Raw genomic sequence first — 230,686 nt, forward strand, 5'->3', positions numbered from 1 at the left:
AGTTAATCAAAAAAGCCACGGAACAAAAATCAAATTAGATATCGGCTATCTTGATGATAGTAACCTACTTTTGGGCATAGATTATTCCAAACAAAAGGCTTCTATTCATTATATTGGAAGCTATAAAAAGGACAGTAAAGGCCGATATTATGGGGTTCCTCATAATTTCGATTATGATAAAACCACAAAGGCAATTTATGTCCTTAACAGCCTGAAATCAGATCAATTTGTTTTTACTCAAGGGCTAAGACGTGAATTGGCTGAATGGTCATTTGATAAAAGCGGTACGGTAAATGGATCTGGTACTTCAGACCGTTGGAATACCGCTGCAGAACTTTCTCTTGCTTACCTTTATCGCGATACAGGTCGAGTTTATGGGCGATATGAACGAGGCTACACCCTTCCCGATGGCTTGCAAATCAGTGACCAATCGGTCGTTAATGGTGAAAAAATTTACACGCCGACTAAGGCAGAAGATGAGAAATATGACTTATTTGAGGTCGGCTTAAGAGACAAATTAGCGTTTAGTACTGTCAATGTCACGTTCTGGACATCCAATACAAATAATCAGTTAAATCGCATTTATCTCACTAGCGTCAATGATGCGAAGACAATGAATTTGTTAAAAACTCGCCGCTGGGGAGCCGATGTTGACTTCCAGCAAACGCTCGGTGATTTCACCTTCCAAGAATCATATTCATGGCTCAGAGGACGTTCTGATTATAACAACCATGGCCGCCAATTCTTGGAAGAAAACGGCAAAAACACCATTGATTACACGAAAAGTGGTTTAACTAAAGTGCCAGAGCACTCCGTTAAACTAAAAGTAAAATACGACTTTACTGAGGATTTATCAGGAGATATTCAGTACACCTATTATGGTTCGTACAATAACTTCCTTTCTGATGCCAATAAAGAAGAAGATGGCGTTGTTAAATCACGTGAGCTCATTGACCTGAGTGTTCGTTACACACCGATTGAACACATTGAATTATATGGTGGGGTCACTAACTTAATGAATAAAACTTACTACGACTATGTTACTGCAGGCTACGGCTCATTGATTCCTGGAAATGAGCGCTCATTCTTTGCAGGTATCAAAGCCACCTATTGATTTAAACAGGAAATGTTTCAGTGACTATAAACCCGTTTTTTCGTTATAAACTTGCTTTAGCACTGTCACTCGTTATCCATATCATTGCCATTATGTTTATCGCCCTACAAGCAGGTAGGGCGGTACCTATGGTCGAAGGTGAGGAAACGATAACGCTATCTCTAGGGGGACCAATGGGCTCCGCTGGGGGCTCAGGAGAGCAGAGTAGTAAGAGACAAGCGCAATTACAAGAAGTTATATCAGAATCCTCCTCGAAGGCTGAAGCTGCTTCGCAATTGAAGCAGCTTAGCAAGTCTCAACCTAATGAAAGTAAAATACCCTCAAAAACCCAACTTAAAAATTCATTAACTCCTGTTAATGTCCCCGTTGATAATACAATTGAATCACCTTTGCTCACACAGAAAACCAAAGTAAATATAAAACCGGAGATCAGTCAGCCCGTACAAGGAAAAAAACAAGAAAAACAAAGTAAATTACTGAACAATGACACTCGAAATAACACAGAAAATCAGCTTATTGCCAATAAAATAAGCCATGAAACACAGCAAGACTCACTAGAAACAGCTAAAGAAACACCATCCAATTCAGCGGCTAAAAATCATTCTTCCACCACCTCATCAACTTCAGAAAGTAGTCAAGGTGGTAAAGGGAATAATATATTATCGGGTAATAACCAATTCGCTGCTAATGGTGATGGAAGTTATACCGCACTCGGTTCGAGTGGTATTTCCTATACAATTTTACAGGATGCGACCCCTAAGTATCCAAAAGAGGCTCGCTCCTTAGGCTATACAAAAGTGGTTAAAATACAAATTCGGTTATTAGTTGGATTAGATGGCCAAGTTGAATCCGTTGAAATATTAAACAACAAGATCCCTGATTTAGGTTTTAAAGAAGAAGCGGTGAAAGCGATTAAAAAAATGACCTTTAAACCCATTATTTATCAAGGACAAAATATTAAAATGTACTTTAAAAAAACGGTCATATTTCAATACTAGCTTACAGTCAGCCATATTGTTGGACAGAAAAAAGGTACAGCGAACCCTCACTGTACCTTTGCAGTTATTTTACAGCTTGTATTTTGAAAAATTAACGGTATATCGGTAACAAATTAAACTGCGCTAACAATTGGCAAATAATACCAAAGACACCAAAAGCGATTACGGCATAGATTAACCCCTTTCCGCCCCACACTTTAAATTTAGATTCAGGAAAACGCTCTCTTACCTTTAATGCCATAACTGCAGGGCAAATAATCGCCCATATACATGCCGCCATACCTGCATAAGCTATTGCGATCAAAAAACCATTTGGGAATAACATGCAAAGAATAAGAGGAGGCAAGAAACATAATAATGCAGATTTCATTCTACCTGATGGGTTATCTTTAAAATTTAGCGAAGCAAGAATGTAATCAAATAACCCAATTGCGACACCTAAGAATGAACAGAATACAGCACTAATAGAAAACCACAGTAAGAATGTCGCAATATTTTTGCTATTCAGCACTGCATATAATGATTCAATAAATGCGTCTAAATTACCGCCTTTATTAATAATTGTTAAAAACTCTGCCCGTGGTAGATTTCCCATTGTCCCCATGATCCAAAGAAAATAGAGAACCAGTGCTAATACACAACCGATAACACAACTCTTAACAACCTTTCTTTCATTCTCATGATAAAGCTTATATAGACTACAAACATTCCCATGATAACCAAAAGAAGTAATTGCATAGGGGATAATAATAAAGACAAAAGGTAGCAATGCTGTTTGTCCGCCCTCAACCGGTGAAGTTAATAACAAATCTGTTTTTACAATAAAAAATAACCCAGAGAAAGCCAAAATAAATAAAACTATTTTAATAAATAAAAATAATGATGTTAAACGGCTTGCTCCAACACCACTCCACCAAATACTCGCACCTAATATTAATGTAAAGATAATAAATATTAACCTTAAGTTGATGTTGTATCCATAAATGGCGGCGGCTTCTTTAATCACTGAACCTGCGGCTGATATATAGGCATATATTAATATGTAGAGTACAAATATTAATGCCATATTAGCTATATAGCATGCCCATTTTGGTAATAATTCTTTAGATATGAAAAAGTAATTCGTTCCTGATCCATATTTCGATATACATTCTAAAATATAAATCCCTGAATGAAACATAAAAAAGCAAACAACTAACAAGATAACTACAGAGTTAATAAACCAAGCTCCAGCCATAATAGTGGGCAAACTAAACATACCCGCCCCTATCATGGCACCGCCTAGCACAAAACCCCCTACCATTATGGAGGGTTCTTTTTTGGCTGCCGAATTATTCATGGTGTTTACCTTAAGAATAAGGATGAGGTTCCCGCATTGCACGGGAACCATAAGAACGACCTATTATTTAATTGGTTTTAATCTTGCAGTAAAGTGCCTTAATACTGGTGGTTCATATTCGAAATCAAGACCTTTCAGAGTTGCGAATTTATCTTTTAACCCAATGAGAGCATCTGCAATGTAATCCATATGGTCATTGGTATATACGCGTCTCGCAATAGTTAATCGCATAAATTCCATGTCTGCATGTTTTTGTTTGCCCGTTTCAGGATCACGGCCTAATAAGAATGAACCAATTTCAACCGCACGAACACCAGACTCCAAATAAAGTGCGTTTATAACAGCTTGCGCAGGGAATTGGTCACCTGGAATATGTGGAACCAGTTTTTTACAGTCGACGAATACTGCGTGCCCGCCTGTAGGATATTGAATTGAAATACCACCTTCGCGTAAGCGGTCGCCTAAGTATTTAACTTGCCCTATACGATAATGCAGATATTCTTCACCAGCCCCTTCTTCAAGACCCTGTACCATTGCGGCCATATCACGACCCGCTAAGCCACCATAGGTCACGAAACCCTCCATTGGAACACAGCGTTGTCTTGCCAGTGTGAAGATTTTTTCGTCATTTTTAATACAAACCAACCCGCCGATATTTAATAGTGGGTCTTTTTTCGCTGACATCGTTAATGCATCAGCATACTTGTACATATCAAGAATAATTTCTTTAATTGTCGAATTTTTATATTTAGGATCACGCTCTTTAATAAAATACGCATTTTCACAAAAACGAGCCGAGTCCATGACAACAAAGATATTATGTTGTTTAGCAATCTCATAAACTTCTTTCAAATTCGCCATTGATACTGGCTGACCGCCCGCACTATTACAAGTTACAGTAGATACAATTGCAACAACGTTTTCTGCACCATGCTCAGCAATATTATCTTTTAATTTTTGGATATCAAAATTGCCTTTCCAATCATCATAAGTATCCGAGTCATAGGCTTTTTCGGTAACAATATTAATTGCCTTACAACCGTTTAATTCAACGTGTGCTGCTGTTGTATCAAAGTGGAAATTAGAAATAAATACCGGTTTTTTAGCACCGCCTTGTTCCTGTTTTACTTTCAATAAAACAGGGAATAACATATTTTCAGCACCGCGACCTTGGTGAGCAGGAATGACATAATCATAGTCAAACATCTCTTTCACTTTATCTTTTAAATCATAATAGTTACGAGATCCTGCGTACGCTTCATCACCAGTAATCATTGCTGCCCACTGGTGGTCACTCATCGCATTAGTACCTGAGTCAGTTAATAAATCAATATAAACCGCACTGCTTGGTAGTAAAAATGGGTTATATCCTGCTTCTTTTAACGCCGCTTCGCGTTCTTCTCTTGATGGAATACGGATATTTTCTACCATTTTAATACGGAATGGTTCTACGATTCTTTTAGCCATGATAATACCTTTAATTTTTCATTAAATAATAGAGATTTAACCCATAGTGAAATAAGTTAAAAAAACTTTAAGAAAGGAAAATAGAAAGGTTATTTATTTGGGAAAAAGAAGGCTAAAGAGATATCAATATTGAACCATTTCTTCATATAGAAGAAATACCTTGAAATAAGAGATTCGTTTAACAAGAACATACTATGACTCCTATCAACGAGGAATTAGTACAACCGACAACTATTATATATATAACAGTTGTATTACTAAAGTAATCGCTATTGTCATAATATTGTACCTCTATCACATTATTAGTAAGAGAGGCTGGAACAACTTGACTCAAGTCACAGTCTTAATTTATTTATTAAATAAGAGTTTAATTTTATTAAGTTTAGTTTAACTACATTAGTAAAAAATACATATACTTAATATAACAACATAATTAAATACATTAATTTAACTTAAATAAAAGATAACTTAAATAAAATGGGTAAAATAGTTTTATCCTATTTTACCCATTATTCAAATAATTAATAATTACTGAGCATCTTTACCGTATTTAGGTGATCTAGGCCCATATAAGATACCATTAGGCTTACCAGCAGATAATAACCTAACACTTGTTATACCTGCAATTGCATAGCTTTTATCTGTCATTGTATCTACGATTTGGTTAACAACAGCAGACACTAACGCCCCAATAATACCATTTGACGAGGAATTATTTTCAGCACTCGATGCAGTTGCGGAGCCACTCCATAGTAACGCCCCTGTTCTAGCATCAACCAATTTTGCATCCGCTGTAACGCGAGTATCACTGGAAATAACCTGATAACTTGTTCCGTATTCAGTGATATTCAAATAAAGTACCGCATCATTACCAAAAATTTCACGTAATTTTGCTGGAGGAACAGCCTGAATATCACCCGCATTTGTCATCCCGTTTTGCTTAAAAGTTTCCTCAACAACAGCAACAGGGAACACATAATAACCCGCCTCAGCTAAAGGAAAGGTCGCTTGTGATAATAAACCATGACTTGCCTGTATCTCTGGTGAACTATTTTGTGGTAATAGCACCAGAATACTTTTTGGTTTACTTTGATTAAATGCCGTGTAATCAACTTTAGTTGGCTGAGCACATCCCGTTAATAACCATGTCATCACCAATCCGCAGACTATAAGTAAATGTTTCATTTTACTTTTCCTTTATTTTTCATGAGAAAATCCATGTAAGCCGCAGATTCTGGATACAATGCTTTTTCTGCAGTGAATTCTTGCATTGCAAGATCAACCGCTCCGGTTGTTGAATACAATAACCCTAAATGTGCATGTAACCCTGGCGGAGTTGCCAAACCTTTTGCTTTGCTCATTTCCAAATTCTTTTTCAAAGCTTGAATTTGTTCTTGGGGGCTAGTTTCTGTTTGTTGATAATATTGGTAAACCGTTGTTTGATAACCATCCCAGTTATATAATGGTTTTGGTTCATTGGCACAGCCATTTAATAAAATCGCACCGGCCATAACAGCCAATAATTTAATTTTCATCGTATTTCCTTATTTAGCTGGCTACCATGCACCGCTTTCAATACCCGAAACTAAGTTATTTACAGCTTCCCTAATGGCTAAATCTAATACTTTTCCATTCAATGTTGAGTCATAACTAGCGGTACCACCAAAACCAATCACTTCCCTATTTGATAATTCATATTCACCAGCACCTTGTGAAGAAAATACCACTTCAGATGTTTGAACATTAACAACGTTTAAATTGACTTTGGCATATGCTACTTGTGATTTACCACGACCTAAAATACCGAATAACTGGCGATCCCCAACTTCTTTTCGCCCAAATTCAGTAACATCACCAGTAATCACATAAGTTGCACCTTTTAACTGTTGAGACTGACCATTAATGCCAGCTTCTTCTTTAAGCTCTTGCATATTTGCACGGTCTAATACATTAAAACGACCTGTTTGCTGTAAATGTGTCATCAAAATGGTTTTAGATTGATTACCTAAACGATCTACACCATCAGAGAAAATACCATTCATATAACTAGAACGATTATCGAATTTCCCTATTGATATTGGGCTTTTTGGACCTGAATATTGAGTATTATATGTCGCAACTTTTTCTACAGCTAAAGAGCGAGAAGATTCTTTAGCGCAACCACTTAATAATGCACTTGCAATAAAAATAGATGCAATACTGATTTTGGATATATTCATTTAGCTATCTCAATTAAAATAAAATTAGAATTAGAATTAGAATTAATTTTTGCACTGTTATTTTGCATTAAATGAAGAATAGGATCTAGTCAATACTACCTATTTTTTACCTTATGTTTAGCTTAATTTTCAATTACGATAATATTCATAAAGTCACTAAGGTTTACTAAAATAAAATCAACCGTTTGATTAAACATGGATAAATTTAAAAAAATAATTTAATTAGTAATCTTTAGTGATGATATCGAATATCACCCTCTATAGATAATAATATATATTATTATCTATATTTCTTTTATTTTATTTGTTTTTTTCTGATTAAAGGTAATATTTCCATATAATTAATTAGAATTGATTAATTTTTATCTATTTTTCAATCTACCATTGAAAGGCCCTCTTACTCATCTTAACTCGAAAATTTTTACCGCAAGCTATCCCCATCTCCGCATTAAATCAACCTTTTAAGTAACCAATATAAAAAAGGATAGAGTTTCCCCTATCCTTCTTGAATGAGAACACGCTAAATCACAATCGCATATCAATGCAAAGATTGATAAGTAATAGGCGTTCCCTTAGCCAGGTTACTTTCATTAGAATAACTACTTTCTATTTCAATCAAGGATTGGTCCGTCATATTATATATTTTGTTATACAAAGGATATTCAGGGCGATAACGGATCTCTTTCGTTGCAATATCCATCATTAAGTATTGTTGTGAACCTCTAACTGAATTCGAAACAATTACCCCCTGATTACCAACTTTTAAGCTGTTCAAATGGTTATAACCGCTTTCTGCAATAACGTCAAAATCACCATTAGTCTGGAATTGCATCAAAGAAAATAAACGGCGTGAAGGCTCCTGAGCAACCACAAAAATATCGCCATGACGATTTTGTGCTGATTCATTAATTCTGACAGGTAGCCATTTACTACTAATAACCTGTTTAGTGGGGATATCCATAATAACTTCTAGCGATCCCATTTGATTACCATAGCTGTACCACATTACGATTTTATCTCGATAAGTCGCGTAGGAGAAATTTGAATTACCCGCAATTTCCTCAGGGAATAATGATTTAGCTAAATCACGAACATTCATAAAATGTTCCCATGTCATTCCTTTATCTGTGCTAATAAAGATATTTTCATTATCCGCAACCACATAAAAAGGAGAACCTTTAGATTGATAAATTTTACCCATAATTAATGTCGAAAATAGAGTACTGGGCTTATCTCCCCAAGGAATTAATTCACTTACCGAAAAGTTGGTTAAATTAATAGTACGGTAGCCATCCCTTAGCATGATTAAGCACTCATTTCTTTCACAAACAGCATTATAGAAGCTTTGGTCACCATACGTAATAAAATGGACACCTTGATTATCTGCAAACAATATCTGGTAATCATATTCACTCAACGTTTCATAAGGACTATAAGAATAATAATAGCTAGAACGGCTGCTTTTTTGAGCTATTATTAGCATCCCCTTTTCAGATGGAAATGTCGTTGCGAAATCATAGCTACCTATTGCTACACTATTTTCATTATGGTTTTGCCATTGCCAATCTTCCGTGCCACCACGAATAAAAATAAAAAGAGTTAACAATAAACTGAATGAGAAAATAAACATTAAAATAAGGAATCGTTTACTGAGAAATGGGTTCATGAACGCACCTCCGTCACATAATCTGTTTTACCGTGCTGCCGACGAAGTTGTTTTAAAAAATATTGAGATTGATAATAGGCATTACCGCGTTTTGACACTTTAAAATAAATCGCCACACATAAAGCAATAAGGAAGCTTATTCCGAGTAAAATAGTTCCTGAGAAACTGATAAACATGACACCAGTATCAATAATATTCATCCAGTCCCAATAATCCCAATAGCCGCCTTTTTCAAAGGTTTCACTAATAGATGCCCAACCAGCAACTAGAATGAAAAGCGCTAGAATACAAAAAATAAAACCCCATAAACCAATATAGAACCCTCTTTCTTGTGGAGCACCTTTACCAATCAGACTATATGCTAGTCCGTCTTGATGATTGAGAATGCCAAAAACCACTTGTTCCTTTGAATTTTCCTGAATGTTTTTATGTAAAACCTCAAGTTCATCCCCCTGCGCAATAAATAGTTTATGATTATTAAAAAGAGGCTCATTTGCTGAGACTAAAACTCCCATGTGTTTTTTATTAATCTGTAAATTAACTTTATTGAGTGTTTGGAGAGTATCTCCTGCAGCGATCGTAAGGTTGTAATTTGCAGTGATATTTACCTTGCCTTTTGTAACTGATAGTGATGTTTTATCAACATTAATTTCAGCGGCTTTATGTAACTTTACAGGCTTAGATTTAGGATTTTTGATACCGTCGATTTCAATATATGAAGTTTCTTCAAACAGTTTATATTTCCCAGCAATAAGTGAATCTAGCGCTTTCAAAATTAACTTTCGTTTTGGACTTAAAATATGCTTTGTTTGTGCGAGTGCTAAGCCAAAAAGAACGATCCCAGAGAAAGCAGCACAACCCAAAATGGCCACTAATATGATCATCAAGAAACTGTCGTCTGCCTCAGTAAAACAGTAATACACCGCAGGTATCAGGGCCATTAAGGCTAACGAAATTAAGTATTGTTTTCCTAATGAACGATTGAAGCTAACGGTTCTATCAGGTTCAAGCCGGCCATGCTCTGCATGGTAAACCCATTCAACCCAATAGCTTCCATCATTCATCTCTTCTGCACAAATAACCAAAGAGTCACCTTGCTGTATGCGCTCTAAAAAAATTTGGCTATTTGAAAAATCATCCTGATTAAAGAAAAATACTTTTTCAGAGGCAATCAATCTTACCATCCCCATTGGACTGACATTTTGATAATCACATTGAGTAAGACTGACATGGAAATATTGAACTCGCATGAGTAAATGCCTATTTCGCTAAGTAAATTTAACATTATGATAATAAATAAAGGTATATAGCCCTAGTAAAACTTACCTTATAATAAAATAATTCAGACAATGACGAGCACCCTAAACTGTTATTTAACTCAGGTTAATCATTAGAAATAGGTGTCTCCTACTAGCAAAGCCGGCAATTACTGATAAACTTGCATTCAATACAAAGTTTGTGAGTGAAATGTGGCAATAAAGCAATTTTACCACTCCTTCCTTTAACAATAATTTTGAATAATAGCGATGACATCACAACCTGCATATAAGCAAATTCAGTCTTACATTTTACGCAGTATTGATTTAGGTATTTTTAAGCCTGAAACTCAAATACCGACAGAATTAGAGCTATGCGCTCAATTTAATGTAAGCCGTATGACGGTGAATAAAGCCATTTCAGAGTTAAGCCAAAAAGGGATCCTAAATCGTATTGCAGGGAAAGGCACATTTGTTGCCACCCAAAAACATGAGCTTCCGGTTACAAAAGCATTTGATATTTTTGATGAGATCTCAACGAGCGGTAACAAATATAGCGGTCACCAATTACAACTTAAAACTATTTCCGCATCAGCAGAAATCGCGCTACAGCTCGGAATTAGCGAAGGAAGTGATGTGGGCTACTGTAAAGTTCTTCATTTTGAAAACGATATTCCTTTAATGTTAGAAGAACGTTATGTTAACCACGCCATTGTGCCTGACTTTGTGAAGCAAAAATATGGCGATACAGAAACACCTAGCGGTTATTTGCAACGCCATTTTCCTGTCAGTGAAATGGAACATACCATTGAAGCCGCATTAGCCACAAAGTCCATCGCTCAATCATTATCAATTAAAGAAAGCTCACCTTGCTTACAACTTAGTCGACGCACTTGGACGGGTAGTACCCTAATTAGCTATGTTAAAATGATCACCGCTGGTTCGCGCTACAAATTAAAATTACATTCGCGAATTGAGAATTAATGCAGAAATAAAAAAATGGGGCAAAATTGCCCCAAAGCGACTGATAAAACAAAAAATATCAAGCACATCTACATCACAATAAATTCGTTTTACATTCCTTGATAAATAGGCCCTTCCCCTCCTTGGGGAGCAGTCCAGGTGATATTTTGTAACGGATCTTTTATGTCACAAGCCTTACAATGCAGGCAGTTCTGTGCATTAATTTGCAGTTTTTCTTCACTTTTATCCCCTATAATTTCATAGACTCCAGCGGGGCAATAACGCGTCTCAGGTGCGGCATATTTCATTAAATTAATTTGGATAGGGACATTAGTATCAGCCAGTTTTAAATGACAGGGTTGTTCCTCTTCATGGTTGGTATTCGATAAAAACACGGAAGAAGGCTTATCAAAAATTAATTTACCATCGGGTTTTGGGTAGTTTATCGGTGTAAAACCTTTCGCTTCTTTTATTCCTTCGTGGTCCGATTGTTTTAATTTCAACGTCCACGGGCTACGCCCTTTTAATAACAGTTGTTCTGCACCAAATAGCATTGAACCAACTACTAACCCTTTTTTCATATAAGGCTTAAAATTCCGTGTTTGGTAAAGCTCTTGATATAACCAGCTCTCTTCAAATAGTTGGCGGAACTGCTTTTTAAACTGTAAATAATCAACCATTCCATTCTGGGTAGCACTAAAGCACGCTTCTGCCGCTAGTGCGCCACTTTTAACGGCACAATGGGTGCCTTTAATACGAGCCGCATTTAAAAAACCAGCATCATCGCCAATTAGCACCCCACCAGGAAAGCTTAATTCAGGTAACGCGGCTAATCCCCCCGCCACCATCGTTCTAGCACCATAACTGATCCGTTCTCCACCCGATAAAAAATCACTAAAAGCAGGATGAGTTTTTAAGCGTTGAAACTCATCAAATGGCGATAAATAAGGGTTTTCATAATTTAGCCCGACGACCAAACCCACTGCGACTAAGTTATCTCCATAGTGATAAGCAAAACCACCGCCATAGGTGTGGTTATCTAGTGGCCAACCAACAGAATGGACAACTAACCCTGCTTGGTGTTGCTCTTTTGGAATTTGCCAGATTTCCTTAATTCCCAAACCATAGGTTTGTTTGCCACTCTCTGCGGCTAAATTAAAATGGTTGATTAATTGTTTACCGAGTTGACCTCGGCACCCTTCCGCAAAAAAGGTCATTTTCGCAAGTAAATTCATACCCGGTTGATACATCGCCGTTGGGTTACCTGATTTATCAAGCCCCATATCTCCGGTGGTGATGCCAATTACTTGGTTTGTCTCATCAAATAGCACTTCAGTTGCAGCAAAACCAGCAAAAACATCAACCCCTAATCTTTCAGCTTCAACAGCAAGAGCCGCACTTACCTGCCCTAAGCTGCCAATGAAATTACCATCATTTTTCAAACAGTTTGGTAATAAAGATAGGGGTAAATGACTTGCTTTTTTTTCTTTCAACCATAAAAAACGGTCATGGTTTACAGGTGTTAAGGGGCCTGAAACTTTTTGCTGCCAGCCTGGCAGCAATTCATCGAGAGCCCGTGGATCAATCACTGCACCAGATAAAACATGAGCACCTATCTGTGCGCCTTTATCAATTAAACAAACCGAGATATCTGTTCCTTTCTCTGCGGCTAGCTGTTTTAATCGTATTGCTGCAGATAACCCTGCGGGTCCACCACCGACAATCAGGACATCGAACTCCATCGATTCCCGCTCGGGAGCCTCGTTTATCTTATCAATCTTGTCGATAGCCATTCGTCCACCTCTTACGCTAATGCTTTGTCAAATTCCGGTAAGATCTCAAACAGATCGCCAACAATGCCGTAATCCGCAACTTGGAAAATCGGCGCCTCAGGATCACTATTAATCGCAACGATTACTTTACTTTCTTTCATGCCTGCAACATGCTGAATAGCACCCGAAATTCCTACTGCAATATATAATTCTGGCGCGACAATTTTTCCTGTTTGTCCGACTTGATAGTCATTCGGAACAAAACCTGCATCGACCGCAGCACGTGAGGCACCAACCGCAGCGCCCAATTTGTCAGCTATTGTTTCCAATAGTGCAAAATTTTCACCAGAGCTCAAACCTCTCCCTCCTGAAATAACCACTTTTGCAGAGCTCAATTCCGCACGACTAACTTGGGTTAGAGATTGGCTTTTTAACTGACTGCGCAAGGGAATATCGGCAAGGGAAATGGTTTCAATTTCAGCATTATTTTGTGTTTCATATCCCCCTGAAAATGCCGAACTACGCACCGTAATCACGACTTGTTGGCCATTATTTTGTACTGTTGCTAACGCATTTCCTGCATAAATAGGTCTAATGAAGGTTTGAGAATCAATAACTTGAGTAATGTCTGAAATTTGTGCTACCCCTAACGTTGCAGCAACCCGTGGGGCTATATTTTTCCCAAATGTCGTCGCAGGAAACAGTAAATGGGTATATTCCTTTGCAATATTAACCACGGCGTGAGCCATCGGTTCTGCGAGTTGGTTTTTCAAGTTATCTGATTGTATTTCTAGAACTTTACTCACACCTTGTATACTCGCAGCTAGCTGAGCGACCAATTCCGTCTCATCTCCTGCAATTAATAAGTGCAAATGATCACCCGCGGTAAGAAGCTGTTTTGCAGCGTTAATACTATGATAAGTAGAATTTTTTATTGTTTGATTATCATGCTCGACAACCACTAATACAGATATTTGGCTCATGGATATTTTCCTCGATTAAATCACTTCTTTCGCTTGCAATGCACTGACTAGCTCTGTCGCACTGCCTAACAATGTACATTGCCCTGCCCGTTTTTTAGGCTCTGAGACACTAAGCGTTTTAATTTGCCCTAATAGAGCAAAATTCATATCAGCAATATCGATAATATCTAACGTTTTTTTCTTAGCTTTCATGATATTAGGCAAAGTTGCATAACGAGGTTCATTGAGCCTTAAGTCCGTTGTGATAACCGCGGGTAATGGCATCTCTAACGTTTCTAACCCGCCATCAATTTCCCTTGTAACCTGCAGTAGTTGGCCCTCAAGCTTAATTTGTGAGGCAAATGTCGCCTGCGGATAATCCAATAATGCGCTAAGCATTTGGCCTATTTGATTACAATCATCATCAATAGCTTGTTTGCCTAATAAAATAAGATCCGGCTGTTCCTTTTCCACGATTCGTTGAAGTAAGCGCGCAATATCCAGTGGTTCTAAAATTAATTCTCCAGGCCTCTGGACTAAAATGCCACGGTCAGCCCCAATCGCCATCGCACTGCGTAATGTTTCTTGATAGCCAATATCACCAACGGAAACAGCAATAACTTCTGTCGCTTTTCCCGCCTCTTTTAAACGTACAGCCTCTTCGACAGCGATTTCATCGAAGGGGTTGATGGCCATTTTGACATTCGCCAATTCAACGCCTGAGCCATCGGCTTTTACTCTTATTTTGACGTTATGGTCTATTACTCGCTTCACTGCGACTAAAATTTTCATAGCAACTCCTATCCCAATTCTTCAACGATTATTGGGTATGATGATGTTCTAAAATCGTTTTTTAGGTTGAGAGAAACCGTAACAGTGATATTCACACTGCTACTGGCTATCTCAATTTTTACTATTTTTAATGCTAGTTTTTGATGAAATGGTTATTTACTTGTGGGTAATATCAATCGGTCTGCCACTGACATAGGCCATTTTTTAATCGCAACATAGTAAATAACACTGGTTGCCACCAAGCCCACAATCCATGAGATATCAACACCACCGAGTTTTTCGACTAAAGGCCCGGTATAAAACCCTGTTGAAATAAAGGGTAACTGTATTAACACACCCGCAATGTAAGTAAATATCCCAACTTTATTCCAACGCCCATAGCGGCCATTTGGGTTTGCAAGTTCAGGGACGTCGTAGCGGCCTTTAGTGACCCAATAGTAGTCAACCAAGTTGATTGCGCTCCAAGGGGTAAAGAATGCAAGCAAAAACAATAAGAAAGCAGAAAAGAGTTTTAAAAATGAATGCTGGCCCGCTAGTCCAAGTAAGGTTGAGAAACTGACCATTAAAATAATAAAGAACAACCTTTGCCCACGAGAAATTTGGCTTTTCCCACGGAAGCCACACCAAATTGCCGCCATAGACATAAAACTGCCATAAGCATTCAGTGCAGTTATCGTCACTTTTCCGTAGAAAATACTGATATATAACAGAGCCGCTATCAAACCAGTACTACCTAAGCCCACAATATACGAGACTTCGTTACCCGCAAACTTATTGCCGGCAAGCGCTGCGGCAAAAACCCCTAAAATCATTGATGCTTGCGTACCAATGACTGTACCTGAACCTACGGCCAAAAAGGCTTTGATTGTCGGAGTTTTAGTCGGTAAATAACGTGAATAGTCCGCAACATAAGGCCCAAATGCAATTTGCCAAGAAGCAGACAATGACATCGCTAATAAAAAGTTAGTCCAGCTAAAATGACGGTTTTCCAGTAAAACCGAAACATCATTCATATAAAATAGACGGAAAAATAGATAGAAGAACGTAATTATGCCGATAACACTCGCTACTTTCCCTAAAATATGGATGATGCGATAACCACAAATTGTGATGCCGATAATCACCACACCAAAAATAATAATTCCAACCCAATCCGTCACATGTAATAACTGACCGACCGCTTGCCCTGCCAGCACGGTACCACTGGCAGAAAACCCGACATACATCATGCAAACTAATAAAATAGGGATGACCGCACCGTATACGCCAAACTGTACACGACTCGAAATCATTTGTGGTAACCCCAATTTTGGCCCTTGCACCGCATGCAAGGCCATCACGGCACCACCTAACAGTTGGCCAATAAATAAGCCAATTAATGACCAGAATACATCCCCACCCAGTACGACTGCCAAGGCTCCGGTTACAATTGCAGTTATTTGTAAATTAGAGCCAAACCAAAGTGTGAATTGGCTTGATAAAGTGCCGTGGCGCTCGGACTCTGGAATGTAATCGATGGAACGCGCTTCGATTAAAGGTACATTCTCCTGCCGGTTTTTTTGCCCTGTAGCGATGTCGTTTGAAACTGTCATGGTAACTCCTCTTTAAGCAAGGCTGGCTTAAAGAATGAACCAATTAATCGTAATGGAACCGCAATAACTACAGTTGTAAGGTACAGTTATTAAGCATTACGCTGGGTGATGTTTTATCTGTTATTCACCCTAAATAACTAATTGAAATACATTCTTAAACCTGATTGTTGTTGTGTTTTTAATTCCATGATCCTGTTGTCAGGTAGTGCTTCCTATGGTGCTCCATAAACCAGTAAACGCCTGTCCCGCTTACTCGGCTCAATACTTAAAATAACTTAGTGGGCATCTAAAACGGCACGTGAAATAATAATTTTTTGTATTTCTGATGTGCCCTCAAAAATCCGTAAAATCCGTGCATCACGCACATAACGTTCAAGGGGAAGGTCACGAATATAGCCGTAGCCGCCATGAAGCTGTAATGCTGCATCCGTAACAAAACCCGCGCACTCAGCGGCAAACAATTTCGCCGTCGCAGATTGCAAACTAAAACGCTCCCCTGAATCACGCAATTCTGCAGCTTGCCAAGTCAACATGCGAGCAGCCTCCAATTGCGTGTGCATATCCGCAATACGCCATTGAGTTCCTTGGTATGCGGCTAAGGGCTTTTTACCAATTTGGCGTTCTTTTACCCAACCTAAAGCACTTTCCATCGCAGCCCGAGCTATACCGAGTGACGTTGCGGCCACTTCAACACGCCCTTTATCTAAAACTTCCATCGCGGTATGGAACCCTTTATTTTCCTCTCCCAATAATGCCGATTCCGGTAGCCAACAATTCAGCGCTAATTCATAAATCGTGCTACCCCGTAATCCCATGGTTTTTTCAGGTTGAGAAAATGCCACGCCTTCCGTGCCTTTAGGGATCATAAATGCGCTGATCCCGCGGGCTCCCGCTTCTACATCCGTTTTCGCATACAACACGATAAAGTCAGCCTCTTTGGCGTTAGTAATATAGTGTTTATTACCCCGAATACGCCAGCCACTATTTTCACGAGTTGCCACGGTTCGCATATCTGCAGGATTAGAACCTGCAGCCGGCTCAGTTAAGCCAAATGCACCTAATAATTCCCCTGCAGCGGCTTTTGGTAACCAATAATTTTTTTGCTCTTCAGTACCACCAATTAAAATCGAATCTGTCGCCAAAAAATGTGCCGTTAGAGCCGATGAAGTCGAAGCACAAGCGGCAGCAACAGCTTCGACTACCTGACTCATCGCCACACTGCCAATACCAAAACCGCCATACTGCTCAGGTAAATTAATTCCCCAGCAGCCCATTTCCCCCAACGCTTGTAAACTTTCCGCACAAAAGGTTTCTGTCTCATCGTATCTTTGTGCATTCGGCTGTAAAATGTCATGACAAACTTTTTCTATCGCATTCACAACCGCTTGTTCTGTTTCATTAATATCAAAACTCATTGCATCGTCTCCGCATTTTTAATGGTTGTTCTCGCTGGCTTATACACTAAGTTTGCCTCACCTAATTTTGGTGCACGGCGGGTTGAATGAGGTTTATTTCCATTGAAAAAAACCGGTTGAGAAACCAAAGGCGTTCCCCCATCATTCAGGTGCGTCAGAACTTGCCTCACTTGGGCATGCTCACTTTGTGTTGCTTGGTGTAAATTATGAATTGGTGAAGCAGGAACGCCCGCGTTTAATAAAATGTCACATACCTCTTCAACGGTTTTTTGGCGTGTCCAACTTTCAATCTCTTTTCTAAGTTCAGCTTGGTGCTGTGTTCGACTCGGGTCATTAAGGTAGCGTGAGTCATGGCATAACTCTGGTTTTTCCATGCATTCGCAAAAGCGTTGGAATAGCTTTTCACTCGCAATCGCGATAACCACTAAGCCATCTTTTGCCTGATAAGTATCGAATGGCGTAGATACTGGATGGCGGTTACCCACTAGGCTCGGAGCCTTATCATGAGCAAATAGGTTTGAAAGCCCAGTTAACTGCATGCTCAGTAAGACATCCACCATCGCTACATCAATATACTGTGCCGCTTCGTCATGACGCTCTCTCGCAAATAACGCACTACTTATCGCCCATGAGGCAAACATCCCTGCACACACATCGCCAATTGACTCACCACTGCGTGTAGGCCCTGTTTCTGGGAAACCAGTGACACTCATTAGGCCTGACATCGCTTGTGCCACGATGTCATAAGCGGGATAACTGGCGAGTGGGCTGTTTTGCCCAAATCCAGAGATACTGGCGTAGATTAATTTAGGGTTGTGCTGCTTTAGGCTCTCAAAATCGATACCGAGTCGTTGAGTCACACCAGGACGAAAGTTTTCAACCACCACATCACTTTCTTTGACTAGCTGGAATAAAATCGCTCGGTCTTCATCCGCTTTAAGATCCAATTCAATACTGCGTTTACCTCGGTTAATTAAACCGTAATAAACACTTTCCCCATCAATGAATGGCCCTAAATGGCGGCTGTCATCACCGTGGTTAGGCACTTCAATTTTGATCACTTCAGCACCAAGATCGGCCATCATACCTGTGCAATAAGGGCCAGCTAACACTCGGCTTAAATCGATCACTTTGATCCCCGCCAGTGGCCCTTGTCTTTTCTGAGTCAACGCAGCATTCATACTGAATTCCTTTTATTCCAGAAAGATGCCAGCTCAACTTCAGCTGGCAAAGGACATTACTTCACCATCGGCAAGTTCAAGCCTTGCTCTTTCGCACAGTTAATGGCGATGTCATAACCTGCATCTGCATGACGCATTACGCCCGTTGCAGGGTCATTATGTAAAACACGAGCTAAACGCCTATCAGCGGCGTCCGTTCCATCACACACAATGACGACGCCTGAATGTTGTGAGAAACCCATACCAACACCACCACCGTGATGTAAACTGACCCATGTTGCTCCACCTGCGGTATTTAATAGTGCGTTCAATAAAGGCCAGTCTGATACCGCATCAGAGCCATCTTTCATAGATTCCGTTTCACGGTGAGGGCTAGCCACAGAGCCTGAATCTAAGTGATCACGGCCGATCACGATTGGGCCCTTTAACTCACCACTTTTCACCATTTCGTTGAAAGCACGGCCTAATCTTTCTCTGTCTTTTAAACCAACCCAACAAATACGTGCAGGAAGCCCTTGGAATGCGATACGCTCACGTGCCATATCGAGCCAATTATGTAAGTGCTTGTCATCTGGTAATAATTCTTTTACTTTTTGGTCTGTTTTATAGATATCTTCTGGGTCACCTGACAACGCAACCCAACGGAATGGGCCAATACCTTCACAAAACAGAGGGCGAATATAAGCAGGAACAAAGCCTGGAAAATCAAAGGCATTACTAATGCCTTCATCTTTTGCCATTTGGCGAATATTATTGCCGTAGTCAAAAGCCGCTGAGCCACGCTTTTGCATCGTTAACATCGCATCCACTTGGACTGCCATGCTTTTTTTCGCTGCTTTGGTCACTTCAGCAGGTGCGGTTTGTTGTTTTTCACGCCATTGGTCGAGTGTCCAACCCTGTGGTAAGTAGCCGTGTACAGGGTCATGGGCGCTAGTTTGGTCAGTGACGGAATCAGGAGTGATATTGCGTTTCACCAATTCACTGTAAACATCAGCCGCATTACCTAATAGCCCAACAGAAACTGGCTGGCCATTTGCTTTGGCTTCCTCGATATATTGCAGTGCTTCATCTAATGTCGTCGCTTTTTTGTCCACATAACGAGTTCTTAAACGAAAATCGATACGGCTTTCATCACATTCCACCGCTATCATGCTAAAGCCCGCCATGGTTGCTGCTAATGGCTGTGCTCCGCCCATTCCACCTAAACCGCCCGTTAAGATCCAACGCCCTGCTGCGTTACCATTAAAGTGTTGTTTGGCCAGTGAAACGAACGTTTCATAGGTGCCTTGGACGATCCCTTGAGAACCAATGTAGATCCAAGAACCAGCCGTCATTTGGCCATACATCATTAGGCCTTTACGATCTAACTCATTAAAGTGATCCCAATTCGCCCAGTGAGGAACAATATTTGAGTTTGCGATCAATACGCGGGGCGCATCTGGATGGGTAGGGAACACTCCGACGGGTTTACCTGACTGCACGAGTAATGTTTGGTCATCTTCCAGTGTGGTCAGCACATCTAAAATTTTGTCATAGCATTCCCAATCACGTGCCGCTCGACCGATACCGCCATAGACCACTAAGCTTTGAGGGTGCTCAGCAACATCAGGGTCTAAATTATTTTGGATCATGCGATATACCGCTTCTGTCAGCCAGCTCTTACAGGTTTTCTCACTGCCACGTGGTGCGCGGATCACTCGAGTTGAGTCAGTACGATTTAACATGGTTGTATCCCCTATCATCCATTTTTAATTAACTTTAAATTAACAATTTTATTTATAATAATCTGCGAGATACCCAGTTAGTGACGATGCACCTGTGTTTTAAAATTAATTATTTGATTAAAAATCAATAGATTAATTTAATATCAACTTACTCGAGACTATCTATTCATTGAGGGTATTTATCTATGGCTCAAATATATATACATTTACGTCACAAAGTATATACATTTAAATTTGAAATTTTGTAGGAAGTGTGAAGGTTGGAACACAAGAGAAGTTATACAACAACAAGTAGCTGTATGTTTCTAGAGAAAAAGTTGTATATACATTTGTTTTTATGCATAGAAACAAGTAAATAGCGAAATTGCGAGTCACTTCACAGAACGTTGCAACTATGTATAGCAAGAAAACCCATGCGTACCGCTCAAAATGGTGTACACCAGAAACAATAACGGGTTACCTGCATCAACAGATAACCCGAGCAATCAGAAAAAGTGAATGATGATTTAATTTTCTAAATCATTCGCGTTGTGGCTAGGCGGCAAAATGAGGATAGCTTGGGGAGCATACATAAGTATGTGACCCAAGTAGCCGAGTGAAGCCAACAACGCCACAGCGTGAAGGATGACGAAAATTAGGAGCATACATTAAGTATGTGACCCAAACAGCCGAGTGAAGCCAACAACGCCACAGCGTGAAGGATGACGAAAATTAGGAGCATACATTAAGTATGTGACCCAAACAGCCGAGTGAAGCCAACAACGCCACAGCGTGAAGGATGACGAAAATTAGGAGCATACATTAAGTATGTGACCCAAACAGCCGAATGAAGCCAACAACGCCACAGCGTGAAGGATGACTAAAATTTTAGCCGCCTAGATAGGCGCTTCGTACTGCCTCATTCGCTAGCAACGCTTTGCCACTATCTTCCAACACAATATGCCCATTTTCCAACACATAACCACGGTCTGCGAGTTTCAACGCTTGGTTGGCGTTTTGTTCGACAAGGAAAATTGTCATTCCTTCTTCGCGTAGCTGCTGAATCGTATCAAAAATTTGCATAATGATAATGGGAGCAAGGCCTAAGGATGGCTCATCAAGTAAGAGTAACTCTGGCTGGCTCATTAAAGCACGGCCTATCGCTAGCATTTGTTGCTCACCGCCAGACATCGTTCCTGAACGCTGGCTTCGACGCTCATACAACCTTGGAAATAGCTTATAAACTCGCTCAATACGTTCTTGGTACTGTTGGCGATCGGCAAAAAAGCCCCCCATTGCGAGGTTTTCTTCCACTGTCATACGAGAAAATACACGTCGCCCTTCAGGTACTAATGCAATATCTTCACGCATAATTTTCGAGGTGGGCAATTGGGTGATATCCACACCTCGGTAGATGACCTGGCCTTCCGATGCACGTGGATCGCCACAAAGCGTACTGAGCAAGGTGGTTTTCCCTGCACCATTTGCTCCAATTAAGGTCACAATTTCACCTTTTTGGATATTCAAACTAATTTCATGTAGTGCTTGAATTTTTCCATAATGGGTAGAAACTTTTTTAAACTCTAGCATCAGTAAGCTTCCCCCAAATAGGCTTTTATCACATCAGGATGTTGACGGATCTCACTCGGTGTCCCATTCGCTAATGGCGTTCCTTGATTCACGACATAAATGCGATCTGAAATTCCCATGACTAATTTCATATCATGTTCAATTAAGAGAATTGAAACATTATGATGAGCTCGTAACTCAGCAATCAAGTCATCCAAGTCATTGGTTTCTTTAGGGTTAAGACCTGCTGCTGGTTCATCTAACATTAATATTTCAGGGCGAGTGACCATACAGCGAGCAATTTCTAACCGACGCTGCTGCCCATAGGCTAAATTACCCGCTTGTCGATTGGCAAAGGGGAGTAAATCAACACGCTCAAGCCATTTTACCGCATTATCAAGCGCTTCAGCCTCTGCCCGACGAAACGCAGGGGTTTTCAATAGCCCAGAAAAAATACCACTTTTTAAATGTTGATGTTGCGCCACAAGTAAATTTTCAATCACCGTCATTTCTTTAAATAACCGCACATGCTGAAATGTTCGGATGACGCCAAGGCGAGCAATAGACTGCCCTGTCAGCCCTTCAAGGTGTTTTTCACGATATAAAATCGTGCCGCTGGTCGGCTTATAAAACCCCGTTAAACAGTTAAAAATGGTGGTTTTACCCGCCCCATTCGGGCCAATCAGTGAAACTATTTCCCCTTGATTAATGGTTAACTCAACATTGTTGACGGCAAGTAACCCACCAAAACGCATTGTTAAGCCATTAACTTGTAGCAAAGGCGTTGTTATATGGCTCATACGCCCTCCCCTTCAGGGACTTTTTTCACCTGCATTTGACGACGTTTCATCGGTAATAGGCCTTGTGGTCGCCAGATCATCATCAGCACCATCAATGCCCCTAATAACAGCATGCTGTATTGGTTAAGGTCACGCATCATTTCCCGTGATACGACTAAGATAATTGCGGCTAAAATCACGGAAGTTTGTGAGCCCATTCCCCCTAAAACGACGATGGCTAACACAAATGCCGACTCCACAAAGGTAAAAGATTCTGGGCTGATAAAGCCTTGTCGTGCGGCAAATAACGTCCCTGCAAATCCCGCAAAGGCCGCACTAATAGTAAATGCGGTTAATTTTATTCGAGTTGGGCTTAGCCCTAATGAGCGACAGGCAATTTCATCTTCGCGTAATGCTTCCCATGCACGACCTAATGGCATACGCAGTAAGCGATTGATAACAAATAAAGTTAAGACTACTAATAACAAGGCGACAAAATACAGGAAAATAATACGGTCACCAGGGCTGTAATCTAAGCCAAAAAAGTTATGGAAGGTATCCCAGCCATCTTTAGCGGTACGGCTAAATTCCAAACCAAAGAAAGTCGGTTTCGGTAATTGACTGATCCCATTTGGCCCGCCAGTGATTTCGGTATTATTCAGTAATAAAATACGAACAATTTCCCCAAAGCCGAGCGTCACTATTGCAAGATAGTCCCCCCGCAACCTTAGAACAGGGAATCCCAATAAAAAACCGGCTAACGCAGCGGTTAACCCTGCAATCGGTAAACTTTCCCAGAAACCAAAACCATAGTAATGATTTAATAAACCAAAAGTATAAGCACCAATGGCATAAAAGCCGGCATACCCAAGAACCAGTAACCCAGATAACCCAACAACCACATTTAACCCTAAGCCTAACATCACATAAATTAATGTCAGGGTGGCAATATCCACGCTTCCGCGAGAAACAATAAACGGCCAAATAATTGCGGCAATAATAATTACAGCTGCAAGAATCTTTTGCTTGGCTGTCGAACCATCAAAATCAGGGATCGCCCACGCCTTTTTAGGAACTCCTTGCCATACTTTATTTAATGTCGGACGAACCAACTGGTAAACAAAGATGACAATAATACCCGCAATGATCCAGTTCCAACGTACAGAATCCCCAACCGTAACAACCAGTTTTGTGCCATCAAGAGCGAGCTGCAACCCCATCATGAACAGAGCCAATACGAAAAAAGTCACTGAAGCCACAATGGCATTAATCCAATTTTCTTTTCTCATACTTTTTCGACCTCCGGGCGTCCCAGAATGCCGGTTGGCATGATTAACAACACACCAATCAATAAACCAAATGACACAACATCTTTATATTCTGTACTTAAATATGCAGAGGTCATCGCTTCTGCAACACCTAAGATTAAACCACCTAACATGGCGCCGGGAATACTTCCAATTCCCCCTAATACCGCCGCAGTAAATGCTTTCATTCCTGCCATAAAACCAATATAGGGGTTAATCACACCATAAAATTGCCCCAATAGCACACCCGCTACAGCCGCCATTGCGGCACCAATAACGAAAGTTAATGAAATGACGCGATCGGTATTAATGCCTAATAAACTGGCCATTTTAAGATCTTCTGCACAAGCTCGGCAGGCTCTTCCCATTTTTGAATAGCGAATAAATAGCGTCAAAGCTAACATCGCAAGCACGGTAACCACCCAGATGGTCAATTGCATCTTAGTCACCGTGGCTTCAAAACCATCGCTTTCACCGAGAACCCATTGCCCTGTAATCAAACTGGGTAGGGCTAAATCACGCGAACCTTGTGACAAACTGACATAGTTTTGCAGGAAAATAGACATTCCGATCGCAGAGATCAATGCAATCAATCGCTTAGAATGACGGACCGGCCGATAAGCAACCCGTTCAATACTCCAACCATAGGCACTAGAGACCACAATTGCCGCAATGAAGGCCGCAGCAACAAGGAGCCAACCGATATCAATCCCAAGCATCATTAAGCCTGCGATCACAATAAAAGAGACATAGCTACCAATCATGTACACTTCGCCGTGGGCGAAGTTAATCATCCCAATGATGCCATACACCATCGTATAGCCGATAGCTATCAGTGCATAAGTGCTACCGAGGGTTAAACCATTCAGAAGTTGCTGAATAAAATACAGAATTTGATCTGACATAAGACTATCCTTTCGAACTACTTGTCCTCTATAGAGAACAGAAGCCGGAAGCAAGTGACTTACTTCCGGTTCTTATTCACTATGCTGGAACACTGCTGAGTACTATTTTACAGAGGTGGAAGTCCCATCTTTGTGCCACTCAAATACACCAAACTCAAACCCTTTCAGGTCACCGTTTGGCTGCCAGCTTAATGTTCCCATGACAGTTTCGACCGGATTTGCTTTCAGGTCTTTCACTAAATCTTCAGGCTCAATACTGCCAGTACGCTCCATTGCCGTCGTTAAACCTTGGATAGCAGCATAAGTTGTCCAAACAAATGGCCCTGTTGGGTCTTCTTTCTTCGCTTTGATGGCATCAACAATTGGTTGGTTAGTCGCAACTTGGTCGTAACGTTTTGGTAAAGTTACCAACATGCCCTCAGAGGCATCACCTGCAATATTTGATAATGAAGAGTTACCGACGCCTTCAGGCCCCATAAAGCGAATATTCAAGCCAGCTTGCTTCGCTTGGCGTAAAATTTGCCCCATCTCTGGGTAATATCCCCCAAAGTAAACAAAATCAACATTCTCTTTCTTCAATTTTGCCACTAAAGCGGAAAAGTCTTTGTCACCCGCCGTTACCCCTTCAAACATCACTTCTTTAACGCCAGCTTTATTGAGGCTTTCACGTACAGAACGGGCTAAACCTTCCCCATATTGTTGTTTGTCATGCACAACAGCAATACGAGTTGGTTTGATATCTTCCATAATAAACTTAGCTGCAGTGGGTCCTTGGTCCGAATCCAAACCGGTTGTACGCAGAACCATTTGATAACCACGTGTGGTTAAATCCGCATTAGTTGCAGCTGGGGTGATCATAATGACACCTTCATCCTCATAAATATCGGATGCCGGCTGTGTTGAAGAGGAACATAAATGCCCAATAACATGGCGGATACCATCGTTAATCACTTTATTTGCCACCGCAACCGCTTGTTTCGGGTCACAGGCATCGTCATATTCTACTGCCACTAATGTGTTTCCATTAATGCCACCTTTAGCATTAATATCTGCGATCGCTTGGCGTGCCCCTGTAAATTCCATATCACCATATTGAGCTACAGGCCCTGACATCGCGCCAACAACCGCTATTTTAATTTCCTTTGCCCATCCTGCTGAACTGAATGCCATCGCAATACAGCCCGCTAATAATGCTTTATTCATATTCTTCATTTTATCGTCCCCGTCTTCGTGGTTCTGAGTGTTTGTGTTTGATTTGTAGTAGATTATTATAGTTGACAGGTACAATGCCTGAGATTTCAAAATACAGCGAATAAGGCTATATATTTCATAACATTAAACAAGATAATTATGCTAAATAGCAAATGTATATGGCAGGTTTTTACATTAGAAGCAGAATAAAAAACTGATGTGTTAAAGTAGGTTTTTTGTAAATACTAGTGTTATATTCGGGTTAAATTTAAATTAATCCGAGTGAAATTCGGAAAATTCAGTATCACCAAATTTTTCTCTCTAAAATCAAAAAATCGGTTGTAGATCACTCTGGCAGGATGAGTGACTGCAACTCTTACAGGGAAACAAACAAAATATCATGAGACTTACTATTATCCCGCTGGTCAATCCTACTGAGCAACAATATCTGGACTTACATAAAATCTGGCCTGACCAGAGTCCTTTTGAACTAGCCAAAATGTGCAAAGCAGGTGACCTATTCTATGCCGCCCGTTTTAATGAACGCCTTCTTGGAGCTGCAAAAATTACGGTGGATCATAACACTGCCACTTTGCAGGATTTTTGCGTACGAGAGGTCACTCGCCGACGCGGTGTTGGCTCATATTTATTAGAAGAAATTTGCCAAGCTATTCCTGACATTACACTATGGAAATTTGATATTAGCGGGGTAGCCCTACAAGAAAAAGAAGCGGTGCGGCTATTCTTGGCTGCTAATGGCTTCAATACCACCGCACAACCTGATATATGGGGAAAAACAGCATGAAGTTAAATAAAATTCATCATGTTGCTATTATTGCATCCAATTTTGAGGTCAGTAAGGATTTTTATTGCCGTATTTTGGGGTTAAATCTACTTGAAGAACATTTCCGCCCAGAAAATAATTCATGGAAAGCGGATTTAGCCTTTGGTGAACATTACCAAATTGAATTATTCAGTTTTGTTAATCCGCCCGCAAGGTTGAGTTATCCTGAAGCCACGGGGCTGCGCCATTTAGCCTTCAGTGTTGATGATTTAGATAAATGGGTAGCTTATTTAACTGAGCAAGGTGTGGCTTGTGAGGCCATACGCATCGACCCCTATACCCAAAAGCGTTTTACATTTTTCACAGATCCCGATGGCTTACCGCTAGAGTTATACGGTGATTAATTGAACAATAAAAATGTAAAAGTAGAAATGATTATCTGCATTTATCCACCTCTTAACGGGTAATAAATGCAGATAATTTTAGTGAACAACGAATTGGCCAGTCATAAATTACATTTCGCTATCTTCGTCTTCTTCCATCGCCAAACGTAACTTCTTCATTGCGTTCTTTTCAAGCTGACGAACACGCTCTGCAGAAACACCGTATTTATCAGCGAGTTCTTGCAACGTCGTTTTGTTGTCATCGTCTAACCAACGAGCTCGGATGATATCCTGACTGCGCTCGTCCAAAGAATCCAACGCATCTGCTAAGCGGTCAGTTGCATGGCTTTCCCAGTTATCATCTTCAATTGAACCGGCAAAGTCTGATGCTTTGTCTTGTAAGTATAAGACTGGGGCTACAGGGCCACCAAAATCACTGCTGTCATCGTCATCTGACATATCAAATGCCATGTCTTGTGCAGCCATACGTGATTCCATTTCACGCACATCTTTAGTACTTACCCCTAACTCTTGGGCAACCATATCAACTTCGTCCTGGTTAAACCAACCAAGACGCTTTTTATTCTTTCTTAAGTTAAAAAATAGCTTACGTTGCGATTTTGTTGTCGCGACTTTGACAATACGCCAGTTACGTAAAACATATTCATGAATTTCAGCTTTGATCCAGTGAACCGCAAAGGAAACAAGACGAACGCCAACCTCAGGATTGAAACGACGCACCGCTTTCATCAGGCCGATATTACCTTCCTGAATTAAGTCAGCTTGTGGTAAACCATACCCTGCATAACTACGAGCAACATGAATAACAAAGCGCAAGTGCGATAAGATCAGTTGCTTTGCAGCATCCAGATCACCATGGTAATGCAGCCGTTCAGCAAGTTCCTTTTCTTCCTCAGCGGTGAGCATCGGGTAAGCATTAGCAGCCCGAACATAGGCTTCAATACTTCCTTGTGGAACAAGAGCTAATGATTGCATGTCTTTGGTCATTCAGATCCTCAATAAAATAATAGGAAACAGATTAGTTTGTATTGATAACCGCATTGGTTAGCCATGAGGTAAACATTTTTAGTCTACCAGTTTAACCGCGTTAAATAAATTATATACAAAATTTGTTAACAGTAGGTCAATGTAGGACAAAACAATTCAGACTAAGTTCATTTTTAACGAAAATTTGCAATAGAATCAAAGAGTCATGATATAATCAAATCATGACTCTTGAATAAAAATGATGAAAAAACAACATATTACTCAGGTGTAAAGTGTCGTAAATGTTGAAGTGTTGCCAACCATGCCGCTATCCAACCAACCATAGCGGATAACAGTAGAATCAATAAAGACTCTTCCCATAACAATCCTTCAATCTGAAATTGCGTACCAAATACACTGGCTACTTTTGCCACACCGTCCGCTAACTGCCAAACAAGTAGAAAGGTCATAATTAGGGAAATAATGGCACCTAATGCACCCAATACAAGGCCACCATTTAAAAATGGCCTCATGATAAACCCATCAGTAGCACCAATTAACTTCATCACATTAATCGTATCGCGGCGAGCAAAAATATTGAGCCGTACGCTATTACCTATCACAAGGAATAGTGACACAATCATTAAAACCCCAATGACAGAAGCGACTTTCCCAACCAAACCCGTTAGTGCAGCTAACCGCGCAAACCAGCTATCATCCATGCGAACTTCTTCAATGCCATCGACTTGGCTGACTCTATCACGCAGTGTTGTTAATACATTAGAACCTTCAAAATCAATTTTAGGCGTAATTATTGCGACTGCAGGCAGTGGGTTTTCCTCTAGCATATCGAGTGCAGTACTAAAACCGGACCAACTGCGAAACTCACTCATGGCTTGGTCACGTGAAAGGTAATTCACATGGTCAACCCCATCAAGAGCCTGCAGTTGTGTTACTACATTTTGCCCACCTTGTTCATCAAGAGATTTATCAAGATAAACAGTGAGTTGTGGTGTTGGATACCATTGCTCCGCGGCTTGCGAAACGTTTTTCCACACAATATAACAAAGGCTCGGTAATGTGAGTGAAATCGCAATAACCATGATAGTCAAAAAGGTGGCCAAAGGCTGTCTTAGCATGTCAGCGAGCGCATTCAACCACGAGTAACGCCACTGCTCTTTCCAACCGCCTTTTAATGCTTTACTTTTCGATTGCTTGGCTCGTTCCGGCTTGCTTTTACGGACATTCTTAGCCATGTTGACCTCCAAGCATACGACCTTCACTCAATGTAAGAACACGGCAGTTACGACGCTCAATCAATGCAATATCATGGGTCGCCATTAAAACGGTCACCCCTACACGATTGAATTCTTCGAATAAACGCATGATTCCTTCAGACAATTCACCATCAAGGTTACCTGTTGGTTCATCCGCTAATAACATCGTTGGCTTATTCACCACCGCTCGGGCAATACCGACACGTTGTTGCTCCCCACCAGATAACTGAATTGGGAAGTTTTTCGCTTTGTCCAATAACCCAACTTTATCCAATGCAGCGGAAACTCGCCGACGAATATCCTCGGTACTAGCACCAGAAATGATTAGCGGCATTGAGACATTGTCATATACCGTTCGATCAAATAACAGGTGGTGATCTTGAAAAATCATCCCGATCTGCCGGCGCAGAAACGGGATCTCTCGATTTTTCAAGCGGCTGATATCATGACCATTGAATAAAATATGACCCGCACTTGGGCGTTCAATTCCACAAATCAGTTTAAGTAATGTACTTTTACCTGCGCCTGAGTGGCCTGTTAGAAATGCCATTTCTCCAGGTTGAAGATGAAAATCAACCCCTTGGAGTGCTTGGCGGCCACCGCGATAAGCTTTACTAACGTGTTCAAAGCGAATCATCGAAAATTATTCCTCTCGGGCAAATAGAGCCTCGATAAAGTCATCTGCTTTAAATGGACGTAAATCTTCAATACCCTCACCAATACCAATATAACGAATTGGAATACCAAATTGGTCGGCAATAGAGAAAATTACGCCACCTTTTGCTGTGCCATCGAGCTTAGTCAATGTTATACCTGTTAAACCGACCGCATCATCAAAAAGTTTTGCCTGACTTACCGCATTTTGTCCAGTACTTGCATCTAGCGTTAACATAATTTCATGGGGAGCATTTTCATCGAGTTTTTTCATCACCCGGACAATTTTTTTCAACTCTTCCATCAAGTGCGATTTATTTTGTAAGCGCCCAGCGGTATCTGCAATTAAAACATCAACCCCTTTCGCCTGCGCTGATTGAATCGCATCAAAAATAACCGATGCAGGATCTGCGCCAGTATGTTGAGCGACCACAGGGATCTTATTGCGCTCTCCCCATACTTGAAGTTGCTCAACGGCTGCTGCACGGAAAGTATCCCCCGCGGCTAACATGACGCTTTTCCCTTCCGACTGATATTGACGTGCTAATTTACCAATTGTTGTCGTTTTCCCGACCCCGTTAACACCAACCATAAGAATAACATAGGGTTTTTTGTCTTCAATCACGAGTGGTTTATCCACTTTCGCTAAAATATCAGACATTTCCTCACGCAATTTGCCATATAACACTTCTGCATCCTTGAGCTCTTTACGGCTCGCATGTGCCGTTAAGTTATCAATGATTTTGCGAGTGGTATCAACCCCGACATCAGCAATCAATAGCTGCTCTTCAAGCTCTTCAAATAAGTCATCATCAATTTTTTTACCTGAAAACAGCCCAAAAAAACCTGAACCTAAATTCTGGCGAGTTTTTAATAACCCTTTCTTTAGCCTAGCAAAGAAACCTTCTTTTTTAGGTTTTTCTTGCTCTGTTGGTAAATTATTTTTTTCTTCTTCTAAACGTAAGCGCTCAGCTTCAGCTTCTTCCTCTGCAATTCTCGCATCTTCGGCGGCTTGTTCTTCCGCTAAGCGGGCTGCTTCGGCTGCTTGGCGTTCGCGTTCAGCTTGTTCTTCCGCTAAACGGGCTGCTTCTGCTGCTTGGCGTTCGGCTTGCTCTTCCGCTAAACGCGCCGCTTCTGCTGCTTGGCGTTCGCGTTCGGCTTGTTCTTCCGCTAAACGCGCCGCTTCTGCTGCTTGGCGTTCGCGTTCGGCTTGTTCTTCCGCTAAACGCGCCGCTTCTGCTGCTTGGCGTTCGCGTTCGGCTTGTTCTTCCGCTAAACGCGCCGCTTCTGCTGCTTGGCGTTCGCGTTCGGCTTGTTCTTCCGCTAAACGTGCCGCTTCTGCTGCTTGGCGTTCGCGTTCGGCTTGTTCTTCCGCTAAACGCGCCGCTTCTGCTGTTTGACGTTCGCGTTCGGCTTGTTCTTCGGCAGCTTGAATTGCAGCTAACTCTGCTTGGCGACGCTGCTCTTCCGCTTCCTCTGCCGCTTGAATCGCAGTTAACTCAACTTGACGCTGACGTGCCATTTCTTCTTCAGCAAGACGCATTGCTTCCGCTTCTTGGCGTTCACGCTCGGCTTTTTCTTCCGCCAGTTTTTTCTCTTCGGCTTCTTGGCGTGCTTGTTCCGCTTGCTCTTCGGCAGCTTGAAGCTCTGCTAGTTTAGCTTCCCGCTCACGTTCTGCTTGCTCGGTTGCCGCATCAATCGCAGCTTGTTGTGCTTCATACTGACGCTGAGCTTCATCTTCTGCCGCTTTAATAGCAGCTTGCTCAGCTTGATGTTGACGTTCCGCTTCGGCTGTTGCGGCATCAACCGCAGCTTCATGGGTTGATTGGTTTTCGACGTCATTAACCACATCATTTTGTTGAGTTTGTTGTTGCTCTTGTTGCTGGGTTTCTTCTTCATTTTTACGCCCAAACCCCAACCATGAAAAAAAACCTTTTTTCTTGTCTTTAGCCATTTGCCACTACACTCCTCGCGGTAAAAATATGGCACTCGATAATCAAATCGCAATAAAATTATATGCAGTCTACCATTTCATCGCTCAGCAACACATATCTGAAAGAAAAATCCTGCCAATTTAATCTGAATTTTCGTGTTAAAACTGTGAAAATGAAGCACTATAATTGAAATACGGCCAATCAGAGATAACAACACTGCAACTTATCGCCTGACAGGTATACAATAGTAACAATCAAATTTAAGTACATAAACCCGTTAAGCAGCAATAAACATTATGGCAAAAAAACCACAATCCCCCTCTTTAGGGCAAATTCGTATTATCGGTGGAAAATGGCGCGGAAGAAAGCTGCCAGTTCGTGATAGTGAGGGCTTACGCCCAACTACAGACAGAATTAAAGAAACGTTATTTAACTGGTTGATGCCAATCATTCGAGATGCGCGTTGCTTAGATTGCTTCGCAGGCAGTGGCTCACTGGGCTTTGAAGCACTTTCTCGTTTTGCAGAAACAGTCACCTTTATTGAGCTCGATAAACACAACGCCCAATTATTGACTGAAAATAAAACTCGCTTACAAGCTGATAACGCAACCGTAGTGAATCACAACAGCCTAAATTTTTTAAGCCAAGCAGGTACACCTTTTGATGTCGTTTTCATTGACCCACCATTTCGCAAAGGACTGCTCAATGAAACCATTCAATTGTTAGAAAAAAATCAATGGTTAGCTGAAGAAAGCTGGATATACGTTGAGTCAGAAGCGGAGTCACCACTTACTGACATTCCAGCTAACTGGCAACTTCATCGCGAAAAAATAGCTGGGCAAGTCGCATATCGCCTTTTTATTCGAACTTCACTTTAGGGACAAAAACATGTTTATCAATATTGGACGCCTGCTCATGATTTGCGTTTGGGGTTTTATGGTCTTTAACCTCGTCCATCCATTCCCTAAGCCATTGAAATATTTCATGGATATTGCAATGGTGTTCATGGTATTTATGCATGCACTGCAAACTATTTTCCTAAAAGCAACGCTTCCTAAAGGGGAAAAAATCTCTGGTTTAGTTCAACTACGCATTTTCTTTTTTGGCGTATTCGAAATGTTAGCCATGCAGAAAAAAACCAAAGCCGCTTTAGAAGAAGCAAAGAAAAGGCAATCAGACCAGTAAAAACTTTATGATGCAGGCTCGAAACGAATAAACCGAGTTCCTTGCATCGTGAGTTTTCCTTCACTGCCTAACGCTACGCTTTGGTATTGTTCTTCTGTCACAATCGTTTTGATAATTTCGCCGCTTGAGCGCGTTTTGAAATAAATTTCATAGCGGAAGGTTTCAGGGGAAACAACATCTCGTTCACGAGAACGCATATTAGGATAAGGGTAATCCTTTTTGTTATCCACCTTGACCAAATAGCTCACCAGCAAAGAGTTATCATTAATTTCATTTTGCTTGCGTTGGTCAAAAAAACGCTTAGTAGCAAGAACCGCAATAACCGCTAAAACAATGATCAATAGTATGGGCTTGTTCATAATGTATGCTTTTCACTTAAAAAATCCGTCATGATAGTTTATCTTATTTAACTAAACAGGACACGTTTCTAAGTTGCCAGACCACTGCCGTGTCATTCATTGAACATATAAGGATGTGTATATGATTAGTTGGCCATTCCTCGCAGTACTCTTTTCTGGTTGGTTATATGTCGATGCCGCCTACCGAGGACCTGGGTGGCAACGTTGGTTATTTCGCCCGATCACACTGCTGCTTTTATTACTTTGGGGGTGGAGTTCCGATGATCTTAACCTGCAAAACTACCTCATTCTTGCTGGATTGCTAGTTTCTCTTGTTGCAGATCTTTCTCGTATGCTTTCAAGTGAGCACTTACTAGCTTCTGTCGCATTGATGTTCTTAAGTTATTTGATTTACACCATCAGCTTTGGAATGCAGCTAAATTTCGGGCTCTATCTACCTTGGCTAGCCGCCCCTCTGATTGTCGCTGCCATTACTTTAGTGTTTATTTGGGGCAAACTTGAAAATCTTCAAGCCATTGTTTTTGCATCACTAATAATGTGTATGATTATGGCATGGGTTGCTGGTGACCAATATTTTGGTCTCGGCCGTGAATATAATTTTTCAATCATGGTTGGTGCATCTCTGCTATTTCTTTCTAACTGTGTTTGGCTAATTGCTCGATTCCGTCTTCCATTTAAAGCTTCAAAAGCTGTTGTTGCAGCGCTCTATTTCCTTGGGCAGTTCTTTATTGTGCGGGCAATTTACTTGTAATTACTACCCGCAAAGACTAAGCCAATTGACTAAAAGTGCTATTTGAGAATTTTATCAATTGGCTCCCCCTTTTTGGTTTGACTCTGGAGTAGACTCCAGAGTGTAGACTTATCAACAATGAATGATAAAACGAATCATTGTTTGATAAGGGGGCGCTTATGCACTCACACTCTCATAAAGAAAATCATGTACATAGCAGTTCTTGTTGCTCTAGTAACAGTACTTGCTCATCTGCTATCGCTGAAAATGACAAAAAAGTGAGTAACGACTCACATACTTCCGAGCACAGTGCAGTGAAGAAAAACCCTGATGACGATGAAGAAGCTCATCATCATATCGGGGACCATTCTGCACATGAGCATGCAGTAAATGACAATCATCACAAGGGACATAACCACCAGCATGGTAATAGCTGTGGTTTAACTCCGGATGTCGCGAATGAAGTTGAGCCTACCCAAGCGGCTAGCCAGCGCTTTAGCTGGATAATCCGTGGTATGGATTGCCCAAGTTGCGCAAATAAAATTGAAACTGCAGTTAAGCAAATCAGTGAAGTAAAACAAGCCAAAGTATTATTTGCCACAGAAAAACTTGTGGTTGATGCCAACACAGATATTAGTGTGGCAGTTCGCTCTACCGTTGAAACTGCGGGTTATGAATTACTTGAAGTCGGTAGCAATAGTGCGGCAGCAGCTCCACCAAGCTTAATTAGTGAAGCTAAGCCCGTCATTATTTTAGCGATTTTAATGGCTATTAGTTGGGGGATTGAATTTATCAATCCACAGTTGGGTAATATTGCCTTCATTTTAACCACCCTGTTTGGGTTATACCCAATTGCCCGTAAATCATTACGCTTAATGCGAACGGGTTCACCTTTTGCCATCGAAACATTGATGACGGTTGCCGCAATAGGCGCAATCTTTATTCAAGCAACAGAAGAAGCCGCAATGGTTATCTTACTGTTTATGTTAGGCGAAATGTTGGAATCTTATTCTGCCGGAAGGGCCAGACGAGGTGTTAGCGCCTTAATGGCACTGGTTCCAGAAGATGCCGTTTTAATCAAAAATGGGCAAAAAACAACTATTCCTGTTGCGCAGTTACGTCCCGGGGACATTATCGAAATCGCACCAGGTGGGCGTTTACCTACCGATGCCGTGTTAGTATCTGGTTTTGCCAGCTTTGATGAAAGTGCGTTAACGGGTGAATCTGTACCTGTCGAACGTAATGTTGGAGATAAAGTGGCTGCAGGTTGCTTATCTGTTGATAGAGCCGTTCAAATGCAGGTGGTATCAGAGCAGGGTCAAAATGCGATTGACCGCATTTTACAGCTGATTGAAGAAGCAGAAGAACGTCGCGCACCAATAGAACGTTTTATTGATCGCTTTAGCCGTGTATACACACCAATCATCATGCTGATTTCCGCATTAGTGATTGTTATTCCACCTATTTTCTTCAGCGCACCATGGGAAACATGGATTTATCGCGGGTTAACACTGTTATTGATTGGTTGCCCTTGTGCATTAGTGATTTCAACCCCTGCAGCAATTACCTCCGCATTAGCAACTGCTACACGGCGCGGTGCTTTAATTAAAGGGGGAGCCGCATTGGAGCAACTGGGAACTATCACGACCATTGCTTTAGACAAAACGGGCACACTGACAGAAGGTAAACCCCATGTCACTAACTTAGTCCCTGTTGAAGGCTTGTCAGAAAGTGAATTAGTACAAATCACCGCATCTGTTGAAGTTGGCTCTCACCACCCACTTGCTAAAGCAGTAGTTAATAAAGCGGAAGAACTTTCTTTGACTGTCACTGAAGCGCAAGAGCGTAAGGCACTGGCAGGAAAAGGAATTGAAGGATACCTTAATAACAAACATATCCTTGTTAGCGCACCAAGCCGCCTTGATACGCCATTAAACAGTGAGTGGCAAAGTAAAGTAGAAACCTTAGAAGCAGAAGGGAAAACCGTTGTTGTCACACTCGAAAATAACCGCATGATTGGTTTAACCGCACTGCAAGATACATTGCGCAAAGATGCTGCGGATACGATGAGCATGCTAAAAGCGCTCAACGTGAATGCCGTGATGCTGACAGGTGATAACCCTCGAGCAGCAAGTGCTATTGCAGGCCAATTAGGCATGGAATACCGCGCAGGGTTATTACCGGAAGATAAAGTCACTGCGGTTATGGAGCTTAACCGAAACCACAGCACGATGATGGTCGGTGATGGCATTAATGATGCTCCAGCAATGAAAGCGTCTAGTATCGGTGTTGCCATGGGCAGTGGTACGGATGTGGCATTAGAGACTGCCGATGCCGCGTTAACTCATAACCGTTTAACTGGGCTCGCAGAGATTATTGCGCTATCTCGCGCAACACGAAAAATCATTCGTGAAAATATTGCGATTGCCTTAGGGTTAAAAGCCGTATTCCTCGTCACCAGTTTGTTGGGAATTACCGGGCTTTGGGTCGCCGTTCTTGCTGACTCCGGTGCAACAGCACTCGTAACAGCAAACGCAGTGCGCCTATTACGCGTTAAATTACCTCAAGTGAAAAAGTAATTTATATCAACTGATTTAAACGCCACAATAAGTGGCGTTTTTTCTTTTACAACCTTTCCAATAAATACTGTTATTACAATACGTTAAATACAATTTTAACTTAAGAATTAGGACTAACTTTTTCTCCATCAACCCCAGATTCCGCTAAAATGCATTTTGAAAATCACTCTTTTGGCAAGGTATTAGCGGGTATTGGGTATGGTAAAAAATCACAGTTCAACGCCACATGACGCTGCATTTAAAGGGTTTATGTCTAAACTTGATAATGCACGTGACTTTTTTGATATTCACTTACCCAGCCATATTAAGCAATTATGTGATTTCAAAACATTAGCGATAACAAATTCTTCTTTCATTGATAACCAGCTACGAACTCGTCTTTCGGATATGCTCTACACTGTCGAGACACAGCAAGGTGAAGGCTATATTTATATGTTAGTTGAACACCAATCAACACCCGATAAGCTAATGGGTTGGCGGATGATGCATTATTCGTTCCTTGCCATGAATCAACATTTACAACAAGGCCATCATGATTTGCCCCTGGTTGTGCCAGTTTTATTTTATCATGGAAAGGTAACGCCTTATCCATATGCTAAGCCGTGGACACACTGTTTTCCGTGGCCAGAAATTGCATCAAACTTATATAGTCAACCATTTCCGCTCGTCGATATTACTGTCATTGATGATAATGAACTCGTAAACCATCGCAAAGTTGCGGTTATGGAACTCGCGATGAAGCATAGGGACTTAAGAGATAACATAGAAAAAGTCACGCAGTTGCTAGCTGAAGCGATGAATCAAAATTATCATCATAGCGATGACATCATCACTATTTTCAATTACTTATTTATTACTATGGATTCACCTCACTTTGAAATAGTGGTTAACCAACTTATTGATCAAATTGAAAATAACCAAGAGGCGATTATGAACATTGCGCAACGATTAAAAAATCAAGGAATACAAGAAGGCATAGATATTGGTGTAAATAGAGGCATAGATATTGGAGCAAACAAAAAACAACATGAAGTTGCTCTGAAAGGTTCACAACTCGGTACAAGTATTGAGCTTATCTGTCAGCTCACTGGGTTAACTCATCAGGAAGTATTAAATCTACAATAATCCCCCTGCCTTTTGGCAGGGATTGATACAATGCAATTAGCTAATGGCGGTTAACTCGATTTTTTACGTAACAAATAACGATACGGAGCATTCTCAGCCTCTACCGCTAATAAATCATGCTCCATAAAGCGGCAGAAACCTGGGATATCGCGTGTGGTTGCTGGGTCATCAGCAATAATTAACAACGTTTCCCCATCAGCCATATTACGAACTGTTTTGCGCACTAACATCACAGGCTCTGGGCATCGTAACCCTAGTGTATCAAGGGTTTTCGTTGGATTAGCAAATAAATCAGACATTAAAAAACACTTCTAAAAGGAATCAATAGACTGATTATATAATAAAACGCTCATTGATAAATGAACAGTTTTGCTTTTGTTGCGCAACGAGCGTATGATGCGCTGTTCCCAAATGTTGGGATGTATTTCATGGGTTCCCTCACCCCATTGTGACTAAAAAGGTACAATATGTTTAATTTTACTGCGCAGCAAAAAGCCACTGCGTTAATTTGGCTTTCGTTATTTCATATTTTAATCATTACCTCTAGTAACTACCTCGTGCAGTTGCCAATTAATATTTTTGGCTTCCATACCACTTGGGGTGCTTTTACTTTTCCATTTATTTTCCTTGCTACTGACTTAACCGTACGTATCTATGGTGCACCGCTGGCTCGCCGAATTATAACTGCGGTCATGTTGCCTGCATTACTGATTTCCTACGTTATTTCAGCGTTGTTTTTCCAAGGTGAATGGCAAGGTTTTACCGCTTTATCTGAGTTCAACCTATTCGTTGCTCGTATCGCCGCGGCAAGCTTTATGGCTTACGTACTTGGGCAAATATTAGATGTCAGCGTATTCAATAAGTTGCGCCAAAATGCACGTTGGTATGTGGCACCTGCCTGCGCTATGTTCTTTGGTAACTTAATTGATACTATCGCATTCTTCTTTATTGCATTTTTCCGCAGTAGCGACCCCTTTATGGCCGCAAACTGGGTCGAAATCGCGTTAGTTGACTATGTTTTCAAGTTACTTATTTGCATGCTATTTTTCTTACCTGCTTATGGTGTGCTTTTGAATTTTATCTTGAAATATTTCTTTGCAAACTCAGATAAAAAACAGTTAGTCAATCAGCACTAAACAAAAAAGGAGATAGCTAAATGCTATCTCCAAATAAGTTTAACTGAGCTAAAACAAAGAATAACAACCCTACAATTCAATTAATTACATGCTATAACGCTCTTGCTAGGAGTGAAATCGGGTGCTCACACTTCTTACTTGTCGACATCTCAATTTGCCACTTACAGGTTTCACAGTCAGTAATCACCATATCAGCGCCACTTTCTTCGATTTGGCGGAATAATCCTGCGCCAATCCCTTGAGAAACTTCATAGTTTTCTTTTTTGAAACCATATGTTCCAGCAATACCACAACATTGTGAATCCAGCACAATCAGCTCAACACCTGGTACACGTTTAATTAACTCTAACGTGTAGGAAGTCCAACCCATTTTTTCCATGTGGCATGGTGTGTGATAGGCCACTTTTAACGGTGTGTGTTTGAGCTTCAATTCACGCCCTTCTTCAAGTAGGCGATAGATATAACGTGTTGCCAGCTCAATGTTGTCACGCATCGCTGAAGTGTCGACGTCTAAAACATGGGTATATTCATCACGGATAGTAAAGGTACAGGTTGATGATGTCGCCACCACAGGTACATGTTTCTCAAGAATCGTTTCTTGTAATGATTCAAGATTAACATTCGCTTGGCGTTTCGCTTGTTTCATGAACCCATTGGCAATTAACGCAACACCGCAACATTTTTCGCGTTTAAGTAATTGAACGCCAATATTCATCCCATTGAAGACTTTGATCAGGTCTTTCCCAAGTTGAGGATGGTTATAGTTCACATAGCAACCATGGAAGAATGCAACTTGTTCTTCATATTTGGCTTGTTCAGCAGCTTGTTTTGCATACCAACGACGGAAAGTCCCAAACGAATATTTAGGTAATTCACGGCGATGGTCGATTTTCAATGCTTTATCAAGAATTTGACGAACCGGTTTTAACCCTGTAATGGTATTCACCACGGGTGCAAATGGTGTCGATAACGAGCCCATTAAATCCGTGTGGCTTAATATTGCATCACGAATTTTAGGTTTTTGCTGGCTATAAGTATTACGTGCGCGTGCGATAATATCACCGATTTTTACATCAGATGGGCAAGCCACTTCACAACGCTTACAGTTAGTACAATATTTAAGTGCCTCGTCATATAACATTGGGTCTTTTAAACGTAAACGCTCACCGTCAGGCCCCGCTTGTTTAGGACCAGGGTACAGAGGGTTAACCTTTGCAACAGGGCAATAAGTGGTACACACAGTGCATTTAATACAGCTTTCAAAGCTTGCATCTTGAATACTCATTGCGCCACCTCCACCTGCATCGCTTTATTTTTACTCATTTCATTGATTATTTGATTCGCTACATATAATGCGCTAATCATTGATACGCCCGCACCACAACCTTGAGTAAGAGGATCAAAACCGCCTAATACGGCACCTGCTACATAAAGATTAGAAATGGCTTTTCCCTCTTTTTGTGCGCGTAGTTTTTCATCGGTTTTCACGCCAAAAGCCATATAAGGCTGGGAAGCGAAAAACTCTTTATTGGTCCATTTTGCACGTTCTGAAATTTCACACAGATCCAATTGCATCAAAGGCTCATAGACACGGTCAAATTCGGCTACCAATCCATTATTGAAAAAACTCCCTGTCGCTAGAACGAAATGCTTAGCTTTTAAAGAGATATCACCATGATTGCGAGTTTGTACCGAATCAATTACCCCATCGATACAATTCACTGAAGTGACTTTATCACCAGGCATCACAATACCGCCTTGGCGACGAAATTGACGCAATAGCAACTCATGTAAACGAATACCTAATAATGATGGCGGTAAAGTCGGCAGTAAGAATAAGGGTTTACCTAACCGTTTTTGTAACTCAATTAATGGCTCATCACTATCAAGTCCTACACAAGCAGGCATGAATATGGTGTCGGCATCAGCCACTAACGGGAGAATTTCTTCAACCATTTGCGCCATATTCTCCGGCCTATCCAACCAACGAGCGACATTAATTGCCCTAAATTCACTCGGATTTTCTCTCAAACGGTCAAGTAAAGGTAAATGAACATAATGAGAACTGGCTTCTATCCCATCACGCTGTAGTTCATCCGCCACCATTTGTGGTTGGAAATCTAAAAACCCTTCGATACCAACAACTGCAATTTTCCCCATTGCCATTTTTTGGTGTAAACCCACCGTTGGGACAGACTCAGGGCTAAGCCACGTCATGCGTTTATGGCCTAAAGGTGTAATGCGATAATGATTTTCTTTACTGCTGCCTTTTAAACGAACGCCACTTTGTTGTAATAAGGATTGAGCCAGATTCGCCAATTCGCTAACCTGATCCTGACCAATAATACTATAAGGGTGAGTCGGAGCCTGCGCTTGTAAAGCATTTAACATTTCTAATGGCTTTTCAACAACTTGCCCATCCGGTAAGTGTGTAAGTAAATCTAATGAACCTGAAGAAAAATGCAGCGCATTTTGCCCAGCGCTAACAATTGCACAAGACAGGCCTGATTGTATTAAACGAATACCACAAAGTAACCCGGCTAGGCCGCCGCCCATTACCACAGCATCATATTTCATTATCAGCCTCCTTCTGTGCACCCTTACCTAGTGTCGCTTCGTTCATGCCACATAATCCATGATATACCCAACTGGTAAATTCACTTTCACGCAGTGCATCCCCCCAAGCAATTGGACGTACACCTTTCCATCGCTCATTCAGGAAGTGGCCCAGTTGTTGCTCTGTTTCATGAGGTGTTGTGACATTAAAACGATTGAGTAAGCCTGCAGCCCGGCAAGCACATAATTCACCTTGGCAAGTTCCCATCCCCACTCGGGTACGACGCCTTAAATCAAGCAAGTTATTGACCGTCAATGAATTAACAGCATAACGTACTTCACCAGCAGTAATGGCTTCACACTCACAAACTAAACTTTTATCGAGCCTATCCGTACTGAGAATGGCAGAAGCTCTATCGCCATGACGGTAAACCGCTGAGCCACGAATAGGAGCAGGAATAGAAACAACGTTACGTAAGGCTTCTTCTGCGCTGTGCTGCGAGCCCGGTAACGGCGCTTCTGCGGTTGTACATTTGGCGCTATGACCCAGTTTTTCGCAAACTTTATCTGTAGCCCATTCCGCCATCAGGCGATAAGTCATCAACTTGCCACCCGTAATGGTGATGAAACCTTCTAAGCCATCACGTTTAGCGTGGTCTAACAACACAATACCACGGCTCACATTACGCCCTGATGGGTCATCATCACTGGCAACTAATGGTCGAACGCCTGCATACGCACGTAAAATGCGCGTTGTCGCAAGTGCAGGAGACAGCATTGAACCTTCGCGAATAAGAATATCCACCTCTTCAGGGGTGACATACATATTATCAATTTGATCATATTCAATATGAGTCGATGTGGTGCCAATCAGGGAAATCGTATCGCCGGGAACCAAAATATCGGCATCTGCAGGTTTACGGCAGCGGTTTATCACCATGTTATTCAAGCGGTGGCCTAAAATTAATAATGCCCCTTTTGCAGGGAACATTTTAATTTTTAATTCGCCATACTCTGCGATTTTTTGTCCCCAAATCCCGCCTGCATTAACGACAATTTCTGCATAAATATCATACTGTTTTTTGGCATGGTGATCATAAACCGTCACGCCACGTACAGTATCACCATCACGAATCAAACCAATGACTTCGTGATAAGTTAACACTTTCGCGCCATGCTCTCTGGCATCTAACATATTTGCTGCAGTCAAACGAAATGGGTCAACCGTGCCATCAGGAACACGAACCGCACCGATTAGATGTGGGTTAACGGAAGGTTCAAGACGAATCGCCTCTTTAGGGTCAATCGCCTTCGCATCAATGCCTGCAGTTTGGCAAGCCGTAATGAATTGTTGCTGATACTCTAAGCTGTCTTCAGGGAGGGTAATAAACAAACCATCTGTTCGCTCAATACAGTGATGCGCGATACGCTTTAAAATCTTGTTCTCTTCTATACATTCTCTGGCAGACTCACCATCAGTGACTGCATAGCGCGCGCCACTATGAAGTAATCCATGGTTACGCCCGGTCGCACCAGTCGCAATATCATGCCTTTCGAGTAAAACGGTTCTTAGACCTCGGCGAGCGCAGTCACGAGCGACCCCTGCACCTGTTGCGCCACCACCAATAATGATGACATCCGTTTCAGTCACAGATGAGCCATTCATGTCGCATTCCTCACATTAATAAACGTTTCTATAATAGATAAGTATAGGTTCTATTTTTATAATCTATTATTAAATATAGTCCAGAAACGCGATCAATGTTTGATAAGGAACAAAAACGAAAGCAATAGATCCATTTTCAGTGTTTTAAAGAGCAAAATCGTGATGAAAATCACAAAATAATTAACATTTCTAGTTCCATTCCATTCACAAATGTCATTTACTATGCAACCTCATAAACAAAATCAATAATTGTGCGTTGGATTACAGATAAATTGTTTTTTAACGACTACAATTTAGAGCAATTAAGAAAATAAAGACTCTTAAATTACTCGATTATTTTCGTTTTTGTTACTTCACCAATAATAAACACTCAATATTTCTCTGAAGTAGAGAATGGAAGTGTAAATAAAAATTAGCATGCCATCGGAGGCGTATATGTTAAGCATTTTTAAACCAGCACCTCATATACAGAGGCTGCCAGCTGATAAGGTAGATCCTGTCTATCGTAAGCTTCGCTAGCAGATCTTCATGGGTATTTTCTTTGGTTACGCAGCGTATTATCTAGTCCGAAAGAACTTTGCGTTAGCGATGCCATATCTTGTTGAACAAGGTTTCTCTAAAGGTGACCTTGGTTTTGCATTATCAGGGATCTCAATTGCTTACGGATTTTCTAAATTTATTATGGGGTCGTTTTCCGACCGTGCAAACCCGCGTTATTTCTTACCAGCAGGTTTGATTCTCGCCTCCGCGGTGATGTTAGTCATGGGCTTCGTGCCATGGGCAACATCGAGCATCATGGTAATGTTCGTATTACTGTTCCTTTGTGGTTGGTTCCAAGGTATGGGTTGGCCTCCTTGTGGACGTACCATGGTTCACTGGTGGTCACAAAAAGAACGTGGCGGTATCGTTTCGGTTTGGAACTGTGCGCACAACGTCGGTGGTGGTATCCCTCCATTACTGTTCATGTTAGGTATGGCATGGTTTAACGACTGGAAAGCTGCGCTGTATATGCCTGCATTGGCTGCTATCCTTGTTGCAATCATTGCATTTGCGTTAATGCGCGACACCCCGCAGTCTTGTGGTCTTCCTCCAATTGAAGAGTACAAAAACGACTATCCAACTGACTATAAAGCATCAGATGAGCAAGAGTTAACTGCAAAAGAAATCTTCATGAAGTATGTTTTCCCAAACAAACTGTTATGGATGATTGCGATTGCTAACGTGTTCGTTTACTTACTGCGTTATGGTGTTTTGGACTGGTCTCCAACTTACCTGCGTGAAGTTAAACACTTCGCAATGGACAAATCTTCATGGGCTTACTTCTTATATGAATACGCAGGTATCCCAGGTACGTTACTGTGTGGTTGGATGTCGGATAAAGTCTTCCGTGGTAACCGTGGAGCCACTGGTGTGTTCTTCATGGTTCTGGTAACCATTGCAACTATCGTGTTCTGGATGAACCCAGCTGGTAACCCAAATGTTGATATGGCATGTATGTTGATCATCGGTTTCCTAATCTATGGTCCTGTTATGTTGATTGGTTTGCACGCCCTTGAACTTGCACCGAAAAAAGCAGCAGGTACAGCCGCAGGATTCACAGGCTTGTTCGGCTACCTCGGTGGTTCTGTAGCAGCAAGTGCTATCGTTGGTTATACCGTAGACTACTTCGGTTGGGACGGTGGCTTCGCAGTCATGATCGGTGGTTCAGCACTGGCCGTTGTTCTACTGTTTATCGTGATGTTGAGCGAAAGCAAACATAAACGTGAATTAGCAAACTCACAATAAACATTCATCAAATGTTCATTGTTAATCGCTAGACTCGTGGGCTATATCAAAAAATGATGTAGCCCATTTTTTTACCCAAATAAAGTGCCAAGGAGATATAATCATGAGCTTTCCATTAAAAACATTGGTGGCTAGTATGGTTTTAGTGATGTCAGTGTCTGCTGTAGCTCAAGCTTCAAGTAAAGTTGTCATTGCACATCGTGGTGCAAGTGGTTACTTACCGGAACATACCCTACCTGCAAAAGCAATGGCTTACGCACAAGGTGCTGATTTTCTTGAGCAAGATTTAGTTATGACGAAAGATAACGAGCTCGTGGTCTTACATGACCATTATCTCGATCGCGTGACAGATGTTGCTGAACGTTTCCCTGATCGCGCCCGTAAAGATGGCCGTTACTATGCGATTGACTTTACCCTTGATGAAATCAAATCACTCAATTTTACAGAAGGATTTGATATTGTTGATGGTAAAAAAGTGCAAAGCTATCCGAACCGCTTCCCAATGGGCAAATCAGACTTCCGCGTTCATACCTTCCAAGAAGAGATTGAATTTGTTCAAGGACTAAACAAATCAACGGGTAAAAATATTGGTATCTACCCAGAAATTAAAGCCCCTTGGTTCCACTTACAAGAAGGCAAAGATATCACCAAAAAAACACTCGAAGTCCTTAAAGAGTATGGCTATACCACCAAGGATTCCAACGTTTATCTACAGTCATTTGACCCTAATGACCTAAAACGTATCAAAAATACTTTGATGCCAGAAATGGGGATAGATCTTAAATTAATTCAATTGATTGCTTACACCGATTGGAACGAAACTCAAGAGCAAAAACCTGACGGAACTTGGGTTAATTATAATTATGATTGGATGATGAAACCGGGTGCAATGAAAGAAATTGCAACCTATGCAGATGGCATTGGCCCTGATTATCATATGCTAATTAGTGAAGAATCCACGCCAACTAATATCAAAGTGAATGGCATGGTTAAAGAAGCTCATGATAACAAAATGGCAGTGCATCCGTTCACTATCCGTGTTGATAAGCTGCCAAAATACGCCAAAGATGGGCAACAGCTTTATGACATTATTTATAACCAAGCCGATGTCGATGGCGCCTTCACAGACTTCCCTGACTTAGGGGTTAAGTTCTTAGAACAGCAGAAACAAAAATAGTTTTCTGGGACAAAATAAGAATGCAGCCATTTGGCTGCATTCAGACTGCTGACAAACATATTATGTTTGGCAGCAAGTCTAATCGGTTTTGAAAATAAATTACGCGATAGTGACAGGGAATGCGATCACATCACTAATTTTATCTGCATTTAAAGCAATCATAATCAGCCTATCAACCCCAACAGCGACACCAGAACAATCAGGTAAACCATGCTCTAAAGCCGCGAGCAAGTGCTCATCAATAGGTGCAGTAGGTAGCCCCATTGCCGCTCGCTTACGGTTGTCTTGTTCAAATCGCTGGCGTTGTTCGCTTGCATCAGTGAGTTCATGGAAACCATTTGCTAGTTCCATTCCCTTATAATACACCTCAAAACGCTCAGCAACACGATGATCTTCCGTGCTAATTACGGCAAGAGACGCTTGGGTTGCAGGGAAATGATACACGACTGCAGGCTTTTCTTTACCAATATGAGGCTCAACGCCCATGGTAAATAGCAGTTGAAGTAAGGTATCTTTATCTTCTTCCTGATCCGCGATATTGCTCAAATCTAAACGGGCTGCAACCTCACGTAATTCACTTTTTTCAGCAGATAACGGGTCAATATCCAAATAGCGTAAAAACGCTTGTTGGTATGAAAGTAGCTCTGCACTCTCACATTCTAAAACTTGTTGCAGTAGGTCATCCACTTCATTGATCAAGCGATACATATCAAAATGCGGGCGGTACCACTCTAACATGGTAAATTCAGGGTTATGATGTCGCCCTGCTTCTTCATTTCTAAAGCTACGACCTAACTGATAGATAGGACCACTACCGGCCGCTAATAAACGTTTCATGTGGTATTCAGGGCTGGTCATTAAATATAAATTAATACCTTGCGCTGCACCAGGGCCCACAAAACGCGTTTCAAATGGAACAAGATGAATGTCAGTGACTGTTGCCTGACTCATTGCGGGGGTTTCGACTTCAAGTACACAACGATCAGTAAAAAAACGTCTGATTTCCGCAATTATTTTTGCGCGCTGTAACAGGTTAGCGATGGGGGCGGTTGGCTGCCAATTCGCTATATCACTCATTAAGATGACTCCAAAATAAACTTAGTCGTGCAGTGTACCCACCTCACAGGCAACACACAATGCATTTACACTGATAATGCATATTTATCTGAACGTAAATACTTGCAACTGTCGGCATGATGATGAGTAAGTAGAGATAGCCTGATTATCTCTTGCTTTATACGATTAGGCAAAGCCTTTACTTTTAGCTTTATCCTACAGAGGTGGGAAGAGTAATGAAAGTAGCCAGAAACATGATTAATTCTTATATTATGTGACATATCTGTTACTAAAAAAGCGAAACGATTCGCTTTCTCAATCTATTTTAAAATTTTCTGTTCAAAATTAAATTTATTCTAAATAATAAATAGTGAGACTCCTCGCAAATTAGCATTCAATATGAATTAAACTCTTCAGCTATAATAATAGTATTAATCACTTATTATTGATAAAACCTGAGTAATTCACTTGGTTTTATACACTAAAAGTCTATGTAAATTTAATGATAATCATTTGAAATTCCTTTTTATTCGGTGTTAACAGCCTAGAAAATCCAGTAATGTAAAAACAATTTATAAAAAGAAGATCTATCTCACACTTTATCGCTAAATTTGGCCAAAACACCCCTCTATATCAAATTTATCTTGAGGACTATTCGCTATAATTCACAGCATGATAAGTCATTATTAGCTATTATATTATTTACTATTAAAAAACAGATATTTCGTAGTTTAGCTTTAAGTTGAACTGAAAATGACGTAGCTAATTATCAAAAGTATTTAAAAGAATTTATCAATTTTACACTTGAACAATGGAGAAGCGCAGTGCAAACCTTCAATGCCGATTTAGCGATTATCGGGGCCGGGGGCGCAGGCTTACGTGCAGCAATTGCTGCCGCTGAAGCAAATCCCAATATCAAGATTGCTCTGGTCTCAAAAGTATACCCAATGCGTAGTCACACTGTGGCAGCAGAGGGGGGATCAGCAGCAGTTACTCAGGCTCATGACTCCTATGACTATCATTTTAATGATACTGTAGCTGGTGGGGACTGGCTGTGTGAGCAAGATGTTGTCGACTATTTTGTCGAACACTGCCCAACAGAAATGACCCAACTAGAGCTATGGGGCTGCCCGTGGAGCCGTAAACCAGATGGTTCAGTTAACGTTCGCCGTTTTGGTGGAATGAAAATTGAGCGTACGTGGTTTGCTGCTGATAAAACTGGCTTCCACATGCTCCATACCCTGTTCCAAACTTCATTAAAATATCCACAAATTCAACGTTTTGACGAACATTTTGTTCTCGATATCATTGTTGATGAAGGCCAAGTCCGTGGTCTTGTCGCGTTAAATATGATGGAAGGAACAAAAGTCCAGATCCGTGCTAATGCCATCGTGATGGCAACTGGCGGTGCTGGACGCGTTTATCGCTACAATACCAATGGCGGTATTGTAACCGGTGATGGTATGGGTATCGCATTCCGCCATGGCGTGCCGCTGCGTGATATGGAATTTGTTCAATATCACCCAACTGGGTTACCGGGTTCAGGTATCTTAATGACCGAAGGTTGTCGTGGTGAGGGCGGGATCCTTGTCAATAAAGACGGCTATCGCTACCTGCAAGACTACGGAATGGGGCCTGAAACTCCACTGGGTAAACCTGAAAATAAATATATGGAACTGGGTCCACGTGACAAAGTTTCCCAAGCGTTCTGGCACGAATGGCGTGCAGGCCGTACGATCAGCACTCACCGTGGTGATGTCGTCTATCTGGATCTACGTCACCTTGGCGCAGAAAAACTGCATGAGCGTTTACCATTTATTTGTGAATTGGCGAAAGCCTACGTAGGTGTTGACCCAGTAACAGACCCAATTCCTGTTCGCCCAACCGCTCACTACACCATGGGTGGTATCGAAACGGATCAACGCACAGAAACACGCATCAAAGGCCTATTTGCTGTCGGTGAGTGTTCTTCTGTTGGCTTGCACGGTGCAAACCGTTTAGGTTCTAACTCATTAGCTGAATTAGTTGTATTTGGTCGTCTGGCAGGTGAAGAAGCCGCTCGCCATGCTGCTGAAGCAACACCAGCCAATGCAAATGCTATCGAAGCCCGTACTCGTGATATCGAAGCTGACCTCAGCAAACTCATGAACCAAAAAGGGAAAGAGAGCTGGTCGAAGATCCGCGACGAAATGGGTATTTCAATGGAAGAAGGCTGCGGTATCTACCGTACCCCCGAATTAATGCAAAAAACCGTTGATAAAATTGCTGAGCTGAAAGAACGCTTCAAACACGTCGAAATTACCGACCATAGCAGCGTATTTAATACTGACCTACTGTACACCATTGAATTAGGCTTTGGCCTTGATGTGGCGGAATGTATGGCTCACTCTGCAATCAACCGTAAAGAATCACGTGGTGCACACCAACGTCTCGATGAAGGCTGTACTGAGCGTGATGATGTTAATTTCCTTAAACATACTTTGGCATTCTATAACCCAGAGGGCTCCCCTCGTTTAGAGTACAGTGACGTGAAAATCACGAAATCTCAGCCAGCTAAACGTGTTTACGGTGCCGAAGCTGAAGCTCAAGATAAGGCGAAGAAGGAGCAAGCTAATGGATGATATGAAACACCTAAAAATGGAGATCATGCGTTACAATCCGGAAACGGATAGTGAGCCCCATTTGGTGACGTATGATGTCCCTTACGACGAGCAAACTTCTTTGTTAGATGCGTTAGGCTATATCAAAGATAACCTCGCTCCAGACCTGTCTTACCGTTGGTCTTGTCGTATGGCGATTTGTGGTTCTTGCGGCATGATGGTGGATAAAGTACCTAAACTGGCGTGTAAAACATTCCTGCGTGAATACCCGCAAGGTATGAAAGTTGAGCCATTAGGTAACTTCCCAATCGAGCGCGACCTTGTTGTTGATATGACTCACTTTATTGAGCGTTTAGAAGCGATCAAACCGTATATTATCGGTAATGACCGTAAACCTTCTGAAGGCCCAAATAAGCAAACGCCTGCACAGATGGCCAAATACCATCAATTTTCAGGCTGTATCAACTGTGGTCTGTGCTATGCAGCTTGCCCACAATTTGGACTGAACCCAGAGTTCATCGGCCCAGCCGCGATCACATTGGCAGAGCGCTACAATTTAGATAACCGAGACCATGGTGCGAAAGAACGCATGACCTTATTAAACGGTGACAATGGTGTCTGGAGCTGTACGTTTGTAGGCTACTGTTCTGAAGTCTGTCCTAAGCATGTTGACCCTGCGGGTGCGATCCAACAAGGGAAAGTTGCCAGCGCGCAAGACTTTGTTATCGCCATGCTGAAGCCACGATAAGGAGAATTGAAGTCATGACTACGAAACGTAAACCCTATGTCAGAGAAATGAAGGGTGATTGGTGGCAAAAGCTGGGTTTTTACCGCTTTTACATCATGCGTGAAAGTACCTCCGTCCTTCAGGTCTGGTTCAGTATTTTAGTCCTGTATGGGGTATTTGCGCTGAAAAGCGGTCCAGAATCATGGGCTGGCTTTGTTGGGTTCTTAAGCAACCCAATCATTCTTATCATTAACATTATTACTTTGGCGGCAACATTATTGCACACCACAACGTGGTTCAAACTTGCACCAAAAGCCGTCAGTATTATTGTAAAAGATAAGAAAATGTCTGAGGAGCCTATCGTTAAAGGCTTCTGGGCTCTTACGATTGTTGTTACGGCAGCAATCTTAGCAATCGCATTGTTATTTTAATCTAAGGAGAATCTGATGAATCTAACGCCTAAACGTTCCGATGAGCCGATTTTCTGGGGGTTATTTGGTGCAGGTGGTATGTGGAGTGCTGTAATTGGCCCTGCAATCATCATTCTGTTAGGAATTTTAATTCCTCTCGGTGTGGCACCAGAAATGCTGAGCTATGAGCGCATTATGGCATTTAGCCAAAGCTTTATCGGCCGCGTTTTCTTATTACTGATGATTATTTTGCCAGTTTGGTGTGGTATGCACCGTATCCACCATACGCTGCACGACTTTAAAATCCATGTCCCTGCGACAAAATGGGTTTTCTACGGTGGCTCAGCAATCATTAGTGTAATTGCAATTATTGGTGTATTTACTCTGTAAATAATGCAATCACACATTATTTTAATAAAAGGTATGACAGCACATTGTCATACCTTTTCTTTTTTAGGGCTTAAAGCCTCGAATAAGTGATTCTAAACCAAACAAAAATGCTTCTGTTCCATCATCATTATCCATGATTTGAATAGCTTCTTTTAATAACAATGGCATCGCTCCGTCTTGTTCAACATCTCTCTCACCCATTGCTGCCAAATGTTCTTGCTGCTCAAGTACTGAACCTAATGTAAAGTGCCCCACTGCACTCACTGCGTAAAGGCCACTTTTTAATGAAAAACCGCTATCAATCATAAACTGCAATTGTTTTTCCACCGTGGCGTATTGCTCTGCACTAGGCCGCGTGCCTAAATGTACCTTTGCCCCATCACGGTAACTAAGTAAGGCTCGACGGAAACTTAGTGCATTATGGCGCAAGAACTCCTGCCACGTTTCACCTTCAACAGGTAATGGATGGTCATGATGTCGTTTTAACATTTCAACCGATAATGCATCCAACAATGTGCGCTTGTTCTTTACATGCCAATACAGTGTGGGTTGCTCAACCCCGAGCTTTTGAGCCAATTTTCGCGTTGTCAGTCCTTCCATTCCCACTTCATTCAGCAAATCTAGTGCAGCCGTAATAATGGTTTCTTTATCCAATCTTGCCATCGCTTTCCCCTTAATTTTCTATTGACACTCTATCACTGATAGGGATACATTCCAAATCTATCAATGATAGAGAAATGAATAATGAATAAATTTGCGATCACTGCATTAACGATCACCGCCCTTGATGCTATGGGGATCGGTTTGATCATGCCTGTTTTACCTGCCTTACTCCGCGAGTATGTGACGCTAGAAAACTTGGCAAATCATTACGGTATCTTGCTGGCTTTGTACTCCATCATGCAGGTATTTTTTGCCCCAATACTGGGCAGATGGTCTGATAAATTCGGTCGCAAGCCTATTTTGTTGATCTCCCTTGCAGGAGCCGTACTGGACTACAGTTTATTGGCTTTATCGAGCTCACTTTGGATGCTGTATTTAGGCCGTTTAATTTCAGGGATCACTGGCGCAACAGGCGCCGTAGCGGCTTCTGTTATTGCCGACAACACTGCCCCACAAGAACGCACTAAGTGGTTTGGGCGATTAGGCGCAGCATTTGGCGTGGGGTTAATCGCCGGCCCTGCGATTGGGGGCTTTGCAGGGCAATTTTCCCCACATTTACCTTTTGTTATTGCGGCTATTTTGAATGCGTGCTCTTTTGTCGTGATCTGGCTTATTTTTAAAAATAAAAATGCCATACAGAATGATCAAAATGAAACTGTAGAGCTGTCAGTTCCCTTCATACAGCTGATAAAACCCATTATTTTGCTACTTTTTGTCTTTTTTATGGCACAGTTAATTGGTCAGATCCCTGCAACAACCTGGGTGCTATTTACCGAAAATCGCTTCCAATGGAATAGTGTGCAAGTTGGGTTATCTTTGGCGGGCTTAGGCGTTATGCATGCCCTATTCCAAGCTTTTATTGCTGGAGCCATTGCCAAAAAATTCAATGAAAAGGTAACAATCATTGTCGGCTTTGTCGCAGACGGAAGCGCATTTATTATTTTGTCATTACTCACCGAAGGTTGGATGATTTACCCTACATTAATCTTACTCGCCGGTGGTAGTATTGCATTACCAGCACTACAAGGGTTGATGTCAGCTCACGTCAATCACGCTAATCAAGGTAAATTACAAGGAGTATTAGTGAGTTTAACCAATGCCACAGGGGTAATTGGCCCATTACTATTTAGCGTTATTTTTGGCCAAACATTGCTGATATGGGACGGTTGGGTGTGGATGATTGGGGCTATGCTTTATGCGTTACTTATCGTCATTTATTTACTTTTTTGTGCTAAAAAAGCTTTAGAAACAAAAGAAATAAAACTATCGGCAGGCTAAATGTTAGGGTAACTCATTTAAATGCTATGATGCCTGAATAACCTTTGTTGTGAAAAGAACATTAAGAGAAAAACTCAATGACAACACCACCTAAAAAGCCAAGAACGAAACCTGCGGAAGAAAGGTTAGATGACCTGATGAATGCAGCGGAAAAACTCTTTCTTTCTAAAGGGTTTGTCAATACAACTGTCAGTGAAATTGTCATCGCTGCCGATGTCGCAAAAGGTACTTTTTATCACTACTTCCAATCCAAAAATGACATTATGGAAGCCTTACGCACACGCTACATGGACTGGTATTTAGGCTACATTCAATCTGCTTTAGATTCACAAAAAAGTGCCACTGCCAAGCTGAAATCGTGGTGTGAAAATAGCGTCAAATACTATGTTGAAAAACAAAATATTCACGACATGCTATTTCATGACGAATACCACGGCCGCAGTAATGATCATGAAACCCGTGCAGTTGAACAGATTAAAGCTATTTTAGCTTTTGGTGAGCAAAACAAAGCATGGCCAGAATTGCCACATGAATTGATGGCGACAATGATTTATCACTCCATGCATGCTGCTGTTGATAATTTAGCCAATAGTACTGAGTATGATCAACATACTCTGGGCGAGATCCTATACCAACGTTTCAGCCAACTCATCAAATAACACATTTAATACTGGGTTTTATTTTTCATCCGCAAAATTTTTGTATACCCAATAGGGTGGCAATCTTATTTTCTATTACTATAGCTCTATAATTTATGATGATTTCCCCCCTAACGGGGGGATTAAATCATGGTTAACACTAAGCAGGGTTTGGTTTTGGCAAACAAGCAGATACAAAGTAAAAAAGCCCACAAACCGCAATAAATAGCCCAACATAACCTAGGTTAAAGTGACCTAAATAACTGACAATCAGAGGGGTGATCCCACCGATAGAGGCAGCTGCGCTATTATAACCAACACCTAATATTGTTGCCTGCCCATTAGATTTGCCCATCAGTACCGCTGATAAATTACACAATATCATCGCTGAGTATGCGGACATAACAACTTGAGTAAAAAAGACTAGAAGCAAACTATCTATTTGTAATAAAAAATAAAGTGGCGCTGAAAACAACACCATCCCTTTAACGCCCATATCAAAAACAGATTTAGCCGAACTATACTTGTCTGTTAGCCAACCGCATATCATCATAAAAACTAGCAATAAACCGGATGAAAATATTTCATAATAATTTTTTATCTCATCTATCTTTAATTGTTGAATAATTAGTGAGGTTGACAAACTTTGAGAGTAAAAAGTGACAGTACCTGGAATGGTAAATAAGAACACCCAAAATACATGATACCAACTAAATATCGCTTTTTTATCTAACTCATTTTTATAATTAGGTAATTTAGCTCTAAACCAAAAGCTAATAAAAATATTAACCAAACCAATTAACAATGGAATTCTCCATCCAATTGACTGCATAGTATCTTCAGATAACGTATTCTTTAGTATGAAAACGATAGCTAATGATGCAATGACTCCACACAAAGAACTACCAACAATAATTGACGAAACTCTAGATCGAATATTTCCATCTAAATCCTTAAATAAATATGTAATTAGAGAAGGAAATTCACCTGCGAAGCTAAAAGAAAGAGCCAATTGTAAAATTAATATCACTAATGGCGTATAGTTCCCTAATAATTCAATGGGTAACAGTGCCATCATTAATGTTGCCGTACCGGTTATCAAGCTTGTTAATACTAGGGCTGACTTTTTTCCTACCGTATCAGCATAGCGACCGATAACATATCCGCCTAAAGGGCGGATTAAAAAACGTAATGCAAAGATACCCCATACTATTTCTGTCGCTTGAAAATAACCTAATTTAGTTAATTCAATACTTAAATAAGTAGATATAGCTGCAAAAACTGCAATATCATAGTATTCCAAAGCATTACCAGCAACTGCACCAAATCTAAATTTCCATTTCATTTTTGTCCCTTTTCTATTAATGACTTTCCTTGTAGCAAAATATTCTGGCCTTCAGGGATAACTAGCCAAAGACTCCAAACAAGCAAGGGTAATGCCATTTTCTTTTAATGCCTGAAATAAGCCGCTAGGTGAAGTATAAGAGCAACCTAATTTTTCCTTAATACGTTGAATACGTTTGTTTTCTGTCGCTTCTGAACAACCTTGGATATAACTGATTTCTTTTACACAACAATGTGATAATAACAATCGAATACTAATTATTTCTTTACGAGTAAAACGAATATTACCAAAACGCATATAAGGATGAATATCTAAAGGTTCAAGCTCTTGTTCACTAAGCTTATAAACTCTATTCTGTGGAAACTTAATTTCCTCGCGCAAGGGTAAAATAGCATAATTATCTTTGCCTTTTTTCCATGATTCATACGCAAAATCTATAATCGTTGGCCTACACTTATAAAGTGATATCATATCGTTGAGTGAAATTATCCTCCTAGAATTAATGGAGACAATGTCATACATGTTTCCATACTTCGCACAAAAATCAATTTTCAATTTTCTTTTTTTAGTTTTTGCTAATGTGTTTATAAAGCTTTCTGAGTAATTACTCCAGTATTGAATCCCTGGAGATAACCGTTCACTTAAACGTAAATCTAAATCAGCATTCCAATATATGAGCAGCCATTCGTAATTATTTGACATAATACTCACTTGCTTATTACTAAGATCAACTCTGGTTATGGACAAATCTATATCATTCCAATCAAAATACTTTGAAAAAAGGCTTTTTAAATTAGAACAGGATTTTTCTAATAAATTATTTTCTATATCCATACACTATCCTTAATTTGATTATTTTTTAAATTATTAGATTAAAATTAATACTTTTAAAAAACAGTATACTTATTAGCATCTGGAAGTTAATGAATTAAAGGCTCCACATCCCTACTCTCAATTGGGTTAATAATTCAATACGTTAAAATAGATATTTTAAATTAAGGGTAACTTACCAGAGACTCCAGACAAGCAAGGGTAATGCCATTTTCTTTTAATGCCTGAAATAAACCGCTAGGTGAAGTATAAGAGCAACCTAATTTTTCCTTAATACGTTGAATACGTTTATTTTCAGTCGCTTCCGAACAACCTTGGATATAACTAATTTCCTTTACCCGGCAATGTGATAATAGTAATCGGATAGTCATCATTTCTTTACGGGTAAAACGAATATTACCAAAACGCATGTAGTGGTGAGCATCTAAAATATCTCGGTTATTATCTTCAATTTTTTGAGATAAGCTTATGTCAGCCCTAAGTGGTAAAATAATATTTTCATTATCTTTCCAGGCATGTTGGGAGTAATCAGAAATAACTGCTCTTAATTTATAGAGTTCTAATAATTCATTACTTGTAAATTTTTTCCTTGAATTTATTGAGGTAATTTCATATATACCACCATATTGGGTACAAAAATCCACCTTCATTTCTTTCTTATCTGTTTTAGATAATGTTTTTTGGAATGCGGCAGAGTAATTATTCCAATATTGAATACCGGGGGTTAATCGTTCCTTTACTTTTTTATCTAGGTCATCATCCCAAAACATTAAAACCCACTCATAGTGATTTGAAATAACTTTTACCACGTTATTTGTTACATCCACTCTACTGTAAGTCACATCCATATCATTCCAATCGAAATATTTTAAAAACTTATCACCAAAACCAGAACAAGACAGTTCTAAGTGTTTATTTTCAATATTCATACATCCCCCTTAAATTTAAGCAGTTAATAACCTTTGTTTTTTATTCAATAAAAATGACGCAAATAGCGTTAACGAGCTCAATGAAACAAAAACACCCACCAAGGAAACATCAATGAGGACTAAGTAATTGATAATTAATGGCGTTAACCCACCTATAATCGTCGATGCAAGGTTATACCCCATACTTAACGTCGTAACTTGCCCATTGGCTGGTTTTGCCATCGCATAATTCCAATTGCATAACACCATCGCTGAAATAATAATAATTGACGATTGGGAGATAAGTACTAATGATAAAACCTTAGTAGACATTAGGTAATAAATAGGAATTGATAATATCGCAGCGAGCTTTACCCCTAAGTTAAACACCCGCTCAGAGTAGCTGTATTTATCTGTTAGCCAACCAACTATTGCCATTAAAACCAATAATAACGTTGATGATATCATTGAATATATGCTTTTAAATTCTTCTAGTTCTAGCTCCTTAAGTAAAAACGAAGATGAAAAATTTAAGGTATAAAAAATAACCGAACCAGGAATAACAACCAGTAAGATATTAAATGCCTTAAGCCAATCTATTTTCTGGCGCCCATCATATTCAATGGGTTGGTCTGGTAAGCGATAGCGAAACCAGAAACAGATCAGTATATTACCTAAACCTAATAGCAGTGGTATTCTCCATCCCACTCTTTGCATGGTTTCAGGGGGTAATATATTTTCAAGAATTAACACAATTCCTAACGAGCCAATAACGCCAACAACCGCACTTCCAGTTAACAACGCTGAAACTCGACCTCGTTCTTGGGGTTTAGAATCTTTATATAAATAGGTAGACAGTGATGGGCTTTCACCCGCAAAACTAAAAGATAGCAACATTTGAAGAAATAGGATGGCTAAAGGTGTATATATCCCTAATAATTCAATAGGCAGAAATGCCATACACAATGTGGCACTACCGGTAAGAATGCTGACCAAAATCATTGCCGGTTTTTTACCGACTTTATCCGCATAACGGCCAATTACATACCCCCCTAATGGCCGAATAAGAAAACGTAAAGCAAAAATCCCCCACACCAGCTCCGTTGCTTGCTGATAACCTAGGCGGGTTAATTCTGCACTTAAATATGATGAAATTGCAGCAAAAATTGCAACATCATAAAATTCTAAGGTATGCCCTGCGACAGCACCAAAACGTAATTTCCATTTCATAAAATGATCCCATGTCCCTATAGAAAACCAATAGTTAAATTAATTAATAGGCATTAATTTTTCTAAACTTGTTAATGTAATGCCGTGACCTTCCATTACCGAAAAGCATTCCTTTTGAGAGACCATTTCACAGTTTAATTTTTTCTTGATGTTTTTAACTCTTATATATTCCACCTCTTCCGAACAGCCTTGAATACGGCTAATTTCCTTGATATTTCGGTGGGAAAGCAACAAGCGGATGGTTAATGCTTCTTTGTTTGAAAATGATAACTGACCAAAACGTATAAAATTAGGGGTTTCCTTACTTCTACAAATAATAGGTACAGGTTCATCTAATTCAATTTTTTGGCGTAACGGTAATGCCACCGTTTTATTTTCAGACCATTTTTCATATGCATAATCAGAAACTATTGAACGCCATTGATATAATGAAAGTAAGTACTCATATGAGACTTTATGGTTTCCATTGAGTGAAAATATCTCAAATAAATTATTGTACCTATTACAAATATCAATTTTTTTATTTCCTTTATCGAGTTTGGTTAATATTTTCTGGTATGCATCTGAATAATTACTCCAATATTGTACCCCAGAGAATAACCGTTCTTTTAATGATAAATCCATATCATGATGCCAATAAATTAACTGCCACTCATAATTACTAGATAATGTGTATATCTTTTCCTCATCAACATTAATAATCGTATAATGGATATCAATATCATTCCAATTAAAATAATTGCAAAGATCTAACTTTACTCTAGTGCTTATTTTTTCCATCTTATTGTTTTCTATATCCATAAAAATCACCTTATAGTTATTTAAATAAAAATAAAGATAATAAAAGCGTTTAACCCATATCTTTAGCACATAAAAATAAATATTCAAAGACCGAAATTTAAAGGGATTTAAAATTAAGAATTATTTTTTTATCTTGATATCTAAATTTAGTTCCAGCTAACTTAAATAATTTCAATTATATTTATATATTCACTATTGGAGATCGTATGAAACAAGATTGGCACTCGGCTGATATTATTGCAGCGATAAAGAAAAAAGGTTCTTCTCTTTCACAAATATCACGTTCAGCAGGGTTAAACTCATCAACATTAAATAACGCCTTGTCAAGACGTTGGCCTAAAGGAGAGCGTATTATTGCCGAGTTTTTGGGTGTTGCACCATCTGAAATTTGGCCATCGCGTTATAACGAAAAATAACATAAGAATAGTTTTCTTTATGCCAATAAAATATCAAGAAGATAAAGCGGGTAACTTTCTCTGTCTCCCGCTTATTATTCATTTTTAATTAAATAATAATTAATTTGAAAATTAACTTGATACTTTTAAACCAATTAACCCGGTAATAATCAAAGCAAGGCTTAACAAGCGGAACATATTTGCTGACTCACCAAGGAAAATAATCCCAACAATTGCTGTGCCCACAGCCCCAATCCCCGTCCAAATGGCATAAGCCGTGCCGACCGGTAAATCACGCATGGCGTAGGCTAACAACCCCATACTGGTAATAATAGCGACAATAGTAATAATACTCGGTGTTAAACGGGTAAAACCATGAGTATATTTTAAACCTACAGCCCATACCACTTCGCATAAACCTGCAAAAAAAAGAACGATCCAAGCCATGATTGCTTGCTCCCGTTAATTACTCGGGGTCGTCCCCATATTTAAATGACGTTGATTCAGGCCGTCCTGAATACGTATGATGTATAAATACATTATAAATATTCACAGACCCAGACTCAAGCAACGAAAAATAACAAATAAGCGCAAATCAACCATAAAATTTAACCTTTTTATACCGTTTTTTATTATTAAGCATCATAACCATCGCACTCAAAATTATACACATGTAAAGTAGATGTCTAATCTGGCAAGTTCATCGAGAAAATAGCATGAGTCTCAGAGACATCTTACTCGCCCTTTGTGTAGTCGTAATTTGGGGGGTTAACTTCGTTATCATTAAACTCGGCGTTACCGCACTTCCGCCGTTATTATTAGGCGCATTACGTTTCATGTTTGTAGCCTTTCCTGCTATTTTTATTTTTAAGCGCCCCAAAATTCCGTTCAAATTATTGCTTCTCTATGGGCTCACCATCAGCTTTGGTCAATTTGCCTTCTTATTTTGCGCGATTAGAGTGGGGATGCCAGCGGGGATTACCTCTGTTATCTTGCAATCTCAGGCCTTTTTTACCTTATTGCTCGGCGCAATGATTTTAAAAGAATCATTACAGCCGACTCACTTTCTTGGTATGTTTATCGCAATTGCAGGGCTGACCGTGTTAGCCAATGGCGCCACCGTCGGTGGGCTAGATGATATTCCATTACTCGGGTTAGTATTTACTTTAATTGCTGGTTTATCATGGGCTTGCGGCAACATTACCAATAGAATCATAATGAAACAGGAAGGTGCTGAGAAATGCAGTGCCCTATCATTGGTCAGTTGGAGCGCGCTGATCCCAATCATTCCCTTTTTGATTAGTTCATGGGTTTTAGAAGGTGAAGAAGCCATTGTTGAAGGGCTATCAGGCTTTAATTGGTCAGTCTTTGGTGTCATTATCTATTTAGCTTATTTATCAACATTTGTCGGCTATGGGCTTTGGGGAGTCCTGCTCGGCCGTTATGAAGCTTGGCGTGTTGCTCCTTTTTCATTGTTGGTTCCAGTCTTTGGTTTAAGCAGCAGTGCTTTATTCCTTGGAGAGCATATAAATGGCGTACAAGTTGCTGGCCTCGTTTTGATCATGTTTGGCCTAATTACCACGCTTTTTGGTAAAAAAATAATCCAACAATTAAGACGAGCCTAGTTAACTAATTAATAGTCGGGAGTTTTTTAGCTTCCGATTATTTTCTTTTCTTTAACCATTCTCGTATCAACAAAAACATCGCAACAGACATTATCACTAAAAAACATCAAAAACCCAGATAAAAAACCAACTCATCAAATAATCGCTAGCTCAAAACCAGATAAAATCCAATAAATAATCCTAAATTAGTGATACTGACAACAATTATTAAATTTATCTCAAATTTCAATTAGGTGTCTCGTTTTAGCTACTTTTTCTTTAACTTAACTATGGCTATATCTTCCTCAGTTTCACTTAAATAAATAACAAATATCATTCATTGAACAGATGGGGATGGCTATGGGTAAACAATTTATTTGGATTGTGCTCGCTCTGCTCGGTGCTTTTTCACTTGGCTACATCGCTTTATATCGTGGCGAACAAATCAATGCCTTGTGGATCGTTGTCGCTGCCGTATGTATTTATCTGATTGCATACCGCTATTACGGGCTTTTTATTGCTAAAAAAGTACTCCAAGTCGATGCAACTCGAATGACGCCTGCAATTCGTCATAATGATGGCTTAGATTACGTACCAACAGATAAAAAAGTATTATTTGGTCACCATTTTGCCGCTATCGCAGGCGCCGGCCCACTGGTTGGCCCTGTTCTTGCCGCGCAAATGGGCTATTTACCCGGTATGCTGTGGCTACTCGCTGGGGTTGTGCTAGCTGGTGCCGTACAAGATTTTATGGTGCTGTTTGTCTCAACACGTCGAGATGGCCGCTCACTGGGTGAATTAGTCAAAGAAGAAATGGGCAATACCGCAGGGGTGCTGGCTTTAATCGCTTGTTTTATGATTATGGTAATCATCTTAGCCGTACTTGCCATGATTGTCGTAAAAGCCCTCACTCATAGCCCATGGGGAACTTATACGGTTGCCTTTACTATTCCTTTAGCGATTTTTATGGGTATTTATACCCGTTATATCCGCCCAGGACGCATTGGTGAAGTTTCTATTATTGGGCTAGTTTTTCTTGTATTTGCAATTATCTCAGGGGGTTGGGTTGCTGAAAGCGAAACTTGGGCACCTTACTTTGACTATACAGGTGTTCAACTCACTTGGATGTTAGTCGGTTATGGCTTTGTTGCTGCCGTTTTGCCAGTTTGGCTATTACTCGCTCCCCGCGACTATCTATCAACCTTTTTAAAAATCGGGACTATCATTGGATTGGCAATTGGTATTTTAATTCTCAATCCAAACTTACAGATGCCATCGTTAACGAAATATATTGATGGTACAGGCCCAGTTTGGGCAGGTGATTTGTTTCCATTCTTATTTATTACGATTGCTTGTGGCGCCGTTTCTGGCTTCCATGCACTGATTTCATCAGGCACCACACCAAAAATGTTGGCTAATGAAAACCAAGCTTGCTTTATTGGCTATGGTGGCATGTTAATGGAATCTTTCGTAGCAATTATGGCATTGGTTGCCGCTTGTGTGATTGACCCGGGTGTTTATTTTGCCATGAATAGTCCCATGGCGATGTTAGCTCCCGCAGGTACGCAAGATGTGGTCGCCTCTGCGGCCCAAGTTGTCAGTAGTTGGGGCTTCCAAATCACTCCTGAGCAGCTCAACAGCATTGCGAATGACGTGGGTGAAACCAGTATTATTTCACGGGCAGGCGGTGCGCCAACACTGGCAGTTGGGATGGCGTATATTCTTCACGGTGCGCTTGGCGGCTTGATGAATGTGGCATTCTGGTACCACTTTGCCATATTATTTGAAGCATTATTTATTTTAACCGCGGTGGATGCAGGAACCCGAGCAGCACGTTTTATGCTACAAGATTTACTGGGAGTGGTGTCTCCATCTTTGAAACGTACGGATTCGCTACCCGCCAACTTGATAGCAACTGCACTGTGTGTGCTAGCTTGGGGTTATTTCCTCCACCAAGGCGTTGTCGACCCACTTGGTGGTATTAACACCTTGTGGCCATTGTTTGGTATCGCGAACCAAATGTTAGCAGGTATGGCATTAATGCTGTGTGCTGTGGTACTGTTCAAAATGAAGCGCCAAAGATATGCATGGGTCGCTTTAGTACCAACAGCATGGCTGTTAATCTGCACGATGACTGCAGGCTGGGAAAAAACCTTCAGTGAAGATGCCCGCGTCGGTTTCTTAGCTGTAGCAAATAAATTCCAAGCGATGATTGATAGCGGCAATATTCCTGTTCAATATACAGAGTCTCAATTAACTCAGTTAATTTTCAATAACCGCTTAGATGCAGGGTTAACTATTTTCTTTATGATTGTCGTGGTATTACTGGCTCTATTCTCCATCCGCACCGCGTTGAAGGCATTAAAATCTGACCAACCAACTGCGAATGAAGTACCATATGAACCCATGCCAGCCAACTATGAAGAAATCGTGGCAAATACGCGCCATCATTGATTTTCGCGGAAAAGCTTGTCACTGTTTAGGACATATACTCTTTCTCCAAAATAATTCACGTTGGAGCAAGGCGGCAAAGAAGATAATCCCTAGGAGCATACTCCAGTATGTGACTAGGGTTAGCGAATGAAGCCAACGCAGCAACAGCGTGAAATATGAAGGAGAAACTAGGAGCATACATAACAGTATGTGACTAGGGTTAACAAGTGAAGCCAACACCGCTACAACACAAAATATGACGAGGATTTATGTTTGGAGAACTGGGAAAAGCGGCCCGCTACCTAGGCCAAGCGGCAAAAATGATGGTTGGCGTTCCCGATTACGACAACTATGTCGCTCATATGCAAAGAACACACCCTGACCAAACGCCTATGACCTATGAAGAATTTTTCAAAGAGCGTCAAGACGCACGTTACGGTGGCAAAGGTGGGTTTAAGTGCTGTTAATCACTTAAAATAGACAAAAAAAGCCGTGGTCGAGTACCACGGCTTTTTATTTTTAACGATTCAGTATAGGATCAACCGTTATTTTACGCGTGAAACATACTCACCTGAACGAGTATCAACACGGATAACTTCACCGATCTGAACAAACAGAGGAACCTTAACCACTGCGCCAGTGCTCAGTGTTGCAGGTTTACCACCTGTACCTGCGGTATCCCCTTTCAGGCCTGGGTCAGTATCGGTAATTTCTAACTCAACAAAGTTAGGTGGAGTTACCGCGATAGGACGGCCGTCCCACAGTGTTAAAATACATTCTGCTTGGTCAACTAACCATTTCGCGTTATCGCCAACGGTTTTTTCGTCCGCTGCTAACTGTTCAAAAGTTTCGTTGTTCATGAAATGCCAGAACTCACCGTCGTTGTATAGGTAAGTTAAGTTCATATCCATGACATCTGCACCTTCAACAGAGTCAGTAGACTTAAATGTTTTTTCCAACAGTTTGTTAGAAATCAGTTTACGGATACGCACACGTGCGAATGCTTGACCTTTACCCGGTTTGACGAATTCACTTTCTAAAACGACACAAGGCTCGCCATCTAACATGATTTTAAGACCTGAGCGGAATTCATTGGTACTATAAGTAGCCATGGTGATCCTCTAATTTATAAACTAAAAATGGCATAGCCAAAAAATGGTCGATATTGTAACTCAAAATACCTCATCCAGAGAAGTCTGGATACAACAACTTGCTGAAGCAATCACTAATCCAGATGAATTGCTGCAAATACTTAACCTAGAAAATCATCTTTTATCGAAAGAAGGCAGTGAGGCACGTAAATTATTTCCTTTACGCGTTCCAGTGCCCTTTATTTCCCGCATGAAAAAAGGTGATCCACTAGACCCTCTGCTATTGCAGGTATTAACTGCAAAAGCAGAGTTTGATATACATCCAGGTTTTTCTACTGACCCACTAGAAGAGCAGGATAATGAAATTCCAAGTTTACTGCATAAATACCACAACCGCGCATTACTGCTGGTAAAAGGTGGCTGCGCAGTCAACTGTCGCTACTGTTTTCGCCGGCATTTTCCTTACGAAGACAACAAAGGAAATAAAAATAACTGGTTGATGGCTGTGGATTATATAAAAAACCACACCGAACTCAATGAAATCATCTTCTCAGGTGGTGATCCGTTGATGGCAAAAGACCATGAACTTGATTGGCTCATCAGCCAATTAGAGGCGATTCCTCATATAAAACGCCTTAGAATTCATACTCGTTTGCCTGTGGTGATACCAGAACGCATTACAGATACGCTCTGTAAACGTCTTGCTAGCTCTAGGTTACAGGTCATTATGGTTACACACGTTAATCATGCTAACGAAATTGACGAGCCATTCACCAAGGCAATACAAAAACTAAAACTATCAGGTGTGACATTATTAAACCAAAGCGTATTACTGCGCCAAGTTAATGACAACGTGACGGCTCTGATGAATTTAAGTAATGCCTTATTTGATGCAGGTATTTTACCTTATTACTTACATGTATTAGATAAAGTTCAAGGCGCTGCGCACTTTTTAGTGAGTGATACCGAAGCTAGACAATTGATACAGCAATTACTGAGTAAGGTCTCTGGGTACCTTGTACCTAAGCTCGCTCGGGAAATAGGGGGAGAGCCAAGTAAAACACTGCTTGACCTTAACTTAAGACAGAACTAGAAAGCAAAACGCCCAAACAATTATTTGGGCGCTATGAATTCATTTTAGGGGCACTTATAAACTTGGCCAACCATTTTGCTATCTAATGGAATGAAGCTAGATAACACGGTTTCACTTGGACTTGATGCACCAAAAATCACGTTACCGCCCATCGCCGCTGCTTTATTACGTAAATCATTTGCTGCGCTGCGCATTGAGCTAGATTCATTGTTGACACCACTCAACCAGTTGCTTTGAGTCCCTGCAACCTGACCGAGAAGTTGGCAATCACTTCCAGGTTGATTCTCAACAAAACGAACTTGTGAGCCTGCCGCAGTCAAATTAGTTGTTGTTGAACAACCTGCTAAAAGCAATAATGCAGCAGCACCAAGCAAGACTTTAATTCGCATGTTTTCCCTCATTTTTCATTGTGTTTTTGCAGCTGGTTTGAAAATCTCTTTAGTTCCAATAGCCTACTAATTGAAATATCTAGGAGGTGATTAACATACAGCGTCATAATTGCCGCACATCACCAGCCGAATAGAGTCTACCACAAATTAATCAAGAACCTGCTCTATTCTTTGCTAATTCAAACCACTTACCTTACGTTAAATATAACCTGCGAAGCAACATTGACGCAAAAATAAATCATATAACGCATTAATTGTATCTTGTTTTGATATATTACCTTCATCAATAATTAATGGTTATTTATTAATTAAAAATCAATAAAAAAACCGGCACCGCTAGAAATATAACGATGCCGGTCTTATGGTGGGTAGCCCTAACCTAGTTAGTAACTACTTGAGCTTGATGTCGCCAACTGGCTTACATCATACCGCCCATTCCACCCATGCCGCCCATACCAGCAGCACCTAAGTCAGGTGCATCTGATTTTGGCAGATCAGTGATCATCGCTTCAGTTGTGATCATCAGACCTGCGATAGACGCTGCGAATTGCAGAGCAGAACGCGTTACTTTAGTTGGGTCTAAGATACCCATGTCGATCATATCGCCATAAGTGTCAGTCGCCGCGTTGTAACCTTCGTTACCTTTTGCTGCTTTCACGTTGTTAACAACAACAGAGGCTTCTTCACCTGCGTTAGTAACGATTTGACGCATTGGCGCTTCCATCGCACGCAGAGCAACACGAATACCTACGTTTTGTTCTTCGTTTTCACCAGTCAGTGCTTCCAGTTTCGCTGCAACGCGAACCAGTGCAGTACCACCACCAGCAACAACACCTTCTTCGACAGCGGCACGAGTTGCATGCAGAGCATCGTCAACACGAGCACGTTTTTCTTTCATTTCAACTTCAGTTGCTGCGCCCACTTTAATTACTGCGACACCGCCTGCTAATTTAGCAACGCGCTCTTGCAGTTTTTCACGGTCGTAATCTGAAGAAGATTCTTCGATTTGTTGACGAATTTGAGTAACACGGTTTGCAATCGCAGACTCTTCACCCACACCATCAATGATAGTGGTTGTGTCTTTGTTGATAACGATACGCTTTGCTTGACCTAAATCTTCTAATGTCGCTTTTTCTAACTCCATACCGATCTCTTCAGAGATAACAGTACCATTGGTCAGAATTGCGATATCTTGTAGCATTGCTTTACGACGGTCACCGAAGCCGGGTGCTTTAACCGCTGCAACTTTAACAATACCACGCATGGTGTTAACAACCAGAGTTGCCAGTGCTTCACCTTCAACATCTTCAGCGATGATTAACAGTGGTTTGCTTGCCTTAGCAACGCCTTCTAATACTGGCAGTAATTCACGGATGTTAGAAACTTTTTTGTCAACTAACAGGATGAATGGGTTTTCTAACTCAACAGCACCTGTTTCTGGTTTGTTGATGAAGTAAGGAGACAAGTAACCGCGGTCAAATTGCATACCTTCAACCACATCCAGCTCGTCTTCCAGACCAGTACCTTCTTCAACCGTGATAACGCCTTCTTTACCGACTTTATCCATCGCTTCCGCAATTAATTTACCCACGGTTTCGTCGGAGTTTGCAGAAATCGTACCAACCTGTGCGATTGATTTAGTGTCTGAACAAGGAACAGACAGTGCTTTCAGTTCTTCAACAGCAGCAAGAACTGCTTTGTCGATACCGCGTTTCAGGTCCATTGGGTTCATACCCGCAGCAACCGCTTTTAAGCCTTCAGTAATGATAGCTTGAGCAAGTACAGTTGCCGTTGTGGTACCGTCACCTGCAGCGTCGTTAGCTTTAGAAGCAACTTCTTTCACCATTTGTGCGCCCATGTTTTCGAATTTGTCTTCTAATTCGATTTCACGTGCAACTGAAACACCATCTTTGGTGATAACTGGTGAGCCAAAAGATTTATCTAAAACTACGTTACGGCCTTTAGGACCTAAAGTCACTTTTACTGCGTCTGCCAGAACATTCACACCACGAAGCATTTTCGTACGTGCATCACTACCAAATTTAACGTCTTTAGCTGCCATTATCTCTTTCCTTCAAATTCTTTTCGTTCGTTGAGAAGTTTTAAGTGAAAATTACGCTTCAACAATTGCCAGAATGTCACTTTCGGACATAATCAGGACTTCTTCATTGTCGATTTTTTCAGCTTTCACGCCATAACCATCGTTAAAGATTACGATATCGCCAACTTTCACATCCAGTGCTTTGATTTCACCATTTTCGAGGATGCGGCCGTTGCCAACTGCAAGAACTTCACCACGAGTTGATTTGCTTGCAGCAGTACCCGTCAGAACGATCCCGCCTGCAGATTTTGATTCAACTTCTTTACGTTTAACGATAACACGGTCATGCAATGGACGAATTTTCATTAATAGTTCTCCTATAAATAAAGTCCATACTAGGTAAAAGGACGATACCAGCATGTCTTAAATAAACTAGTACCATGTTTGAGCAGATTGGGGCGAAGAAGAGGGACTTCAAGGGGGGAGATAAAAAATTTTTCATTTTTATCTCCCCATAAATAGGATGGTTTTATGGTTTAGGGCGATCGTCTTTATCTGACGAATCTGTTTTATCTGAATTATCGATTGTAAAAGAAGGATCGTCTTGCTTACGTTGGAATTCCCCCTCAAAAGTATCGCCACGTTGAAAGCCGCCATTTCCCGTTTGGTTAAAACCAGCACCTGGTTGGTAGAAACGAATATGAGGAATTAAGCGCATTACAATAAGCTTTTGAATTGGCGGTAGTAATAACAGTAAACCAATAAAATCCGTAAAGAACCCAGGCACAATCAACAAGAAACCCGCTAAGACCAATGCAACGCTCTTGATCATTTCAGCTGCAGGGCTTTCACCTGATGCTAACTTTTGTTGGATTTGCAGTACATTTTTCATACCTTGATTTTTCACAAGTGACACACCTAAGCAGGATGTCAAAACGACTAAAATTAACGTCATTAAAACACCAACTTCAGATGCAACCCGCACAAAAATGACGGATTCAATGTAAACGAGAATACATATCAGAATGAGTGGTAACCAGCGCACAAGTTCTCCTTTATTTCAATAAGCTATCGATTATTTTACGCCCCTAGGGAAACCTTTGTGAACTGCATCTAAGAGACAACTATCAATATTCGCTTTTTTCTTTAGTATAGCCATAATAATTGGGGCAGATATAACGCTTTTCAACTCACGGATTTTTTTCATTAATGGTACTTATCTGTGATGAATATCACACAACGTGAAATCTGTTGCATAAATCAAACTATATAGTGATCTAGGTTCAAGGCAATAGATGATTAAAAGCATATCATCTACCCATAAATCAGTAGATCATAATGCTGACAACGTAGTAGACGGTGTTAATTGCTTGTAAAGTTTTACTTTGCAATATTAATCACCTGTGAATTTTGTTTTACGAAGTATCGATTTTTAAAGCGCATAAACGGACAGTAACTGTAATCTAATTAAGAAGGTTCTCATGTCAAACAATACTCGTATCGAAGAAGACCTGTTAGGTAAAAAAGAAGTTCCAGCTGATGCCTATTATGGTGTTCATACTCTGCGTGCGATTGAAAACTTTTATATCAGCGACCGCACCATTAACGATGTCCCAGAATTTATTCGCGGCATGGTTATGGTTAAAAAAGCGGCGGCTTTAGCCAACAAAGAACAGCACACTATTCCACGTAATATCGCGGATACCATCATCAAAGCGTGTGACGTTGTTCTAAATGAAGGCAAATGCATGGACCAATTCCCGGTTGACGTATTCCAAGGTGGTGCGGGCACATCACTGAACATGAATACCAACGAGGTTCTAGCAAACATCGGTCTTGAACTGATGGGTCATAAAAAAGGTGAGTATGAATTCTTAAATCCAAATGACCACCTGAACAAAAGTCAATCCACTAACGATGCATACCCTACAGGGTTCCGTATCGCAGTGTATAATTCTATATTGAAGTTAATTGAGTCTGTTGAATACCTGAAAAAAGGCTTTGAAGCTAAAGCTGAAGAATACAAAGACATTCTGAAAATGGGTCGTACCCAGCTGCAGGATGCCGTTCCAATGACTGTCGGCCAAGAATTCCATGCTTTCGCTACTCTCTTAAAAGAAGAAGAGAAAAACTTAAAACGCAGCATTGAATTACTGCTCGAAGTTAACTTGGGCGCAACTGCTATTGGTACAGGCCTGAATACTGCTCCTGGTTACTCAGAACTTGCAGTTAAAAAATTAGCAGAAGTAACTGGTTTACCATGCGTTCCAGCAGAAGACTTAATCGAAGCAACCTCTGACTGTGGTGCTTACATCACTGTTCATGCAGGCTTAAAACGTCTAGCGATGAAACTGTCTAAAATTTGTAACGACTTACGTCTGCTATCTTCAGGTCCTCGTGCTGGCCTTAAAGAAATCAACTTACCTGAGTTACAAGCTGGTTCGTCTATCATGCCAGCAAAAGTTAACCCTGTTATTCCTGAAGTCGTCAACCAAGCATGTTTCAAAGTTATTGGTAATGATATCTGTGTAACGATGGCTGCTGAAGCAGGTCAATTACAATTAAATGTAATGGAACCAGCGATTGGCCAAGCGATGTTCGAGTCTATCTCTCTGATGAGCAACGCATGTCGTAACCTGCAAGAAAAATGCATTAGCGGCATTACTGTGAACAAAGAAATCTGTGAAGCATTTGTATTTAACTCCATCGGTATCGTCACTTATCTGAACCCATTCATTGGTCACCATAATGGTGATATCGTGGGTAAAATCTGTGCTGAAACCGGTAAGAGCGTACGCGAAGTTGTTTTAGAACGCGGTTTACTGACTGAAGCAGAACTGGATGATATTTTCTCTGTTGAGAACTTAAAACACCCAGCTTATAAAGCAAAACGCTTTGATGACTAAAAATTTATGTTTATCATAAATAATACTTAAAAATAAAGGCACGCCTCTCAACAGAAAGCGTGCCTTTTTTGATTAATACACACACAAATAATTAACATAACAGTTTCATAATTTTAATTTTCATTTTGTCGAGGAGTAAACACTATGTTAGCCGTAGAATTTATTATTGTTCTGCTGGCCATCTTTTTGGGGGCCCGTTTAGGTGGGATAGGTATCGGCTTTGCCGGTGGCCTTGGTGTACTGGTACTCGCAGCTATTGGCGTAAAACCAGGAACCATTCCATTTGACGTTATCTCAATTATCATGGCTGTTATTGCCGCTATCTCTGCAATGCAAATTGCTGGAGGTCTGGACTATTTAGTTGCCCAAACCGAAAAATTACTGCGTCGTAATCCTAAGTACATCACCATCCTTGCACCTATTGTTACCTACTTTCTGACACTTTTCGCAGGGACAGGTAATATCTCGTTAGCAACACTGCCTGTTATTGCAGAAGTCGCTAAAGAACAGGGAGTGAAACCTTGTCGTCCATTATCGACTGCGGTCGTTGCAGCACAGATAGGTATTACAGCATCACCAATTTCTGCGGCAGTGGTTTACATGGCATCCGTCATGGAAAACCCAGCAATGGTGGGTGCAGGTAACACAGTCAGCTATATTTCGCTTCTAAGTGTTCTATTACCTGCGACATTCCTTGCTATCATTTTGATGTCATTCATCATCTCTTGGACGTTTAACTCTAAATTATCTGATGACCCTATCTACCAAAAACGTTTAGCTGAAGGTTTAGTTGAACTGCGTGGTAGCCAAGTTAAAGAAATCAAAGCGGGAGCTAAGTCTTCTGTACTGCTGTTCTTGCTTGGGGTTGTTGGCGTTGTCTGCTATGCCATCATTAACAGCCCAAGCTTAGGGATTGTTGAAACACCATTAATGAACACCACAAATGCAATTTTGATTATCATGCTGACTGTGGCGACATTAATCACTATTTTCTGCCGTGTAAATACTGATGCTATCTTGAACTCAAGTACCTTTAAAGCAGGTATGAGCGCATGTATTTGTATTTTAGGTGTGGCTTGGTTAGGTGATACTTTCGTACAGCACAACATTGACTGGATCAAAGAAACTGCGGGGGATTTAATTCATGAACATTCTTGGATGTTAGCAGTTATATTCTTCTTCTGCTCCGCTTTACTATACTCACAAGCCGCAACAGCGAAAGCTCTGATGCCAATGGCATTAGCGCTGAATGTTAGCCCATTAACTGCTATCGCATCATTCTCTGCGGTTTCTGGCCTATTTATTCTGCCTACCTACCCAACACTGGTTGCAGCAGTACAGATGGATGACACAGGGACAACGCGTATTGGCCGATTCGTCTTTAACCACCCATTCTTTATTCCAGGCACTATCGCTGTCGCATTAGCTGTTTCATTCGGCTTCTTATTTGGCGGTATGATCCTATAGTTTATATTAATTAAAATTAATCTTATACAGGCCCGTGCAAATAGCACGGGTTCTTTATACCTACCTATAACATATTATTTTTGTTATCCCATATAAAGTCACGTAGGCAATTATAAAAATACAATAACCATTTAGATAAAAAACTCAAACTATTTTTTAATAATATGCATTTAAATATATTACTTTAGATTATAAACAAATCAAAATAAGAATTTTTCTAATAATATATATTAAGGCTATAAATATAATTGTAACAAATAATGACTACAATTACGCAATAATAAGTTATCTCGTTTTTTTCCTTACAATTACTAGGTGGAATATAAATTCAATAACAAAATAAAAATAAATAAAAATTAGAATAAAGTTCTGATATTTATTCTTGAGCAGGTGGTAATGCTAAGCCATCTTTCTTGACACATGAATTGAAGGCACCAAAGATAGAAATAATCTATCAAAAATTTAAAATCAATCCGCCATAAATATTGGTAATCATTAACTCATCCTTGTTTAATAACACCCGAAAAATCTGATAATGATAATTTAATTACTCGGAGTAATACGAATTAAATATCAAGAACTTTTCAATAGCAAAAATAATTTATTTTAACAAGATTTATATATTTGGAGGAGGTATGCTAAATACTCAACGAAATAAAAACACAAATGTAACCGTTTATATTGGAACCTTTTTAAAGCACCGCAGAAAAGTGGTTGGTTTAACTGGTGCACAATTAGCTTCTCGCCTAAGAATCAGCCAGCAGCAAGTTTCCCGTTATGAAAGAGGTAAAAATGCCATTACTATCCAAGGTCTTTTGGACATTTTACAAGCTCTCGAATTGCGAAAACATGACATCGATGACTTTATGAAAAAAGTCTTTCAGTATTACTATATCGATGCAGCGTTAGAAGCTAAATTGATCAATTAAAGCCCGATATAAACCCATGAAGTTCGTTCCAGGGGGGTTCTTCCCCCTCCTGTGTGCTTAAAACTCCCCACTTTAAAATACCCATTCAATTTCTTATTTGATTTTATTTCACCTCAGAAACGGCGCCTCATGATAGCACTGCAAACCGCTATAATTCACAATTGAACATTGTTATGATGGAGAAAAATCAGACATTATTGTGATGGAGTTAACAATGCCTATCCAACGTGAAATTATTTTAAGTCATGCGTTAAATCAATTGGAAATCCAAGGGTTATCCGCATCTACAGAAAATTTACTCAGCGAAATTGAATCTGATTTCTCTACTATTCGGCAGTTTTGGCCAGACGATGAAGCTCTTGTTTATGATTGCTTGCGCTATCATAGCCAGCAAATTGAAGTATGGCAGCGCCAAACCTTGCTAGATGAATCCCTAAACCCGCAACAAAAATTAATGGCTCGTTACCAACAATTGTCTGAAAAAGTCAGTGAAGGGCGTTTTCCGGGCTGTTTATTCATTTCTGCATGTAATTATTATCCAGATGCAGAACACCCTATCCACCAATTAAGCCGCCTACAAAAAGATAATTCGTTTCATTTCACAAAAAGCCTATTAGATGAGCTAGATATTGAAGACTCGGAATTAGTTGCTAACCAAATGGAATTAGTGCTCGAAGGCTGTTTAAACCGCTTATTAGTACAAAGGGACATTCAAGATGTCGAGATTGCACAACACCTTTCTGAGGATATCCTGACAATCGCACTGTGCCGTAAAAAAGGAGCGTTAAGCTAAAAAACCAATTAACGCATACTAAACACACACCTTTTGTTGAAAAAGAAAACACTCAGTAAAAAAAAGTGTTTTTTTATTAAAAATGCATTGACGCAAACGGCTGAATACGGTTTAATGCGCCCCGTTGCCCGGATAGCTCAGTCGGTAGAGCAGGGGATTGAAAATCCCCGTGTCCTTGGTTCGATTCCGAGTCCGGGCACCACTATTTAAAGAACCCGCCCAAAAGGCGGCTTTTTGCTTTTGTATTTTCAAACACTCATACTTAGCTAACTAGGCTAAAGACACGGAATGGCCTTTACTCTCCTCTAAACACCTATTTCTCTATACTCTCTGTTTGCAAGCTATGAGTAATAAGCCTATAAACAGAATATAGATATAAAAATAACCACAAGCCAAAGTTAATTAACTTAACTTATGCCAAATAATTAGGGAGGAACAGGAAAAAACCAAACGCTAGGGCTTATAACTAGATTATTATTCTCACCCTTTTCTCATTTCATCCATTAAACGGCCATTAATCACTCTTATTACGTGTATTTGCTGGCCTATTGTCTCATTTAGGAACCTAAAAATAAGTTTTTATATTAATAGTTATTCAAATAAACCATTAAAAAACCATAATATCATTTTTTATTCCCATCTATTGAGCTAAAAAAATAATCAAATACAATATTAAACAATAAATAATAATAATTTGTAATGAGAATGTAACCAAGCCTTAATGCAATAAAGTCAACTAAACCTTACCGAGCAATTCACAGCCAATGCTTAACATACTGTTAAATAATAAAAATAGCTCTCAAAAATAAAAAGAAAAAACTATATGTTTAAAATAAGACTCTGCATATGAATCTGAAATAAGTGACTTAATATTATTTTTAATTAAGGAATACCTTATATTCTAAAATTTTTTTTTTGCCATAATTTACTCTTAAAGATAAACATAGTTTTATGAATCAATGATACTAGGGTCAAGTTTCCACATGAAAAAGAAAAAAAATACAACTTATTATATCAGCCAGCTAGTTGGTAAATGCCTACAAGAATACCGACAAGAGTTAGGTGTTAGCTGTGAGAGCATTGCAAAAGAGCTAGGTATTAGCCAACAGCAATTATCCCGTTATGAACGAGGTGAAAATGCATTAACCGTAGATGTATTGTTTAAATTTATTCTTATACTCGGTATTAACTTCCCAGATTTTTACCATAGGCTATTCTATATCGTTAGCCATCATCCTAAACTTTCACACCATATCACTAATTTAAATGGTTTTGGTTGGGAATTAGATGATTTGAAAGACTATTATAATTCAGCAATTGTCTAACCTTTGGCATAAAGAAATATTGTTTAATTTGTTTATTTTATATTATTATGAAAATTATGGAGTTTGCCTATAATCGATGAGAACAGCACTATGCCTACCCCTTCTCCGACTGCATTTTCAAGGATAACTCGCACATCAGGACGCACAAACAGCATACTCACTGTCGCCTTCCCTCTGTTGTTTATCCTAATAGCAACATTATTTTGGAGCGCAGAACGCATTGTCCAACAAGAAACTAAGCGGTTAGAAGTCGATTTTAGGTCACTAATAGGCTATATCAATGAGCAAGAGAAATTTTTAAGATCGTTAAATAAGCAAAACCAAGACCTATCAGAGCTAGTTGAAAGCCGAACTTATGCAATACAAGAGCAATCACTACCAACCAAACTATCATTACACCTACTCGAAGGTAAAGAATCTTTAGTCGCAATGCCATTCACGCTAGCTTGTGATAAAAGTTTAGAATGCACCAAAGTGCCCAGCATATTATTTTCTCTGGGGGCTTATTTAGCTGATTATTATTCCACGTTTTGGGGGGGATCCTATTTCCCAGCAGCCGCTGTATTTTTTGTCAATGAGCACGACCAAATTAGTATTAGTGTGCCTTCTGTTGGCACTGTGTTAGGAAATGAATCGATATCTCCAAATTTATATTATTCCGTTATTGATAACGTCAGGAAAAATTTACCTGCTATCCATGCCCAGTTTTCAGAATCGCAACCAACTGACTTAAAACAAATTATTTGGCTACGCCCAGTGCCTTTTGATAATATTCTCATCGGGATTATTCCAGCCGGTTTTGATGAACATTTATGGCAAAATGCTCATATTTCCCCTAAAAATATTTATGCGGTCAGTATGTTAAGCCAAGCTAGGTTAAGTGTGCTGGAACGAATGTTAAACCCCACACTCACACATCAATTTTGGCTAATTCATACAAAATATGGTCAGTTACTTGGCACAACCCAAGCGCCTGAGGAAGAAGCATTAGAAGGTATTTTTTATACCAAAGATGGCCTAGTTCTTAAGCTTTCATCTAAAACTGACGAATGGACTGGATATTATAGAATTAGTTATGCTGCTTTTTTTGAAGACAACCTGTGGTTTCCTATCAGCTTAGTTATTGCACTTTTCTTTAGTTTATTTTGTGGATGGGGATACCACCGCTGGTACCAGCGAAAAATCTTACAACCTGCAATAGACTCCCAACAAGCCATTTTAGAAAATGAAGCATTCAACCAAGCGCTTATCGCAACAACACCTATCGGCTTATGTGTAATAGATAAAGAAACCCAGCAGTTACGCTTCGCGAATGAGTTAGCTCGTTACTGGCTAAAAATAACCAATACAGCACCCCCCCACGACTCAAATGAATATAATGAATTACTCATCAAGGTTCTTTCTGACACAGAACACGTTAAAACAACTTTAAAATCAGGGGAGCATGTCCTCTATGTTGTGAGTACAGCAACTTATTACCAACAGCGTCCTGTTATTTTATGTGCATTTACTGATATTACCATCCAAGCAGAAACTGAAAAACAACTTGATGATGCTAAGCGGCTTGCAGAAGAAGCCAACCGAGCTAAATCAACATTTTTAGCAACAATGAGCCATGAAATACGAACCCCACTTTATGGCCTAATCGGCACGTTAGAATTACTCGCAAATACTTCTCTTTCATCTCAACAAGCTCATTTTATTGAGAGAATATCAACAACGTCCCAATTACTTATGCAATTAATTGGCGATATTTTAGATATTAGTAAAATAGAAGCTAATCAAATTCAAATCCATAATCAGCCATTTGATTTATTAGAGTTAGTACAACAAACTGTTCAATTATATCAAGGTATTGCTCAGCAAAAAGGGTTACTCCTATTTGCTACTATTGACCCAAGTGTACAAGCAAATAGAATTGGTGACTCTGCTAGACTGCAACAAATCTTAGGTAATTTACTCAGTAATGCAATTAAATTTACCCACAAGGGTACGGTTACTATTGAACTTAAAAGAAGTAATAATAATATATTAATACGTGTCAGTGATACCGGTGTAGGAATTAGCCCTGAACAACAAATAAAATTATTTGAGCCATTTTATCAAGCTCATTCAGAAATTCATGCCTATGGCGGTACTGGCTTAGGCCTATTTATTTGCTCTAAACTTATCAAATTGATGGATGGGCAAATAAGCTTACAAAGTGAAACTGGGGTTGGTAGCTCGTTTCTCGTAACACTACCTTTAGCTCTCGATATACAGCAACCACATTGGCTGCCGCTAAAAAACACCAATATATGGTTACAAACCCCAAACCCATTATTGACTGAAAATATAACGCAATGGCTAAAACGGTGGGGAGCTAATGTTTATTTCACAGAAAATAGCCTCCCCATAGATACCTCATCCGTTATTGCTGTCGGCATATTAATTCCATCGTTTCCTCTGCCGACTCATTGGGATGGACAACAATGGGTAAGCCCTGAGATGAATTTTCGACTATCCGAATTAAATCAGCAGTTATTCTTACTACAAAATAATAAAGAACAGTTACCCCTTATTTGTCCAACATCTCGTATACAAACTCATATGCATAAATATCCGCTTCGCGTTTTAATTGCTGAAGATAACCCCATTAACCAAGTTGTTCTACAAGAGCAGCTTGAATTACTCGGTTGTAAGGTATTTATTGCCAATGATGGTGAAGAAGCATTGGTAATTTGGGATAACGAAATTGTCGATATCATCCTTACAGACGTTAATATGCCTTATCGTAATGGTTATGAGCTTGCACAACAGCTACGCAGTGAAGGCGAAACATGTCCAATTATTGGTGTTACTGCGAATGGATTAAAAGAAGAAGAAGAGCGATGTCTAGAATCTGGAATGGATTCATGGCTTGTAAAACCTATAGAGCTAGAAACCTTAATTCAATTATTCAACCGTTTATTCCCGATTTACTCCTCCTCAACTTTAGAAACGGCAACCCTAAAAATGATTAACCCACTAAATGGAGAGGATAGAGAAAAAATTATTCATCATTTTATTACCGATATTGCTCAATTTTGCCGAGCTGTCGAAGATAATAATACTGATGAAATAAAGCAGTTATCCCACCGTATCCGTGGCGCATTAATTAGTGTTGAACAACGTGAATTAGCTAATGAGCTTCGTGAGTTTGAGGCAACATTAGATTCACAGGCATCAACACACATTGATACTCAGGTTAACCAGAATATTTGCAATCAATTAGCTAATTGGATAAAAAAAATCAGTCAAATAAATGGTGTGTAAGGCAATAACTGATTAACGCTTGATTATTATCAACACCCAATTTACGCATTGCGGCATTTTTCTGTAAGCTGATAGTTTTATCACTGCGGTTTAATTGCTTAGCAATATCAACAATAGGCTTACCTTGAACAAAAAGTCGCAATACCTCAAGTTCACGAGGTGATAATGTCTTTACCCTATCATTTAATGTTATCGCATTACGGCTTTTTAATGTCGTTGTCATATCTGCAACAGGAATACGATATTGGCGGCCTTGCCCCGCTAATGTGATAGCCTTCATCAGGTCGCTTAATGGTGCCTCTTTTGACACCACCGCGCTCACCCCTGAATCATATAACATTTGTATAATCATTGGGTTAGAAACCATCGTTAATACAATCACAGCAATATTTGGGTATTGACGACGTAAAAATTGAATATAATTCTGGCCATCGCTAGATTGGGTATTATTAGGCATCATATAATCAGTTACGATCACATCAACCTCATTTTTTTTCAAAAAAGAAAATAGTTCAGCATCCTGAGTGTAGGCACCTAAAATTTCTAAATTCATTGATTGAGAAAGTGTATCTTTCAAACCTGAAAGCACAATGGGATGATCATCAACTAATACTAATTTGAGTTTTTTCATTTAATAATACTCAGCATCAGAATATGTATATTCAATATAACACCATAGAAAAAATGTCAATTAACACTCTTAATATGAAACAACAACTCGAACTGTTTTAGAAAACGGACCTGAAGCGATGGTGCTACCTGCTATCTTGCTTAATGTCGCAGTAAAAGGGACACTAATCGGTGATTGTGGCATGATTTCGCCAATACTGTAACTTTCATTATAGTTAATATCAGTTGAATTACGGGTTAATAGTGTTTGTAATCCATTACCCATATCGAGATATTTTCCGCCTAGCACCGTATTATTATTTGGTTCAAAACGAACTGATATATTCAGCCCTGTCTCGCAGTCCTGTGGCACTGACATACCTAAATTAAAAGTTCGGCTAACCACATCTCCCGCATTCATTTGTTTAGGTGAAATCGTGTCAAAGTTTACACTCCCCCCATTAGAAGCCGTAATATTCACCGCCGGCGCAGGGCAGAGTAAGGTTAAGTTACCTTTAATTCGCACATAAGTTGGTCCACCTAAATCCTTGCCTAAATAATCCACATGAGTTCCTAATAAAAATAACCCAGTATCAAAAGGTTTAAGAGCATTAGCCCCCTTATAAACATAGAAGTTATACATGAAAGCAATATTACGTGTAATTCCTGTCTCTGGTTGACTCCAATACCCTAAATAAATATTTGGAACAGTTGGATTAGTTATCGTTACTGGATTAGGCGATGAAATTGCATTTTGTTGTGTCACACTGACACCACTATTAATCAACAATGTTTTAATTGCATTCGGCATTGTATTTTTAAAGTAAACAGCATTAGTTGTACTTGATGAACCAGTAAACTCACATCTCATTGATATATATGAGCTCATTGCTGATGTCAATAAGGTACCATTTGGAATTGAAGCACTACTATTTGCAATATCAAAGGTTAATTCTTGTTCTATAGATGTAGCTCCTGAACTCGGCACACAATTATTAACAGCAGCTACTGATTGAAAACTGAGCAAAAATAAAGATAATATAGCGAATGCATTTATTTTTTTCAAAATTAACATAACTTACCTCTTATCCTTTTCATTTGACAAGGAACAAGTTGTATTACATGTATATTTCAATAAGTTTGGTGTCCCATAATCATCAATATAAGTCACAATCATTTTTGGTGATTTCACTTGTTTATCTGATAGTAAATATGTTGCATTGCTATTTGGCTTCACAACAATTTCTTTAAAATCAGGAACTTTAGATTCATTATCATTAACATTAATCACAACAATGTGATAGGGAGTCGGGTTAGTTAATTTTAATGATTTTCCCACTTTCTCCGCTTTCAACTCTTTTTGCCAATCATTATTAGGGTATTTTTTCAATTCACTCGGGCGATAAAATAATTTAAAACGTGATTGAATAACAATTTCAACTGCATTTTCTAGCTTAGTTTTCGGTGGAATACCCAAGACATTAAAATAAAATAATGACTCTTGGTTGTTCGGTATTTTCACATCATTTTTTGATAAACTAATTCTAACCTGCTTCTTTTGATTTGCTTCAACACGTTGTAATAAAGGCAAAGCAATCAGTGGTTCTGAAATTTTTTCGCCATTTTCATTTTCGATCCATGACTGGACTAAATAAGGATCTTTTTTATCAATATTTTCAATCACAACGCTAACACCTTTACTTGCTTCATCATAAATAACGCGAGTACGGTCAACAGAAATTGATGCATGTGTGTATGTGCTAATTAAAATTAAAGCACTCATTATTAATTTAAGTTTTTTCATAATTTTCTATTCTTTATTACAGGTTATATTTTTACTGGTTAAATGACTTTGTTTACCTAGCATAATTCGACATGACTGGTCACCACTCCATTTAACTATTAATTGTTGGTCTGGCTGGAAGCCCGTTAAATAAACTTGCCCTTCCTCTGCAATCATTCCCAATACATTTTTATTATCAGAGCCGTAAACTAAAGCACCAAATGGAGGCGTATTGCCGTCAGGGAATTTAATTGTGACTAACGCTTTTTCACCCACTAATGTATTGAGTTTTGAATAACCAACCGCACCATCAGTTAAATTTGATTCAATCACGCTGTCATCAATGCTGACATTGTCTGGTACATTATTAAGATCCACATACTGGGTCGACCTATAATAGGTTGGAACATTACTAATTGCGGCTAAACCAAACCCATTCGTGACTGATTCATTTTTATTAATTGATACCCCTTTAGCCTTATCTGTATCAATAACCATACGAGCTTGGTTATCATAAACTCGTCGGTGTAAGACTGGGCCTTGACTGGTAATGGTCAAAGAGCCGTCTAGAGAACCACTTAATGTATGGTAGTCTTCGCCATAGGAACCCGTTAGTTGTGCAGTACCATATTGCGTGTCACGATAAACGGATGCATTCATTGTTGCATTTTCAAAAAAGTCTTTACTTGATAAACCTAAACTAACGTTATTATCATTAATTTTAGAATTGTAATTAATATTACTATTATATTTCTTATCAATATCATTATAAGAACTAAAGTATTGAATCCGAGAATTTCTTTCACCACCAAATGGGACGCTTAACGAAAGGTATGCTTGCTTAGAGCGCTTACCTTTTACGTAACTACTTTCACCGACCGATAATGATAAAATCGCATTATTTATAAAACTTGTGTTAATTGTTTTATTAAACGATAAATTAAGAGTATTGTTATTTTTTGATTCTTTCCAATAACTTTCCCGCGAGTAACTTAAACTTATATCAGCCTGTATATCAGGGAGTTGTTGTGTAAAAGAAGTCGTAAATACATTTTTCTGCCGATAATGTGGTGTTAACGGAGTTTCTTTTAAACTAATATAGTCATTCACTGACATAAAGCCTTCGTTAGAAAACTGATACCCTGTTAAATCCAGTCGACTCGAATTTGAAAAACGTTTTGCATAATTAATACGGTAACTTTCACCAGTATGTAAAAAGATATCCTGTAGTTGGTTTCTCGACTGTGTAATATCAAAAGATATTGCACCAAAGCGTTCCATATTTACCCCAACACCCGCATTATAGGCATGGTATTCATCATTAGAGGTTGCGAAAACACCACCAAAAATAGACAAATTGTTGAGGATCCCCCAAGAGGCTTCAGTTGATATAAAATCATCATTAATGTTTTTATATCCCATTGGGTCTAACCGACCTGCATTTAGTTTATATTGCACCATGCCTGGGCGTGTTAAAAATGGAATATTAGTCGAGGAAACTTGGTACTCACGTATAGAGCCGTCTTCCTCTGTAATTTTAACATCAAGAGCCCCCGATAAAGAGGAACTTAAATTATCAATTGAAAAAGGCCCTGGTGCCACTTTCATTTGATTCAAGATACGTCCATTTTGCGAGATAGTAACCGTCGCATTACTTGTCGCGGTTCCTGTGACACTCGGTGCATACCCTCTTAGAGAAGCCGGTAACATGTTCTCATCAGTAAAGACACTAACACCGTTAAAACGTACAGAATCAAATACATTGCTTACTGTATAATATTTACCCGCAAAAAATTTTGCAGATAAGCTAGGTAAATCTGTAAATAAATAAGTTTGTACCCATTTAAAATTATCATTTTTATTATCATTAAAATCTTTTTGGTATTGATAATTACTGCGGACACGCCAACGCCCTACATTCGCACCAACAGAACCGAATGAGCTAAAATTATTAATATCTCGAGTATTCTTATATTTAATATAGTTTTCAACAAGGTTGTAATCCAAGACGAGCGCATTAACCCCAACTTCCCGCTGCATAGGCGGAACCCAATTGTCATCAGAATACTGAAAGTAAGCTTGAGGTATTGAAAGCATTAACTCTTGCTTTTCATCATCGAATCTAGCCTGAATGTTTTGATCCTGTGATGTAAGATCATAACACTGACCATTTCCCCATGTAGGCACTTCTTTAATAAAATCTTCTTTTAACCCAATAACTTCTACTAAGCTTCTAGAAATACAAGGTTGTATCTTTTCATCTTTTTTTAAAAAATTTATTTGATCAAAATAATTAATTCTTCGACCATTTACCGATACATTAGAAAAATAAGAACCTTCACTAATTTTATTTTTCTCAAATGCACTTAGATCTATATTAGTATTACCCAAAATAGATAATGCGTCTTCATTAAATTGAACAGAATCCGCATTAACATAGTAAGTGTAAAACAATAAACTAGATACTAAACTAGTCACTATGTTTTTATTAAAATTGTTCTTTTTCATTAGCCGCAATATTCTATAATGGATTTATTGAATGAACTCATATAACTGAAAATGCTGTGAAGCAATTGCTATACACAGCATAATCAGCAAATATAAGATTTATTGTTTTTTTAATATTTTTATATTAATACTTATTGGTAATCTAAAACGTAAGCGACTGTAGATTTAACAGAACCGGCTGTAGCTGCACCTAATGCCTGCATACGAGCAGATAAATTAATAACATTTGTCCCTGCATTTAAGCTTTGCTCAACAGTATCATTTGTTTTTAAATTTGTTCCACTTGCATTTTGGAATAACACACCAACATTGGTAGCAGTACCAGTATTTGCCCATAAGGTGCCTGCAGCATCCATTTGGCCCGTGAATTTAACTGTTACCTTAGAATAATCAGTACCACTTGCAGTAGGGTCCAAAATACAATCTGTTAATTCTAATGTAAAATCAACATTTGGACCTTGTGAACCAGCTGTTTGTAATGATGCCGCTGGAACAGAACCTAATTGAACTTCTTTATTAACAGAAGAAGGTGCAATAGTACAAGCACCAGTATTCACTGTACCATTAAATTCAATAGTACCACTTCCTACATCCGCAGCGAATGAAGTTGATGCAGCAGTGAATGTTAATGCGATAATTGAAGATGCTAATAGCGTCTTTTTCATTTTAAACCCTTATTTCATGATATTATTAATATATACTAAGGAAATACCTTAGTTGGTACACAGCCATACCAATAGTATTATTGATATAACTAGAATTCAGTTAACTTTATTCATATCATTATTTTAATGACTTGAGATGTCCGATAACATGTGAAGTAATATAACTACTAACATGAACCGTAAATATAAGGAGATCCTTAAAACAAGCACTAACCTTCGTTTTTTTTATTTTTTGAATAAAAACCATGACTCAATAATGAATTATATTCAGAGGTCCAGCTATTTGATTGTTCTATATCTTCAAGGAAATAATGAACACTGACTTTAAGGAAGTCTGCAATCATAACTAATGAATCGATATCTATTCTGTTAATACCTCGTTCATAGCGAGAAAACTGTTGTTGACTAACATTCAAAGCCATTGCCACTTCAGTTCCCGTTAGCCCATACTCCCTTCTAAGCTTCTTTATTCTGCTCCCTACTATTTTGGCAATAGGATATCTAGCTGCCATTTTTATTTCCTTTCTGAAAAATACAAAGTAGATACTGAATAACATAAGAATAACTAACTGCGAGCAATACTAATTAAATAAAATAAAAATAACAAACTCACATACGAGTAATAAATAAAACCAAACATTAATTTTATTTATTAAAATCTCTGATTTTTGACTATTAATATATGATTTACCCTTAATATAAGTAAGGTTTATGAAACATTATCTAGCGAACTCGTCATTTTTCGGGTAAACACCATCACTAAATATAGTTACTTATCTCATATATTTTAAAAATACAGTTTTTTTATCTAAAAAATCTTCAATGTAAAATGTTATTAATTAACCTGACGTTAACATTTTCTTTTTAATGGAATTTTATATCCCCAAGATAGAGTGAAACATACATCTATAAAATAATAAGACTTAAAGCTATAAATGACTAAATTGATTGAAAGCATGAAAACAAAAAAGCCCATCATATTCAATATGATGAGCTTTCATGAAATAAAATGAGGTAACGTTAACGGTATGAAAATAATACATTTACAGTATTACTAAATTGTCCTGATTTAATTGGATCATTACTTTTATTCGATAATTCAGCAGTATATTGGTAGTTTCCAGGTCGTTGCTGAGAAATTTGACCTTTATAGTAATACTGGTCAAAGTTGATTTCCTGTCCTAAATTTTTATCCGTAATTGCAATTTGTAACCCATTGTCAAACATCAAATATTTTTTATTCACAACACCACTGTTACTTTGAAAAGCCACGCTAACTTCAAGTGCCGCTTCACAAGTAGAAATAGGCGTTAACGTGATATTAAAATTCTCTTTAACCGTTTTACCATTATTGAATTGCTCAGTAGTAAGCTCTTTAAAATCAACGACTTTATCGCTCATTGTTACTATCGGAGTGGGACAATAATTAACCAACTTCCCAACTAGACGGATAGTATATAAGTCTCCTATACGTTTCCCTACTCCATCTGTATGATAACCAATAACAAAATTTCCTGTATCAAAAGATTTTAGCTCACCATATCCTCTTTTTAGCGTAAACACATGCCATAACCCAATATTTTGCGTACCTACCCCCCAATAACCTACTTCTAAACGCGGTGTGTTCGGTGCCGTGATCTCAACAACCTTGCTAAGGCTATAAGAATGTTGATAAACCTGAATACCACTAGATAAGAGATATGCCTTAGTCTGGGCTGGCGTTTGGTTATAAAACCAAATCGTTCTATCAGCTACAGACCCCGAAAAATTACATTCCCATGCCATCATCGAGCGTCCACTGCCTAACTCAGTGCCTGTAGGAATAGGACCAGGAGTTGTATTCATATCAATCGATATCAAAGGTAGAGGAAACCAGGCATTCCCGCTGCCAGGTTTACAATTTACCCCCGCATAAGACGACGCTCCTGAGAGTAATAATAAAGACCCTAATATGCCTTTAATCAGTCTTTTCTTGTGATCTTTTTTTGTATGATTAAAGCTTTTCATTTATTTTTTCGCCTGTGGCAATAACTGGCAAGATTGTGATGAATCACATTGGTATTTATTAAATTTTAATCCGCCAAAGTCATCAATATAAGCAACCTCAAAACTGTTTAAAGATGCGTTTTTTAATGTGACAACTGCATCACTGAAAGGCGCAACAACAGTTTCTGGAAATTGGTTATCCTTGCTTCTATCCACATTAATATTCGTAACAATAATATTAAATGGTGTTGGATTAGTTAATTTTAAGCTTCCCCCTTGCTTAGCGACTTTAAGATCCTGTTGAAAATCTTTATCGGCAGATAATGGGTAATTAATTCCTTTTGGGCGATAGAACAGTTTCAACCGTGATTGGATGGTAAACTGCACCACATTCGCTTCTTTGCCTTGTGGTGGGATTCCAAGAACATTGAAATATAATAAACTTTCTCTATCTTGCGGTAAGGTGTTCAGCCCTTCCATATGCGTAATTTTAATTTGTTTTTTCTGTAGCGGCCCTATTTTCTGTAAAAAGGGTAGTGCCACTAAAGAGTTTGTTAATTTATCGCCTTTGGCGGTTTCTATCCATGTCTGCGCTAAAAATGATGATGTTTTATCTTGGTTATCAACAACTACACTCGTACCGCCATCCGCTTGATTCAAAATAATACGAGTCCGGTCAAGCCCTAATACTGCGTGGGCTTGCGTCATTACGCCAGATAATAAAACAACCGAAATTACCTTTTTAAAGAATGTCATTTTTCACCCATTTTTTCGTTATTTTACTGATTGCACATGATGGCATCACTGCTTTTTACCAGAATACTGTCGGCAGAGAAGCTGCATGACTTTCCTTCTCCCCAGTTGATACTTAACTGGTCGCCCATATTTAACCCTGTTAAGTAAACAATACCGGATTCTGCAATGATCCCAGAAACTTTATTATTCGAGGTATTTGTCACCACTGCGCCTAGTGGTGGGTATTGGCCATTCGCCAATTTAATCCGTGAAATTAATGATTTGCCGATGTCAGCATCCATTTTGATATAACCAATAGCGCCATCCGTCAGTGCCGTTTCTAAAACGTTATCTTCAACGTTAACAGTATCCGGCAAGTTGTTAACATCCACTTTATATTCCATATTGTAATAAGTCGGTACATTACTGATGGTCGCTAACCCAAGGTCATTGGTGATGGCATGGCTATTTTCAATGATGACACCTTTCGCTTTAGGGACATCAACCACTAAGCGAGATTGGTCACGATATGTTAATCGATGCGCGGAAATACCATGTTGAGTCGCTGTGATTGAACCACTCACCATAATACTCGCTGAATTCATTGAGTCGGATAATGCCCCACTCATTTGCAACTGCCCTGTATCACCACTGTGTGAAATAAACGCATTCACACTTCCTTGAGATAAACCGTCTTGAGTTGATGCTGTCAGGTTATAGTTTGTATCTTTATTCACATAATTACTGTAGTTGACATTATTAGTATAGCGCTTATCTTGATCACTATAAGAAGCAAAGTAAGAGATTGAGGCATTTTGGCTTTCAGTCTGTAATGGCCGACTTACCGATAAATAAATTTGATTATCTGTTTTATCACGGGAGTTACGCGATTGATTTAAAGATAAAGAAACGCTCCCTCCTTTCATAATTCCTTCATCAAAGAATTTATTTAATCCAATGCTAAAATAGTTATTTTGTTTGCCGTTCCAATAGGTTTTGCGTGATGCTGTAATATTCGCACTCGCATTCATAAAATGTAATTGCTGTGCATATGACAGTGAAAATACATGTTTATCTTTATCCAATTCACCTTGCGAGTTATCACTAAAGTTCTTTTCAACAAAATTAGATAATGAATTAAATGTACGGTCAGCAAAGCGGTAACCAGTTAAAGTTAATTGCCCATCAATACTCGGTAAATTTTTAGCGTAATTAATACGATAGCTCTTTCCTGTTTCTCTTGTACCCACATCGGCATATGATTGAGTTACATCAATAGAAAGAGCACCTAAGAAACCTAAGTTTTGACCAACACCAAGGTTGATTGCTCGATATTGATTGTTTGATGTAGCAACCAAGCCACCAAACACTGAAGTGTTGTTGAGAACCCCGATAGAACTTTCAACTGTTATAAAATTCTTATCGATATTTTCATTATTTTCTAGCGAAAGTTGCCCTAAATTCATGGTATAGCGCACTTGGCCTTTACGGGTCAAAAATGGAATATTCGTGGTAGTGTATTGGAACCTGGTTTCTTTACCATTATCTTCAATCACAGTAACATCAATTGTACCCATCACAGACTGGCTCAAATCTTTAATAACAAAAGGCCCTGCGGGTACTTTAATTTGGCTAATAATTCGCCCATTTTGAGATAAAGTCACGGTCGCATTCGATGCTGCAACACCAGTTATTTGCGGTGCATACCCTCGGAGGTTAGGTGGCATCATACTTTCGTCAGTAAAGACACTGATCCCTTTAAAGCGTACACTATCAAACAAATCAGATTTAATATAAATCTCGCCGACAAATAATTTTGCCGATAAACTCGCCATATCTCTGAATGCATAAATTTGCTCCCATTCAAAGCGGCTTTTTTTATCATTACTGCTGTCAACTAGCTTATTTTCATATTGATAATTCGCACGTAAACGCCACTCAGCAAGGTTAGCACCCACATTACCAAATGCGCTGAGGTTATTACGATTACCAGAATCTTTTCGGTAAAAATTATTATCACTAACCGTATAATCTAAAATTAAACCAGCAATACCGTAGTCACGTAGCTCAGGACTAATCCAAGATGAATACACCGCTACAAGGTATTTTTGTGGAATAGAGATTGTCAGAACTTGATCGCTGTCATTAAAATCGACAGTGACATTTTTATCCAACGCACTAATATTGATACAATGGTCTTCTTCCGAAGATAGTAATATTTCTTTTGCATCTTCAGTTAATGGAAAGCGTTTAATAACACTCGCTGTAATACAAGGTTCAATTATTCCATCATGGCTAATAAATTTAATTTTTTCGCCACGTAAAATTCTCTTTCCATTTAAAACAATATCTGTTTCATACAAACCTTCACTAAAGTTATTTTTTTCAAAATAGCTTAAGTCAATATTATCATCAACAGATAAATTCAGTGCATTTATATTAAATGTTTCTGCATTAGAGTATCCACCACATACAAGAAGTGAAATGATATAACAAATATTTTTTTTCTTAAAATACATGATTTCACTCTTTTAATTAAAAAATGCAGAGAAAATGCTTTACGCCAAAACGGCGTAAAGCAATTAGCAAGTAAATAAAGATGATATTACTCGTAGCTTAATACATAGTTCGCAACAGAATTAATACTACCGGCTGTCGCTGCACCTGTTGATTCTACTTGGGCAGATAAAATAATTGTTGTTTCTGCTTCTTTTAATTTTTGCTCTAAAACATCACCAGGTTTGATTGCTTTTCCATCATTATTAAAGAATGCTACGGCAATATTATCTGCACTACCTGTATTTGCCCATAAAGTTGATTTAGTTGCATCTGGTTGTCCATTAAATGCAATTTTAACTTTAGAATAAGGCGTTCCTGGTGTACCTGAATCTAACTGGCAATCTTGTAATTTTAATTCAAAAGCATTTAGTGGACCTGTTTTACCTGCAGCTCCTAAGTTTGCAGCTGAAATACTACCTAATTGAACTTCTTTATTTATATCTGAAGGTGCGATAGTACATGCACCACTATTAACTGTACCTTTAAATGTAATTTTACCTGAACCAGCATCCGCAGCCATTGTAGAAATAGAAGTTGTTGTTAGTGCCAAGAAAACTGCGATTAATGTTTTATTCATCTTGCATACCTTATTAGTTAATAATTAATTTCTAGGGATTTATTTAATTTCTGAACGAGATGAATAATACTCAGCATTCGAGTTAAACGATACAACTGAAATGTGTATTTAACTTGTAGAGTGTAACCAAACATAACCACCATAACTAATTGAAATTTAATAAATAATGAATTTACCCCCTTCCAATTTAAAGTTAAAATCCTGATGGTCACATAAAAAAACACGAATAACACAGAATTAAAAACTGAGAGATTAAAAATAAAAGGAATTAAATGTTGATATAAATAAAAACAAAAGAATTTAAATAAAAAAAAGAAAAAACACAAACTAAAACATCATAAATACTCTTAAAATGCACTTATAGAGACATTTATTTACATCCATTCAAGGTTCTGTTACCAATTCAATAAAAAATAAAGTATCAATCCATCCACATATAAATAAATCATTTATAAAACAATAAGCTAAATTATTATTAAATATTTCAATACACCCTCTTTTATAATTTACTTTAAGCTATTTTCGCAAAAAAACTCGTTCATCCTCTTTTTTATGTGAAAATAAAAGTAAAAAATCAATTAATAGAATGAGATACTGACATTTTATCTTAATCATAAAAAAAGCTGCCTTAATAAGCAGCTTTTTTAGTTTTATATAAAGAAAATAAACTGTACTTAACTTCCCGGCGTGAAATAAATTGGTGAGCCAGGGCCGACAGGGATGCCCAACACAAATACCCAGACAATAAAGAATAATGACCAGCCGATCAGGAAAATAATTGAATATGGCAACATCATTGAAACTAATGTTCCTATTCCTGCATCCTTCTTATATTTCACAACAATCGCCATAATTAAGCCAAAGTAACTCATCATCGGCGTAATAATGTTCGTGACCGAGTCACCGATACGATACGCGGCTTGAATAGTTTCTGGCGCGTAGCCCGCCAACATCAACATAGGTACGAAGATAGGTGCTGTGACAGCCCATTGTGCGGATGCAGAGCCAATCATTAAGTTAATAAATGCGCAGATAAGAATAAAGCCAATAAACAGTACACCACCATGAAGGTCAATACTATTTAAGAAGTTGGCACCTTTAACCGCAATAACTTGCCCGATGTTTGTCCAACCAAAGAAAGCCACAAATTGCGCAGCAAAGAAAATAATAACCAAATATAAGCCAAGCGTGCTCATTGCGCCAGCCATTGCATCCACGATATCCTTATCAGAGCGCATGGTTTTAGCAATATAGCCATACACAATACCGGGGACAGCAAAGAAGACAAAAATAAAGACCACTATCCCTTTTAAGAACGGCGAGTTACTCACTAACCCAGTGTCTTGGTTACGTAATATTCCATTTTCTGGTACTACCATTAACGCCAAAAGTGCTGCCAATCCCCAAAAAGTCACAGATGCCCAAAATAAGGCTTTTTTCTCTAACGGAGTGACATTTGCCGAGGCATAGAGGCTATTTTCATCATCATCTACTGCACCGCCGGTGTATGGGCCAAGTTGTGGCTCAACAATTTTTTCAGTGATCAAATAACCTAAAATAGTGATTAAAAACGTACTGGCAAACATAAAGTACCAGTTTGCTTCTGCACCCACGATATAAGTTGGATCAATGATTTGTGCGGCTTGTTGAGTGATACCCGACAATAACGGGTCAACCGTGCCTAATAATAAGTTTGCTGAATAACCTCCGGAAACACCAGCAAATGCCGCAGCAAGGCCGGCTAAAGGGTGACGACCTAATGAATGAAAAATGATAGCTGCGAGCGGAATAAGTACCACATAACCTAACTCTGCCGCGGTATTTGACATGATCCCAGCAAACACGATCGCCATTGTGGTTAATTTTCGAGGGGCTTTGGTGACAACCAAACGCATGGCAGCGGAAAGTAAACCTGCTCGTTCAGCAATCCCCACCCCTAATAATGCGACGAGTACCGTTCCTAACGGTGCAAAGCCTGTAAAATTAGTGACGACATTCGCAATAATTTTTCGGATCCCTTCGGCATCCAATAAACTCACAATATGAATAATACCATCTTCTGCGCGCCCTTTTGCACCTTCGGGACGAGGGTCTGGCACGCTGACACCGAAGTACTGACCAATTGCCGAGGAAACTAATAAAATCGCAATTAAAATAATAAATAAAATAACAGGATGTGGTAGAGCATTGCCTAGCCACTCAACCGTTCTTAAAAAACGGCTTCCCTCTTGCTTTTTTTGTTCCATATTTTCTCCTTATAAACAAGAAAAACGGACATTACACAATGTTTTTGCTTTTTGCTATTTACAAATAGATAATTCTAAATTAACAAAATACACACAAATCAGACATAAAATTCAACATAATTCGGACTAACTCCATTTTATCAGCTATTAATATCATTAATTTAGCTAAAGAAGATAATTACAACCAAAATAGTTTTAGTAAATTAATTTCGATAAGTGTGGTCAACATAACAATTTTCATATTATCTATGGCTTTTTTTCGTCATTTATCACTAATTAAATATCATTTTTTAGCGGTTTTATTTTATATAAATCGGAAAACCCTTATTTATCAATACTCGATAAAACCTTACTTATAACTCGGAATAACAAACCTAATAAAGCATAATATGCCAACTTTATTTACACTGTCATGGAAGGTTATAATGTCAGAAAATTAACTCATGGAGCCTCTATAATGTCAGTTATCGACCTTTGGGCTGAACGCCACATACAAGAAGCACTAAGCAGAGGAGAACTTACAAATTTAGCAGGGGAAGGTAAAGCTTTGCAGCTTGAAGATGATAGCCTGGTTCCGCCTGAACTCAGGGCTGGATATCGGATATTGAAAAATTCAGGTTATTTACCCGCAGAATTACAGCAAAGAAAAGATGCACTGACACTTAGCCACATGTTACAAAGCCTATCAGTGGATGACCCAAATTATACATCAATGAGTAAACAGCTGGCTTTGCTTGAATTAAAGCTCAAGCAAGCCAATGTCAATACCGATTTTTTACATGGTAATTATGCAGATTCAATTTCTGAACAAATAAATAATAAACCAAATAGCAAATAGCAAATAGCAAATAAACTTATGTCAAATAGTAACCGAGTAAATATACGAGTAATTTGCCATTTTCTATAGTTTCTTAACACTTTTTTAAGAAAGCTCCGCAATAATCATATTAAGACTATTTCCCCCTATATTTATGTGAACATCTCAGTATTATCAACCTCGACTTTATTATTAATAGACAAGGGATAAAGATGGAACAGAAACAATATTCTAGTAAATGGCAAAAACGTTTTGATTTCTTTGATAAGTATGGTGCACCTAATACACCTGAATTCAAAGCAGCGTTAAAAGCCGCCTCTTTCGGTGAGCGTATTCTCATTAACATGAACATTTTTGCTTTCTTCTTCGGTATTATTTATTTCCTGATTTTAGGACTTTGGAAAAAAGGGTTAGTGATGCTTGGTATCACTATTGGGGTTGGTCTGGTTTTGAATATTATTGATTTTATGATTGGTGGAACTATCCCAAATGCAGTTTATACCGGGGTATCTGTCGGTATGTCCGCAATGTGGGCAATGATTGCTAACTATGCTTATTATATTAAAGAAACCAAAGGATTGGATAATTGGAATCCGTTTGAAGGGATCCGAATGCTTTAAGTGACGATCAAATCAAAGTTGGCTGCTGGCAAGGCAGCTAATTTTTACCGTAAAATAAAATTTAGAATAAATAGCTACTCTAAATTAACACTCTGCAAACGATATTCATTCGGCGTTTTGCCATAAAATTGGCGAAATGCGTGACTAAATGAGGAATGTGAGTCATAACCCACTGCTAATGCAATTTGTTCTATTGATGTGTTGGTTAATAACAAGCTCCCTGCCGCTTCCATACGTTTTTGTAATAAAAATTGCATCGCAGTTAATTGTGCTTCTGCCTTTATTTTTCGTTGAAGCGTACTCACTGACATACAAAAAGCGGTCGCCATATCTTCACAACTAATAGGATGATGTAAACGCAGCTCCACCCATTGAGAAACTTCATCAATCCATTTTTTTTCAGGTTTTAACTGGGCCAATAACAAACGGGCAACAGTAAAATTATGTTCGGGAGCTTGTGGAAAACTTTGCAGCCAATTCAAAAGACCGACTGCGGCAGGTGTCAGAGTAAATTCCGTCATTTTTTCACTTAATGCCCATTGTGCTGTGGCTGGCATTTCTAATACATAATTTTGATTGCCTACCTGTCCACTAAAAGCGTGATTAACACTTGGCGGGATCACCATCCCCTTGCCTGCATTGAGTAAAAAATGCTGGCGATACATATTGATTTCCATTTGCCCAGATAACGACAGAATAACTTGCCACTGCCCATCATGTTGATGAGAAATGACTTCGTTCGAATATTGGCGAAAATGAAGCTCAGGCAATCTCAAAGGGTTATACTCCCACAGTCAATGAATAGTAAGAGTATAGGGCTATTGGCAGCAATATAGCTATAGAAGAAGTGACCAGCCTATTTAGCAAATTCATCAAAATAGAAGTGTTTCAGCGGTTCCATTTGCTGGTGAAGAACACGTATAACAAAGATATCGTTGGTTCTATGTCGATAAAAAATGACATGCTTAGAATGATTATAACGTCTAATTTCCACTGAAATTTCCGCACACTCCAGTCCTATCAAAGGATTGGAGCTAAGCATTTCTAATACGCAATGTAAACTTTTTGTATACTCATCCGCTTTCCTGACACCAAAATTGATTAAAGTATATTCAAATATTCCTTCAAAATCTTTAGCGGCTAAGTTAGAAAGTTTATACATTATGTGCATTCTTCACTTTCTTGGCGATATCGTGGAGTGTTAATGATGATTCACCGCTTTTTTCACCGGCATCAATTAGCATCTTTAATGCTGCCGTTTGTTTTTCTTGAGCTTCAAGTAAACGCAGTGCGGAGCGAACGACTTCACTTGTTGAGCCATACCTTCCAGACGAAATCAGTTGATTTACAAATTCATCTAATTGCGCTCCGATTGTCACACTTGTGGTACGAGCCATAGGATCACCTTTGTGTTAATTATTAACACAAATATTTTAGTGGGTTATCGCTATAAAATCAATCCATGTAGTCATTAGGCTAGAAGCGCACCATTCGGCAAAGGTAAGTTAAACTCTGCAAGAACAATAGCCCCCGTTTCATCGGGCGCCCCAGTAATTAATACTTCGGATTTGATCCCGGCTATCCGCTTGACCTCAAAGTTACACACGCATAGCACTCGCTTACCAATCAAATCTTCTGGCGTATAATTGACGGTGATCTGTGCGCTTGAGCGCTTGATACCCAATTCTCCTAGGTCGACTTCCATCACATAAGCTGGTTTTTTGGCTTTACTGTTAATTTGTGCACTAACAATGGTACCCACACGCATTTCAACACGAGTAAAATCATCCCATTCAATAATTTGCATAAATTTATTCCTGAATTAAATTGCTTATGTGTAATAAATTAACATATAACAGATTTGGCTTTTTATCGCCAAAACGTCATTTTATGTAGCCAGACCATCATGAGTTAAGAAGATAAGCAAAAAATAGCCCTCATTAGAAATTGAGGGCAAAAGATACAAGACAGGAAATAGGTTGAAATAAAAATTTCTTGTTAATTACATTGTTGAAAATGTATTCATAATGATCCCACCAGAGATAATTAATCCCATCGCAAATACCGCTGGAAAATCCGGTTTTTGTTTATATAAAATCATAGAAACTAAAGTTACACCGACAATACCAAACCCACACCACAGTGAATACGCCACACCGACGGGGATATAACCCATTGCACGAGTTAAGGCAAAATAGCATAAACAATAAGCAATAATAACTAATACCGATGGACCTAATTTGCTAAAGCTATTAGTCTTTTTAATCATTGAGGTGCCCGTTATTTCAGAGCCAATAGAAAGCGCTAACCATAAAAATCCAGTAAACATAATATTCCCCTTAGCGTTGATTTAATGAGCAGTGTTATTTTTTGCGGATATTAATGAAGACTCAGTTTCATCTTTCGATGATTCTGTTTCTTCTGGGTCATCTGAGCCCATCTTGGAGAATAGATTCATGATCACAATACCACTTGCAATCACCACCATTCCAATTATGGCCGCAGTATCTGGATGTTGACCATAAAACAACATGCCCAGCGTAGAAACCATTAAAATTCCTGTACCTGACCATGTAGCATAAGCTAAACCAACAGGGATATATTTTACTGCGCGAGAGAGTGAGTAATAACAAATAACATACAGTACAACGATTAATGCTAATAATAATGATTTGGTCATACCTTCACTGTTATCAAACATTTTTAAGGTCGATGTGGCTGAGGTTTCAGAAATAATAACCGCCAGCATCCAAAGCCATGATTTTGCTTTAGGGGACATAGATAATACTCCTACGATAAATAGAAAGATTAAAATTAATTTTTAATTTGATTAAATAGCTTTATTTTTTAAGAGACTTTAAATAATCGATTGCTGAATCCGTTAATTTATTTTCATTCGCACAGTACCCCCTAGGGTTATTCATTACTTCTTTTAAAGTAATATAGCGACTTGGGTGTTCATTATTTATTTCAGGTTTTAAACATTCAGAAAGTTCATTCGTTGATATTTTCTTTTCTATTTCATTTAATGAATCGAAATGAATACCTAACTTGATAGCCTTACTAATATTTTCTTTAATCAGACGATTATAATTTTCATTTTTATTTAAACCTAAAACCTGACTTAATTCACTTTCAGGGCAGCAATGGTATTTCAATGCCAATATAGGCATGTTTTGTGATAAGGCACACAAGACTAATTCACTTTCTTCACTGGCAAACAAACCATTGGCTATCTCACCAACTACTTTTGCATCAATAAAAGGTAAAAACAGGCTGTCATAATGACTTAACCCATTTATTGATAAGGTGTTTTTATTTATAACACTTCCCAGTTCAGCCCATTTTTCAACTTGGGAAGACTGAAGCATGGATGCGGTGGCATAAAAGGAAAAAGCCACAGACTCTAGCTGTGCCAGCCTTTGGTAAATGGCTTGCTGGTACCCCTCAACTGGCGATAGCACAACCAAAACTTGTCGCTTTAACTGACGTAAAACTTGCTGCACAATTTGTTCAATCAGTTTTTCGTTCATTTTGCCACCATCCCTTAACCCGCGATGAATACGCTATCGTTATTACGTAATCCCGCAGCATTCGCCTCATCAGTATCGATATGAAACTCAAGGGAAAATCGCTCATCAACCCTCACGACAACCTCATCGAACACCAAGCGACGCTCACCTTCTGTACGGATATTCACTTTTTGCCCATTCACCACATTTAAGGCTCTCGCATCCATCACACTCATATGAATATGGCGCTGAGCACAAATGACTTGTGATTCAAGATTGACATGCCCTGCGGGGCCAATCAGTAAAGCATTGCCTGAACCTGCCATGTCACCAGACTCTCTTACCGGCGCTTTTATACCAAGGGCAAAGCAGTCGGCCTTAGACACTTCGAGCTGCGTTTTTGGGCGAACGGGTCCCAATACTCTGACTTTGCTAATCGACCCTTTTGGCCCCACCACCATGACGCATTCTTTCGCAGCAAATTGCCCCGGCTGTTTTAAATCTTTGAATGGCGTTAGCTGATAACCTTGGCCAAACAAGGCTTCAACGTCCTGCTGTGAAAGATGAACATGGCGGTTAGATATTCCGACAGGGATAGCAATGTTAGCGACACCTGCTTGTGCTGGTGTGTAAGCTGAAAGCCGAGCCAGTATTTTCCCCATCAATTGCTCATTCATCATGATTTTTTCCCTTTACGCGGGTCATTTTTGACGTCTTTCGCATTGATGTCGGTTTTGACTTCAGCCACTGGTGCTTCCGTTTTAGTTTCAACGACCACTTTTTCCACTAGTTTTTCGGCTTTCACTTCCGGCTGAATACTTTTCTCTAATTCGCCTTTTTTGCTTTTCACGGTAAGCAGTTTGCTGATAACACTTTCTTCTGGGCGAGCAATGACTAATGAGCCGACTAATAGTTGGCTATTCGCGATGACCTCAATGCCGTGGTCAACCGCAGTACGAACCGCACTGATTTCCCCTTGAAAACAAACGGATACCAGTCCAGAACCTATTTTTCGATAACCTACAATTTCTACGCTGGCTGCTTTGCATGCCGCATCTGCAGCCTGTATAGCGGATGTCAGTCCCCGAGTTTCAATTACGCCTAAACTTTTCATCTGTCTCTCCTACTTAGTGACGAACCAGTCGAATATCGAAATCAAATTGTTTGAAGAATGCTTCAAGTTGGTCTAATTCTTCTGCACTATAGGTTGGGTCTTGCTTAACGGGATAAATCATATCCAGCTTGTCGTATTTACCACGCCCCAACTGGTGATAAGGCAGAATATCGATGCGTTTTACATTGCCGCGTTTGGACAATTCCATCGCATAGTGAATCGCCCCCGTGATGGCATCAAAGGAGTCGTTATAACCACGAACGAGTGGCATTCTGACGACGACGTTCGCACCGAGATCAACCAGTCTTTCGAGGTTGCGGCGAACATTTTCATTACCAATGCCGAATAGGTTTTTATGCTGAACAGTATCAATGTGCTTAATGTCATAGAGGAACAGGTCGACAACTTCAGATAACTTTTCATAATTTTCTAATGATGTCGTCCCTTGGGTTTCTATCGCCGTATTGATCATCATTTTTTTACACTCCCGCAGCAGCGCGACGGCAAAATCGGTTTGTAGGCTCATTTCGCCACCACCGATTGTTACGCCACCACCAGAAGAAATATAAAAATCATAATCTTGCATAATGATGTCCATCATTTCAGCTACCGTGACATCTTTCCCCATGATGTCTAACGCGCCACCAATACACACCTCTTCGCATTTACGACAACCAATGCAGTCAATACTGCGATTCACACGGTGAATTTGTTCACCTTGGTCATTAATGGTTTTGTAGTGGATCCCTGTAGGGCAGACATCAACACATTTCCCACAATTGACGCATTTATCGTGGGAAAACATCACTTGGAACTGGCTGCTTAACCCTTCAGGGTTAGCACACCACGGGCAACGAATATTGCACCCTTTTAAGAAAATCAGCGTCCGAATACCGTCGCCATCATAAATCGAGTATTTTTGGATATTAAATATCCGACCTTTAATTTCTGCCGCGCTCATCATTGCACCTCTAAAATCAGTTCAAAATTTATTATTGTTGTTATTAAATAGCCGGTATGACATGGCAGGTATGAAGCCATACCTGCCAGCGTTGATTTAGAACTTCTCAATCACAGTACGGCTAATAATTTCATCTTGAACTTCTTTACAAAGTTCGACGAAGTAGGCACTGTAACCTGCAACACGAACGATTAAATCACGATATTTTTCAGGCTCTTGCTGGGCTTTTTTCAGCATTTCGTTATCGACATAGCTGAACTGCATTTGGCCATTGCCTAAGATAGACGCGGTTCTCAACAAGGTGATTAAACCGTGACGACCTTCTGGTGTGTCCAATAAGCCTTTTAAGAACTTAAAGTTATGCACCATGCCAATGTTCATCGTTTCAACATTCATTTTACTGATTGATTTAATGATGGCAGTTGGGCCTTGTTTATCCGCACCTTGTGTCGGGCTGATACCATCTGATAACGGCATCCAAGCCAAGCGACCGTTGGCACTCGCGGCGGTTAACTCACCAATCGGCGTGTTGTTAGAGATGGATAAGGTTCCGTGGCTCAGTGTTGAATACAACATGTCGTACTTCCGGCACTCACGCTCTGTCCACTCCGTAATATCCAGCGCATATTGGTCAACGTAGTCATCATCGTTACCAAATTTAGGTGCATTTAAGCAGTCACGGCGTAGTTCGTCGTAGCCTTCAAAGTTTGCTAATAAGCCATCACGAATTTGCTCAAGTGTGTAGCGGCCATCTTCGTAAACCAATTTGCGAATAGCGACAATCGAGTCAACATAGGTCGCCAGACCAGAGAAAATCAGCCCTGGGCCGTGGTTGATCATCGCCCCACCTGCCGCAACGTCCTTGCCTTTTTCCATACAGCCTTCCACCAGCAAGGACATTAATGGTTTTGGTGCCACATCACGGTGAACACGTTGGCTGATGACGGTACCGATAGCTGATAAGCGAACAATATGAGCTATCTGCGCTTTCACAGCATTATCAAAGTCTTCGAATGTTTTTAGCTCACGTAAGTCACCGGTATCTAAACCTTGATAGCTATCGAATAACACCATGCGGCCACGGTTTAATACGAATTCAATCGCAATTGGCCATTGGGTGTAACCCGTTGAAGTCCATTGATAAATACGGCCAGATTTCTGTGGCTCTACACAGCCCATCAAGCAGTAATCACGCGCATCTTCAAAGTCAAAACCTTTACGCAGCATCATTTTGATGTGGGAATCATCGAAGTGACAGGCAGGGAAGCCCATACCGGCTTTCACCACATCAACGATTTTTTCCATGTATTTCTGTGGTGATTGGTTATGAATACGGCAAGCCAGAGATGGCTGATACACTTTAACAAAGCGAACCGCATCCATAATTAAGTAGGTTAAGTCGTTACATGCATCGCCACCTGAACGTTTTTGTCCACCCACTGTTAAGTTGATAAATGGCTGATAACCTGCGAAATATTTCGCGCCTAATTCGCTCGACATCCACATTAATTCCGCACATTTGATAATAAATGCCTGCATCATTTCTAATGCTTGGTCTTGGGTTAAGCGGCCTGTTTTGATGTCGTTTTCGTACATTGGTAAGCAATATTGGTCAAGACGTCCCAAAGAAAGGCCAGTTTGGTTTTCTTCGATTTCAAACAGTGACTCAACTGTCCAAATGCTTTGTAATGCTTCTTGTAACGTCACCGGCGGATTCGCTGGCACGTTTTCGTTGACTTGTGCGATAGTCAGCAATTCTTCACGGCGTTTTTGGTCTGACTCCAGCACCGCTAATTCGCGAGCATGGGCAGCAATGCGGTGTGAATACGCAATCACCCCTTCACAGGTTTCAATTGACGCTTTATAGAAATAAATGCGATCAATATCATCAGGGTTTTCCATGCTTAATTCAGCCAGTTTCGCCTGAGCATCTGCTTTGATGCCATTCATTCCTTTGGTGAATAACAACACGTCATAACCGGGGCAAGTATCCCCACCGCCATTGATTTGGTGATAAGACAAGTCACTGACGAAAGTTTCACCACTGAATTCCCAGACTCCCGCTTCACGGTATTGAGCTTCACAAATTTCATCCAGTGAACGGCCTTCCCAGAATGGAGCGATTTCCTCGCGGATCACTTTTTTATCTTCTTCAGAGATAACAAACGGATCTTGTGGACGTGTGCTCATTGTATCGAGTTCTTCGACTACCCAGCGCCATGCGATATCCGGTGAGAATGCACCTGCGCGGGCTTTACCACATGGATGCCCCACAATCAGCTCTTCAGGTTGAATTAAGATTGGTGCAGTTTCACAAGCACGGCGGAATGCTTTCGCACGCAATAAAATTGGCGGTAAACCTGGGTTATTTTTGACAACTTCAGTAAAAGCGAGTGCGCGGTAGATAGACACGCTTGGACGCGCTTCTAAGTAACGGTTACGCAAGCGCTGTAAGCGAGGCGTTAAACCTTCCATGACTTTGAATTCAGTTTCAGCTTGAGCTGCCGGCGCAACATAGCTGGCATTTGGTGCTGCATATTGCGGCTGAACGCTATTTTTTCCACAATATAAACGGACTTTCAATCCATTATTGATAGCGCTGATGTTTTCATGTGCGGATAACATCATGGCTGATAATTCGTTAAGGCATACGCGTGGGTCATTCAGATAAATGCCGTCTTTCAATGCATCAAACATTGGGTAGCCATCAACTTGCTTGGTTGAGCGAACTTCAGAGAGTTCAGCCAGTTTCAACCATAAGCTTTCTACAATTTCATAAGCTTGTGCTTGGGTCAAACGGCCTTGTTCAATATCACGTTGGTAGAATGGATAGACCGCTTTATCGAATCCCATTGGGTTAACGGCATAGCTACCATTTTCTAAATGCAGGATTAATTGAAGTAAGTAGAAAGCTTGGCACGCTTCTTTAAAAGTTTGCGCCGGTTTTGCCGGTACATTGCGTAAAATCGCTGCACTTTCTTGTAATTCTGCACGACGGTATTGATTAGATTCTGCCGCTGCCATGCTCTCTGCTTTAGAAGCTAAAGCTTGTGCAAAATGAATGGCCGCATCACATGCGTAAATTGCCGAACGGCAGTTATTTGCCTCATCAATACTATTGCGACTGACCGCACTACCAATGTTTCTAACTTTGTTCTCTAACTGTGCTTTGATAGCTAAAAAGCCGATGTTTAATACCGCTAAGTAATCTGGCGCATCGATGGTGCTATCGCCAGCTAAAAAGGTATAAATACTGTGGCTATTGATTTCATTTTCAGTATGAAAAATCGCTCCGCGAGGGGTCGATGATTGGCTACCAATAATCAGCTCATCTTGAGCAATAAATGCCGGAAAATGACGGATAAATTCATAAAAACGTTGGGCAGGTTTAATCGCCTGCGGTGCGCCAGACAGTTGGTTGCCAAGCGCTTCTAAAATATTGGCACGTTCAGTAATAATTGAGCTGTTGCGGGCACTTAAGCGTTCAGCCAGCATTTTTACGCGTGGGGTCAAAGCATATTTATTCATGTTAGCCTATCCTGATGTTCTTTCTAGTTTGTTGTTCATCACATAAAAGCGTTAACTGTTAAAAAGACTGTCTATACAGCACTTCCAGTTGCACCTTGCTCACATCCCGTGGATTGGTCGGAGTGCAACTATCGCGCAGTGCTTGCCCAACCATTTCCCCTAAACGGGCGTTAAAATCGAATTCATTAGTGCCGGTTGCTTGAATGCCTTTTGGCATATTCATTTCATCTTTCAATACGTTGATTGCCACAATTAGGCTTTCAACACCTTCACGTATTGTTGAGGCAGGTAAACTTAAATTTTTTGCGAGATGGGCATAACGTTTTGCAGCTTCGTTATCGCATCGCCCTTCTAAATCCGCATTGAAAGCCACGACTTGCGCCATCAACAACGCATTGGCACGGCCATGAGGAATATGGAATACGCCGCCTAATGCATGGGCTAAGCTATGCGTTATTCCCAATGAGGCATTGGTAAAAGCCATTCCCGCAATACATGACGCGTTATGCATTTTTTCGCGAGCCACTAAGTTGCTACCATCGCGATAGCAGTCAATTAAATGGCCGAACACTAATTGCACCGCTTTTTCAGCTAAGGCATCAGAAAAGTCAGATGCAGTGCGAGAAACATAGGCTTCTAGCGCGTGGCATAGCACGTCCATACCTGTGTCTGCCGTAATAGAAGCGGGTACTGACTTCACCAGTGCAGGGTCTAAGATAGCCACATCTGGCAGCATGAATTCATCAACCAAAACCAGTTTTTCAGACTGGGATTTGATCACTGAAAACGACGTCACTTCTGAGCCCGTCCCACTGGTAGTTGGGATGGCAATAAACTGTGGTTTAACGCGGCTGACGTCTTTTTTTGTGTGCCAGAGGGAGTAAATAACAGCTTTCGCAGCATCAATAACCGACCCACCACCGAGTGCAATCACCACATCTGGATATTGCATATCCATGATTTTCATACCGTTAACAATGGCTGAAATATCAGGATCTGGCTTAACATCATCGTAAATTGAAAATGTGATGCCACTTTGGGTTAACCTGCGAGTGACTTCATCGGCTAAGCCAAACTTCACCATCGCTTTGTCAGTGACGATAAAGGCATGGTGAGCACTCATGTGTGAGATAAAGTCCAATGCATTCGCACCGAATTGAACTTTAGGTTTAATCAAAAACTGGTTCATGCTGTTTTTACTCCTTGGTATAAACCTTCTCAACAATGGCAACCACTGACATGGCTTTGTAATTGTCTTTATTCAAAGCGAAGTAAGCTTCAGCTAAAACAATGTCGTTAATACCTGCGCCAACACTGTCGACTGCCACATACGTTTTGTTTTTCAACGGTTCAAGGTCATCCCCTAGCTTGGTTACCATCAATAAGTTACTACCGCTAAGTTCTTGGCATTTCTGCGTTGCAACAACATGTCCAACTACCTTTGCGAGGATCATGGTTTATACCGCCTTATTCCAATAAGTTACTTATTTAGGCGTCCGAGAACGGCCTTGATGATTTGCTCAACATTTTCTTCAGTAATATCACCTTGAGAAACCACTGCCTCAGCAATCGCAGCCGTCGTTGCCGTACTGCCAAATCGGTCGTCGCCTGTTGGGTTAGCAGTCACCGCTGACGTTGTCGCTGCAACAGGGTTACGGAAGCGGTTATCATCAAAAATGCTGACTTGCGGTTGATTGCCAGCTGCTGATACCGCTGGCTGGGTAGAAGTACAAGACTGGGCGGGCTGTCTTAAATCATCAATGGAACGTACGCCATAACCGACTTTACGGATGTTCAGCAAGTTCATCGGGCCGACGTTATCGGAGCTAGAGCCACCACCTACTGCGCCACAACCCAGTGTTAACGCTGGCGTGATATTGGTCGTTGCGCCGATCCCACCCAATGCAGCCGGTGTATTAATCAAAATGCGATTAACGGGTTTTTCCAGAGAAAATTGACGAATAACATCTTCGTTTTGTGTGTGAATAACCAAAGTATGGCCGAGACCTTCATTGGTCAGTAAGTCAACTACACGGTGACAAGCTGACTGCCAGTCTTCCTCGATATACATCCCTAAAATTGGGCATAATTTTTCCCGGGAGTATGGGTTTTTCGGTGATACCGTGTCTTGCAGAGCAATCAACACACGCGTATTAGCTGGAACAGTGAAACCTGCACGCTGGCTTAATGTGATGGCATCTTTACCCACCACTTCTGGGTTGATAGTGCCATTCGCTCTTAGCAGCATGGATGCCATGCGTTTCGCTTCGTCTTCATTCATGAAGTAAGCGCCTTGAGCGAGTAGTTCACGATGAACTTCGTTGTAAATGCAACGTTCTACAATGATGGATTGTTCTGAAGCGCAAATGACACCGTTATCAAAAGTTTTACTGGTGATGATGTCACTCACCGCTTGTTTGATATTGGCGCTACGTTCAATAAATGCAGGGCCATTACCTGGACCGCCACTAATGGTTGGTGTACCGGATGCGTAAGCTGCGCGTACCATGCCTTCACCTCCCGTTGCCAAAATTAAAGAAACGTCTTTGCTGTGCATCAGTTCTTTCGTTGCTTCAAGAGTCAACATCGTGACGCCATCCACAATACCCGCTGGTGCCCCTGCTTCTAATGCGGCTTTTTTAACAATTTCTAATGTACGAAAACTACAGGCTTTCGCATTTGGGTGAGGGGAAAAGACAATGGCATTACCTGCCTTCAAGGCAATCAACGTTTTGTAGATGATGGTAGATGTTGGGTTAGTAGAAGGTACTAACGCCGTAATCACACCAAGAGGGACACCCACATCCATAACTTTGTTGATTTTGTCATCATTAATGATGCCAACGGTTTTGAGATCTTTAATGTGCTCATAAACACGTATTGAAGCAAAAGTGTTCTTCAGGACTTTATCTTGCCACTTACCGAACCCTGTTTCTTCATTGGCCATTTTTGCCAGCTCTTCTGCATGAAGTGCCGACTCAATCGCGATGTGCTTAACAATACTGTCGATTTTTTCCTGCGAAAATGTCGCAAATTCTTTCTGTGCTTGTTTCGCGTTTCTAACCAGCTCTCTTGCTAGTTGTCTGGATTGCAGATCTTTATCTAATGCAACCATGTCTTCCCCCGTATCGGAGTCAAAAATTAACTCATTAACTTGTGGTTTTATTTACTAATCAGCCAACAACTTAGGCTTTGTGTTGCTGTGCAATTTTGCCAATATCGTTGTGTGGTCTTGCAATAACACGTGAAGTCACCACAGTTCCGATACGTTTTGCCGCCTCAACACCAGACTCAACAGCAGCGTTAACGGCACCGACATCACCTTTAACCATTGCTGTTACTAGCCCTGAACCCACATTTTCATAACCAATTAGCTCAACATTCGCGGCTTTACACATGGCATCAGCAGCTTCAATACACGCCACTAAACCTTTGGTTTCAATTAGACCAAGTGCTTCTTTCATAAGTAATTTCCTGTTTTATTCCGTGACTTTATACTGGGAGACGATTTTTTGGATATCGTTATGAGGACGTGCGATAACCAAAGATGTCACGACGGTGCCAACGCGAGAGGCAGATTCAACACCTGAATCTACGGCAGCTTTCACTGCGCCCACATCGCCCTTGACCATGGCGGTAACTAAACCTGACCCAACATTTTCATAACCAATCAGCACAACGTTTGCGGCTTTGCACATCGAGTCCGCAGCTTCAATACAAGCCACTAACCCTTGAGTTTCAATAAGACCTAATGCGTCACCCATGTTTTTTCCTCCGGAAAAAGTTATGCCTTATGTTTAATAACGATTTTGTTGATATCGTTGTGTGGACGCGCAATGACCAGTGAAGTCACGACTTCGCCAACACGTTGAGCTGACTCAACGCCTGAATCGACAGCCGCTTTGACTGCACCCACATCGCCTTTGACCATCGCAGTCACGAGGCCTGAACCGACATTTTCATAGCCAATTAGCTCAACATTCGCCGCTTTGCACATGGCATCCGCCGCTTCAATACAAGCCACCAGACCTTTAGTTTCAATAAGACCTAATGCATCACCCATTGTTGTTTCCTCCGAAAAGCCTTCTTTGTTTTTCTTTACCGCTGATGCTTCAAGTTGATGTGTCCGAGTACATGTCCCTTGAAGAATCTGGGTAATCATTTACGCCAATGGTGTCTGCGCGGTGATTTATTGAACGCAGCCTTTGGCTTCAAACTCACTATAGAGCTGAAAAATAAAAACAAAATATAAATCCACGCATTCATTATAATTAGTTTTTTACTCTGAAAATTAGAGTAATTTAGTAGTCGATTCATATAACCATGCTAAAAAAAATAAAAATTCACGTATCTATCTGGATAGTGAAAATGGATAAAAAACAGAATTGATGTTAATCAATGGAATTGTTAACAAGATATTATCGAGCTGATAAGTGGGGGTAATTTAGAGAGTAATAACTGTGGGGCGGCTCACCTGCTTATAAGCTTTGCTAAGCCGTTGTTGATAGAATAGTTGATTCTCTGTTGCAGGATATCAGAATAAAGCACATAAATGCGGTTGGGCTAATGACGGTAAAAAATGTAACACACATCTAGGTGACAAGAGTAAATTAGCGCCGTCAGTCGTAGTACAATTTGATGTATCGTGCAAATATACAAGGCGGCTAAAGCTGTATCGTGTCACAATAATTTAAGTTCATGGAGGAAGGTAAATAGCCTAGATAACTCAGGAAGGGATCAATAAAATACCTCGGTCTCGCCTTTTAATCATCCTGCGATTAATCAAACTTACTGCCCGGCTTGAGTGTACAAATATAAAGAGGGGAATTGATTGAGCTTAGTAATAAGGCTTTGTCATTGAGCTTTTGCGCATTAAGAAACAAACCGTCATGGCTATCTGACATTTCTCGCATAAAGTAATCAAATATTACATCGGGAGATTCATCAATAGAAGAAGCACTCGCTTCCCATTGGCTAATATTATAGTGTCGTTCAGTAGGCGAAATGCGCTTTGTCGTATAGTTAAATTTCACATAGCGTTGTAAATACAACCATCCCGCTTTGGAGTCGGTATAACCTTCTACTACAATTGATCCTTTTCCATTCGCGCCAAAATTGAAGTGAATATTGCCATTAACGTTTTCATCTTTCATGTTTTCAAAACGCATGATGCCTTTCGTGGAACACACCATTAAACCATCTTGTTTATTTGAAAATAAAACCGATTGAGTGTAAATCACTACAATAATAAATAGTAAAAAGCTCAGTAAGCATAATACTTTTCCTGATATCTTCATGATGGTTTCCAAGAATAGTAAAAGTAATTATCGCAATAGCTAAAGGGATTGTCTTCATTGACTGCGCAATGCGCTAGGAACACTCGCCCCAGTCCATTTGTTTGCAGTTTATCGCCATAGAAAAAAACAAATCGTTCTTTCTCAACACATTCTAGATTTAAGTTATCTCTTACTTTATCAAAGTTTTGTACATAGTTTAGTGCTACGGTGTTATTGATCATTTTTTCATTCGATAACACATCACAATTAGTATGCTCAAGTACCGTCATGTTAATCGGCACTGACGGTTGGTTTGATAAATAAGCCATCGTCGCGAGTAAAACAGAACACAATAAAAAAGCACCACTAGCGAGATACCAACAAATTTCTTTTTTTTCTGGCGTCAATGTTGATTCTATTCTTTGGGGATCTTTAGGGACAGAAATGGGTTTGGGAATTGGAGATAAAACAACCGCTGCTGCTTCTATTTCACTTAAGCTAGTTATTAATTCAGTTTGAGGAATTTTAATATCATCAATTAATTCAAGGGAAACATCGGAATTAAATTCTAATCGCCCACGAGCAACTGTCACAATAATATTTTCAATACCATATGGGCGAAATGCTTTTCTTAATATACTTAGGTATTGGTTTAAATTACTGTTCGATGAAACTAATCCATTATCATCCCATACCGCTTTTAATACCTCATCTCGAGAAACAACGCCTCTGTGTTGAATAAAATAAAATAATAATGCATTGGCAGTTATCGACAGCTGTGTATCCACCTCATCTTCTTTTAAAGATAAAGTGCCATCAACTGCATCATATAGAATGAAAGCATTGATTTTATATTTCACTGTCGCCTCATGTGCTTATTTTATGAATAAAATTGCACTACCGTTATTATTACTATTTTTACTTATGTACTGTTTTTACTTATGGAGTTTTTTCAAATGATATTGCCGTTAGCCGACTAACAATCGCATCACGTTCTTGCTGTGATAATGTTTCTCCCTCAGTCAATGACGAAAGCCATAACCCATCAGCCGCATAACGTACTAACGCCCCTAAATAACTGTTATCAAACTCATCGCCCTTCGCTAAATGGTTGGCTACCCAATCTCGCCAACACTGGCGTAATACAGGCTCAGTTGGCATCGCTAAGGACAGTAAGGCAAGTTGAAAACTTTCATCTGACTCTTTTAACTCACCGATGTAATGCAAATACGCACGAGAAAAGCGTCCATAAGTGTTTTGGTCATTCTCCATAATGATATTTATCCGCTCATCCATAATTTCCAGCAATTGAAGGAAAAGGGCATGAATAAGCTCTTGCTTCGAGGGAAAATGGTGCATCAATCCACCTTTACTGACACCCGCTTCTCTTGCTACTGCATTGAGAGATAACGAAGAAATCCCTTCTCTACCCGCAATAATACGAGCAGCTTTCAGTAGCTCCACTTGAAGCTTGATTGGGTCTTTTTTTCTATGCTGCGCGGATTTGTTCATGCGATGAATGATACCGACCAGTCGGTATGTTTCATTTTGACTAAAATCAAGTAACCCTGATTTGTTCATGGGTAAATCTAAATAGTGGAAGAGGACTCACAATATCGAATTATGAGCTGTTGTATCCCCATAGTTAATTTTAAAATATCAATTTTTTTTGATGCTCATTGACTTAATTAATTTAACTTAGTTTTGCACACATTCAGATTATGATGTTTAATGATAACAACGAAATAAAATTCTGAAGAAGTAATATCGGTTTGCAATATTCCTAATTAACTATCCGTGAAAGAGGTTTTATCATGTCAAATCAATACAATATTGGCGTTATTGTTGGTAGCTTACGTGCTGATTCTTACAATTTAGTTGTAGCTAAAGCCATAACTAAATTATTCCCCGCGAATTTCACGTTTAACTTTATCAATATTGGTGAACTACCTCTCTACAACCAAGATGCAGACCAAAATGTGCCCTCAGTTGTGGCCAATTTTAAATCTCAAATTAAAGCTTGTGATGGCATTATTTTTGCCACCCCTGAATATAACCGTTCAATGCCTGGCGTATTGAAAAATGCAATAGACCAAGGTTCTCGTCCATGGGGAGATAACTCGTGGGATGGTATTCCAGCAGGCGTTTTAGGTGTTTCTATTGGTAATATCAGCACAGCAATTGCCCAACAGCACTTACGCAACAGCCTGGCATTTTTAAATATGCCGACCATGAACCAGCCTGAGTGTTTCCTAAAATGGTATGACGGTATGGTCGATGAACAAGGTAACATCTCACCAAAAAGTAAAGATTTCCTACAACCGTGGGTAGATACCTTTGTGAAATTTGTTGGCCATAATGCCAAACATTAGCCATTAAAAAAGCATCACGATTGTGATGCTTTCAGACTGCTGACAAACCTATTATGTTTGGCAGCAAGTCTAATAGGTTTTGAAAATAAATTAGGAAAATCAATTTATTGATTTTCAGCTGATAACACAAAGCGGGAAAAACCACGCTTTTATCGCGCTTTGTCAACAACCTCAAGGCATCACGATTGTGATGCCTTTGTTTTATCTTCAAACACTATTTGGCTTACTACTAAAACAGCAATTAACGCCCTGCTTTGAGCTTTTGGAAATACTCTTCATACAGGATATTGGTATTCCCCACATCGCTTTGCCATTCGCCTTTTTGCAGAACTTCTTCACTTGGATAAAGTGATGGGTCATTGGCAATCTCAGCAGGTAATAATTTTTTAGCGGCTAAATTTGGTGTTGGGTAACCAATAGATTCAGCCACTTGAGCCGCAATTTCTGGACGCAATAAGAAATTAATTAGCTTATGAGCCCCTTCCACATTTTTTGCATTGGCGGGAATCGCTAAGCTATCCATCCAAAAAATTCCGCCTTCTTTTGGCCATACCACTTCAATTGGTAAGCCTGCTTGCCGTGCAACGAACGCAGAGCCATTCCATAACATACCGACATCCACTTCACCTTCAATAAATGGCGTCGCTGGGTTGTCAGAGTTAAAGGCTAGAATATTTGGACGTAATTTTTGTAGCTCTTTATACGCCTCTTCAATTTGTTTCGGGTCAGTGGTATTACCTGAATAACCTAACTTGGTGAGCGCAACTTGGAAAACTTCCCGTGCATCATCCATCATCAGCAGGCTATTTTTATATTCAGGTTTCCAAAAATCTGCCCATGAGGTGATAGATTGTGGGTCAACCGCTTCACCGTTAATACCAATCCCTGTAGCTCCCCAAATATAAGGTACAGAATAATCATTATTCGGGTCGAATTCTTTATGAATTAAGTTTGGATCAAGATTTTTAAAATTGGTCAGTTTGCTTTGATCAATTTTTTGTAGCATCCCTTCTTTACTCATTTTGGCAATAAAATAAGTCGAAGGTACCACCAAGTCATAAGCCCCTTCTTTATAGGTCTTTAACTTGGTATACATACTTTCGTTTGATTCATAGGTGGAGTAAATCACCTTGATGCCAGTTTCTTTGGTGAATTGCTCTAATAAACCGGGAGGAACATATTCTGTCCAGTTATAGAAATACAGTACATCTTTGTTATCGTCAGCGGCAGTTGCCGTGCCAATACTTGCAGCCATTAACCCTGCTGCCAGTAGGTAGGACCATTTTTTCATTACTGAGTTTCCCTCAACAAAGTGTTTTTTATCCCTATATACATCAAGTAACCACTTGAGTTATTTAGGGCATATATCTTATAGGCTAAATGAAGCCCACCCTCTCGCCGCATGGCATCAAAAAGGCGCTGTTATAGAAAAACCAGCGCTACCAATCGTTTATGATCTCGCTTTTTTCGAGTATTTATCCCGCATCACCCATTGACTTAAACAAACAAGTAGCAAGGACATAATCAACAACACTGTCGCCAAAGCATTTACTTCTGGGGAAACCCCAACTTTTACCATTGAATATATTTTCAGTGGCAAAATTTCATAGCTTGGCCCCGTGACAAATGACGAAACCACCACATCGTCCATCGACAATGTAAAGCTCAGTAACCATCCTGCCACAACCGCGGGTAGCGCTAATGGCAAAATGATTTTTCTTAAAATAGTAAACTCACCCGCACCAAGGTCACGTGCCGCTTCTAGCATTTTTACATCAAAATCCTTTAACCTTGCATACACCGTCACCACCACAAAGGGTAAACAGAATGTAATATGGGAAAAAAGCAATGACCAAAAACCTAACGAGACCCCAAGGATCATAAATAGAACCAATAATGAAATCGCCATAACGATATCAGGGGACATCATTACCACAAATAACATACCACCGACGAAAGGTTTTCCTCTAAAACGATAGCGAAATAATGCGACAGCCGTTAGTGTACCAATAGCTGTTGCGAAGGTCGCAGACAAAACAGCCATGGTTAATGAATGCCCTGCGGCTTCTAATAAGCTATCGTTATTACTTAGTAGCTCATACCATTTGGTTGAAAACCCTTGCCACTGAATACCAAAACGCGATTCATTAAAGGAATTAACAATCAAAATGATGATTGGAATATAAAGATAAGCGTAGATGATGGCCATAAAGCCACCACGCAGAGTACGTCCGATCATTCTTCATATGCCTTTTTATTCAGAAGCTTAGCTGCTCGGTAATACACATACAGCAATAATCCCATCATCGCCGTGAGGAAAATGCTTGTTGCTGCCCCGAATGGCCAATCACGAATATTTAAGAACTGGCTCTTAATCACGTTACCAATCAGTAGATTTTTCGCACCACCCATTAAATCCGCCACATAGAACAGCCCCATTGCAGGTAATAAAACCAGCAAGCAACCTGCAATAATTCCTGGCATCGTTAAAGGAATGATGATTTTCACGAACCGTTGAAATTTATTCGCTCCGAGATCCTTTGCAGCTTCTATATATGACTTATCCAACTTTTCAATACTTGAATACAGTGGCATCACCATAAACGGCAACAATATATAGATAAGGCCTAATATTACGGCCTCAGGTGTATACATAATTTTCAATGGTTTATCGATAACACCAACCCACAGTAAAAAGTCATTTAAGTACCCTTTGGTACTAAGAAAAACTTTTAACCCGTAAATACGAATCAATGAATTGGTCCAAAATGGCACAATTAACAAAAATAGCATCAACGGTTGTATCCGTTTCGGTAACCTTGCCAATATAAAGGCAAATGGATAGCCGATAACCAAACAGAAAAAGGTTGCTATCACCGCCATATTGAGCGAGTGCAACATGACCTCTGCATACATCGGGTCAGACAAGCGAATGTAGTTATCCCATGTAAAAACTAAGTCAACTAAGTTGGTGTCACTGCGCGTCAAAAAGCTAGTGCCAATAATCATAATATTAGGCAAAAAGACGAACAGCAGCAGCCAGGCGACCACCCCGGTGATAATAACGTTCTGCAAAATTTTATGCTTACGAATGATCATCCAGAACTACCTCCCAACTTTCAACCCAAGTTACAGCAACTTTTTGGTTAAGGGAGTGGTCGACATCGGGGTCATCTTCATTGAAGAATTCGCTTACCATGACAATTTTGCCATCTTCCATTTCAACCACTGAATCTAACGTCATGCCTTTATAGTTACGCTCACGAACGTAGCCAATCAGCCCCGGATAGTTATCTGCATCATTCACCTCTTCAACACGTAAGTCTTCAGGACGTAATAACACACTAACGTGCTGCCCTTCTTTGACAGAGAGCTCGGTAAAAATATCGCATTCGTGGCCTTCAACATTGGCACGAATACGTTTATCATCAATGCGATACAATACTTTCGCATCAAAAATATTAATTTCACCAATAAATTGAGCAACAAACAGGTTTTTTGGTTCCTCATAGATTTCACGAGGTGTTCCGTCTTGCTCAATTTTCCCTTCACGCATCACAATGATTCGATCAGACATGGCTAAGGCTTCTTCTTGATCGTGAGTCACAAAAATAAACGTGATCCCCAGTTTTCGTTGAAGCGCTTTTAGCTCATTTTGCATTTGTTTGCGCAGTTTGTAATCAAGCGCAGACAATGATTCATCCAGTAATAGGACTTTCGGGCGATTCACTACCGCACGGGCTATCGCCACACGCTGTTGTTGACCACCAGACAGTTGGTTGGGTCTACGCTCAGCAAAATCTTCTAGCTGCACCATACGTAAGGCTTGATCGACACGTTTTTGGATTTCAGCCGCAGGCGTTTTTTGCATGCGTAGGCCAAATGCCACGTTGTCGAAGACTGTCATATGAGGAAATAAAGCGTAGCTTTGGAATACGGTATTTACAAAGCGGTTTTCCGCTGGAATATCCGTAATATCTTGACCATCAAGAATAATTTGACCATCATCGACATCTTCCAGCCCAGCAATAAGACGTAAAACCGTCGTTTTACCGCAACCAGAAGGCCCCAGAATGGTCAAAAACTCACCGTTCTGAATGGTTAAGTCAAGCTCAGAAATAATTTGTTTGCCATCAAAACCTTTACTTAAAGATTTTAATTCAATGAGTGGTGTCAGAGAGGTTGTCTCAGTCATTTATTATACACTCTATCCCTAGGAATAATGCAGATAGAACCGCCACCGTTAAAGACTGTATAAGCTTGTCGGAGGTTTACTCTGTCGACTTAAGTAACATGAGTAACTAATTTTCCCCAGCAAAGCCCAAAACCAGTAGCGCCATTTAAACTTCATAAGGCATGCATGATAAACACTGTTTTTGCAAATTGAAAGCCATTTTCACAACTTCGTTTGCCTTTCATTATGAATTATCAATAAATAAAACAGATTTTTTAGAAAAATAAGCGACATAGCGATCTATAGAATCAGTCTGTCTATATCTATAGATTTACATGAAAAATCGGAAGGCAAAACTTAAGTCAAATTCAATGAAATTCATAGAGTTAAAGTGATTCATAATAAAAATAATAATAATTATGGAATTAATAGTTTTTATTAATTTTAAATTTTTAATTCATATATTGAATGATATAAGCTTTAATTCAAGTTTTTATGATGATTATATCTGCTAGATATATATCGTGATTACACATGAAAAAAGCTAATAACTGGCAACATCTATAACAAATAATTAAAGTCGCAGTTAATAATATTATTATGTGATTTAAATCTAATTTTTATTAATCCTTGTTTTTTATCTCAATAAATTTAACCAACATCATATTATCCTTTGCATCTCTTTGAATATAATAATCAAATTTATATAATTTCAAGCTAAACTGTAACTTTTAGTGACTTATTTTGTAATTTTTGTTTCATTATTACACCTATAAATTTTACTTTGTATCTTTCGAGTTAAACCAATTAAAGAATAAGCATAAACCTACGGGTGATTATTTTTGGAAATTCCACTGAAATTAATATGTGAGTGAGCAAAATGGCCAATAAAGCGTTTTTTTACCAAGAACCTTATCCATTATCTGAGGATAAAACCGAGTATTTCCAAGTCTCTGATAAATATGTTTCTGTAGAACAATTTGCAGGCAAGCAAATTTTAAAGATTGAACCTGAAGCATTAACCCTCCTTGCGGAACATGCAATTTATGAATCCCAGTTTTTTTTTAAGGGCTGCGCACCAAAAACAAGTCGCTGCTATCTTACAAGACCCAGAAGCCAGCGAAAACGACAAATATGTGGCATTGCAATTACTTCGCAATGCTGAAATTTCTGCAAAAGGTATTTTGCCAAACTGCCAAGATACCGGCACCGTTGCGGTTGTTGGGAAAAAAGGCCAACAAGTTTGGACAGACTGTGATGACGAAGAGTACCTGTCACGAGGGATTTACAACGTCTTCCAACACGAAAACCTGCGTTTTTCGCAAAATGCACCGCTAGATATGTTTAATGAAGTCAATACAGGTACAAACCTGCCAGCACAGTTTGACATTTTTGCGACCACAGGTGATGAGTATCACTTCCTGTTTGTCAATAAAGGCGGCGGTTCTGCAAATAAATCAGCACTTTATCAAGAAACAAAAGCAACCTTAACACCAGCTAAGTTAAAAAATTTCTTAATTGAAAAAATGAGAAATTTAGGAACAACAGCTTGTCCACCTTATCATATTGCTTTCGTTATCGGTGGCACCTCTGCGGAAACAACACTGAAAACAGCCAAACTCGCCTCAGCGAAATACTACGACAATCTGCCAACCACAGGTAATGAATATGGCCGAGCTTTCCGTGATATTGAGCTAGAAAATGAGTTATTAGAAGCGTCACGTCATCTTGGCTTTGGCGCCCAATTTGGTGGTAAATATTTTGCTCACGATGTGCGTGTTATTCGTTTACCTCGTCATGGCGCCTCTTGCCCAATCGGTTTAGCCATTTCTTGCTCGGCTGACCGAAATATTAAAGCTAAAATCACCAAAAGCGGTTTATGGCTTGAAAAAATGGAGCATAACCCAGCCCAATACATTCCTGAATCTATGCGTCACCAAGCTGAAGGAAAAGTGGTGCATATCGACCTCAACCGTCCAATGAAAGATATTTTGGCTGAGCTAAGTAAACACCCTGTATCGACCCGTGTTTCCCTCAGTGGCCCACTGATCATCGCTCGAGATATTGCGCATACCAAGCTTAAAGAACGTTTAGATAACGGCGAAGAATTACCACAATACTTTAAAGACCACATGGTCTATTACGCAGGGCCAGCCAAAAAACCGGAAGATATGGTTTCTGGTTCTTTAGGCCCAACAACGGGTAACCGAATGGACCCCTACGTTGACCTGTTCCAATCCCACGGTGGTAGCATGATAATGTTGGCGAAAGGCAACCGAACTCAAGCGGTAACCGATGCATGTAAGAAACACGGCGGTTTCTACTTAGGTAGTATTGGTGGTTCAGCAGCAATACTGGCGCAAGAATATGTGAAAAGCTTAAATTGCCTTGAGTACCCAGAATTAGGCATGGAAGCAATTTGGAAAATGGAAGTTGAAGGGCTGCCAGCATTCATTCTCGTTGATGACAAGGGCAATAACTTCTTTGAACAAGTCCAAAATGAGACTTGCAGTAAATGCGTTAAGTAATATTTGCCACTCTAGCGCAATGGAATGCGCTAACTTTCGTTAGCCTGTATGATTATGTTACATAGTCATACAGTTACATAGTAAAAGAGCAGGCCAAAAACCCGCTCTTTTATTATCACTCACATCAATGCATAACTAACATCAATAATAGTTAATTCGAACAATGGTTGAGGCGTTAAATCCTCCCGTTTTCACCGTTCCCGCCTTTTTAATGGTTGCACTATAATCACGCGTTACTGATGTGCTTCCTTGCGGTAAACTGCCGAAAAATTGGAAGTAATTGAATTTTATCTGATTACTTTTATCATCCATAATTGTCAAATTGGTTCCATTTTTCAAATCAATCGCATATTCGCCATTTAATGGATCGGTTGTTTCAAAATTGATATTCATCGAGAAGTTATCAAGACAACCTCTTTTCACTGCTTGAACTTGAAAATCTTTTTTAAATTCTTTCCCTTGATTCAATTCTGTGATCATTAACTGGCCAAAATCAATTTGCTGTGATTCTGGGAAAACTTTAATATCCGCACCACATTTTAAGAAACGAATCCCTCGTAACCCAGATATCGAATAGCGTAAGTTTTTCGCTCCCGGTGTCGTATTGATCCCCCCGCTCCCATCAAATTGGAAAACCGTAAATTGGTTATCACCTTCATAATTCCCAGACGGCGGGACCGTACCTGTTACCTTAATATATAAATTAAATGTGACAGTCACAGTAACGCTTTGCTTGCCACTAATTGGCGGTGTTCCCAAGCTGACTTTTTGTTTATCACGCTCAAGTTGTTCACCTTGGTAGTTAGCTCCAAGTAGTAATCCTGTCCCTAATTTTTGTGATGTCGGGTTAAAATACATATGAACAACGTCAACCATATTACCGAGTACGTTATCGCAATAAACAGTGACTGTTAATGGGTCAGATTGCCAAATAACCGTTCCCGCAGGTGTATCTGAAGGAATCGCTAATTGCCCAACCGGTACCGCAGGTTTAATGACGACTCCAGTCCCAGCTTCAACACAATCTAAAGCAAATGTTTTTGGGCTAATAAAAACAAACAGAAATAAAATATAAAAACCATATTTTTGAATAAACGTGTGTATCATGATTTATACACCTTATATGTAAGTAATATTTAAGGTAATTTGCGTTTTAATATTACCCACTGTTAATTCATTTCTTGGCAGATAACTCTCTAGCATGGAATAAATCGTTATTTGCTGGTTATCATCAAAATAGATGGGATAACTGCGGTATTCTCCATTAGGAACAATATTGCCATCTTTATCCATCAAACGAATGCCATAGCCATTTAGAATGGTTTTACCACCAAATAAATTGCGGTCTGTACTTTCAGTTGGCTCTGAAATAAACATGATCCGGACAACCGGATCTCTATCATCGCGATCACGTTTTGGAAAAATGCAGTCATCAAATTTCAATTTGATTTCATGCTTAGGGCTTCTGTCCCCAATTTCATTAAAGTAATTCAGAGATATTGGCCCTAATTCAATATTTTGATCTATCGAGTAAAATGAAATCTTACAAGGCAATGCCACCACATTTCCCGTAAAATTAAGATCACCTCTCATCATGCTACTATCTGCATAAGCTTGGCTGGTGCATAGCGATAGCATAAAAAGACATATTGAAAAGTAGCAATTTCTCATATCTAAAATCCTATTGGCTCTCTTTTGACAACTGGCAGGTTGATGCAGCGCATTGGTAAGTCAACATTTTCATACCACCGTAATCATCCATATACCCGGTATATAACTGATTAAAACTGCTTGATGGCACGGGGACACTTTCTTTAGAAAACGGGGCTATCATGACACTTTCAAAACCAGGAAAGTTTTTCTGGTTGGTATTACTCAGGTAACCAAGAGTCACGTAATATTTAGTTGGATTTTCAATTAATAATTGCCCACCTGTATGTGTATATTTCAGCTCTTTAGCCCATACTTTGTCGCTATTATTTTCGATTTGAGGTGGACGATAAAACATTTTTAGACGACTTTGAATCGCAATCTGGACAACATTTTCCTTATCTGCAACAGGGGGAATTTCGCGCACATTTAAATAGAACAGCGATTCTCTATCTTGTGGAAGAGCGTCAATTCCCTCCGTTTTAATAATTTTTATCTGGTTTTTAGCATTCGGTTCGACACGTTGCATTGGAGGTAAAACGGTAAAAGGTTCAGAAATCTTATTCCCTTTTTCGTCTTCCATCCAAGATTGAGCTAAGTAGGGCATTGTTTTACTTTGGTTGTTAATAACCAAACTCATTGATTTATCTTTGCCTGGAAAAATAATCCGTGTACGGTCGATATTAATCGCAGCAGACGCAACTTGCATGCCGACAAAAACTAATGAAAATCCTAAAGCTACTACATACTTTTTACTCATACATCATTCCTTTATTGGCAAGGGATCAGGACTTTACCCTGATTTTTTTCGGCAATATTAGGTAAATTCAAACTACATTGGTTTGCGCCAGCGGCCCATTTCACTATGTAGCTTTCTTCTGGAACCACACCCGTTAAATAAGCAACGCCACTATCTGCAATAATTCCGACTTCTCTTCCTGTGCCTACTTCAATCACACTGGTACCAAGCGGTGGATAATTTCCATTATTCAAACGGATAATTGCTAGAATACGTTTTCCTTGGTTCGCTTTTATTCTCTGATAACCAATTGAGCCCTCAGTCAATGTTTTACCAATAATGTTGTCATTGACATCCACATCATCAGGTAATGTATTCATATCAATGTAAACATCTGAATTAGAAAAACTATTTAAACTTGTCGCAACACCAATACCAAATCGGTTCGTGACAGATTCTCCATTATCAATAGAAATTCCTGCGACATTATCACTATCAATCATTACCCGAGGTTCGTTGTTAGTCCCGTTACGGTGCATGGCCGCACCGTATTTTGTTGCAGTCATGGAGCCATACCAACTACCGCCGACAGCGCGATATGAATTCACATTTTCTGTCGCATTAACATTTAACACGCCATAAGGCGATGAATATTGATAACTACCACTGATATTTGGCTCTGCACGCCCAAGTTTGTGCTGGTCACCGCCCACACGCATACTCCAGTAGTTGTTATTCTCATTTGCACTGTAATAACCCACTGACTGGCCAAAGCTATGGTCACTATCTGCATATTGGGCGTCATAACTCACTGAAGCCCCGTTTTCGAGTGGCACGGAGAAAGACAGATAAATTTGGTTATCATCCGTCTCTTCATATTTAATTTTATTAAGAGATAATGTGCCGGAAATATTTTTAATTTGCCCAATACTGAATAACTTACTAAAGCTCATCCCAAAGTTTGTTGTCGATTCGCTATTCCAAAATTGACGATGAGAGGCATTAAAATAAACCGTTAAATCCAATGGGCTAATGTATTGATTAAAAGACGCGGTATAGACGTTTTTGTCACGCCTAAAATCAAGCACACCATTAGCTGCATCAATGTATTGAGGCATTGTTAAGAATTCTTTTTCAGAAAACTTATAGCCTGCAAATGTCACCTGCGAATTGGTAGATTCAAAACGTTTAGAATAATTTAAACGGTAGCTGTTACCTGAATAAGAGCCAAAATTATCTAAATTTGCATGGGTACGAGTAATATCAAGGGAAATAGCACCAAACATATTCATGTTTTGCCCTATTCCCAAGTTCATCGCTTGATAATTGTTATTATCGACCGTGGCAATTAACCCGCCGAAAATTGATGTGTTACCAAATAAACCATAGGAGACTTCCCCGACAATAAATTTAGGGTCAATTTTCTGTGAGCGGCCAAATGGGTCAGATTGCCCCATGGTAAATTTATAAAGCAGCTGCCCCTGACGGGTTAAAAACGGCAACGATGCTGCTGTTACTTGATAAGTGGTTTTTGAACCGTCTTCTTCCTCAATAGTTACATCTAAAGTACCTTGTACTGCTTCAGTAATATCTTGAACATTAAATGGCCCGGGAGCGACTTTAACTTGCTTAATCACACGCCCATTCTGTGAAATAATCACCATCGCATTTGTTTTAGCGATACCCGTAACCTGAGGCGCATAACCACGTAGTGAAGGCGGAAGCATCCGATTATCACTAAAAATAGACGCCCCTATAAAGCGAAAACTATCAAATAAATCAGTCTTCAAATAAGACTCACCAAGTAAAACCTTTGCCCCCATTTGAGGTAAGGCACGAAAGGCATATAACTGAGTCCAATCAAACCGTTCATTCGTTTTACCTTGAGAACGATTATATTGATATTGATAGTCCGCACGGAAACGCCAAGCACCTAAGTTAACGCCAGCGGTACCGTTACTACTACCACTGAATGTTTCACTGTTATTTTTAGGCGCAGAATAATTAGCAAACAGGTTATAGTCGAGAAATGCTCCCATAATCCCATTTTCCCATTGGGAAGGTGGAACCCAATACGGATCATCGTATTCAAGCCAAGCTTGAGGAATAGAAAATAAGATATTTTGATTCGCTTTATCAAAGCGATAACTAATATCTAAATTTTTAGATAGTTCAACACACTGGCCATTATTATTTTGCAGAAGCTCTTCCTTTATCTTCTTTTTTATGCAAAAATATTTACCATCTCTGGTGTAACACAGAGTGTTGAAGTATCTTTACTCTCTTCAATGAACTTAATTAAATACTGCCCTGATAGTTTTCTACCATTTAATGTGATATCCGTTAGATATTCGCCGGCAGGAATAAAGTCAGGGTTTGAAAATTGACTCAAATCAATATTATCTCTGTCCTTAGCATCAATAATATTCATATTAAATTCCACTGCATTTGATATTCCCGAAACGGAAAATGCCAACGCAATCGAAAATAATATTTTATTTATTTTAAACTGAGGCAATAGAGACATGATGTTCCCTGTCAAAAAATAAAAGCTAAGAAAGGAAAATAACAGGCAAATATATGCCTGTTATTTTAAATAAAAAATTACAGGTAGTTTAAAGCATAAGTTGCTTGAGAAATGATGCTACCAGTTTCAACTTTACTACCATTTGCTTCAACACGTGCACTGAATACTAATTTATTTGGACCATCCGCTAATGGCAGCTCAACACTGGTGTCACCAACTTTCATTGTTGCACCATCAGCGTTGATTAAACGAACACCAACACCTTTAGAAGTACCAGTGTTTGCCAGTAATTCTTTAGCTGTAGTATCTGGAGTACCCGTGAAAGTTACTTTAACTTTGCTAACTGCAGGGAAGACAACTACATCGCTAGAATCTTTAACTTCACCTAAATCACAGTTTTCTAACTGGATATTGTATTGAACGCTTTGGCTATATTTGTTACCAGTTTCTAATACTTTATTTGCAACTTGGCCAAGGTCAACGTTAATTGTACCGTCACCTGGGATTGAGCAAGGTGCATTAATAACTTTACCAGTAAAATTGATGATACCACTTCCTTGATCTACAGGTGCTGCGTTTGCAATACCGAATGAAGAAGCGATAATTGTAGCTAATGCAATTTTAGTTAATTTCATTTATATTTTCCTATAAAAAGACGACATACGTACCAATCACCTAATAATCAATAAATTATTAAGTTGATATCTATTTGCTGAGAATTTAATGATAAAAAACATAAAGATTAGGTTTTTATTAAGAAAAATAAAAACGCTATATCTTTATTAGATTAGATGTTTTATTAATTTTAAAACATATTATTTATAATTATCTTATTAATTTCGATTTATAATTAGATTATTCTTAATATTTTAAATTAATTATTTTCTTTATTGATAAAAACATCATCGATAAAAAAACAAATCATTTCAGTTTCTAACGCATTAGCAAGCACGTGCAAATTTTCAATATTGATATTGCACTCACCTCTTTCATAGCGTGATATTTGTTGCTGACTTACACCAACAAGATTCGCTAATTCAATACCAGAAAGCCCTAAGTGCTTTCTTCTTTTTCTAATCTCTCTACCTACTATCCGATTTACATTTATCATCAACAATAGCCCAAAATAACCTAAAATATTAAATGGCTAAATTATATTACAGATCAAAACCTTTAACATAATGAACAGCACTGCTTATATAACCAAATCAAAGTAGAACAAACCAATTAAAACACGAAATTTGAGTTAATTATAGTTTTCAATATATAAAAGTAAAACTGTTTATAACGATCAATCGAATAAATTAAAGCCATTGAAACCTATCAATATTTCATTATTTTAGTTTTAATTATCTTATAGGATAAAAAACACATTATTCTTATTAGTTACTATTTTAATGAAAATGATTAAATATAACATAACAAATTGATTTTAAAGAAAAATAATTTATTACCATTAACAGTGGTAATAAACAAAAATATGGCGAGGATTTAATTTATAATATAACTAAGACATTTATCATAAATTTATTATGGTATTCATTGATTACTAAGTATTTTTATATACTTATTTTTTATATATTAATTTATTTTTTACATTTTTAATGTTTGCTTCAAAAAAACAACTGCCAATGGTTTTTTTATTTTTATTATTTATTTTAATTAAATTAACAGAGGTTTTTGCTTACTCGCAATAAGAGTTTAGAATATAAAAAATGGTGATTTTTTTTTAATGGGCACGATCTACTCATAAGTAAAACAAATTATCCGTAATAAGAGTAATATCAATATTGATAACCTTCAATAACCCACATATTGAGTAAAAACCAACAGTCTACAACAAAAATAACTCTTAAATAACAATGTGTTACATTTATTTCCAATTGTAACAAATCACAAAAGTATATTGCAAGCTTATAGGATAAAAATGAAATATAACAAAAATAAAACATAATAATTATAGCTTCAGGCATAATAAAACGAGTAAAACAAGTGTTTTACCTCGCCTTTTCCCAAGAAAATAGTCAAAACGACAAGAAGGAGGCATATGAATATTGTATTTTGCTCATATAGCTTAGGTTAAATTTATGCTTTTAATTCGGAGAATAAGGACTACTTGCATACCTAATTCACTAAATAAGAGTATTTATTGAGGAATAATTAACCAATCACTCTTTAAATAAAGTAGATAATATAAGAATATCACGCTTAATGTGAGGTTTTATTTCGTATAATATAATGCAAATCTATCTTTTTACGTTAATTTACGTATAAAAAAACTATTTTTAAGTGTTCTTAAAGCTTTATTCAATAACTAACCGTTATTGAATAAGAAAATAACTCATTATTTTTTGTTTGAACAACATGATTTGATCTCCTTAAACCAAGGAGATCAAAATGATGCCAACACAATCACAGCTTCGTGTTGCAACTGTACAGTTCCAACACCGCCCTAGCGACAAACCCTATAATTTAGAACGTATCCATGACTTTATTACTCAAGCTGCACAACAAAAAGTGAAAATACTGGTGTTACCTGAAATGTGTATCACTGGTTATTGGCACGTGCCGAAGCTACCAGATGACGCCGTTTATGCATTGAGTGAAACCTTGCACGATAGCCCATCATTAGCATTGATCCGCCAGCGTGCGATTGAATTAGACATGATTATTGGTGTTGGATTGATTGAAAAAGGGTTAGATGGCAAATGCTACAATACTTGGGTCGCTTGCATGCCAAATGGACAATACCATGCTCACCGTAAATTGCATGCGTTTGAGCACCCAACCATTCATAGTGGAGATAGTTACACGGTATTCGATACACCATGGGGGGTAAAAGTTGGTATTTTAATTTGTTGGGATAATAACTTAATTGAAAACCCACGCATAAACGCACTACTTGGCGCAGATATTATTCTTGCTCCCCACCAAACCGGTGGAACTCATTCGAGTAGCCCTTATGGAATGAAACCACTCAACCTTAGTCTCTGGGAAAATAGAAAACAGAACCCCCAAGCACTATTGGAGGCATGCCAAGGTGAAAATGGGCGAGGATGGCTAATGCGCTGGTTACCTTCAAGAGCTCACGATAATGGCGTTTTTTATCTGTTTAGTAATGGCGTTGGCCTAGATGATGATGAAATTCGCACAGGTAATGCAATGGTGATAGACCCCTATGGCCGAATTGTCAAAGAGAGTTTATTGGTTGAGGATGATGTGGTCATTGCAGATCTTGACCTTAGTTTGCTTCCAACCTCGAATGGGCGGCGTTGGCTTACAGGTAGAAGACCTGAATTATACCGCATTATGACTGAAACTCTGGGCTATGAAACCGATATTCGTAGTGTTCGCTTTGCGGAGCAGAACTCCCCTTATCATAAAGAAAAGCCATAATAGCTAAAGTCAATGACACGCCATAGCATTCATAATACAAATACTATGGCGTCTTCTACTATTAGGAACTGGCTAACCATCATGGATACTCGACTACTCCGCGCATTTATCATTCTTGCAGAAACAAAAAATTATCGCGAAGCTTCATCACGTTTATATATTAGCCAGCCAGCCTTAACGAAACAAATTCAATTACTTGAAAAACAATTAGAGATGACTCTGTTTGAGCGTGGACGTCATGGCGCTGTATTGACTCCACACGGTAAAATACTATTTCCCTATGCACAGCAAGTGCTTGCTCACACTACTGAGCTTTTACGTCAATCCGCAATACTTCGAGAACAACCTCCTGTAAAACTAACTGTCGGATTTGGCATATCAACATTTCACGAAGCGTCCTTATTTGTTGCACGGCTGCGTGAAAAACTCCCTGATATTCCAATTCAGCTGGATGACATGCCTTCTCACGAAATGGAGAAACAGCTACAAACTCATGAATTGCATATTGCTTTTACTCGCCAATTTGCATTTAAAAACACAGATAGCTTAGTGAGCAAAGCATTAAAATTTGAAGTACTTGCTTTAGCCGTCGCACAAAAATCGGCGTCTCGATTATCAGTTAAGGAATATCTAACTCATTTTCCTTTATTATTGTTACGCGCAGAACGTGGCTCAAAGCTTCATCAACAAATTCAGCGCTACCTAAAATATGAAAGCTTATTAATTACGCCTTCTCAGGAAGCAAATGATATTCAAACATTAATTGCACTCGTCGCCGCTGAGGTTGGTGTGAGCCTCTTACCCTATAGTGCAAAAAATATCAGCTCAAAAGACATACGTTTTATTCCGATTCAACATTGTGAACATGCCCAATGGCGGATTGATGTGGTATGGCAGGCTTCATTACCTAAATTATGGCAAAACACCATCCATGAATTAATTGATGAAGTTTATGGAGCATTCTCAAGAGAGAGTGAATCAGAATAACTCCGTAATTCCTATATATTAAACATTTGAACTCTGATATTTATTATCATTATCATCGTAAGATAGGCACATATTGATATGTCTGGTAACCAGTCAATAACTCCCCTTAAAATTATCGCTTCTGGTGTGGCACTTCCTGAGCATAAAATTCTCTCGTCCATGTTGGATGAAAAGTTAAATAAATCAAAAGGGTTTGTCGAAAAGCATTCAGGTATCGAATATCGCTTCCATGCAAGTCATACCGATTCACAAGCCCTTTTAGCCGCCCAGGCGATTCAAAATGCATTGCAGGCGAACCATATCCCACCAAACAGTATTGATATGTTGATTAATGCCTCTGCTATCCCAGTGCAAGCGCTACCGTGTTCAGCAGCGCATATCCTTGAGCAATCGAATTTAAACCAAGGAATTGCCTGCTTTGATGTCAATTCAAGTTGTATCAGCTTTATCACTGCGTTACAGATTGCAGCGGGGCTATTAGCCACCAGCGCTTATCAACGCATTGTGATTGTTTCTGCGGATATCGCCTCGCGCGGTATTGACTGGCGGGATAAAGAGTCATCACTGATTTTTGGGGACGGTGCTGCTTGTGTTGTCGTGGAAAAAGGAGATGGAAATAGCGGAATTATTTCTTATACCCACACCACACATACTGCAGGCATTGATTTTTGTGAAATTCGCGCAGGTGGTACAAGATGCAATCCGCGCTCGGGTATGACCGATGATGACTTCCTGTTCCACATGCAAGGGAAAAAATTGTTTCGCCTCGCGTCTTCTTTGATTGAAGATTTTATGCAACAGGTTTTCAGTGAATCGGGTTTACAGCTTAAGCAAATTGGTACCGTGATCCCACACCAAGCGAGTCACCTTTCTTTAGAGCATATGCGCCAACGTGTCGGGGTAACAACGGAGCAATTAGTCGATATCTATAAACATCGAGGGAATCAGGTTGCGGCCTCCATCCCTTCTGCATTACATGAAGCCATTATTACAGAACGTTTCTATGAAAAACCCAGTGCCATGTTAATCGGTACTGCTGCTGGGTTAGCGCTGTGCGCCATGGTATTAGTGCCATGAAAATATTGGTAACAGGCGCAACAAGTGGCCTGGGACGCAATGCTAGTGAGTACTTACTTGAAAGAGGCATTGATGTGGTCGCTTGTGGGCGAAACCAACAAGCAGGAGAACAACTAAGTCAATTAGGTGCAACATTTATTGCTGTTGAATTAGCTGAACTCACCGTTGAAGAAGCGAAAATGCTCATGGCGGGTTGTGATGCTATTTGGCATTGCGCCGCCCTTTCTTCGCCTTGGGGAAAACGCCAAGATTTTGAAAAAACAAATGTTCACGCCACTCAAATATTGGCTATCGCAGCAGGGGAAGCAAAAATCTCACGCTTTATCCATATTTCCACCCCTGCCATTTATTTTAATTTCACCCACCAGCAAAATATTCATGAGTCCACGGTTAATAAACATTTCGCTAACCAATATGCCAGAACAAAGTATTTAGCCGAAACCATGATCGAGCAATGCGTTAGTCAATTTCCGGCAACTCGTTATACTATTTTGCGCCCTCGTGGCTTATTTGGTCCTCATGATCGTGTTTTGCTACCGCGTTTGCTCACCCAAATAAAATCACGCAAGGGAAAACTGGTGTTACCTAATGGGGGAAATAACCATTTTGACCTCACCTATGTGGGAAATGTGGTTCACAGCATGCAGCTGGCGACGTTCAAAGAAACACTCCCTAACGGAGCCATTTACAATATTACCAACCAACAGCCACAAGCACTAAAAAAGACATTAAATCAATTGTTTAATGAACTTAATTTAGAGTGCGAAATTCGTTCAGCCCCTTACCCTTTGCTGTATGCTATTGCCAGTCTATTAGAAGTCATTGGCCGTTTAACGGGAAAAGAGCCATTACTCACACGCTATAGCCTCGGTGCAGCCTATTTCACCATGACATTAGATAACCAAAAGGCACAGCAAGAGCTGGGCTACTATCCTTTATATAGTATGCAACAAGGTGTTCATTTGACCGCAAAATGGCTGAAAAAACAGGAGAACCCATGCTAACTATTCATCAATATGAAGTGGGTTATTGCACACATCCGGGCTGTGTCGCGTTAAAAGGCGCCAGTTTTAAATCTTGTAAATTTCCAGCAAGGGCATGGCTGATAGAGGATGAACACCAGCGTTGGCTGTTTGATACCGGGTATGCCACTCATTTTTATGATCATACGCGCCATGGCATTATGCGGCTATATCGAGCAGTCACTCCAGTGTATTTCGAAAGCAAAGATGCCCTTGTCAATCAATTGGCTAATGATGGCCTAAAACCTAATGATATCAATGGTGTGATTTTATCTCATTTCCATGGTGACCATATCGCGGGGCTACGTGACTTCCCTAATATCCCCATTATTTGTTCAGGAGATGGCTGGGCTAAAACACGCCCTTTGACTGGGTTTGCTGCATTGAAAAATGCCTTTGTCAGTGGACTATTACCAGATGACTTCGAACAACGCACTGTATTTTATGAAGGTTTCCCCAAGGTGGCGCTACCAAATGAATTGCAAATTTTAGGCGAAGGCTATGCAGTTAATCAGCAGAAGACGTTATTGATTGTGCCGCTCCCTGGGCATGCCGCAGGGCATATTGGTTTGTGTGTACTAACTGACTCAGGCTGGATATTGCTCGCAGGTGATGCTGCTTGGTCACCCACTAATTACCGCGAATTGCGTGGCCCCATGGCAATTGCCAATATTATTATGGATGATAAGCAGGCTTATTATGAAACACTGAATAAATTACATGAAATTGATAAGCGCAATGTGGTTATCCAACTGTGCCACGAAGGGGATTTATTGTGATCCTCTCGATGCTTTGGCATTACTGGCGAGCTCGTCATTTGACGTTTCGTAACCGTGGTGAACTGGAAGCTTATCAACAAAAACGTTTAGCGCATTTTAAACGCAAAGTATTAGCGAAAAGCCCCTATTTTCAGCGGTATATCAATCAGCCATTATCTAATTTCCCCATAATGAATAAACAAATCATGATGGATAATTTTGATGAGATGAATACCGCCGGGCTGTTAAGCCAAACACTTCTAGAATGTGCGCAAAAAAGTGAACAATCTCGGGATTTTGCCCCTAAAGTGGGGCGCTACAGTGTCGGGCTATCCTCTGGAACTTCGGGCCGTCGAGGCCTTTTCGTTGTCAGCCCAGAAGAACAAAATGTCTGGTCTGGCAGTATGTTAGCTAAAATGTTACCCCAAGGCCTGTTTAATGGTGAGCGTGTTGCTCTGTTTTTACGCGCCAATAATAACCTGTATGAAAGTGTCAATAACCGTTGGATTTCACTGCGGTTTTATGACCTTTTCGCGGATTTTGATCTGCAACTTAGCGCTCTTGAACAATATCAGCCTTCGATTATCGTTGCGCCAGCCCAAGTGTTATGTACGATTGCTGACGCCATCAACCAGCAGAAAATTCAATTAAATGTACAAAAAGTAATTTCCGTCGCTGAAGTACTAGAACCCCATGACAAACAAAAATTACAGGGTTGTTTTTCCCATGTAGGGGAAGTCTACCAAGCAACGGAAGGGTTTTTAGGCTGCACTTGTTCTCATGGTACTATGCATTTAAATGAAGCTTTTGTGCATATTGAGCCTAATTGGCTTGATAATGACCGTTTTTCACCCATTATCACGGACTTTACGCGCAAAACACAGCCTATCATACGTTATCAACTCGATGATGTTTTAGTGGTGAAAAATACACCTTGCCCTTGTGGCTCTCCTGAAATGGCGATTGAACGTATTGAGGGTCGCTGTGATGATTTGCTTCAACTTCCGGGCTATAACGGCAAAATGGTGACTATTTTTGCAGATCCCTGTGCGCGGGTGATTGTGAATCACTTGCCTGTTACTGCTGACTTTCGCTTAACCCAGCAAGGCAACGCATTATATTTACAGGCTGAATGTTCTCCTACAGAGCTATCTCTCTGCCAGCAACAGCTAACACGCTATTTTACAAACCAACATGTTGATATTTCTCAATTAGATTGGCAATTATCCACTGCCACTATTACACAAACACTCTCCGTTAAAAAGCGACGTATAACCCGTAAGGAAGCGAAATGAATAGCAGAGAATTATTCACTCGCTTTATCTATTGCCTACTCGGTTGGGGAACCGTTGGCATTGTTTATCAATATACCGGGCAAGTGACTGGGCAAGCTCATGTTTTATCACCCAGTGAGCTGGATAATGCCGTCCCATTTTCACCCGATGCCATCTGGCTTTATCTCTCCTTTTTTCTGTTTATCCCACTTGGGTATTTTCTCAGCCCTCTAAAAAAAGCTTACTCACTCATGTATGCCATGCAGCTCTGTGCGCTGGTTTCTGGGGCGGTCTATTTGTGGTACCCCACGACTATGCTGTACCACGACTACGATTTATTGGCCTTATCTGGGCAGGCTTTGTCTGCTTTGATTAATATTGATAGCCCACAAAATTTATTACCTTCTCTACATGTCTCATTGACTCTCATCGTGCTCAATGCATTATGGTCAATACAACAAAAATTTCGCACGGTTTTAGCCGTTATTTGGGCGATTGCTATTTGTACCTCGGTATTGGTGCTAAAGCGCCATTTAGTTATTGATGTGGTTACTGGTGCACTCACCGCTTGTGGTGCATTACTGATTGTTCACACAGCGAAATTTGTCTTAAAGAGAAACACTGATGAATGAATTAACCTTTCCGATTGTTTTCATGTTAGCGGTCGTGGTCGCAGAAGGTTTAGTGATCGCCAAAACGCAAAAAGGAACCGTTAGCTGGCAAGAATTGGTGTTCAACCTGAACTCTGGCCATATTATGTTGTGGTTATTTAGAGGGTTAGAAATTTTTTGTTACGGCTTTGTCGTGACCCACTACTCATTCAACCTCGTTGAAAACTGGCCAACCGCACTGGTGTGGGTGTTTGCGATTTTTGCTTGGGACTTTGGTTTTTACTGGCTACACCGCTTGCACCATACCTACCGTGTTCTATGGGCCGTTCATGTGGTTCATCACCAAGGGGAGCACTATAACCTATCATTAGGAGTGCGTAATTCGTGGTATTCATCACTGACATCAATCCCATTCTTTATGCTACTGGCACTAATGGGGATTCCCTTAGAGGTGTTTATCACCGTTTCAATATTGCACTATACTATTCAATTCTTTAACCACAGTGCGCTGATCCCGCGTTTGGGTTGGTTGGAGAAATTTATGGTAACGCCACAGCACCATAGAGTTCACCATGTGAAAGAAGGGCATTATTCCAATCGTAATTTCGGGGGCAGTTTTATTTTTTGGGACAAACTGTTTGGCACATTTTCCAAGTTACCTGAAACTGAACACCATTTTGGTATCAAAGGCGCTCCCGCTTCTGAAAACCCGTTTATTGACAGCAACTTACCTTTTTGGCGTATCATTAAACGCCGTAGCCAACCCAAAGCAAAACCCGCACCATTATTTCGCGTAAACCAAATCGCATTAGTAATGGGAACACTTCTCCTATTTAGCTTGGTTATTGGTTACGTCTATATTTATGGTTATGGTTATCAAGGTACAACCCAACAGCAAGTGGTTTTATTTATCTTATTAGCCTTAGGTACCGTAGCTCTATCGGGTATTTCAGATGGACGTAAAATTGGCCTGATGAGCTGGTTTTTCATCGCTTGCTTGCTACTAATTTGTATTTTATTTATTTGGCAATGGACAACCCCGTTTTGGGTTATTTTTACCAGTGCACTATGGCTGCATAGTTTGTTAATGTTACTTGGTATAGGCCGAAAACCCATACAGGTGCGAGATGTTCCCTGAGCCGCTAAGGCCACTAGGCTACCAACACCGCCGTGACCAAGCGTTCCAAAAAGCATTGAACATGGCCGCTAAACACTATTTACAACAGCGTGCTGATCATCGGTTCGCTGACTTACGTTTTTATTTAAAAAGTCTAGTTTTAATTTTGTGCTGCCTAGGCAGTTACGGCATAGCATTATGCGCTAACACGTCTTGGGCATTTTTTATTTTTTACCCTCTGTTTATTTGTTTCGCATTATTATTAGCCATTAATCTCGTTCACGATGCTTCCCATAATGCAATTTTCAAGCAGGCCAAAGCCAACTATTGGCTCAATTTTTGGGTCACTATTCCGTTGGGCTTAGATCCTGAATGCTGGCGCGTCAGGCATATTATTTTTCACCACGCTCACACCAATATTCGCCATTATGATTTAGATATCGAAGAAAATTTTGTCTTACGGCAAACGCCTTATCAGCGCTGGTACCCGTTTATGCGAGCTCAGCATCTGTATTGGCCATTAATTGCCGCAATGACTTTCCCTGCACTCATTTGGTTCTTTGATTGGATGGATAGATTTCATTTGACGCGCGTCGCCCCTCATATGCGCCATCAAGGCCGTCGTGGTATTGGAGCATTTTTATTGGCTAAGTTACTGCATTTGATTGTGGCGATAGTCATACCCGCTTTTGTTATCACTGATATCAGTTTAGCGATCTTGCTACTCACTTACTTATTTAGCCAAATGTTAGCCTCTCTTATATTTGTTGTATTGATACTTGGCACCCATTGGGCGAAAGCGACTTTTTATACGCCCCCCAAAGAAGGCAATATGCCGCATGGTTTTTATACTCACACTTTTTCAACCACTTATGATTGGCAAACTACACCTCGTTGGTTAACTTATTGGTTAGGTGGATTAAACTTACATCTTACACACCATTTATTTCCCAATTGGAACCACCGCCATTACCCTGCCCTTGCTAAAATCATTGAGCAAACTGCCAAGCAGTTTTCGATGGATTATCATTGTATTAGCGCGAAAGAATTGTTTATTTACCAACAGAAGTTTTTAAAAGAAATGGGAAAGGGTAAGCAAGCGGATGAGCACTGAGCCAAACACCCCAGTGCTTACTTCGCTATATTGATTATCTATCGATAATAATATTTTGATTTATGACGCTTTTTTCACTATTTCCAACCATCTGAGCAAATTTCTCTAATGGGTCAGTCCGAAAAGCATACAAACGTTTGAGGGCAAATGGGTTATCCCCTAATTTGACTTTTCCTTGAATGGTTGTCAGTGCTAAATGTAAGCCAGCTTTTCCCCCCGCGTCCATCGCTGCGGAGTTATATCCACCAAAAGGATAGGCTAAATAGCGTTGTTCCGGTTCGAAGCGACTCAAAATTTTCATCGACCGTTTAAAGTCCAACATAATGGTATGTTCTTTCCGGCTAAATAAAATTGGTGAGTTATGGTTATCTAAACGATGCAAAAAGTGAGTATGAGATTGGATGTTAAAAACGTCTCGGCTATCTTTAATTTCTTGCTTACTCATAAATTGTAAGCCATCCGCTGACCATTTTTGTGGCTGCGTTTTAATCCGGGAAGAAATAATAAACAGCGTTGCTTGCTGGCGGTTATGCCTTAAAATCGGTAATGCATAGCGATAAACTGACTTTAAACCGTCGTCAAATGTCAACACAACAGCCTTACCCGGTAGATTTGCAGATTTATTTAAATAATCTTCCACATCAGCAAGCGAAAGGGTTTGGTAGCCCGCTTGTTTTAAATAATTCATTTGTTCGCGAAATGCTTCCACCGATGTCGTGGTGGATGTTTCACGAAAATGCTTATTTTCATTGTCTTTGAGAATATGGTGATAAGTTAAAATCGGAATGCCTTTATCCAACGAAACATCATCTAAACGCACATAGCCTAGCCTATCCCCAATACGAATGGTTAACCATGCCGTTTTTTCACCTGTTTTATCCGTTTTAATCATTCGCGCTAACACAGGATAACGCAGGTTTTCCCATAAAGAGGCTATTTGCTTACGATTACTTTGAGTTGAGTTGTATACCGCTGTTTTTTGGTGTGTGACTAAATAATCATAAATGGGATTTTGTAAGTCATTTAGCCTATCTACTTCAGGTACATAGCGCGGCTTTTTGTTAGAAAATGATATCGTTTTCACAAATGCGTAGTCATTGCCAAACTGCATCGCACAATAATCCCCTGAGGGAGAATAAGCGTAAAACCCGTGTTCTGCGTTCAGTTCTGCGACAGCGCGCATTTCTCCAGCAATCATCGCAAAAATAATTTCAGGCTGTTTTGTTTGAATTAGCTTGGGGGGGATGTCTGCCAACTGCCAATCATCTGTATCATTGACGATTTCAGAAGCCATAGATTGAGAGAAATAATTCGTAAATAAAATACACAGTAATAAAAGTAATCGTTTAGACATTTTTCATCCGCTATAACGCTGGGTTTCCGCAATTATTCTAAACCTACTCTAGATTGAACCCCATACCCCAATAAAAATTTTTATTGTCCCACTCTCATTATTATCACGAAAAATAATACTTAAAATGTATGGTTGTTATCTTAACCCCTTAAGTTGTTATACCAATTTAGATATTCCATCGTGATCTATCATACAAAATAAAGAGATCTAGCTCATATTTATCAGTAAAAGGCGCCATCAAGGCACAATCTGTAAATCATTTGACAGTTTAATCCATTTCCCACTGCTAGATTGGCATTCAACCACCTTACAACACCTGGGAACAACAATGAAAATAAAAGAAATTAGTACTTTTATCATGCACGTACCTGTCACTAATGACCTAATTGGTGACTCAACTCACAGTATTACCCATTGGGGAATGCCGGGTGTCATGATCAAAACAGAATGTGGGTTAGTCGGCTATGGCCACACCGGAACACACGCCGATATCACTACCGACCGGTTAATCACCACCATTATTGAAGATGTTTTCGGTCCAATGTTACTCGGTGAAGACCCAACAGAAGTACGTTATTTGCATCGAAAACTCACTCGCAGCTCAACCAATATTTGGGTTGGTCGCGGTGGTTTAATGCAAATGGCAATTTCTGCCATCGACATCGCCCTTTGGGATCTCAAAGCTAAAGCCGCAGATCAGCCGTTATGGCAACTGTTTGGCGGTTCAAAACACAATAAAGTTAACGCCTATAACACCGACTGCGGTTGGTTAGTGCGTAGCCAAGAAGACTTAGTCGATGATTGTAAAAAAATGATCTTCGAAGAAGGCTTCAAAGCAATAAAAATGAAGATTGGCAAACCAGACCCACGCGAAGATCTACAACGTATTGAAGCGGTTCGCCACGCAATTGGCGATGATATCGACTTAATGGTAGATGCGAATGGTAAGTGGGATATCAGTATAGCCAAGCAATATGGCCACCGTTTAAATGATTTTAATATTAAGTGGTTTGAAGAGCCGTTGTGGCATGATGATGTCTCCAGCCATAAACAACTTGCCGCTTATATGGACACACCTATCGCATTAGGTGAATTACTTTATCACAATGATTCGTTTAAGGAATTTGTCTTGGCAGGTGCCGTTGATTACTTACAACCTGACGCCACACGCTGTGGTGGTTTAACAGCAGTATGGGAAATTGCTGATTTAGGTATGGCCTTTAATTTACCGGTGACACCACACCATGGCGATATGATGCAGGCACAATTGCATCTGGTCATGGCGCATCCAGCCTGCTCTTTACTAGAATTCATTCCTTGGACACTGGACTGCTTTGTTGACCCGGTCGAAGTTATTGATGGTGTTTATACCACACCAACCGCGCCTGGGGCAGGTACAACGTTAAAACCTGAAGCATTAGCTAAATTTAACGTGAAATAATGATCATTCCCTTTTTCAATATTTCATTTCTAACAACATGAAAAAGGGAAATTAATAACAAGAATTATTCATTTTAAATTACTTATTTACACTCTAAATAATTCATGATGCGGTCAACAACACTGCAACTTGAAGTATGGCGAGTATTTTAGCTCTATACTCTACTCTGCTGGTTATTCAGCGGCGGGCTAAACACATAATAAAAATGAATAGATAACATTACTATCTTACAAAAAACTGGGGTGAACCATGTCCACCAATACGGATCATTTATCATCGGCTACCAGCAAAGCAATACGAAAAATAATACCAATGGTGGTATTAATGTTCATATTGGCTTATTTAGACCGTTCTAATATTGGTTTCGCAAAACAAGAGTTTCAGTTAACGACTGGGTTAAGTGACGCTGCATACGCATTTGGCGCAGGGATCTTTTTTATCGGCTACGCACTGTTTGAAGTGCCAAGTAATATTCTACTGTACCGCATTGGTGCTCGAGTATGGCTATCGCGCATTATGGTCACATGGGGGCTAGTCTCTGCCGCCATGATGTTTGCCCATGATGAAACCACCTTTATTGTGCTGCGCTTCTTGCTTGGTGTCAGTGAAGCTGGCTTCTTTCCGGGGGTTATTTTGTATTTAACCTTCTGGTTCCCACAAAATATCCGGGCACGGGTGACAGGCTACTTCTTATTTGGTGCACCACTGGCATTTATCATTGGGGGCCCATTATCAGGCTCACTCCTGTCACTAGAAGGAACTTCATTTGCCTTCGGTTTATACGGCTGGCAGTTAATGTTTGTCGTAGAAGGCTTATTGGCATCTATTGTCGGGATTTGGGTATTCTTTTACCTTGATGACCGCCCAGAAAAAGCCAAATGGCTGACGGCTGAGGAAAAAAATGCACTTTCCGCTAAATTAGCTTTGGAAGAAGACGCCAAAGCAGGTCATAGCCCGAAAGGTGCCCTGAGAGCATTATTAGATATGCGTGTTCTCTACCTGTGTCTGATTTGGTTTACCGTTCAAGTCTGTGGTTACGGTATTTATTTCTTCTTACCAACCCAAATTGGTACATTATTAGGCAGTAAAGTCGGCATACTAGTAGGCTTTGTCACCGCCATACCACCACTGTGTGCAGCCATTGCAGTTTACTACGTTCCTCGTATTTCAGAACGTCTAAAAGAACGCCGTAAAGTTGCTGCCATTACCTTTATGTTAGGGGCTGCTGGGATCGCTGTTTCTGGTTTATTCGATAGCATTCCAGTTATTGCCATTATTGCGTTATGTGTCGCAGCAGCAGGCCACTTAGCCATGCAACCTCTGTATTGGAGCTTCCCATCTGCATACTTAGGCGGTACCGCTGCGGCATCAGGAATCGCCCTGATTAACTCTGTGGGTAACTTAGGTGGCTTTGTGGCACCAAACTTAAGAGTGTGGGCAGAAACCACCTTTGAGTCTGCCCGTGCAGGGCTCTATTTTATCGCTTTAGTCGCCTTTATCGGTGGTCTGTTGATTCTGACATTAAGAAGATTAGGTATTGAAAAACGATTTGAAGATTAATTAATGATCTTTTGAATCCCTCCCGAGCCGCAATAAATGGCTCGGGTTTTCTATTACTCTATTTCTTATTTGTGAGGTTTATTCGAATATTACGGCGGTTCATGATTGAACATAACCCTACCAAATGTCATGATAAAGTCAGCTAATCATGCAGGGAGCATTCAGATGAACATTGCGGTACAAAACAGTCAATTAGTTCTAACGCATGAAAGTATTCTTGAAATATTAAAAACAAATAGTTGGTTTAGTAACTTACCCGATTATTTAATTTCCATCTTAATGACATGCGCCACATTACGCTTCTATCCTGATGGTGAAATGGTTCACTATCAAGGTGACCCTGCACGTGGTTTATATGCGGTGATTCAAGGCTCAGTAAAAGTGAGTTCGATATCCTCAGATGGCCGTGAATGTGTATTTCGCTATCTTTCACCTGGCAATTGGTTTGGCGAAATTGCCATGCTAGATAAGTCAGCGCGCACCCATGATGCTAAAGCAATCAGCCCAACCATTTTACTGACGATATCACCGAAAGATTTAGCCATGATCTTGGAAAAGCACCCCGTTTTTTACCAATTTCTGAATATTTTGCTCTGCAAAGTGATTCGTAACGCCTTTACTATTATCAATGACAGCGCCTTATTGTCTGTTTCCGCCCGGCTGGCCAAGCGCTTATTGAGCTTAGCGGAAGGTTATGGTGAACCTCATGAAAAGGGGATTCAATTGAGCCTATACCTGACACAAGATGACTTGGCGACCATCATTAATACCACACGGCAAACTATCAATAAGCGTTTAGTTGCATGGGAAAAACTCGGTTGGATTGATGCAAAATACGGGAAAATTATTTTAGTTAATCTCCCCGCGCTGAAGCAGATCTCTGAGGATGATGAAGAATAACTAGCTGTTATCATCCATCGTTGGGCTATCTGCGAAGAAGTAGCGATCCATAGTGAATTCAAAGTCATCACTGGTCGCATTGAACAACATTTTTTTGGTATTTTCCAAATGTTGCCACATGGCTTGCCGCGCCCCTTTCGGGTCTCGACGCGCCAACGCCTGTAAAATTTGGTCGTGCTCATCACACCAGCTCTCAATCGAACGGTTATCAATGTGCTCATGAAGCTTGAGCCAGTAAGGATTACGTAAGCGTTGGCTCCACATTTGCTCAACAATTACCACCATCGCACTGTTATGGGTCGACGCGGCAATTTGCATGTGAAAGGCAAGATCCCATGTTGAGTCGCGAAAACGATCCTCTTTACGAGCATGCTTTTGAATATCAACCAATTTTAAAATATCTTCTTTCGTGGCTTGGCTTGCGGCAAATTCGGCGATGTGGCTTTCAATCAGTTGCCTTGCTTGTAATAGCTCAAATGGCCCACAACGACTAAATTCTAATCCGGTTTCTGTATTGACTGAGTTATTAGACCGATTACTGATGACGTGTATGCCAGATCCTTTGCGTACATCCACATATCCTTCCACTTCTAACATAATGATAGCTTCGCGGATCACCGTACGGCTCACCTTCATTTCATCAGCAAGTAACCGTTCTGCAGGCAATTTAGTGCCAATTGGGTATTCATCATTTTCGATGCGTTCTTTGACCAAAGCCGCAACTTGTTGGTATAGGCGCGGTTCACTCTCTTGTGAGCTCATTATTTTCTCCTTTCATATAACAACCCGACTCATTGGCCACTAATGCCTCACAGTATAACGAAATTTTATGGTGATGGGTGAAATAGAAGTGCTCCCATAAATAAATCACAATAAATTGGTATAACACCTTTAAAAGTTATAAACCGGATCGTATAATGTTTGAAATTTAGACAACCCAAAAATCGACACTAAGTGGCCGATCGCACTGAATCCGATTTTCAACCCAGAGAATGCAATATGATAAAAGATATAATAAAAATACATCCGAATGACAATGTCGCCATTACCTTAATCGATAGACTCTCGGGTGATACTGTCAGCGTTGATGGCCAATCCGTGACATTAAAGCAGGACATCGGTCGCGGCCATAAAATTGCCCTAGATACGATTGAAGCGGGTGAAAATGTCATGAAGTATGGTGCACCTATCGGCCACGCAACAACGAAAATAACCGTTGGCGAGCATATTCATACACATAATACAGCGACTAATTTAAGTGCCTTAAATGAATATGAATACCACCCTGAACACAACATAATTACCGCTACACGGCCGGATCCAGATGTGCAAATCTATCGTCGAGCAAACGGTGATGTCGCGATCCGCAATGAAATTTGGGTGATCCCAACCGTTGGCTGCGTGAATGCACTCGCTAGAAAAATGATCGAGCGCTTTAATAAACAACATCATGGTGCTTCTGATATTGATGGCGTTTATCTGTATAACCATACTTTAGGATGTTCCCAGCTCGGTGATGACCATTTAACAACGCGTACTATTTTACAAGATATGGTTAAGCACCCTAACGCAGGTGGTGTTCTAGTCATTGGTTTAGGCTGTGAAAACAATCAAGTAGCCGCCTTTAAAGAAACATTAGGTGACTATGATGATGAACGTGTAAAATTCATGGTATGCCAACAATTAGATGATGAAATTGAAGCCGGTGTCGAGCACCTTAATACGCTTTATCAATTCGTACAGCAGGACAAACGTGAAGCAGGCAAACTGAGTGAAGTGAAATTTGGCCTTGAATGTGGTGGATCTGATGGGCTTTCAGGCATCACCGCTAACCCACTGTTGGGCTGTTTTTCTGATTTTTTAGTCAGCCATAACGGAACCACGGTGTTAACGGAAGTCCCTGAAATGTTTGGCGCGGAACAAATTCTAATGAACCACTGCCATGATGAACCGACGTTTGAGAAAACGGTCAATATGATCAATGACTTCAAACAATATTTTATTGCCCATGACCAGCCAATTTATGAAAACCCATCTCCAGGGAATAAAGCAGGCGGTATTTCGACACTCGAAGAAAAATCCCTCGGCTGCACACAAAAAGCAGGCACTAGCCAAGTAATGGATGTTTTAAAATACGGAGAGCGCCTGACAACCCCAGGGTTCAACTTGTTAAGTGCACCGGGTAATGATGCCATTGCGACCAGTGCCTTAGGTGCAGCAGGCTGTCATATGGTGTTATTTACAACCGGTCGCGGTACACCATACGGTGGCTTTGTTCCCACCATGAAAATTGCGACTAATAATGAGTTAGCCGCCAAAAAACCCCATTGGATTGACTTCAATGCGGGCGCCCTATTAACAGGAAAATCTATGGATCATTTATTAGATGACTTCATTCAGCTTGTTGTGAAAACCGTTAATGGTGAGCACACCAAAAATGAAATCAATGACTTTCGTGAATTAGCAATTTTCAAAATGGGCGTCACACTTTAAAAACAAACTATTCCCTATTGCTTAGGCCATCGTTAAGCAATAGGGATATAACTAACTACTTATATTTATTAATTTTCCCTACAGACCTGACTTTCTATCCTGAGCCATAAATTCATTTATCGTGACATGAACCCAATAAAGAAAAGTCACCATTTCCCTATTTTTAGGATATGGTAGGATCCGTTTCTTGATGGCAAATTTTAATTTATTAGCAGGATAAATAATGATAGACCTAAAACTTAGAGAGGCCAGAGACAGCCTTTCCACCAAAGAAAAACAAGTCGCTGAGTACATTATTGCTAATAAGAAAAACATGCAAAGTATTAGCATTCAATCCCTTGCCCAAGAAAATAAGGTCAGTACCACCACTATTTTGCGCCTGTGTCATAAGTTAGGCTACCAAGGTTTTAGTGACCTAAAAATTGATTTAATTTCATCGATTAATCACAAATCTTACGGCACCCTATTACAAGAAGATATTGATATTAATGACTCGATGGAAACCGTTAATCACAAAGTAGGACTGATTGAAAAATCATCCATAGAAGAAACTTGTGCTTTGGTTAATTTAAATGCCTTTAAGCAAGCAAATGAGTTAATTAGCAAGAGTAAAAAAATTGTAATTTATGGTGCTGGTAGTAGTGGATTAGTTGCAAAAGAATTTGAATATCAATTAATTAAAATAAAAAAAGATGTTAATTGTCACCTTGATTACAGCATTCAATTTAGTATCGTGAATACGTTAGATCAGAACGATCTTGTCATTGTCATATCTCATTCCGGTGAAAACCACGAATGTATCAAGCTACTCACTCTTGCCAGAGAATTGAAAGTTCCGACCATTGCTATCACAAAAATGGGACAAAGTTCAGTATCAACCTTAGCTGAGACTATCTTGCATACAATATCGACTGAAAATATTTCAAGGATCATCCCCATTCGCTCAAAAATATCCCAACTCACTGTAATTAATATGTTGATTACTAACTTATTTATCAAACAGTATGATGAAAGAATTCAAAAACAAATTAACACTCGTGCGGAACGCTTTACTCGTCTAAATAGCAATAACTGATCAGCTTTCTCCTTCTTAATATCGCCTATGTGGCTCTGAGTAGCCACTTCGATCTTGCTCACAAAAATGACCCTTTCTAGGGAGCTCCCTCTTTTCATTCCTATTTTTTGTGATATTGTTACTTTAAAATAAATATATAAAAGTAATTTTATTACTAAAATAAAAAAGATAAATACAAGGGGAAAAAATGAGCTCTCAAATACCTATCATACTGGCTAGCCATGGGCCTTTTGCACAAGGATTACTGGAATGTGCTGAAATGCTGATCGGCTCGCAAGAAAATATCAGCGTGATTTCGATTCAAAGAGAAAGCAATATTAATGAGGTAAAAAAACATTTATTTGAAACATATCAGCATGTTAATAAAGGCAATGGCGTTTTAATTTTGGTCGATTTATTAGGCGGTTCTCCTTGCAATTTAGCCAGTGAGCTCGTTATTACTCAAAATGATGTCGTGCTGTACTGCGGAATCAACGTTCCGACTTTTCTCGAAATACTCAGCAACCGAGACCTACCTTTACATGAACTTCATCAAGTCATTAATGATGTATTCCCTGACAGTTGCATTAATGTCGGTGAACAACTTAAGCCATTAGCACAAAACGATAGCGAACTTTAGGAGAATCCCATGCCAATTAACGTTGCTCGAATTGATGACAGACTTATCCACGGCCAAGTTATTACTACTTGGGTTAAAAATTTTGATATTGAGCAGGTGATTATCGTCAACGACAAAGTTGCCAATGATACTGTTCAACAATCCGTTCTTACTATGGCGGCGCCACCAGATCTAAAAGTCGTCGTTTTTGGTGTCGATAAATTCATTGAAGTCTTAAAAAAAGCAGAAATTAAACGCCGCACTATGTTGCTGTTTACTAACAGTATTGATGTGAATAGGCTCGTCGAAAGTGGCTTAAAATTGGAAAAACTGAATGTCGGCGGAATGCGCATGCAAGAAGGCCGTCGTAATTTATCTCGTGCGGTTGCTGTGACACCGGATGAAGAACAAGCCTTTAGGTCGCTCATCAACAATAACGTTACTGTTGAAATTCAAATGGTTCCTAAAGATCCCATTGTTGAATTAAAAACATTACTCAATTAATTCATCTAATCATACTTATTTTCACTCAATAAGTGAGGAGCCTATTATGTTGGTAGAGGCCATTTTAATTGCGATTTGGGCAGGTATTTGCTCATTGGATGATGTCGGTCCGCAAATGCTAAGACGCCCATTACTCACCGGTACTGTGGCCGGTATTATCATGGGCGATATGGTGCAAGGGTTAGCCATTAGCGCCACATTAGAATTAATGTGGATGGGAATTGGTAATGTTGGTGCTTATTCTGCACCCGATATTATCGCCGGTTCAATTATTGGAGTTGCGCTCGGTATTGCTTCCAATGGCGGAATTGCAGCGGGTATCGCCCTTGCCGTACCAGTCTCTATTCTATGTCAGCAATTACTGATTATCTGGCGTTCTTTTGCTAGTTTTTTAAATGTCTGGGCCAGTAAATCCATTCTTGATGGCAACTACAGTGGCCTAACAAAAGTGCATTATTTCTCGACGCCACTGTGGTTTTTTATTCGTGCCATTCCCTGCTTTATTGCGGTTTATTTTGGTAGTGACTTAGTCAATAGCATATTAAATGCCGTACCTGAAAGTATTCTTACCGGTATGGGTGTCGCATCTAAACTAATCCCTGCTGTCGGTATCTGTATTCTGTTACTCATGTTACTTAAAGGCAGAATGTGGTTTTTCTTTCTGCTCGGTTTTATGCTCACAACCTATTTAAAACTACCAATTATCCCAATTACTTTTATCGCTCTGGCATTTGCTGTGCTTTATGACATGGCATTTGCCAACAGCTTGCGCCAAACACCAGAAGAAAAAACAGCACCAACTTCCCATAAAAATGAAGAAGAGGAGTATGACCTATGAGTGAAATAACCACCTCTGAAAATAAAAAACTCACGAAAAAAGAGCTTAATGGTATGTTTTGGCGAATTCAAACCATGTCATTCTCATACAACTACGAAAAACTGCAAACAATTGGTTTTGCTCATTGCATGGTACCCGTTCTCGATAAACTTTATGAAAAAGCAGATCAAGAAACACGTATTAAAGCCATGCAACGCCACTTCGAGTTTTTTAATACACAAATTAACGCAGGTGCATTAATTCTCGGTGTCACCGCAGCATTAGAAGAAAAAACAACAGAAGAAGAAAAAGAGGCAGTCATTTCTGTAAAAGCTGGTTTGATGGGGCCATTTGCAGGTCTTGGTGATAGCTTATTAAAATTTACATGGCTGCCCATTTGCGGCAGCATCGGAGCCGCATTTGCGCTGCAAGGTAATATTATCGGCCCTATATTAATGTTTATTCTGTTTAATATCGTCAATATCGGTACCAAATATTTCTTTATTCATTATGGCTATAACAAAGGCGTTGATTTAATCGAGCAATCGAAAAAATCAAATATTATTCAGCGAATTACTAATATAGCGAACGTTGTCGGGGTCATGGTCCTAGGTTCCTTGATAGCGACGACCGTCAAGCTTTCCACTCCGCTAACCATCGCCGTCGGTGAACAATCTATCAAAGTACAAGAGATGTTTGACAAGGTAATACCTAACTTACTCACCCTTCTCTTTGCACTCGGTATTTTCTTCCTTGTTCGTAAATTTCAAGGAAAACATACCGTTGCACTCATTGTTGCCATTATGGTTTTAGGTGTTGTTTGTTCCGTGTTCGGAATTTTAGGATGATAAAGGGAAATATATGGAAATCGAAGTCAACAGAGTGAATGAATCAACACTCGAAATAAAGTTTAGTGAAATTCCATCCTCTCCTCTGGCATTATATTGGACGGATAAACCTGATACTCAGGTTTATCCTGAGAATTTCATTACAGATAAATTAGAGAATACCATTACAGTTCAAGACCCATTAAATGCTAAACAACGCATCTATTTTATTTTACAAAATGCCAATGGACGTAAATTATTCGCTGAAAGAACATTACCTATTGAGGGATTAAATAACTTCCGTGATTTTGGGGGTTATACCACAACAGACGGAAAACAGGTGAAATGGGGAATGTTATACCGTTCCAACCATCTATTTAATTTGAATGAACAAGCGGTAAATTATATTTCCCATCTAGGGATTAACAGCATTATCGATTATCGTACTCAAAATGAAATTAATAAATCGCCCAATTGCCATGTTGGTGAAAAGAAAACCTACCATCTTGATGCAACGGCTCAAACTGCTGAATTAGCAGCACAATTTGCCGCATCACCAGATAATGAAGATAAAGCGTTAATCGAAAGTGTTATCCAGCATATTCCGAAAGAGATGATTAACGGCGATGGGTTACAAATATTAGAACAATATCGCCAATTTGTAGTGAGTGATAAGTCAAAATCCGCCTTTAAGCAAATGATAGAAGTCTTATTAGATAGTCATAATGCCCCAAATATTCAGCATTGCCGCGGCGGAAAAGATCGAACCGGTTATGGCGCATTACTGGTACTTTCCATGTTAGGTGTTCCGAAAGAAACCATTGTGCAGGACTATATGCTCACCCATTTTAACCGGCTTGAACGTAACGAAATTAAAATGGCAGGATATCGGAAAATAACTCAAGACAAAAATGTACTGGATTATTTACTTTCACTGATTGATACTCAAGAATCATTTATTATAGAGGTATTTAATACGATGGAAGAAATATCCGGCTCTGTAGAAAACTATATTAAAAATGAACTTAAATTCACAAATAATGATATTAAGCAACTTAGAGAAATATACTTAGTTTAAATAAATTCACTTGTTATATAAACAACCACAGGCTTAATAAAATAAACCTGAGTGATGGCTGTATTTAATAAATAGTAAAATAGCCACATAGCCTATTTATTGTGGCTATTTTATTGACGAAAAAATCCGTTATTGGTTATAAAATCAATAATTACTTTTATTCGCCAGTTTTATTCAATAAATTTTTAACTGCTTTATTTTTGCCCGTAATACGCATTTTTACCGTGTTTACGTAAATAATGTTTATCTAATAATACTTGTTGCATTGAACCTATTTGTGAACTTAATTGACGGGTAAATAAATTCATATAGGCAATTTCTTCTAATACCACGGCATTATGCACTGCATTATCGGGGCTTGTTCCCCAAGCAAATGGGCCATGGCTATTCACTAATACCGCTGGAATATCTTTTGCTGACAGCCCTTTTTCCTTGAAGGTTTCGATGATCACATGGCCTGTTTCTCTTTCATATTCCCCTTCAATTTCACTTTCTGTCATTTTACGGGTACAAGGAATTTCACCATAGAAATAATCAGCGTGGGTTGTCCCTAAGGCACTCAATGGCTGCCCTGCTTGAGCCCAAATAGTGGCATGACGGGAGTGAGTATGAACAATACCGCCAATTTCAGGGAATGCTTGGTACAGCGCCAAATGCGTGTCAGTATCTGAAGAAGGGCGATATTTCCCTTCTACCACCTCTCCACTTTCCAACGAGACCACCACCATGTCCTCTGCTTTCATGGTTTCATAGTCAACGCCAGAAGGTTTTATCACCATTAACCCAGCTTCACGGTCAATACCACTCACATTACCCCAAGTAAAAGTTACTAGGTTATGTTTGGGTAAGGCGAGATTCGCTTCAAAAACCTGTTGTTTCAATTGTTCTAACATAACAACTCCCTAGCTTGCTAAAATATGCTTTAATATCAACAACAAAAATTTATTATGGTGATGTTTTTTGTGTGTTGATAACCTATATCTACCTATTAAGGTAAACAGATTTAGGCCATTTAAAAAGCACCTCACTTTACAAATTCGCAACAAAACAGCCCAATTCGGGCATAATCGGTCACGATCAGTCAAATAAAGTCACCACCAAGATGTGGTTAATTGACCGAGTTAGCCCAATATTTTTTGTTTATTGTGAGAAAAACAAAAAGACACCGCCAATATAGTGATATGAGTCTAATTATTATGTAATAAAATTATATTAAATTCATAAAATGAAGATCAAAGTCACTTTAATCGGCTTTGTTTTTTTCAAAAAGAGATTACTTGAATCCAATCACGACAAAAAAAAAGCAACACGGGCAGAATGAATACCATGGAAATAATAGGAGCTAAATATGTTACAAGCCGAACGCCATAAATTAATATGTTCTCATGTTTCGCAGAATGGTTCGGCGTTGGTACGTGATTTAGCCCAATTATGTCTCGTGTCTCAAGAAACTATTCGTCGCGATTTAACGACTCTTGAGCGAGAAAATAGGATCATCCGTAGCTTTGGAGGCGCGGTGGCCATCGACCAAGAAGAAATGTCGATGGTGAATGTTATGCCATCTTCGGTCAAACTCAGTCAAATGGTTGATGGCGCAGAGTCTTTTCGTAAAAGAACTGAAGAGCATCCTGATGCCAAAATGAAAATTTCGAAGGCTGCACTAAAATTAATCCAGCCTTGTGACTGTATTATGCTAGATAACAGCAGTACTTGCTGGTTTCTAGCGCGGCAAATACCCGATATCGACATCACCGTGGTGACAAACTCGGTCAAAATTATCCAAGCGTTGGCCTGCCGTGACCGAGTTCGTGTTATTGGTATTGGTGGGGAATATTCAGAACGTCATGATGATTTTCATGGCCCAATTGCAGAAAGTATTATTCGTAGCTTTCAGATAAAAACCTTATTTCTTTCATGCCAAGGATTCAATATCGAAAATGGTATTCGCGATGGCAGTGAAATAAACTCAAAATTAAAAAATATTATGTTACAGGTTTCTGAAAATAAAGTTTTGCTCGCGGATAATAGTAAATTAGGAAAGTATGCATTTAGTCAGGTTTGTACATTTGATGATATTGACGTATTAATTACAAACAAACTAAATGATAATAATTTTCAAAAACAATTCTCTAATCTTAAAATTATCGAGTGTGACAAATAATTTATAAAAATAAAAATTATATAGCTGTAATGTAAGTAAAAATAATAAGTTCCATTTTATTTTCTGTATTAAATAAGTGCAGGGATATTATTTACTCATAATTCCTAGCACTTAATTATAGGCATATCTAAATATGAGAAATTCATTATTTCTAAAAATGAAAATTCTTGATTTAGTATCCATCTACACTAAGGAATACAACTATGAACATGAAGAAGCTAGTTTTACCTTGTTTAATGAGCGTTGCACTATTTTCAAATGTCGCGATGGCTGAATCACAAAAAGCACAAAAGCCCTTTACCATGGGTGTCGTCGTGAAAGTCGGTGGTATTCCTTGGTTTAATGTTATGGAACAAGGTATTACTGAAGAAGGCAAAAAACTGGGAGTAAACGCCTTCCAAGTTGGCCCAACAACCGCTGACCCTGCAGAACAAGTTCGTGCTATCGAAGATTTAATCGCCAAAAAAGTAGATGTCATTGGCGTTGTCCCTAACGACGCTAAAGTTCTTGAACCTGTATTAAAGCGAGCTCAAGACGCTGGAATTAAAGTCATTACCCACGAATCACCAAACCAAAAAAATGCAGATTGGGACTTTGAATTACTTGATACCCAAAGTATGGGGGCTAACCATATGAGAGATATGGCGGCATGCATGGGCGAAGAAGGCAAATATGCCATGTTTGTGGGAAGCCTGACAGTACCATTAGTGAACGAATGGGCCGACGCGGCAATTGCTTACCAAAAAGCAAATTACCCGAAAATGCAAATGGTCGATGACCGCTTTGGTGTTGCCGAATCCGTTGATGACTCAATGCGCACAGCCAATGATTTATTATCTAAACACAAAGACTTAAAAGGCATCATGTCATTTGGTTCACAAGGCCCTATCGGTGCAGGCCGTGCCATTGATAAACGCCGCAAAAATGATGAAACCTGTGTATTCGGGACATTTACGCCAGGCCAAGGCATCAAATTACTGGAAAAAGGTGCAATTGATGGCGGCTATATTTCCAATCCAAAAGTCGCAGGACAAGTATTTGTACAGGTTGCGACTGCCATGATGAATGGTGAAGAAATTAAAGATGGCGTGTCTATTGGTGATATGGGTGAAATCAAAGTCAGTGGTAACACCATTTTGAGTGATAACCCCGTTAATTTGAATATTGAAAATACTAAAAAATTAGTCGAAGTCGGTCTGTAATTTCACCCTGTTAAAATAACATTCACAACAAAAATACAATATTTATCAATATATTAAATTTTATGTTCTTTGAGTTCGAGTTGCCTGTACTAACACAGCAGCTCGAACTCATCACGAACAAGCCAACACCAATTTATTTGCAGTAGGAATTGTACTTATGACAAGCACCTCAAAAGCTGACAAATCCGATCCACTCATTACCTTGCGAGACCTTTCCAAAAGCTTCGGTGGTCACCGTGCATTACGCAATATCGATTTGACGCTCAACAAAGGTGAAGTGCACTGTTTAGCAGGCACCAATGGGTGTGGGAAAAGCACATTAATTAAAACCATCAGTGGTGTCTATGCCCCTGATGACGGTAGCAAAATTGAAATTGATGGAAAAAGCTATCATCGGCTGACGCCAGATAAAGCCCGTGAATTAGGTGTACAAGTTATCTACCAAGATTTGTCGTTATTTCCAAATTTAACCGTTGCCGAAAATATCGCTTTTGAGCTGAATCTCAAAGGCTATTTTGGCTGGTTTCGCAAAAAACAACTGCGCGAAAAAGCGTTAGAAATCCTCAATGAGTTGGCTTTCACCATTGACCCTGACACACCGGTACAATTCTTACCCATTGCTCAACGCCAACAAGTTGCTATCTGCCGAGCTTTAGTCGCCGATGCACGTCTGGTGATTATGGATGAACCAACAGCTTCATTGACCCGTACAGAAGTCAACCAACTACTCTCAACAGTTAATTACCTAAAAGATAAGGGAATTACCGTTGTTTTTGTGAGTCATCGACTAGAAGAAGTCAAAGAGATCTCTGACCGCATCACAGTGATCCGTGATGGTCAAAAAATTGGGACATGGCCTGCTGAAGGCTTAACTACACGCAAAATTACTGAATTAATGACTGGCTTAGACATTGTCCATGAACGTAAGCCACCAAATAACGCGGAAGACCGACGCACTGTACTCGAGATAAAAAACCTCAGTCGAGCTGGGCAATATCGTGATATCAACTTAAATTTAAAACGCGGCGAAGTATTAGGTTTATGTGGTTTGCTTGGTTCAGGCCGCACCGAATTAGCGCTATCGTTGTTTGGCATTACCCATCCAGACAGCGGCGAATTATTCATCGAAGGCAAGCCTGTTAAGTTAAAAAATAACACCGACGCTATTAAGCGTGGTATTGGTTATGTATCTGAAGACCGCCTGACTTTAGGCGCTATCTTACAGCAATCCATCGCAGACAATATGGTGATTTCGATTCTTGATCGACTCAAAACACCATGGCATTTAATCGATGAAAAACAGTGTCAAGACATCGTACAAGAGTGGATAGCCGACTTAGATATTAAAGTCACCGACCCAAATAACGCCCTTTCAACACTTTCAGGCGGTAACCAGCAAAAAGTGGTACTTGCCAAATGGATTTTAACACGCCCTAAAGTACTGATTTTAGATTCGCCAACCGTTGGCGTCGATATCGGTGCAAAAGACAGTATTTACAAACTCATTCACCGTTTGTCAGGTGTCGGTATCTCTATTTTATTAATTACCGATGAAGCCTCCGAAGCTTATTACAATTGCGACAGAATTTTACATATGAAACAAGGCTCTATCGTCAAAGAAATTGTGACAGATTCCATCAATGAGCAACAATTGGAGGAAATCATCAATGGCTAATTGGCAAAAATTACGACCACAATCTGTCGAAGGCTGGCTGACTTGGGTCATTCTTATCATGGTGGTGTTCTTCACATTGATGAGCCCGCAATTTCTGACTATTCAAAATTTACTCGACCTCAGTGAAAGCTATGCGGTGACGGGTATTTTCGCCTTGGGCTTATTTGTGGTTCTTGTCACTGGGGGCATTGATATTTCGTTTGCTGCTGTGGCTTCCGTAGTGCAATACGTGATTGCGACTTGGTTATTACAAGGTTTTATTGCAAGCCCTGCGGTCAGTATCACATTAGCGATTATCATCGGTATCGCCTTTGGATTAATCAATGCCATTTTAATTTATTCGCTGAATGTTGTGTCGATCATTATCACCATTAGTATGCAATCACTGCTGTTTGGAATGCTGATGTGGTTAACCAATGGGCACAGTATTTATGACTTGCCTGATTGGTGGGTTGACCCTGTGACTATCTTGCCTTTTGAAGTGGATGGCGAATATTACCAAGTTGGCTTGCCGTTAATTGTGATGCTTGGCATTGCCTTCTTAACGTGGATTTTGATGAATAAAACCCACATCGGCCGTCAGTTATACGCTGTAGGCGGAAGTCAAGAATCTGCATCTCGTATTGGTATCCGTGTTTCAGTGATTTACTTGTTTGCCTATGGCTACCTTGGTGCAATGGCGGCGATTGGCGGCATGTTGCAAACCTACCGAATGAGCGAAGTGGTACCGAGTGCCCTTGTGGGCGGAGAGCTGGATGTGCTTGCTGCAGCTGTATTAGGTGGCGCCAGTTTATCCGGTGGACGAGGCTCTGTGATAGGTACACTAATGGGCGTTTTCCTGATTGGTATCTTGAAAAACGGCCTAAACCTGATTGGTGTTTCAAACTACTTCGTCAATATCGTCATTGGGCTGGTTATTCTCATTGCGATTTGTATTACTCACTACAAAAAACGTAAAGAGACGGACGTAGGTTTTGTTTAACAGGAATATCACCATGAAAAAAAATGCTTTTTTTAAAATTGATGGCTCTGTTATCGGACTGCTTTCAATCTTTGTTCTGGCTATCGCCGCATTTAGTATTGCCATGCCAGGTCACTTTTTTACCCAAAACACGTTTTTAAGTATCACTTTTCAGTTACCTGAATTGGGCTTACTTACCTTTGCCATGTTTGTACCTATGTTAAGTGGCGGCTTAAACCTTGCAATTATTAGTACCGCTAACTTAACCGGCCTGTTTATGGCTTGGGTGTTTATCAATTACCTTCCGGTGGATGCAGGAACGGGTACACAGCTGATGTGGTTAGTCTTCGCATTAATTGGCGCAACCGTAATTGCGGTCATTATTGGTAGCTTAACGGGACTGATGATCTCCCACATCGGGGCACACCCTATTCTAGTCACTCTCGGCACCATGACGATTATCAGCGGTATTGGTGTTTACCTCACCAAAGGAGCGGCACTGAGTGGCATGCCGCCCATTGTTCGTGCCATTGGTTCCGATACCGTGCTTGGGGTGCCAATCGCGATGATTATTTTCATCGTTACCGCAATTCTCTTAGCGCTTTTTCTAGGCTGTACTCGGCTAGGTAAAAATATCTATATGAGTGGCAGTAATATCAATGCAACGTGGTTCAGCGGTATTCGTACCGACCGTGTCATGATTGCGATATACACCATTTCTAGTCTGTTATGTGTGTTAGCTGGGCTAATCATGATGGCTCGCTTTAACTCTGCACGTATGGGCTACGGAGATTCCTATTTACTGCTCACCATTCTTGCCATCGTATTAGGTGGAACTAACCCATTTGGGGGGGTTGGTAAGGTTAGCCGAGTGTTCTGTGCCTTATTGGTTTTACAGGTCATTGCGACAGGTTTAAGCCTGCTAGGCGTGAGCCTGCACTTTAACCTCGCTGTTTGGGGGATCACGCTCATCTTGGCATTAGCATTCAAGTTCTTCAAAGAAAAATGGAGTGCTAAACGTGCGATGAACCGCAACCAACGCCTTAATAAAGCATCGACACAAAGTTAATTTTTCAAGGGGAAAACCATGCGCAAGCATCCAATTGGTATTTATGAAAAAGCATTACCGAAAAACAGCAGTTGGTTAGAAAAATTAGTTATCGCAAAATCTGCGGGTTACGATTTTGTGGAAATGTCAGTAGATGAAACTGACGAGCGTTTAGCTCGGTTAGACTGGAGCACCGCAGAACGCCTGGAAGTTGTTAGCGCCATTCAAGAAACAGGCATTCGCATTCCAAGTATGTGTTTATCCGGCCATCGCCGCTTTCCTTTCGGTAGCCATGATGAAGCCACCCGTATGATGGCCTATACCTTAATGGAAAAAGCCATTAAGCTCGCTCAAGACTTAGGTATTCGTACTATACAGCTTGCGGGTTATGACGTTTACTATGAAGAGCAAGATGCCGAAACGATTGCTAATTTCGAAAAAGGCATGCAATGGGTCAGTGAAATTGCAGCCGCTTCTCAAGTGATGTGTGCAGTGGAAATCATGGATACGCCTTTTATGAATTCCATTAGCAAATGGCAAACGCTTTCCGATAAGATTCGCTCACCTTGGTTCAGTGTGTATCCTGATGTCGGTAACTTAACCGCGTGGGGTAATGATGTCGAAAAAGAATTCACCCAAGGAATTGAACACGTCGCAGCGATTCACTTAAAAGATACGTATGCAGTGACCGAAACCTGCAAAGGCCAATTTCGTGATGTGCCTTTCGGCGAAGGCTGCGTAGATTTTGTTAATTTATTCAAATTATTAAAACGTTTAAATTACCGCGGTTCCTTCCTGATTGAAATGTGGACAGAAAAAGCCGATGAGCCGCTGATTGAAATTATCAAAGCCCGTCATTGGATGGAAGACAAAATGCAACAAGCAGGCTGGTACAACGCCTAAAGGAGCCGATAATGAATGCATTTTTTATGGGTGTTGACCTTGGTGGTACCGTCATTAAAGCGGGTATCTACACCGCAGAAGGCCAAGAAATTACCGTTGCTGAACATTCTTTTCCCACTGAGAGTCCACAAGCAGGTTTTAGTGAACGTAATATGGAGATGCTGTGGGAAGCGGCTTGCAGCGTGATCCGCCAAGCGATTCAAAATAGCCAACTCAGTCCCGCCCAAATTTCCGGTGTCAGCTTTTCTTCTCACGGCAAAGGGCTGTATTTACTCAATAGCCAAGGAAAACCGGTTAGAAATGGGATTGTGTCATCTGATTCACGCGCTCAATCTATTGTTGATGAATGGCACCAAGACGGCACTGCGGATAAAGCTTATCCATTGAGTTTACAGCAATTATGGGCTTCTCATCCTGTGGCCCTACTACGCTGGTTAAAACAATACGAGCCTGATAATTATCGTGATACTCAGCATGTTTTGATGGTCCACGATTACATCCGCTACCGTCTAACCGACCAAATTGCCTGCGAAGAAACCAATATTTCTGGTAGCCAATTATTTAACCAAACCCTGTCGAACTATGATCCTAAATTATGCCAACTATTTGGTATTGATGAAGCAAATGACAAGCTGGCCCCAGTAATTAACTCAGCGCAATTAGCAGGAACGGTAACCCACAAAGCTGCTGTAGAATCTGGGCTTGTGGAAGGAACCCCTGTATTTGGTGGCTTCTTTGATGTCGTGGGTGCAGCGTTGGCGTCAGGGGTGAGTCAAAAAGATAAACTCAGCGCCGTAGCCGGAACTTGGACCATTTCAACACGTGTCTTCGATGAAATCGTGCCTTCAGATTACCCATACGTATGGAGTAAATACTGTATTCCAGGTACCTATTTTGTCCACGAAGGCAGCCCGACTTCCGCCAGTAACCTCGCGTGGTTCACTCGTCACTTCTTCAATCAACGTTTGCAAGATTATGATGTACTAAATCACTGTGTGGCTGAAGGGGCAACGCGGCCAAACGATATTCTATTTTTCCCTTGGCTGTACGGTTCTAACTACCACAGTAATTTGCACGGTGGTCTACTCGGATTAAGTTCACACCATACGGATGCCGATATTGTTTATGCTATCTATCAAGGGATTGTATTTTCACATTTATTGCACCAAGACCGTATCGTTGGACTTGATAATACAACTGAATCTATTCGCTTCACGGGTGGCCCAACACAGTCACCATTGTGGATGCAAATGTTCTGTGATGCCAGTAACTTGCCGTTAGATGTCGTCAACGTACAGCAATCAGGTTGCCAAGCTGCAGCACTTTGTGCCGCTGTCGGAACAGGTTACTACTCAGGTTTTGATGTCGCCATTGCAGCAAGTACCCCTAAAATCACCACTTACCAACCAAACGCCGTTGGGTATCAACATTTACGTGATAAATTTGCCCGCTTTAAAGCAGTTGCCGATGCATTGAGTCAATAACCTATTGAATAAAGATAATAAAGGCAGAATTGATGACCCAATTCTGCCTTATTTTTTGACAAATTAATTGTCAGCGACGACTTGGGTATTAACTGTGGCTGGTGATAATACGGTATCCTGCGGCAGGCTATCGTACTTCACAAACTCATCCCGTGGGAAAACAAAGACATCAATATCTTTTTCAGGTGTGATAGTCTCCGCTACGATACTTTTCGCTGGGGATGTTAGGTTAGTTTCTACGCCTAACCACGACGCGAAATAATCAAATAAATTCCACTCACTTAACGTTTCATCGCGAAATTCACGTTTAGTATCATCCGAATTGATGACCACTAATGGAACTTGATATGCCCCTTTCACGAGTTGACCATGACGTAAGTATAGATTTCCTTCTTTGATATACCCTTTATACTCTGCTTCCAGTGCTTTTACGTGCTGTTTATTAGCTTTGACTAGCCCTTGCCCATGGTCAGAAAAATATAAAATGGAGAATGGGTTATCCCCATTTTTATTATTTTCTTGCAAGATACTATAAATATCACCAATAAAATCATCACTCAGTTTAATCGCTGAAACATAACAGTTCGCTATACTTCCCCAGCCCGTATCAAATTGCTCAGGGTTAATGTTGTAATTATTTTTAACGAGTTCACAAGCTCCTTTCGGCCAACCATCATGGTGAGGCCCCCACATATGAACAAAAATGACTTTTTCTTTATCGGATGGGTTATTTAACGCGGCTTTAAAGGCAGGTAACATTTTAAAATCATTGGTGAGTTTATTCACATTGTCATCAACGACAACCTTTTCTTGCACGAAAAGGTTGTCAAAACCAGGCTTGCTGTCTCTAACCGGTAAAAAATAATTCGCCTTTAGAAAATAATTTGTAAAGCCAATTTCATCATCACCAAAGCTGCCATTATTACCGATGTAATAGGTCTCATAACCCGCTTTATTGGCTAAATCAACAACCGAATTATTATTGTAATACGGCTTTTCATGGTGCTGTGTGATTGTATTTAAATCATTTTTCGCTAATGCACGCGTTAAGGTCGGTACCGTATTGGATGCTGCACTAATAAAATTATTGAAAAAACGTCCATTTACCGATGAAAGAAATGGTGTATTTTCTAATGGATAACCATAAGTATTCATATAATTTTTATTGGTACTTTCACCAATAATGACGACTTTTATCTTATATTTATCATCATTTTTTTTAGTAATTTGAATATCACTAGCCGTATTCACCCCATAGCAAAGATCTGCATTGCTTTTTGCTGCTTGGATTAACTCTGGTGTACAGGCTTTTTTATAGACTCCCGCACTTTCATTAGTATTTGCTTGAGCCCATGTAACGCTAGCTAACAGAAGCGCACTACAAAGTGCGGTTAATTTCATTACTTTCATATTCAGAACCTCATCTTCGTAACTTATTATTTTTTATGAGTTGCTGTGGTGTAGCCAGGGTAGAGTTTGTGAAATTAATGCAGTCATTGCACTAAAATTTCACACATTAATTAATATATTGAAATATTGTTTCATTGAAAGACAAAGAAGACGAAATTGAGATACCGATAACAATAATTAATTATGAAGAATCACGCATTTATTAGGTACATTTTCATATTGCCTGTATATAAAAAAATAATAATCAATTAGTTATGGAATATAAATGTATTGATCAGAAAGAATAATAGGCGTTACACCCATTACATCTAGAGTTGTGATAAAGATCGGCAATTAAACATTTGTCGCTATTGGGTTAGTGATATAGCTCTGATTTTGCTCTTTTGTCACTAGAAAGCACAATGGAACCGGTTCCATAATGAGTTATTCGCAATGACAAATAGGCTAATGCCCTATTCAGAGAGAGGAAAGTCATGAGCAAACACATTATTGTTGTCACCGCCGCTTATGGGGCACAAACCGTAAAACAATTAGGTGGCCAACAGGCTGTATTAGATATTATTCAAAACAGCCATGCGGATGGCGCAGAGATTCGCCAAGAACTCTTACTACCAAGCGATAATCTTTCGGATATTGCCAAAGGGTTACAATCAAGGCAGCTCACCGCCGTTTATTCCGTGCCTGACACACTATTTCAGCAACGTAGACCTATCGCTATCACTAAACTACAAGGCTATTTTGAAGATGCCAAACAACTTAATGCTCGCTTTTTAAAACTATCACTCGGTGAATTACCAGAAAATTATGATTTATCGGAAGTCATTAATCTTCTCAATCAATACAACACGCAGTTAGTGATCGAGAATGACCAAACCGAAGTCGGTGGCCATATTGCGCCTCTTGAACGTTTTTTTGCTGATGTAAAACACCAAAATATGCCTATAAAAATGGCGTTTGATATGGCGAACTGGTACTGGCATCGGGAAGATCCGTTAAAAGCTGCACATATTTTTGCTTCCCAAGTCGCTTACATTCACGTTAAAGCCTGCCAATTGCGTAGCAATAAACGCGTTGCTGTAGCACTTGATGACAGCGACGGCACATGGAAAGAAGTACTCAACCTTCTACCAAATGACGCTCCTTGTGGTATCGAGTTTCCGCTCGAAGGGCATGATTTACGCGCAGTCACTGAATACTATGTTTCTCTATTAAAGAACTTCTCTGTTAAAAGCTCTCTCAGTGAAAGGGGAAATTAATTTAATGAAAAATCAATTAGATGTAGTTACTCTTGGCGAAGCCATGATGATGTTCGTCGCCACGCAAACAGGGAAATTGCATGAGGTCGAAAACTTTGTTCGCCGTGCTGCAGGAGCAGAGCTCAACGTTGCTGTTGGCCTTTCACGCCTTGGGTTAAGAACAGGATGGATAAGCCGCTTAGGTAATGACTCTTTCGGGCGTTTTATCCAAGCCACATTAGATAATGAACATGTGGATACTCAATGTGTTACGGTAGACTCTCATTACCCAACAGGCTTTCAACTTAAATCTAAAGCTGAAAATGGAACCGATCCCATCGTGGAGTATTTCCGTCAAGGATCTGCGGCAAGCCATTTAGATTTAACCGATTTTAATGAAAATTATTTCTTATCCGCACGCCATTTGCATTTAAGTGGTGTGGCAGCCGCGCTTTCACCCACCAGCTACCAACTGTCACTGTATGCCGCGAAATGGATGCGAAATGCAGGTAAAACACTATCATTTGACCCAAACTTGCGCCCTTCTCTATGGAAGAGTGAAACAGAAATGGTGAAACAGCTCAACCAACTCGCGTTTCAAGCTAATTGGGTTTTACCTGGCTTAAAAGAAGGCAAAATTCTGACAGGCTTCGACCAACCCGAGTCTATTGCTGATTTTTATCTCGCTCACGGTGTTGAAGCCGTTGTGATTAAAACCGGAGAACACGGCGCATATTATAAAACAGCGGATAACCAGCAGGGCATATCTCCTGCCGTTCATGTTAAACACGTCATTGATACCGTTGGAGCTGGCGATGGCTTTGCCGTTGGCGTCATTAGCGCCTTACTTGAAGGCTTAACATTACCGCAAGCTGTTGCAAGAGGTAATTTTGTTGGAGCAAGAGCCATTCAAGTTATAGGTGATAGTGAAGGTTTACCAACCCAAGCGCAACTGCAGCATGAAATGGCATTACTCTACGCAGCCACCACTAAAGCGGTATGTTAAAAGGAAATCGATTATGACAATGAATACTCCAGCAATGTCACGTTGGTGGCGCATCATGCCAATCGTGTTTATCACCTATAGCCTTGCCTATTTGGATAGAGCAAACTACAGCTTTGCCGCCGCCGCAGGTATCAATGCCGACTTAGGTATTACCAAAGGGATGTCGTCGCTACTCGGCTCATTATTTTTCCTTGGCTATTTCTTTTTCCAAATACCTGGCGCTATTTACGCGGAAAAGCGCAGTGTCCGCAAACTGATTTTTGCCTGTATTTTTCTCTGGGGAATTTTTGCTAGCCTAACAGGGATGGTCAGCAATATTCCGATGTTGGTAATTATTCGCTTTAGCCTTGGAGTCGTTGAGGCCGCAGTCATGCCTGCGATGCTTATCTATATCAGTAACTGGTTTACTCAGTCAGAACGGTCACGCGCCAACACCTTTTTAATTTTAGGCAACCCAGTTACAGTGCTGTGGATGTCTGTGCTATCCGGTTACCTCATTCAGGCATTCGGTTGGCGGGAAATGTTTATCATTGAAGGGGTTCCTGCGATTTTGTGGGCTTTTTTCTGGTGGAGAACTGCACGTGATAAACCCAGCCAAGTGAGCTGGCTCAGCCAGACTGAAAAAGAGACATTAGATAAAATTCTTAGTGACGAACAAAAAAATATCAAGCCTGTTCGCAATTACCGCGAAGCTTTTAAGTCTCGTAATGTGATTTTACTATGCGCTCAATATTTTTGTTGGAGCATTGGGGTGTATGGTTTTGTACTGTGGTTGCCATCTATTATTCGTGGGGCATCCAACCTTGGAATGGTAGAAACAGGCTGGCTTTCTGCCGTGCCTTACCTTGCTGCAACCTTAGCCATGATCCTCGTGTCATGGGCATCTGACCGTATGCATAACCGTAAACTATTCGTTTGGCCAATACTTTTGCTTGGGGCGGTTTGTTTCCTCGGCTCATATCTGCTCGGTAGCACGAATTTCTGGTTCTCTTATACCTTATTGGTGATTGCAGGCGCTGCAATGTACGCTCCGTACGGGCCCTTCTTCGCTATCATTCCTGAAATGTTGCCAAAGAACGTTGCAGGTGGTGCAATGGCATTAATCAATAGTATGGGCGCATTAGGTTCATTCTTTGGTTCATGGTTTGTTGGCTATTTAAATGGGGCGACCGGTAGCCCAAGTGCTTCGTATATGTTTATGGGGCTCGCACTATTAGCCTCGGTCTTCTTTACCTTAATTGTCAAACCAAGCCAAGAACAAAATAGTGATGCGGTCATCACGAAACATGCTTAAAAGGGATACTATGAAACAGAACATTATTTTATATAAATCCATTCCCGCGGATCAACTTGAGCGGCTACAACAGCACTTTAATGTCACTGCATTTGACAGCATTACACCTGAGAATCTCGCTAACTTTAAACAAGCGTTATCCAGCGCTGACGGCATTATCGGGGCCAGTTATCCTATTACCGCGGGTGACATTGCCAATGCCCCAAATTTGAAAGCGGCATCGACCATTTCCGTTGGTATCGACCAATTTGATATTGATGCAATGAATACCAGAAAGATCGCCTTGATGCATACGCCTAATGTATTAACCGAAACAACTGCGGATACCATTTTTACGTTAGTGCTTTGCAGTGCACGCCGCATTATCGAAATGGCTGAAATGGTAAAAAATGGCCAATGGACAAAAAGCATTGGTGAAGATGCATACGGCAGTAATGTGAATGGTAAAACTATCGGCATTTTAGGTATGGGACGCATTGGCTATGCCGTTGCCAAACGCGCTCATTTAGGCTTCGGAATGCCGGTTCTCTATTACAATAACCATACCCATCCTGATGCAGAAAACCAACTTAACGCACGCCGTTGTGACCTCGATACGTTGCTGGCAGAATCTGATTTTGTCTGTGTCGTGCTGCCATTATCAGCATCAACCGAAAAGTTGATCGGTAAAAATGAGTTGGCAAAAATGAAACCCAGTGCATTTTTGATCAACGGTTCAAGAGGCCGGATCGTTGATGAAGCCGCGCTGATCGACGCATTAGAAAGAGGCACAATTCAAGGAGCAGGTTTAGATGTGTTTGAAGTTGAACCCCTTCCCTGCAACTCTAAACTACTCACGCTACCTAATGTGGTCGCACTGCCGCATATCGGTTCTGCGACCCATGAGACCCGCTATGCGATGGTAGAATGTGCCGTCGATAACTTGATTGCAGCCTTAAATGGCGATCTGAGCAAGAACTGTGTAAATCCTGAAATTAGGAAATAGCAGAAATACTATCGAGCCCTAATCATATAAATTAGGGCTTTTAAATAAAGAGTTAGTGGCTATGGGCACTGCCCTGACGAGCAAAATTTGTTCGCTCACACTCTGTCAGAAACTGGATAGAATTAAGTTTACTGGTTGACGGCGCTAAATAATATAATCCGATGGTTTTTTGGCTGGGTGAGTAAATCTCCAACATGCCATTGACATCAGAATAAAAATCACCTTTGTTGATCACAACATTAAAATCTTTTATTTTCTCAACACGTTGCTGCTCTGTGCTTTTCACTAGCGGATAACTCATATACTCATAGCCAACAAAATCAACAACATTAATTTGATTATTATTGAAAAAGATTTGAACTTTACTGGCACCGGTGGGGAAGAAAAACTTACCATTACGCTCTATCGTGATGTGATTATAGCTTTGGTCAACTTGGCAGGTATATTCTTTAACCTGACTTCTGGTGCTACACCCCGCTAAAACAAGGCTAGCTAGCAATAATATCCCTATCTTTTTCATATGTTCCCTACACTCTCAAAATGGTTATAACGTAATCTACATGCCAATATACCTGCAATACACCTTAAGCTAAATTGAAAAATGGTAACCAAATCTTAAGAGCCGAACAATTTAGCGTTCAAAAGCTACAATGTCGTCGATTTACGGATCAGCAATTCCCCATTAAATAAGTATTGCATTGGAGGTTTATCCGGGTTTTCCAGTTTTTCTAATAAGCACTCCACCGCCTTGTGCCCCATTTCCGCTGTCGGTTGAGACACCGAGGTCACCCCTTGCCCAGCTAATGCAGCCCATTCGAGGTTATCGAAACTTAAAAAGCCAATATCTGTCCCCCAGCGTAACCCTTGTTTATTCATGACATACGCCAGCTGCAAGGTCAGTACGCCATTGGCGGCGACAATCACTTTACGCATACCACGATGTGCAGTACAAAAATCAGCAACGATGGCTTCTAATTTTGCCGGATCAGGCAAGGTGACTTCATGAAATTCGCTTTGAATATGTTGATGATTCTGCGATAACGCTTGGAATGTCTGTAAGCGCTCTTGGCGTGCACTGTTATACACAATAGGCTCAGTAACGAAGCAAATCGCTTCGAACCCTTGTTCAACCAGATGATTAAAGGCCATTTGTGCGGATGCGGGGTTATCTAATCCAACCATATCGCTGGGAAAATTGTCGATTTTTCTATCTAATAAGACAAAAGGCAGGGTGGTTTCTTTCAGTACGTCAATAAATTGTTCGTTAACACCCGCTGAATTTATGATAAGCCCATCCACGCGGTAACCTTTTAACAGTTGAATAAATTGGCATTCACGTTCAATGCTGTTATCCGCATTGCAAACGACGGTCATAAAACCTTGTTTGATTGACTCGGCTTCCACCCCTTTTAGCACTTCAACAGAGAATGGATTACCGATATCGGCAATAATCAAACCGATCAAGCCTGTCCGCCCATGTTTCAAGCTACGCGCCATTTGGTTTGGCCGATAGTTTAATTCACGAATAGCGCTTTCAATACGTTGACGCAAATTATCTGAAAGCAAATGAAATTCACCATTCAAATAACGTGAGATACTGGTTTTCCCTGCCTGAGCTTTGACAGCGACATCTTTGATCGTGGCAACTTTTTGCGTTTTCGGGGCCATAGCTTTCGGTTTTTCCATTCTCTAAAAACATCACCAAGTGGTTATCTTACTCGAATAAGTGTCATTTTACTTGCGGTATTGCGTTAACTTGCTGTTTTAGCCATTGAATAAATATATCTGCCTTTGGGTTTCGTTTTTCATTCAACATGGCAAAATAATAGCGTTGTTGGCACTTCAGCGAAATATCGCCAAATGGCATCACCAGTTCTTGTCGCTTCAGCCGTTTTTCAACCAATTGTTTACGCCCCATTGCCACACCGGCATGGTTCATTGCGGCAACAATCGCTAAATCGGAACGATCAAAGCACAGGTTGCGACGATGTGGAAACAGTGCCAACTGGTAATGCTCACTCCACGCTTTCCATTCATCATAATCGGAGTTGCTACTCCATGCCTGACGGTCATGTAATAAAGTGCAATTTTTTAGTTGATGAATATTATTAAGTAAATCATATTGCTGCGCGTATTGCGGGCTACAAACAGGCACAATAGATTCAGTCATCAAATCCTCACAATACAGATTAGATCTTGTCATATCATCATAATAAATAGCAATATCAATACCATACCCACGAAAATTAACATCATCGTTTCCCGTTAAGAGATTCAACTGAATTGAGGGGTATTGATTAGCAAAATCTGCAATTTTGGGGATTAACCAGCACTGAGCGATAGATGGCCGTGAATACACCGTCAGTTCACCCGAGATTTCTTGGTTTTTGATATCAATGATTTCTTGGTTAATATCATCCAAATTTTTACGTAGAGCCCAGTAAATTCGTTCCCCGTCAGAGGTTAGCTCAATACGCCGATGAAAACGCTCAAATAATTTAAACCCCAATTCCCCTTCTAACATGTTAATTCGGTGACTAACTGCACTTGGTGTTAACGAAAGTTCCTGCGCCGCTAAGGCAAAAGAAAGATGCCGTGCTGCTGCTTCAAAGGTATGCAAGCGCGATAGTTGATAACTTGATAGCCGTTTATTCCATTGAATAAATCCAGATTGCTCAAATTGATTGAAATTTGCCGACACAATGCCCCCAATAAAAATCATGATGCCTAATAATCCCTACAATACCCATTTTAAGATGAATTTAGGTGTCCCAAAGACTCTAAAATCCAATTTACATGACTAATATCACAGCCTTGGGTTAATTTAGTTCATCTAAACTGCATGTTTCATCGTTTGTCACCTCTGAATATTTATTATCCAATAGAAGAACAACAACAAGATGATCAGAGGTAGGATATGGACTCTACAATGTGGATGATTGGTACTTTAGTTATCAGTATTTTACTAATCATCGTTTCAATTATTAAGTTTAAGTTTCACCCTTTTTTAGCACTTTTACTCGCCAGCTTCTTTGTCGGTATCTCCATGCAAATGAACCCATTAGAGATGGTCAGCGCCATCGAAAATGGCATTGGGGGTACACTTGGGTTTTTAGCCGCTATTATCGGTTTGGGGACTATACTCGGTAAAATGATGGAAATCTCCGGTGCAGCAGAGCGCATTGGGGTGACATTACAAAAGAGCCGTTGGTTAACGCCTGACGTTACCATGGTGCTGATTGGCTTAATCTGCGGTATTACGCTGTTTGTTGAGGTGGGCGTTGTCCTGCTAATCTCATTAGCTTTTTCTATTGCGAAAAAAACCAATACCTCGTTATTAAAACTGTCTATCCCATTATGTACCGCACTGATGGCGGTACACTGTATTGTACCACCACACCCTGCGGCTCTCTTTGTCACAAATGAATTAGGTGCTGACATTGGTACAGTGATTGTGGCAGGGCTCGCAGTAGGCTTAGTCGCGTCATTAGTGGGTGGGCCGCTGTTCCTTAAGTTCTTAGGTGACCGCTTACCATTTAAAACGGTGCCAGAAGCCTTCTCTGACCTCGAAGTACGAGAAGAGAAAGATTTACCGTCTCTCGGTGCCACACTGTTTACCGTTTTACTGCCAATTATCCTCATGTTGATCAAAACAGCCGCTGATTTAAACATGAGCAAAGATAACCAGTTATTTACCTTTTTACAGTTTATTGGTAACCCAATAACCGCTATGTTTATTGCCGCTTTTGTCGCTTATTACATGTTAGGGATCCGACGTAATATGGGAATGAGCGTATTACTCAGCAAAACCGAAGAGAGTTTTAGCTCAATCGCTAATATTTTATTGATTATCGGTGCGGGAGGGGCATTTAACGGTATCTTAAAAGGCAGTGGGCTGAGTGACTCCTTAGCGATGGTGCTATCGGGTATTGATATGCACCCAATCTTACTGGCCTGGCTAGTGGCAATCATCCTGCATGCCGCAGTCGGTTCTGCCACTGTTGCGATGATGGGCGCAACTGCGATTGTGGCTCCGCTAATGCCAATGTACCCGCATATTAGCCCAGAAATCATGACATTAGCCATTGGTTCAGGCGCAATTGGTTGCACTATCGTCACTGACTCGCTGTTCTGGTTAGTCAAACAGTACTGTAATGCCACTTTAGCCGAAACATTCCGTTTTTACAGTGTCGCCACGTTGATTGCATCTTTCGTCGCGCTGGCAGGGACTTTTGCACTTTCATTTGTGATTTAAAAGAGAGTAATTATGACTCAGATAAATGTTGATAAGTTAATTGCTGACTACCCTTTAGTTCAGGACTTAATCGATTTAAAGCAAATTGCGTGGTTCAACCCAAATGTCACGACGACACAAGCGGGTTTGCCTTATGTCGGGCTAACCATTGAAGATGTGCAAGATGCAGAAGCGCGCTTAAATCGCTTTGCGCCTTATTTGACGAAAGCGTTTCCAGAAACTCAAGCAACACAAGGAATTATCGAATCTGAAGTTATCGATATTCCAAACATGCAAGCCGCGCTGGAAAAACGTTATCAAACGCCAATCGCGGGAAAAATGTTACTGAAAAAAGATAGTCACCTGCCAATTTCGGGGTCAATTAAAGCCCGAGGGGGGATCTATGAAGTACTCACTCATGCGGAAAAACTTGCCTTAGCCGCCGGTATTTTATCGACAGATGATAATTACGAAATTTTATTCTCTGAACAATTTCGCCAATTCTTTAGCCAATACCGTATTGCAGTCGGTTCAACCGGTAACCTTGGTATGTCCATCGGCATTATGAGCGCTAAACTCGGCTTTAGCGTCAGCGTGCATATGTCCGCTGATGCCAGACAGTGGAAAAAAGACAAATTGTGTTCACATGGTGTGAATGTGGTGGAATATGAGCAAGATTACAGCATCGCAGTTGAGCAAGGCCGTAAAGAAGCCGAAAAAGATCCTAACTGCTTTTTTATTGATGATGAAAACTCAACCACCCTGTTTCTCGGCTATGCTGTCGCAGGCCTTCGTCTAAAAAGACAATTTTTAGAGCAAGGGATTACTGTGGATAACGACCACCCGCTATTTGTCTATTTACCTTGTGGTGTCGGCGGTGGCCCCGGTGGTGTCGCTTTCGGGTTAAAACTGGCCTTTGGTGATGCCGTCCATTGCTTATTTGCCGAACCAACGCACTCGCCTTGTATGCTGCTAGGAGTGCATACTGGCCTACATGATGGTGTGTCAGTCCAAGAAATTGGTATTGATAATATCACCGCCGCAGACGGGCTGGCAGTTGGCCGTGCATCCGGTTTTGTGGGGCGTGCAATGGAGCGGCTTATTGATGGTTATTACACCATTGACGATAGCGAAATGTATAACCTGTTAGGTTTACTCAACCAAACTGAGTCGATTAAATTAGAACCGTCAGCCTTGGCAGGTATGACTGGCTGCGTACATGTCACGCAAAACACGGGTTATTTGCAATCCAAATCCCTCACGCCGACGAAACTGGCCAACGCAACACATCTTGTATGGGCAACGGGGGGCGGTATGGTGCCTGTGAATGAGATGCAAAAATATTTATCACAAGCCAACCTAAGTTAACAATTAATGTATTCAACGCCCTCTTCGCGTTCAATGAGAAGAGGGCTTTTTAGTATCAACCACACCTTATTAGCTTTGTAATAATTGCCCCGGTAATGGCACTAAATCACTTTCAATATAACGTCTCACTAAGGTCGCGAGCGCCACTAACGAGTCCAAATGAGTCCTTTCCCAGCCGTGGGAGCTGTCTAGTGCGAAACACGCTAAAGCCGCACGAATATCCCATCCGGCATCAATGGCCGCAGCACTATCAGAACGATAATGTTTAAACGTATCGCGGACGTGAGGAATATCATACTGCTGGCATAATTGCAGCAAATGTCGTGTAATTGCCAAATCAAACGGGCCGGTTCTGTCACGAAAGGCTAAAGTCAATGCGTCATCTCGTGTGGTTTGATCTGGGGCAGAAACTGAGTTATCAATCGCTAGCAATTCTTGAACTTGCGGACCAAAACCGTGTGTTCCGCCAATTCCGACCTCTTCTGAAATTGTGAATATCATTTGGCAAGGTACCGCGGGCACAACGCCATCATCCACCAGTGATTTTAATGCGGCTAACATCACCGCACATCCAGCCTTATCATCCAAATGACGCGATACAATAAAGCCGTTATCAATAAATTCGGGTTGTGCATCAACCGCAACAATATCACCGACATTTAAGCCATGGGATTGTAAATCAGCGAAATTATAACAAGGGGCATCAAGGCGAATTTCTAAATTATCCCAATCCGCAATTTGAGTATCAACTTCAGTATTAAAGCGATGCCCAGACGCTTTTAATGGCAAAATAGTGCCGCGATATTGGTGATTGTCACTAAATACCGTCACCCTTGCACCTTCCGCAAAGCGTGCTGCCCATGTGCCTGTATTACGCAGTGCCAAGCGCCCATTTGGTTTGAGTTGTGTCACCATCGCCCCAAGCGTATCAAGGTGTGCGGCTAATGCACGTTTAGGTTCTTCAGAGCCAAGCGTAATATATAGCACTCCACGGCGTGTATATTTCGGCGTGAATCCCAACTCAGTCAACCATTGATGTGTCCGCGCAACGGCTTGTTCAGTCATCCCAACCGGGCTAGGCGTACATAACAATGTTTTTAATACAGAGGTCAGATATGCTTTATCTATCATTACGTTACCTATCTTCACTTAAAAAACGTTCTTGCAATGTGGCTTGTAGCGCTAACATAGCTTTTTCTGCGTAGGCCATGTGTGCTTCCATCACCGATTGAACCTTCTCGGCGTCTTTACGGCGTAAAGCCTCGATTAATTGATATTGGTATTCAATACCTTGGCGCCTGTCGACGGGCTCAGGTTTTAAATAAATGTTCTTACAAACCGCTAAATCTTTGAGTAAACGCTGTAAAAAGTGGCAAATAAACACTAATAAAACGTTATCGGAATAGCTGGCAACCACCGCATGAAAATCCAGTTCTGCCATCCGTTGCTGCCAGCGTTCGTTTTCATCTGCGGGTTCATGGTCATAAATGGCGATGGTATCGTATAGCTTCTGGATACCGTCATTATCGATGTTGTCAATCGCACTAACCGCAACCACCGGTTCTAGTAATTTACGTAACGTATAAATATCTTTGATTGATATATCCCGCGTAAACAAATAGTTCGATAACAAACTCATTGCTCGCGATTCAGTCATGGAATCAATAAACGCACCACCACCCGGCCCGGTTTTCGTTTTAATTAACCCTTGAACTTCCAGTGATTTCAGTGCTTCTCGCACAGTACTTTTGCTGGCGTTGTAATGTTCAATAAGTTCTTTTTCTTGTGGCAAACGGTCACCGGGTATGAGGTTATCGGCCATGATAGTTTCTTTTATTGCATTGACGATTTCATCAGTCCGCTTAATACGTACTGGTTCTATCGTTGTCGGCTTATTGGTGCTCATATTAGGTTCTCAACTGGTTTAAATAAGTTTCTAAGCGACTGAATCAACACGAATACGAGGGGCACTAGCCAATAAATTTCGCGTATATTCATGCTCCGGTGCGGCAAATAAGCTGCGGGTATCTCGACATTCTAGCAAATCCCCTAAATAGAGTACGGCGACTCGATCTGCTATTGATTCCACTACCGCTAAATCGTGACTAATAAATAAATAGGATAACGAAAACTGTTGTTTAAGTTGTTCTAGTAACAACAAAACTTGCGCTTGTACCGAAACATCCAACGCACTAACCGGCTCATCTAGTACTAATATTCGTGCATCTGCGGCTAAAGCTCTCGCAATGGCTAACCGCTGTGCTTGCCCTCCTGAAAACTCATGGGGATAACAAGCTAAAGCATCGATTGGCATATTGACGGCCTCAAGTAATTCCGCCAGCCGAGCCGCTCTTTGTGATGAGTTCATGTGTTTTAAATATTTCAACGGAACAGACAAAGTTTCTCCAATGGTTTTTCGCGGGTTCAAAGATGCGACAGGGTCTTGAAAAACATACTGAATGGCTTGCCCAAAAGCTCGCGCACCTTGCTGCTGCCACTCTGCACGAGTTTGTCCTAAGACAGTAATATCTCCTGAGGTCTCGCGGTCCAAGCCAACTAAAATACGTGCTAAAGTACTTTTTCCTGAGCCACTCTCCCCAACCACCGACAGAGTTTCACCTTCATAAAGTGATAAAGAAATATTTTTTAATGCATGAACTTGGCGCCCTCGAGGGTGAAATAGGCTTCTTGGCTGCCCGAAGGTTTTCACTAACTGATTAACCTCAATCACTTTTTTCATTAAACCTCCTGTGCCGATGTCAAATCATTACTATCGGGCTGATGACCATAGAGTTGTTGGACTTGTTTTAAAAACCTACGTCCTTCCCCTAACTTAGGTACACTGGCGATCAGACGTTGTGTATAAGGATGCTGAGGCTGCCGTAATACCGTTTGCGTATCACCGGTTTCGACTATCTCACCTTGCTGCATCACCGCAACACGGTCGCAAATTTGGTTAATGACCGCAAAATCATGGGTAATAAATAAGAGCGCAACACCGCGATCACGGCGTAGCTGGTCAAGTAATTCTAGAATTCGCGCTTGTACTGTGACATCTAATGCGGTGGTCGGCTCATCAGCAATAATCAACACGGGGTCATTAGCCAGAGCCATTGCGATCCCTACCCGCTGGCGCTGTCCGCCCGAAAGCTCATGGGGATAGGCATCGAAACGTTCTCGCGCATCTGGGATCCCGACGCTGTCCAACAATTCAATGGCTTTGTTTTTCGCCTCATAGAGTGACAAAGATTGGTGAGCGGTGATGGCCTCACGTAATTGCACACCGATGGTAAACTGGGGATGGAGCGTCGTCAGTGGGTCTTGGAAAATATATGAAACCTTCGCACCGCGACGGCGCTGCATAACAGATAGCGGCAATGACAGCATTTCTTCGTGTTCCACATAAATTCCCCCCGCCGTAATCAATGCCGGAGGTGATGCGAGCAGCCCCATCACAGATAAAGCGGTGACACTCTTACCCGAGCCGCTTTCCCCAATTAACCCTAGACACTCCCCCGCCCCAACAGTAAAACTGATCCCTTTTACAGTTGAACGTAATTGATTTCCTTGGCGAAAAGCAACCGACAAATCTTTGACTTCTAATACCGCTTGTTCACCTCCCGTTTTCGCAGGAATATTAACTCTATCGGTTTGTGTCATTGGTTGTGATCGCTGTAAGGCTCCCGATTTTAACCGGGGATCAAGAATGTCACGCACGCCATCCCCTAGCAGGTTAAAACTAATCACAATAAGAAAGATCATAATACCTGGTACCAATGCCACATGAGGAGCGACAAACATCTGTGCGCGCCCTTGTCCTAGCATTGAACCTAAGTCTGCATTAGGTGGCTGAGTACCTAGCCCTAAAAATGACAAACCTGCCGTCTCTAAAATCATCCAACCGATGGTCGTTGACATAGTAACCACAATGATTGGCAAGACATTCGGTAACACTTCTGTTAATAGGACTTGTAAATGGTTTTTACCTGACAACCTAGCTGCTTGAATAAAATCCCTATCGCGTAAACCCACTGTTAATCCACGAATATTCCTAGCAAAAAAGGGAATGTTCACTAATGCGATCGCATATAACGCATTGAGTAACCCTGGCCCAAGTACCGCGACAATGGCTAATGCCAATAGAATGTATGGAAATGCCATTAGCATATCAATACAACGCATCAATAATGTATCGGTGCGATGGCCGACATACCCAGCCACTAAACCAATCAGGGTGCCGAATATTGCAGCGATTAGTGTTGCTGAAATACCGACTAATAGAGACACTCGCGTTCCCCACAGCAATCGAGATAAAATATCTCGCCCTAAATGGTCAGTACCTAATAAATGACCAGACGAAAAAGCGGGAAGTAGCCGATTAACTAAATCAGTTTCATCAGGATTAGCAAGGGGGAGCCAAGGCGCTAAGAATGCCAAGAGCATAATGATAGATAAAGTAAATAGCCCCAAAGTTGCTAGGCGGTTCGCTAGCAGTAACGAGCCGACCGATTGGCGATGACGATGCTGAATAACAGGGGTCACAGATTGGCTCATGATTTCAACCTCGGGTCTAATATGGCTTGCGCAACATCCGCAAGTAAATTGATAAAGACATAGGACGCCGCGGCAATCAATACGCCCCCTTGGACTAAAAACAAATCACGAGTTGCCACAGCCTTCACCAACATGGCGCCTAGCCCCGGCCATTGAAAAACGGTTTCAATATATACCGCCCCACCAAAAACAAAGCCCGCTTGGATACCAATGACGGGAATGACGGAAACTAATGCCATACGAAATGCATGGCGGAAAATCACTTTGCGCTCACTTAAGCCTTTTGCCCTTGCGGTGCGAATAAAATCAAGTCGCAGTACTTCTAACATTGCTGTGCGCGTCAAACGTGCTATCACCCCTGTCGCAACCAATGAAAGCGTCACAGCAGGTAAAACAAGGTGATGCAATAAATCGCTCAGGCCACCGCCTTGCCAAATATCGTACATTCCAGATGCCGGAAACCATTGTAATTGAACAGAAAAAAGCATAATCATCAATAAACCAATCCAAAAAGATGGCATTGAGATACCCAATAAAACGGCGAGTGTAATAAATCGGTCACTCCAACTAAATTGACGAATGGCAGAAAGAACCCCGGCCAATAGCCCTAAAATTGAGCTGAGTAACAGCGCACTTCCGCCCAAAATTAATGTGGCAGAAAATCGCTCTAAAACCTCATCAACAACAGGTCGGTTAAGGACAAATGAGCGGCCAAAATCTCCCGAAATCAAATTATTCATCCAAATAAAATATTGCTGATATAACGGCTTATCCAACCCAAGCTCTGTTTTTACTCTAGCCACATTTTCAGGAGTCGCCCAAGGGCCAAGCAGTGCTTGAGCTGGCTCTCCAGGGATCATTGCCATGATAAAAAAGACAATTAACGTCAAACCAATCAGTATGGGTATGGTCGCTAAAATGCGTTTCAAACAGTATAACCACATAGTTTTTCCCCATAAAATCAAATAATTAATTGAATAGCTAACTCACATTAATTAATCAATCTTTACGAACGTCTTTAAGTAATAAGTTAAAATTAGGCTGCAATTTGAAATGCTTAACATGCTCATTAGCGACCGCATTTTGCTTCCAGTTCGCCACAAACAACCAAGGTGCATCTTGATGAACAATTTTTTGAACTTGTCGATATAACTGAGCGCGCTCCTCAAGGTTATTTGTGACCCGCGCTTTATCTAACAATTCATCCAGTTGCTTGTTACTGTAATAACCGGAGTTAAATCCGCCTTTATCCGGCCAAGAAGCGCTATGCAAGGTTAAAAAAGGTAAGGTATCTGGGTCATTCGTCATCCACGCCATTTCGGCCATATGCGCTTGTTTGAGGCCTGCATTGACCTTGGATAAGTAGGTATTCCACTCAAAGGTTTGAATTTCGACAGCTAAACCAACCGCTTTTAGGTCAGCTTGAATAGCAGTAGCCATAGGAATCGGGTCTAACATTCCTGAGCCCCCTTCGGTGACATAAAAAATAATTTTTTGCCCTTGTGCCCCCGCTTCTGCTATCAATTGGCGAGCTTTTTCAGGGTCATAAGGGTAAGCGTTGGTTTCTTCATCAAATGCCCAATCGAAAGCTGATGGAATCGGACCTTGTGCGACGCCTGCGGAGTCCTGAAGAATATATTTCACAATATTTTCTTTATTTACCGCGTAGTTAACTGCTTGCCTTACACGCACATCATCAAACGGTGGCTGAGACGCATTAAGCATGGCATACCAAACATGAGGTCCTACAGCTTCATAAACATGGAAGCGGTTGTCATTAACAAATAACGGGACATTATCAGCAGGGACTTCAACCATGGCATAAATCCCCCCTGATAACATTTCGGCTACCCGGGTATTGGCGTCAGTAATAGGCCGAAAAACAACATGTTGTAAGCTGGGTTTACCATCCCAATAGTCTTCATTAGCGGATATGACAACCCTTTGGTTTGCCGTCCATTCATCAAATTTAAAGGGGCCTGTTCCGCTGGGATGGCGACTAAAGTCTTTGTCATATTGCTTTACTGCTGCGGGTGAAACAATCAGCCCTGCGGGTGTGGCTAAGTTTGATAAAAACGGGGCAAACGGTTCTTTTAAGGTAAAAACCACAGTCTTGTCATTCGGGGTTGTAATCTTGTCTATCGCAGAGAAAAAAAACGATAATGGGAATGGCCCAGTATGGTAATACGGGTGCTGGTTATCCAACATTCGTTCAAACGTGAATTTGACTGCATCCGCGTTGAAGGGGCTGCCATCATGGAACTTTATATTCTCACGCAAGTGGAAAGTGTATGTGAGGCCATCATCACTAATAGACCATGATTGGGCTAAAGCAGGTTCAAGCGTTAATGTGCCATCAGCATTACGAACTAACCCTTCGTACAAGTTAACCAAAATTCGGGAATCATTCGCAGCGGTTGCAACTTGCGGGTCTAATGACTGCGGCTCTGCAACTTGCCCTAATAACAAAACATTCGGGTGGTTCACCGCCAATGTCGGTAGCGAAATAAAGCATAAAAGCCAAAAACTGGCTATCCACCTACATAAACGCATATTCATTCGCTCCTCCCCGAGTACTGACATTGCCATATGATTGTGAAGTGTGATTTGTGTCAATTTTGTTAATAATTTTATCTTTTTCTTTATTTATGATGATAAATTATATTTCAAGCAAGAATTTATAATGATAAATTTGATCAAGATCTAATTTATGAGGTGCAAAATGACATTTTCAATTGTGGCGCGCTGCCCATTGACAGGAAAAATAGGTGCAGCGACGGCAACAGGTGGTCCTGCGGTTGGAGCATTAGTCTTACATGGTAAAAGCCAAACGGGAGCCATCGCCACTCAAGCAATGACAAACCCAATTGCAGGCTTAACCGGTATTGAATATTTGCAGCAAGGCCATAATGCAAATAACAGCTTAGACTATCTTGTAACGCAAGATATTGAGCGGAAGCAACGGCAGCTGATTATTCTTGATAATCATGGAGGTACAGCTGATTGGACCGGCCAAAATTGCTTACCTTGGTGCGGAAGTTTATCGGAGCCTAACTTAGCCATTGCTGGAAATATGTTAGTTGGAGAGCAAGTCCTGAATGCCATTTATCAGAGCTACCATAACAACTCACATCAAGCTCTGGCTGATCGATTACTCATCGCCATGCAAGCAGGTGCAGATAAAGGTGGTGACTACAGAGGGATCCGTTCCGCTGCATTAAAAGTATGGAATAACCGACAATATCCAGATATCGATATTCGCAGTGACTGGTCAGAAGCACCGCTATCAGCGCTTTCCATCATTCTTCAACAGGTTCGTTCCGAAGATTATGCTGATTTTTTTGCACAAATTCCTACAGGAAATGAATATATCACTCGTAATTGATGCTATTTAGGTGTGTATCGACTAATAATGTAAAATAATTTAATGATATACACCCTGAAACAAAATGGTTAATAAATCATTTTATTATTAACTCAATGAATAATTATGTATTTTTTTATTATTCTTAATTCCTTCATTCATCCAAAAAAACTATTTTATAATATATTCTTAATAATTGATTTCTATCTTGCAGCATCTTAATCATTTGCTGCACAGTAGTAGAAACCAAAGTTTCTAATTATTTAGCTATAATACTCAAAGTAATCAAAGTGACTGGTTTTTCGTAATCTACAAATGCACTTTGTTAATTTATCAAGATTATTAACCTTAATAACAATTAGGTTATTACCCTCACTCAGTTACTACGCTAAAAAATAGATGAAAACAAAATAATCATAATTATCAATAAATTAAAAAACACCACCTAGATGTATAAAATACATACAAATAAGTGAGTATTTTTAAATCAATATGAATTATATTGCTCTGACTCTACGTATAATTAATAATCAAACGAACAAAAAATAACTCATTTATTTCATTTAAAACATATTTTTTATATTCACTCCCCCCTTTAGCATTTAAGGGATATTCAGCACTTTCTTCTGTGATGAAATATTCATCCCTTATTTTGGTTTCACTCTTAATAACACTATTTAAGCGAAATATTTATATTTACACCTGTACACTTTTCATGACAGTTAGTTATAAAAAATAATAAATCATAAATTAGAAAAACAGCATAATCTCCGACAAACCCTTTACAACACTGACAATATCAATTTACTTTCGCGAATCATTCACCCAACTTTATTAACAAATGCTACCCATACTTAATAATTATGAAATATATGATAAGATCATAATCTCAATTTGAAATTATTTACTATATAAAAAACAAGATTGTTATTGAGGTTATAGATGAAAATCTCGAGAAGAAAGCTGTTATTAGGGGTTGGTGCTGCTGGTGTTTTAGCAGGGGGTGCTGCGGTTGTTCCTATGATCAATCGTGAAGGTCGTTTTGAATCGACTAAATCACGTGTACCAGCTGTTGCTGGCACAGAAGGCAAATTACCAGAGTCTGCAGATGCAGTCATCATCGGTGCCGGCCTTCAAGGGATCATGACTGCAATTAACCTTGCTGAAAAAGGTCTTAATGTTGTTATCTGTGAAAAAGGTGTTGTCGGTGGTGAGCAATCAGGCCGTGCATATAGCCAAATTATCAGTTATAAGACTTCCCCAGCTATTTTCCCTTTACACCATTACGGAAAAATTCAATGGCTTGGCATGAACGAAAAAATCGGTGCTGATACCAGCTACCGTGTTCAAGGCCGTGTTGAAGTACCTTCAAGCGAAGAAGATTTAGAAATTTCAAGAGCCTGGATTAAATCTGCATCTGAAAACCCAGGTTTCGATACACCTTTACGTACCCGTATGATTGAAGGAACTGAACTGGCGAATCGTCTGGTTGATGCACAAACTCCATGGAAAATCGGTGGATTTGAAGAAGACTCAGGTAGCCTTGACCCTGAAGTTGTCACACCAACCATGGCAAACTACGCAAAATCAATCGGTATTCGCATCTACACCAATTGCGCAGTACGTGGTATTGAAACGGCGGGCGGCAAAATTTCTGATGTTGTCACAGAAAAAGGTGCAATCAAAACTTCTCGTGTTGTTCTGACGGGCGGTATTTGGTCGCGTCTGTTCATGGGTAACTTAGGCATTGATGTTCCAACACTGAACGTTTACCTATCACAACAGCGTATTACTGGCGTACCAGGCGCACCAAAAGGTAACGTCCACTTACCTAACGGTATTCACTTCCGTGAACAAGCTGATGGTACCTACGCCGTTGCGCCACGTATCTTTACTAGCTCTATCGTAAAAGACAGCTTCCTGTTAGGACCAAGATTCCTACACGTATTAGGCGGCGGGGAATTACCATTAGAGTTCTCTCTTGGTAAAGATTTATTCAACTCCTTCATGATGGCAACGTCTTGGAACTTAGACGAGAAAACACCTTTTGAAGAGTTCCGTACCGCAACTAATACACCAAACAACGAACACTTAGATGGCGTTCTGGAAAGACTGAGAAAAGAATTCCCAGTATTTAAAGAGTCTAAAGTGGTTGAACGTTGGGGTGGTACCGTTGCACCAACAGATGATGAAATTCCAATTATTTCAACAATCGAGCAGTATCCAGGACTAGTCATCAACACCGCCACAGGCTGGGGTATGACGGAAAGCCCTGCATCTGGTCGATTAACGGCAGAATTGTTAATGGGCGAAACACCATTTATCGATCCTACGCCGTATAAACTTTCCCGTTTTAGCTAAAAAACAGGAAAAAAAGCGATTTTTACTGTGGATCTATTAGCGAATAGTTTAAAGTTACATGAAAGTTTAATTTTTGATAAAACTAATAGATCCTATTTACTTTGATAATGTTAAGGAGTTTACATGCGCTATAAAACTTTATTGCTTTCTCTGCCTTTGATTTTAGGTGTAGCAAGTGCGAATGCAGCCGATGATGTTAAACGCGTTCCAGTGAAAGGATTCCCTATCTCTGAATCAGTAGAAATCAACGCGGGCAACCTCATTTTCCTAAGCGGAAAAGTTCCTTCTAAAATCTCTGCTGACGCAAAAGAAGGCGTTTTAGAGTCTTATGGTAATACCGAAGCACAAACAATCAACGTATTAAAACAAATCCAAGCTAACCTCGAAGGTATGGGCTTGACGATGAATGACGTTGTTAAAATGCAAGTATTCTTAGTTGGTGGTGAAGAAACTCAAGGTACTATGGACTTCGCTGGCTTTATGGCTGGTTACAACAAGTTCTATGAGTCTGAGAAAATTACTAATCTGCCAGCTCGTTCTACCTTCCAAGTCGCTAAACTGGCTAACCCAGCTTGGAGAGTAGAAATCGAAGTGACAGCGGTACGCCCTGCTGCAAAAAAATAAGTTCTTCTAACGAAGAATAATCAATAATGGGGCATAATCATTATGCCCCATTATATTTCCCCCTAATAACCCTATTCCATTCTTTTTTTGATACATTACTTCACGCTACCGCTATTATTTATCCCCCTATCCTCTGTGCGGTCACAAATTATCACTCCTTTTCTGTGCAACCGTTTCACACCTACTTATAATTTCAAAGAACGGATCAGGGCTGAAAAATATGACATCGCGGGTAAACAAAAATGACTCACAATACTGTCAGTCGAATGAATTTAGACCATCTTAAAACTTTTCATTACGTGGCTAAAAGTGGTAGCTTTACTCAAGCAGCACATATTTTATTTTTGAGCCAACCAGCTGTTAGCCAACAAATCCAAGGTTTAGAAAATTCTCTACGGGTTGCTTTATTTGATCGTTCCCGAAAAAAAATCACCTTAACCAGTGAAGGAAAAGTACTCTATAGCTATACCAAAAGGTTATTTTCATTATTTGATGAGATAGAGCATGTCTTTCAAGATTTAAATTTATTACAAACTGGAACGCTAACAATTGCAGCAACTGCTGTTATGGGCAGTTATTATTTGCCAGATATCCTAAAACAATTTAATACTCGCTATCCGCTGATTCATATAAAAATAAAAATTGGCAATTCACAGCAAGTGATGGATTGGGTAGCAGAACAAGAGGCAGAAATTGGTTTAGCAGGCCGAGTCCCTATTGTACCGAATGTAAACCAAGTATTCTTACACCGGGAGCCCTATATCGCCGTTGTCGGTCCCAATTCTCCACTTCTACAACTTCAGCGTCCATTAACAATAGAAGAGTTCACAAACGCTTCTCTCGTGATGAGGGAAAAGGGAACACGCACTCGTGCTAAAATTGAAGATTGGCTAAAAGCACATATTGCACTCCATGATTCCCCTCCCCCTATTATTACTGTCACTAATTTAGAGGCGACAAAAAGATTAGTCGCAAGTGGTTTTGGGATTACCGCGTTGCCTTATTTAAGTGTTATCGATGATATTAGTGTTGGAAAATTGATCCAGCTACAAATTAATGCCTTTGATGTTGATGCAGATTATTATTTAACTTATCAAACTAATCGTTCGCTTTCCGCAGCTGCTTTTCAATTTATTATGCTATTACGCGAAATATCTGACGAAATATCATTAAATAGTGATATAGCGCAACTTATTCATACCGAAAATATCTAAATCGCATCAATTATACAACAGATAAGCAACTATAATATTTACTTATATTACGCATACAACTTGCTGATTTTTGGTTCCTCTATGAATGTGCAAAGATGGTTTTAAATAAAATGCATGGTTAATAATAAAAATTAACCACTTTGTTCTTCTCAGGAGTAATCATAATGGCTAAAGAAATTGAACGTAAATTTTTAGTATCGGGTGATTCATGGAGAGAGTTAGCCAATGGTGTTCGTTACACCCAAGGTTATTTAAATAGCCAGAAAGAACGTACCGTTAGAATAAGAACTATCGATGATAAAGCCTTCTTAACAATTAAAGGAATTACCGTCGGTATTACTCGAACTGAATATGAATATGAAATTCCCCATGCTGATTGTGTTGCTATGCTGACGCAATTAGCAGAACAACCCATTATCGACAAGAAACGTTATAAAATCCCCTTCGATGGCTTAATTTGGGAGGTAGATGAATTTTTTGGTGTTAACGAAGGGTTAATTGTTGCTGAAGTCGAACTTAGCGATGAAAACCAATCCTTTAAAAAACCCGAATGGGTAGGCGACGAAATATCTTCAGACCCCAAATATTTTAATTCTAATCTTGTTGCTAATCCTTATACCACATGGAAAAAATAAGGGGAATTTTATGAATACATTAACTAAAAATATTGCGATATCAGAAGAAGATGCAAGTAAAATAGTACCTAGAGCAGAATTTAGAATATTTGGACATGACCTTATTAACGAAATAGAAACTAAAATTTGGGATGTCAAAGCAACCTTATACGCTGCGCGAAAAATGCCAATAGAAACCTATTTTTTATCTGAAAAAACGAATGATGCCAATGTAAAAGTACGTGATGGATTATTAGATATTAAAGTTAAAGTTGGTGAAACAAAAGAGGGCTATGAAATATTCCAACCGAGAGGCAAATTCCAATTTCCAGTAAAAAAAGAAGAATTAAATATTATTTTATCTCACCTTGAAGTTGATATTCCTCTCGATAAAGACAGCTATGAAATTGAGGAATTCAAAGCTATTGTGCGCCAACACCCTTGTCTCAATGCAGTCACCGTTGAAAAAATGCGCTATGGCTTTATGGTCGATGGCATTATTTGTGAGTTTGCACGCGTTTGGTTCAATGGGGCACTAATGGAAACCGCTTGTTGTGAAAGTGAAGATTACGAAAAAATGCAAGCCGTCGTTAATGCCTTAGGTATCAACAAATTACCTAATACAAATTATTTGAAAGCCGCCAAGCGTGTTGTTGGCATGTAACTCTTTTATGTAATGCATATCGTTGTTCATCTATATGGGTCGAGTCAAATAACACCGACCCTTGAATGATAATAATAAAAGGAGATATGTATGTCAGCAAATAGTAAGCCAAGCTTTGACCCACTTGATATGCGTAATTATTCATTAGAAAAATTCCGTGATATCAAAGCTGGCGCACTAATGCAAAATCTCAAACTCATTGGTGTACCTTTAGCTATTCTCTCATTTCTATTTTTCGAATTACAATGGTGTGGGACAATCGATGTATTTGAAGCACAAACAAAAGTTCCGGCAGCTCATTGCTATAGTGCAATGGGGATTTTTGTTGCTTCACTGATTTTATGGCTCACTGAAGCTATTCCAAATTATCTCACGTCATTAATTGTCGTTGTTGTCGTTATCATTACTGGTGTGATGAAAATGCGCCCTGCCTTCGCGATGCTAGGTGAACCCGTCATGATTCTAAATATTGCCAGCTTTATCCTAGCGAGCGCATTAGTTACGACAGGTTTGGCAAAACGTATTTCACTCATGCTAGTACTCAAAACTAAAAATCATTTAACCATGTTATTCCTATGCTTTGTGGCATTAAACTTGATTTTTGGTGCATTTATTAGTGCAACCTCGGCAAAAACGGCACTACTACTGCCATTATTTATGGTGATTTCGGCTATCTACGGTGCCACTGGTGGTGCTCAGCGTAACAATGTTGGCCGTAATATGGTGCTCCTTAACTTACTGGCGAATAATGTCTCCGCTAGCGCATTCTTAACAGGTTCTGCGGCCAATTTATTAGCGGCAGCAATGCTAGAAAAAGCAGGTGCATTAGTCACTTATCAAGATTGGTTTATTGCACTATTCCCATTGGCTGTCATTCAATGTTTAGTCGCATGGTGGACTGGGACTCGGTTTATTTTTAGGATTACAGATGAAGAAAAAACACCGAAACTCGAAGGTGGCATGGACCGCTTACGCTCGGAATATAATGCATTAGGTAAAGTCAAAATCAGTGAAATTAAAGCAGGGGTCGTATTTATTCTTGTTTTACTATTATGGTCCACGGGTAAATGGACAGGCTTACGAGCTGAAGTTGTCGCATTAGCAGGTGCTTGTATTGTCCTGATGCCCTCTTTTTCACGGCTGCCAGCAATGGGTGTCATGAAATGGAATGATGCTGATATTCCATGGCACATGTTAATGTTTAGTTTTGGTGCTTACGTATTAGGCGGTATGATGGACCAGACGGATATTGTCGGCCTTTATGTCCACAAAGCCTTTGACCATTGGAACATAGACCCTCAAGGTGCTGGAAAACTGCTTGTTTTCGCTGTATTAAGCGCAGTATTTGCACTCACCACATTGATTAGTGAAAGTAAAACAGCACGTACAATTATTTTATTCCCTATTATTATTGCCATTGCTCAACGATATAACTGGGATTTAGTTGGCTTCTGTTTACCAATGGCGTTTATGATTAATCAGGTTTATGTTCTCTATTTTAACTCTAAGCCTGCTAATATCAGTTATTTGACTGACCAATATTCAACCGGTGACTCATTTAAATATGGTATGATTCAACTCATTCTTATCTGGATACTACTAATACTATGGACACATTACATTATGCCACTCATGGGATTTAATAGTTATCTTTGGTAAAGATAGAATATTGGCCAAAAGAACAGTGTGAAGGAAAATATGATTAAAGAATCTCTCAAGATCCATGGAAAAAAACAGTTTGAAATCAAACAAAAAGTGTTGTTTCCACGTAAGTCTAAAGAGATCCGTTACCAAGTAGAGACCTTTTTCTTTTTGCCTTCATCATTACAGATTAACCCAGACCTCTACACAGCATCAAACCTCCAGCGCAGCCTCAAAAACTATATTCGGCTGCGCCCACCGACCGTAAAATTATCATCACTGACTGATGAAAACGGGGCATTAGATGAACTAAAACAGTGGTTACAACAATGTACGCCACAAAACTTACCTTCATTAGACGAGTATGAAAATAGGCTAAAGCGCTATGCTTTAACCTTCAAAAGAACCGTTCGTTTGAATGTTAAAATGGTAAGCCAAAATCCCCAACGGCAAACGCCTGAATACTTAGCTGAGTTCATGGCAAACATCGCAAAATGTCTCTGTACTTATCGGGAATTAGCAACACAGTCAACCAAAATTGAAGAAGCAATCCATTCCAATGCATTTTCTTATTGTGACGAATTCATGACGTATTACACCATGAATTATTTACGTGATTTATTAGCCGATAAGCAAATGCCATTGCGCGAAGAAATACGTCATTTCTGGTATCAAGAAATGCGTTACCTAAAGAAACAATACCCTGATTGTTTTCCTAGTGATGAGACGGATGCTGAATTAGTCACATATCGCCGTAATTTATTGAAAAAATATATCAATCGCTATCTCTATTTAGAAATTCGCCACAAGCGAGGACTTCCCCTGTTATTACACTCTATTTATGGTATTGCTGCTGCAATTTCAATGCTTTTCGCAACTGTTATCGCCTTTTTCTGGCAAGGAAAATATGGGGCTTTAAGTGCCAACTTATTTTTGGCTATGGTCATCGGCTATATCTTCAAAGATAGGCTGAAAGAAGTAGGTCGAGAGCAGCTGTATCGCTTATTTCAAAAATGGATCCCTGACCGGCAATTACGTATTTACCGCGAAGGAGTGAAAGCACCAGTCGGTATTTGTAAAGAGTCTTTTCGTTTTATTAATGAAAATATGCTTTCCCCAGATATCCGTGAAATGCGGCAAAAATCGCATTGGGTCAATTTAGTTAACGTCCAGCGAATGGAAGATATTCTGTATTACCGCAAAGATGTATTGCTACATAACCGCCAATCCGTGTTTGAAAAAAACCAATCATCAATCGCAGATATTACGCGTTTTAATATTTCGGATTTCCTAAAATATATTGATATTAGCTATGAAGAACTCACTGTGAATGATGATGAGCCTGCGATTATTGGTGAAAAGGTGTATCACATTTACCTTTGCCGTCGCGTCACAATTAACAAAAAAACCTATAATGAGCTGGCTCGTTTAGTGGTGAATGCCGATGGAATTAAACGCTTAGAAGTGTTGCAGTCACTAGATTTACTGACAACCGATGAAGATATTGAAATTTCACCATAAATATTTTGTTTTTTTATTTTCTTCTCAAGAAAAATATTCTAATTCACGATAATTTTCTAAATCATTCGAACTGTAGCAAGGCGGCAAGAGAAGATATCTCGGGGAGCATACAAAGGTATGTGACCCGAGTAGCTGAACGTAGCCAACACCGCTACAGCTCGAAGGATGACGAAAATTTAATTTTCTAAACCATTCGAACGGCAGCAAGGCGGCAAGAGAAGATATCTCGGGGAGCATACAAAGGTATGTGACCCGAGTAGCTGAACGTAGCCAACACCGCTACAGCTCGAAGGATGACGAAAATTTAATTTTCTAAACCATTCGAACGGCAGCAAGGCGGCAAGAGAAGATATCTCGGGGAGCATACAAAGGTATGTGACCCGAGTAGCTGAACGTAGCCAACACCGCTACAGCTCGAAGGATGACGAAAATTTAATTTTCTAAACCATTCGAACGGCAGCAAGGCGGCAAGAAAAGATACCTCGGGGAGCATACAAAGGTATGTGACCCGAGTAGCTGAACGTAGCCAACACCGCTACAGCTCGAAGGATGACGAAAATTGGGAACATACAAAAGTATGTGACCCGGAGTAGCTAAACGTAGCCAACACCGCTACAGCTCGAAGGATGACGAAAATTTAGTAGTAGAGAGCAATATACTGATCATCCACCCGCTTAATATCCACTGGCGTATCAAAAATATCCTCAATAATTTCAGATTTCATGATCTCTTCTGGTTTGCCATGATAAGACAGACGCCCGTTTCTCAGTGCAACAATGTAATCTGAATAAACAGAAGCGAAGTTTATATCGTGGATCACTAGGATAATGGTTTTCCCTAGTTCATCAGCCGCTTTACGTAATAACTTCATCATAATCACCGCATGCTTCATATCGAGATTATTGAGTGGTTCATCCAGTAAAACATATTCTGTATCTTGGCATAAAACCATTGCAACATAAGCTCGTTGGCGCTGGCCACCCGATAACTCATCTAAATAGCGGTGGCGCAAATCTGACAAATTGAGAAAAGAGAGTGACTCATCAATTTTCTTTTTATCATCAATAGTTAAACGGCCTTTCGTGTACGGATAACGCCCAAAACCAACCAGCTCCTCGACGGTTAATCGACTCGCAAATTGGTTCTCTTGGCGCAAAACCGATAAGCATTTTGCTAATTTATCACTGGGTGTTGTTGAAACATCAAGCTCATTCACTTTGACATAACCGCCATCATCGGGCTGTAACAAACGCCCAATAATCGACAGCAGTGTTGATTTACCTGCACCATTAGGCCCGATGATTGAGGTAATACCGCTATTTTTAATTGTTGTTGTCACGTTATCTAAGACTTTAGTATCCTGATAACTTTTCGATATCTGACTAATTTCAATCATACTAAAACCTTCTTAACACCATATAAATAAAGAAAATTCCGCCGACAAATTCGATAACGACTGATAATGTTCCCGCCATATTTAAACCGTACTCAAGAATCAACTGGCCGCCAATCAGCGCAATGACACCAAGTAGAAAGGAAACGGGGAGCAAATAGCGGTGTTGGCTACTGCCAGCCACTAAATAAGCTAAGTTCGCGACCATCAAGCCTAAGAATGTTAAAGGGCCAACCAGTGCTGTAGAAACAGCAACCAAGATTGAAATAAGTAACAAAATAACCGTGACTTGCTGGCGATAATTAATCCCTAAGTTCACCGCATTGGCTTGCCCTAACGCGATAACATCAAAACAATAGCGCATGCGCCACAACAAAACCCCTACCACCGCTGTAATCAGCAGTGTGAATACAATCAGCTCAGGCGTCCCCTTCGTAAAGGTGGCAAACATCCGGCTTTGTAAAATGGAAAATTCATTGGGGTCCATTAAACGCTGTAGTAATGTCGCTACACTGCGAAATAATGTGCCAAGAATGATACCTACCATCAATACTAGGTTGATATTCATTTTAACTGACACAAATAACCAGCGATAAAGCAGAACAGAGAACAACACAAGTAATGTGGACTCTAATAAAAATTTACCAATATTCAATAACCAAGAGGATGGAAAGCTATCGGTATAGAAGACAAAAATGGTTTGTAATAATATAAATAATGCTTCTAACCCCATGATAGATGGTGTCAGTATCTTATTATTAGCAATAGTTTGAAAGAGAACTGTTGAAACCCCAGCAGCGAAAGCCACCACGATCATCGTGAGAACAATATAGCCTCGATGCGGCAAAATATAGGCAAGGTTACTGCCCAAATTGACCGTCATATAAAGAATAATGGATAACAATGACAAAGCCAGTAGTATCCATATTCTTTGCAACGGCGTTACCCTTTTCTTCGGTAACGCTATTGATGTATTAACTTTTTGCATAACGTTGTTGCTTCAACAATAAATATAAAAAAATCACCGCGCCAACAACACCTAAAATCACACTTGCAGGGATTTCAAATGGATAGCGAATTAAACGCCCAATAATGTCACACAGTAAAACTAAACCACCACCAGCAATACAAATCCAAGGGATGGTTTTACGTATGTTATCCCCCATCACTAAGCTCACGAGATTTGGAATAATTAAGCCTAGGAAAGGTAACGCGCCGACCACCACGACCACTACGCCGCTAATTAAAGCGATAATCGATAAACCGATGGTCATTACTTTGCGATAATTTAGGCCAACATTAATTGAAAATTCACGCCCCATACCGGCAACCGTAAAGCTATCGGCAATCCAGCAAGCAATTAACGTTAATATTCCTACTAACCACAATAGTTCATATCGGCCTTGAATGATGCTAGAAAAGTCACCGCTCATCCATGCACCAAGTGATTGTAATAAGTCGAAATAATAAGCAGTAAAAATGGTCAATGCGCTAATCACTGCACCCAACATAATCCCTACCAATGGGACTATCAGGGCGGATTTTAAAATGACACGACGCAATAGCACCATAAACAACATGGTGCCAAGAAGCGCAAAACCGCTAGCGACCACCATCTTAGTCATAATACTTGCTGCAGGGAAAAGCACCATAACGACCAATAAACCTAAACTGGCTGACTGGGTTGTCCCTGCAAGAGAAGGTTCAACAAAGCGGTTTTGTGTTAATAATTGCATGATTAGCCCAGCAACGCTCATGGCGCTACCTGCTAAAATCAAAGAGACGGTTCGGGGAATTCGGCTAATAAAAAAGATGTCTTGCATCTCTGGGTCGGTGAAAAGCGAAACGGGTGACACGTCACCCGCTCCAATAAACAAGCTTAATACCGCTAAAACCAATAACGCGATAATTCCACAAAAAAGATAAAGCGTTTTCATCGGTTATTTTGCTTGGCTCTTCTCTAATGCTGTATTGATATCGTCCATTAACTTAGAGTAAGTTTGAATACCACCTGCAATATATACGGCAGTTGGGTCAAGGTATGTAATTTGGCCTTTTTCCCACGCTGCGGTTTTTCTCACTAATGCGTTATCTAATACTTCTGCTGCTGGCTGTGCATCTGTTTTACCAATCGCGCTATCACGGTCGATAACAAATAACCAATCTGGGTTTAATTTCACCAGTAACTCTGCATTAACGATGTTACCGTGGCGACCCGTGTTTTCTTCAAATACATAAGCAGGTTCAAAACCTAATACATCAAAGATAAAGCCGAAACGAGAACCCGGACCGTATGCGGAAATTTTACCGCCACTGACTAAGATCACCATCGCTTTACCCGCGGTAGGTGCTTTAGTTTTGATACCTTCAATTTTAGTATTGAAGTCAGCAATCAATTTTTTGGCTTGTTCTTCTTTACCAAACAATGCACCAAGTTCATTAGTACGCTCAGTTAAGCTACCAATAAAGTTTTTGTTATCAATGTCTAATGAGATAGTTGGAGCAACGCCACTGAGTTTGTCATAAGCATCACGGGCACGGCTTCCACCTAAAATCAGGTCAGGTTTAGCATTACTTAATGTTTCATAAGCGGGTTCAAATAATGTTCCGCCATTGACGTATTCAGAACCACTATATTTCGTTAAGAATTCAGGGAAGCGAACGTTGGTTTGTGGAACACCCGCAACTGGGGCGCCAAGTGCATCCATGATGTCCAATGTTTCCATGTTCATCACAATGACTTTTTGAGGATGACGAGGAATTTCAGTTTTGCCTTGGGCATGTTCTATCGTGATAGTTTGTTTTTCTGCAACTTGTGTTGTTTCTGTCGTGTCTTTCGCGTTATCACAACCGGCTAATACTAACGCAGATAACAAAGCAATACCCGAAACTAATGATTTTGCAAACATCTAATTTCCTCCGTCCATCGATAAAAGTACTGATGATTAAATTTTGTGATTCACAATTTGGCGTATATTACACGCAAACAAGCGCAAATGATATTAGTTTGCATTTGCATTCACTAAAAAGTTGTCTTAACGCACAAAAACATCAATTCAATGAATTGACCACGTAGGTTTTAATGTTTAAACAAAGAGGATAGATATAGAAAATCAGGAAAATAGAGTAAAACGTGATTTGACTGCACTTCATTGGGTAAAATAAATAGGTTGAGCCTGCGACTGTATTTGTTTGCTTAACTATTTTTATGACAGCAGACGATATAAATCCGTAATCTCAACCTATATACCATTAATTCCCATTTAAATGCGCATGATTACATGTCATCTAATTGCCCATTTTCATTGAGCTGAGAACTAATATCTTCAAGAAACCAATCAATTGGCGTTTTCATCAAAAATGCAAGTTTAAATAAATGAAACAAATCAATCTTGATTTTACCTCTTTCATAGCGTGAGATTTGCTGTTGACTAACACCTAACAATTGAGCTAACTGAAACCCTGTATATCCCAGTTCTCTACGTTTTTCTAAGATCCTCTGACCTACCATATAATGGATTTTTTCGCTGCCATTTTCTGAATACATATTATCACCATTTATTAAGGCACAGTTAAAATAAGGGCTGCGGCACCTTCAAACTGACCAGCTTGAACTCGGCCATTGGTACCTAATACGGCTTTTAGGGATACCGAGTTTGTTCCACCTGCAGGCACATGGATTTTGTAACCATTTTCCCCTGGAGTATCATTCCCACCTAAATACAAATTCGCATATAAGCTATTATCTGCTCGTAAATTTACACGTCCATTTGTCACGTTCACACCAGTGGCAATCACCAAAACATCCATCGCTAAGTTACATGTCACACTAACGTTCACTTGTTTTGATTGGCCAGCGAGATCAGCTTCGCTAATTGGGCCAAAGTTAATATCCGGGATGTTATTGTTGATCTTACAAGCTCCTATTGGTGGCGGAGCTATACCACATTGAGAACCAGGAAGTAGACCTCCTCTGCTTGTAACACCAGTGCGATCTTGGTAAAACAGCCCCACACACTCTTGATTATTCTGTAACCTAACTCCGGTATGAACAGCCCACTGTGTTGCTGGAGCTGTCGCTCTTGCCAAAACCCCGGGGATATTCTGAACATCTATCATATATCGATACTTAGAAATTTCGGCCAAATTGACTGTTGCAGCCCCCGGTGTTCCATCAGCGGTATGCTTATGACTTATGGTGAGATAGCATGTCGACCACCCATAACAAGGATTAGGCGTACTCGGCGATTCAGGATCCCAACGAGCAATCACATATTTATAATCTGCATCTCCGTTATTTGGATTATTACCGGGTCTTGATTCAGTGATATAGGAAAAAATATAAGCTGATGCAGAAGGCGAAAACATGACTGCACCAATTAATAGCGATAAAAATACTTTCATATTAGTTCACAGCCTTATTATTCATAATCTAATTTAAATGTTGCTACAGCACTGTAAGGCCCTACTTTTATTGTCTTATCAGCAATAGCATCCGGTTCACCTTTTAAATAGGCATAGAACCGCAATTGGTTAGCGCCATCTTGTAGCGTTAGCTTCGAGCCTTTCTGTTCAATAGCCAGTGGTGTTTTATCTGAATTTTGCAGCCCCACCGCGAAACCCGATGCAACACTACTTGTTGATAATGCTAAAAAACCAGGAAGTGCAAGATTAGGTGTCCCTGAAAAAGTCACTTCCACAAATTTGCCTATTGTCGTGTCACAGTCAGACAACTTAATCACAAACTCTTTAGGCGGAGTTTCACCATAGGCATAAAAGTTTTTCTCCGGTGTATCAAAAAAATCCATCGGAATGTTTTCATCACCCGGTAAAATAGTGCAAGGCTCCTCCACTAAATTACCGATAACTCTTAAATTATCAGGCACAGCAAAAGCAGCATTAAAGTTAATAAGTAAGGCGCCTGCTACTGCACATTGGATTACTTTGTTCATTATTGGTACTCCGCTAGCAATGTGCCTGTTGCAGTAAAGCCCCCTTCAGGCAACGTCACTCCCAATCGCTTGACAGGAACAACCTCTAAAACAGGCGGTTGCCCATAAGTAATTTTCAATGGTTTATTGATTTCAAAACCTAAACCATTTTGGGTAATACGCATGCCAAGATCTCGAATATTGGTTTCCAGTGCCGACTTATCAAAATCTGTTGCTGTCCCTTTGATAGTTAGCATTAAGTCCCAACCTTTTAAATTGTCTTCACACTTCAAAGCGTAATTAATAGGTTTCGTAAATCTGATACCATCAATCTTATGTAAACCAATATCTTTGTATTCAATAACGTGGACTTTATCTTCAAAAACAGTGCAAGGCGGTGGAATTAGCAAGGTTCCAGTAAACTCCACATCATTTGCCATCACGGCACTGCTAGGTATAACTAACAAACTCATTATCAGAGGAAGTCTTTTCATTATTCTTTGCATTATTTTTCCCTCACTGATAATCAAGTTTGATAGTGACGCCTGCATGAAAAACCCCACCCTTTGTCAGAGTTGTGGATAAATCACGAACAGGTATGGCTTCAAATTGAGGCGCATTTGGGTACACAAACTTGACCTCTTGGTTCAATCGAAGCTTGCTTCCGTTATAACGAAAAGCAATCCCTAAACCCGGAAGATCTGTTTCAATTGCCCCACTATCAAAAGATGCAGGAATACCAATCAACGTCATTTTCATTTGTGATGTTGGCCTTTTTTCACAATTAATATTGTAATTTATGGGCTTCGAATAGGCATTACCGTCAATTCGGGTACTCATGATCTCATCAAAATTAACTTTGATTATATTTCCACCATTAATTTTGCAAGGCGGTGGAGCCAAAACAACCCCTTTAATCGGTACAGTTATCATACCGGGTGTAACTGTTGCCCGTGTATTTCCCGATGGGCTAATACGCGAATCAGGTAATCCTGCATAAGAAACCGATGTAAAAAATAGTCCAGCGAGACAAGATGCCAGCAGGTACCGCTGCTTGTTTAAATCACTCATAATCCACCTTAAAGTCCATTACGGCGCTGAAACTTCCTTCAGTCAATTTTTCAGGGGTTCTCACTGGCGTTACAAAGTATTGAAGAGTACCCTGCGGTGCATCGAGAAATTGAGGACGACCTCGGCTTCCTAGTCTGATATCTTCTCGTTGTGCATCTGTCACTTCTAACGCCAAGCCAGAGACGCCTTTTACACTTAACATTTCTGGAAAATGTTGATCCGATACGGCAACAAAAGAGACAGTTATCACCGGTTGCATTGCATCCCAAAGCGATCTTCCCGTTCTTGTGTCTTTCATTCGGCTTTCCGTGCGAATGCAATGTCTAAATTCTAATTCGAATGAAACTGGCTCAGCTCTATCACCAGGTTTACGCAGTGAATAAGAAGGAATCTCCCCTAGAGACACTTCTTGGCGCATTGAATTAGTCACATCCATCGTACAAGGTGCTTCGGTCATCATGCCATTGACTGTCAATGTTCCATGTAATCCATCAATATCCCAACTGTCTGCTCCAAAGGTGAACACTGGAACTAAACCGAATAAGATAGTGCTGAACAGGAGAGTCCTTTTCATACGTTATTCCCCGTTATCTATCCGTCGAAGATTCAACTTTGCAAGTTGTACCAGCGCAACCAAACGTCAGTTTAGGCCTTCCACCATAATCGTTGATATAAGTTAGAACGGGTTTTGCCCCCATCGCACTTGCACTACCTTTAAGCATTCCATTACTTTTTGGTGAGATCATGACAGGCTCAAACTGTTTCACCGTGTCTCCGCCCACTTTTGTACTTGCGTCTACAATGGTGACAAAATAAGGGGTTGGATTCGTGACTTCGTAGGCATCACCTTTACGTGTTAGCGTAATTTTCTCTTGCCATGGATTCTCTAAATCCGTGCGTGTGGCATATAACGCTTTTGGTCGATAAAACAATTTAATTCGCGTCTGTAATGCAATTTGTAATACGTTCGCTTCTTTACTACGTGGTGGAATTTCACGTAAATTAAAGTAATAAACACTCTCTCTGTCCTGAGGCAATGTCGCGATATCAGGAAGAGCTTGAATTTTAACTTGGCTACCTTCACCCGCTTCTACACGTTGAACCGGGGGTAAAACTGTGAGTGGGCTTTCAATTTTGTTACCATTTGCATCTTCAATCCACCCCTGTGCAAGGTATGGTAACTCAGTGTTTTCATTCTTAATATTCAAGCTAATGGTCTTTTCAGCCCCATTATAAATGACGCGTGTTCTATCGAGGGCAATCGCGGCCAAAGCCTGCCCACATAGCACCGCGGATAACGTGATTGTTGTAGTAAAAAATGCAATTTTCTTAATGTTCATATGTACCAACTAGTTATAAAATCAAGCAATTTGGGTTACTCGGTATAATCTACGCTGTAAGCAATATCCGGTGGTTTCAATAACCAACGCTGACTGGGTGCTACGCCCTGTTTAATCGGTGCAGGCTTGTAAACTGGTGCTGGCTGCCCAACAGGAACGGCTTTTGCTGGCATATACCCAGGTTCAACACTGGGGCTGCTTGTACACGGTAATAACAGTGAGTTAAATTCAGCCGTTGTAATATTTTCTGGAACCTGAATTTTGCACTGCGTGCTTCCATCCCAATGCACATCTAAAACTTCATTTGGATTGACACCGGAGATATACACAGAGCCATTATCAGTCACGATACCGAGCTCTCTATTTTTTTCATTTCTCACTGTGGCGCCAAATGGCGGATAACTTCCATCAGCCAATGCCAATCTCACCATAGTTTTAATACCCGATAACACTTCAAACTCACGATAAGCAACCGCCCCTTCGGTCAGCGTAATTGGCTGAGATGTCCGAATAGCTTCCACATTGTCAGGCAATTGAGTCACATCAATATGTGTATTAGTACGGTAATAATCACTGATATCAGCAACTACCGCTTTACCAAAAATATTGGTTTCCGTGGTCGGCCCGAAACCTTGAATAGGCACATTTTTCACACCTTCAGTACCCACCATCACACGGCTACCACCTGGGGTATTAATACGGTGCAGTGCAGCACCATGCCCTGTGACTGTTGCACCACCTTGTAGAGAAAAGGCGGCTGAAGAAGTATCACCATTGATATAGCTGGTACTTGCAGTTACTGTTGCTAAATCTGCGTAACGCGTATAGAAACCATCAATAGTTCCACGACCTCGGCTACTCACCCCAGTACCAACACGATAGTTGGTCTTATCATCAACGGAGTCGAAATAGCTGACAGTGTGTGAGTTACCATCTCTCGTTATCATATTGTTGTAGCTAATTGATGCTCTATCTGCCCATGGCAAAGAGAGGTTCATGTATAGCCCATCGTCATTATTTCTATTATCAAATTTGTTGCGGAATGCCGTTAAACTTAAATTGATATTTTTAAAACGACCGATATTGAAATATTTCGCAATAGAAACGTTATAGCGTTTTGCCGCTGGCTTATTCCAATAGGTTTCGTGGTTATAGTTCAGATACGCGGTTAGGTCTGCATTCGTGAAATACTTATTAAATGTAATCGTATATAGCTCTTTACTATTATCGAACTCCACACCTCTATAACGACGATCGAGGTATTGGTTCATACTCATAAAGTCACGTTCAGAGAATCGGTATCCAGCAAAGGTTACTTGGCTATCATATTCTTCAAAACGTTTTGAATAACTTAAGCGATACGATGCACCCGTATAGATTTTGTTATCTGTTTTCAGTTTTGCTCGTGACTCGGTGATATCGAATGAAATTGCACCGAAGGCAAGTAAATCTCGACCAACACCCAGTGATAACGCGTTATAATCACCCGCTGCTATACCACCACCAAATAATGACCAACCGTTAGAAACTCCCCAACTAAACTCCCCCGTAACAAACCCTTGCCCTTCGGTTTCATGTTCCATATTATTCGGTCGACCACCCGCTATCTTAAATAGCACTGAGCCTGGACGTGTTAAATAAGGAATAGAGGCGGTATTCATTTGAAACTCTTGTACAGAGCCATCTTGCTCTTCTACTCGTACATCTAACTTACCGCTAACCGCATCACTTAAATCTTGAATACGGAAAGGTCCCGGAGCGACTTGCGTTTCATAAATAACGCGCCCTTGCTGAGTTACAATCACTTTTGCGTTGGTTCTTGCAACACCTGTTACCTCAGGTGCATAACCACGTAGATTTGGTGGTAGCATTCTCTCATCTGAGATCAGGCTCACCCCCATATAACGGAATGAGTCAAACAAACCTGAGCGTAAAAATTGCTCACCCATCGTTAGCTTTGCATTTAACTCTTTGATTGCTCGATAAGCATAATACTGGCTCCAATCCCATTTACGATCGGTTGACTGCCCATTAGTCCGATTATAACTAGCTTGCCAATCAGCCCTAAAACGCCACGCGCCGAGGTTAAAACCTGTTGTACCATTACCAGTAACCGACTGGGTATTGGCTGAATCCGCAGGCCTTGTCACGTTAGCATTCAAGTTATAGTCAAAAATTAGAGCGGGCACCCCTTCATCCCAACGAGATGGTGGATCCCAGTTATCAGAAGTAAACTCAATATAAGCCTGAGGTACCGTAATTGTGATAGTTTCTTTAGCTAAAGAGCCATTTATTGTCATTCCAGGAATCGTTTCTGGAATTAAACATTGGCCATTGTTAGAAAACTCAACCTTCTGTTTCCATTCATCGCGCAAAGCGATATGGTCGACAACATCTGGCGTTAAACAAGGCTCTGTCATACTTGGATCATTAGGATCCGCGATATATTCAATATCAAAAGTGTCAGCTAAGTCGCGACTATTTAAATTAATTTTAAATGGATACTTCCCTGGCATGACATAGCCTGCTCGAGAGAACTCATTTAAGGAAATATTGCTTTTATCCTGAAGGTCTAAAACATCCGTATTAAACTCAATATTATCATTATTCGCATTAGCTAAATTTATATGAGCAATAGCTATAAACACCATGGTAGCAACAGGCGTTAAAAAATAACTTACTGAGTTATTAAATACTTTATTTTTACTTTTTAATCGCAGAGCCATAATAGTCCCTTAGTAATAACTCAGTAATAATCCATTTTAAAACGGATAGTTGTCTGATAATTTCCTGGTTTTAAGCGTTTATTATTAGGTACTACCTGCACCTTATAGTGCAGAGTTGTCTCCCCTGCTCTGATGGGTAAATCCGGCATTGCCTTACCAGGTATTGCAACATTTCCAGCTGTGTCAGAAATTTTTACTGACAATCCGTTTGCATGCCCGAAAACATCGAAGCTGCGGCCATCTGTCGGGCCATCAAATGTAATATTGAAAGTTTGCCAATTAGGAGTTCCAGGAGTTACCGGTGTTAGAACACAATTGATAAGGCGTATAGAGAAATTACTTGCAGGGCTTTCTCTATCGTTAATTATCTGGCTAACCGGTACAGTTGTTATGTTAACTGATTGATCTCGGCTATCTGCATCAATTGCACAAGGGCTCTCAATAATTGAACCACCCATAGTGACAGTTCCTTTGAACTGACTTTGTGCCCGAGAATTTTGATTTTGCGCACTCGCTATCGGGGCAAATATCATTCCTGAAAGCACCATGACAATGATGCCAAAGTGATTCATAGCGACTCCATTTCAACTTAATAACCAATTTCAACGCATTAAAATTAGTGCCCATACATCCTTGTACGGGCGGTACCAATTACTGGTAGCTCAGAGCAAATGTTGCGATTGCGTCAAATTCACCTGGTACAGCTGGTTTATTTGTTGCATCAGCATCACCTTGCAAATACGCTTGGAAGCGCAGTGTGTTTGCACCAGTGAATAAAGCTTGAGATGGAGATTTAGCACCTAAAGCAATTTTAGTACCGTTGAAATCAGTGATCACGATACCTGCGTTTTTTGCAGTACCAGCGATAGCTAAACCATCAGTTACAGAAGCACTTGGCGTACCAGTAAATGTAGTTTGAACAGTTTTCAGAGTCGTGATATCACACTGCTCTAATTGGATGTTGAAATCGCGAGCAATACTTTTACCGCCACCGTTTAATGCAGATGTTGCGATAGCACCCATTGGTACTTCAAATGCTTGAGAACCTGGTGGAATTGAGCAAGGAGCATCAATGATTGAACCTTTAAAAGTGACTTGGCCGCCACCTTGGTTTGCAGAAGCAGAACCAGCAACCACTGCCAGACCTAAACCTAATACTAAAGCAAGTTTATTTAATTTCATTTTATACATTTCCATTAGATAAAAAGACAATACAAATTAAAATAACAAGTTATTATTAATCTGATTATTTTAATTTTTTTCTTAAAATATATTCGGTTAGTAAACATTAAGGATTGACACTAATAACCATTCCTATTTATCAAACTCCATTAATAAATAAGACAATTAAACAATGCATCAATGCGTTGCCATTATTATATCTCATTTTAATTATGTCAAATCCACCAATTAATTAACAACCTTCACTGTAAGTTAGTGATATATATATAATATCCACAATATACTCTATTTTGAATACACCATTACAGGATAAACAAGTGATGCATACCTAATTAAATTGATTTTTTCTTAATAAAAAACCACAAAATAAACCCATTCAATATTAATAAAGTTTTTTATACTCATAAAACGGGTTCTTATTAGTGAAAAAAAATGGTTCAGAAAATAACGCTAACATTAAAACAAGCCTAAATTATTAAAACGAAATTTTTATCGGTGGATAATTAATCAGAAATATCCCAAAAAAAAGAATTAAATAATTTCATAATATTTCTTAATTCATTAATTGTTACATTTATCTTGAAAATTAAAAAATAAAAATAATGGTAGCAATATCAAATATATATCCAACAATTAACATACATAAAAATATAGAAATCAGCGAAAAAAGAACAATATCATAAAACATTTTTTTAAATTAAAATAAAAATAGAAACAATTAAGTGAAAATTTAAAAAAAGGCATGATCGAGAAAAACCTTGGCATTACAAAATATTTCAAAAGGTAATTAAAGGTAATTTTTAATTAATTTATAAATACAAAAACCTTATCTTAAGACCTGAAAATTTCAAAAAAAATATTTTCAATAACAATTGAATTATTTCATAATGAAATTAACCCATTTAATTAAGATAAGTTAGATAAAATAATTTATTAGAAAACTCACAATGAGTAAGTATGATATCTTAAATTGTTATCGATAATTACATCACTGACATAATAGTGAAATTAAATATAGAGACCCTACATTTAAGTAAAAACACTAATCAAGTAAAACATAATTCATCTTTATTTTTAACATTATCGACATACTTATTTTCGCATTTGTAGGTAGCTAAAAACTTAATGTACTACTCAAGAACAAAGGAACTAAAATATGATGAAAGTAGATATTATTGAGTCAAATATAAAATAGATTGATCTCAATCAGATTAAGAACAATCTATGCTAGCTTAGTTTGATGTCAATACGTCTTTATTTTCTTGATAGGGTATTCATTGAGATGGTACATGTGAGTAGGCAAGAAGCCATATCATGCTCTAAGCATCGGTGGGTCGGCAGATAGTCTCTAACTAGTCAAAATATAAGATAAGAAGTAGAAATTTTACTGCCACTTCGTGGCGTCAGAGTTTGAGGCGATTGCCAACAAGGCTAACATATTCTTCTCTTACTCCATGAGAGATGATCATCAATAGTGTTATTGGATTAATTTTTCAGCTGTAGAGCAACATACAATAGAACCTTACTTTCAATCGTTAGTAGATCTAATTTTGTTATCTCAGATATTCTTTTTAAACGATAATCTAATGTATTTCTATGAATAAATAATTCTTTAGCTGTTTCACGAGATAATAAATTATTTTTAAACCAGACTGTTAATGTTTTAATCAATACACCATTAGAATCTTCATGTAATAATGTATTCAATGGTTTTAATAGTTCTTCTGAAGACCATTTAAAATTTAACCCGTATAATAATACCGGTAGCATGATATCTTGGTAACAATAAAGTTTTAACTGGGGTTTTTTAGCTTTCCCTACTTGCATGGTAATTTTAGCTGTCTCATATGATTTTTTAATTGATTCCTCTGCAGGATCTAAAAAGAAATTACCTAATGATATTTTCACTTGTAATTTAAATAATTTAAGAATATCCGATTCTAATTTTAAAATTTTCTTTTTTGCAGTGTCAATATCCCAGCGATTGAACTTATTTAATGCAGGAGTTAAGCAGACAATTTCCGTCAAAAATTGAATAGCGACTAAGTTATCAGGATTATTATACTCTATTAATTTTTTAATTTCTTGTAATTCACTAAATGCACTATTTACACCTAATTGTCCGCTATCTACTTCAATAATAATAGCGACTCGTGGAATAGAAAAATTAATATTAAGCTTTTTAGACCATTCAGTTATGTTATCAGGAATGGTTCCATTTTCAATATACGCTAGAATAATTTCTTCTTTAAAACGATCGTTTAAATTCAAATGGTTATAAATCTCTGCCTGCTCTAACATCATTACTGCCGTCATGGAAACCAGCTCCCCAAATTGTTTAATTTGGGTTGGCTCTCCGGTTAATCCTATTACACCAATAATTTTACTATTCAAATAAAGAGGTAAATTAACACCTGGTTTAACCCCATGTAAATGATTCGCAGTGGCGTCATCAATAACAACTGTTCGCTTTTGCTTTATTGCGAGTAATGCACCTTCATGGAATTCACCCAATCTATTACTATCTCCACTTCCTATAATACATCCAGTTTCATCCATAACATTAATATTACAATCAATAATTTTCATGGTTCTATCAACAATTTCTTGCGCTAATTTGGAGGTAAGACAATAATCATACATATTTCAACCTCTTTTACTGGTGCTGTAAAATAGAAATAAACTTTCCAATCATAAATTTCAATAATGTTTATTTTTAATTTAATTAACTCCAGTATTCAATATTCCTTGAAAAAATCAAGAAAAATAAATTTCATTTAAAATACAACAAACAAAGCTAAATTTTAAAACTATTATTTCAATTTTTATTATCTATTTTAATATTCAGCGTATTCGCAATATTTTTAGTACAATTAAATAAATTACTTTCAGCATTATTTAAAGCTTCTTTTAGTGAACTAATTTTATGCAAAATACTAAACGCTGAATCAATACCATATTGTTGTAAATGACTGAGATCATCACCAAGGCTTCCAACAATGGCAATAACGGGTATTTTATGTTTTCTCGCTAACTGAGCGACGCCAAAAGGCACTTTGCCATTTAAACTTTGGCTATCTAACCGCCCTTCACCTGTAATAACTAAATTTGCTCCTACCATGTGTGATTCAAGGTTCAAGGTTTGTGCAATAATATCGAAGCCAGGCTTGAGTTCCGCTTTGAGAAAAGCAAGTAAGGCTGCTCCCATTCCTCCTGCAGCACCGGCTCCTGCAATATAATGAACTTCAACATGCAAATCTCGCTTAATGATATCTGCAAAATGTTCTAAATTTTTGTCTAACATTTCAACATGTTCATTTGTCGCCCCCTTTTGAGGGCCAAATATCACAGATGCGCCATTTCTCCCTATTAATGGGTTCGAAACATCACAAGCAATACTAAATTGGCACGCTTTTATCCTCGGGTCCATTGTGCTGACATCAATACTCGCTAAATCGGCAAGTGCTTGCCCTCCTAATTTGATTTGTTGCCCATGAGAATCTAATAATTTGGCCCCAAGTGCTTGCAACATTCCTGCTCCGCCATCATTGGTTGCACTTCCACCTATACCAATAATAATCTGCTTTACCCCAGTATCTAGGCAGGCCTTTATCAACTCTCCTGTGCCATATGATGTCGTTAGTAATGGATTTCTTAATTCAATAGGGACTAGCTCTAGCCCACTTGCCGCAGCCATTTCAATAAATGCTTGCTGTTTATTTTGAGATAAACCATAGAATGCCTGAACACTCGTACCTAAAGGACCAATAACATCAAGATGATAGATTTCCCCATTGGTAGCCTCAACCATCGTGACAACTGTACCTTCACCACCATCCGCAATAGGGCACTTAACATAAGTTGCATGCGGAAAAACCTCTTTGAACCCGTTTTCAATAACCGTTGCGACTTTCAATGCAGATAAACTCTCTTTAAATGAGTCAGGTGCAATGACTATTTTCATAAAAATAATCCTTTAGAAATTTTTATTATCAATAAGTTAAAAATTCAGGTGGGTACTCGCCCACCTGATACGACTTTTTATTATTTCGGTTCATCGAGTAAGAGGATCATAATTAAGCCAATCACCGCACAGATACCAAAGTAAGAGAAAACAGCATCAAACTTACCGGTCATATCTAACAATAACCCTGCCATCATAGGTGAAACGAAGCCACCTAAGTTTCCTCCACTATTTACAACAGATATCGCAATTGGATAGTTATTATTATCAGCGACTCCCATTGGATAAGCAGTAAATGCAGGCCAGCCAATATTCAAGAACAAACCAACCGAGAAAAGGGCAAGTGCAACTGCGCTCGTGCTTTCGGGTACATTTAACATCACTAACATCATCGCAATCGTCGCTACTGCGGTAAAAAGCATGGTGGGTTTGCGACGACGACCAAAAACTTTATCAGAGATCCAGCCACCAAAAATCGAGCCGATAAACCCACCAACAAATGGCATTGATGCAACAAAGCCCATTTTCATAAATGAAAAGCCTTTTTCATTTACCAGATAAGAAGGTATCCAGGTTAATATTCCATATAAAATACTGACCATCATGAAATAAGAAATAGTATTACACCAAATATTTTTAGATTTAAATATTTGGGAAGCTGAACTTAATGGAGTGACTGATTTAACACGAATAAATTTATCTAGCGTATTAAATTTAGGACTCAGAACAATATTGCCTTCTATTTTCTTTTCTGCAATTTCTGAATTATCGGCACGAATATAATCTAATTCACTTTGCGAAACAAAACGACTTTCCTCTGGTTTTGTTCTAACAAATAAATACCAAATAATTGCAAGAAAAATACCGGGAATAGCGAACAGAATAAAGACCCAACGCCATCCATAAGTTAATGCAATCCAAACAACTAATGGTGGAACAATAATCGGAGCAAACATCGTTGAAGCAATATAAACGCCAGTGGCGGTTGCTTTTTCTTTTGCTGGAAACCAGTTATTAATTGTCGACGTTAGCCCGACAGGAGTTGGTGCTTCGGCCATACCTAGGCCAAGACGCAACCACTTAATTGCAAAGGCAGATTGGGCTAAGCCAATAAACCAAGTCATGGCAGAAAAACCGAGAATGGATAATGACACCATACCTCTTATCCCACGTTTCGCCATCCAAAAGCCTGCGGGTATTTGACATAAAGCATAACCGAGGAAAAACATACTCGCGAGAGAGCCCGCTTCTAAATTAGTTAATTTAAACTCATCAGTAATAAAAGGTAGAACCGCACCAATATTACTTCTGTCTGCATAATTTACAGCATAGACGATAAAAATCAGGGCTAATACCACCCAACGATAATTCGTCTTTGGCCTAATCGGATTTGAATTTATCATTATTTTCGCTCCAGAGCAGTTTATTATTTAATACACGTTTTATTACCTGCTTTTTTAAGAATGAAACGATCCCTGCTAATTCATTAAAATTAACATTTAGGAACGTTATTTAATTTAAACTTACTTCAACTAATTTTATTTACTCGACAAGCTATGCATTGTTTCTTTTAATAAAGGATACAGCCCATTGTAAATATTAAACTGCTTGTTATAAGTATCTTGTGTTTTTTTATCTTGATTTGGTGTGAATGTGATATCTTCTGTTTTTATAATCGGTAAATCAGGGTCATTAATGCCACAGAAAAAACCGGCTCCTGTCGCACCAACCATTGCCGCGCCAAAAGCCGCTGCATCTGCTGTTTGGGCAATATTATATTCAACCTGAAGAATATCCGCTTTAATTTGAGTCCATAACGTATTACGTGATCCTCCCCCTACGCTGAGTAATTCATCTAATATCACTCCCCATTTTTCATTAGCAATATTCAAAATCTGTTTTAAACCATATGCTGTACCTTCAAATGCCGCCCTGACCATATCATCGCGAGTATGATTTAGCCGTAAGCCTATCCATGCCCCCGATGCATTAACATCCCAAATAGGACTACGTTCTCCAGCTAAATAAGGCAGATAAATTAAGCCATTAGCACCAGGTACTGATGATTTTGAAAATATCTCCAACTGTTCATGGTCATTAACTTCCGGCCAAACCGCCTGGTTTAGCCAACTGAATGTCCCCCCAGTTGTCGACATCGCTCCATGGGCCAACCATTGATTGGGAACGATGTGATATCGGTTCATAAAACGAGGATCAAAGTTCGGCTCTTCTAAGCAAAACGTAATGACTCCTGATGTTCCTGTTGATTCAAAAGCTGTTTCAGGGTCAAGTAACCCAACGGCAAATGCAGCAGCAGCAGTATCTGCCGACCCTAAAATAATTGGCGTATTTTCTTTTAACCCCGTTTCTTGAGCGGCTTCTTTACTCACCTTACCAACCACAGAAGTGCACTGGTAAATTGGCGGTAAAATATCGTGATTAAACTTCCAATACCTTAATAGTTCTTTTGACCACTTAGGTGCTTTAGACAAAACGACTGCGCCAGAATACGCGGCTTGGGTCGGGTCAATGGCGGCTTTTTGACTTCCTAACTTTAAAGATAAAAAGCTATTAAGTAGAACGACCTTATGAACTTTTTGCATTAATTCCGGCTGTTGTTCTTGTAGCCATCCTAACGTTCCCACCCAACATGCAGACGGACTTGGACTATTACAAGAAAGTGCCCGAACATGCGTTATATTTTCCCCGAGTGTTTGCTGTATGAAACCTTCGGAACGCCCATCAAGATAAGTAATCCCATTTGCAACAGGCTTATGATGTTTATCCAATAAAACCAGCGTTGGGCAAGCAACAGAAAAACTCACAGATACGATATTCTTTACTTGAGAAGTCACTTCTTTAACTGCATCTGCGGTCTTTTTCCAAAAGTCATTTAAGTCAATTTCATGATTTTTGGGAGATTTGGAAATAATATTGGTATCACGTGAAGCCTTTGCCAATAATTCTCCATGGAAATTAAATGCACAAACTTTCACGCTACTGCTACCTGCATCAATTCCCAAATAGACACTGTCCATCATGCTGCCTCCAACGCCTGCTTTTAATTGTTATGTATAATAATTTTAATCGCGTCACCTTTTTGAGCGGTTGCCATGGCCTCGTTGATCTCATCTAAAGCAAATCGGTGAGTCACTAATTTCTCGATATCAATTAAGCCCGAAGAAATCAGTGTCAAGGCTTGCTGGTAGCCTTCTCGACTTAACGCACTGGCTCCTGTAAGAATAAGCTCGTTGTAGTGAATAATATTGACATCAATTTGCGCCATATCATCCTTTGAAAAGCCGGCAAACAAGTTAACTCGTCCTCCTTTTCTAGCGAGTTCCAATGCGGGATTAACTAATCCAGGAATGCCAATAGCAATAATCACCACATCTGCGCCCACCCCTTCCGTCAAGCCTTTTACTACATCCAGTAAGTTTTCTTGCTGGCTATTGACGACACGTGTGGCACCGCAATTTAACGCAGCCTGTTGGCGTTGTTCATTGAGTTCACTAACAACAATATTTGTCGCACCTGAGAAACGCGCAAGTTGCACATGCATTAACCCGATAGGCCCCGCACCAATAATGACCACCGTATCACCAAGCTCAATACCCACATTTTTTTGTCCATTGATACAGCAAGCTAACGGCTCAGCTAATGCTGCGGCTTCAAAAGACATCCCTTTCGGTATCTTAAAGACATTACCCGATGACAAAGCAACCTCTGGTATTCGAACATATTCCGCAAAAGCGCCATCAAATTCATAACCGATTGCTTGGCGGTTTAAACAGACATTTTCTTTACCGATACGACAATAAACACAAGAACGGCATGGCACGACAGGGTCAACAGCGATTGCGTCCCCGACGTTTAGGTCAGTCACATTTTCACCGACTTCGACAATTTCCCCTGAAAATTCATGCCCTATTACAGAAGGGTAACGCACGCCTTTGGTTTTTTTACCGGAAATAATCCGTCCGTCAGTTCCACAAATCGCGGCTGCCTTGACTTTAATAACCACATCGCCTTTACCAACTTGTGGATATTTAACGTCTGCCACTCTAAGTTCATTAGGCGCATACAATACCGCTGCTTTCATTTTTTCCTCCCCATGCATGACAGCTATGAACGTTGGTTATTTGCCACCCGCTTGCTTATATTCCGCGATAGCTTGGTCAACCGAACAATCATCATTGATTAATGCATTCAGAGCCTTAATGACTGCTGTTGGGTTTTCGTGCTGCCATACAAAGCGCCCGTATGTCACACCACCAACACCAATATCTAATGCTTTACGTGTATTTGTTAGGAAGCTAACAAGATCGCTCCCCATATCACCACCAGCTAAAGCAACCATAGCTGGGCAACTATCAACGACAGATTTAAATGTCTCAGGGGAACCAGACCAGAGTGTTTTGATGATATCGACACCTAGCTCAGCGCCTGCGCGAACACAGTAAGCGAGATTTTTCGCATCAAAACTGTCTTCAATCATTGGGCCTTTTGGATAAATATGTGCGACTAAAGGCAGTCCTGCGGAAGCAGCGGCTTTCGATACTTGGCCTAAAAATGTCAATTGCTGTGCCTGTTCTGGCCCGCCCATAATACAGCCGACTGAAATTGCGTCTGCTCCTAAACGAATGGCTTCTTCAACGTCAGCAACGGGTGTGTCATAAGCTTCATGGTAAGGTATGGAGTAACTTGTCGCTTTCATGATGATAGAAACATCGGAAGCAACATATGGAGGATAAACTTTTTCAATAATACCTTTATGCATCGTAATAGCATCAGGTGCACCCGCAACAACCTGTTTCATGACGGATTTAATATCACCAATTCCCGGTAATACACCACGTGTAATCGGATGATCCATGGTAATTGCAAGAAGACGGCCAGATTTTTTATTTAATAATCTTTTTAAACGGATTTCTTTTCCTAAAAACATATTGATGACCTCTTTAAATCAATGAGTGAATTAATTAACTAAATTTTGAGGATGGCCAGATAAAAAGGCTTCGATATTGTCCATCATCATGTCTGATAAGGTTTGTATGGCTTCAAAACTAGCCCATGAGATATGAGGAGTAAGAATAAAATTTGATAACTGAGTTAATTTCATCATATAACTTTCTTTTTCAGGTGGTTCTGAAATACAAACATCAAACCCAGCACCTAATATTTTATTATTTATTAGAGCGCCATATAATGCTTCTTCATTAACGATCCCACCTCGTGCAGTATTAATTAAAATACAAGACGGTTTCATCTGTTCGAATTCTGGAAAGCTAATTAAATCCTTGGTGGATTTGAGTAATGGACAATGAATAGAAATAATATCGCTTTTCGCAATAACATCTTCAAAAGGTGTATATAGTGGGCCCATATTATTCGTGCCCTTGTATGTGGAAAATAACACCTTCATACCAAAAACTTTTGCGATATCAGCAACTGCCTTACCTAAGACACCATCACCAATAATACCAAGCGTCGATCCAGCTAAGTTATTAATTTTATAATCAAAATAACAAAATTGACCTGATTCTTGCCAGCGACCATTTCGTACTGATTGTGCATAGGCTAATAAGCTACGACGTAAGGCTAAAATCAAGGTAAACGTATGCTCAGGAACTGTATTTATTGCATAATTCCTGATATTAGAAACTAATATATTACGCTCATTGCAAGCACCAATATCAATCACATCCGTTCCTGTTGCAGCGACAGAAATAAATTTAAGTCTCTTTGCAGCTTCAATAACTTTTTTAGTTATTCTTACTTTATTGGTAATAATAATGTCTGCATTTTTTACTCGCTCAATAATTTCATCTTCCGATGTTTTCCCATACCGTTCTAAACTATATTCTTTATTTATTTTCTTAATATTTATTCCTTCGGGGAAAGTTTCATGATCGAGAAACACGATTTTAACTGTCATTTTTATTACCACCCAATTAACCAACAAAATGAATATCAATTAGACTTTTTGATTTAATAAAATTATATAATTCACTTATCAGGAAGGCATTGTAAGAATGACTAGTTTTCAATGTAAAAAATTGAATATAATTGTGCATATGCACAATTTGTTATGAATTCGATCACAAGAATGTGATGAATAAAAAATCGGCCACTTAAAACAAGTGACCGATTTAAAATAAAGTGAGTTAATAACTCAACATTAGAAAAAGGTTGGCATTTCCTCTATAACATCATATTTATCATCAACAAGATAAATCACTTTCCATTTATCAAATGTAATACAGGGATGAGATGTCCCAAATACCAGTATATCACCAACTTGGAAATCACAATTTTCATCAAAAGATAAAATGGCATGTTGGTCCATTAAACCAACTGTTTTCGCACTATTAGTTTGAAAATAGACTGGCTTCCCCTCTCGGTATTGCATTAGAGGCTGAGGCAAACCTGCATCAAAGGCGACATCTCTTTTGCCAAAATTAACAATCGCTCGTCCCCTCTCAGGTACTGACTGAATTAATGCCACAATTTCCATCGCTGGCATCAAATCGCCATCTAACTGGCAGGCCATACTATCTCTAACTTTCAATGCGTTCTGAGCTTCATCATAAATACCGTGGTCATGTGTAATATAACATCCAGGGCGGATCACAAACCGAATAGGTTTAGAAAGATGAAACTCTGCCATTTTTTTACTGACCAGATCATACCAAACTGAACCTGCCCCAGTTATTAATAGCTCCCCTGAATAACGTGCAAATACACCTAAGTTATCCAGTTTTTGACTGGTGGTTAACACTCGCTGTAAAAATTGCTGTATCTCTTCAATATCTTTTTGAGCATCATCACTATGAATAACGCCTTCATAGAATTCAATGCCAGCAATCATTAAAGAAGGGAGTTTGGTTAACTCATTTGCCAATATGATGGCTTCTTCTTCACTTCGACATCCACAGCGTCCACCATTAACCCCTAACTCAATCAGCACATTTATGGTTAAATCTAACGATGAAAAAATAGCCGCCAGCTGTTTTGCATGAATCACGCTATCAACACAACAATAAATATTGGCTTGATTTAATAGCACTAACTCTGCAAGTAATCGAATATTGGTTTTACCCACGACTTGATTCGCAATAATGATATTCTGAACACCTGACTCCACTGCCACCTTGGCTTGATAAGCTGTTCCTACACTTAGCCCCCATGCACCTTGAGCAATTTGTCGTTTAAAAATGGCAGGCGTCATGGTGGTTTTACCATGTGGAGACAACGAAACATTCGCCACATTCGAATAATGCTGCATCCATGCAATATTATTTTCCAGTTCATTACGCTTCACTACCACCGCAGGCAAACACACATCCTCATGTAGAATGTTTACCGAAATACCTTCCTGATTTAATGTGGCTGATTTATGCCCTACACCTGCTAACACATTCAGTTTCGTCATTTTCTTCCCTCAACTTGCTGGTTACTGGCTTTTGGCTGTGTTTTCTCTCTCGTGAGTAATATTTTCTAGTACTTCTTCACGACTGAGTTTATTTTTTGGTGTTATCAATGTCACAACAACCGCGCAGACCAAACTGATGGCTAATGCAGGGATTACTGGGTTGCCTAATTTTGCAGACCACTCTGGCGTCAAGATAATCGTTAATGATGTTGAACTCCCCGCAACCAATGCAGCAATACAGCCTTGCCAGTTAAAACGATGCCAGAATTTACCCAATAACACGGTTACACACAGGCCTGACATAATCATTGATATCATTTTGGTAATGTAGCCGATAATGTCATTCGAAGTTAATGCAAAGACAAGTGCTAACAAGATGACGCCAAGTAAGAAGATACGAGATAAATTGATCGCTTTCTCAGGTGGAGGCATCCTACCTGTTACCATCGTATAGATATCACGTAGGATAATAGAAACACCCGCGATAGCATCTGAGCTGCCTGATGACATATTGGCAGACATACCTGCAATCAATACCACCATCGCTAACACGTGCGGTAAAGCATTAGTTGCATATAAGAAAGCAAAGCTGCTGTTTTCTAAATTCGGCTCCATCACATGCGTTGCCATCCCGATAATCGCAGGTAGGAACGAAAACCCCATATACAGTAACCCTGTAATAATAAAGGACTGGCGGATAGCTTTAGTTGATGCTGCTGAATAAATACGTTGGCGATATGACGGTGTCGCTAATACACCAATGCCAATGACCACAGCCAATGATATCGCAGGTAAAACGCCTAATTTACCAATACCGAATAAAGTAAAGGCGTCAGGGTCTGTACTCTTAACAACAACATCCCAACCACCAACATAGCTTACCGAAGCAACCGCTAGAATGATAAACCCGAGGAATAAAACAATTGATTGCAGTGTATCAATCCATGAAACCGCTTTATAGCCACCAATCCCCACGTAAAAAACAAAGCCAACTGCGATAATGATCTTCGCAACAGTAATATCAATATCTGCCGCCCATGCTAGGTATAAACCGCCGCCAAGAATATGAGCGCCCAGCCAGCCTATCGATGCTAAAAATATTAATAACGCAACCAAGTTTTTCACTAAACGGCTGCCGCCTGTGTAATAGCAGATCTCTTCACTCATGGTCATAAAGCGATAATTTCTTACTGGCGCAAATAACCAAGCCGTTAGTAAGATCCCCGTCGCTCCACCAATCCCATACAACATTCCCGCCCAACCATTGGAATAACCAAAACTGACTGCACCAATACTTGAGCCCGTTCCCACCATCGTACCGACAGTTGAACCGAGAGTGAGTAGCATAGGGAGCTTTCTGCCCCCAAGAATGAAGTCTTCACCGGTTTTTTGATGCCTTGTGATGTACCAACCCACAAACATCATCACAAATGCATATAACAAAAACCACATTAAGAAATTATTATGTTCCATAGTAGCCTCTCATCGCCTTAGCAATTAAGATTTGAATTTGCTGTTGAAGCAGGTGATATCCACTTCAACCATACAATCGACGACAAGGTCAGCGACAAAGCACACCCGCGCAGGTGGGTTATCTGCAAAGAATTGCTGAAATACTTTATTAAAAGATTGGAAATAGCGCGCATCACTTAATACCACTTTCATATGCACAATATCTTGCGTAGCAAATCCCGCATCTTTCATAATATTTAAACAATTCTCGATAGCCAATTTAGATTGCGCGATAATTCCGCCATCAATCACTTCCCCGTCAATCATGGGTGTTTGCCCTGAAACATACAGCCATCCGTCAGCTAACACCGCTTTAGCAAAAGGCAATGATTGCCCGCCAGTACCTTTTGAGCCTTCAATTCCGAATCTTTTAATCATTTTTATCTCTCTTTTATTTATTTCTTTCTAAGAATTTACCTGCTCTATTCCCTGTCATTTCTTTTTTGGTATAGGTCAGAACACCATTAACAAACACATATTCAATGCCATCTGCTTTTTGTTTTGGGTCTTGGAATGTGGCTGTTTCATTAATTTTTTCAGGGTCAAATACAACGATATCTGCGAAATAATTTTCTTGAATAAGGCCCCTATCCTTTAAAGAAAAACGTTGTGCTGACATGCCTGTCATTTTGTAAATCGCGGTGGTCATTGGGAAAAGCTGCTCATCACGGCTATAGTGGCTAATAACTCGAGGGAAAGTTCCCCAAAGACGAGGATGTGGATTAGGGTCACGTGGTAAGCCATCAGAACCCACCATACTGCTTGGGTGCTGTAACACACGACGCACATCGTCTTCGTGCATTTGGAAATAAATAGCTCCCGCAGGAACAATTTTTTCTGCAACTTGGAAAATATCGCTACTCCACATTGCGGCTATTTCTTTTAATGTCTTACCCGCGACTTCAGGAAATGGTGTCGACCAAGTTACTAGAATGTCATAGTCTTCAGTAACTTGTGTGATATCTAAGTTTGATGAACCCGCACGATATGGATAACAATCGCAATTGATATCCTGCATGGCTTGGTATTTTTCAATGAGAGCTAGCGTTTCTTTTGTGCGTCCCCAGTTTTTTGCCCCAGCACACTTATGGTGGGAAATTTGCACAGGAACTTTTGCATGACGACCAATATGGAAGGCTTCATGCATCGCATCAATGATACCGTCATATTCAGTTCGCATATGAGTGGTATAAATTCCCTGATGCTCTGCTAATAATTCAGCCAACTCACAAATTTCTTCGGTCGAAGAATTAATCGCGTTACCGTAAGATAAACCAGTGCTTAGCCCTAAAGCCCCTTCATCTAACGCACAGGCCAATACTTGCTTCATATGAGCGATATTGTCTGGCGTCGCGGGCTTTAATAAGTCTGTTACACAATTATTTCTTAAGGTTGTATGCCCTATTAATGTCGCGACATTAACAGTTGGCTTCACATTATTAATTTTTTGTTTATAACTGGCTAAATCAGCAAATTGAAATTCGCTTAATTCACCTAATAAATTAATTGGGTCAGGAACTTCGTCCTTTAATGTTGCACACGCTGCACTGATACCACAATTACCGACAATAATTGTCGTTACACCTTGTGATGTTTTTTCGATATATTCAGGCTTATCAATCACAATTAAATCGTCATGAGTATGCACATCAATAAATCCAGGTGATAAAATTAAACCTGAGCAATCAATTATTTTTTCAGCATCTTCACTTATATTTTTTGATATTTTAATAATCCGTTCATCTTTAACGGCAATATCACTGACAAACTCACTTTTACCACTACCATCTATTACAGTGGCATTTTTAAAAACATAATCGTATTTCATTTGAATATCTCTTTAAGATTAATTAGTTTGATTTTTAAATGCGATATATGCAGATATAAATGCTTTCGCTTTTTCTCTGGTTTTCTCTGGTGTTTGGCCTATTCGATAAAGATCATTTCCCAACCCTGCACCATGGCAGCCAATACTTAGGTATTCATGCAAGTTATTCGGCGTGATACCTCCTACCGCATAAATGGCAATATTTTTTGGGATCACTGACATCAGCGATTTCACATAATTAACCCCAAAAGGCGCAGTAGGAAAGATTTTTAAATTAACAGCACCAGCGTCAATCGCGGTAAAAGCTTCTGTTGCTGTTGCACAACCTGGAAATATTTCCATCTTATTTTCAAGAGCAGTCGTGATCACAGAAACGTTAATGTTAGGTGTGACAATAATTTTAGCGTTCATTATTGCCAACTTTTCAACATTGCTTTTATTGAGCACAGTACCGGCACCGATTTTTAATTTATCGCCGTAGTTTTCAATCGCTAATGGAATACTTTTTTCCCACTCGGGAGAGTTAAGAGGAATTTCTATATAATTAAAACCTTCATCTGCAAGGATAGCGATATGTTCTAAAACTTCGTCAGGTTTTATTCCCCGTAATATTGCAATAAGCGGTATTTCATTTTTAGAATTCATAACAATCACCTAATAAAAAACCATTAATAATATTTATTTGCATTGCGTTTCTTTTAATATTGAAATTGCACCCAATCCAGAAAAAGGCTGTTCCTTTTTATCGTCTAATAGGTGTATTTCCCCAGTGAAGTAACTATCATTTTTAATTAACTCTTTAAGTGCATCCGCTAAAATAGGTTTTCCACTAATAACAATTTTTATATCGCTAGTAATATTAAGAGCTTGGCTATGTTTTATTGCGAGTAAATCTGACGCCAAAATAGCTCCCAATAAAAAACTTGAGCGTTGGTCAAGTGTCGCTTCCGTGAAAAGGTCTAGTAGCCTCACCGAAAAACAACTTCTCGCAATCCCTACTTGCAGACTAAGCTCAGCACCTTTGCGTAAATATTCTTTATCTAAACATTGAACAAATTGGTGTTCTAAAGAACTGGCTAAGATAGTCTGGTGCGTTAATGTATCGAAGATTTCCCCTGCCATCGTTGTTGCCAATGCAACCACATTATTATTTTCATCAAGACGTACAAACTTAGAATGCGAGCCGGGCAAAATGACTAAGGCAGGGCCAAGATCCGGTTGCTGTGTTAGAATGCCAAAAACTTCAACTTCTTCACCACGCATTACATCTATACTTTCAATTGAATCAAACGTCATATTTGCCACGTTATTTTTAACGCCTGGTATAAAAATAATCGGTTTTTCACTGATCTCCTTGATAACACAAGGCATTGTGGCTTTAGCAAGTTGCTGCATTGAAACCGGGGTCACTTGGTGAGGTAAGTGACACAGCCCAATTTCGGATGTAATCATGCCAGATGCAACGAGCTGATAATTTTCTCTTTCTTCAGCACTCACTCCTAACAACAGCTTATCTAGTACTATTTTTATTGATTGAATTAACAGCGTTTTATCGCCATTTTTTGCACAATCCCTAATACCAACTTCAACACTTTGTTCACGAACAACCGCGTTATTTTTCCATGCTCTAACTCGGGTATTCGTTGTCCCTGTATCAATGGTCACTATCAACATGTTTATCCCTTTAAAATAACGGAACGTCGTTCCTTTTTTAATAACATACATTAAAATATAGGAATGTCGTTCCGTTTTTATAAGAATAACGACAGCGATCACAATCAAAAAATCAAATTCAATGAAGATCAATACATTACGTACTGCATGTTTTTTCAGAGAAAAAAATTGCATCGAGGTAAAAATGGAACGACGTTTAAATAATGAGTACAATGAAAGAGCTTAGCGTGAGTGAGGAGCCTACGATGACGAAAGAAAGTCAAGCAAACTCGTCGAGTATCGACAGAGTACTGACCATACTTGAAGAGATTAGTAACCATTCTGACGGAATTTCTTTGGCCGAATTGGTCAAGAATACGGAAATTCCAAAAACCACGGCTTTTCGCGTATTAGAAACACTAAAAGAACGCCAATATGTCAGCTTAGACCATCTTACAGAACGCTATAACCTTGACTTAAAAAGCCTCGAATTAGGCATTAAAGGCTTAATGAATGTTAATTTAGTCGAAGTTTCAATCCCTTATTTAAAAACGTTGTCGAGTTCAACGTTTGAAACTTGCTTTTTAGGGGTTTATAACAGTGGCCATGTGGTCTATCTCTATAAAAGTGAAGGAACGCTATCCATTCAAACTTCCGCAAAACTGGGTGCTCGACTACCCGCTTATTGTACTGGTATAGGGAAAGCTTTATTAGCCTTCCAACCGTTAGAAGAAATTGATGCAGTACTGGATAAACCGTTAACCAAATACACTGAAAAAACAGTTATCGACCGCATGAAACTGTATGAAGTTTTGGCCGATATTCGTATAAAAGGTTTTTCTTTAGATAATGAAGAAAATGAAGAAGGGCTCACCTGTGTTGCTAGGCCGATATTTAATTATACCGGTAATGTGATCGGCGCGATTAGTGTCGCTGGGCCGACTCACAGAATGGTTTCCAAAATAGACCGTGTTAATGAAGAACTTGCCCACGTTTGCTTACTGATTTCCCGCCGCCTTGGCTATATCGAGCCAACCAGCACTAAATAAAACAAAAAACCCCATCTCATATGAGATGGGGTGCCAAAATAGCAATATTTGTTGTTTACACAAGAACAAGTTGTACAAAAGCAATGTACTGGCCCACCTCCTTGTGGAACCCAACCTAATGGCGATTTCTCACCAATTGATACCGACGAGTCAGGTATTCGATAGGTGCACTCCAAATGTGCACTAAACGGCAGAATGGGAAGAGTAAAAATATCGTCATCCCCAACACAATATGCAGTTTAAAAACGATGCCAACACCTTCAAGGTAATTGGATGCCCCCCAATGGAATGTCACAATAGACTGCGCCCATCCCACTAATTTCAGCATTTCGCTGCCATCCATATGTTGTGCTGAGAATGGAATGGTAAGTAATCCTAAGCAAACTTGCACCACCAGCAAGGTTAAAATCATGATGTCACCGAAGGATGAAGTTGCCCTCACTCGTGGGTTTGTTAGGCGGCGCTTCAATAGCATCGCACCACCAATTAACATCATCACACCTGCTGCGCCCCCACCAATCATTGCCATTAACTGCTTAATATGCATTGGCAAGAAAGATTCATACATCCAGTGAGGCGTTAGCATGCCTAAAAAGTGGCCGACAAAAATCCCAATAATCCCCAAATGAAATAAGTTTGATGCCAAACGCATATTCTTTTTATCCAACATTTGGCTGGAACCCGCTCGCCACGTGTATTGCCCATAATCGTAACGTAACCAACTACCGACAATAAATACCGTCCCAGCGATATAGGGGTAAATATCGAAGAAAAATTGATTGATAAAATTCATTTTTGAACTCCTACATGGCTGCTGCCCACACTGAGATCCAAATACTGTGGTACCACCGCATTGGCGAAGCGATGTTGATGTGCCGCCACTTCGCTACCACATGTTTTTTCATCGGCAAAAAATTTCACTTGCTCCTCTTCCCAAACCGCATCTAATGCCTCTGGGGTGTCATCCCGTACTTCGGTTGCCACTTGTTTGCTTAATTGCTCCGCCGCAATATCGCTATGAGAAAGCTCAAGTAAAAAATCAAATAAAACAGAGAAACGGCTTTCTCGCTGTTTCAGCCTTTCCCCTAACAACGCTAAAATTGGCGCAATATCCTGCAACCCCTCGATAGTTTCATTGGTCGGTAATACCGTTAGATATTCCAAATAAATGGGCAAATGGTCAGGTAATTCACGGCAATCAATTTGCAAACCGTGTTGCTGATATTGAGCCATTAAATCCACCATCGCTTGTCCTCGGTCTCGGGACTCACCGTGCACATGCTCAAATAGCAATAATGATGTTGCGCGGCCTCTATCAAACAGCTCACAATATTGCGCCTGCATATCAAGTAAGTCTTCGTTAAGATACTCGCGCACAAACACCATCAATTGAACAGCCCGTGTGACAGGCAGCTCATCAGCCTGTTCTAGTGCTTCAATGAGCTCATCGCGATGTAACCAAAGCGCTTCCGAAGGGTATTCCAATAACCGAGAAATCACTTTTAGTGTCATCATAGTGCTTTCTCCTGATTATTTTTTGGTGTGATATCAATGGCATCAATGCGCCTGCTATTAAATAAATTCGCTTTGCTATCGCTGCCATGGCAACCATCACCAAAACTAAAGCCACAAGCTTTGGCTTCAGGGAACGCTTCGCGTGCCAATTCTCGATGGCTGGATGGAATGACAAAACGGTCTTCATAGTTAGCAATGGCTAAATAGCGGTACATTTCTTGTGCCTGAGCTTGTGTTAAGCCAACTTGTTCTAACGCGCTGGTATCACATTGGTTTTCCACGGTTTCTGCCCGTTTGAAATGGCGCATCGCTAACATACGTTTTAACGCCAATAACACCGGCTCGGTATCCCCCGCCGTTAACAAATTCGCAAGGTATTGCACTGGAATACGTAAGCTTTCTACATCCGGCAATACACCGTTATTGGCTAAGAGCCCTGAATCTGCCACTGACTGGATCGGTGACAAAGGTGGCACATACCACACCATTGGTAACGTGCGATATTCAGGATGCAGTGGCAGAGCTAAGCGCCATTCCATCGCCATTTTGTACACTGGGGATTTCTGTGCCGCATCGATCACACTTAATGGGATCCCTTGTTTTTGCGCTTCTTCAATCACTTTTGGATCATGAGGATCAAGGAAAACATCAAGTTGGCTCTGGTAAAGGTCAGTTTCCTTTTCTACACTGGCCGCTGACTCAATTTTGTCCGCGTCATACAGCAATACCCCTAAATAACGGATACGACCAACACAGGTTTCAGAGCAGACCGTTGGCATGCCTGACTCAATACGTGGATAACAGAAAATGCATTTTTCTGATTTACCACTTTTCCAATTGAAATAGATTTTTTTATACGGGCAACCGGTTAAGCACATACGCCAGCCGCGGCATTTATCTTGGTCAATCAACACAATACCGTCTTCTGAGCGCTTATAAATTGCCCCACTTGGGCAGGTCGCGACACACGCTGGGTTTAAACAATGTTCACAAAGGCGTGGTAAATACATCATGAATGTATTTTCAAACTGCCCATACATCTCTTTTTGAATATGTTCAAAGTTTTTATCTTGGGCTCGCTTGGCGAATTCACCACCTAAATCATCTTCCCAGTTTGGTCCCATTTTGACGTTACTCATTCGCTCACCCGTAATTAATGAACGAGGACGTGCTGTCGGTACGTGCTTACCTTCTTTGGCATTTTTTAAATGGCCGTAGTCATAATTAAATGGCTCATAATAATCATCCAAGGCAGGTACATCTGGGTTAGCGAAGATTTTCGATAAAACACCCACTTTGTTTCCCATCCGTGGAACCAATTTTCCCTTAATAGTGCGGATCCAGCCGCCTTTCCATTTCTCTTGGTCTTCCCAATTTTGGGGATAACCAATACCCGGTTTGGTTTCGACGTTATTAAACCATGCGTATTCTACCCCTTCGCGGCTAGTCCACACATTTTTACAGGTCACTGAGCAAGTGTGACAACCAATACATTTATCAAGGTTTAGCACCATGCCGACTTGAGAACGAATTTTCATTATGCTTTCTCCTTTCCGCTCAAGGTCTGCTGGTAGGCATCACCTTCACCATCCAGCCAGTCAACCTGTTTCATTTTGCGAACAACCACAAATTCATCACGATTAGAACCTACTGTTCCGTAATAATTGAAGCTATAGGCAAGGTGCGCATAGCCACCGATCATATGGGTCGGTTTCGGGCAAACACGCGTGACCGAGTTATGAATTCCACCACGTTGAGCCGTAATTTCAGAGCCGGGTAAGTTGATCAGCCGTTCTTGGGCGTGGTACATCATGATCATGCCATCAGGAATACGTTGGCTAACGATCGCTTTGGCGGTTAATGCCCCATTACTGTTAAAAGCTTCAACCCAATCGTTATCTTCAACACCCAGTTCACGAGCATCTTCTTCGCTAAGCCAAACAACTGGACCACCGCGGCCTAACGTCAACATTAATAAGTTGTCGCTGTAAGTAGAGTGGATCCCCCATTTTTGGTGCGGTGTTAAAAAGTTCAGTGCTTTTTCAGGAAATCCATTCGATTTTTTCCCCATAAGAGGCTGAGCCGCTCGAGTGTCAATCGGTGGGCGATACACCACAAGGCTTTCCCCAAAGGCGCGCATCCATTCGTGATCTTGATACAATTGCTGACGACCACTGAGCGTCCGCCATGGGATCATTTCATGTACGTTGGTATAACAGGCGTTGTAGGAAACATGTTCATCTTCCAGCCCTGACCATGTAGGGCTCGATATAATTTTACGCGGCTGCGCAACAATATCGCGAAAACGGATTTTTTCGTCTTCTTTATAACGAGCAAGATGAGTATGGTCGCGGCCCGTTACTTTGCTTAACGCATCCCATGCTTTTACTGCCACTTGCCCATTAGTTTCAGGCGCGAGTGTTAAAATGACTTCTGCGGCATCAATCGCTGTTTCAATTTTTGGTCGCCCTGCATTAGCCCCCTCAGGCTGAGTTTTATTGAGCTTTTTCAGGAAATCAATTTCATCTTGCGTATTCCAACTGATGCCCTTACCACCATTACCCAGTTTATCCATGAGTGGGCCAAGAGAGGTAAAACGTGCATAAGTGTTTGGGTAGTCACGCTCAACACAGATAATATGTGGCGCTGTTTTCCCTGGAATAAGCTCACACTGCCCTTTTTTCCAATCTCTAACATCAAACGGTTGTGCCATCTCGGCTGCACTATCATGTTGAATCGGCAACGTCACCACATCCGTTTCTTTGCCTAAGTGCCCAACGCTGACCTCAGAAAATGCTTTGGCAATCCCCTTATAAATTTCCCAGTCGCTTTTGGATTCCCAAGCTGGGTCGACCGCAGCTGACAATGGGTGAATAAATGGATGCATATCCGAGGTATTCATATCGTCTTTTTCATACCAAGTAGCGGTCGGTAAGATAACGTCCGAGAACAGGCAGGTGCTCGACATTCTGAAGTCGAGAGTCACCACTAAGTCAACTTTCCCTTCTGCCGCTTTATCTTGCCATTCCACTTCTTCAGGTTTGACGCCGCCTTGTTGGCCTAAGTCTTTGCCTTGAATACCATTTTCAGTACCCAATAAATATTTCAATAAATATTCATGACCTTTCCCTGCAGACCCCAATAAATTTGAACGCCAAATAAACAGGTTACGTGGGAAATTTTGAGGATCATCAGGTTGCTCTGCTGCAAAGCGAATATTCCCTTCTTTCAATTGCTTAACAGTATAGTCTGTGGGTGACATACCTGCATTTTGTGCATTCTTCGCAATATTTAATGGGTTTACATTTAATTGTGGCGCTGACGGCAGCCACCCCATGCGTTCTGCACGTACATTCATATCAACTAAACTGCCGCTAAAGGCGTGTTTATCGGCTAGAGGCGACAGCAACTCTTCTGTTCCCACCGTTTCGTAACGCCATTGGCTTGAATGGTTATAGAAAAAAGAGGTGCTATTCATATGACGAGGTGGGCGCTGCCAGTCCAAACCGAATGCTAAAGGTAACCAACCCGTTTGTGGACGTAATTTTTCCTGCCCAACATAGTGAGACCAGCCGCCGCCACTTTGCCCAACACAACCACAGAAAATCAACATATTAATAATCGCACGGTAGGTCATGTCCATGTGGTACCAGTGGTTAATCCCTGCCCCGACAATCACCATCGCACGACCGTGAGTTTTCTCTGCGGTATCCGCAAATTCACGGGCGATACGAATGATATTTTGGCGGCTAACCCCAGTGACTTTTTCTGCCCACGCCGGTGAATACGCTTTCATATCATCGTAATCAACCGCACAGTTTTCATCACCAAAACCACGGTCAATACCGTAGTTAGCAAGCATCAAATCATACACACTAGTAACCAGTGACTCGCTGCCATCGGCAAGCTGAATACGTTTCGCAGGTAATTTATGCAGTAAGACGTCTTTCAGTTCAACGCTTTGAAAATGCTCACTTTCTAAACCACCAAAGTATGGGAAGCCAACCTCAACAAATTCATCATGGCTATCTGCCAAGCTGAGTTTCATTTTTATGTCATGTGCATCTTGTCCCGCACGCGGCTCTAAATTCCATTTTTGACCGCCATCCCAACGGAACCCCATTGAACCTTGTGGAGCACATAATTCGCCCGTCTCTTCATCAATCGCGATGGTTTTCCATTCGGCATTTTTCTCTTCGCCTAAAGAATCAACGAGATCCGAAGCACGCAGCATACGCCCAGCAACATAGGCACCATTTTCGTGCTTATCGAGCATCACCAACATAGGCATATCGGTGTAAGTTCGCACATATTCACGGAAGTATTCTGCTTCACGTTTTACATGGAACTCATTGAGGATCACATGCCCCATCGCCATTGCCATGGCGCTATCTGTTCCTTGTTTCGGGTTCAACCAATGGTCACATAATTTGGCAATTTCCGCGTAATCCGGCGTCACCGCGACTGTTTTAGTCCCTTTGTAGCGGACTTCTGCAAAGAAGTGAGCATCTGGCGTACGGGTTTGCGGAACGTTAGAACCCCAAGCAATAATGTAGGATGAGTTGTACCAGTCCGCAGATTCAGGTACATCAGTCTGTTCGCCCCACGTCATTGGGGATGCAGGTGGCAAGTCACAATACCAGTCATAAAAGCTCAAGCATGAGCCACCAATTAATGATAAATAGCGCGCGCCCGAGGCATAGGAAACCATCGACATCGCAGGAATTGGTGAAAAGCCAACAATGCGGTCAGGACCAAATTCTTTAATCGTCGCGACGTTTGCCGCTGCAATCAGTTCATTCACTTCCTGCCAACTTGAACGAACAAAACCACCGCGACCACGAGCTTGTTTATAGCTTTGTGCCTTTTGTGGATCATTAATAATAGATAGCCACGCTGCAACAGGGTCTTGATGCTCTGCTTTTGCTTCACGCCACAATTTAAGTAAGCGCTTACGCATCATTGGGTATTTAACACGGTTTGCGCTATATAAATACCAAGAGTAGCTCGCCCCACGAGGGCATCCTCTTGGTTCATGATCAGGTAGGTCTGGGCGAGTGCGTGGGTAATCCGTCTGTTGGGTCTCCCAAGTGACTAACCCATTTTTGACATAAATTTTCCAACTACAAGAGCCAGTACAATTAACACCATGGGTGGAACGCACGACTTTGTCATGCTGCCAACGGCTACGATAACCATCTTCCCAATCACGGTTTACATTTAATTCTTGCCCGTGATCACCTGAAAAGGTCTCGCCTAACTGCTTAAAATACCGAAATCTGTCTAAAAACTTGCTCATCGGATTGCCTCCAAAGAGACGGCGACCGGCGCCGTACATTGCTAAAATTGATTTTTATGACTTGTTATTATTTGTGTTTACGGCCATATACCAGCCATGTGATAAACACACAGGAAAGATAAAATACAAAAAACACTTTCATCGCATCTGCCGGTGACCCCGTCAGTGTTAGTGATGTACCGAACGCTTTTGGAATAAAGAAGCCACCTATTGCCCCAATTGCAGAAATAAACCCTAGAGCCGCAGCACTTTCTGTTACCGCCTCTTTTTGGGCTTCTTGCTCTGAAGCTCCTCTTAAGATGGCTTTGTCCATAGTTAATTTACGGAAAACGACAGCAATCATTTGGAAGGTTGAGCCACTACCTAGCCCTGCCGTTAAAAACAACACCATAAATACGCCATAAAATGCTCCAAAAGAGCCTCCTTGGCCGTTTTCTGGTAACGTAAAAAATAGCAAGCCGGAGAAAACCGCCATGACCACAAAGTTCAGTAATGTGACTTTCACACCACCAAAACGGTCAGACAACATGCCGCCGACTGGACGAGCTAGAGCTCCGAGGAAAGGGCCAAAAAAGGCAAACTTCAAAATAATGACGTCTGGGAACTGCGTTTTCGATAACATAGCAAAACCGGCAGAAAAACCGATAAATGAGCCGAATGTTGCCAGATATAACAGGCTTAATACCCATAGATGACCCCGTTTCAAAACAGGTAACTGCGCTTTAAGAGATGCCTTATTCGCCGCTAAATCATTCATGCCAAACCAAGCCATCACAGTAAAAAGCAGCAGAAATGGCACCCAAATCCAAGCGGCATTTTCTAACCACAACGTTGAGCCATCCGGCTGAGCCGCTCCAGCTCCACCCACAAAAGTAAATACGCCAACACCTACAATGAAAGGAGCCACCAATTGCATGACACTGACCCCTAAATTGCCTAACCCACCATTTAGACCAAGTGCCCCGCCTTGGCGAGCTTTAGGAAAGAAGAAGCTGATGTTGGCCATACTGGACGCAAAGTTAGCGCCAGCAAAACCACAAAGTAGGGAAATAATGACAAAGACTTGATAAGGCGTGGCAGGGTTTTGAATCGCATAACCTAGCCAAATACATGGGATCACTAAAAATAGTGTACTAATCGCCGTCCAGCGACGCCCACCAAAAATAGGAATAACAAATGAATAAGGGACTCTTAATAAAGCGCCTGAAACGGAAGGTAATGCGGTTAATAAAAATAATTGGTCTGTCGTAAAATTAAAACCCACTTTATTTAAGTTAACTGCAACTGCACTAAATAACATCCATACGCAAAATGCGAGCAATAAACATGGAATAGAAATCCATAAATTACGATTTGCAATACGCTGCCCTGTTTGCTGCCAAAACCGAGTATCTTCAGGACGCCAATCCTGTATAACTCCGTTATTTGACGGTGCAACTACGTTATTAACATTATCTCGTTGAGACATAAATCACCCCGATAAATACAATTTCTGTTCGCAGTGTGTGGCGAATAGACCACCGTGAAGCTGATCTAAATCAAGAGAGACTTAAATGAAATATTCGCGTTTTTTTTCGTTAACCACTAGAGGGGTATTAGGAGTACAAGCCAATAACAAATTGAATTAAAACAAAAAAATTTATTACTCGGTAATTTTATGTATTGGAATTTAAAGCGAATATTTCAATGGGATATTAAGGAGTAATACCGAAGTGGCATATTCAATTTTATATAATAGAGAAACAATATCTACGTTATCAAAAATAATGAATAAACATGTACCGTAGAAAGGATTATTTATGTCTATTGCTTATCACCGATTTTCAATCATTAACCAAGTTATTGGTTTAATGTTATTGATTGCCGTACTCGGTATTATTGGCATGACAATCTCAAATAGTATGATCATTAGTGTGCAAGGAAATGCACATGCAATTAATAAATCAGGCTCATTGCGGATGCAAAGCTATCATTTACTTTCATTAGTACCACTCAACCAATATTCTGACGTATATGTAAGTGAACTTGAGAAAAATTTATTAAGCGATGAACTGACACAAGTCGTCGAAATAGAAGATTTAAAACCGCAATTTTCTGAGATTTATCAATATTGGGTTACAGAATTAAAACCTGCACTTAACCATGCAGTTTCGCCTAATGATGCACGGCTTGCGGTCGTTGCTTTTGTTAATAAGCTTGATGCATTAGTTCGCAATATTGATGAAAAAACAGAACGAAAGATAACCTATGTAGCAATCACTCAAATGGTATTTATTAGCCTCGTTTCGTTGCTACTTATTTTTGCTATCTGCCATTTTAGAAAGAAAATTTATACACCTTGGCTTAAGTTACTTCATATGGTGAATGCGATTAGTCACCAAGATTTTAGTCAGCGCTTTCCTGCAGGCAAAAAACAAGATGAGCTAAATTCACTGGGCCAAACGTTAAATCAAATGTCGGATGAGCTTGCACAAAGTTACCATCAATTAGAATCCCGAGTTATCGAAAAAACGGCTGACCTGCAAAATAAAAATAAAGTATTACTCTATTTATACCAATCTAATCGCACCTTACATGCCATTGGGCCATTATCAGTCAGGTTAGAAAAAGTATTATCTGAGCTTAAAAGCTTAATACCGCTACAGAATATCAGCTTGAGACTATACGAAGAAAATAATGATACCTACTTTCATGAAATTCATTGCCCAGAAAACGAAGAGCACTCTCTCAAGTCACCCAAGGTAACTGAACAACTTAAAGTAATATCATGGGAGATTTCCGATAACTTACAGCGTTATGGCATGATTTTGGCTGAAATAGATATAAATCAGCCATTATCTGAAGAGCAAAATAATTTAGTGCTGATGCTAGTTAAACAAATTGCGGGAATGTTAGCGATGGAGCACCAATTAGAACAACAACAGCAGTTACTGATTATGGATGAACGCTCGGCGATTGCGAGAGAATTGCATGATTCAATCGCACAATCATTATCTTGTCTCAAAATGCAAATTAGTTATCTGCAAATGCAACCTAAAACATTGCCAACTAAGCACCAAGAACTATTAAACGAAATGCGTAATGAAATAAATTCCGCTTATAGCCAATTACGTGAACTTTTAACAACCTTCAGGCTAAAATTAACTGAACCCGGCTTATTCCCGGCTTTAGAAAGCACAATCCAAGAATTCAGTCAGCGCCTTGGTTTTCAAATTGGATTAAATTACCAAATTCCAGCAAAAAGCCTCTCCCCACATCAATCTATCCATATTATCCAGATAATCCGAGAAGCTTTAAGCAATATTCTCAAACATGCTAATGCAAACTGGTCACAAGTCTCATTAATTGAAAATAACGGATTAATCACCATGACGATAGAAGATAATGGGGAAGGGATTCAGCCTCAGCCAACAAAAAATAACCATTACGGATTGATTATTATGAGGGAGAGAGCTCTGAGCCTAAATGGGAAATATCAAATTTCGCCAAGAGTTCAAGGAGGCACTACTGTTAATGTCGAATTTCCACTGACTGTGGCTTAATTGAATTGGAGTAACTCATTAATGAAAAATGAAAATAAACTAACTGGGCAATCCACCATTTTACTGATTGATGACCACCCGATGCTACGTAACGGAGTTAAACAATTAATTAGTTTAGAACCCACATTAAAAGTAATTGGTGAAGCAGACGATGGAATAACGGGTATTAAAATTGCTGAAGAGCAAGACCCCGATTTAATCCTATTAGATCTCAATATGCCGGGTATGAATGGCTTTGAAGTACTCGATAGTTTACGTAGCCGCGAACTTTCAGGCCGTATTATCTTATTTACAGTATCCAATTACGGTGAAGACTTAATTAATGCATTAAAACGAGGTGCTGATGGCTATTTACTGAAAGACATGGAACCCGAAAAATTAATTATTGCATTAAAAGAAGCAGCAAGTGGTAAAATGGTCGTTAGCCCAACGCTCGCCTCTATTTTAGCTGAATCCTTAAGAGATAACCGAGCCTCTACAGAGCATAATTTATCGGCATTAACCCCAAGAGAAACCCATATCTTAGATTTAATCTCTCAGGGGCTATCAAATAAGATGATTGCTAATAAATTACAAATCACAGAGAGCACCGTCAAAGTCCATGTCAAACACCTACTAAAGAAACTCAATTTAAAATCACGCGTTGAAGCGGCTATTTGGGTTTTACAACAAAAGTAATGACACTGCACCTTAACTTAATGCATCAAGCCATGGCTGTTGTTTTGGGTAACGTCGACGATAGCCATGCATAGCAACAGATAATTGAATCAGATCCGTAAACCTTGTCGGGTCCAAACTGGTTTGCTTTTTAATTTGCTGTAACCGATAACTTAATGTATTTCTGTGAATGCCTAATTGCTGTGCGGTACTGCCTATTTCCCCATTTTGCGATAGGAATAACTCAAGGGTTTCAATTAAAATATCCCCCGAATCATGCAACAATATTTTATGGCAAATATCCAAAAAGAAATTAAATAGATAGCTATTTTCCAATTCATTAAAGAGGCATAAAGATGCCATTTCTTTAAATAGAAAAACTTGTTTATCGGGCACAGTTAGCCGGCCAACTTCAATGACTGAACGTGCGAAATGAACGGCATCCCTCACATGTTCCTGCGTATCTGCCTGGACACCAACACCAATATAATATTGGCTAAGCTGGCTATCTAGAATGAAATGAAGATTAGGAATAAATGATTCATTTTGATAATGAGTTGATGGAAATAGCATCAAAATTTCGCGGCTATTAAGCAATAACACATCACTTTTTTCCATGGCTGATAATTCAGTAATGATCGTATCGAGTATTTCAGGACGATACTGAATAGCTTCAATATTAATAATCACAGGAATAGTCGGTAAAGTGAATGCAAAACCAGAGTTATGCAGTTTGAGTAACGCACTGCGCCCCTGTGCTTGCGTTGTACTTTCTATAAACTGGACAAATAACATATCTCGCAAACGGTGCTGCCAGTTAATACTACGCCGCTCAATTTCTTGTTGAATTAGCAGCTCAGCCGTCAGTATGGCAAGCTCAGCATAACGCTGGATCACAACAGGGTCACCACTCACCCCAATGACTAATTCCACTTTATCTGCCACAACAATCGGATGGTTTATCCCCGGAGCTACATTCGAATAAGCTCGTGCTTCATTTTCATTGTAAATAGTGATCCGTTTGCCGCAGCGAATCACTTCCACTGCGGCTTCATGAATTTCACCAATACGCTTTTTTTCCCCTGAGGCGATAATCACGCCCTGACTATTAATCACATTGACGTTGTGATGGATAATCCCCATTGCACGCGTGACAATATCATTGGCTAATTTTTCAGTCAGTAGCATCTTACCGCCTCACTTTAGGGTTTTATTTGCTTATTCGGATTCGCTAGTACGGTTCGCAGCAAATTTTCTGCTGTATCTGCCAAGTAACGCTCACCATTTGTCATGGCTTGCTCAAGGGAAATCGGCCCAGGGCACAATGACCACATTGCGCTAATACCATGTTGATATAGGATACGGCTATCTTCACTGTATCCTCCGCAAAGCGCAATAACAGGCACACCATAATGACTGGCCATACGAGCCACTCCCACAGGAGCCTTACCGTTCGCACTTTGGCTATCAAGCCGCCCTTCTCCTACAATGACTAAGTCCGCTTGTTGAATATAGGATTTCGCACCAAGGAGCCCCAAAACGAGATCGATTCCTTTTTCGAGCTTTGCCGAAACAAACCAACGAAGCCCCGCACCTAATCCACCCGCAGCGCCACTGCCCGCCTCCAGCGAAACATCTTTTCCCGTTATTGCTGACATTAATTTCGCATAGTGAGCCATTCCCATTTCAAGCTGATCAAGTGTGGCTTTGTCCGCTCCCTTTTGAGGACCATAAATATAAGTCGCGCCGTTATTGCCTAATAAAGGGTTTTCAACATCGCAAGAAACATTAAATTCAACCTTAGCGGCTCGCGAGTCAAATTTATCAAAATTAATCTTTGCAATATTAATGAGGTCTTTACCGCAAATTGGCGCCTCAATAAGCTGAGAATTTTTATCATAAAACAAAGCACCTAATGCTTGAGCAAACCCTGCACCACCATCATTAGTTGCACTTCCTCCTATCCCTATGACAATACGAGAGCAACCCATATCGAGTGCATGCTTGACCATTTCCCCCAAACCATAAGTCGAGGCATTTTCAACGCGACGGTGCTCGCGTTGAACTAATTCCAGCCCACAGCATTGTGCCATTTCAATAAAAGCAGTTTTTTCCTCCAGCACTAATAATCCTGCATCAACCTTACTACCATAAGGTCCAGTACAGCTAAAAATATAAGGTGTTACACCAGAAAGCGCCGGGCTATGTTCCAGTGACTCCAACAAACCTTCTCCGCCATCAGATATGGGTAATAACGTCATATCTAACGTCATATCTAATTCAGAGGATACACGCTTGAAACCCTCAGCAACGGCTTGACATGCTAACCTTGCAGAACAACTTCCCTTAAAGGAATCAAGTGCGATAACAATTTTCATGCAGACTTTCCTATTGTAAATGGCGATGTTGAATTATTTGCTTTCCTCTGAAGCCGATACTTGTAATGGTTGAGGTTCGCTCATACCGTTAGTATTCACTCGTGAAGCAATAATCGTTCCGATAACTAACAAACCGACACCAAACCATAATCCAGAAGTCGCTGTTCCAGTGTAATCCTCAAAAAAACCAAGAATAAACGGGCCGAGGAAACCACCAAATAATCCTAAGCAGTTCAATAATGCTAAACTTCCCGCCAGCATACTGCCACTCATATAAGTGGGTGGAAGAGAGAAAATAATCGATTGAACCACAAAAAACATAAATGCAGTCAAGCAAAAGCCTATTAAGCCGACAACTGGGCCTCCCAGTGCACCTATCACTAATCCAACCGCCATCACGGCATAACCTGAAATTAAAATACGTGATGAACGACGCGGTGTATTGGCTTTTCTCGCCACAAAAATGCCACCAATTGCAGCTGAAATCCAAGGGATCGCCGTTAATAAGCCAATTTGAATCGGTGTCAGTTTGCCATACTCACCTATAATAGTAGGCAAAAAGTAACTTAAACCATAGACGGAGAACTGGTGAGTAAAATAGATAGCAACAATCATCATAAAGGCTTTATTTTTAAATGCCGCCTTAAGTGAGAATTTACTATTACTCACACTAATGCTGTTTTTATCTTGGTCGTGTTTATATTTAATATAATTCCGATCATCCTCATCTAACCATTTCGCATCTTCCGGTTTATTCGGCAACACAAACCACACAACAAATGCGAGGATCACCGCGGGTAAACCTTCAATAACAAACATCCATTGCCAACCATGGAAACCTAATAAGCCATCCATACTCAGCAATAAGCCACTTAGCGGTGCTCCAATAATATTCGCAAGACAGACCCCAAGTAAAAATAACCCCGTTGCTTTAGCTCGTTCCTCTTGGCTAAACCAATATGTCATATATAAAATAACCCCGGGATATAAACCCGCTTCAGCTGCTCCCAGTAATAACCGTAAGATATAAAAAGAAGTCGGCCCTGTCACAAATGCCATCGCCGCAGATAATAACCCCCACGTGATCATGATCCGCGTGATCCAAAAACGCGCGCCTACTTTTTCCATGATCAAATTACTTGGGATCTCAAGAATTGAGTAGGTTAGGAAAAAAAGCCCTGCTCCGATACCAAATGCGGTTGCAGATAATCCTAAATCAATCGACATCGCATTTTTTGCCATGCCAATATTCGTTCGGTCAATAAAGCTAATAATGTACGCTAAAATCAACAACGGCATCAGGTTACGGTATATCTTTGCGTTGGTTTTTTTCCCCTGAGCCGCATAATCTAACTTTGCATTTGTAGAAAACATAGATAAGATCCTCATGTTGTAGTGAAACAGGTACGGCTCTTGGTTCTAAGTGACCCATACCTGTAGCTTTTACTTCAGCAACAGCCCGACGCCCCACGTCGGGCTTTCTGCTTGCAGTTTTTCTTATTCTCTTTCGAACAACATTGAAATCCCTTGGCCACCACCAATACACATCGTGACTAACCCGGTGGCAACCTGACGGCGTTCCATTTCATACATTAACTTCACGGGCAAAATAGCCCCACTGGCACCCACTGGGTGACCCAAAGCAATTGCGCCACCATTCACATTCACCTTAGTGCTATCAAGAGATAAATCATTCATAACTGCGATAGCTTGTGCCGCAAATGCTTCATTTAGCTCAATTAAGTCAATGTCTTTTACATTCATCTTGAGCTTTTCCATGAGTCGGCGCGTCGCTGGTGCAGGCCCAAAGCCCATAATGGCAGCTTCACAACCCGCAACTGCCCAATCGACCACTTTCATTTTTGGTTTCAGACCACGTTTTTCTGCTTCTTCACGTCGCATCATCACTAATGCCGCAGCGCCATCATTAATCCCTGACGAGTTTGCCGCCGTGATCACACCGTCGGCTTTAAATGCAGGGCGCAACTTAGCCAATTTGTCACGTGGTGTATCACGTGGATGTTCATCGGTATCAAAAATACGTGTGCCTTTACGGCCTTCCGGTATTTCTACTGGCAATATCTGGTCAGCAAAATAACCCGCTTGAATCGCTTTTAACGCTTTTTGCTGGCTGTCCCATGCAAAATCGTCCATCTCTTCGCGGGTAATATTGAACTGTTCTGCAACGTTTTCTGCAGTCATTCCGTTGTGATAAGGGCCCTCTGGCCAAGTTAGGATGGACGTTAATCCATCCTCGAGCACATCATTCCCCATGCGGTAGCCATAACGCGCTTTGCGTAAGTAGTACGGCAGCATCGTCATATTTTCTGTACCGCATGCCACCACAACATCGGATTGACCAGTCTGCAGTAACATCATGCCATCGGCTAAAGCTTGTAACCCGGAACCACATTGGCGGTTAACCGAATATGCTGTAGTTTCTTTTGGTAGCCCAGCTCGCAGCTGGCAAATACGGGCGATAAAACCACTTTCTGCAATTTGCCCAACATTACCCACAATGACTTCATCGACATCTTCGGGAGCAATTCCAGCTCTTTTCACGGCTTCACGAATAACCGCGGCCCCAAGGTCGTGTTGATGCGTATTTGCAAAGCTTCCTCCCATCGTGCCAATTGCTGTTCTCACACCACTGACAATGACAATATCATTCGCTTGTTTCATTATTTCCCCCTATAACACCATTCCGCCGCCAACATTGATCACTTCCCCATTGATATAACGCGCTTTATCAGAGGCTAAGAATGCAACACATTGGCCGACATCACGTGGATCGCCAGCAAAACCCGCAGGGATCTTGCTAATCATGATGTCCCAAACTTTTTCAGGTACACCACGAGTCATATCTGTATCAATAAATCCTGGGCAAATCGCATTTACTGTGACACCTTTACGGGCTAGTTCACGGCAAGCCGTTTTAGTCAGACCAATAACCCCGGCTTTGGACGCGGCATAGTTGGCTTGCCCAACATTCCCAAGCCAACTCGCCGAGGAAATATTGACAATTCGGCCGCTTCCTTGCTCACGCATTAATTTT

208 protein-coding genes, 1 tRNA gene and 3 pseudogenes (2 of these 212 cut by a window edge) are annotated in these 230,686 nt (G+C 40.1%); 78 read left to right on the forward strand and 134 right to left on the reverse strand.

Features of this window, described 5'->3' with window-relative positions:
• Together FVA69_RS17440 and FVA69_RS17445 are read left to right on the forward strand one after the other, a co-directional pair.
• On the forward strand, positions 1–1,114 hold the 3' portion of the coding sequence (locus FVA69_RS17440) for a TonB-dependent receptor (protein WP_226537895.1). The gene continues 1,022 nt to the left of window position 1, outside the view; only the last 1,114 of its 2,136 coding nucleotides appear in the window; the start codon falls outside the window, past its left edge; its stop codon occupies positions 1,112–1,114.
• A gap of 20 nt (positions 1,115–1,134) precedes the next feature.
• Complete coding sequence (locus tag FVA69_RS17445; protein WP_164529168.1) at positions 1,135–2,112, forward strand: energy transducer TonB; 978 nt, start codon at positions 1,135–1,137, stop codon at positions 2,110–2,112.
• Between the two features lie 91 nt (positions 2,113–2,203).
• On the opposite strand, the gene FVA69_RS17450 is transcribed toward FVA69_RS17445, so the two are convergent.
• From FVA69_RS17450 to FVA69_RS17480, 7 genes are all read right to left on the reverse strand, one after another.
• The gene (locus FVA69_RS17450) at positions 2,204–3,451 is read right to left on the reverse strand and encodes an aromatic amino acid transporter (protein WP_004908187.1); all 1,248 of its coding nucleotides are present in this window, start codon (positions 3,449–3,451) and stop codon (positions 2,204–2,206) included.
• A gap of 63 nt (positions 3,452–3,514) precedes the next feature.
• Complete coding sequence (locus FVA69_RS17455; RefSeq protein WP_004908186.1) at positions 3,515–4,918, reverse strand: tryptophanase; 1,404 nt, start codon at positions 4,916–4,918, stop codon at positions 3,515–3,517.
• A gap of 528 nt (positions 4,919–5,446) precedes the next feature.
• On the reverse strand, positions 5,447–6,103 hold the full coding sequence (locus tag FVA69_RS17460; RefSeq protein ID WP_004908185.1) for a DUF799 domain-containing protein: 657 nt from the start codon (positions 6,101–6,103) through the stop codon (positions 5,447–5,449).
• Positions 6,100–6,453 carry a DUF4810 domain-containing protein gene (locus FVA69_RS17465; RefSeq protein ID WP_004908184.1) on the reverse strand — a complete coding sequence of 118 codons (354 nt, stop codon included), beginning with the start codon at positions 6,451–6,453 and terminating at the stop codon, positions 6,100–6,102. Before FVA69_RS17465 ends, FVA69_RS17460 begins: the two co-directional genes overlap by 4 nt.
• Before the next feature lie 21 nt (positions 6,454–6,474).
• Complete coding sequence (locus FVA69_RS17470; protein WP_164529169.1) at positions 6,475–7,137, reverse strand: CsgG/HfaB family protein; 663 nt, start codon at positions 7,135–7,137, stop codon at positions 6,475–6,477.
• A gap of 538 nt (positions 7,138–7,675) precedes the next feature.
• The gene (locus FVA69_RS17475) at positions 7,676–8,803 is read right to left on the reverse strand and encodes a hypothetical protein (protein ID WP_164529170.1); all 1,128 of its coding nucleotides are present in this window, start codon (positions 8,801–8,803) and stop codon (positions 7,676–7,678) included.
• Positions 8,800–10,053 carry a hypothetical protein gene (locus tag FVA69_RS17480; RefSeq protein WP_164529171.1) on the reverse strand — a complete coding sequence of 418 codons (1,254 nt, stop codon included), beginning with the start codon at positions 10,051–10,053 and terminating at the stop codon, positions 8,800–8,802. Before FVA69_RS17480 ends, FVA69_RS17475 begins: the two co-directional genes overlap by 4 nt.
• A 276-nt stretch (positions 10,054–10,329) precedes the next feature.
• Between FVA69_RS17480 and FVA69_RS17485 the strand changes: the two genes are divergently transcribed.
• On the forward strand, positions 10,330–11,043 hold the full coding sequence (locus tag FVA69_RS17485) for a UTRA domain-containing protein (protein WP_004908180.1): 714 nt from the start codon (positions 10,330–10,332) through the stop codon (positions 11,041–11,043).
• 89 nt (positions 11,044–11,132) lie between these two features.
• On the opposite strand, the gene FVA69_RS17490 is transcribed toward FVA69_RS17485, so the two are convergent.
• From FVA69_RS17490 to FVA69_RS17545, 12 genes are all read right to left on the reverse strand, one after another.
• The gene (locus FVA69_RS17490) at positions 11,133–12,815 is read right to left on the reverse strand and encodes an electron transfer flavoprotein-ubiquinone oxidoreductase (protein ID WP_109911664.1); all 1,683 of its coding nucleotides are present in this window, start codon (positions 12,813–12,815) and stop codon (positions 11,133–11,135) included.
• A gap of 11 nt (positions 12,816–12,826) precedes the next feature.
• Entirely contained in the window at positions 12,827–13,777 is a 951-nt protein-coding gene (locus tag FVA69_RS17495) for an electron transfer flavoprotein subunit alpha/FixB family protein (protein WP_004908175.1), read from the reverse strand.
• Positions 13,778–13,792: 15 nt separating this feature from the next.
• On the reverse strand, positions 13,793–14,548 hold the full coding sequence (locus tag FVA69_RS17500) for an electron transfer flavoprotein subunit beta/FixA family protein (RefSeq protein WP_109911663.1): 756 nt from the start codon (positions 14,546–14,548) through the stop codon (positions 13,793–13,795).
• Positions 14,549–14,700: 152 nt separating this feature from the next.
• Positions 14,701–16,140, reverse strand: coding sequence for a purine-cytosine permease family protein (locus FVA69_RS17505; protein WP_004908172.1), 1,440 nt, complete (start codon positions 16,138–16,140; stop codon positions 14,701–14,703).
• Positions 16,141–16,415: 275 nt separating this feature from the next.
• Positions 16,416–17,555, reverse strand: coding sequence for an acyl-CoA dehydrogenase family protein (locus tag FVA69_RS17510; protein ID WP_164529172.1), 1,140 nt, complete (start codon positions 17,553–17,555; stop codon positions 16,416–16,418).
• Positions 17,552–18,736: a CaiB/BaiF CoA transferase family protein gene (locus FVA69_RS17515; RefSeq protein WP_004908167.1), complete on the reverse strand. Its 1,185-nt coding sequence runs from the start codon at positions 18,734–18,736 to the stop codon at positions 17,552–17,554. The genes FVA69_RS17510 and FVA69_RS17515 overlap by 4 nt, the downstream gene beginning before the upstream one ends.
• Positions 18,737–18,792: 56 nt before the next feature.
• Entirely contained in the window at positions 18,793–20,460 is a 1,668-nt protein-coding gene (gene hutU / locus FVA69_RS17520) for a urocanate hydratase (RefSeq protein ID WP_164529173.1), read from the reverse strand.
• A gap of 867 nt (positions 20,461–21,327) precedes the next feature.
• The gene (livF, locus tag FVA69_RS17525) at positions 21,328–22,029 is read right to left on the reverse strand and encodes a high-affinity branched-chain amino acid ABC transporter ATP-binding protein LivF (RefSeq protein ID WP_004258508.1); all 702 of its coding nucleotides are present in this window, start codon (positions 22,027–22,029) and stop codon (positions 21,328–21,330) included.
• Positions 22,029–22,808 (reverse strand): high-affinity branched-chain amino acid ABC transporter ATP-binding protein LivG, encoded by a 780-nt coding sequence (livG, locus tag FVA69_RS17530; protein WP_004908162.1) that lies wholly within the window; start codon positions 22,806–22,808, stop codon positions 22,029–22,031. Before livG ends, livF begins: the two co-directional genes overlap by 1 nt.
• A complete protein-coding gene (locus FVA69_RS17535) occupies positions 22,805–24,076 on the reverse strand; it encodes a high-affinity branched-chain amino acid ABC transporter permease LivM (RefSeq protein WP_109911662.1) in 1,272 nt (423 codons plus the stop codon). The genes livG and FVA69_RS17535 overlap by 4 nt, the downstream gene beginning before the upstream one ends.
• Entirely contained in the window at positions 24,073–24,999 is a 927-nt protein-coding gene (gene livH / locus FVA69_RS17540; RefSeq protein ID WP_109911661.1) for a high-affinity branched-chain amino acid ABC transporter permease LivH, read from the reverse strand. Before livH ends, FVA69_RS17535 begins: the two co-directional genes overlap by 4 nt.
• Positions 25,000–25,101: 102 nt before the next feature.
• A complete protein-coding gene (locus tag FVA69_RS17545) occupies positions 25,102–26,211 on the reverse strand; it encodes a branched-chain amino acid ABC transporter substrate-binding protein (RefSeq protein WP_004908157.1) in 1,110 nt (369 codons plus the stop codon).
• A gap of 379 nt (positions 26,212–26,590) precedes the next feature.
• Between FVA69_RS17545 and panM the strand changes: the two genes are divergently transcribed.
• On the forward strand, positions 26,591–26,995 hold the full coding sequence (gene panM, locus FVA69_RS17550; RefSeq protein ID WP_123382261.1) for an aspartate 1-decarboxylase autocleavage activator PanM: 405 nt from the start codon (positions 26,591–26,593) through the stop codon (positions 26,993–26,995).
• On the forward strand, positions 26,992–27,378 hold the full coding sequence (gloA2, locus tag FVA69_RS17555) for an SMU1112c/YaeR family gloxylase I-like metalloprotein (RefSeq protein WP_004908154.1): 387 nt from the start codon (positions 26,992–26,994) through the stop codon (positions 27,376–27,378). The genes panM and gloA2 overlap by 4 nt, the downstream gene beginning before the upstream one ends.
• A gap of 108 nt (positions 27,379–27,486) precedes the next feature.
• Here gloA2 and rpoH read toward each other — a convergent pair whose 3' ends face one another.
• From rpoH to ftsY, 4 genes are all read right to left on the reverse strand, one after another.
• Positions 27,487–28,365 carry an RNA polymerase sigma factor RpoH gene (gene rpoH / locus FVA69_RS17560; RefSeq protein ID WP_004908152.1) on the reverse strand — a complete coding sequence of 293 codons (879 nt, stop codon included), beginning with the start codon at positions 28,363–28,365 and terminating at the stop codon, positions 27,487–27,489.
• Positions 28,366–28,622: 257 nt separating this feature from the next.
• Positions 28,623–29,600 carry a permease-like cell division protein FtsX gene (gene ftsX, locus FVA69_RS17565; RefSeq protein ID WP_109911659.1) on the reverse strand — a complete coding sequence of 326 codons (978 nt, stop codon included), beginning with the start codon at positions 29,598–29,600 and terminating at the stop codon, positions 28,623–28,625.
• Entirely contained in the window at positions 29,593–30,258 is a 666-nt protein-coding gene (gene ftsE / locus FVA69_RS17570) for a cell division ATP-binding protein FtsE (protein WP_004908148.1), read from the reverse strand. Before ftsE ends, ftsX begins: the two co-directional genes overlap by 8 nt.
• A 6-nt stretch (positions 30,259–30,264) precedes the next feature.
• Complete coding sequence (gene ftsY / locus FVA69_RS17575; protein ID WP_164529174.1) at positions 30,265–32,229, reverse strand: signal recognition particle-docking protein FtsY; 1,965 nt, start codon at positions 32,227–32,229, stop codon at positions 30,265–30,267.
• Positions 32,230–32,505: 276 nt separating this feature from the next.
• Here ftsY and rsmD point away from each other — a divergent pair, with 276 nt between their 5' ends.
• On the forward strand, positions 32,506–33,087 hold the full coding sequence (gene rsmD, locus FVA69_RS17580) for a 16S rRNA (guanine(966)-N(2))-methyltransferase (RefSeq protein WP_164529175.1): 582 nt from the start codon (positions 32,506–32,508) through the stop codon (positions 33,085–33,087).
• Positions 33,088–33,097: 10 nt separating this feature from the next.
• Positions 33,098–33,394 (forward strand): DUF1145 family protein, encoded by a 297-nt coding sequence (locus FVA69_RS17585; protein ID WP_004908141.1) that lies wholly within the window; start codon positions 33,098–33,100, stop codon positions 33,392–33,394.
• A 5-nt stretch (positions 33,395–33,399) separates the two neighbouring features.
• Here FVA69_RS17585 and FVA69_RS17590 read toward each other — a convergent pair whose 3' ends face one another.
• Entirely contained in the window at positions 33,400–33,753 is a 354-nt protein-coding gene (locus tag FVA69_RS17590; protein ID WP_109911656.1) for a DUF2500 domain-containing protein, read from the reverse strand.
• Positions 33,754–33,874: 121 nt separating this feature from the next.
• Here FVA69_RS17590 and FVA69_RS17595 point away from each other — a divergent pair, with 121 nt between their 5' ends.
• From FVA69_RS17595 to FVA69_RS17605, 3 genes are all read left to right on the forward strand, one after another.
• Positions 33,875–34,504: a lysoplasmalogenase gene (locus FVA69_RS17595; protein ID WP_004908138.1), complete on the forward strand. Its 630-nt coding sequence runs from the start codon at positions 33,875–33,877 to the stop codon at positions 34,502–34,504.
• A gap of 158 nt (positions 34,505–34,662) precedes the next feature.
• Positions 34,663–37,062, forward strand: coding sequence for a zinc/cadmium/mercury/lead-transporting ATPase (locus tag FVA69_RS17600; protein ID WP_164529176.1), 2,400 nt, complete (start codon positions 34,663–34,665; stop codon positions 37,060–37,062).
• Between the two features lie 198 nt (positions 37,063–37,260).
• Entirely contained in the window at positions 37,261–38,187 is a 927-nt protein-coding gene (locus tag FVA69_RS17605) for an Rpn family recombination-promoting nuclease/putative transposase (RefSeq protein WP_164529177.1), read from the forward strand.
• Positions 38,188–38,237: 50 nt separating this feature from the next.
• On the opposite strand, the gene tusA is transcribed toward FVA69_RS17605, so the two are convergent.
• Entirely contained in the window at positions 38,238–38,486 is a 249-nt protein-coding gene (gene tusA / locus FVA69_RS17610; protein WP_004908132.1) for a sulfurtransferase TusA, read from the reverse strand.
• Positions 38,487–38,654: 168 nt separating this feature from the next.
• Between tusA and FVA69_RS17615 the strand changes: the two genes are divergently transcribed.
• Positions 38,655–39,323, forward strand: coding sequence for a 7-cyano-7-deazaguanine/7-aminomethyl-7-deazaguanine transporter (locus FVA69_RS17615; protein WP_004908130.1), 669 nt, complete (start codon positions 38,655–38,657; stop codon positions 39,321–39,323).
• 91 nt (positions 39,324–39,414) lie between these two features.
• Here FVA69_RS17615 and glpC read toward each other — a convergent pair whose 3' ends face one another.
• Genes glpC through glpA form a run of 3 tightly spaced genes read right to left on the reverse strand, consistent with a single transcriptional unit; the run spans position 39,415 to position 43,545 of the window.
• Positions 39,415–40,608 (reverse strand): anaerobic glycerol-3-phosphate dehydrogenase subunit GlpC, encoded by a 1,194-nt coding sequence (glpC, locus tag FVA69_RS17620; protein ID WP_109911654.1) that lies wholly within the window; start codon positions 40,606–40,608, stop codon positions 39,415–39,417.
• Entirely contained in the window at positions 40,605–41,900 is a 1,296-nt protein-coding gene (glpB, locus tag FVA69_RS17625; protein WP_164529178.1) for a glycerol-3-phosphate dehydrogenase subunit GlpB, read from the reverse strand. The genes glpC and glpB overlap by 4 nt, the downstream gene beginning before the upstream one ends.
• Complete coding sequence (glpA, locus tag FVA69_RS17630; protein WP_164529179.1) at positions 41,890–43,545, reverse strand: anaerobic glycerol-3-phosphate dehydrogenase subunit A; 1,656 nt, start codon at positions 43,543–43,545, stop codon at positions 41,890–41,892. Before glpA ends, glpB begins: the two co-directional genes overlap by 11 nt.
• Before the next feature lie 435 nt (positions 43,546–43,980).
• On the opposite strand from glpA, the pseudogene glpT reads away from it, so the two are divergent.
• Both glpT and glpQ read left to right on the forward strand, forming a co-directional pair.
• Positions 43,981–45,330 (forward strand): annotated as a pseudogene (glpT, locus tag FVA69_RS17635) (glycerol-3-phosphate transporter).
• Between the two features lie 103 nt (positions 45,331–45,433).
• A complete protein-coding gene (glpQ, locus tag FVA69_RS17640; protein ID WP_004908121.1) occupies positions 45,434–46,507 on the forward strand; it encodes a glycerophosphodiester phosphodiesterase in 1,074 nt (357 codons plus the stop codon).
• Between the two features lie 99 nt (positions 46,508–46,606).
• Here the strand turns inward: glpQ and epmA are convergent, their stop codons facing one another.
• Positions 46,607–47,584 (reverse strand): elongation factor P--(R)-beta-lysine ligase, encoded by a 978-nt coding sequence (gene epmA, locus FVA69_RS17645; protein WP_004908119.1) that lies wholly within the window; start codon positions 47,582–47,584, stop codon positions 46,607–46,609.
• Between the two features lie 803 nt (positions 47,585–48,387).
• On the opposite strand from epmA, the gene frdA reads away from it, so the two are divergent.
• The 4 genes from frdA to frdD are packed head-to-tail and all read left to right on the forward strand — an operon-like array spanning position 48,388 to position 51,690.
• On the forward strand, positions 48,388–50,184 hold the full coding sequence (gene frdA / locus FVA69_RS17650) for a fumarate reductase (quinol) flavoprotein subunit (RefSeq protein WP_004258614.1): 1,797 nt from the start codon (positions 48,388–48,390) through the stop codon (positions 50,182–50,184).
• Positions 50,177–50,911, forward strand: coding sequence for a succinate dehydrogenase/fumarate reductase iron-sulfur subunit (locus FVA69_RS17655; protein WP_004258616.1), 735 nt, complete (start codon positions 50,177–50,179; stop codon positions 50,909–50,911). Before frdA ends, FVA69_RS17655 begins: the two co-directional genes overlap by 8 nt.
• Before the next feature lie 14 nt (positions 50,912–50,925).
• Positions 50,926–51,321, forward strand: coding sequence for a fumarate reductase subunit FrdC (gene frdC, locus FVA69_RS17660; protein WP_109911650.1), 396 nt, complete (start codon positions 50,926–50,928; stop codon positions 51,319–51,321).
• Positions 51,322–51,336: 15 nt separating this feature from the next.
• Positions 51,337–51,690 carry a fumarate reductase subunit FrdD gene (frdD, locus tag FVA69_RS17665; RefSeq protein ID WP_004258620.1) on the forward strand — a complete coding sequence of 118 codons (354 nt, stop codon included), beginning with the start codon at positions 51,337–51,339 and terminating at the stop codon, positions 51,688–51,690.
• Between the two features lie 63 nt (positions 51,691–51,753).
• Here the strand turns inward: frdD and tetR are convergent, their stop codons facing one another.
• Entirely contained in the window at positions 51,754–52,353 is a 600-nt protein-coding gene (gene tetR / locus FVA69_RS17670) for a tetracycline resistance transcriptional repressor TetR (protein WP_117162571.1), read from the reverse strand.
• 81 nt (positions 52,354–52,434) lie between these two features.
• Here tetR and tet point away from each other — a divergent pair, with 81 nt between their 5' ends.
• The gene (gene tet, locus FVA69_RS17675) at positions 52,435–53,631 is read left to right on the forward strand and encodes a Tet(A)/Tet(B)/Tet(C) family tetracycline efflux MFS transporter (RefSeq protein ID WP_123382255.1); all 1,197 of its coding nucleotides are present in this window, start codon (positions 52,435–52,437) and stop codon (positions 53,629–53,631) included.
• 77 nt (positions 53,632–53,708) lie between these two features.
• Positions 53,709–54,290 carry a TetR/AcrR family transcriptional regulator gene (locus FVA69_RS17680; RefSeq protein ID WP_110731657.1) on the forward strand — a complete coding sequence of 194 codons (582 nt, stop codon included), beginning with the start codon at positions 53,709–53,711 and terminating at the stop codon, positions 54,288–54,290.
• A 139-nt stretch (positions 54,291–54,429) separates the two neighbouring features.
• Here the strand turns inward: FVA69_RS17680 and FVA69_RS17685 are convergent, their stop codons facing one another.
• The 5 genes from FVA69_RS17685 to FVA69_RS17705 all read right to left on the reverse strand — a co-directional run bounded on the left by FVA69_RS17685 (position 54,430) and on the right by FVA69_RS17705 (position 59,384).
• Positions 54,430–55,614, reverse strand: coding sequence for an MFS transporter (locus tag FVA69_RS17685; RefSeq protein ID WP_117162574.1), 1,185 nt, complete (start codon positions 55,612–55,614; stop codon positions 54,430–54,432).
• 51 nt (positions 55,615–55,665) lie between these two features.
• Positions 55,666–56,448, reverse strand: a complete 783-nt coding sequence (locus FVA69_RS17690) for a helix-turn-helix transcriptional regulator (protein WP_164529180.1) — start codon at positions 56,446–56,448, stop codon at positions 55,666–55,668.
• Between the two features lie 161 nt (positions 56,449–56,609).
• On the reverse strand, positions 56,610–57,374 hold the full coding sequence (locus FVA69_RS17695) for a helix-turn-helix transcriptional regulator (RefSeq protein WP_109911644.1): 765 nt from the start codon (positions 57,372–57,374) through the stop codon (positions 56,610–56,612).
• A gap of 15 nt (positions 57,375–57,389) precedes the next feature.
• Positions 57,390–58,583 (reverse strand): MFS transporter, encoded by a 1,194-nt coding sequence (locus tag FVA69_RS17700; RefSeq protein WP_164529181.1) that lies wholly within the window; start codon positions 58,581–58,583, stop codon positions 57,390–57,392.
• A gap of 39 nt (positions 58,584–58,622) precedes the next feature.
• Positions 58,623–59,384 carry a hypothetical protein gene (locus FVA69_RS17705; protein WP_109911642.1) on the reverse strand — a complete coding sequence of 254 codons (762 nt, stop codon included), beginning with the start codon at positions 59,382–59,384 and terminating at the stop codon, positions 58,623–58,625.
• A 206-nt stretch (positions 59,385–59,590) separates the two neighbouring features.
• Here FVA69_RS17705 and FVA69_RS17710 point away from each other — a divergent pair, with 206 nt between their 5' ends.
• Positions 59,591–59,800: a helix-turn-helix domain-containing protein gene (locus FVA69_RS17710; RefSeq protein ID WP_004908101.1), complete on the forward strand. Its 210-nt coding sequence runs from the start codon at positions 59,591–59,593 to the stop codon at positions 59,798–59,800.
• 111 nt (positions 59,801–59,911) lie between these two features.
• Here the strand turns inward: FVA69_RS17710 and sugE are convergent, their stop codons facing one another.
• On the reverse strand, positions 59,912–60,226 hold the full coding sequence (gene sugE, locus FVA69_RS17715; RefSeq protein WP_004908099.1) for a quaternary ammonium compound efflux SMR transporter SugE: 315 nt from the start codon (positions 60,224–60,226) through the stop codon (positions 59,912–59,914).
• A 269-nt stretch (positions 60,227–60,495) separates the two neighbouring features.
• Between sugE and FVA69_RS17720 the strand changes: the two genes are divergently transcribed.
• From FVA69_RS17720 to FVA69_RS17730, 3 genes are all read left to right on the forward strand, one after another.
• Positions 60,496–61,404 (forward strand): EamA family transporter, encoded by a 909-nt coding sequence (locus tag FVA69_RS17720; RefSeq protein WP_109911641.1) that lies wholly within the window; start codon positions 60,496–60,498, stop codon positions 61,402–61,404.
• 339 nt (positions 61,405–61,743) lie between these two features.
• On the forward strand, positions 61,744–63,837 hold the full coding sequence (gene cstA, locus FVA69_RS17725) for a pyruvate/proton symporter CstA (protein WP_004908095.1): 2,094 nt from the start codon (positions 61,744–61,746) through the stop codon (positions 63,835–63,837).
• A 248-nt stretch (positions 63,838–64,085) separates the two neighbouring features.
• Complete coding sequence (locus tag FVA69_RS17730; RefSeq protein WP_004908094.1) at positions 64,086–64,283, forward strand: YbdD/YjiX family protein; 198 nt, start codon at positions 64,086–64,088, stop codon at positions 64,281–64,283.
• A gap of 78 nt (positions 64,284–64,361) precedes the next feature.
• Here the strand turns inward: FVA69_RS17730 and efp are convergent, their stop codons facing one another.
• Positions 64,362–64,928, reverse strand: coding sequence for an elongation factor P (gene efp / locus FVA69_RS17735; protein WP_004258667.1), 567 nt, complete (start codon positions 64,926–64,928; stop codon positions 64,362–64,364).
• A 43-nt stretch (positions 64,929–64,971) separates the two neighbouring features.
• On the opposite strand from efp, the gene epmB reads away from it, so the two are divergent.
• Positions 64,972–66,000, forward strand: coding sequence for an EF-P beta-lysylation protein EpmB (gene epmB / locus FVA69_RS17740; protein ID WP_004908091.1), 1,029 nt, complete (start codon positions 64,972–64,974; stop codon positions 65,998–66,000).
• A gap of 44 nt (positions 66,001–66,044) precedes the next feature.
• Here epmB and FVA69_RS17745 read toward each other — a convergent pair whose 3' ends face one another.
• The 4 genes from FVA69_RS17745 to FVA69_RS17760 all read right to left on the reverse strand — a co-directional run bounded on the left by FVA69_RS17745 (position 66,045) and on the right by FVA69_RS17760 (position 69,475).
• On the reverse strand, positions 66,045–66,389 hold the full coding sequence (locus FVA69_RS17745) for a DUF4156 domain-containing protein (RefSeq protein WP_004908089.1): 345 nt from the start codon (positions 66,387–66,389) through the stop codon (positions 66,045–66,047).
• Positions 66,390–66,807: 418 nt separating this feature from the next.
• Complete coding sequence (groL, locus tag FVA69_RS17750; protein WP_164529182.1) at positions 66,808–68,451, reverse strand: chaperonin GroEL; 1,644 nt, start codon at positions 68,449–68,451, stop codon at positions 66,808–66,810.
• Positions 68,452–68,502: 51 nt separating this feature from the next.
• Positions 68,503–68,796, reverse strand: coding sequence for a co-chaperone GroES (locus FVA69_RS17755; RefSeq protein ID WP_004908085.1), 294 nt, complete (start codon positions 68,794–68,796; stop codon positions 68,503–68,505).
• A gap of 163 nt (positions 68,797–68,959) precedes the next feature.
• The gene (locus tag FVA69_RS17760; protein WP_004908083.1) at positions 68,960–69,475 is read right to left on the reverse strand and encodes an FxsA family protein; all 516 of its coding nucleotides are present in this window, start codon (positions 69,473–69,475) and stop codon (positions 68,960–68,962) included.
• Between the two features lie 436 nt (positions 69,476–69,911).
• Between FVA69_RS17760 and aspA the strand changes: the two genes are divergently transcribed.
• The 7 genes from aspA (at position 69,912) to FVA69_RS17795 (ending at position 79,144) form a co-directional block, all read left to right on the forward strand.
• Positions 69,912–71,336, forward strand: a complete 1,425-nt coding sequence (gene aspA / locus FVA69_RS17765) for an aspartate ammonia-lyase (RefSeq protein ID WP_004908081.1) — start codon at positions 69,912–69,914, stop codon at positions 71,334–71,336.
• A 144-nt stretch (positions 71,337–71,480) separates the two neighbouring features.
• Positions 71,481–72,803 (forward strand): anaerobic C4-dicarboxylate transporter, encoded by a 1,323-nt coding sequence (locus FVA69_RS17770; RefSeq protein ID WP_004258703.1) that lies wholly within the window; start codon positions 71,481–71,483, stop codon positions 72,801–72,803.
• Positions 72,804–73,438: 635 nt separating this feature from the next.
• Entirely contained in the window at positions 73,439–73,732 is a 294-nt protein-coding gene (locus FVA69_RS17775) for a helix-turn-helix domain-containing protein (protein ID WP_004908080.1), read from the forward strand.
• A gap of 220 nt (positions 73,733–73,952) precedes the next feature.
• On the forward strand, positions 73,953–74,525 hold the full coding sequence (gene dicD, locus FVA69_RS17780; RefSeq protein WP_411268619.1) for a division control transcriptional repressor DicD: 573 nt from the start codon (positions 73,953–73,955) through the stop codon (positions 74,523–74,525).
• Positions 74,526–74,651: 126 nt separating this feature from the next.
• Positions 74,652–74,727 (forward strand) — tRNA-Phe (locus FVA69_RS17785).
• Positions 74,728–75,508: 781 nt separating this feature from the next.
• Positions 75,509–75,850 carry a helix-turn-helix domain-containing protein gene (locus FVA69_RS17790; protein ID WP_164529183.1) on the forward strand — a complete coding sequence of 114 codons (342 nt, stop codon included), beginning with the start codon at positions 75,509–75,511 and terminating at the stop codon, positions 75,848–75,850.
• A gap of 90 nt (positions 75,851–75,940) precedes the next feature.
• Positions 75,941–79,144, forward strand: coding sequence for an ATP-binding protein (locus FVA69_RS17795; protein WP_226538027.1), 3,204 nt, complete (start codon positions 75,941–75,943; stop codon positions 79,142–79,144).
• Here the strand turns inward: FVA69_RS17795 and FVA69_RS17800 are convergent.
• The 11 genes from FVA69_RS17800 to FVA69_RS17850 form a co-directional block, all read right to left on the reverse strand.
• Entirely contained in the window at positions 79,122–79,775 is a 654-nt protein-coding gene (locus tag FVA69_RS17800; protein ID WP_110731653.1) for a response regulator transcription factor, read from the reverse strand. The two genes, FVA69_RS17795 and FVA69_RS17800, sit on opposite strands and share 23 nt — an antisense overlap.
• A gap of 69 nt (positions 79,776–79,844) precedes the next feature.
• Positions 79,845–80,828 (reverse strand): fimbrial protein, encoded by a 984-nt coding sequence (locus FVA69_RS17805; RefSeq protein ID WP_109912633.1) that lies wholly within the window; start codon positions 80,826–80,828, stop codon positions 79,845–79,847.
• A 3-nt stretch (positions 80,829–80,831) separates the two neighbouring features.
• Entirely contained in the window at positions 80,832–81,557 is a 726-nt protein-coding gene (locus FVA69_RS17810) for a fimbrial biogenesis chaperone (RefSeq protein WP_117162577.1), read from the reverse strand.
• A 6-nt stretch (positions 81,558–81,563) separates the two neighbouring features.
• Complete coding sequence (locus FVA69_RS17815; protein ID WP_109912635.1) at positions 81,564–84,044, reverse strand: fimbria/pilus outer membrane usher protein; 2,481 nt, start codon at positions 84,042–84,044, stop codon at positions 81,564–81,566.
• Positions 84,045–84,175: 131 nt separating this feature from the next.
• The gene (locus FVA69_RS17820; RefSeq protein WP_004907996.1) at positions 84,176–84,709 is read right to left on the reverse strand and encodes a fimbrial protein; all 534 of its coding nucleotides are present in this window, start codon (positions 84,707–84,709) and stop codon (positions 84,176–84,178) included.
• A gap of 209 nt (positions 84,710–84,918) precedes the next feature.
• Positions 84,919–85,221 carry a helix-turn-helix domain-containing protein gene (locus FVA69_RS17825; protein WP_109912636.1) on the reverse strand — a complete coding sequence of 101 codons (303 nt, stop codon included), beginning with the start codon at positions 85,219–85,221 and terminating at the stop codon, positions 84,919–84,921.
• A 508-nt stretch (positions 85,222–85,729) separates the two neighbouring features.
• Positions 85,730–86,716 (reverse strand): fimbrial protein, encoded by a 987-nt coding sequence (locus tag FVA69_RS17830; RefSeq protein WP_164529184.1) that lies wholly within the window; start codon positions 86,714–86,716, stop codon positions 85,730–85,732.
• Positions 86,717–87,451, reverse strand: a complete 735-nt coding sequence (locus tag FVA69_RS17835) for a fimbrial biogenesis chaperone (RefSeq protein WP_109912638.1) — start codon at positions 87,449–87,451, stop codon at positions 86,717–86,719.
• Positions 87,452–87,474: 23 nt separating this feature from the next.
• Positions 87,475–89,949 (reverse strand): fimbria/pilus outer membrane usher protein, encoded by a 2,475-nt coding sequence (locus FVA69_RS17840; protein WP_164529185.1) that lies wholly within the window; start codon positions 89,947–89,949, stop codon positions 87,475–87,477.
• A gap of 86 nt (positions 89,950–90,035) precedes the next feature.
• Positions 90,036–90,566: a fimbrial protein gene (locus tag FVA69_RS17845; protein ID WP_109912640.1), complete on the reverse strand. Its 531-nt coding sequence runs from the start codon at positions 90,564–90,566 to the stop codon at positions 90,036–90,038.
• A 674-nt stretch (positions 90,567–91,240) separates the two neighbouring features.
• Positions 91,241–92,812 carry an AbgT family transporter gene (locus FVA69_RS17850; RefSeq protein WP_004907990.1) on the reverse strand — a complete coding sequence of 524 codons (1,572 nt, stop codon included), beginning with the start codon at positions 92,810–92,812 and terminating at the stop codon, positions 91,241–91,243.
• Between the two features lie 457 nt (positions 92,813–93,269).
• Here FVA69_RS17850 and FVA69_RS17855 point away from each other — a divergent pair, with 457 nt between their 5' ends.
• Together FVA69_RS17855 and FVA69_RS17860 are read left to right on the forward strand one after the other, a co-directional pair.
• Entirely contained in the window at positions 93,270–93,650 is a 381-nt protein-coding gene (locus FVA69_RS17855; RefSeq protein WP_004907989.1) for a DUF1992 domain-containing protein, read from the forward strand.
• Between the two features lie 191 nt (positions 93,651–93,841).
• On the forward strand, positions 93,842–94,249 hold the full coding sequence (locus FVA69_RS17860; RefSeq protein ID WP_115167987.1) for a DUF2628 domain-containing protein: 408 nt from the start codon (positions 93,842–93,844) through the stop codon (positions 94,247–94,249).
• Positions 94,250–94,323: 74 nt separating this feature from the next.
• On the opposite strand, the gene FVA69_RS17865 is transcribed toward FVA69_RS17860, so the two are convergent.
• The 20 genes from FVA69_RS17865 to FVA69_RS17960 all read right to left on the reverse strand — a co-directional run bounded on the left by FVA69_RS17865 (position 94,324) and on the right by FVA69_RS17960 (position 110,152).
• On the reverse strand, positions 94,324–95,025 hold the full coding sequence (locus FVA69_RS17865; RefSeq protein WP_164529186.1) for a helix-turn-helix domain-containing protein: 702 nt from the start codon (positions 95,023–95,025) through the stop codon (positions 94,324–94,326).
• Positions 95,026–95,105: 80 nt separating this feature from the next.
• The gene (locus FVA69_RS17870) at positions 95,106–95,411 is read right to left on the reverse strand and encodes a type II toxin-antitoxin system RelE/ParE family toxin (RefSeq protein ID WP_123382245.1); all 306 of its coding nucleotides are present in this window, start codon (positions 95,409–95,411) and stop codon (positions 95,106–95,108) included.
• Positions 95,404–95,646, reverse strand: a complete 243-nt coding sequence (locus FVA69_RS17875; RefSeq protein WP_004907981.1) for a type II toxin-antitoxin system ParD family antitoxin — start codon at positions 95,644–95,646, stop codon at positions 95,404–95,406. Before FVA69_RS17875 ends, FVA69_RS17870 begins: the two co-directional genes overlap by 8 nt.
• A gap of 74 nt (positions 95,647–95,720) precedes the next feature.
• Positions 95,721–96,056, reverse strand: coding sequence for a tRNA-binding protein (locus tag FVA69_RS17880; protein ID WP_164529187.1), 336 nt, complete (start codon positions 96,054–96,056; stop codon positions 95,721–95,723).
• 195 nt (positions 96,057–96,251) lie between these two features.
• Positions 96,252–96,578, reverse strand: coding sequence for a DMT family transporter (locus tag FVA69_RS17885; protein ID WP_004907976.1), 327 nt, complete (start codon positions 96,576–96,578; stop codon positions 96,252–96,254).
• Positions 96,579–96,599: 21 nt separating this feature from the next.
• A complete protein-coding gene (locus tag FVA69_RS17890; protein WP_004907975.1) occupies positions 96,600–97,028 on the reverse strand; it encodes a DMT family transporter in 429 nt (142 codons plus the stop codon).
• 61 nt (positions 97,029–97,089) lie between these two features.
• Positions 97,090–97,782, reverse strand: a complete 693-nt coding sequence (locus FVA69_RS17895; RefSeq protein ID WP_109912643.1) for a hypothetical protein — start codon at positions 97,780–97,782, stop codon at positions 97,090–97,092.
• Positions 97,783–97,796: 14 nt separating this feature from the next.
• Positions 97,797–98,441: a phosphate propanoyltransferase gene (locus FVA69_RS17900; RefSeq protein ID WP_004907971.1), complete on the reverse strand. Its 645-nt coding sequence runs from the start codon at positions 98,439–98,441 to the stop codon at positions 97,797–97,799.
• Entirely contained in the window at positions 98,438–98,875 is a 438-nt protein-coding gene (locus tag FVA69_RS17905; RefSeq protein WP_004907968.1) for a BMC domain-containing protein, read from the reverse strand. Before FVA69_RS17905 ends, FVA69_RS17900 begins: the two co-directional genes overlap by 4 nt.
• A 13-nt stretch (positions 98,876–98,888) precedes the next feature.
• Complete coding sequence (gene cutD, locus FVA69_RS17910; RefSeq protein ID WP_042851506.1) at positions 98,889–99,839, reverse strand: choline TMA-lyase-activating enzyme; 951 nt, start codon at positions 99,837–99,839, stop codon at positions 98,889–98,891.
• 93 nt (positions 99,840–99,932) lie between these two features.
• A complete protein-coding gene (cutC, locus tag FVA69_RS17915; protein ID WP_109912645.1) occupies positions 99,933–103,364 on the reverse strand; it encodes a choline trimethylamine-lyase in 3,432 nt (1,143 codons plus the stop codon).
• Positions 103,365–103,422: 58 nt separating this feature from the next.
• Positions 103,423–104,553 (reverse strand): 1-propanol dehydrogenase PduQ, encoded by a 1,131-nt coding sequence (locus FVA69_RS17920; RefSeq protein ID WP_110731649.1) that lies wholly within the window; start codon positions 104,551–104,553, stop codon positions 103,423–103,425.
• 7 nt (positions 104,554–104,560) lie between these two features.
• A complete protein-coding gene (locus FVA69_RS17925; RefSeq protein ID WP_004259057.1) occupies positions 104,561–104,818 on the reverse strand; it encodes a EutN/CcmL family microcompartment protein in 258 nt (85 codons plus the stop codon).
• A gap of 26 nt (positions 104,819–104,844) precedes the next feature.
• Positions 104,845–106,479, reverse strand: coding sequence for an acetaldehyde dehydrogenase (acetylating) (locus tag FVA69_RS17930; protein WP_123382243.1), 1,635 nt, complete (start codon positions 106,477–106,479; stop codon positions 104,845–104,847).
• A 70-nt stretch (positions 106,480–106,549) separates the two neighbouring features.
• Positions 106,550–106,828, reverse strand: coding sequence for a BMC domain-containing protein (locus FVA69_RS17935; protein ID WP_004259063.1), 279 nt, complete (start codon positions 106,826–106,828; stop codon positions 106,550–106,552).
• 15 nt (positions 106,829–106,843) lie between these two features.
• Positions 106,844–107,128, reverse strand: coding sequence for a BMC domain-containing protein (locus FVA69_RS17940; protein WP_004907958.1), 285 nt, complete (start codon positions 107,126–107,128; stop codon positions 106,844–106,846).
• Between the two features lie 20 nt (positions 107,129–107,148).
• Positions 107,149–107,427 carry a BMC domain-containing protein gene (locus FVA69_RS17945; RefSeq protein WP_004249182.1) on the reverse strand — a complete coding sequence of 93 codons (279 nt, stop codon included), beginning with the start codon at positions 107,425–107,427 and terminating at the stop codon, positions 107,149–107,151.
• 715 nt (positions 107,428–108,142) lie between these two features.
• Positions 108,143–108,661: a FidL-like protein gene (locus FVA69_RS17950; protein ID WP_004907954.1), complete on the reverse strand. Its 519-nt coding sequence runs from the start codon at positions 108,659–108,661 to the stop codon at positions 108,143–108,145.
• Positions 108,658–109,500, reverse strand: coding sequence for a transcriptional regulator (locus tag FVA69_RS17955; RefSeq protein WP_110731647.1), 843 nt, complete (start codon positions 109,498–109,500; stop codon positions 108,658–108,660). Before FVA69_RS17955 ends, FVA69_RS17950 begins: the two co-directional genes overlap by 4 nt.
• A 79-nt stretch (positions 109,501–109,579) precedes the next feature.
• Complete coding sequence (locus tag FVA69_RS17960; protein WP_164529372.1) at positions 109,580–110,152, reverse strand: TetR/AcrR family transcriptional regulator; 573 nt, start codon at positions 110,150–110,152, stop codon at positions 109,580–109,582.
• A gap of 302 nt (positions 110,153–110,454) precedes the next feature.
• Between FVA69_RS17960 and FVA69_RS17965 the strand changes: the two genes are divergently transcribed.
• Entirely contained in the window at positions 110,455–111,012 is a 558-nt protein-coding gene (locus FVA69_RS17965) for an NADPH-dependent FMN reductase (RefSeq protein ID WP_109912649.1), read from the forward strand.
• 241 nt (positions 111,013–111,253) lie between these two features.
• Here FVA69_RS17965 and potD read toward each other — a convergent pair whose 3' ends face one another.
• The 4 genes from potD to potA all read right to left on the reverse strand — a co-directional run bounded on the left by potD (position 111,254) and on the right by potA (position 115,207).
• On the reverse strand, positions 111,254–112,303 hold the full coding sequence (gene potD, locus FVA69_RS17970) for a spermidine/putrescine ABC transporter substrate-binding protein PotD (protein ID WP_004907947.1): 1,050 nt from the start codon (positions 112,301–112,303) through the stop codon (positions 111,254–111,256).
• A gap of 159 nt (positions 112,304–112,462) precedes the next feature.
• Positions 112,463–113,251, reverse strand: a complete 789-nt coding sequence (gene potC / locus FVA69_RS17975; RefSeq protein ID WP_004907946.1) for a spermidine/putrescine ABC transporter permease PotC — start codon at positions 113,249–113,251, stop codon at positions 112,463–112,465.
• Positions 113,248–114,111 (reverse strand): spermidine/putrescine ABC transporter permease PotB, encoded by an 864-nt coding sequence (gene potB / locus FVA69_RS17980; protein WP_004907944.1) that lies wholly within the window; start codon positions 114,109–114,111, stop codon positions 113,248–113,250. The genes potC and potB overlap by 4 nt, the downstream gene beginning before the upstream one ends.
• Complete coding sequence (potA, locus tag FVA69_RS17985; protein WP_004907942.1) at positions 114,098–115,207, reverse strand: spermidine/putrescine ABC transporter ATP-binding protein PotA; 1,110 nt, start codon at positions 115,205–115,207, stop codon at positions 114,098–114,100. The genes potB and potA overlap by 14 nt, the downstream gene beginning before the upstream one ends.
• Before the next feature lie 859 nt (positions 115,208–116,066).
• On the opposite strand from potA, the pseudogene FVA69_RS17990 reads away from it, so the two are divergent.
• Positions 116,067–117,714 (forward strand): annotated as a pseudogene (locus FVA69_RS17990) (fumarate hydratase).
• 141 nt (positions 117,715–117,855) lie between these two features.
• Here FVA69_RS17990 and FVA69_RS21760 read toward each other — a convergent pair.
• The 8 genes and pseudogenes from FVA69_RS21760 to FVA69_RS18020 all read right to left on the reverse strand — a co-directional run bounded on the left by FVA69_RS21760 (position 117,856) and on the right by FVA69_RS18020 (position 123,741).
• Complete coding sequence (locus FVA69_RS21760; RefSeq protein WP_109912652.1) at positions 117,856–118,821, reverse strand: fimbrial protein; 966 nt, start codon at positions 118,819–118,821, stop codon at positions 117,856–117,858.
• A gap of 12 nt (positions 118,822–118,833) precedes the next feature.
• Positions 118,834–119,385: a fimbrial protein gene (locus FVA69_RS18000; RefSeq protein WP_042851502.1), complete on the reverse strand. Its 552-nt coding sequence runs from the start codon at positions 119,383–119,385 to the stop codon at positions 118,834–118,836.
• A gap of 10 nt (positions 119,386–119,395) precedes the next feature.
• A complete protein-coding gene (locus FVA69_RS18005; RefSeq protein WP_004907935.1) occupies positions 119,396–120,124 on the reverse strand; it encodes a fimbrial biogenesis chaperone in 729 nt (242 codons plus the stop codon).
• A gap of 11 nt (positions 120,125–120,135) precedes the next feature.
• Positions 120,136–122,142 carry a fimbria/pilus outer membrane usher protein gene (locus tag FVA69_RS18010; RefSeq protein ID WP_238789314.1) on the reverse strand — a complete coding sequence of 669 codons (2,007 nt, stop codon included), beginning with the start codon at positions 122,140–122,142 and terminating at the stop codon, positions 120,136–120,138.
• Between the two features lie 33 nt (positions 122,143–122,175).
• A pseudogene (locus FVA69_RS21765) lies at positions 122,176–122,364 on the reverse strand (FimD/PapC N-terminal domain-containing protein); the annotation flags it as partial.
• Positions 122,328–122,630, reverse strand: coding sequence for a FimD/PapC N-terminal domain-containing protein (locus FVA69_RS21470; protein WP_255456622.1), 303 nt, complete (start codon positions 122,628–122,630; stop codon positions 122,328–122,330). The pseudogene FVA69_RS21765 and the gene FVA69_RS21470, both read right to left, overlap by 37 nt.
• 77 nt (positions 122,631–122,707) lie before the next feature.
• Positions 122,708–123,265 (reverse strand): fimbrial protein, encoded by a 558-nt coding sequence (locus tag FVA69_RS18015; protein ID WP_109912653.1) that lies wholly within the window; start codon positions 123,263–123,265, stop codon positions 122,708–122,710.
• 239 nt (positions 123,266–123,504) lie between these two features.
• Positions 123,505–123,741 (reverse strand): helix-turn-helix domain-containing protein, encoded by a 237-nt coding sequence (locus FVA69_RS18020; RefSeq protein WP_004907928.1) that lies wholly within the window; start codon positions 123,739–123,741, stop codon positions 123,505–123,507.
• A gap of 1,289 nt (positions 123,742–125,030) precedes the next feature.
• Between FVA69_RS18020 and FVA69_RS18025 the strand changes: the two genes are divergently transcribed.
• From FVA69_RS18025 to FVA69_RS18065, 9 genes are all read left to right on the forward strand, one after another.
• Complete coding sequence (locus tag FVA69_RS18025) at positions 125,031–126,026, forward strand: nitrilase family protein (RefSeq protein ID WP_042851748.1); 996 nt, start codon at positions 125,031–125,033, stop codon at positions 126,024–126,026.
• Positions 126,027–126,107: 81 nt separating this feature from the next.
• On the forward strand, positions 126,108–127,013 hold the full coding sequence (locus tag FVA69_RS18030) for a LysR family transcriptional regulator (protein ID WP_164529188.1): 906 nt from the start codon (positions 126,108–126,110) through the stop codon (positions 127,011–127,013).
• 78 nt (positions 127,014–127,091) lie between these two features.
• Entirely contained in the window at positions 127,092–128,090 is a 999-nt protein-coding gene (locus tag FVA69_RS18035) for a 3-oxoacyl-[acyl-carrier-protein] synthase III C-terminal domain-containing protein (RefSeq protein ID WP_004907922.1), read from the forward strand.
• Positions 128,087–129,094: an NAD-dependent epimerase/dehydratase family protein gene (locus tag FVA69_RS18040; protein ID WP_115168003.1), complete on the forward strand. Its 1,008-nt coding sequence runs from the start codon at positions 128,087–128,089 to the stop codon at positions 129,092–129,094. The genes FVA69_RS18035 and FVA69_RS18040 overlap by 4 nt, the downstream gene beginning before the upstream one ends.
• Entirely contained in the window at positions 129,088–129,891 is an 804-nt protein-coding gene (locus tag FVA69_RS18045) for an MBL fold metallo-hydrolase (RefSeq protein ID WP_004907913.1), read from the forward strand. The genes FVA69_RS18040 and FVA69_RS18045 overlap by 7 nt, the downstream gene beginning before the upstream one ends.
• Positions 129,885–131,165, forward strand: a complete 1,281-nt coding sequence (locus FVA69_RS18050; protein ID WP_184957466.1) for a F390 synthetase-related protein — start codon at positions 129,885–129,887, stop codon at positions 131,163–131,165. The genes FVA69_RS18045 and FVA69_RS18050 overlap by 7 nt, the downstream gene beginning before the upstream one ends.
• Positions 131,162–131,776 carry a phosphatase PAP2 family protein gene (locus FVA69_RS18055; protein ID WP_164529189.1) on the forward strand — a complete coding sequence of 205 codons (615 nt, stop codon included), beginning with the start codon at positions 131,162–131,164 and terminating at the stop codon, positions 131,774–131,776. The genes FVA69_RS18050 and FVA69_RS18055 overlap by 4 nt, the downstream gene beginning before the upstream one ends.
• Positions 131,769–132,893, forward strand: coding sequence for a sterol desaturase family protein (locus FVA69_RS18060; RefSeq protein WP_109912659.1), 1,125 nt, complete (start codon positions 131,769–131,771; stop codon positions 132,891–132,893). Before FVA69_RS18055 ends, FVA69_RS18060 begins: the two co-directional genes overlap by 8 nt.
• Positions 132,883–133,986 carry a fatty acid desaturase family protein gene (locus tag FVA69_RS18065; protein WP_164529190.1) on the forward strand — a complete coding sequence of 368 codons (1,104 nt, stop codon included), beginning with the start codon at positions 132,883–132,885 and terminating at the stop codon, positions 133,984–133,986. The genes FVA69_RS18060 and FVA69_RS18065 overlap by 11 nt, the downstream gene beginning before the upstream one ends.
• A 34-nt stretch (positions 133,987–134,020) precedes the next feature.
• Here FVA69_RS18065 and FVA69_RS18070 read toward each other — a convergent pair whose 3' ends face one another.
• Positions 134,021–135,340 (reverse strand): polysaccharide deacetylase family protein, encoded by a 1,320-nt coding sequence (locus FVA69_RS18070; protein ID WP_164529191.1) that lies wholly within the window; start codon positions 135,338–135,340, stop codon positions 134,021–134,023.
• 328 nt (positions 135,341–135,668) lie between these two features.
• Between FVA69_RS18070 and FVA69_RS18075 the strand changes: the two genes are divergently transcribed.
• From FVA69_RS18075 to FVA69_RS18085, 3 genes are all read left to right on the forward strand, one after another.
• A complete protein-coding gene (locus FVA69_RS18075) occupies positions 135,669–136,781 on the forward strand; it encodes a mandelate racemase/muconate lactonizing enzyme family protein (protein ID WP_164529192.1) in 1,113 nt (370 codons plus the stop codon).
• 249 nt (positions 136,782–137,030) lie between these two features.
• Positions 137,031–138,341, forward strand: coding sequence for an MFS transporter (locus FVA69_RS18080; RefSeq protein WP_042851501.1), 1,311 nt, complete (start codon positions 137,031–137,033; stop codon positions 138,339–138,341).
• A gap of 165 nt (positions 138,342–138,506) precedes the next feature.
• The gene (locus tag FVA69_RS18085; RefSeq protein WP_004907896.1) at positions 138,507–139,241 is read left to right on the forward strand and encodes a Crp/Fnr family transcriptional regulator; all 735 of its coding nucleotides are present in this window, start codon (positions 138,507–138,509) and stop codon (positions 139,239–139,241) included.
• Here the strand turns inward: FVA69_RS18085 and exuR are convergent, their stop codons facing one another.
• Complete coding sequence (gene exuR / locus FVA69_RS18090) at positions 139,242–140,003, reverse strand: transcriptional regulator ExuR (protein WP_004907894.1); 762 nt, start codon at positions 140,001–140,003, stop codon at positions 139,242–139,244.
• A gap of 237 nt (positions 140,004–140,240) precedes the next feature.
• Between exuR and FVA69_RS18095 the strand changes: the two genes are divergently transcribed.
• The 7 genes from FVA69_RS18095 to FVA69_RS18125 all read left to right on the forward strand — a co-directional run bounded on the left by FVA69_RS18095 (position 140,241) and on the right by FVA69_RS18125 (position 146,633).
• The gene (locus FVA69_RS18095) at positions 140,241–141,734 is read left to right on the forward strand and encodes a UxaA family hydrolase (protein ID WP_164529193.1); all 1,494 of its coding nucleotides are present in this window, start codon (positions 140,241–140,243) and stop codon (positions 141,732–141,734) included.
• A 223-nt stretch (positions 141,735–141,957) separates the two neighbouring features.
• Complete coding sequence (locus FVA69_RS18100) at positions 141,958–142,809, forward strand: MurR/RpiR family transcriptional regulator (RefSeq protein ID WP_109912662.1); 852 nt, start codon at positions 141,958–141,960, stop codon at positions 142,807–142,809.
• Between the two features lie 187 nt (positions 142,810–142,996).
• A complete protein-coding gene (locus tag FVA69_RS18105) occupies positions 142,997–143,428 on the forward strand; it encodes a PTS sugar transporter subunit IIA (RefSeq protein WP_004907889.1) in 432 nt (143 codons plus the stop codon).
• A 9-nt stretch (positions 143,429–143,437) separates the two neighbouring features.
• The gene (locus FVA69_RS18110) at positions 143,438–143,911 is read left to right on the forward strand and encodes a PTS system mannose/fructose/N-acetylgalactosamine-transporter subunit IIB (protein ID WP_109912664.1); all 474 of its coding nucleotides are present in this window, start codon (positions 143,438–143,440) and stop codon (positions 143,909–143,911) included.
• Positions 143,912–143,957: 46 nt separating this feature from the next.
• Positions 143,958–144,749: a PTS mannose/fructose/sorbose/N-acetylgalactosamine transporter subunit IIC gene (locus FVA69_RS18115; protein ID WP_004907885.1), complete on the forward strand. Its 792-nt coding sequence runs from the start codon at positions 143,958–143,960 to the stop codon at positions 144,747–144,749.
• Positions 144,746–145,576, forward strand: a complete 831-nt coding sequence (locus FVA69_RS18120) for a PTS system mannose/fructose/sorbose family transporter subunit IID (protein WP_004907883.1) — start codon at positions 144,746–144,748, stop codon at positions 145,574–145,576. Before FVA69_RS18115 ends, FVA69_RS18120 begins: the two co-directional genes overlap by 4 nt.
• 13 nt (positions 145,577–145,589) lie before the next feature.
• Positions 145,590–146,633 carry a tyrosine-protein phosphatase gene (locus FVA69_RS18125; protein ID WP_109912665.1) on the forward strand — a complete coding sequence of 348 codons (1,044 nt, stop codon included), beginning with the start codon at positions 145,590–145,592 and terminating at the stop codon, positions 146,631–146,633.
• 194 nt (positions 146,634–146,827) lie between these two features.
• Here the strand turns inward: FVA69_RS18125 and araD are convergent, their stop codons facing one another.
• The gene (gene araD / locus FVA69_RS18130; protein ID WP_004907879.1) at positions 146,828–147,526 is read right to left on the reverse strand and encodes an L-ribulose-5-phosphate 4-epimerase; all 699 of its coding nucleotides are present in this window, start codon (positions 147,524–147,526) and stop codon (positions 146,828–146,830) included.
• A gap of 455 nt (positions 147,527–147,981) precedes the next feature.
• Here araD and FVA69_RS18135 point away from each other — a divergent pair, with 455 nt between their 5' ends.
• The 7 genes from FVA69_RS18135 (at position 147,982) to FVA69_RS18165 (ending at position 156,067) form a co-directional block, all read left to right on the forward strand.
• On the forward strand, positions 147,982–148,794 hold the full coding sequence (locus FVA69_RS18135; protein ID WP_164529194.1) for a DeoR/GlpR family DNA-binding transcription regulator: 813 nt from the start codon (positions 147,982–147,984) through the stop codon (positions 148,792–148,794).
• A 209-nt stretch (positions 148,795–149,003) separates the two neighbouring features.
• Entirely contained in the window at positions 149,004–149,996 is a 993-nt protein-coding gene (locus tag FVA69_RS18140; RefSeq protein ID WP_036958239.1) for a substrate-binding domain-containing protein, read from the forward strand.
• 157 nt (positions 149,997–150,153) lie between these two features.
• Positions 150,154–151,671 (forward strand): sugar ABC transporter ATP-binding protein, encoded by a 1,518-nt coding sequence (locus FVA69_RS18145; protein WP_004907876.1) that lies wholly within the window; start codon positions 150,154–150,156, stop codon positions 151,669–151,671.
• A complete protein-coding gene (locus FVA69_RS18150; RefSeq protein ID WP_004259203.1) occupies positions 151,664–152,653 on the forward strand; it encodes an ABC transporter permease in 990 nt (329 codons plus the stop codon). Before FVA69_RS18145 ends, FVA69_RS18150 begins: the two co-directional genes overlap by 8 nt.
• A gap of 13 nt (positions 152,654–152,666) precedes the next feature.
• On the forward strand, positions 152,667–153,701 hold the full coding sequence (locus FVA69_RS18155) for an ABC transporter permease (RefSeq protein WP_004259206.1): 1,035 nt from the start codon (positions 152,667–152,669) through the stop codon (positions 153,699–153,701).
• Between the two features lie 18 nt (positions 153,702–153,719).
• Positions 153,720–154,583, forward strand: a complete 864-nt coding sequence (locus FVA69_RS18160; RefSeq protein ID WP_109912666.1) for an L-ribulose-5-phosphate 3-epimerase — start codon at positions 153,720–153,722, stop codon at positions 154,581–154,583.
• Between the two features lie 11 nt (positions 154,584–154,594).
• The gene (locus tag FVA69_RS18165; protein WP_164529195.1) at positions 154,595–156,067 is read left to right on the forward strand and encodes an FGGY-family carbohydrate kinase; all 1,473 of its coding nucleotides are present in this window, start codon (positions 154,595–154,597) and stop codon (positions 156,065–156,067) included.
• Positions 156,068–156,130: 63 nt separating this feature from the next.
• Here the strand turns inward: FVA69_RS18165 and FVA69_RS18170 are convergent, their stop codons facing one another.
• Positions 156,131–157,477 carry a phosphoethanolamine transferase gene (locus FVA69_RS18170; RefSeq protein WP_123382233.1) on the reverse strand — a complete coding sequence of 449 codons (1,347 nt, stop codon included), beginning with the start codon at positions 157,475–157,477 and terminating at the stop codon, positions 156,131–156,133.
• A gap of 473 nt (positions 157,478–157,950) precedes the next feature.
• Between FVA69_RS18170 and FVA69_RS18175 the strand changes: the two genes are divergently transcribed.
• Genes FVA69_RS18175 through ghrB form a run of 4 tightly spaced genes read left to right on the forward strand, consistent with a single transcriptional unit; the run spans position 157,951 to position 161,997 of the window.
• Complete coding sequence (locus FVA69_RS18175; RefSeq protein WP_117162586.1) at positions 157,951–158,733, forward strand: sugar phosphate isomerase/epimerase family protein; 783 nt, start codon at positions 157,951–157,953, stop codon at positions 158,731–158,733.
• Between the two features lie 4 nt (positions 158,734–158,737).
• Positions 158,738–159,718: a sugar kinase gene (locus FVA69_RS18180; RefSeq protein ID WP_109912670.1), complete on the forward strand. Its 981-nt coding sequence runs from the start codon at positions 158,738–158,740 to the stop codon at positions 159,716–159,718.
• A gap of 13 nt (positions 159,719–159,731) precedes the next feature.
• Positions 159,732–161,012, forward strand: coding sequence for an MFS transporter (locus FVA69_RS18185; protein WP_164529196.1), 1,281 nt, complete (start codon positions 159,732–159,734; stop codon positions 161,010–161,012).
• Between the two features lie 10 nt (positions 161,013–161,022).
• Positions 161,023–161,997 (forward strand): glyoxylate/hydroxypyruvate reductase GhrB, encoded by a 975-nt coding sequence (gene ghrB, locus FVA69_RS18190; RefSeq protein WP_115168017.1) that lies wholly within the window; start codon positions 161,023–161,025, stop codon positions 161,995–161,997.
• Between the two features lie 52 nt (positions 161,998–162,049).
• Here the strand turns inward: ghrB and FVA69_RS18195 are convergent, their stop codons facing one another.
• The 3 genes from FVA69_RS18195 to dsdC all read right to left on the reverse strand — a co-directional run bounded on the left by FVA69_RS18195 (position 162,050) and on the right by dsdC (position 164,698).
• A complete protein-coding gene (locus tag FVA69_RS18195; protein ID WP_004907864.1) occupies positions 162,050–162,517 on the reverse strand; it encodes a hypothetical protein in 468 nt (155 codons plus the stop codon).
• Positions 162,518–162,642: 125 nt separating this feature from the next.
• The gene (locus FVA69_RS18200) at positions 162,643–163,683 is read right to left on the reverse strand and encodes a LacI family DNA-binding transcriptional regulator (protein WP_164529197.1); all 1,041 of its coding nucleotides are present in this window, start codon (positions 163,681–163,683) and stop codon (positions 162,643–162,645) included.
• Positions 163,684–163,726: 43 nt separating this feature from the next.
• Positions 163,727–164,698, reverse strand: coding sequence for a DNA-binding transcriptional regulator DsdC (gene dsdC, locus FVA69_RS18205; RefSeq protein WP_051128906.1), 972 nt, complete (start codon positions 164,696–164,698; stop codon positions 163,727–163,729).
• Positions 164,699–164,914: 216 nt separating this feature from the next.
• On the opposite strand from dsdC, the gene dsdX reads away from it, so the two are divergent.
• Together dsdX and dsdA are read left to right on the forward strand one after the other, a co-directional pair.
• Positions 164,915–166,252: a D-serine transporter DsdX gene (gene dsdX / locus FVA69_RS18210; protein ID WP_164529198.1), complete on the forward strand. Its 1,338-nt coding sequence runs from the start codon at positions 164,915–164,917 to the stop codon at positions 166,250–166,252.
• A gap of 12 nt (positions 166,253–166,264) precedes the next feature.
• A complete protein-coding gene (dsdA, locus tag FVA69_RS18215) occupies positions 166,265–167,599 on the forward strand; it encodes a D-serine ammonia-lyase (protein ID WP_164529199.1) in 1,335 nt (444 codons plus the stop codon).
• A gap of 69 nt (positions 167,600–167,668) precedes the next feature.
• Here the strand turns inward: dsdA and FVA69_RS18220 are convergent, their stop codons facing one another.
• From FVA69_RS18220 to FVA69_RS18245, 6 genes are read right to left on the reverse strand one after another with little or no spacing between them, the layout of a single operon-like run.
• The gene (locus FVA69_RS18220; protein ID WP_164529200.1) at positions 167,669–168,730 is read right to left on the reverse strand and encodes an osmoprotectant NAGGN system M42 family peptidase; all 1,062 of its coding nucleotides are present in this window, start codon (positions 168,728–168,730) and stop codon (positions 167,669–167,671) included.
• 4 nt (positions 168,731–168,734) lie between these two features.
• Complete coding sequence (locus tag FVA69_RS18225; RefSeq protein ID WP_164529201.1) at positions 168,735–169,505, reverse strand: FadR/GntR family transcriptional regulator; 771 nt, start codon at positions 169,503–169,505, stop codon at positions 168,735–168,737.
• A gap of 30 nt (positions 169,506–169,535) precedes the next feature.
• A complete protein-coding gene (locus FVA69_RS18230; protein ID WP_164529202.1) occupies positions 169,536–170,339 on the reverse strand; it encodes an ABC transporter ATP-binding protein in 804 nt (267 codons plus the stop codon).
• Positions 170,339–172,153 carry a dipeptide/oligopeptide/nickel ABC transporter permease/ATP-binding protein gene (locus FVA69_RS18235; protein ID WP_164529203.1) on the reverse strand — a complete coding sequence of 605 codons (1,815 nt, stop codon included), beginning with the start codon at positions 172,151–172,153 and terminating at the stop codon, positions 170,339–170,341. Before FVA69_RS18235 ends, FVA69_RS18230 begins: the two co-directional genes overlap by 1 nt.
• The gene (locus FVA69_RS18240) at positions 172,150–173,097 is read right to left on the reverse strand and encodes an ABC transporter permease (RefSeq protein ID WP_004907851.1); all 948 of its coding nucleotides are present in this window, start codon (positions 173,095–173,097) and stop codon (positions 172,150–172,152) included. The genes FVA69_RS18235 and FVA69_RS18240 overlap by 4 nt, the downstream gene beginning before the upstream one ends.
• Before the next feature lie 55 nt (positions 173,098–173,152).
• Positions 173,153–174,712, reverse strand: a complete 1,560-nt coding sequence (locus tag FVA69_RS18245; protein ID WP_164529204.1) for an ABC transporter substrate-binding protein — start codon at positions 174,710–174,712, stop codon at positions 173,153–173,155.
• A 163-nt stretch (positions 174,713–174,875) separates the two neighbouring features.
• Between FVA69_RS18245 and FVA69_RS18250 the strand changes: the two genes are divergently transcribed.
• The 8 genes from FVA69_RS18250 (at position 174,876) to FVA69_RS18285 (ending at position 184,156) form a co-directional block, all read left to right on the forward strand.
• Positions 174,876–175,538 carry a DUF1028 domain-containing protein gene (locus FVA69_RS18250; RefSeq protein ID WP_004907850.1) on the forward strand — a complete coding sequence of 221 codons (663 nt, stop codon included), beginning with the start codon at positions 174,876–174,878 and terminating at the stop codon, positions 175,536–175,538.
• 921 nt (positions 175,539–176,459) lie between these two features.
• Positions 176,460–177,878: an NAD(P)/FAD-dependent oxidoreductase gene (locus FVA69_RS18255; protein ID WP_004907849.1), complete on the forward strand. Its 1,419-nt coding sequence runs from the start codon at positions 176,460–176,462 to the stop codon at positions 177,876–177,878.
• Positions 177,879–178,001: 123 nt separating this feature from the next.
• Entirely contained in the window at positions 178,002–178,502 is a 501-nt protein-coding gene (locus FVA69_RS18260; RefSeq protein ID WP_004259262.1) for a RidA family protein, read from the forward strand.
• A gap of 242 nt (positions 178,503–178,744) precedes the next feature.
• Positions 178,745–179,716, forward strand: a complete 972-nt coding sequence (locus tag FVA69_RS18265; protein WP_109912683.1) for a LysR family transcriptional regulator — start codon at positions 178,745–178,747, stop codon at positions 179,714–179,716.
• Between the two features lie 164 nt (positions 179,717–179,880).
• Positions 179,881–180,351 (forward strand): CYTH domain-containing protein, encoded by a 471-nt coding sequence (locus FVA69_RS18270; protein ID WP_109912684.1) that lies wholly within the window; start codon positions 179,881–179,883, stop codon positions 180,349–180,351.
• 10 nt (positions 180,352–180,361) lie between these two features.
• Complete coding sequence (locus FVA69_RS18275; RefSeq protein WP_117162591.1) at positions 180,362–180,994, forward strand: hypothetical protein; 633 nt, start codon at positions 180,362–180,364, stop codon at positions 180,992–180,994.
• 90 nt (positions 180,995–181,084) lie between these two features.
• Complete coding sequence (locus FVA69_RS18280) at positions 181,085–182,653, forward strand: SLC13 family permease (protein ID WP_109912686.1); 1,569 nt, start codon at positions 181,085–181,087, stop codon at positions 182,651–182,653.
• Positions 182,654–182,692: 39 nt separating this feature from the next.
• Positions 182,693–184,156, forward strand: a complete 1,464-nt coding sequence (locus FVA69_RS18285) for a hypothetical protein (protein ID WP_109912687.1) — start codon at positions 182,693–182,695, stop codon at positions 184,154–184,156.
• A 637-nt stretch (positions 184,157–184,793) separates the two neighbouring features.
• Here the strand turns inward: FVA69_RS18285 and FVA69_RS18290 are convergent.
• The 27 genes from FVA69_RS18290 to FVA69_RS18420 form a co-directional block, all read right to left on the reverse strand.
• On the reverse strand, positions 184,794–185,552 hold the full coding sequence (locus tag FVA69_RS18290; protein ID WP_102138091.1) for an iron ABC transporter ATP-binding protein: 759 nt from the start codon (positions 185,550–185,552) through the stop codon (positions 184,794–184,796).
• Between the two features lies 1 nt (position 185,553).
• Positions 185,554–186,537 (reverse strand): iron chelate uptake ABC transporter family permease subunit, encoded by a 984-nt coding sequence (locus FVA69_RS18295; protein ID WP_109912688.1) that lies wholly within the window; start codon positions 186,535–186,537, stop codon positions 185,554–185,556.
• Positions 186,524–187,486, reverse strand: coding sequence for an ABC transporter permease (locus tag FVA69_RS18300; RefSeq protein ID WP_004907840.1), 963 nt, complete (start codon positions 187,484–187,486; stop codon positions 186,524–186,526). Before FVA69_RS18300 ends, FVA69_RS18295 begins: the two co-directional genes overlap by 14 nt.
• Positions 187,487–187,489: 3 nt before the next feature.
• On the reverse strand, positions 187,490–188,458 hold the full coding sequence (locus tag FVA69_RS18305) for a siderophore ABC transporter substrate-binding protein (protein WP_004907838.1): 969 nt from the start codon (positions 188,456–188,458) through the stop codon (positions 187,490–187,492).
• A 368-nt stretch (positions 188,459–188,826) separates the two neighbouring features.
• The gene (locus FVA69_RS18310) at positions 188,827–189,096 is read right to left on the reverse strand and encodes a helix-turn-helix domain-containing protein (RefSeq protein WP_004907837.1); all 270 of its coding nucleotides are present in this window, start codon (positions 189,094–189,096) and stop codon (positions 188,827–188,829) included.
• 14 nt (positions 189,097–189,110) lie between these two features.
• Complete coding sequence (locus tag FVA69_RS18315; protein ID WP_004907835.1) at positions 189,111–189,953, reverse strand: MrpH family fimbial adhesin; 843 nt, start codon at positions 189,951–189,953, stop codon at positions 189,111–189,113.
• Between the two features lie 17 nt (positions 189,954–189,970).
• On the reverse strand, positions 189,971–190,501 hold the full coding sequence (locus tag FVA69_RS18320) for a fimbrial protein (protein WP_004907834.1): 531 nt from the start codon (positions 190,499–190,501) through the stop codon (positions 189,971–189,973).
• Positions 190,501–190,986 (reverse strand): fimbrial protein, encoded by a 486-nt coding sequence (locus FVA69_RS18325; protein ID WP_227024197.1) that lies wholly within the window; start codon positions 190,984–190,986, stop codon positions 190,501–190,503. The genes FVA69_RS18320 and FVA69_RS18325 overlap by 1 nt, the downstream gene beginning before the upstream one ends.
• 10 nt (positions 190,987–190,996) lie before the next feature.
• On the reverse strand, positions 190,997–191,551 hold the full coding sequence (locus FVA69_RS18330) for a fimbrial protein (protein WP_004907830.1): 555 nt from the start codon (positions 191,549–191,551) through the stop codon (positions 190,997–190,999).
• Complete coding sequence (locus FVA69_RS18335; RefSeq protein ID WP_004907828.1) at positions 191,544–192,125, reverse strand: fimbrial protein; 582 nt, start codon at positions 192,123–192,125, stop codon at positions 191,544–191,546. The genes FVA69_RS18330 and FVA69_RS18335 overlap by 8 nt, the downstream gene beginning before the upstream one ends.
• Before the next feature lie 13 nt (positions 192,126–192,138).
• Positions 192,139–192,891, reverse strand: a complete 753-nt coding sequence (locus tag FVA69_RS18340; protein WP_109912689.1) for a fimbria/pilus periplasmic chaperone — start codon at positions 192,889–192,891, stop codon at positions 192,139–192,141.
• A gap of 35 nt (positions 192,892–192,926) precedes the next feature.
• Complete coding sequence (locus FVA69_RS18345) at positions 192,927–195,617, reverse strand: outer membrane usher protein (RefSeq protein WP_004907825.1); 2,691 nt, start codon at positions 195,615–195,617, stop codon at positions 192,927–192,929.
• A 20-nt stretch (positions 195,618–195,637) separates the two neighbouring features.
• Entirely contained in the window at positions 195,638–196,189 is a 552-nt protein-coding gene (locus tag FVA69_RS18350) for a fimbrial protein (protein WP_109912690.1), read from the reverse strand.
• 79 nt (positions 196,190–196,268) lie between these two features.
• Positions 196,269–196,799, reverse strand: a complete 531-nt coding sequence (locus tag FVA69_RS18355) for a fimbrial protein (protein WP_004907820.1) — start codon at positions 196,797–196,799, stop codon at positions 196,269–196,271.
• A 1,485-nt stretch (positions 196,800–198,284) separates the two neighbouring features.
• Positions 198,285–199,442, reverse strand: a complete 1,158-nt coding sequence (locus FVA69_RS18360; RefSeq protein WP_164529205.1) for a sugar diacid recognition domain-containing protein — start codon at positions 199,440–199,442, stop codon at positions 198,285–198,287.
• A gap of 175 nt (positions 199,443–199,617) precedes the next feature.
• The gene (locus FVA69_RS18365) at positions 199,618–200,763 is read right to left on the reverse strand and encodes a glycerate kinase (protein ID WP_004907817.1); all 1,146 of its coding nucleotides are present in this window, start codon (positions 200,761–200,763) and stop codon (positions 199,618–199,620) included.
• 80 nt (positions 200,764–200,843) lie between these two features.
• Positions 200,844–202,166 (reverse strand): MFS transporter, encoded by a 1,323-nt coding sequence (locus FVA69_RS18370; protein WP_004907815.1) that lies wholly within the window; start codon positions 202,164–202,166, stop codon positions 200,844–200,846.
• A 135-nt stretch (positions 202,167–202,301) separates the two neighbouring features.
• Entirely contained in the window at positions 202,302–203,804 is a 1,503-nt protein-coding gene (locus FVA69_RS18375) for a xylulokinase (protein WP_109912745.1), read from the reverse strand.
• A 20-nt stretch (positions 203,805–203,824) separates the two neighbouring features.
• Positions 203,825–204,865, reverse strand: a complete 1,041-nt coding sequence (locus FVA69_RS18380; RefSeq protein WP_004907811.1) for a zinc-dependent dehydrogenase — start codon at positions 204,863–204,865, stop codon at positions 203,825–203,827.
• 36 nt (positions 204,866–204,901) lie between these two features.
• Positions 204,902–205,711 (reverse strand): class I fructose-bisphosphate aldolase, encoded by an 810-nt coding sequence (locus tag FVA69_RS18385; protein ID WP_004259316.1) that lies wholly within the window; start codon positions 205,709–205,711, stop codon positions 204,902–204,904.
• 30 nt (positions 205,712–205,741) lie between these two features.
• A complete protein-coding gene (locus tag FVA69_RS18390; protein WP_109912746.1) occupies positions 205,742–206,701 on the reverse strand; it encodes a D-2-hydroxyacid dehydrogenase in 960 nt (319 codons plus the stop codon).
• Between the two features lie 243 nt (positions 206,702–206,944).
• On the reverse strand, positions 206,945–208,198 hold the full coding sequence (locus FVA69_RS18395; RefSeq protein ID WP_110731631.1) for an amino acid deaminase: 1,254 nt from the start codon (positions 208,196–208,198) through the stop codon (positions 206,945–206,947).
• Positions 208,199–208,219: 21 nt separating this feature from the next.
• Positions 208,220–209,671, reverse strand: coding sequence for a sodium:solute symporter family protein (locus FVA69_RS18400; protein ID WP_164529206.1), 1,452 nt, complete (start codon positions 209,669–209,671; stop codon positions 208,220–208,222).
• 24 nt (positions 209,672–209,695) lie between these two features.
• A complete protein-coding gene (locus FVA69_RS18405; protein WP_004259329.1) occupies positions 209,696–210,088 on the reverse strand; it encodes a RidA family protein in 393 nt (130 codons plus the stop codon).
• A gap of 13 nt (positions 210,089–210,101) precedes the next feature.
• Entirely contained in the window at positions 210,102–211,538 is a 1,437-nt protein-coding gene (locus FVA69_RS18410) for an N-acyl-D-amino-acid deacylase family protein (RefSeq protein ID WP_110731630.1), read from the reverse strand.
• 18 nt (positions 211,539–211,556) lie between these two features.
• Positions 211,557–212,183, reverse strand: coding sequence for a 2-dehydro-3-deoxy-6-phosphogalactonate aldolase (locus FVA69_RS18415; RefSeq protein WP_115168032.1), 627 nt, complete (start codon positions 212,181–212,183; stop codon positions 211,557–211,559).
• Between the two features lie 33 nt (positions 212,184–212,216).
• Complete coding sequence (locus tag FVA69_RS18420; protein ID WP_042851494.1) at positions 212,217–213,212, reverse strand: 2-dehydro-3-deoxygalactonokinase; 996 nt, start codon at positions 213,210–213,212, stop codon at positions 212,217–212,219.
• A 245-nt stretch (positions 213,213–213,457) separates the two neighbouring features.
• Here FVA69_RS18420 and FVA69_RS18425 point away from each other — a divergent pair, with 245 nt between their 5' ends.
• Positions 213,458–214,240 (forward strand): IclR family transcriptional regulator, encoded by a 783-nt coding sequence (locus FVA69_RS18425; RefSeq protein ID WP_226538021.1) that lies wholly within the window; start codon positions 213,458–213,460, stop codon positions 214,238–214,240.
• Positions 214,241–214,355: 115 nt separating this feature from the next.
• Here the strand turns inward: FVA69_RS18425 and narI are convergent, their stop codons facing one another.
• From narI to FVA69_RS18450, 5 genes are all read right to left on the reverse strand, one after another.
• Positions 214,356–215,033 carry a respiratory nitrate reductase subunit gamma gene (gene narI, locus FVA69_RS18430; protein WP_004907792.1) on the reverse strand — a complete coding sequence of 226 codons (678 nt, stop codon included), beginning with the start codon at positions 215,031–215,033 and terminating at the stop codon, positions 214,356–214,358.
• Positions 215,030–215,755: a nitrate reductase molybdenum cofactor assembly chaperone gene (gene narJ / locus FVA69_RS18435; protein WP_004907791.1), complete on the reverse strand. Its 726-nt coding sequence runs from the start codon at positions 215,753–215,755 to the stop codon at positions 215,030–215,032. Before narJ ends, narI begins: the two co-directional genes overlap by 4 nt.
• Positions 215,752–217,293, reverse strand: coding sequence for a nitrate reductase subunit beta (narH, locus tag FVA69_RS18440; RefSeq protein ID WP_109912751.1), 1,542 nt, complete (start codon positions 217,291–217,293; stop codon positions 215,752–215,754). The genes narJ and narH overlap by 4 nt, the downstream gene beginning before the upstream one ends.
• Entirely contained in the window at positions 217,293–221,054 is a 3,762-nt protein-coding gene (locus FVA69_RS18445) for a nitrate reductase subunit alpha (RefSeq protein WP_164529207.1), read from the reverse strand. Before FVA69_RS18445 ends, narH begins: the two co-directional genes overlap by 1 nt.
• Before the next feature lie 67 nt (positions 221,055–221,121).
• The gene (locus FVA69_RS18450; RefSeq protein ID WP_102138107.1) at positions 221,122–222,522 is read right to left on the reverse strand and encodes a NarK family nitrate/nitrite MFS transporter; all 1,401 of its coding nucleotides are present in this window, start codon (positions 222,520–222,522) and stop codon (positions 221,122–221,124) included.
• Between the two features lie 331 nt (positions 222,523–222,853).
• Here FVA69_RS18450 and narX point away from each other — a divergent pair, with 331 nt between their 5' ends.
• Positions 222,854–224,596 (forward strand): nitrate/nitrite two-component system sensor histidine kinase NarX, encoded by a 1,743-nt coding sequence (gene narX / locus FVA69_RS18455; protein WP_123382222.1) that lies wholly within the window; start codon positions 222,854–222,856, stop codon positions 224,594–224,596.
• A gap of 21 nt (positions 224,597–224,617) precedes the next feature.
• Positions 224,618–225,274 carry a two-component system response regulator NarL gene (gene narL, locus FVA69_RS18460; RefSeq protein WP_004907776.1) on the forward strand — a complete coding sequence of 219 codons (657 nt, stop codon included), beginning with the start codon at positions 224,618–224,620 and terminating at the stop codon, positions 225,272–225,274.
• A gap of 12 nt (positions 225,275–225,286) precedes the next feature.
• Here narL and FVA69_RS18465 read toward each other — a convergent pair whose 3' ends face one another.
• From FVA69_RS18465 to fabG, 5 genes are all read right to left on the reverse strand, one after another.
• Entirely contained in the window at positions 225,287–226,441 is a 1,155-nt protein-coding gene (locus tag FVA69_RS18465) for a CdaR family transcriptional regulator (RefSeq protein ID WP_004907773.1), read from the reverse strand.
• A 14-nt stretch (positions 226,442–226,455) separates the two neighbouring features.
• The gene (locus FVA69_RS18470) at positions 226,456–227,631 is read right to left on the reverse strand and encodes a glycerate kinase (protein ID WP_123382221.1); all 1,176 of its coding nucleotides are present in this window, start codon (positions 227,629–227,631) and stop codon (positions 226,456–226,458) included.
• A 33-nt stretch (positions 227,632–227,664) separates the two neighbouring features.
• Entirely contained in the window at positions 227,665–229,005 is a 1,341-nt protein-coding gene (locus tag FVA69_RS18475) for an MFS transporter (RefSeq protein ID WP_123382220.1), read from the reverse strand.
• Between the two features lie 123 nt (positions 229,006–229,128).
• Positions 229,129–230,313, reverse strand: a complete 1,185-nt coding sequence (locus FVA69_RS18480; protein ID WP_109912755.1) for a thiolase family protein — start codon at positions 230,311–230,313, stop codon at positions 229,129–229,131.
• Positions 230,314–230,322: 9 nt separating this feature from the next.
• Positions 230,323–230,686, reverse strand: the 3' end of a protein-coding gene (fabG, locus tag FVA69_RS18485; RefSeq protein WP_004907760.1) for a 3-oxoacyl-ACP reductase FabG. The gene runs 374 nt beyond the window's last position; only the last 364 of its 738 coding nucleotides appear in the window; its start codon lies off the right edge, out of view — the gene reads right to left on this strand; the stop codon is at positions 230,323–230,325.

The sequence above is a fragment of the Providencia sp. PROV004 genome (assembly GCF_011045615.1).
Taxonomy (GTDB): domain Bacteria; phylum Pseudomonadota; class Gammaproteobacteria; order Enterobacterales; family Enterobacteriaceae; genus Providencia; species Providencia rettgeri.

Bases quoted from the DNA above. Each gene is read 5' to 3' on its own strand.
- FVA69_RS17450 (WP_004908187.1), bottom strand. From the start codon at position 3,451: ATGAATAATTCGGCAGCCAAAAAAGAACCCTCCATAATGGTAGGGGGT.
- FVA69_RS17455 (WP_004908186.1), bottom strand. From the start codon at position 4,918: ATGGCTAAAAGAATCGTAGAACCATTCCGTATTAAAATGGTAGAAAAT.
- FVA69_RS17460 (WP_004908185.1), bottom strand. From the start codon at position 6,103: ATGAAACATTTACTTATAGTCTGCGGATTGGTGATGACATGGTTATTA.
- FVA69_RS17465 (WP_004908184.1), bottom strand. From the start codon at position 6,453: ATGAAAATTAAATTATTGGCTGTTATGGCCGGTGCGATTTTATTAAAT.
- FVA69_RS17470 (WP_164529169.1), bottom strand. From the start codon at position 7,137: ATGAATATATCCAAAATCAGTATTGCATCTATTTTTATTGCAAGTGCA.
- FVA69_RS17475 (WP_164529170.1), bottom strand. From the start codon at position 8,803: ATGAACCCATTTCTCAGTAAACGATTCCTTATTTTAATGTTTATTTTC.
- FVA69_RS17480 (WP_164529171.1), bottom strand. From the start codon at position 10,053: ATGCGAGTTCAATATTTCCATGTCAGTCTTACTCAATGTGATTATCAA.
- FVA69_RS17485 (WP_004908180.1), top strand. From the start codon at position 10,330: ATGACATCACAACCTGCATATAAGCAAATTCAGTCTTACATTTTACGC.
- FVA69_RS17490 (WP_109911664.1), bottom strand. From the start codon at position 12,815: ATGGCTATCGACAAGATTGATAAGATAAACGAGGCTCCCGAGCGGGAA.
- FVA69_RS17495 (WP_004908175.1), bottom strand. From the start codon at position 13,777: ATGAGCCAAATATCTGTATTAGTGGTTGTCGAGCATGATAATCAAACA.
- FVA69_RS17500 (WP_109911663.1), bottom strand. From the start codon at position 14,548: ATGAAAATTTTAGTCGCAGTGAAGCGAGTAATAGACCATAACGTCAAA.
- FVA69_RS17505 (WP_004908172.1), bottom strand. From the start codon at position 16,140: ATGACAGTTTCAAACGACATCGCTACAGGGCAAAAAAACCGGCAGGAG.
- FVA69_RS17510 (WP_164529172.1), bottom strand. From the start codon at position 17,555: ATGAGTTTTGATATTAATGAAACAGAACAAGCGGTTGTGAATGCGATA.
- FVA69_RS17515 (WP_004908167.1), bottom strand. From the start codon at position 18,736: ATGAATGCTGCGTTGACTCAGAAAAGACAAGGGCCACTGGCGGGGATC.
- hutU (WP_164529173.1), bottom strand. From the start codon at position 20,460: ATGTTAAATCGTACTGACTCAACTCGAGTGATCCGCGCACCACGTGGC.
- livF (WP_004258508.1), bottom strand. From the start codon at position 22,029: ATGCTAGAGTTTAAAAAAGTTTCTACCCATTATGGAAAAATTCAAGCA.
- livG (WP_004908162.1), bottom strand. From the start codon at position 22,808: ATGAGCCATATAACAACGCCTTTGCTACAAGTTAATGGCTTAACAATG.
- FVA69_RS17535 (WP_109911662.1), bottom strand. From the start codon at position 24,076: ATGAGAAAAGAAAATTGGATTAATGCCATTGTGGCTTCAGTGACTTTT.
- livH (WP_109911661.1), bottom strand. From the start codon at position 24,999: ATGTCAGATCAAATTCTGTATTTTATTCAGCAACTTCTGAATGGTTTA.
- FVA69_RS17545 (WP_004908157.1), bottom strand. From the start codon at position 26,211: ATGAAGAATATGAATAAAGCATTATTAGCGGGCTGTATTGCGATGGCA.
- panM (WP_123382261.1), top strand. From the start codon at position 26,591: ATGAGACTTACTATTATCCCGCTGGTCAATCCTACTGAGCAACAATAT.
- gloA2 (WP_004908154.1), top strand. From the start codon at position 26,992: ATGAAGTTAAATAAAATTCATCATGTTGCTATTATTGCATCCAATTTT.
- rpoH (WP_004908152.1), bottom strand. From the start codon at position 28,365: ATGACCAAAGACATGCAATCATTAGCTCTTGTTCCACAAGGAAGTATT.
- ftsX (WP_109911659.1), bottom strand. From the start codon at position 29,600: ATGGCTAAGAATGTCCGTAAAAGCAAGCCGGAACGAGCCAAGCAATCG.
- ftsE (WP_004908148.1), bottom strand. From the start codon at position 30,258: ATGATTCGCTTTGAACACGTTAGTAAAGCTTATCGCGGTGGCCGCCAA.
- ftsY (WP_164529174.1), bottom strand. From the start codon at position 32,229: ATGGCTAAAGACAAGAAAAAAGGTTTTTTTTCATGGTTGGGGTTTGGG.
- rsmD (WP_164529175.1), top strand. From the start codon at position 32,506: ATGGCAAAAAAACCACAATCCCCCTCTTTAGGGCAAATTCGTATTATC.
- FVA69_RS17585 (WP_004908141.1), top strand. From the start codon at position 33,098: ATGTTTATCAATATTGGACGCCTGCTCATGATTTGCGTTTGGGGTTTT.
- FVA69_RS17590 (WP_109911656.1), bottom strand. From the start codon at position 33,753: ATGAACAAGCCCATACTATTGATCATTGTTTTAGCGGTTATTGCGGTT.
- FVA69_RS17595 (WP_004908138.1), top strand. From the start codon at position 33,875: ATGATTAGTTGGCCATTCCTCGCAGTACTCTTTTCTGGTTGGTTATAT.
- FVA69_RS17600 (WP_164529176.1), top strand. From the start codon at position 34,663: ATGCACTCACACTCTCATAAAGAAAATCATGTACATAGCAGTTCTTGT.
- FVA69_RS17605 (WP_164529177.1), top strand. From the start codon at position 37,261: ATGGTAAAAAATCACAGTTCAACGCCACATGACGCTGCATTTAAAGGG.
- tusA (WP_004908132.1), bottom strand. From the start codon at position 38,486: ATGTCTGATTTATTTGCTAATCCAACGAAAACCCTTGATACACTAGGG.
- FVA69_RS17615 (WP_004908130.1), top strand. From the start codon at position 38,655: ATGTTTAATTTTACTGCGCAGCAAAAAGCCACTGCGTTAATTTGGCTT.
- glpC (WP_109911654.1), bottom strand. From the start codon at position 40,608: ATGAGTATTCAAGATGCAAGCTTTGAAAGCTGTATTAAATGCACTGTG.
- glpB (WP_164529178.1), bottom strand. From the start codon at position 41,900: ATGAAATATGATGCTGTGGTAATGGGCGGCGGCCTAGCCGGGTTACTT.
- glpA (WP_164529179.1), bottom strand. From the start codon at position 43,545: ATGAATGGCTCATCTGTGACTGAAACGGATGTCATCATTATTGGTGGT.
- glpQ (WP_004908121.1), top strand. From the start codon at position 45,434: ATGAGCTTTCCATTAAAAACATTGGTGGCTAGTATGGTTTTAGTGATG.
- epmA (WP_004908119.1), bottom strand. From the start codon at position 47,584: ATGAGTGATATAGCGAATTGGCAGCCAACCGCCCCCATCGCTAACCTG.
- FVA69_RS17655 (WP_004258616.1), top strand. From the start codon at position 50,177: ATGGATGATATGAAACACCTAAAAATGGAGATCATGCGTTACAATCCG.
- frdC (WP_109911650.1), top strand. From the start codon at position 50,926: ATGACTACGAAACGTAAACCCTATGTCAGAGAAATGAAGGGTGATTGG.
- frdD (WP_004258620.1), top strand. From the start codon at position 51,337: ATGAATCTAACGCCTAAACGTTCCGATGAGCCGATTTTCTGGGGGTTA.
- tetR (WP_117162571.1), bottom strand. From the start codon at position 52,353: ATGGCAAGATTGGATAAAGAAACCATTATTACGGCTGCACTAGATTTG.
- tet (WP_123382255.1), top strand. From the start codon at position 52,435: ATGAATAAATTTGCGATCACTGCATTAACGATCACCGCCCTTGATGCT.
- FVA69_RS17680 (WP_110731657.1), top strand. From the start codon at position 53,709: ATGACAACACCACCTAAAAAGCCAAGAACGAAACCTGCGGAAGAAAGG.
- FVA69_RS17685 (WP_117162574.1), bottom strand. From the start codon at position 55,614: ATGAAATGGAAATTTAGATTTGGTGCAGTTGCTGGTAATGCTTTGGAA.
- FVA69_RS17690 (WP_164529180.1), bottom strand. From the start codon at position 56,448: ATGGATATAGAAAATAATTTATTAGAAAAATCCTGTTCTAATTTAAAA.
- FVA69_RS17695 (WP_109911644.1), bottom strand. From the start codon at position 57,374: ATGAATATTGAAAATAAACACTTAGAACTGTCTTGTTCTGGTTTTGGT.
- FVA69_RS17700 (WP_164529181.1), bottom strand. From the start codon at position 58,583: ATGAAATGGAAATTACGTTTTGGTGCTGTCGCAGGGCATACCTTAGAA.
- FVA69_RS17705 (WP_109911642.1), bottom strand. From the start codon at position 59,384: ATGGATATAGAAAACAATAAGATGGAAAAAATAAGCACTAGAGTAAAG.
- FVA69_RS17710 (WP_004908101.1), top strand. From the start codon at position 59,591: ATGAAACAAGATTGGCACTCGGCTGATATTATTGCAGCGATAAAGAAA.
- sugE (WP_004908099.1), bottom strand. From the start codon at position 60,226: ATGGCTTGGATCGTTCTTTTTTTTGCAGGTTTATGCGAAGTGGTATGG.
- FVA69_RS17720 (WP_109911641.1), top strand. From the start codon at position 60,496: ATGAGTCTCAGAGACATCTTACTCGCCCTTTGTGTAGTCGTAATTTGG.
- cstA (WP_004908095.1), top strand. From the start codon at position 61,744: ATGGGTAAACAATTTATTTGGATTGTGCTCGCTCTGCTCGGTGCTTTT.
- FVA69_RS17730 (WP_004908094.1), top strand. From the start codon at position 64,086: ATGTTTGGAGAACTGGGAAAAGCGGCCCGCTACCTAGGCCAAGCGGCA.
- efp (WP_004258667.1), bottom strand. From the start codon at position 64,928: ATGGCTACTTATAGTACCAATGAATTCCGCTCAGGTCTTAAAATCATG.
- epmB (WP_004908091.1), top strand. From the start codon at position 64,972: ATGGTCGATATTGTAACTCAAAATACCTCATCCAGAGAAGTCTGGATA.
- FVA69_RS17745 (WP_004908089.1), bottom strand. From the start codon at position 66,389: ATGCGAATTAAAGTCTTGCTTGGTGCTGCTGCATTATTGCTTTTAGCA.
- groL (WP_164529182.1), bottom strand. From the start codon at position 68,451: ATGGCAGCTAAAGACGTTAAATTTGGTAGTGATGCACGTACGAAAATG.
- FVA69_RS17755 (WP_004908085.1), bottom strand. From the start codon at position 68,796: ATGAAAATTCGTCCATTGCATGACCGTGTTATCGTTAAACGTAAAGAA.
- aspA (WP_004908081.1), top strand. From the start codon at position 69,912: ATGTCAAACAATACTCGTATCGAAGAAGACCTGTTAGGTAAAAAAGAA.
- FVA69_RS17770 (WP_004258703.1), top strand. From the start codon at position 71,481: ATGTTAGCCGTAGAATTTATTATTGTTCTGCTGGCCATCTTTTTGGGG.
- FVA69_RS17775 (WP_004908080.1), top strand. From the start codon at position 73,439: ATGCTAAATACTCAACGAAATAAAAACACAAATGTAACCGTTTATATT.
- FVA69_RS17790 (WP_164529183.1), top strand. From the start codon at position 75,509: ATGAAAAAGAAAAAAAATACAACTTATTATATCAGCCAGCTAGTTGGT.
- FVA69_RS17795 (WP_226538027.1), top strand. From the start codon at position 75,941: ATGCCTACCCCTTCTCCGACTGCATTTTCAAGGATAACTCGCACATCA.
- FVA69_RS17800 (WP_110731653.1), bottom strand. From the start codon at position 79,775: ATGAAAAAACTCAAATTAGTATTAGTTGATGATCATCCCATTGTGCTT.
- FVA69_RS17805 (WP_109912633.1), bottom strand. From the start codon at position 80,828: ATGTTAATTTTGAAAAAAATAAATGCATTCGCTATATTATCTTTATTT.
- FVA69_RS17810 (WP_117162577.1), bottom strand. From the start codon at position 81,557: ATGAAAAAACTTAAATTAATAATGAGTGCTTTAATTTTAATTAGCACA.
- FVA69_RS17815 (WP_109912635.1), bottom strand. From the start codon at position 84,044: ATGAAAAAGAACAATTTTAATAAAAACATAGTGACTAGTTTAGTATCT.
- FVA69_RS17820 (WP_004907996.1), bottom strand. From the start codon at position 84,709: ATGAAAAAGACGCTATTAGCATCTTCAATTATCGCATTAACATTCACT.
- FVA69_RS17825 (WP_109912636.1), bottom strand. From the start codon at position 85,221: ATGGCAGCTAGATATCCTATTGCCAAAATAGTAGGGAGCAGAATAAAG.
- FVA69_RS17830 (WP_164529184.1), bottom strand. From the start codon at position 86,716: ATGAAAAGCTTTAATCATACAAAAAAAGATCACAAGAAAAGACTGATT.
- FVA69_RS17835 (WP_109912638.1), bottom strand. From the start codon at position 87,451: ATGACATTCTTTAAAAAGGTAATTTCGGTTGTTTTATTATCTGGCGTA.
- FVA69_RS17840 (WP_164529185.1), bottom strand. From the start codon at position 89,949: ATGTATTTTAAGAAAAAAAATATTTGTTATATCATTTCACTTCTTGTA.
- FVA69_RS17845 (WP_109912640.1), bottom strand. From the start codon at position 90,566: ATGAATAAAACATTAATCGCAGTTTTCTTGGCACTAACAACAACTTCT.
- FVA69_RS17850 (WP_004907990.1), bottom strand. From the start codon at position 92,812: ATGGAACAAAAAAAGCAAGAGGGAAGCCGTTTTTTAAGAACGGTTGAG.
- FVA69_RS17855 (WP_004907989.1), top strand. From the start codon at position 93,270: ATGTCAGTTATCGACCTTTGGGCTGAACGCCACATACAAGAAGCACTA.
- FVA69_RS17860 (WP_115167987.1), top strand. From the start codon at position 93,842: ATGGAACAGAAACAATATTCTAGTAAATGGCAAAAACGTTTTGATTTC.
- FVA69_RS17870 (WP_123382245.1), bottom strand. From the start codon at position 95,411: ATGTATAAACTTTCTAACTTAGCCGCTAAAGATTTTGAAGGAATATTT.
- FVA69_RS17875 (WP_004907981.1), bottom strand. From the start codon at position 95,646: ATGGCTCGTACCACAAGTGTGACAATCGGAGCGCAATTAGATGAATTT.
- FVA69_RS17880 (WP_164529187.1), bottom strand. From the start codon at position 96,056: ATGCAAATTATTGAATGGGATGATTTTACTCGTGTTGAAATGCGTGTG.
- FVA69_RS17885 (WP_004907976.1), bottom strand. From the start codon at position 96,578: ATGTTTACTGGATTTTTATGGTTAGCGCTTTCTATTGGCTCTGAAATA.
- FVA69_RS17890 (WP_004907975.1), bottom strand. From the start codon at position 97,028: ATGTCCCCTAAAGCAAAATCATGGCTTTGGATGCTGGCGGTTATTATT.
- FVA69_RS17895 (WP_109912643.1), bottom strand. From the start codon at position 97,782: ATGAACGAAAAACTGATTGAACAAATTGTGCAGCAAGTTTTACGTCAG.
- FVA69_RS17900 (WP_004907971.1), bottom strand. From the start codon at position 98,441: ATGATGAATGAGCAATTGATGGGGAAAATACTGGCTCGGCTTTCAGCT.
- FVA69_RS17905 (WP_004907968.1), bottom strand. From the start codon at position 98,875: ATGAAAAGTTTAGGCGTAATTGAAACTCGGGGACTGACATCCGCTATA.
- cutD (WP_042851506.1), bottom strand. From the start codon at position 99,839: ATGATGAGCGCGGCAGAAATTAAAGGTCGGATATTTAATATCCAAAAA.
- cutC (WP_109912645.1), bottom strand. From the start codon at position 103,364: ATGAATAAATATGCTTTGACCCCACGCGTAAAAATGCTGGCTGAACGC.
- FVA69_RS17920 (WP_110731649.1), bottom strand. From the start codon at position 104,553: ATGAACCAGTTTTTGATTAAACCTAAAGTTCAATTCGGTGCGAATGCA.
- FVA69_RS17925 (WP_004259057.1), bottom strand. From the start codon at position 104,818: ATGATCCTCGCAAAGGTAGTTGGACATGTTGTTGCAACGCAGAAATGC.
- FVA69_RS17930 (WP_123382243.1), bottom strand. From the start codon at position 106,479: ATGGTTGCATTAGATAAAGATCTGCAATCCAGACAACTAGCAAGAGAG.
- FVA69_RS17935 (WP_004259063.1), bottom strand. From the start codon at position 106,828: ATGAAAGAAGCACTTGGTCTAATTGAAACCAAAGGTTTAGTGGCGTGT.
- FVA69_RS17940 (WP_004907958.1), bottom strand. From the start codon at position 107,128: ATGGGTGACGCATTAGGTCTTATTGAAACTCAAGGGTTAGTGGCTTGT.
- FVA69_RS17945 (WP_004249182.1), bottom strand. From the start codon at position 107,427: ATGGGTGATGCATTAGGTCTTATTGAAACTAAAGGTCTGGTGGCTTGT.
- FVA69_RS17950 (WP_004907954.1), bottom strand. From the start codon at position 108,661: ATGAAGATATCAGGAAAAGTATTATGCTTACTGAGCTTTTTACTATTT.
- FVA69_RS17960 (WP_164529372.1), bottom strand. From the start codon at position 110,152: ATGAACAAATCCGCGCAGCATAGAAAAAAAGACCCAATCAAGCTTCAA.
- FVA69_RS17965 (WP_109912649.1), top strand. From the start codon at position 110,455: ATGTCAAATCAATACAATATTGGCGTTATTGTTGGTAGCTTACGTGCT.
- potD (WP_004907947.1), bottom strand. From the start codon at position 112,303: ATGAAAAAATGGTCCTACCTACTGGCAGCAGGGTTAATGGCTGCAAGT.
- potC (WP_004907946.1), bottom strand. From the start codon at position 113,251: ATGATCGGACGTACTCTGCGTGGTGGCTTTATGGCCATCATCTACGCT.
- potB (WP_004907944.1), bottom strand. From the start codon at position 114,111: ATGATCATTCGTAAGCATAAAATTTTGCAGAACGTTATTATCACCGGG.
- potA (WP_004907942.1), bottom strand. From the start codon at position 115,207: ATGACTGAGACAACCTCTCTGACACCACTCATTGAATTAAAATCTTTA.
- FVA69_RS21760 (WP_109912652.1), bottom strand. From the start codon at position 118,821: ATGATACACACGTTTATTCAAAAATATGGTTTTTATATTTTATTTCTG.
- FVA69_RS18000 (WP_042851502.1), bottom strand. From the start codon at position 119,385: ATGAGAAATTGCTACTTTTCAATATGTCTTTTTATGCTATCGCTATGC.
- FVA69_RS18005 (WP_004907935.1), bottom strand. From the start codon at position 120,124: ATGAGTAAAAAGTATGTAGTAGCTTTAGGATTTTCATTAGTTTTTGTC.
- FVA69_RS18010 (WP_238789314.1), bottom strand. From the start codon at position 122,142: ATGGGAGCATTTCTCGACTATAACCTGTTTGCTAATTATTCTGCGCCT.
- FVA69_RS21470 (WP_255456622.1), bottom strand. From the start codon at position 122,630: ATGTCTCTATTGCCTCAGTTTAAAATAAATAAAATATTATTTTCGATT.
- FVA69_RS18015 (WP_109912653.1), bottom strand. From the start codon at position 123,265: ATGAAATTAACTAAAATTGCATTAGCTACAATTATCGCTTCTTCATTC.
- FVA69_RS18020 (WP_004907928.1), bottom strand. From the start codon at position 123,741: ATGATAAATGTAAATCGGATAGTAGGTAGAGAGATTAGAAAAAGAAGA.
- FVA69_RS18025 (WP_042851748.1), top strand. From the start codon at position 125,031: ATGCCAACACAATCACAGCTTCGTGTTGCAACTGTACAGTTCCAACAC.
- FVA69_RS18030 (WP_164529188.1), top strand. From the start codon at position 126,108: ATGGATACTCGACTACTCCGCGCATTTATCATTCTTGCAGAAACAAAA.
- FVA69_RS18035 (WP_004907922.1), top strand. From the start codon at position 127,092: ATGTCTGGTAACCAGTCAATAACTCCCCTTAAAATTATCGCTTCTGGT.
- FVA69_RS18040 (WP_115168003.1), top strand. From the start codon at position 128,087: ATGAAAATATTGGTAACAGGCGCAACAAGTGGCCTGGGACGCAATGCT.
- FVA69_RS18045 (WP_004907913.1), top strand. From the start codon at position 129,088: ATGCTAACTATTCATCAATATGAAGTGGGTTATTGCACACATCCGGGC.
- FVA69_RS18055 (WP_164529189.1), top strand. From the start codon at position 131,162: ATGAATAGCAGAGAATTATTCACTCGCTTTATCTATTGCCTACTCGGT.
- FVA69_RS18060 (WP_109912659.1), top strand. From the start codon at position 131,769: ATGAATGAATTAACCTTTCCGATTGTTTTCATGTTAGCGGTCGTGGTC.
- FVA69_RS18065 (WP_164529190.1), top strand. From the start codon at position 132,883: ATGTTCCCTGAGCCGCTAAGGCCACTAGGCTACCAACACCGCCGTGAC.
- FVA69_RS18070 (WP_164529191.1), bottom strand. From the start codon at position 135,340: ATGTCTAAACGATTACTTTTATTACTGTGTATTTTATTTACGAATTAT.
- FVA69_RS18075 (WP_164529192.1), top strand. From the start codon at position 135,669: ATGAAAATAAAAGAAATTAGTACTTTTATCATGCACGTACCTGTCACT.
- FVA69_RS18080 (WP_042851501.1), top strand. From the start codon at position 137,031: ATGTCCACCAATACGGATCATTTATCATCGGCTACCAGCAAAGCAATA.
- FVA69_RS18085 (WP_004907896.1), top strand. From the start codon at position 138,507: ATGAACATTGCGGTACAAAACAGTCAATTAGTTCTAACGCATGAAAGT.
- exuR (WP_004907894.1), bottom strand. From the start codon at position 140,003: ATGAGCTCACAAGAGAGTGAACCGCGCCTATACCAACAAGTTGCGGCT.
- FVA69_RS18095 (WP_164529193.1), top strand. From the start codon at position 140,241: ATGATAAAAGATATAATAAAAATACATCCGAATGACAATGTCGCCATT.
- FVA69_RS18100 (WP_109912662.1), top strand. From the start codon at position 141,958: ATGATAGACCTAAAACTTAGAGAGGCCAGAGACAGCCTTTCCACCAAA.
- FVA69_RS18105 (WP_004907889.1), top strand. From the start codon at position 142,997: ATGAGCTCTCAAATACCTATCATACTGGCTAGCCATGGGCCTTTTGCA.
- FVA69_RS18110 (WP_109912664.1), top strand. From the start codon at position 143,438: ATGCCAATTAACGTTGCTCGAATTGATGACAGACTTATCCACGGCCAA.
- FVA69_RS18115 (WP_004907885.1), top strand. From the start codon at position 143,958: ATGTTGGTAGAGGCCATTTTAATTGCGATTTGGGCAGGTATTTGCTCA.
- FVA69_RS18120 (WP_004907883.1), top strand. From the start codon at position 144,746: ATGAGTGAAATAACCACCTCTGAAAATAAAAAACTCACGAAAAAAGAG.
- FVA69_RS18125 (WP_109912665.1), top strand. From the start codon at position 145,590: ATGGAAATCGAAGTCAACAGAGTGAATGAATCAACACTCGAAATAAAG.
- araD (WP_004907879.1), bottom strand. From the start codon at position 147,526: ATGTTAGAACAATTGAAACAACAGGTTTTTGAAGCGAATCTCGCCTTA.
- FVA69_RS18135 (WP_164529194.1), top strand. From the start codon at position 147,982: ATGTTACAAGCCGAACGCCATAAATTAATATGTTCTCATGTTTCGCAG.
- FVA69_RS18140 (WP_036958239.1), top strand. From the start codon at position 149,004: ATGAAGAAGCTAGTTTTACCTTGTTTAATGAGCGTTGCACTATTTTCA.
- FVA69_RS18145 (WP_004907876.1), top strand. From the start codon at position 150,154: ATGACAAGCACCTCAAAAGCTGACAAATCCGATCCACTCATTACCTTG.
- FVA69_RS18150 (WP_004259203.1), top strand. From the start codon at position 151,664: ATGGCTAATTGGCAAAAATTACGACCACAATCTGTCGAAGGCTGGCTG.
- FVA69_RS18155 (WP_004259206.1), top strand. From the start codon at position 152,667: ATGAAAAAAAATGCTTTTTTTAAAATTGATGGCTCTGTTATCGGACTG.
- FVA69_RS18160 (WP_109912666.1), top strand. From the start codon at position 153,720: ATGCGCAAGCATCCAATTGGTATTTATGAAAAAGCATTACCGAAAAAC.
- FVA69_RS18165 (WP_164529195.1), top strand. From the start codon at position 154,595: ATGAATGCATTTTTTATGGGTGTTGACCTTGGTGGTACCGTCATTAAA.
- FVA69_RS18170 (WP_123382233.1), bottom strand. From the start codon at position 157,477: ATGAAAGTAATGAAATTAACCGCACTTTGTAGTGCGCTTCTGTTAGCT.
- FVA69_RS18175 (WP_117162586.1), top strand. From the start codon at position 157,951: ATGAGCAAACACATTATTGTTGTCACCGCCGCTTATGGGGCACAAACC.
- FVA69_RS18180 (WP_109912670.1), top strand. From the start codon at position 158,738: ATGAAAAATCAATTAGATGTAGTTACTCTTGGCGAAGCCATGATGATG.
- FVA69_RS18185 (WP_164529196.1), top strand. From the start codon at position 159,732: ATGACAATGAATACTCCAGCAATGTCACGTTGGTGGCGCATCATGCCA.
- ghrB (WP_115168017.1), top strand. From the start codon at position 161,023: ATGAAACAGAACATTATTTTATATAAATCCATTCCCGCGGATCAACTT.
- FVA69_RS18195 (WP_004907864.1), bottom strand. From the start codon at position 162,517: ATGAAAAAGATAGGGATATTATTGCTAGCTAGCCTTGTTTTAGCGGGG.
- FVA69_RS18200 (WP_164529197.1), bottom strand. From the start codon at position 163,683: ATGGAAAAACCGAAAGCTATGGCCCCGAAAACGCAAAAAGTTGCCACG.
- dsdX (WP_164529198.1), top strand. From the start codon at position 164,915: ATGGACTCTACAATGTGGATGATTGGTACTTTAGTTATCAGTATTTTA.
- dsdA (WP_164529199.1), top strand. From the start codon at position 166,265: ATGACTCAGATAAATGTTGATAAGTTAATTGCTGACTACCCTTTAGTT.
- FVA69_RS18220 (WP_164529200.1), bottom strand. From the start codon at position 168,730: ATGATAGATAAAGCATATCTGACCTCTGTATTAAAAACATTGTTATGT.
- FVA69_RS18225 (WP_164529201.1), bottom strand. From the start codon at position 169,505: ATGAGCACCAATAAGCCGACAACGATAGAACCAGTACGTATTAAGCGG.
- FVA69_RS18230 (WP_164529202.1), bottom strand. From the start codon at position 170,339: ATGAAAAAAGTGATTGAGGTTAATCAGTTAGTGAAAACCTTCGGGCAG.
- FVA69_RS18235 (WP_164529203.1), bottom strand. From the start codon at position 172,153: ATGAGCCAATCTGTGACCCCTGTTATTCAGCATCGTCATCGCCAATCG.
- FVA69_RS18240 (WP_004907851.1), bottom strand. From the start codon at position 173,097: ATGTGGTTATACTGTTTGAAACGCATTTTAGCGACCATACCCATACTG.
- FVA69_RS18245 (WP_164529204.1), bottom strand. From the start codon at position 174,712: ATGAATATGCGTTTATGTAGGTGGATAGCCAGTTTTTGGCTTTTATGC.
- FVA69_RS18250 (WP_004907850.1), top strand. From the start codon at position 174,876: ATGACATTTTCAATTGTGGCGCGCTGCCCATTGACAGGAAAAATAGGT.
- FVA69_RS18255 (WP_004907849.1), top strand. From the start codon at position 176,460: ATGAAAATCTCGAGAAGAAAGCTGTTATTAGGGGTTGGTGCTGCTGGT.
- FVA69_RS18260 (WP_004259262.1), top strand. From the start codon at position 178,002: ATGCGCTATAAAACTTTATTGCTTTCTCTGCCTTTGATTTTAGGTGTA.
- FVA69_RS18265 (WP_109912683.1), top strand. From the start codon at position 178,745: ATGACTCACAATACTGTCAGTCGAATGAATTTAGACCATCTTAAAACT.
- FVA69_RS18270 (WP_109912684.1), top strand. From the start codon at position 179,881: ATGGCTAAAGAAATTGAACGTAAATTTTTAGTATCGGGTGATTCATGG.
- FVA69_RS18275 (WP_117162591.1), top strand. From the start codon at position 180,362: ATGAATACATTAACTAAAAATATTGCGATATCAGAAGAAGATGCAAGT.
- FVA69_RS18280 (WP_109912686.1), top strand. From the start codon at position 181,085: ATGTCAGCAAATAGTAAGCCAAGCTTTGACCCACTTGATATGCGTAAT.
- FVA69_RS18285 (WP_109912687.1), top strand. From the start codon at position 182,693: ATGATTAAAGAATCTCTCAAGATCCATGGAAAAAAACAGTTTGAAATC.
- FVA69_RS18290 (WP_102138091.1), bottom strand. From the start codon at position 185,552: ATGATTGAAATTAGTCAGATATCGAAAAGTTATCAGGATACTAAAGTC.
- FVA69_RS18295 (WP_109912688.1), bottom strand. From the start codon at position 186,537: ATGCAAAAAGTTAATACATCAATAGCGTTACCGAAGAAAAGGGTAACG.
- FVA69_RS18300 (WP_004907840.1), bottom strand. From the start codon at position 187,486: ATGAAAACGCTTTATCTTTTTTGTGGAATTATCGCGTTATTGGTTTTA.
- FVA69_RS18305 (WP_004907838.1), bottom strand. From the start codon at position 188,458: ATGTTTGCAAAATCATTAGTTTCGGGTATTGCTTTGTTATCTGCGTTA.
- FVA69_RS18310 (WP_004907837.1), bottom strand. From the start codon at position 189,096: ATGTATTCAGAAAATGGCAGCGAAAAAATCCATTATATGGTAGGTCAG.
- FVA69_RS18315 (WP_004907835.1), bottom strand. From the start codon at position 189,953: ATGAAAGTATTTTTATCGCTATTAATTGGTGCAGTCATGTTTTCGCCT.
- FVA69_RS18320 (WP_004907834.1), bottom strand. From the start codon at position 190,501: ATGAACAAAGTAATCCAATGTGCAGTAGCAGGCGCCTTACTTATTAAC.
- FVA69_RS18325 (WP_227024197.1), bottom strand. From the start codon at position 190,986: ATGCAAAGAATAATGAAAAGACTTCCTCTGATAATGAGTTTGTTAGTT.
- FVA69_RS18330 (WP_004907830.1), bottom strand. From the start codon at position 191,551: ATGAGTGATTTAAACAAGCAGCGGTACCTGCTGGCATCTTGTCTCGCT.
- FVA69_RS18335 (WP_004907828.1), bottom strand. From the start codon at position 192,125: ATGAAAAGGACTCTCCTGTTCAGCACTATCTTATTCGGTTTAGTTCCA.
- FVA69_RS18340 (WP_109912689.1), bottom strand. From the start codon at position 192,891: ATGAACATTAAGAAAATTGCATTTTTTACTACAACAATCACGTTATCC.
- FVA69_RS18345 (WP_004907825.1), bottom strand. From the start codon at position 195,617: ATGGCTCTGCGATTAAAAAGTAAAAATAAAGTATTTAATAACTCAGTA.
- FVA69_RS18350 (WP_109912690.1), bottom strand. From the start codon at position 196,189: ATGAATCACTTTGGCATCATTGTCATGGTGCTTTCAGGAATGATATTT.
- FVA69_RS18355 (WP_004907820.1), bottom strand. From the start codon at position 196,799: ATGAAATTAAATAAACTTGCTTTAGTATTAGGTTTAGGTCTGGCAGTG.
- FVA69_RS18360 (WP_164529205.1), bottom strand. From the start codon at position 199,442: ATGTATGATTATTGTCTTACCTCCAAATTAGCGCAAGAAATTGTTGAT.
- FVA69_RS18365 (WP_004907817.1), bottom strand. From the start codon at position 200,763: ATGAAAATAGTCATTGCACCTGACTCATTTAAAGAGAGTTTATCTGCA.
- FVA69_RS18370 (WP_004907815.1), bottom strand. From the start codon at position 202,166: ATGATAAATTCAAATCCGATTAGGCCAAAGACGAATTATCGTTGGGTG.
- FVA69_RS18375 (WP_109912745.1), bottom strand. From the start codon at position 203,804: ATGATGGACAGTGTCTATTTGGGAATTGATGCAGGTAGCAGTAGCGTG.
- FVA69_RS18380 (WP_004907811.1), bottom strand. From the start codon at position 204,865: ATGAAAGCAGCGGTATTGTATGCGCCTAATGAACTTAGAGTGGCAGAC.
- FVA69_RS18385 (WP_004259316.1), bottom strand. From the start codon at position 205,711: ATGTTTTTAGGAAAAGAAATCCGTTTAAAAAGATTATTAAATAAAAAA.
- FVA69_RS18390 (WP_109912746.1), bottom strand. From the start codon at position 206,701: ATGACAGTTAAAATCGTGTTTCTCGATCATGAAACTTTCCCCGAAGGA.
- FVA69_RS18395 (WP_110731631.1), bottom strand. From the start codon at position 208,198: ATGACGAAACTGAATGTGTTAGCAGGTGTAGGGCATAAATCAGCCACA.
- FVA69_RS18400 (WP_164529206.1), bottom strand. From the start codon at position 209,671: ATGGAACATAATAATTTCTTAATGTGGTTTTTGTTATATGCATTTGTG.
- FVA69_RS18405 (WP_004259329.1), bottom strand. From the start codon at position 210,088: ATGATTAAAAGATTCGGAATTGAAGGCTCAAAAGGTACTGGCGGGCAA.
- FVA69_RS18410 (WP_110731630.1), bottom strand. From the start codon at position 211,538: ATGAAATACGATTATGTTTTTAAAAATGCCACTGTAATAGATGGTAGT.
- FVA69_RS18415 (WP_115168032.1), bottom strand. From the start codon at position 212,183: ATGAATTCTAAAAATGAAATACCGCTTATTGCAATATTACGGGGAATA.
- FVA69_RS18420 (WP_042851494.1), bottom strand. From the start codon at position 213,212: ATGTTGATAGTGACCATTGATACAGGGACAACGAATACCCGAGTTAGA.
- FVA69_RS18425 (WP_226538021.1), top strand. From the start codon at position 213,458: ATGACGAAAGAAAGTCAAGCAAACTCGTCGAGTATCGACAGAGTACTG.
- narI (WP_004907792.1), bottom strand. From the start codon at position 215,033: ATGAATTTTATCAATCAATTTTTCTTCGATATTTACCCCTATATCGCT.
- narJ (WP_004907791.1), bottom strand. From the start codon at position 215,755: ATGATGACACTAAAAGTGATTTCTCGGTTATTGGAATACCCTTCGGAA.
- narH (WP_109912751.1), bottom strand. From the start codon at position 217,293: ATGAAAATTCGTTCTCAAGTCGGCATGGTGCTAAACCTTGATAAATGT.
- FVA69_RS18445 (WP_164529207.1), bottom strand. From the start codon at position 221,054: ATGAGCAAGTTTTTAGACAGATTTCGGTATTTTAAGCAGTTAGGCGAG.
- FVA69_RS18450 (WP_102138107.1), bottom strand. From the start codon at position 222,522: ATGTCTCAACGAGATAATGTTAATAACGTAGTTGCACCGTCAAATAAC.
- narX (WP_123382222.1), top strand. From the start codon at position 222,854: ATGTCTATTGCTTATCACCGATTTTCAATCATTAACCAAGTTATTGGT.
- narL (WP_004907776.1), top strand. From the start codon at position 224,618: ATGAAAAATGAAAATAAACTAACTGGGCAATCCACCATTTTACTGATT.
- FVA69_RS18465 (WP_004907773.1), bottom strand. From the start codon at position 226,441: ATGCTACTGACTGAAAAATTAGCCAATGATATTGTCACGCGTGCAATG.
- FVA69_RS18470 (WP_123382221.1), bottom strand. From the start codon at position 227,631: ATGAAAATTGTTATCGCACTTGATTCCTTTAAGGGAAGTTGTTCTGCA.
- FVA69_RS18475 (WP_123382220.1), bottom strand. From the start codon at position 229,005: ATGTTTTCTACAAATGCAAAGTTAGATTATGCGGCTCAGGGGAAAAAA.
- FVA69_RS18480 (WP_109912755.1), bottom strand. From the start codon at position 230,313: ATGAAACAAGCGAATGATATTGTCATTGTCAGTGGTGTGAGAACAGCA.